Origin of the sequence: Mycobacterium sp. 050134 (assembly GCF_036409085.1) — a bacterium.
Lineage (GTDB): Bacteria > Actinomycetota > Actinomycetes > Mycobacteriales > Mycobacteriaceae > Mycobacterium.
Map to the genome: position 1 here is coordinate 1 of NZ_JAZGLV010000001.1, position 226742 is coordinate 226742.

Consider the following 226742-nt stretch of genomic DNA (forward strand, 5'->3'; position numbering starts at 1 on the left):
CTACCCGCTACGACAAACTCGCCATCGTCTACCGCGGCGCAGCCGTTCTCAACGCCATCGTCGCCTGGACCCGACGTTTGTCAGACATGCCCTAGTCGGTATCGCCTCCCCTACGTGCCCAGTTTGGCCGTCTGACCGGGTGAAGTCTTAGAAGTGGTCGGGCATGCCGGGGGCGATGGGCCAGTCGAAGGCGACCGCGGTCCGGTGTACCGACCCCGAGGTGAGTTCTGCGACGAATCCTGCGGTAGCAAGCGTCTGCAGATTCACCCCACCCAGGTAGATGGCACCGAGGTCGCGCGCGGTGATGGCGATGTCGGCTGGTGCGGTGGTGGTTTCGCATGCGGCACCCTCGGGGCTGCCACGTAGGTGCCACCGGCCGGTGTTCCACGGGCAGAACTCGTCGGTCACCTCGAGTACCACGTCGACCGGGGTTGCGTACCGGCGCAACGTCAGTGCGCGGGATACGTCGACCAGTCGTACATAGATGGCGTCCATCACTTCGCACCGCAGTGCCCGCTGGTCTGTGATCAGGTAGCGCAGTTGCTCGTCGATCGCGGCGCAGTCATACTTGACGGTCCTGACCAGGTCCATGTCGAGTAGATGGCGCCAAATGCGTGCGTAAGCGCGATGATTGGTGGCCCGCACCTCCTGGATGTGAAGGTCACCGCTAGGCTGGCCGGTGTCCGTCCAGCCGGCCTTGGGGCGGTAGATGGCGAATGCGCTGGCGGTGCCGTCGGCCTCGTGGTGCAGGGCGAAGCGCATCTTGCCGGTGCCCTTGCGCCGTTCTTCGCTGTCGTGGATCACCGTGTCCCACCACAGCCGCGATCTGGTCATCAGTCCGGGGCGTTGCGCTATGGCTCGGTCGTAGATCGCGGGTGCGTTGGCCATAAATGGGTCAGTATCGGTGTCGCTCACCGTGCCGTCGCCAAGCTGGACTTCAGGGCGGAAGCCGAGCTCGCGCACCTGCCCGGACAACGCTGCGATCGAACTGGCCATTCCGTAGCCGAATCGCCCATAGATTGAGGCTTCCGACGCGAACAGCATCGCCAGCGCCTCGGTTCCGCGCGACCTGATGTCATCGAGCTGATGACGCATCATCGCCGTCAGCAGGCCGCGGCGCCGATGGCTCGGTGACACTGTGACCGCGGTGACGGCGGCCACCGGTGCGATCACACCGCCGGGCAGTACCACCTGCTTGCCGAGGGCGCCTACGGTGGACGCCCAGCGGGTGCCGTCGTGAAATCCGGCCATGCGGTCAAACTCGGTGACCTTGCGCATCAGGTCGATTTCGTCCTTCGGCATGTCCTCGAAGAACACCGCATGCGACGCGGACATGAATGACTCGTAGTCGTCGTCATCGCTGATGGTGCGCAGGGTCAGCTCAGTCACATATATACGCCTACCGCAGTGCACCCGTGCTTGTCATCTGAATTGTTGCTTATTCGAGCCGATTCTCGCGCTTCGGTCCTCATCACCGCAGTTGTGCGGGGTCGTAGACGAATCGGGCTACGGTTAGTGCTGTCCAGGCGACGCTCAGCTCCGCAGTACTCGTCATTGCTTGGCGCTGCGGCCTGATTCAGGTATTCAGGCATTCTTAGTGCGCACGCGCGATTATGGAATGTCAGCGAAATGGCCCGCCACCTGCAGATCACCGCGGCCGCCGGCGCCAAGGTCTACTTCTGCGATTCGGGCAGCCATTAGCAGTCCGGCGCCAACGAGAACATCAATCGGCCTCTGCGGCAATACCTTCCGGAAGGGACCGACCTGTCCCGTCGCAGCATCGACGAGCCAGCGTACCTCGCCAACACACTTAACAACCGGCCCCGACGCGTTCTCGACGACCGAACCCCCGCCCAGATCTTCGCCGAATTGCTAACCCACCCCGGAATTCCCCATGTGCAATGATCGCTAGAAACCACCCCGTCGAAAAGAGGTTAAGGTCCATCCACCCGACGTTGACGGCCGGTCGCGACGGTTGAAAAGCTGGCCACCCAATCAGATTGGATGGGCGATCTACTTGGAGGCCGGCGCGCTCCTCGCTGGTCTCAGCCCGCCGCTGCCGCCAGGTCGGCCGCGACGTCGGTACCGGATACGGTCTGGCCCCATTGCGCAAACCCTTCCACGTTGAGCTGGGTTGAATTCCCGAGGTTCCCGCCAGGCCCGGTGCGCCGCTCACGCCCGCGGGTACCGCACCCAACCCGCTCGCGGAGGTGGGAGCGATGGGGGCGATGGGTGTCACGGACCCATGACCGCGGGGCTCCGCGCGAGTGTGCCGAGCTTGCGGCACTTAGTGGATCGTCGCGGCCATGTCGCCGGACATGGCAGCCAACTGGCCGGACCACGAGCCCCAGCCGTTGTCACCGCCGGGCGAGATGTCGAAGTGGCCGTTGCGCCCGCCAACGGTGCGGTACTGCTGGTAAAACTCGAGATTTGATCCTGTCGCCTGGTCGGGGTAGCCGAGCATGGCGGCGGGATCGCTGGATCCGGAATTCGCGGAATACACCCAGATGCGGGTGCCGTTCTGCGCCAGCATCGCTGCGTGCACAAATGGGTCGTGCCACTTCCACCGACCCAGCTGCGGGGGACCCCACATCCCGTTACCGTCGATGCCACCGAACTGCTGCAGGCCGGCGAGGATCGCGCCGTTGTAGCTGGTACTCGACGGATATAGAAAGCCGGACAGCGAACCAGCGAAGCGAAAGCGGTCAGGGTGGAACGCTGCCAGCGCCATCGCCCCATATCCGCCTTGGGAGGCCCCCACAACGGCGTGACCGCCGGGCGCGAGCCCCTTGTTGGCCGCCAGCCAGTTGGGCAGCTCGCTGGACAAAAAGGTGTCCCACTGCTTGCTGCCGTCCTGTTCCCAGTTGGTGTACATGCTGTACGCACCTCCGGCTGGCGCGAGCACCGAAATCCCCTTGCCGGCAAGCGCGTTCATCCCATTGCCCGCGGTGACCCAGTTGCTGATATCGGGGCCCGCGTCAAACGGATCAAGCAGATAGACCGCGTGCGGACCGCCGGCCAGGAAGGCCACCGGGATGTCGCGGCCCATCGCGGCCGACGGAACCATCAGACTCTCGTAAGCCGCCCCCTTGGCCGGGCCGATGACGCCCGCCGTCGCGGTCGCGCCACCCAAGACGATCGCCAGTGCGGCGACGCAGAACGCGCGCTGTAGCGCTGATCGACACCGCCCGACCCTCATGTCTACCCTCCATCGTTGTGCCGTTGTCGATACGGTTGGCCACCGTCGCATGTCGTGCGCGCGGTTACTGCGGTGGTGGTTGATAATGCGCAGCAGAGTTCCTGAGCTGCCAAATCTGCTCGGGGCAAAGGATATTAACTGCATAGGAGACCAGGTAGTTGGCCGCGTACTCGTCGTTAGGGGTCACATCGCGTCTTGCATCGCTCATCACCTGGGCGTAGTTTTCGCCCGCGATGACTTTGTCGCAGATTCCGTGGCCGTAGCCGATCGCATCATTGTTCGGGAAGTTGTAGTGGCGCCGCACGACCACGTCGTAGACGTATTCCACCTCGGGCGCCGGCGCGGCGTACGAGCGCGGCGGCGGGATAAGCCCGCCCTCCGCGAATGCGGTGGCGAGCACGGCTAAGGTGACCAGCGCCTTGTGATGCTTCATGTCCGAGTTTGCCTACTGCGGGGGGTAGGCGGGTGACGGGCTCCTGCCCCGCAAGATCCACGGCAGCCAGGTCTGCAGCTTTTCCAACTCGTCGCTGGCGTCGTAGTCGGGGGTGGGGTCCATCGCGACTGGGGAATTGGCTTCAGAAGCATCGAGAGGCTGCGGTGGCTGCGAGGTCGGCTGCGGCGGTTGATGGCTCGGTGGTGGCTGGTCCGGCTGCCCGTAGACGGCGACCAGCACCGTGCGGTTGAGGCTGTTTTCCGACCACACGCCGACCTGGCTGTTAGCGCAGTCGGTCATGGTCGCCCAAGCGGCCGGGTCGTTGAACCACTGATGAAGGACGTCCATGCCGTTGATGGCCAGAGCCGGGTTGATCGCCACTGTTTCGGCGACCTTGCCGTGATATCCGGCCGCATTGCCGCGGTCTTGCGGGGTGGAGCCATCAGAGCCGATGTGTCCGTCGAGATTTCGGTTGTTCATCAGATCGTCGGTGTGCCACTGAGCGGCCAGCTGGAGCTGCGGATTGGGGTTGACATCATGGTTGCAACCGGCCTCCCGCTGGGCGGTGTAGACGTTGACGATGACACCATCGTTCAACCTCTTGTTGTTCGGTATGAGCGTGTTGTTGTCGTTGTCGGCATGAGTGGCGGGCATCGTTAGAGCTGCCCCGAAGACTAAGAGCACGGGAACGGTTAGCGCCCGCGCGCTGCCGCAGCTCGGATGCATCATCGGCTCTTCCTTCGTTTGATCCTTAGCCCGCTCGAGCGGTGCCTAGACGGGGGTGAACTCGGATATGAGCCAACGGTTCTCGCGCCTGTCCAATGTGACTCTGACGGTCGAAGCAGAAGTGGACGGCGGCTCATTGCCAACAGTAATGCTCTGGTTGACAAACACCATGACCACCGCGCGATCCGGGCTCGCAGATATCGATGCGGCAGCGGGCACTGTGGCGACGGCCGATATCTTCTTTTCTTTGGAACCCGGGATCACCACGTCATGGGTCAGCTGGGTGTAGGCGTCACGGAATTGTCCGGTCAGCCGGTCGCGCGCTGCCTGCAGCTCACGCTCTACTGTATCGGGGCTATAGGACAGAATCTTGACGGTGCTCTCACTCGCGGCCTGAACAGATTCGATTCGGGCGGAGCGCGTTTCGGCGTCGACAGTCTTTTCCCACTTCAGGTAGCCAACGCCACCGGCGAGGAGCATCGCCAACCCGGGCAATGCGCCAAACACCAGTGCCCTGCGCCACCGTCGATTCGTTCTGCCCGGCGAGATGCCTTCTGCCGCTGCGTCATCGGCGGGCCCGTGCTCTTCAATGTTCGAGACCTCATCGGGGGATGGTTCATCGGTCCGCCGGTTGCGGCGGTCGGGCCGCATCACGGCACAAATCCCACGTTCGAAACCTTCATTGTGTCACCAACTTTCTGGACGTCGACGCGCATTCGCCAGTGCCGCGGCGCCTGATCGGCCGCACCGGCATTCGTGGTGTTGACCGACACCGCCACCAGAACACGGGCGGACTCACCTGTGCTGGACTCCAATCCGGCATCCGTGACATTGCCATTGGTCTTGGATTGCGCACGCTTGACCACATCGATGAACGCGGGAGCGTGTTTTGAGAAGTCGTCGCGGAACTGACCTGTCGACGAATCAAGAATGCGTTGGACGTCGGCGTCGGCGTGGGTGTAATCGATGGTGGTCAGGTTGAGTGCACCCTGCCGGCCCGCCGCCAGGAACTGATTGCGCAGCGCGTCATCCTGGCGGTCTCGGTAGATACCGTAACCCAGCCAGCCACCCAGCCCACCGAGCGCAACCACGGCAACCAGTCCCACGGCCAATGCGGGCCATGTGCGGCTCCCTGCCACGCGTGGCCCCGCGTCGGCGCCGTCGGACGCGACGTCGGCATCGCCTTGCTCGCCGGTGGCTTCGCCGCCAGTGTCCGGATCGTCGCAGGACTCCTCAACCGATCTCCCGGCGGTGTCGCCGGCGTCGGCGTCCGGGTCACTGTCACCGGAAGAAGGCGGGTCGGCCAGCGCAGTAAGCCCTATGGCCGTGTTCGTCGGCACCTGCGACGACCCGTTCACCGGGCCTTCGGCGCCATCAGCATTGATTGCCACGTCTGCTCCTTCGGGGCATTTTGAGCCAAATCGGCTTGGGTGTAAACGTTTCCATCGGGTCCTACATAGGTGCCGGTTGCGGGATCGTATGCGGCCGCGGCGATTGCCGGCACCGGCGGCGGCTGGGCGGTCGGCGGTGGCGGCGCCGTGTGCGGCGTACTTCCCGGACTGAGTTGGGGAACGTCTTGACCCGACAGGGTGGCGTTGGGATCGCCTTTCCAACTGTCACCGTCGTTGAGCGGCACGTACTGCTCGTCGCTTTCGCACATCTTCACCGTTGGCGCCCGTTTACCGGGAACCGTCTCGCATGGGATGTTCCGGGCGCCGCGGACGTTGAACGTGGCGTCGTGCGGGATCCGGCAGTACATGTCGCCCGCGGGGCGGTCTGGATAGTCCGTGGAGGACGCGACGCGGCGTTGCTGGGCAGGAAGGAATCCCGTTGTGCACGGCCGCGGCACATTCAAGTTCAAGTGAAAACTCAGAAATATGCCACGGTATGCGGTCTTGAGATATTGGTCGGGCACGCCGGCTGCAGCGATGTCGCCGATCCCGAGGGGCAGCAGCACCAGCAACTGCTCCAGGTCGTTTGAATAGGTGACCGCGACCTGCTCCACGCTGACCAGGTTGGCCAGCAGAGTCGGCAACGTTGGATTGACCCGATCGAAAAGGGCTTGCACCTCAGCCGCTGCCGCAGGCGTTTTGCGTAGGATACCGGCGACAGCATGGTCCTGGGTTTGCAGCTGGCCGGTGATCGTGGCCAGATGCGAGGCCCACGCCCGCACCGAATCGCTGGTATCGGTCTGGGTGTCGAGCACGGGTTTGGCGCCGTCGATCAATGCGGTGAGCGCGTCGACGTCGTGGCGGGCGTCGATGGCCACTGAGGTGGACCCTCTGATGAAGCGGGAGAATTCCGGGCCCAGGCCCCCGAAGGCGGTAAAGCTCTCGTCGACAACGGTTTTCAAATTCTCGTTGGGAATTACCGCGATTCCCCGGTTGGCCGCGTCGAGCAAGTTGTTGATATCCGGCGGTACCGATGCCCGGCTCCGCGGTATCACGTCACCGTCACTCAGCGGCCGCGATGTTGCGTTGCGGGGCAGCAATGCGACGTATTGCTCGCCGACCGCGGTCTGGCTGTGCACCTGGGCATCCAGATCCGAGGGGATGCGCACGTCAGATCTCAGCGAAAGCTCCGCGGCCACCCCGTCGTTGGTGAGGTGCACCGAGGTAACACGCCCGACTTCGGTGCCGCGGTACGTGACGTTCCCTGAGGGATATAGGTTGGCGGCCTCGGGCAGATCCACCGTCACGGTGTAGTGCCCCACCCCGAAAAGCATCGAGGGCAGCTGCATGTATCCCAAGCCGATAATCGCTACCGAGGTGATCGCCACGACGGCGAAAACAGCAAGCTGGATCCTGATTCTTTTGGTCAAGTTCATGTCATGGCCCTTGGTCCCAACGGTATGGCGCGATAAGCGGGTTCCCCGCGGTGTAAGGGCTCGGCATCTGGCCGATGGTGCGGCCCCACTGCATCTCCAGTTCGGTTAGGTTTCCTTCCCATCGGGTGCCGGTGAACAGGCCTGCGTCCAAGCGGCTCAAGGTCAAGTCGAAGACCGCGGTGAGGTTCGCATAGTCCCCGCGGAGCCATTTGTCGAGCGTTTCGTTGGGCCAGGGATAGGTGAGCAGTTGGCTCAGCGAACGCGTCAGTGCCGGACCGGCATTGGCAAGTGAGTCCAGCACCGGTCCAAGCTGGTGCAGCTCGGCTACCAAACTCTCCTTGGTCTGGTTGACGGCCTTGGCGGTCAGCGCGGCGAACTTGCCGAGTTGATCCGCCGCCTCGACCAGATGGGCGCGCTGGTCTTTGAGCACCGCCAGCGCATTGGGAATGGTTTGTAGTGCGCGGTTCACCACCGGTTGATCGGCGGCGAACTGGCCGACGAGGTTGTTGAGCTTGTCGGTGGCCGAGATGATCTCGCCCGACTGGTCGTTCAGGTAGCCGGTGAACTGGTCCAACTGCTCGATCAGGCTCCGCAAGTCGTGTTCTCGCCCGGCGAACGCCGTGCTCAGGGACTGAGTGATCTCCTGAATCTGACCGAGGCCACCGCCGTTGAGCAGCAATGATGCCGCCGAGAGCGTCTGCTCGGTCGTCGGGTACATGCCTGCTGACGAGAGCGGGATCAGCGACCCTTCGTGGAGGTTCCCTTGCGGCGCAACGGCGGTCGGCGGTGCCAGCTCGATGTGGACCGAGCCCAGCAAGCTTGTCTGGCCGAGCTTGGCGGTGGCGTTGGCGGGTAGGTGGACGGTTCCGGCGAGCCGAAGCGTGACCAACGCGTGCCAGCCCTGTCGCTCGATCTTCGTCACATTGCCCACCGTGACGTCGCCAACACGTACTCGCGAATTCTGTTGCAGCGTAGTGACATCGGGGAGCTGCGCCTGCACGGTGTAGGAGCCGGGCCCTTCCCCGGCCGTGCCCGGCAGCGGCAAGGAGTTCAACCCTCGCCATCCGCAACCCGACAAGACCACCATGCTTAGCGTCACGAGGCCCAGCAACGCGCTTCGTATCCATGCCGCGCGCCTCACGATCCCCCTCCGGGTGGCGTCATCAGGCCGGACAGTCCCGCGGCCGGGTCGGTCGGCGTCGCTTGGGCGGGAGGTGCTTGCGATATAGGGATTCCGGGGGCGGCGGGCGGCGACACGGCTTCGGGCGCCACCGGCGGTACCGCCCCGGGCGGCGGCGCGCCTTCGTCCGGCAGCGGACCTTCGTAGTGATCTCTGACCTGTCCGGGTTCGGCCAGCCCGCGCAGCCAATCCTCGCTGAAGGTGACCTCGTTGGGGCGGGCGATCGGGCCGACGAACGGGTTACCGCCGATGGGAAGGAAGTTGATTTGCCGATTTTTGACGATCGGTGCCAGGTACTGCACACACAGCTTGGACGACTGCTCGGCGTTCAGCCTTGACGCCGCCTGAACGGCTCCGCAGAGGAAACTGATCGGGTCGGCGAAGTTGTTGGCACTCAGGATGCCGGTAAACGCGCCATAGGCCGGGTGGTAGATGTTGACAAAGTTCTGGAATGCCGTCGGGGCGACGTGCAACGTCTGCTTGACATCGTCGAGGCTTTCCATGACCGCATTCGAGACCGACGTCAGCTTGTCGGAGACCGCTCCGATGGACTCACGGTTGTCGGCGACGAACGACTGGACTTCGCCCACCGCGGCATCGAGGTTCTTGGCCGCGTTGGCAATCGCTTGGGGGTCGTCGGCAAGCAAACCCGTGACCGATGCCAAGTTTTGGTTGAGTTGGCGCATGAGAGTGGTACTCGACTGCAACGCCGACACGAGGATCGCCAAATTCTTTATAGTTCCGAAGACATCGTTGCTGTGGTCGCCCAGCGCCGAAAAGGCTTGCGAGAGCTTGATTAAGGTGTCCCGAATGTTGGCGCCCTGACCACGCAGGTTGTCCGCGGCGGTGTTGATGAATTGGCCGAGCGCGCTTTGACCATCCGGTTGCGTCGGCTGCAAAGACGTTGTCAGCTTCTCGAGTTGCTCACGCAGATCGTCGAATTCGATAGGCACCGCCGTGCGTTGTTGGGGGATGACGGCGCCGCTGGCGAGGGTGGGGCCACCGGTGTAGGCGGGAGTGAGCTCGATGGCCCGCGCGGTCACCAGCGTCGGGGAGACGATCACGGCCTTGACGTCGACTGGCATCTTGTAGGTGTCGTCGACAGTAAAGGTGATTTTGGCCCGCAGCGGCTCGGGTTCGATCTTTTCGACCTTGCCGACCGGAACCCCCAGGATCACCACGTCATCGCCGGCGTAGATGCTGTTGCTGTTGTCGAAGTAGGCGACAACGCGGGTCTTGCCGGCGCTGACCGCGTTGAGGACTGCGCTCGTCGCCCCACCGGTCAGCACCAGCACGAGTAGCACCGCCAGCGCCACCCTTACTCGTCGAGTCGGTGTCATCGTGGTGCTCCTGCGGGTGGGCCGCCCGGCGCGGCGGTGGGGGCAACCTCTCCCGGCGCCGGCACGTAGACCGGTGCCGACGTCGGCGCGGGGGGAACCGATGCGGGTGGACCAGGCGGTGGTCCCCCCGGCGGCGGAGGCGCCGGCGGCTCCCGGTAGGGGTAGCAGCCCGTGCCGGGCAGCAGGCATGGGTGATCGCCCGGGTTTCCCGTAATCGCGTCGGGCAGCGTCAATCTCGGGCCTCCGCCCTGACCGGTACGTGGGTAGGGCACCGGAAGTGGAGGCGTGCCCGGCTGGCCGGTTTGGGGGTCGGTCCGCTGCGATGGCAGCAACACGTGCGGATCCAGGCCGAGATCGGAAAACGCGGCGTCGATGAATGGCTGGACGAATTGTCCGGGAAGCAGGTTGGCGATGTACGCGTTGAAGAACGGGCCGGAGGACACCGATTCCCCCAGCGACATGGCGTAGGCGTTGAGCAGCTTGATGGACTTCTGGATGCGGTCCTTGCGGTTGTCGAGGATGGTCAGCACGGCGGTGAGCTTGTCCAGGGCCGGCCGCAGTTGGGCACGGTTCTCGGCGATCAATCCCGAAAGCTGCTTGCTCAGCGCCGATACGTTGTTGGCGATCTGATCGAGCGCGTTGCTTTGCGACAGCAGGGATGCCAGTAGCGCATTGGTGTTTTCGATCAATCCGACAACCTGGTCGCTGCGCTTGGCCAGCACCGCGGTGGCCTTGTCCGCGTTCGCCAACAAGTTGCGTAGCTGCAGATCGCGGTTGTCAAGTGCCTGGGAGAAGCGCGCCACCCCCTCGACCGCGATCCGCACGTCCGGCGGAGTGTCTTTGAAGGTCTGCGCCAGGGTGGTCAGTGACGTGGACAGCGCATCGGTGTCCAATCCGCTGATGGTCTTCGTCAGATCGCCCAGCGCGTCGGAGAGCTGATACGGCGATGTGGTGCGCTCGAGTGGGATGGTCTGCGAGGTCCAGCCTTGACCGCGCGGGGTCACTTCCAAGATCTTGGTTCCCAGAAGAGCATTGGTTTTGATGGCGGCCTCGGGGCGATCCCCGAGTCGGATGTTGTCGGCAACCTTGAACGTCACCAAGACTCTGGGGCCGTCGAGTTTGATGCTGGACACCTGACCGACCTTGTAACCGGATACCTGGACGTTAGCGTTGTTCCGCAGGCCGCCCGCTTCGGCGAAATATGCGCTGTAGGTCTTACCTTCGGAGAAGAGCGGCAGCTTGTCGTACTGCAGTGCCGCGAGGACGATGACGACGGTCGCGCCCAGGCCAACGGACCCGATGATCATCGGATTGCGCTCGGAGAAGCTTCTCACTTGGGCGTGCACCTGCCTGTGGCCTGGCCGACGACTTTGACGTACACGGGCTGGCCGCCCTTGCCGTTGAGCTTGAGGATCACGTCGCACAGGTAGAAGCTGAAGAAGTCGCCGTAGAGGCCCTGGCGGGCCAGGATGGCGTACTTCTCGGGCAGATGTTCCAACAGGTTGTCGAGGTAGTCGTGGTCGGCCATGATCTGTGCGCCGGTGCGGTCGAGTTGATGAACGGTGTTCTGCAGGGGCGCACGTGCCTGATTGAGGAGGTCGGCCACCGAACCCGTGGCGGCGTTGATGTAGGCCACCCCGGTGGTGATGTCTCCCCGCCGGTCGGCAAGGCCCTTCACCAACTCCGAAACCGATTCGACCGCCTTGTCGAACTGCTTGCTCTGATCCCCCAGCGACCCCAGCAACGTGTTCAGGTTATCGATCACCTGACCGATGAGCCGGTCACGGTCGGCCAAAGTGTTTGTCACGGAGGCCGTCTGGGCCAAGAAGGAGCTGATTGTGGTCCCCTCCCCCTGGAACGCCTGGATCAGCTGGCCGGTCAAGGCGTTCACCTGAACCGGATTCAACGCACGCAGGAGCGGCCGGAAGCCCCCGATCAGCGCCTCCAGATCCAAAGCAGGTTGCGTTCTCTGGATCGGGATGGTTTGTCCGGGTAGCAGCCGTTGAATGGATCCCGCTCCTTCTTCGAGCGCCAGGTAGCGGTCACCGATGAGGTTTTCGTAGCGGACGGCGGCCTTACTCCCCTGGGTCAGGACCACCGAATCGTCGGCCGAGAAGCGGACAGTCACCGTGGCGTCGTCGTTGACGGCGATTTCCTTGACCTTGCCGACCTCAACTCCGGCGATCCGAACGAAGTTGCCGTCGCGAAGCCCGGTGACATTGGCGAAAACAGCGTTGTAGGTCTTTTCCTGTTGAAATCTGATCTGGCCGAACACGGCGATGATCCCGACGATGCCCAGCGTGCACACCACCATGAACAGGCTCAGGCGCCACAGGATGGCGCTGAGGTTCTCTCTCATCGCGGTGTCCTTCGGTCGGGGCGGCTCATGGACTCGGGGGTGGGTCGGCGGCGGCTGCCGCCGGTGGGCCACCCGGAGGCGGCGGCAGCGGTAGTGGCCCCGTCGCGGGGACGGCCAGACCAGGCGACGGCGGGCCGATGCAACGCAGGCTCGCGGGTTGTGGTGTGGCCCTTGTTACTTGGAAGTACTGCGTGTAGCAAGGGTGGCCTAACCCGATGTTAGGTCGGATATCCATGCCGGTTCCCCATCCGGTGTTGGTCACCACGTAGCGGGCCGGATAGTTCTTGGCGGCATCCGGTAATGACCCACAGCTGGGCTTTCCGCCGGGTCCTCCCTTGGCGGCAACGATCGGGAGGTTGTCCGGATAGACGTAGGGGTCCTCGCCGAACATGATCCCGGAATCGGTGATCAGGCTGTAACCCGTTCCGCCGCCCACGGCGTAATAGCCGATGGAGTCCAGGAACTGCTTGGTCCCGACTAGCAGGCAAGTGTACTCGGGATTGTATTTCAGCAGCAAACTGGTGGTGGGATTGAGCAGGTTGATCGCGTTGATGAGGTTGTCCTCGTTCGGACCGACGGTGTTGATACCTGTGCGCGCCAACCCAATCACGTTGAGCAACAACGCTTCCAAGGACTTCGATCCGTTCGCGAGCGTCGTGCTGGTGGTGCTTGCCGCATCAAGGGTTCGCAGGATGTCTTGCGCCGCGGCGCTGAAAGTGTCGCTGACGGCTCCCACTGCCCGCCAGTCGCCCCTAATCGTCTCAGTGCGCGGGTTCACCGCCAGGAGAACCTGATTGGCATCAGTGATCGCCTCGCCGAGCCGGTCGCCCTGACCACGCAGCCCGTCGGCCAGCGTGGTCAGCACCGCATTGAGCTTCGACGCATCGACCGAGCGCAGCAGATTGACCAGATTCTGGAAGACCGTGTTGACCTCGGTGCTCACGTTGCGGGAATGCAGCACCTCACCGGCCGAGATCCTGCTGGCGCTGGGGCGGTCGGGATAGATCAGCTCGACGTACTTGTTACCGAAGGCACTGGTGGCCTTGATCCTGGCCTCGACGTTGGCGGGGATGTACCTCACCTGTTCGGAATCGATGTCCAGCCTGAGCCTCACGTCTTGACCGCCACCGGAGACCGCGGCCACTTGGCCCACGTCGACCCCGCGCAGCTTGACCTTGCCGCCGCTTTCCATCATCAGACCCGACCGGTCGGACGTAAGAGTCACGGGGACATACGAATTGAAAGATCGGTTGAATAGCTCCATACACATCACGATGGTGACGACGATCCCGACGACGAGCAACGCCGTCCACCATGCCGGGTGCAGTCGACTCTCACCGCGCTTGCGTGCCATGCCATCACTCCGCGAGGTGGAAGTTGCCGGTGTGGCCGTAGATCGCCAGCGACGCGAACAGAATGACGAACACGGCGACGACCAACGAAGCCCGGACTGCGCGGCCGACCGCTTCGCCGACCCCGGCGGGCCCGCCCGACGCGGTATAGCCGTAGTAGGTGTGCACCAGCATCACCACTACTCCGGACAAGATCACCAATCCCACCGACCAGAGCATGTCGACCGGATTGAGAAACGTACGGAAGTAGTGGTTGTAGACGCCTGACGACTGGCCGTACATCGCGACCACGACTTCCGACGACACAAACGAGGCTATCAGTGCAACACAGTAGAGGGGTACCACGACTATCACGCCTGCCAATACCCTGGAGGATGCGAGGTAGGCGATTGACCGGACACCCATGACCTCCAGCGCGTCGATCTCTTCGTTGATGCGCATCGCCCCCAACTGGGCGGTCGCCCCCGCGCCGATCGTCGCGGCCAGGCCCACGGTGGAGATCAGCGGGGCGGACAGCCGAACGTTGACGAAAGCAGAGATGAAACCCACCAGCGCATCGACTCCCACATTCGCCAGTGCGTTGTAGCCCTGAACCGCGATCAGTGCACCGGCCGACATCGTCAGGAACGCCACGATGACGACGGTCCCGCCAATGAGAAGCAGAGCCCCGGTGCCCAAGGCCATCTGCGCGATCAGCCGGAGCAACTCGGTTTTGTAGGTGATGACGACGTCGCCGATCGAACGCAACGTGGCCGCGTAGAACTGGACTTGGTGGCCGACTCGATTCCACTCCGCCGCAAGATTCTTCCCGATTGTCGCGGTCCGTCCGAAAAGCGTGCTGGGCTGAGTCATTTCGCGCTTACCTTGACTCCCACGGCGGTGGCGATGACATTGATGGCGAACAGCGCCATGAACGTGTACACCACGGTTTCGTTCACCGCGTTGCCCACTCCGGCCGGTCCGCCCCCGACGGAAATGCCCTTGTAGCAAGCGATCAGGCTCGCGGACAGACCGAACAGCGCGGCCTTGATCATCGCGATAACCACGTCTGTCAGTCCGACGATCAATGTCAGCCCGCCCACCCATGCTCCGGGTGTGACGTGCTGGATGTAGACCGAGAACGCGAACGAGCCGCCCAGGCCGACTAGGGTCACCAAAGCCGACAGCATCAGCGCCACCAGCGTGCCGGCCAGCACCCTGGGCACGATTAACGCCTGGATCGGATCAATGCCCATGACCCGCATCGCATCGAGCTCCTCGCGAATGGTCCGGGCCCCAAGATCTGCGCACATCGCCGTCGCGCCGGCGCCGGCGACCACCAGCACGGTGACCATCGGTCCGATCTGATTGACCGAGCCCAGCGCCGCGCCACTGCCCGAATAGTCGGCGGCGCCAATCTCAACGAGCAACACGTTGAGTACGAACACCACCAAGGTGGTGAATGGGATGGACAGCAGGATCGTGGGCAGCAGCGATACCCGCGCTACGAACCACGTCTGCACGAGGAACTCGCGCAGGGCAAACGGACGCCGGAAACCTGCCACGAAGGCATCCAGTGACATCGCGAAGAACTCACCCACCGCGCGCACCGGCTTCGCCATCACATTCAGGCCCCAGGGGACGACACGCGGCACCGTCACCGTATGACTCCGGCAGGCCGCACCGCACGCTGCATTGACGACAACACTCCTCAGTCCCCGATATTGCTTTGACCACACAATGCTGTGACGCACCACACAAGCTGCGGTGAACCGTACACGATAAAACGGAGCGGGAGCAATAGGTCCTGGCGCCAATTTCGTAATTTACGACCGCGGCTAATCCATCCCGCCGATCGGCTTTGCTGCATGGCCATCTACTGCACCCCAGCGCGACCATCGGGAAGGTGACCTCTAGTGTGGCAGTACGTGCCTGTGGCACACTGCGTCAGGTGCCCCGCCGTCATTCCGCACCCTCTTTGCCCAGCTACAGGGCGGTGCCGAGGCAGGAGCGTGTCGAAGCGATGCGCAGCGACATCGTCGCCGCGGCCGTGCATGCTTTCCGCGTTCGTGGCTACACAGCAACGACGATGTCGACCGTTGCTGCTATTGCAAGAGTTTCCCCGCGAACCCTTTATCGGCATTTCGGAAGTAAAAGCGATCTATTTGGTGCAGCGACCGAAGAATCGACGGCGAGATTTATCAGCGGATTATTCGAAAACGTCCACAAATTGTCGTTGCGCGAAGCGATTATCGAGGCTGTTGAACGTGCCGATAATGAGCTGAACGCGGAAAGCCGCGAAATGATGCGATTGGCCGCAGCCGACGAAAAGGCCTGGCGGCATTTTCTGGCGGCCGCCGACCGTGCACAACCGACGGTGGCAGCCGTGCTCCGCGCCGCCAGCGGGCCAGCGCAGCTTCCCGACGGTGCTGCCGACGACTCGTTGATCTGGGAAGTCCGTGCCAGCGCCGTGCTGGGCGCGGTTACCACCGCATACCGCCGCTGGGCCACGACCGACGGCCAACCTCTGCCAGTTCTTGTCGCCGGCGCCATTGATGCGGTGCTGCCTGTGATCAGCTCGCCGGGCAGCGATGCGTCCGGTACAGAATCAGCCGATGGCGTCTTCATTTAACAGAACTATTTAACTAATTATGACTTCCAGAGCCCGCACGACCGCAATGCGGCGCTCAAGCCATGCCAGCGGTTTTCGAGCTCATGAATCTGGATCAGTGATGCAAGGATCCGGACTTTCCCAGGGTCCCGTCGGACAACTTCCAGTGGCAATCGAGCAAAGCGATTCAGCCGCCGAATGCACAATTATTTAACTGTATTTACAGAGCCGAGACAGCCGCGTCTCAGGCCAGCAGCCATGAAGTACTGGCGCGCGCGTGGCGCGAAACCGACCGGGACCTGCTGACCCACCGCGATTTAGACACCTGTCAGGCTCGCCGCGAGGCTGTCGATCAAGATTGCGACACCCATCCTCGCGGACGACGACGCGCCCTGAGATGACCCGTTGGCGCGGTCACCGCTCGGCGCCTATCCCGCAGTTGGGCTGCTGCGCCTCGGTTCTGCAGGCGTCGCCGCCCCGCATTCGCACCGTCTCAGAACTCGTCACCCTCATCGAGGCTGGCCGAACGTTCTGTCAGCAACTGCTGCAGGACGTGCTTCTGCACCTTGCCCGAAGCTGTACGCGGAAATTCCTCGAGGACAAGCCATCTCGCCGGGCGCTTGCTGGGGCTGAGTGTGTCCTCCGCGAAGACTGCCAGGTCGGCGGGCTTGACTGTCGCCCCAACGGCCGGCAGAACCGCCGCGACGACCTTCTGCCCGAGCCGGCGATCGGGCACACCAAACACTGCCACTTCACGCACTGCAGGGTGTGCGGACAGCCGTTGTTCCACCTCCGCGGGGTAGATGTTAATGCCACCACGGATGATGACCTCGCGCGACCTGCCGCGGATGCGAAGAATTCCGGAGTCGTCCAAGACGCAGATGTCGCCGGTGCGCCGCCATCCGGCACCGCTGGTGTCCGGGTCCAGGGTGCCGCCGGGCTGCAGGTACCCCGACATGTTCAGCGGCCCCCGAACGCAGAGCTCGCCCGCCTGCCCGACCGGCAGTACCAGGCCTTCCGAATCCACCAGACAATAGTCACGCCCGGGCAACGGGTGACCGAGCGAGCTCGTCCGCACTTCCGCCGAATCTGTCGACCACGTCATTGCCATACACGGAGATTCGCTCTGGCCGTAGCCGACGTTGAAGCGGACACCCAGACGATCCTCGACCTCGGCGATCAGCCGCGGATCGACGTCAGTGGCGCCGCCGAACACCGTGCGCACCGACGCGAAGTCCGAGGGCGCCACACCGGGCTGGTCGAGCAGGTCGATCAGCATCGTCGGCACCATTCCGACGAAGCTCGGATGCGCCTCGCGCACCGCGCGCAGGGCGACCTCGGCGGAGAACCGCTCGATGACGATATAGGTGCCGGAGATCGACAGGCACGACAGCAATCCGGAGACCAGGCCGCCCACGTGATAGAGCGGTAGCGGATTCAGCCACACGTCGCCCGTGACGCCGCCGGCGCCTTCGGCGAAGAGTCTCGCTGCGTTGAGTGCTGCCACGTGCGAAAGGCTTGCCGGCTTGGGGCGTCCGGTGGTCCCCGAGGTGTACTGCACCAGAAACTCATCCGCTGCCGGTGAGGGTTCGCAGAACGTGGCGTCGGCTGTGGGTGGCCAGTCCCCTATCGGGCGCACCACAGCGTCACAGCCCGCGGACGCGCACGCCTCGATACTGCGGTCGCGGAGGACGTGATCTCCCGACCTGTCGTCAACCAGAATCGCACCGCCCGTGAAATCACCGAGCACAGCGGCGATCTCATCGACTGTCGTAGCGGGGCTCAGCGGCACTACCGGCATCGCGGCGAGGCTGGCTCCGTACACAGCGACGATCCAGTCCGTCGAGTTGCCTCCGACCACGACGACGCGCGCCCGGGTCGGGTTGATTCGGGTCAGTTCGTGTGCCGCGGCGGATGCGGCGGTCAGCAGCTCCGACCAGCTCATTGCCGCGACCCCGCGTTCGGTCAGGCACAGCAAGGCGGGCTTGTCAGGGCGTTCGGCGGCCGTCCGTAGCAGCGTCTGGCCGACCGTCTCCCGGGTGAGCTCGGCGGCGTCCGTCCGCTTGAGATACGACAAACCCTGCCGCTCTTCGGCGCCCGGTCCCAAATCCGCAAGGGTCAGGGGTGCCGAGTTCCCACCGTTTTCGGTCATCGCGAAATCGTATCGGGGTAGATCCGTTCGTCGATGCGCCCACCTGCGTGATGAACGGCAACCGCGGACGCGGTCACCCTTCCCTCGCAACGGATCTCGCCCGAGGTAAGGAAGACCGAGCCGGTCTGTCCGGCCGAGTGGGCCCACAGCGACAGTTCTTTGTCCAGCGGGGTAGGCCGATGGTACGTGACAGTCAGGGTCCGGGTGTACCCGAAACGTCCGAGCGCCATGATCGCCATGCTTGTCAGCTCATCGAGCAGCGCCGCCAACACCCCTCCGTGTGCGGTGGCTATCGGTCCGGCGTGGATGGGCGACAGCATGATGGTCCCGCGCAGGGCGTCACCTTCCGCCCACAGTTTGGCCTGCCCCGACATGGGATTCAGCTGCCCGAGGAACGGACTGTATGGGATAGTTCGGCAGAGGTCGGCCGCATCCCATTGCAGCACAGCCTGTTTCGGCGGTGAGAGCTGCTCGGCGGCATACGGTGGCGCCGCAACATACTGGTCGATCATGGTGCGGGCCACGTCGAGAATCTCCTGGATCCGCGGCGCCTCTTGCTCTGGTACCGAGGCGGTACGGATCGCGTTGGCCAAGCCGTTGACCACTCTGACGAGTTCTGCCTGACCGGCACTCATCCCAGCGTGTCTTCCGTGATGCCGTATCGCGGCAGGGCTCCGATGGCCCAAGGTTCCATAACGCCGTACCCGATCTCATCCCCGCACACGCAGTCGACGGCGATCTCCTCGCATCCGTAAAGCTCGTTGAGGTCAGCCTTGTCGAGCAGATTCATCACCTCACCACCCACGTCCAACGCTCCGCGGTACCCGCCCTGCCACCAGCCGCGGAAACCGAAGTAGCCGCCCCCGCGGAAGTAGTAGACCAGGTCCTTCCAAGAGCAGCTGATATCGCGCGAGGTTCCGTCCTCGAGATCGGCGTGGGCTCGCAGCGACTTCGCACGCCGGGTTCCCGGCCAGAACTCGAAGTCCAGATCGAGGTTGGTGATACGCAGGCGCGGGCGGCCCCCTCCGGCGAACGCGATGAAGCCCTCAGTCGAACCGGTGCTCGACGTCATGGGTCTGCCGTCGGGTCCTTGGGTGAAAGTCGAGGAAAGGCACCAGGTTCCGAAGCTGAAGTTGAGGTACCCGTGCAGCACACCCTGGCCGTGCCCGGGCGCCGGGCGCAGTCCCGTCTCGGGCACAGCGGAAGGGTCGTTGAACCAGAACGAATTCGGGTTCGGAATCCCGGTCATGGTTCGGACGCCCCAGGAACGGTCCTTGTAGGCGTAGCTCCGTTGCGGATCGAGTTGATAGGTGCGGCCCTCGACGGTGACCGTGCCGCTGGCACGGCCCGGCTGGAAGTAGCGGATCGTGTGATTTCCGGTGATTCCCCGGTCGCGGCGCTCACCCGGCGAGCCGACGATCGGCGCGAAGTCGCTCTCGTATGTGACGTCGTAGCTGACGCCAAGCTCGTTGTTGGCCAGAATGATCCGGTTGCGACTCGGGGCGCGAACGACCTCCCACGAGATGGGCCCGACAGCGGTCCGGTCGAGGTCGGGCCGAAGCTCACGGGTGGCACGCACGTTGTATTGGCGGCCCGGTACCGCCACGCCCGCGAAGGCATCCATGACATCGCGATTGCTGTATTTGCCGATCCCCGCGCTGACCATGATCTCGCCGGAGACGTCGTAGGCGACGATGTAACCCTTCTCGGTCCAGTTGCGGTCGGTCGTGCCAACCTGTTCGAAACTTGCCACCGTCTGATGGTTGAGGTACTCATCGGCGGCGGTGAGGATGACATCTGCCATGGGTTACTCGATCCTGGTTCAATGGACGCGCAGCAATTGCGCGAGCCGGCGGGTGGGGACGTTCTCGGTGAGGTAGTCGGGGGGAAACTCAAGCTCCGGCGGGCTGAGCTGCACGGTCAGTACCAACATGGCCGCCATGCGCAACGCCTGCAGAATCCGGTGATATTCGAGGTCTCGTAGATCCCTGCCGACCACATGCTGGTAGTGCGCGATGGTCTCGGCGGCGTCCGGCAAGCCGGAAAGCCCTGGGACATTGTTGAGTTCGGCGACAACCTCGTCAACCAAGAGAAAGTAGGCGAGATCGCCCTCGGGTGCACCGTAGTGAGCCAGCTCCCAGTCGAGCGCAGCCACCACCTCACCGTCGCGATAGATGACGTTTCCCGGTCGCGCGTCGCCCCAGCACAGCACGACGTCCATGTCATCGGGCATCGTCCGTCCGAGCTCATCGAGCGCTTGCCACAGCACCGGCACCTCGGCGCCGACGGAGTCGAGTTGAGTCCTGATCCGCGCCAGGATGGCCGTGATCGCGTCCCGTCCGTCCGCCGGCGACCCCATCGAGTCCGGCAACCGCAGGGATAGTGGATCCAGCCGGTGCAAAGAGGCCATCACGTCCACCGCGGCGAACCACATCGACCTTCGACGGTCGAGCGTGGCGTCGAAGAACAGGCCGTGTCCGTGAAAGCCCGGCCTGTATCCAGACGCCACCTCGCCGCGCACCCGGTCCATGAGATACGCCGGCACACCCAGCACGTCCAGGTCGTCGAGATACCAGGCGAGTTGTGGCACCGGGACCGCGGTGCCGTGCAGCGCGGCCATCACGTCGTACTGCAACCGAAGGTCGTCATCGGGGAATAAGGCTCGGCCCGGCGGCACAGCGCGCAAAACCAGCTCCCGGCGGTGCGCACCCGCAGAGTCAGTCCAGGTGAGCTCGGTAAAAAGTGTGACGTTGGAGAACCCTGAGGTGGCCGGACTGAAGGCAGTCAACGCAACGGCATCGGCCTGCGGCATCCTGGAAGCGATCCACGCCGAGAGCTCCGAACGCCGATCCTCGAAATAGTCGATGCTCGCCACGTCAGTCAACGAGAGTGCCGCGGCGGGGAGCCAACCCGTGAGAAGGGGCGATCTCGCCGTAGGCGAACCAGTGTGCCGGTTCCCGGATGTCTCCGATTCGGCGCCAGCGCCCCTCGATCTGCGGGTTCGGCATGGGCATGAAGTCCACCATCCGGCCACGCGGATCGGGCAGGAATTCCCAGTCCTCTCCGGGGGCGTGCACCTCGATCCGGGTCGGCCAGGTACCGCTCTCGTCGAGTTCGACGCGCCCGTCTACGTCAGTGGTGCGGCGCACATGGCCGTGTTCGTCGCACAGCAGCAACATGCCCAAGCCGTCGTGCCCGAGCATGAAATGTCCGGCATCCAAAGACCCGTCGGTGTAGCGAGTGGCCCAGGTGTACCACGTAACGTGCAGCTTGTGGCCGACCAACAGGTCATTCTGGTAGATCAGCCCATGGGCGTAGAGGTCGTCGGCGCCGTAGAACCCGCGGACTTCGCGTCCGAGGATCGTGCCGTGAGCTTCGTAGAGCTGCGACACGTAGTAGTAGCCTTCGTCGACGCCGTCGGTGGCCGACGGCAGGTGCCAGTGCAGTCCCGGCTCGATCAACCTGCCGCGCAGCTCAATTGCGCCTATCTCGGTCCAGGACGACGTCGTCGCGTCGACCTCGAACCGGAATGGCTGGCCCTCCGCCCCGGGCGGGCTGGCCAGCACGGTGACGCCGTCGTGGTGGTCGCGCAGGAAACCCTCGTTGCGTGCCGAACTCCGGCTCGCCTCGTGGACGTGCAAGTCGTCTGCCCCGATGGTGGTCTGCAGGTAGAACCGCTTGCGGCCGCCGCCGCCGTGCTCGGGCGCCCGAAGGACGGTATACAACTGGCCATCCCGGTCACGAAGACTGCCGTACAGGAATAGCGCGGACCACGGCAGGCCAAACCAATGGCGTTGCGCCGCAATCTCCGTGGGGTCGCTATTGTGCTCACCGAGGAGCATCTGATAGTGGAACCGGCCGCGCTTGGACAACGCGTTGGTGTCGAGTATGGAAGACATGATGCTGCGAGCATGCGGCCCCATGCCAGGGGCCACAAGACCGGATTAGTGGTACCACTGTGAGTGATAGGACCAGAATCCGGTTTCCGTTTGGCAGGATCGATAGTCATGGCGTCAAACTCCGAGCAGCGCCGCCGCGAGCTTGCGGCGTTCCTCTGTGCGCGACGGGCAGCTTTGTCACCCGATCAGGTAGGCCTGCGTCCCGGCGTGCGACGCCGCAGGGTGCACGGATTGCGCCGCGAGGAGGTGGCGAACCTGGCCGGGGTCAGCTACAGCTGGTACACACGCTTGGAACAGGGCCAGGACATCCACGCGACCGCCGAGGTCATTGACAGCATTGCCGACGCCCTGCAGCTGACCGACGACGAGCATCGGCATCTTCGCCGCCTGGCTGCGCTACCGCTGGAAGCTGCCGACAACCAAGATGAGTCGGTTGATGAACACACCCGCCAGTTGCTCGCGCGGCTGTCGCCGGCCCCCGCGTACGTGCTCGGACCACGGTCGGATTATCTGGCCTGGAACGACGCGCTCTCGGCGGTGTTCTGCGATGTCGCCGCGCTACCCGCCGATCGGCGCAGCGTGCTATGGGCGACGTTTACCGTACCGGGTGTCCGTGACTCCCTGGTGGACTGGGAGGGGCATGCTCGCCGCGTCGTAGGGCAATTCCGCGCAGAAGCCGCCGCCCATCCGACGGACCCGCGATTCACCGCGATCGCCCACGAATTGTCCTCTGTCAGCGAGGAATTCAGCCAATGGTGGTCCAGCCACGAGGTGGTGCGCGCGGCGGGCGGAGCGCAATCGTTTCGCCATCCGGCCGTCGGCGTCCTGTCCACGCATCTGATGCAGCTGCGGCTGCTCGACCGACCATCGCTGAAGCTGATCATCCACCACCCGTCCACCGATGAGGATCTGCACAAGCTCGATCGGATCCGCGGCTCGGCATGCTGGGACGCACAGATCAGCTCGGCTGGTCAGTAGCTCGATCGCCTAAAGCGGTTCGCACCGCTCGCCATGTCCGGCGACGCGCTCGCCTTCTTCGATGATGGATCCGCCGACCAACGGCAAATCACGACTATTGGCACGGCGCCCGAGGAGCGTGTCGGACCTCTTCAGCGAGATCCCCGACGGTACAGGGTTTCTGATGCTGCCCGCCCTCTTCGCGTTGACGTGGCAGCGAACATTGCTCGATCGGACTCGCGTGAAACGAGCCGTCAGCCTTCACTGCCCGGTCTGGCTATGTCCCGCCATCTGAATCTTCTGCAGTCGCTGGTTGGTGCGGGCCAGCCAGGCGTCATAGTCGGTCGCCTTGCGCAGGAAGGACTCTCCCACCCGGGGATGGGGTAGCGCCAGAAACTTGCCGGCGACAGCGGCATCGAGTGCCTGGCGAGCACACTCCTCCGGTTCGATGACGTCACCGAGAGCGGCGATCTCGGCAGTGGGCGTGACGCTTTCATCGTCCTCGTTGCGTCCCAGCATCCCGGTGTTGACCGCATTCGGGCACAGGCAGGTGACCTGGACGCCGCGGTGCGCGTAATTCAGGGCTATCCATTCGGCGAATCCGAGTGCGCCATGCTTGCTCAGTGTGTAGCCCATGAATGACGGTCCAGTGATCAGCGCCGCCGACGAAATGGTCTGGATCAGCCAGCCCTCACCGCGTTCGAGCATGCCCGGCAGCACCGCTTGCGCAGCCCATACGTGGCTGAGCAGGTTGACGTCGACGATATGCCGCAATTGCTCCGGCGTCTGGGTGAGACCGTCGCCGGTGTCGGAATATCCGGCGTTGGAACAGAACACCGACACCGGTCCGAAAGCCTGCTCCGCCTGGGCAACCAGTGCTTTGATGTCATCTGGCGAACCGACATCGCAGGCGACGGCGAGACCATCGATCCGTGCGGCGACCCGTTGGGCGCGTTCGACGTTGAGATCCGCCACCACGACGCGGGCACCCCGGCCGGTGAGTTCTTCGGCCAGCGCCCGGCCGATTCCGTGTGCGCCGCCGGTCACGACCGCACAGCGTCCGTTCAGCTTCATTTCGGTTCCCGCTATCAGAGATGGCCGCCGTCGACAGCCAAGATTTGCCCGGTGGTGAAACTCGCCGCATCGGAAGCCAGATACAGTACCGCGCCGGATATTTCGTCAGGCGTTCCGATTCTGCCCAGCGCTGCTGTGGCACTGGCCAGGTCGCGTTCGGATTGTGGCCAGGCCTTCATCACGTCGGTCTCCACGGCGCCTGGCATCACCGCGTTCACCCGCACCTTCGGGGCGAAGGTCTGCGCAAACGACTTCGTGAGGTTGTTGAGCCCCGCTTTGGCGGCCGCGTAGACGATGGCGTGGCCGGCGCCGATCTGGGCCGAGATCGTCGAAATGTTGACGATGTTGCCGCCGCCGTCGGCGGCCATCCGGGTACCGATCAGCGCGCTCAGCCGGAAGGGACCTTTGAGGTTGAGTGCGATTGTCTTGTCGAAGAGTTCCTCGCTGATCGAATCCACACCGTCGTAACGCAACGAGGAGCCGGCGTTGTTGACCAGGATGTCGATCCGGCCGGCGGCCTCATAGGCCTTCGCGACCAGACGGTCGCATTCCGACCAGCGGTTCACATTGGCGGGCAACGCATATGCGTGTCCTCCGCTGGCCGTGATCTCGGCGGCGGCCTCTTCGCAGGCGTCGGATTTCCGGCTGGTCACGACGATATCGGCGCCGGCCGCGGCCAGTCGAGCGGCGATGGCACGTCCGATGCCCCGGGTGGCGCCGGTGATCAGCGCGGTCCGCCCCGACAAGTCGAAGCCGTCAGTCATCGCCTGCGCTCCTCGGACTGGTCGAATTGGGCGAGCCCCTCCTCCAGCACGGCCAGCGCCGCGCCGATGCGAGCCGCCGGGTCACCGCGGCCGCCGGACTGCGCCCAGGCGCCGAATTCCGCTGCCGCAACCGCATTCATCGCGGTGACGATCACCCGGGCCTGGCCACGCGTCGCGGCGGTGTTGGCTGCGAAGCGGGCGACGATCTGCTCGACCAGATCGGAATCGTTGAGCAGGCGATGACCTCGGCTGCGGGCATTGAGTTCGGGTGCCTGCGCGAGGATGCTGCCTAGCTGCGCGGCCCGCGCCCGGTCGGCGGGTTCGACGCGAGAGGTCGACAAGAATGCCTCACGTAACGCTGTGACGGGTCCTTCGTCAGCCGGGCGGGCGGCTACCGCGGCAACGAGGCGATCCCACAGGTGGCGTTCGTACGCCAACAGCACATCGTCCTTCGTCGCGAAGTACCGGAAGAAGGTGCGCTCGGAAATGCCCGCCGCTGTGGCGATGTCGGCGACGGTGACGTTGTCGTAGCCCTGGTCGGCAAACAGATGCACGGCGGCTCGGCCGATGTCGTCGCGCACAAGTCGCCGGCGCCGCTCGGTGAGTGGTTCGGTCATGCGCGCGGCCTCATTTGCGCTGCCCGCGGGCGAATTCGGCGGCCCCGGCGAACAGGCGAATCACCCGCGGTCCCATATCGGTTCGATCGGGATCAGTACCAGCCTTGACCTGCCGAGCATGCGACCCCTCCAGAATCACCGCCAGCTTGAACAGCGCCAAAGCCTGGTAGTAGGGCAGCGCGGTGAGGTCGCGGCCGCTGAGTTCTGCGTAGCGGCTCGCCATCTGCTGACGGCTCGGATAGCCGGCCGATCCGCCCGCCTGTTCGGTGATGATCGGATCTTCGCCGGGTTCGGTCCACCGCGCGAGCAGGTGTCCGATGTCGAGCAGCGGATCGCCGATGGTTCCGGTGTCCCAGTCGACGATTGCGGCCAAGCGGGCCGGCGGCTGCGGGGCGACCATCACATTGAATGGGCTGTAGTCGCCGTGGATGATCGCAGCCGGGCTCATGGTGGGGGTGTTGGCGGTCAGCCAGTTGGCGACAAAGTCGAGTTCGGGCAGATCGCGGGTGCGGTAGCGCTCCAACTGGGCGAGCCAACGTGGCACTTGGCGCTCCAGAAATCCCTCGGGCTTGCCGAGGTCAGCCAGACCGCGCTGCCGCCAGTCCACCGCGGCCAGGTGGACCAGTCCGTCGACGTAGGCCGTCGCCAGGCCGTGCCGCAGGGCGATGTCACCGAGGAAGGGTGCGGGCAGCTCGAATCCCGGCGTGAATCCATCCACCACGCCCATCAACATGAACTCGCTGCCCAGCACTTCGGCATCATCGCAGTAGAGCACCGGTTGTGGATGTGGCACGTCGGTGCCCTCCAACGCCTGCAGGATGCGCCACTCCCGCAACGTGTTCGAGGCGCTTGGATCGTTCTTGACCGCCGGTGGCCGACGTAACACCCAAGCGTGCTCACCGCGCGTCACCCGGAACAGCACGTTGGCCGTACCGGTCCCCTCGCCGATTCGTTCAGCTGTCATCGGCGTCCCACAGCCGGGTAACTGGTCGCCGATCCAGCAATCAAGTCGGTCGACATCGAGAAGTGCGGCGGTCGAAGTCATCCGCCGACGTTAGCCCGTATTGACAGTGACTGTCAACGATGTCAGCCTATGCCACATGGTTGATTTCGAACTTCCTGATGAGATTCAGCAACTGCGGGCCCGCGTCGCGACCTTCATTGACGACGTGGTGCTGCCGGCGGAGCCGCAGATCGGCACCCGGCCGTTCTTCGACATCGTCAAAGATGTTCAGGACAAGGCCCGCGGGGAAGGGTTGTGGTGTCCCTTCGTACCGGTGGAGTACGGCGGAATGGGGCTGGGGCACCTGGCCAATGCCGTGGTCCAGGTCGAGGTAGGCCGCTCGTTCAGCCATCTCGGCGCCTGGGCGATGAACTGCATGGGACCGCAGGACGCCACCATGCTGACCCTCATCGAACACGGCACCGAACCGCAAAAGCAGCGCTACCTGGTTCCGCTTGTCAATGGCGACATCCGCGTGTGCTTCGCCATGACTGAACGGGCCGCCGGCGCCGACGCCACCGGAATGCGGACCCGCGCGGTTCGAGATGGAGACAACTGGGTGCTCAACGGCGAGAAGTGGTACACCTCAGGCGCATCCATCTCACAACTGGCGCTGGTGATGGCCAAGACCGACCCGGATGCCCCGCGGCATCGGCAGTACACCACCTTCCTGGTGGAGCTGCCCAACCCGGGTTTCGAGATCGTCCGCAATATTCCGATCATGGGCGAATCCGATATCCCAACCTACCAGGACGAAATCCAGATGGGCCACGCCGAAGTGCGCATCAACGACCTCGTGGTACCCCACGAGAACATTCTCGGCGGACTTGGACAGGGCTTCGCCATGGGCCAGCATCGCCTCGGCTACGGCCGGCTGCGGCACGGAATGTGGAGCATAGCGAAAGCCCAAGCAGCGCTTGACATGGCGGCCTCGCGGGCATGCGAGCGGGTGACATTCGGCAAGCGGGTGGCCGACCGCCAGGGCATTCAATGGATGCTCTCCGACTGTGCCGAGAAGCTCTACATCACGCGCCTGATGATCCTGCACCTGGCCTACAAGATGGAACGCGGGCTGGACCTACGTATCGAAAACTCGATCGCCAAGACCTACATCGCCAACATGCTCATCGACATCGTCGACACCGCCCTGCAGATTCACGGGTCACTCGGATACTCACACGATCTGCCCTTAGCGGCCTGGTTGGCGGAGGCGCGGATGAACCGCATTGTCGACGGGCCCGACGAAGTGCACCGCTGGACCGTGGGGCGCAGCGTGATCAAGGCGTTCGAGGCAACGGGCACCACCGCGAGCGTGGCCGGCGGCGAGCTCTTCTGATTGCCGAATACCGGTGGCGACGACGCTTGCGACCGGCTCGGCGGTCCTGCGCCGCCGAGTCCGGGCGTTGCCTAACGTCAGGCGGACGGCGTGAACTTCACCGGCAGTTTCAGCGCGGCACGTACCGCGGAGTTGTTGTATTCCAGCGGTTCGGTGGAGTCGACCTCAAAGTCAGGGATCGCTGAGAGCAGTTCTTCGGTGGCGATCCGCAGTTCCAGGCGCGCCAGGTGCGAACCCAAGCAGCGGTGCGTGCCGCTCGCGAACACGATGTGGTTGGTGCGGCCGCGGTCGAGCTTGACCGTCAGCGGGTCCTCGAAGGCAGCCGGGTCGACATTGGCCGCCGACCAGACGGCGTGGATGGCCTCTCCGGCCCGGATCACCAGCCCGTCGCCCAGGTCGATGTCCTGCTCGGCGTAGCGCATGCCGGCCGGGACCGGCGACTCGTAGCGCAGCAATTCTTCGATGGCAGCCGGGATCAGCGAGTGGTCGGCGGCCAGCCGGTCACGCTCCTGCGGATGCTGGCCGAGCCAGGCATAGATGCACGACATCGAGGAGGTCACCGTGTCCAGCCCGGCGAACATGAACAAGAACATGATGTTGACCATCTCCTCGTCGGTCAACGGCTTGCCGTCAACCTCGGAGTGCAGCAGCGTCGAAATGATGTCGGGCTTCTGCTCAGACTCGGCTTTGCGCTCGGCTAAGAACGTCGCGAAATACTCATAGATCTTCATCGCGGACGCCATCATGTTGGTCTCGGCCTCGGCCATCGTCTCGCCCTCGGGATGGATCACCCCGTCCTTGAACTCAACAAAGAAGTCGAGATCCTCAACCGGCGCCCCGAACAGGCGCAGGAATGTCAAGCACGGCAACGGCACACAGTACGAGTCGTGCAGCTCGGTGTGACCGGCCGCGGCGAACTCCGCGATCAGCTCCCGCGCCAGCTTGCGGATCTGATCCTCGAGAAAGGCGATCTTCTTGGGCGCGAAGATCGGATCAAGCAGACGCCGCCACTTCCGGTGGCCCTCCCCGTCGATCTCGAGCGGAATCAACTTGCCCTCGTGACCGAACGAACCACCACGCCCACCGGTACCCAGAATCGCCGGGTGCCGATTGATGGCCACGATGTCTTGCAAGCGATACAGCGTCACCACACCCTCGACCCGCTCGGCACGGACCTCGGCGGCCTTTTGGTGGTAGATCGGCTGTGGCTCGGCCATGTCCTTGACCTGCACAGTCAGCGGGGCGAAGCGGGGGTCGAATCGGGTGGCTTGCGTCATCGGTACCTCACTGTCGAACGAGGGCTACGGCATCGACTTTACGTCGTAACGTGATGCACGGCACAGTACCACCTTCTTGGTCGCGGCCTCCACTCCCGGCCGATAGCATGTCGATCCGGCAGGCGAGAGTGAACGGCGCCTGAACCCCTCCGCGCCACCCTGCGAGCCCCTCGAGCAGCCCAGCGGGTGGAGTCGGCGACCTTGCAATCCACCAAATTATCTACCAGAATGTCCTGTGTTCTAGTTCACGCTACATATGAGGTGTGGGCATTGCCCGATGTCCGCGCAGCCGCGACGTCGACGACGACGAAGAGGAGAACGGTGGCCAGCCAGCTGCAGGGTGCCGCGGCATCCGCGAGTGCGGGATCCCGAACCGAAACCGCGGACCGGTACTTCTACGAGCCCGAGATCGAGACCGCAAGCCGGGATGAGATCCGTGCCTGGCAGGAACGTCGGGTACTCGAGCTGATCCCCTACCTGTGGGAGCGGTCCGGGTTCTATCGTGACCTCTGGTCGAAGGCTGGCGTCACTCCAGACGACATCGCCTCACTCGACGACTTCTATGCCAAGATTCCGACGTTCTGCAAGGCCGACCTCCAAGCCTACCGCGAGCGCACGGGCGATCCCTTCGCAGGCGTGCTGTGTGTCAAGCCGCAGGAGCTGACGTCAATCACCTCCACCTCCGGCACCACCTCGCTGCCGGAGTTCCTGCCCGAACTCTGGGATGCGGCCTGGCCAATGCCCATCACCTCGGCGCGGGCGCTGTGGGAGATGGGATTGCGACCGGGAGACCGCGCACTGGTCCCCGCGGGATCCTTCCGAGGGTACTGGGACGACTACTACCGGTTGCTCGGCCTTACGCCCGTCTATATCGACGGCTGGATGGGCGAGGGCGAGCACATTCTCAACGCCATCAAGCGCCATCAGGTGCATTACTTCCAGATGTTCATGCCGACGTTGATGGAGTTCGAAGCGCTCGAGGCCAGATACGACATCCGAGACATGTTGTCGTCGTTGAAGGGTGCGGCGTTCGCCGGCCAACCGATGAGCGCGACGTTGGCCCGCAAGGTGCGCGAGGACTGGGGCGTGAACCTGTTCATCTGGACGAGTGCGGGCGACACCGGAGCCGCCTGGCAAGGTGCCGAGCGCGACGGTTACTTCCTGCAGGAGGACACCATCCTGCCCGAAATCGTCGACCCGGTGACCGGCAGGCCGGTTGGGGAGGGCGAGGCAGGCGAGCTCATCGCCACCGACTTGGACAACAACGTCGCGCCGTACATCCGGTTTCGCGCCGAGGATCTCGTCCGGGCTACCCGACACCCTTCGGACAACGGTCGCACACATACCCGAATCTGGGTCCTCGGTCGCGCCGGTGACGCGATACGAATCGGCGCGAAGTCGTTGGTGCTCAATGACATCTGGGGCCCGGTGGAATCGTTGCCTGAGTGCGGCGATGCGCTGTTCCAGATTGTCAAGTACGCGCCCGAGATGGACGAGTTGCGGATCCGGATCGGCTACACCCCGGAGAAAACCTCCGACGTCGACGAATTGCGTTCCCGCGCGGTTGCGGTGCTGGAGGAAAAGCTGTGCGTCAAGTCCGTCGTCGAGCTGATGACGGTCGAGGACATCCTGAAGACATCGTCGAGTGTGGCGAAGTTCCCGCGCACGGTGAAAGCATGAGAGGTCGGCGATGAGTAGAGCAACGATGGCCGCGGCATCTGCGGCGGTACCCCGACCTGACCTGTACGGCATCGGGTCCTGCAAAGTGGGCACCGAGATCCACGAATTTGAGATCGGCTGGGATGAGGCCGAACGCGACAACGCCTGGGCGCTAGACGTTTTGCGCACCACCGGTCTCAGTAGTGACGATCTGGCGCTGTTAACGTTGCCGAACTGGGAAGGACCGTGGTTCAGTCCGCTCGTGGCCGGACTGCGCAGCCTCAAGGTGACGTTGGCGCTGGCGGAGAACTATGGCTGGGACGCCCGCCGTGCCGCACACATGATCCGCAACCTGAAGCCGAGGGCCTACGTCGGGCTGTGCGCCGAGACTCTGCAAGGGTTCGGCGGGCATGGTGATGATGTCGCCGAACTGCTCGCCGACATCGAATTCGTCTGGGCTCGCCACGATGCCCTGACCCCACTTTCCACCCTGGGCGTTGAGGCGTTGCCCCTCGTTCCGCTGGGACCGGCCCTGGCGATCGGGCTCCCCGGAGTGGGCGCGGTCGTCAATTCCGCCGAGTGGAGCGTCGCGACTCTCGACGGACAATTCGTGGTGTCGACCGCAGCGGACCGTCGGACGCGATTCGTCGACGTCGAGACCGGCATCTGTGGGCGCGTGGGCGCGAGCGTCGTCCAGGGCACCCTGGTCGAGTTCGACCTCTGAGCGCTGGGCCGCGCTAGGAGCGGATCCGTTTCAGCCGCGACGAACCTAGCCATTCTGGGCCGGTGGGAAAGTCTGGACTCAAAGTCGTGCACGATAGCGACGGTCGCGTAGTTGTTCGGCCACAACGCCTTCCGGCGTGCTCGACAACAAGTCGGGGCCACAGTCGGTGAAGACCCGGAATTCTACGCACAGGCCAAGTTTCTGGTCTATCTGGCTGAATCACAGCTAGCAGAAACTGTGCCCACCGCGCACCACCGCGACGTGAACATATTGCGATCCGCCGCTGCGGAACGGGGTAAATAGTTGTATCGTTTAGCTGTTTTGGTAAACCACCCGCGAGGAGACCGTCTGCAATGACACGCAATCTCAAGGCCGATTCGGCGATCGTCACCGGTGGCGCGGGCGGACTCGGCGAGTCCACCGTTCGACGACTGCACGCCGACGGGCTCGGTGTGGTGATCGCCGACCTCGCCGACGAGAAAGGTAAGGCGCTGGCCGACGAATTGGGCGATCGCGTGGTTTTTCTCAGCACGGACGTCACAAGCGACGAGAGTGTCGCCGGCGCCATCCAAGCGGCGCAACACCTGGGCACGCTGCGCTATGCGGTCGCTGCTCACGGCGGCTTCGGCGGAAAGCCCGAGCGGGTAGTCGGACGCGACGGCTCACCAGCCGACTTCGACGCCTTCCGCACGACAATCGACGTCTACCTCGGGGGCACGTACAACGTGGTGCGCCTGGTCGGTTCGGCCATCTCGCAGGCCGAGCCGGGCGACGACGGCGAGCGCGGCGCCATCGTCATGACCGCGTCCATCGCCGGCTACGAGGGACAAATCGGCCAAAGTGCCTACGCGGCAGCGAAGGCCGGTGTAATCGGGCTGACCATCGCGTTGGCCCGCGACCTCAGCTCCGCTGGCATTCGGATCAACACGATCGCCCCAGGCACGATGTTGACTCCGATGATGGCGTCGGTTGGCGAGCAAGCCCTGGCCCAATTCGCCGCCAACGTGCCGTTCCCCAAGCGCCTCGGCCAGCCCAGCGAGTTCGCCGACGCCGCGTCGTTCCTCCTCAGCAACCACTACGTCAACGGCGAGGTGCTCCGCTTGGATGGCGCGCAACGCTTCCAGCCGAAGTAGCGATAGTCGCGCCAGTCCGTGGACTGCGCACCGCGAAGTTGCACCTCCAGTCCGCGGAGGTTCACGTACATGCTCGGAGGTGGCCGCCGTTCGCCCCCGGCCGCGATCGAGACACCCGGCTTTACGGCGTACATGTGATCGGGATAGCGTCGATACAACGCCCATCGAGAGGTAGCCGATGACCCGTCCCCACGACGCACCGACCGGTTCCAGCAGGACGACGACGTTCCAGGGCTTTGGAGGCCTTCAACTCGCGGCCGATGAGTGGCTCCGCAGCGGCCAGACCGTGTTGATGCTGCACGGTGGCGGCCAGAACCGACACTCATGGAAGAAGACCGGACAGGTGTTGGCCGATAACGGATTTCACGTCATCATCCTCGATGGGCGCGGTCATGGCGATAGCGAGTGGGCGTCCGATGGCGACTACTCTATTGACGCGTTCACCTCGGATGCGCGTGCCGTCGTCGATCAGGTCGGCAAACCGGTGGTGGTCGTCGGTGCGAGCCTCGGCGGGATGACCGGAATTCTGCTGGCACGGATCCTCGGTCCAGAGAAAGTCATCGGACTACTGCTCGTCGACATCGTACCGCGCGTTGAGACGGTCGGTACCGACCGGATACGCGATTTCATGTCGAGCGGGATGGAGGGTTTCGAGTCGCTCGACGAGGCCGCCGAAGCAGTCGCGGCGTACCTGCCGCACCGCACCAAACCGCGTTCACCGCAGGGGCTGACGAAGAACCTTCGTCTTCGTGATGGCCGATGGTTCTGGCATTGGGATCCGGCCTTTCTCGCCAACCCGGAGAACTCGCCGATCGGTCGGACCGACGAGATCAAGCGCGCCGCCGCTGAACTCGCAGTACCCGTCCTGCTGATCCGGGGCAAGCTGTCCGATGTCGTTTCGCAGGAGGGCGCCGAGGAATTCCTTCGCGATGTACCCACCGCTGAGTTCGCCGAGCTCTCCGGTGCCGGCCATACGGCGGCGGGGGACGACAACGACGCGTTCAGCGATGCTGTCTTGGATTTCGTCAAACGCGTGAAGTCCTGACCGCGCGGATGTCGTGTTGAGTAATACCGAACCTCCTCGCCGCGCCAAGGAGATGGAATGCGGTGCGGCCGCGGTGAAGCCGCAGCGCGTGACCGCGGCCGACGCGCGCCGAGCCCACCGAGGAGGTCGACGGCTTCAGCCGACGAGTTCTAGTCCTACCCGTTTCTCGGCGTGCGCACCGCGGGCAGGTCAGGGTATCGACGACCAGTCGCACGAAATTGGCATCGATGGTTTGTCCGCGGCACCCTGCAGCAGGACAACCACCACTAGCACATCGGCGACCAATGACCAGTGGCGGCAGGCCGATATCTCGCCACGACCGGCGGCCCGCGCCAGAATTTTGGAAACCTCCACATACGCGGATCGATGAAATTATCAGCACGGTAGGCGATGTCGCCGGGAGAGAACCGTGCTCGGCCTAGCAGCCGGCGCGCTTATGGCCCTCCGAGCTCGAAATCCAAACGGTGCCGGTCGGCCCATTCGGCGAACGATTCGAGCGTCAAACCATGCGACCGGGCACGGTCGAGGTCGACCCGGTATCCCTCGACGTTGGCCCACTCTTGGCTTCCCGTGACGAGAGCCGAGTTGCCGGCGGTGATAGCCTCCTCGGGAGGTAGTGCGCGAGCCGTAACTGTGCGCCCGGTGGCTTTCGAGATCGACGACGCAACCTCGTCCATCGTCAGTGACACCGCCGCCAGATCGATCTCTTGACGATCCCAGCGCTTCGGATCATCGAATGCCGCCGCCGCGAAACGCCCGACATCGGCCGCCGCGATCAGATCCATCCGCGTCTCAGATTGCAACGCGGTGGCAATCTCCCCACGAGCCAAAGACGGAAACAACCATGCAGCTTTCGGTGGAATGAAGTTGTCCATCATGAACGCCGGCTTGAGAATCACCCAATGTGGAAACCCTGCGGCCTTGACGGCCTGGTTCACTGCCGACTTGCCTTCCCAATACGGTGGCCACCAACGCTTCTCGTCCCAGCCGACGAAGTTGCGCTCCTCACCGGCCCGCGCCACCGAGGTGTGCACGAAAATGCCGACTCCGGCCCTGCGTGCGGCGTCGATCAGCAATTTGCCGGTGCGCAGCTCACCGTCCAAATCCTTTGGACTCGTGGCCATTTGAACGGAGAAGACGCCAACCGCGCCCGAAGCGGCCTCAGCAAGACTATCTCCGTCATCGAAATCGCCCTTGACGAGTTCGACTCCGGCCTCGGCCAACGCGGCGGCCGAGGCCGACGATGGGTTACGCACCAGAGCTCGCACTTCGGCACCTTGGGCAAGCAGGGCGTCGACCACTGCACCGCCCTGCGCACCCGTTGCACCGGTAACGAGGATTGGGCCATCGACATCCATCACATCCCTCCTATGACGAAGCGGTGACGCCAAACCGGAACCAAAATCCGCAGCCACACACTGCGGTCAGCGTGACAGGATCGACACCGCCGACGCGCCCGGTGCGCCGTAGAGGTGGGTGTATCCCACCCGCGGGTTGTTGGGCACCTGACGGTCGCCGGCCCGGCCCTGCAGTTGCAGCACGATCTCGTAGACCTGACGCAAACCTGAAGCCCCGATGGGCTCGCCGTTGGCGATCAGCCCACCGTCGGTGTTGACCGGTAGCCGTCCGCCGATCTCGGTGTCGCCGTCGGAGATCCACTTCTCCTGCTCACCGTCGGCGCAAAAGCCGTTCTCCGCCATGTGAATCAGTTCCGACCCGGCGTCCGTGTCCTGCAGTTGCGCGACGTCGACGTCCTCGGGGCCGATTCCGGCCCGCTCGTATGCTGCGCGCGACGCATCCACCGTGGGGCTCGGGACTGAGTCGAGCGGCAGCGACGGGCTCTGCAATTCGAAGGCACCCTCGCGACGGGTACGGAGTTCCGCGGCACGCACGTACACCGGGGTAGGGGTGAACTCATGCGCGATGTCGGCGCGGCACAGCACCAGCGCAGCGGCACCTTCGTCAGGGTTGCAGTACATGTACTGCGTCAGTGGGTAATTCACCACTGCGGAGTTCAGGATCTCCTCCACCGAGATCGCCTTGCGGCGCCAGGCCTGGGGATTGATCGCCCCATTGGAGAGGTTCTTGGCCGCGATACGCGCGAGCGACTCCACGGAGATCCCGTGGTCGTGCATGTACTTATTGATCTTGGTGCCGAAGAAGTGCGTCGTGAGGAACAGCCCCGTCTGGCCGTACCAGCCCGGCAGCCCCACCACGGACGGGTCGGCGGCGAACGCTCCGCGCGGATGCTTGTCGAAGCCGATCGCCATCGCGACATCGGCCTCGCCGTGCCGGATCGCCTGCTCCGCCATCTGCAGCGACGTCCCGCCGGTCGCGCACCCATTGAACACTCCACGCACGGGAATACCCGTCAGGCCAAGCCAACTCACGATCGCATCGGGATTGGATACCTCGTAGCTTCCCGCGTACGCCGCCTGCACGCGAGTCCACTCTGTGCCCGCATCGGCGAGCGCTAGCTTGGCTGCTTCCGCGCCCATCTCCAACGCGAGTTTGTCGCCGTAACGGCCGAATGGGTGTAAGCCCACACCGACGATTGCCACGTCCGTCACGGTCATTCCCCTTCCACGGGAGCGAATGCGTAAGTCAGCACTTCGGTACCGTCGGGCCGGGTGGTGTACGGAATAACCACCACCTCCATTGGCTGGCCGATGGTCAGCTTGGACGGGTCGGACTCAGTGAAGCGGCCCTGGACCAGTAGCTGCCCCGGCAGCTCGACATAGCCGAGCGCGTAGGGCCGGAAGGTTTCGGCCGTGTCGTTACCGTCGTACGGCGGAGACGGAGGCCGGAACTGCTGGGTGGTGAACCCCCATAACGTGCCACGGCGCTTGAGCAGGACCTGCGCCTCCCCAGGCTTGGCCGGAAACGTCAAACGACCGTCGTGTTCCGAGGCGATCAGCTGCGGCTCATCCGATGGCCACGTGAACAGGCCCTCCGCGACCGGCTGTTGGTTCGCGCCCAACATTGCTCCCATCATTACCGCCGCACCGTGCCCAACGCGCAGCGAAGCGCTGACTCTATTATCTAAATAATTTAGCTACGCACACTGGCAGGCGTCAACCCGGCGCCTGTCGCCCGGCGGTCTTCTCATGCCAGGGCCAGACTCCATGCGGCAAGCCGATCCCACAGCATCTTCCGTGTGGACGCGAAGTTGTGCATGTGGGCCATCTGCGGGCTGACGAAGACCGTTACGTCAGAGGAATTCTCGTAGGCCGCGGACTCTCGGTGCGGCGCCGGGAGAACATCGCGTTCGCCGGCCCCCACGAACACCGGACAGTCGATCGACGCCGCATCCTCGGCGACGCAACCCGGCGACAGCATCGCGACAGCACAGTTGGGTATGGTGGCACTCCCGAACGGCGGCGCCTCGGTGCGCAGTGGATAGCCCCCACGGGTGTCTGCCTCCACAATGTCGTGGGGAATGTCCGACCAGAAGAACGGATAGAGGAAGTCCGGAATGCGCGCAGCCGCGTCGGCCAAGGATTGTGTGTGTGTGTGGGTCCGCATCGCGACGGCCGTAACCGACCTGTTCGGCAACCTCGGCGGATACCGACTGGTCAGGAAAGGGTAGGACGGTGTGTATGGCGCTGAAACCGAGCACAGCTATGGCGTCGTAGGTGCGATGGTGGGCGGCCATGATGATCGTGATCGCGCCGCCCATCGACTGACCGACTCCAATGCGCCGCGCGATGCGAATCGGCGGATACCCCGCGACAGCGTTCCCCGATTCGAGCAGCCGCGCTATCCGCTGCACTGCGGCGTGATTCGCCGCGGCGATGTCCTCGGCCCGCACATCATCGCATACCGCGGGGGTGCTGTCCCCAACCCCGAGGTGGTCGATCGCGACCAGGACCAGCCCTCGCGACACGTGGTGGTCGGCCTGCGAGTACCCGTCATGTCCCGGGAAGCGCATGTCGTAGTAGCCGCGGCTGTATCCTCCGCCGGGCAGGGCGAACAGGACCGTGGCGCCATCCGCGAGCGAGTCCGCCGGAGGTAGGTACACAGTGGCCGCCACCGTCAGTCGGCCGGCGATCCCGCAACTGCCCGACACATCCACGGCGAGATCATGTCGGATCGCGTTCTTGGTTGTCGTCTGGTTCAGGTCTGTGCTCCCTGGTCTTCGCGCTTCGTGTTGGTTCTGCGGGATGTCACACGGCTGCGCTCATGCTGTCATTAATCTGAAAGATCTATCTGATACTGCGGTCGCGACGGCTGTGCTTGACATCACGTTACAGCGTAAGATTTAGTTGCCCAAGGCGTAACCCCGAGCGCGGCGACCCGTGACGCGCTCGAGCAACCGTTCCGCCGCGTGGGACGCGATCTGAGACAGAAAGGACCGCTCAATGGACAGCTATGAGGGCCGACTCTTCATTGACGGAGAGTTCCGGGAAGCCCGCTCGGGCAGGCGCTATGACGTCATCAATCCCGCCGACGAGTCGCTCGTCGGTACCGCTGCCGACGCCTCGGTCGATGATGTGGACGACGCGATCACGGCGGCGCGCCGGGCCGCCGACGAGACCGACTGGGGGACCAATCACGCGTTCCGGCGGCGCTGCCTCGAGCAGCTGCAGCTCGGTTTGCGTAAGGAAAGCCAGGAGCTCCGCGACCTCGTGACTGCGGAGGCCGGCGTGGTGTCTTCGGTGATCTCCACGCACGTCGATTTCTGGATCGACGGCATGGACTACTTCAACGACCTGTGCACGTCCTTCCCGTGGGAAGAAGATCTGCCCCCCTACGAGGTGCTCGGCATGCCAAGCGCCCACCGGGTGCGATACGAACCGTACGGGGTCGTCGGCGCCATCACGCCGTGGAACGCGCCGTTCATGACGGCCATCTGGAAGGTGCACCATGCGCTTGCCACGGGTAACACGGTCGTGCTGAAGAGCGCGCCGGACACACCACTCACCGCGGCACTGCTCGCCAAGGTTGCGGCGGAGACCAGCGACATCCCGCCCGGCGTGATCAACACGCTCAGCGGCGCGGACAAGGGCCTCGTCGGGGATGCGATGACGGCCGACGAGCGCATCGACCTCTTCCACTTCACCGGTTCGGCCGCTGTCGGTCAGCGCATCGCCGAGCGGGCCGCCAACGGGATCCGCCACACCGTGCTCGAACTCGGGGGCAAGTCCGCCAACGTCGTGCTGCCCGACGCGAACCTCGACATGGCCTGCGGCATGGGAGTGGCGATGTGCATGACGAGCAGCGGGCAAGGCTGCGCGCTGGGCACCAGGCTGATCGTGCACGCCGACATCTACGACGACGTGCTCGAGCGCCTTGCCACGCAAGTCGGCAACCTGCCCTGGGGTGACCCAAAGGACCCCACTAACGTCGTCGGCCCGATCATCCGCCTGGAGCAGTTGGAGCGCATGGAGGGGCTCGTCAACCGTGCCGTCGAGGCGGGTGCCCGCCTGCTGTGCGGCGGCAAGCGTGGGGACCGCAACGGCAAGGGCTTCTGGTACGAGCCGACGGTCCTTGCCGACGTCGACGAGAACTCCGAGATCGCCCAGACCGAGGTCTTCGGCCCGGTGCTCAGCGTCATCAGCTACGAGGGCGACGACGACGAAGCCGTGCGGATCGCCAACAACTCAAGGTACGGCCTGTCGGGATACGTGCAGTCCGGCGACGAGGAGCGCGCCTGGGCGGTAGCCCGCAAGCTCCGGGCCGGAACGGTGAACATCAACAACTCGTTCTACCTCGCGCCGGATGCACCTTTCGGTGGGTTCGGCATCAGTGGGGACGGCGTGGAGCACGGCATCGCGGGCTTCCGCGAGTACCTACGCATCAAAACCATCGCCAGCCCGGTCCACTGACCTCATCCACGAAGGAAGACGCAGAATGCGACTGCAAGACAAGGTAATTGCGATCACTGGCTCGGGTTCGGGCCTGGGTCGCGAAGCCGCCCTGCTGTTCTCGTCCGAGGGCGCCAAGATCGTCACCAGCGACGTGGTGCCGGGTCGGGCGAAGAAGGTGGCGCAGGAGGTGATAGCTGCCGGCGGCCAGGCCGTTGGGATCGACGCCGACGTGCGGATCGAGGCGGACATGGAGCGTCTCGTCGCGACAACGGTCGAGCAGTTCGGCCGACTCGACGTGATGTGGGGCAACGCCGGGATCCCGGAACCCGGATTCGGCATGACGCCGTTCACCGAGTCCGAAGTCGATGACTGGAACAACATCTTCGCGGTCAACGTGACGGGCATTTATCTCGCCTGGAAGTACGCGGCGAAGTGGATGATCGCCAACGGCCACACCGGCACCCTGCTGGCGACCACCTCGGCCGCAGCGTTCACGGCGTACCCGGGTTTCCCGATGTACACGGCGTCGAAGGCAGCCGCGAACGGACTGGTCCGCGCCGCCGCCTTTGAGTTCGGCAAATTCGGCATTCGGGCTATCGGGTTCGCTCCGACGCACGGCATGTCCGTGAACTTCGCGTTGCCCCCGAATGCCGAGGTGCTCGGGAAGTCCTACGAGGAGATGTCGCCCTGGGATCCGGACAAACGTGCGATGCCGCTTCGCCTCAACCGTCCACCGACGCTGCGCGACAATGCGAACGTGGCGCTGTTCCTCGCATCGGACGAGTCCGAGTACATGTCGGGACAGACTTTGTACTCGGCCGATGGCGGACAATTCGCCCGCACGTCGATCATCTTCCCGACCGATACCGGGGAGTCCGGCGACATCACGTCGGGGGCGATCCCCGACGACGTGCGCGAGCGCATCGACCGCTGAAGAGCCAATGATGGTGGCCCGCCGATTCCGATGTCGGCGGGCCATTTTCGTGGTCAGCCGGTGTGCAGCATGATTCCCTGAGCATTGAAGAAGAACCCGCCGACGGTGATCAGCGCACGCTTGGCGCCGTCGACCTGGCGCTCCCCCGCCCGACCCTGAAGTTGATGGACGGCTTCACGGATGTGGCCCGAGCCCTGGGTGGCGCCCTCGGAAAGCGAACCACCGTGCGGGTTGACCGGAATCCGCCCGTTGATGAGAACCCGGCCTTCGTCCGGGACCCAGTGCTGATGCAGGAATGCGCCTCCCTCACCAGGGCCGCACCACCCCGCGTTCTCGATCCAGTTCAGCGCAATCGGTGTGAATCCGTCGTACGGGAAGTAGACATCGACGCCGTCGATCCAGAAGTCGCCCTTGGCCTTCAGGGTCTCGATGACCACCTGCTGACCGTTCGCCCGTAGGCTGGCGGTTTGGTCCTCCTCGTTCGGCGACACTTGGCCCAGCACCGCCGCATTGATGAGGACCGGCGGCAACGGTAGGTCACGAGCACGCTCCGTGGTGGTCACGATGAAAGCGTCGGCACCGTCCACGGCGACATCCATGTCGTACAGGCACAACGGGTCGCGGATCATTCGGGCACCGAGGTAGTCATCCATAGACATCGGTGCACGCATCGCCGCGGCCGGGTTACGCGCGGCATTTGCTCGCGCGTTGAGCGCTACTATGCCGAAATCTTGGCGCCCCGTGCCGAATTCGTACATGTATCGCGATGCCCACGCCGTGTATCCGGCGGATGCGGCGACCGTATCGGGTCCAGGCTGCGGATCCGTGAGTCCGGGCGTGGCGATTCGCCGAAACGGATCCTTGAGCGCTCCACCAGTGTTCCATACGGCGCGATAGGCCGCGTGATACACCAGCACCGTCTCGCACAAACCGGCGTGAACCGCGGCCGCCGCCGTCGCAACGTGATCCACCATCGGGATCATGGGGTTCCCGAACCACGTCAGCCGCGGCAAGCCGAGCGCCGATTGCAGTTCATGTGCCGCGGGCCAGCTTCCACAAAGTCCGTCGATGTCGTCCTTACCCAAACCGCACTGGCGGATCACGGCGATCGCGGCCTCCGCGGCCAGCGAGGTCTGCGTGCGTCCGGAGTTCTTCGCGACGAAGCCGGTGGTTGCCGCACCCGCAATCGCCACGTTGTCCTTCAGGGCGTTTCTCACGAGGCGGCCTCGCTCAATTCGAAGACCGGAACCGGCATGCCGGCACGTTCGATCCAACCCAGCCGCACCCGCCTGCCGATGCGAATGGTGTCACCGTCTGCCCCGATCACGGTCGCGGTGAATCGCAACCCCGGCTGCTCGTCCAGTTCTACGGTTACGACCGGGTACGGCGTCGAGTAGTCGACACCGGGGGCCGGCGGGCCTTGGCGCAGGAAGATCGCCATGTAGATGGTGCCGCGTCCGGAAACCGGCGCCGACTCGACGTCGAACGACCAGCAATCCGGGCACACCGGCTTCGGTGGGGACTGCCAGCGACCACAGGTGCGGCATCTGCCCAGCAGTAGTCGGTGATCCAAGCGACCGCGATAGTGCTCGGCGTTGTCTTGCGTAATCGGTTGGCCGGGAAAGCGTTTGACCAGTTCCTCGTCGCTGATCGGTATCACGCGAGTGATCAGCTCTGCCTCAGGCTCAACTCACTGACATCCGGCACGTCGAACAGCTCCTCGAACGTGCCGCGCAGGACACGGTCGCGGATCTTTGGGTCCACGGAGTCGAAGATCTGGTGCAGCGTCTCTTGAGTGTGGCCGTAGGTGCCCTCGAGGTGCGGGTAGTCGTCGCCCCACGTCACGTTCCAGTAGTTGGTGTCCTTGATGACTTGGACGGCGCTGATGTCGTGCTGGAACGACGTGTACACCTGCGACCGGACGATTTCGCTCGGCAGGCGATCCAGGCGCGGCCGCACGAACATGCCGTGCTGCCGGTACGCCTCATCCATCCGGTCGCCGATCGCCGGCACCCAGCCGGCACCGCCCTCGGCGACAAGGACTTTCAGCTCTGGATGCCGATCCAACGCGCCGCTGGCCACCAGGTGCGAGACTACCCGCATGCCGGGGTAGGTGGTCTCCATGTAGTTGACCACGGCACCGCCGGGGCCCCGGTACACGACGGTCGCCCCGCCTGTGCCGATGTGATAGGCCAGTACAACGTTGTTCGCGGCAGCGGCCTCCCACAACGGATTCCAGCGTTCGAGTCCCCATTCCCTGTCCGCCGGCATCATGCAGGGCAGGAATATCGACTGGAAACCGTTCTCGCGGGCCCACTCGAGTTCTTTCACCGCGTCGTCGACGTCGACCAGCGGGACGATGGCGGGCGTGAAGATGCGGTTCTGTCGGGCCATGAACTCGTCCTTGGCCCACTCGTTCCAGGCGTGGGCGACCGCCCTGCTGAGCTCGGGATCGTCGATATTGGCCGACCAGAAGCCGGACGACGGAAAAGCGAGCTGGCAGCGGACACCTTCCTGCTCCAGATCCTGCAGTCGGATGTCAAGATCGCGGAAGCCGGGCGGACGCATCGCGTCCATGAAGTCATTGAGCTGTCGGTCGAGCCGCTTACCGTCAACATAGGTGATCTCGTACTTTTCACCACGCTCGGACCGCGGCGCGCGATCGGCCAGGTGCTTCGGCAGGCGCGACGTCCAGAGGTCTTGGGGCTCCATCACGTGCGAGTCACCGGAATGCGCCCAAATCTTTTCCCTCTCGATGGTCGGATCCACGGGGGAGGCGACTGTCTGAGTCAAGCTGATCACTCCTTATTCGCTGGTGCAGGCCATTCCGCAGTGAAGGAGCCCGGGGGCCCTGTGGTTGAGTTTGACTATACACTGTAATGTTGGATGCGCTCAACGATCAGACTGTTCGCAACCACGACGGAAAGGTCTTCCGCCCAATGCCGATCGACAATCGCGTCTCCGATGCACTCAACGTCGATGCGCTGCTGACCCCGGACGTGCTATCGACGTTGATGCGGTCGACGTGGACCTGGGACGATCGCGCGTTGCGGCGGGACCTGAGCGATCTGCTGGTCCGAGTGGACGCAGCCAACCTCGTCGGCGCACACGACGGCATCGACAAGTCGATTGCCACGGCCCTGCATGCGCAGGCCAGAGTGGTTGCTTCGGGCTTCGTCGCCACCGTGCTCGGCCCCAAGCTCGTCGCCGACACCGGTAATCCCCTGCGCTCGAAGTTCCTGGACCTCGCGATCGACCCCGTCCATTTCGGCAAGCAGGCGTATGCCGCGCGCAGAGCCGTCCGCGCCACGGCCGACGACTACTTCCGCGCCCACGCCGAGGGCATCGACTACGCGGTCGAATCCACCTGGTCTGGCCTGGTGTCGAAAGAGGGCACCGCCGGGCTGGGCACCGCCATGCGCGCCTACGGTCACAGTCTGTCGAAATCGACCTTCTTCGCGAGCAAAGCCCTTGCATGGCAGGCTGTATCGGCAGTGCAACGCTGCGGCGCCGCATCCCGATACGCGGACCGAATTCAAGCCGACGAGCTGATCGCGACGCTCGCGGCAGCCGAGGAGACGGGCTCTTGGGATCCCGCGCTGGTCACAACCCGCGCGGCGGTGACTGACGGCGAATGGTCGATCAGTGGCCGGAAGCACTACGTGTCCGGCGCCGATGCCGCCGACGTCATCTTCGTCATCGCACGGTCGACGGCGGGTCCGTCGTTGTTCGCGGTCGACGCCGGAAGCACCGGACTGCAGATCTGTGCACATGACGTCATCGATGCGACGCGGCCGCTGTTCGAGGTCACATTCCATGACACGCCCGCGACGCTGCTGGGCGTGGAGGGCAGCGGCGGCAAGCTGATGTCGACGCTCGTCGACCGCGCGACGACGGCACTGGCGGCCGAACAGGTCGGCCTCATCGAAGCGGCCATCACGGTGTTACGCAACACCGCCGACCGCGACGACCATCGCTTCGCCGAAGTCGTACTGGCGCACGCGGGGGCCCACGCCGTGTGGCAACGCGCATTGCTCGATCCGTCGCCCGAGGCCGCTGCGACGGCCCACATCGGGTGTTCCGCCGCCGCGGTGCACGTGGCGACGGCCGTCGCCGAGCTGTGCGACGACGACGCGCGGGCGACTCCCCTTGTTCTGCGTGGACTCTCCGGAAGCCTGCTCTTCGGTGGACCCGCGCTGTCGCACGAGCGACTGCTCGAGCGACTGGGCATCTAATTCCGCGGACGTCCTGCCGGAGAATCAGTCGCCGCCTCCGGTCAACATGATCGTCTCGCCGGTCACGTAGGACATGTCCTCGGACACCAGCGCCGCGACGGCTCGGCCGATGTCGGTCTCGGGATCACCCATGCGGCGCAACGGGATCTGACTCAGCTGACGCTGGAAGCGTTCTGGGTTCGCCTCCCGGAACGCTTCGGCGGCAGGCGAGGTTGCGGACGGAACCACCACGTTCACACGTATCCCGTCGGGACCCCACTCCCGCGCCGCAACACGGGACAGACCGCGGATCGCTTCCTTCGCCATAGCATAGGCGCCGAAGGTGCTGTTGCCGCGAATAGCGGTCTGCGATCCGAGATTCACAATCGAGCCGCCTCCCCTGGCCACCAAGTGCGGATGGGCCAGCTGCATGGCGAAGAACGTCGCCAATGCACCGCTGCGGATGCAGGTTTCGACATCATCATCGGTGATGTCGAGCAGCGGACGCTGCACGGCGGACTGAGCATTGTTGACAAGTATGTCCAACCCTCCGAGTCCCGCGACGGTGGCTGAGATCGCCGACTCGACGTGACTGCGCTCGCCGACATCGCACTGCAGGGCGATCGCCTTGGCGCCCAATGCCTGGATCTCGTCGGCTACGGCCTGACATTTTTCGAGTGTGCGACCGACAACAGCCACCGATGCGCCCTCCTTCGCGAGTGCAATGGCGATGCCGCGACCCACCCCTTGCCCGGCCCCCGTCACTAACGCCAGCTTGCCCGCCAATCGCTTGCTCATGGTCAGGTCGACCCCTCCGCCGCCGCGTCCTGCTCAGCGAGCCAGGCGCGGTGGCGGGCGAAGTGGCCAATATCTCGGGCAATCCAGATGCCCGTAGCCGTCGCGAGCACGGCCTCGCTCGGCAACAGCACCAATTCGCCTGAGATGAACCACTTCTGACCGTCGATCTTGTCGATCCACGCTCGCGCTTGCAGCGGGCGCTCGATGGGCACCGGCTTCTTGAAGTTCACCGTGAGCGTCGCGGTGACACTCAGCTGGTTGTGAGCGATTGGGACGTGCCCCAAGATCTCATCCATCACGGACGCAGTCCATCCGCCATGGGCCACGTTCGGCCCACCTTCGTGATCGCGCGGACACGCGAGGTTCGACGTCAGGACGTCGTCGTCACGCAGCTCCTCTTGCGTGACACCGAGCCGGCACCGGCCGGTCCGCATGCATGCCCCGCAGAGAGCGACGCCGCCGTCGCTGCGCGGCATGGCCTGGAAGTCGGCGCCGACCCACGATCCCAAATCGGATTCCCATGTGGTGTCGCTCATTTACATCCCTTCGACCACGGGCCCTGTCAACCGACAGTACACTGTACAGTCAGGCTGGCAAGCCAGGGCGGCGGGTCAGCGGCCGGATTCACTTCTTGGCGCGCGCAGCTCTCGGTCTGCGCCCGGGAGCCGTGCCGCGCGGTGCGGCCAGGCGTGTTCGCAGGCCCTCGATGATGGTGTCGACCCCGTAGGAGAAATAGTCCCGGCCGTGCAGCCCGGCCAGATGAGGTCGCAACTCGACGATGGTGTCCTCCAAGCCGGGCGGATCGAGATCGTCCTCAAACTCGATGACCTGATAGCGCCCGAACAGGTAGGTGTGGATCATCGCGTACGACAGGAAAACCTCGGGTCCTTCGAAGCCTGCGCTCATGAGGATCTGCATGATGCCGTTCATCAGCCGTCGGTCGGTGCTGCGCATCCGCTCCAACAAGATGGCCGCAATACCCGGGTGGCTGTGCAGCTGCGCGTCGATCCCGTCGATGACCGCACGCAGCCGCTGGTCCCACGGGCCGGAATCGGAGTCAGGCACCTCGACGCGCGAGAGCAGCTTGCCGGCCACGAGATCCAGCAGTTCCTGCTTGTCCGATACGTACCAGTAGGCGGCCATCGCCGACCGCTTCAGCTGACGCGACAGCCGCCGCATCGACAGCGCGTCCAACCCTTCGGCGCGAATGATCGCGAGTGCGGCCTCGACGATCTGCTCTTCGGTGAGCGCCGGAGGCTTGTTGCGAGCTGCGGGCCGTCGCGCTGCAGCGCTTGACCGGCTGTTGTCGGCTATCGCAGGCTCCGATCCTCCAGTGACGTCCGCTCAGATCGTAACCTCACCCGGCCAGGCCGACGAGGAGCCCGTGACACTCGTTTCTAGCGCGACACGGTGGTGATGGCCATCACCTTACAGTGTAATGTGGTTTAGGCGGTGGCCGGATCTGAGCGTCGTCTCCCTCCGGCATCGCGTCTCGGTCGACACGCGAGCGAATCAGGAGTGCAATGCCCGACCTCACTTTGTCCGACATATGCAGTGAGCACCGGCGGCGGTATCCGGATCGTCTGGCGGTAATCGACGGGCCGGTTCGCTACACCTGGCCTCAGTTCGACGATCGCGTGAATCAGGTTGCGCGGCTGCTCGCGCACCACGGCGTCGGACGGGGCGACCGGGTGCTGTGGCTGGCGCAGGGCTCGTCGAGATTTCTCGAGCTGATGATCGCGTGCGCCCGCCTCGGGGGCATGATCTGTCCGGCGAACTGGCGGCAGTCCGGCCAGGAACTCGCCTTCGTCATCGACGACTTCGACCCGAAGGTCATCGTTTGGCAGGGGGAGGAGATCGGGCCTCAGGTCGCCGAGGCACGCACGCTCGCCGGTGGGTCGGCGGTGTGGATCCGACACGACTCCGACGATCCCGACGCCTATGACCGCCGTGTCGCCGAGTTCGCCACGGATGCGGTCGAGTCCGATGCCGACCCGCACGACGCCCTTCTGGTCATCTACACCGCCGCCATCGTGGACCGACCGGCCGGATCGATGCTGTCTCAACGCAATCTGACGACGATGGCGACTCTCACGGGCAGGGTCACCGAGACCGACCACGAGAGCGTGTTCGTGAACTCCGGGCCTCTGTTCCACGTCGGCAACTTCCAGTTCGACTCGCTCCCGACGTTCGTCATGGGAGGCACGAACGTCTATGTCCGCCGCATCGACGAAGCGGAGTTGCTCAGGCTCATCGAGGCGGAGAAGGTGACGTCGGCGTTTCTGATGCCGCCGACGATCATGAAGATGTTGGAACTCAACAAGGACGCCGGACACGACATCAGCTCGCTGCGCCCCGGTCCATTCGCTCCGCTCTGGGGCAACGCGTTGCCCCCGGACGACCGCCTGTGGGCACAGCACACCGGCGGGTTCGGTCAGACGGAAGTCTCCGGACTGGCCCTGCTCAACGCGTGGGGGACGTCCGGTATCGGAAATTCCGGCCGACCTTCCCCGCTGTGTCAGGTGCGGATCGTCGACCCCCAGGGCAACGAGGTGCCCGATGGCACACCCGGGGAGATTGCGATCCGCGGCGACATTGTTCACCTAGGGTACTGGAACCGGCCGGCGACCAACGCGGCGCGAATGCGCAACGGCTGGTGGCACACTCGCGATCGAGGACGTCGTGAGGCTGACGGCACCATCGAGTTCATGGGCACACTGACGCGCATGATCAAGTCGGCGGCCGAGAATATCTATCCGCCCGAGGTCGAGACGTGCCTGACCGCGCACCCGGCCGTTAAGCAGGCCGCGATCATCGGGGTGCCCGACCCGAAGTTCACGCAATCGGTCAAGGCGATCGTGGTCCTCGAGGAGGGGCGGACGCTCACCGCCGCGGAGATCATCGAACACTGCCGCGAACGCATCGCGTCGTACAAGAAGCCGAAGTTCGTCGAGTTTGCCGAGGTGATCCCGACCGTGAACGGGGTGACGGATTACGACGCGCTGGACGCCGCTTACGGGGGCGGAGGCTATCCGGGCGGCGTCAACGTCGCGAGGTAGGAGACGTCACCTGCGCGGAGAGCGATTGGCCGGCCCGTGGTGTGTTATGACAGCACTTCGATCAGAGTGGAGTTGGCTTCGCCAACCATGTACGCTTCAGCCGCTTCGAGGTGGCGTCGCCAATGCCGTTGGGCGCCTTCTATATCGCCGTCGGAGAGCAGCTTGACAAGGCGGACATAGGCGCGCTGAGCCTGTTTGTTCACGGTGCTGCTGAATCCACGCGGGTGCGAGGCGATGTAGAGCGCGTTGTGAGCATCAATGATGTGGAACAGCATCTTGCTCAGCTCTGCCAGCGTTGTGTTACCGGTCAACTCCACAACGGCGGAGTGAATCTTCAGATCGTGCGCTGCGAAACCATCGTCGTCATTGACCAGTTCCTCGGCCTCGGTTGCCAACTCGCCGAGCGTCCGAACGGCGGGCTTGCGCTTGGAGCCGCCCAACATGCCTACCGCGGACACCTCGATCTCGGTGCGCGCCTGGTACACGTCGGTCAGCGTGGTGCCTTGGTATTGCATCAGGATTCCCATGTAACGGGCCGCGACCGCCCCGTCGGGTGCCAGCACGCGCCCCCCACCGCGGGCGCCACGCAGCACCGTGATGATCGCCTCGGACTCCAGGATCCGGAAAGCCTCACGCAGCGTCGGCCGGGACACACCGAATTTCTGCATCAGGACGGCTTCGTTCGGGAGGAGTTCGCCCGGCTTGAGTTCGCCGGTCACGATCTGGCGACGAAGTGTTGCTGCCACGAGTTCGCTGGCTTTTGGAATCTTGACGATCGTGGATTTCGTCATGTCGTCACACCATTGCTCAACGCCCCAGACACCTGCACCGCCTAGCCGGTAGAAATGAGTCCATCTGTTGGAATCATTGCATTGATTCTAATCCGACGACTCTATCCTGCGCGATCACAGCGAGGGGCGACTTGCGCGCGGCGATCGTCAGATGACGCCCGAACTGCGCCAGTGAGCGATGCGCTCGGCCGAAAAGCCGAGGTCGGAGAGGATGTCCTGGGTGTCCGCACCGAGTGTGGGCGCGGGACCGCGGATGTGGGCGGATGTCTCCGACAACGAGACGGGGAAGTCCGCGATCGGCGCCGGCCGCGGCAGACCCGGGTATGGAACGTCCACGAGGTGGCCGGTGAATTTGACTTGCGGGTCGTCGAGCGCCTCCTCGGGCCGCAGCACGGGGCCCGCCGCGATGCCCGCGCGAGCGAGCTCGCCGATGACGGTCTGCGTCGGCCGCCCGGCACACCACCGCGCGAACACGGCAGACAGTTCGTATCCGTTCTCCCCGCGAAGGGTGTCGGTGGCGAACCGGTCCTGCAGATACAGATCATCCCGTCCGACCAGTGAGCACCAGCGCTCGAACTGCCGGTCGCCGACCACCGACGCCATCACGAATCCATCGCCGGTCGCGTACACGTCGAACGGTCCCGACGTCTGGCCTCTGTTGCCCGTTGGCTGGCGCCGGACCCCAAGGACCTGGGCTTCCACGGTCTCGCGATTGCCCATCAAAAGACCGGTCTTCAGCAGCGATCCGTCGACCACCTGCCCACGTCCCGTCCGTGCCCGCGCAAGCAGCGCCGCGAGCACTCCCGTGGCGAGCAGATTGCCGGTCGAGAAGTCGATGTAGGGCACCCAGCACCGCGTCGGCGCACCCGGCTCGCCTGATAGGGCGATCGCACCGCTCATCGCCTGGATGGTGCCGTCGAATCCGATCCGCTCCGAGTACGGGCCGTCGTCACCGAACGCCGTCGCGGTGACCAGGACGATCCCCGGGTTGCGCGATTGCAGGGCCTGCCAATCCAGCCCCATCCGGCGCCTCGTCTCCCGGGGCAGATTGGCTATCACGACGTCGGCGCTGCCCACCAGGGCGTCGATGATCTCGGCCGCCTCGGGCCGATGTGCCGCGAGCGTGATCGCACGTTTGCCTCGATTACAGACCAGATACATTGCCCCCGAGCCGTCTTCGGCGACCGGCGCGATATACCGGTCGTCGCCACCACCCGGTCGTTCCACGCGGATGACCTCGGCTCCGAGGTCGGCCAGCAGCGCGCCGCACCAGGGGCCGGCCACGTGCTTGCCGAAATCGAGCACGCGCATTCCCGACAGGACACCGTCGGTGTCCACCGATGCCGCTAGTGGATCGGTCACTCCAGACCCGCCCCGGCTCAGTTCATGCCGATGAGTCGCGAGATCCGTTCCCGGTGCGCCGACGGACTACCGAAGAGCACTTCGGAGGACTTGGCCCGCTTGAAGTACAGGTGGGCGGGATGTTCCCAGGTGAACCCGATACCGCCGTGCATCTGAATGCTCTCCGCCGCAATGTGATAGAACGCCTGCGAGCAATAGACTTTTGCGATCGAAGCGGCGACTGCGGCGTCTTCCGCGCCAGCGGCCACCGCCGTGCCGGCATAGGCGGCAGCCGATCTGGCCGACTCGAGTTCCACCAGCATGTCCGCGCAGCGGTGCTTGATCGCTTGGAACGAACCGATCGGCCGGCCGAACTGCTCACGCACCTTCAGATAGGCCACGGTGGCGTCGAGCACTGCGGCGGCGCCCCCGACCTGCTCGCAAGCCAAGGCCACTATCGCGCTGTCGAACGTTGCCTCGAGCGCTGCCCATCCCGCCCCGTCCCCGCCCACGAGCACTGCGGGACAACGGTCGAAGGTCAAGGACGCCAGCCGTCGTGTCAGGTCCATCACCGGCTGCTGCTTGATCGTCAACCCGGTCGTGGCGGCGTCGACGGCGAACACGGACACTCCCCGCGGAGTACGGGCGGCCACCAGGATGAGGGCCGCCTCCGCACCGCTGAGCACGAACGGTTTGATCCCCTCGAGCACCCAGTCCGCACCTTCTGCGGTGGCCGAGACCGTGATGTCCGATTGACGCCACAGCTCAGCGTCTTCGGCGACGGCGACGGTGGCGATCGTTGAGCCATCGGCGATTCCGGGCAGGTAACGCCGGCATGCCTCATCGTCACCCGAACGCAAAAGCAGCGTGGACGCCAGGACGACGCTCGGCAGCAGCGGGCCGGTGAACAACGCGCGGCCGGTCTCTTCGAGGACGACCACGAGTTCGTCGAATCCGAAACCGGCGCCGCCCAGTTCCTCCGGTATCGCCAGCGCCTGCATGCCGATTTGCTCAGCTGCCGTCCGCCACGCTGCGGGGTCGTATCCCGGATCGCTGTCGACCTGCTTGCGCAGCTGGGCTTCCGATGAGTATCGCTTCAGAAACTCGCGAATGACGCCGCGCAGCTCTTCTTGCTCGGGGGTGGTGATCAACGCCATGGGTCAGCCTGCCAATCGTTGTGGGTTCAGATGCGAGGCAGCCCGAGCAGGCGCTCCGCGAGGATGTTGCGTTGGATCTCCGAGGTTCCGCCGTAGATCGTTTCGGCACGCGACAGGAGGAACAGCTTGCGCGCCTGCGCCGCTGAGTGCCCGGTGTCGGCGTAGACCGCCCGCGATCCGTGGACGTCCATGGCGAGTTCGCCCATGCGCTGGTGGTGCACGGACGCGAATAATTTCGCGCCGGCAGCGGTAGCGGCGGTCGCACAACCGGGTTCCAGCGCGGTGTCGTCGAGGAGGTCCGCCACCACCCGCAGGTTCGCCGACCGCATGACGCTCACACCGATGTAGGCGTCGACCAGGCGTCGGCGCAGCCACGGGTCATCCGCTGCACCGGAGCGTTTGGCCTCGGCAATGAGGTCATCGACTTCACGCTGCATGGCCAGCTGCATTGGCATGAGCGCACTTCCGCGTTCCATTCCCAGCGTGGTCATCACGACCTGCCAACCGTTGTCCACGCCGCCGACCACCATGTCGGCGCCGGCACGCGCGTCGCTGAAGAAGCACTCGCTGAACTCGCTTGATCCGGCCAGGTTTTCGATGGGCCGCACGTCGACGCCGGGCTGGTCGACATCCACCAAGAGCAGGCTCAATCCCTTGTGCCGCAATGAGGCATCGGGGTTGGTCCGGCACAGCACATAGAGCCAGTCGGCATGCTGACCGAAAGTCGTCCAGATCTTCTGCCCGTCGATGCGCCATCCTTCGCCGTCGGCGACGGCCTTGGTGCGGACGGCGGCCAGGTCCGATCCGGCGCCGGGTTCGCTGAAACCCTGCCCCCACATCTCCTCCACCGCGAGAATGCGCGGGAGGAACCTGGCCTTCTGCTCGCCGGTGCCGAACGCCAACAGCGTGGGTCCGAGCAATTCGAAGGCCTGCGTGTTCACCCGTGCGGGTGCCGCCGCGCGCGCGTACTCGTACTCGAACACGATCTCCTCGGCCAGCCCGAGGCCCCGGCCCCCGTATTCGGCCGGCCACGTGAGGCCGAGCCAGCCGCCATCCGACAGCTCGCGCTCCCAGGCCACCCGGACCTCCCAGGCGGTGTCGTCGGTGGGACTCCCAACCCCGCGATGGGCGGCGAATTCACCCACCAGGTGCTCGGACAGCCAGGTTCGCACTTCGTCGCGGAATTCTCTCTGCGCGGGAGCGATGTCGATTTCCACGCCACCACCTAAATGTTCAGCGGCCGGTACGGCGCGAAGGCCGGTGGACGTCTCTCGGCGAGGCTGGCGACGCCTTCAGCGAAATCGGGCTGCGCCTTGGCCAACGTGAGCAGGTACTGGGCTCGTACGCGAGCCGCCTCCATGGTCGACTCGCAGTCCCGCCACACCTGTGACTTGATCATGGCCATGGCGACTGGCGACACCGTTGAGGCCAGCTGGTGGGCGAATGCGACGGCGTCGGCGAGCACTTCGCCTGGTTCCGAAATCTTTTGCACCACACCGATTTCGAACGCCTCTTCGGCGAGGAAGACTCGCGCGGAGGCCAGCAGGTCGAAGGCGCGCGCGGGTCCGGCGAGGCGGACCAGCATCCAGGCGGTCGCGTCCTCCGCCGGCAGGCCGCGCTTGGCGAACGCCGTGCTGAACTTGGCACCGACGACCGCGAAGCGGTAGTCGAAGTTGAGCGCCTGCGCCAATCCGATGCCCGCGCACGCGCCGTTGATCGCTCCCACGATCGGCTTGGGGATCGTGGTGGCGTACGTCTGCGGACGCCGATCCGAGGTGTACTGAGCGCCGCCGGAGATGTCGGCCAGCACCGCGGGATCTAGCCCGGGTACGAAGGAGTCGCCGGCACCGGTCACGACCACTGCGCGGACGCGGTCGTCGGCGGCGGCCCGGTCGAGCGCCGCGTAAAACTCGGTCTCCATCTGCGCGGTCCACATGTTGCGTCGTTCGGGTCTGTTGAGCGTGACGACGGCGGCACCGCCGTCGTCGACGTCGTAGAGCACGGTCTCAGTCATGTGACTTCTCCCATCCACCCTCGACCGGAGGAATCGGGGCGTGCTTGGCAGAGGTGAAGTTCGGCGCCCGTTTTTCCAGGAACGACCGCGCGCCTTCAGAGCAGTCCTGCTGTCGCCCCATCCATCGGAACGCCTCCCATTCGCGGTAGAACGCGAACTCCCGGTCGGGGGTCTGCAGCATGTCGTAGAACAGTTCTTTGGTGACTCCGACCGCGGCAGGCGACGTGTTTGTGACGATATCGAGTGCAATCTGGTTGGCGCGAGCCAGCACCCGTTCTCCGGGTACCGCCTCGTTGGCCACGCCTAGTTCCTGCGCTTCCGCTCCGCTGAAGATCCGTCCGGTCAATAGGAGTTCTAACGCGGTGCCCGCGCCGACGAGCTTGGGCAGCAGCCACAGTGAGTTCTGCTCGGGAATCAGCCCGCGGCGGGTGAACACGAACCCGTACTTCGCGTCGGCGTTGACGACGCGGATGTCCCACTGCAGCGGGAACGTCAGACCGATTCCGACGGCGGATCCGTTGAGGGCGCCGATGATCGGCGTTCGCAGCCGCCAGGGTCGCGGCCTGGCGGCCACGATCGCGCGGGCGCGACGATGCTGCTCGTCGTCGAACGCGAAGCTGGACCCGCCGGGTTCCATATCGGCCCCAGCGGAGAAGAGCTTGCCGGCACCGGTGACGACGATGGCCCGGATGTCCTCGTCGCGGTCGAGGCTATCCAGCGCGAGGTGCAACCGGTCCTGCATCGCCGAGGTGAACGCGTTGCCGCGGTCGGGCCGGTCCAGCCACACCGTGGCGATCCGGTCCTCGCGCTCGACGCGAACGCCGTCGACCGTCTCACTCACGCGGTTTGCCCGACCCGTCCGAGTTCGGGCGTGCCTGGGCGAGCAGCCCCGGGATGACCTCCCCCAATTCGGCCGGGTCCCAGCGGGCGTCGCGGCTGACACCGGGGCCGGCGACCCAGCCTTCGGCCACCGAAATGGACCCGCCTTTGACGTTGAACACCCGGCCGGTGACGCCGGCCGCTTCTTTTGAGGCCAGCCAGACCACGATCGGAGAGATGTTGGCCGGCGATCCGGCGTCGAACCCGGTGCGCTCCTTGATCTCTGTCATCGCGGCGACGTAGGCGTCCAGGCCGGCGGTCATCTGGGTAAGAGCACTCGGCGCGATGGCATTTACCGTGATGCCCAAGCGCGCCAATTCATCCGAGAGGATGACGGTGAACGAGGCGATGGCCGCTTTGGCCGCACCGTAGTTCGACTGGCCGACGTTGCCGTACAGACCGGAGGGCGACGAGGTGTTGATGATCCGCGGGTTGTCGACGGGGTGACCCCCCTTGTCCCGCTCGCGCCAGTACGCCACCGCGTGCTTGGTGGGGGCGAAGGTTCCGCGCAAATGCACTTTGATCACCGCGTCCCACATGTCGATGTCCATGTTCACGAACATCTTGTCGCGCAGAATTCCGGCGTTGTTGACCAGAACGTGCAGGTCTCCGAAGGTCTCTAGGGCGGTCTGGATGAGGCGCCCGGCACCGTCCCAATCGGACACGTCGTCGCCGTTGGCGACGGCCTCTCCTCCTGCCTCCTTGATCTCATCGACCACATCACCCGCGGGCCCGAGGTCGTTCACGACGACCTTGGCGCCCTGCCGCGCGAACTCGAGCGCATGCTCACGGCCGATGCCGCCGGCCGCGCCGGTGACGATGACGATTCGCCCGTCGTGTAGGCCCACTCCTGATTCCCTTCTGCTTTCTTATCGGGTCGGCCCGAAGACCGCGCGTGCGTTCGCTCCCAGGTAGCCGCGTCGGGATTCACCGCTTAGGGCAAGCGCCCGACCTTCGGTGATCGTGCGGTCGAACGCGAGGATCGGGTAGTCGGACGCCCACATGAGCTTGCGGGGGTTGCGGCGCTCGGCGAAGCGAATGACGTCCTCGGCGACGTACTTCGGCGCCCACCCGGCGGTCATCGCGTAGACATTGGGGTGCTTGACCAACATCGCGATCGTTTCCGAAATCCACGGGTCGCCGAGGTGACTCATCACGACCTTGAGGTCCGGAAAGGCCAGGGCCACCTCGTCGATCAGGATGGTGCGTTGCAGTTTCGCCGGTTTCATCGGGCCCGGAACGCCGACGTTGATCGAGACGACGGCGTCCTCGTCGCATGCCGCGGTGTACAGCGGGTAGGCGAGCTTGTCGTCGATCGCGATGCCGGTGAACATGGGAATGATCCGGACGCACTTGATCCCATACTCGCGCACGGCGATTCGCATGTGTTTGGCCGCCTCGTAGCCCAGCCGCGGATCGATGCCCACGCTGGTGACGAACCGGCCGGGGTAATCCGCCTGGATCTTCGCAAGTCGCTCGCAGGTCTCTCGCAGTACCTGTTCGCCCGTCTTGGTGCCGTGCACGAACGGTGGGGTGATGTCGCGGGGGGCTTTGGAGAGCACACCGCCGGCGATGCCCAGTCGATCCATTTCTGCGATGACGTCCGCCATGGTCTCGCCGCCCTCATAGGCGCTGTTGCCGCGCTTGAAACGCGCGACGACGGACGGATCCGGAGTCACCTCCCCCGGCAGGTAGGGCAGGTTGATCCAGGCGTCGAAAACGTCTTCCGGGTCCAATGCGGCGGTATCGGTGCTCACCGGTTGCTCCTCATCTGCCGACGTACTTGGGTGGGCGCTTTTCCTTCATGGCCGCCAGCGCCTCCGCCGCATCCTCGGTCACGGCGACCACCGCGAAGTGCGAGGAGATGAGATCCAATGCCGTGCGCCGGTCGACCTCGGCGGACTGGTAGGTGGCGCGTTTGATCATGCGCACCGTCACCGGCGCGTGCTGTGCGATCGACTCCGCAAACTTCACCGTCTCCGCCGCCAGGGTCTCCGGAGTGGCCAACCGGTTGACGAGTCCGATGCGTAGCGCCTCGTGGGCATCGATGAAGTCCCCGGTCAAGAGCAGCTCGAGGGCCTTGGACGTACCGACGATGCGCGGCAGGTAGTAGGCGCCCCCGTCACCGGGGGTCAGTCCCACCCGGACGTAACCTTCGGACACCTTGGCCGACGTCGACATGATGCGCATATCGCACATCAGCGCCATGTCCAGGCCCGCGCCCACCGCGACACCGTTGATCGATGCGATCACCGGCTTGTCCAGATCGGCCAGCGCGTGCGCAATCTGATGGATCTCGTCGTGAAGTTGGCTTTTGCGCTGCAGGGGGGTCAGGTTGGGGTCGGCATTCGAGATGGAGGAGAGGTCCACGCCGGAGCAGAACGCCTTATCTCCCGCACCGGTGAGCACCAGCACGCGCACGTCGTCGTCGTGCTTGGCCGCGCGCAGCAGCCGGGCCCATTCATGGATCATCTCGAAGGTGAATGCGTTGCGCGCTTCGGGCCGGTTGAGCCGAATGGTGCCCACGCCGTCGCGCACGGACCATTGCAGTTCGTCCAACGCGGGCCTCCTCGACGGCGGAGTCCGGTCGACAGGAGGTCCTGTGTTCACCGGGCAGTTAATCAGTTAACTTATTTTACTATAGGACAGTCCACGGTCGATGGACAGCCTCGATGGGCGCGAACGGACCGGCCCTCGTTTAATCAGCTAACTCATTGTACTATCCAGGTCATGTCGTCGTTCTCGGACAACTTCGGTTCGCTTCCCCTGTCGGATGGCGATCGCGAATTCCGCGAGGAGGTGCGTACCTGGCTCGACGAGCATCTGGTCGGCGACTTCGTCGGCACGGCGGACCGCGGTGGTCCCGATGACGATGACAATTGGGAGCTGCGCCGCGCCTGGGAACGCGAGCTCGCTGCGGGCAACTGGCTCGGCCTGTCCTGGCCCGCCGACTACGGCGGTCGGTCGGCGTCGATGACGCAGGAGATCATCTTCGCCATGGAGTGCGCGCGGGCACAATCGCCGCCGCGTGCGGCGTTTCACGGCGAGACTCTCATGGCGCCGACCGCGTTGGCTTACGGCACGCCCGAGCAGAAGCAGCGGCTACTGCCTCCGATGTCGCGGTCCGAGATCGTCTGGTGTCAGGGGTATTCCGAACCCGGCGCCGGCTCTGATCTGGCCAACATCTCGACGCGCGCGGAACGCGACGGCGACGAGTGGGTCATCACCGGACAGAAGATCTGGACGACGTTTGCCCACCACGCGGACTGGATCTTCGCCATCGTGCGCACCGAACCGGGCTCCATTCGGCACGCCGGGTTGTCCTACATGCTGATCCCCCTGGATCAGCCCGGCGTCACCGTGGTGCCGATCCGAACGATGCTCGGCGACAGTGGATTCAACGAGGTGTTCTTCGACGCGGCCCGCACCTCGGCCGACAACGTCCTGGGCGCCGAGGGCAATGGGTGGGCTGCGGCGATGACCACCCTGGGCCACGAGCGGGCCACCTCGGTCCTGAATTACCAGTTCTCCTTCCGGCGCGAGATGCGCCAGTTGCAGGAGCTAGCTCGCCGCCGCAACGCGCTCGCCGACCCGATCCTGCGCCACCAACTCGTCGACTCCTACGTCGGCCTGCAGATCATGGCCTACAACAACCTCAGGTCGTTGTCGGCCGCGCTGCGCGACGGACAGTTCGGGCCCGAGGCGTCGATCGGCAAGTACTACTGGGCCAAGTGGCATCAGCATTTCAGCGAGGTCGCCATGGACGTGCTCGGTTCCGACGCGCTACTGGGCACCGAGTGGTCGACCGGACCCGACGCGGAGTCGGAAGCCGTGCGACGGACGTTCATCCGGGCCCGCGCCGAGACCATCTACGCCGGCACCAGCGAGATCCAGAAGAACATCATCAGCGAACGCGTGCTCGGCCTGCCCCGTGAGCCCAAGAGGTCGGCGTGAACGGTCCACTCACCAGGGTCCGGGTGCTCGATCTGAGTCGAATCCTTGCCGCCCCCTTGACCTCTCAGCTGCTCGCCGACATGGGAGCCGAAGTCATCAAGGTGGAACGGCCCGGCGTCGGTGATGACGCCCGGCAGTACGGGCCACCTTTCTTCGGGGCGCCCGAAGACGCGATTTCCGGGTTTTACCTGAGCGCCAATCGCAACAAGCGCTCGATCACCATCGACCACTCGCGGCCCGAGGGCGCAGCGCTGGTCACGGACTTGGCGACGCGCTCGGACGTGCTGATCGAGAACTTCCGCAGCGGGGTGCTCGCGAAGTACGGACTGGACTACGAGGCTCTTCGGCCGCACAACTCCCGGCTCATCTACTGCTCGGTCACCGGCTTCGGCCAGTCCGGGCCGTACGCGCAGCGCGCCGGCTACGACGGCGTCTTCCAGGCCATGAGCGGAATGATGAGCGTCTCCGGCGTCCCGGACGGCGAACCCGGCGCCGGCCCGATGAAGGTCGGCGTTTCGATGGTCGACGTGCTGACGGGCCTGTACGCCGCTTCGGCGATCCTCGCGGCGCTGCATCACCGCGACACGGTCAGCGGTACAGGCCAGTTCATCGACCTGGCCTTGCTGGATTGCGGTGTGGCGTCGCTGTCCCACTACGTGCAGAACTACCTGGTGTCCGGTATCGCCGCGCCGCGTCGGGGCAATGGCGGCTTCGGCGGCATCCCGTCGCAGGCGTTCGCGTGCGCGGACGCGGAGATCTTCGTCGTCGCCTCGACGCCGAATCAGTGGGCGGGCCTCGCCAGGGCACTCGGGCGCCCCGAACTGGCGTCGGACCCACGGTTCGCCACCGTGTCGGCGCGCATCGCCAACCGCGACGCTGTGTTGGCAGTCCTCGACGAGATTTTCGCGCAGCGCAACGCCGAGTACTGGATCGCCAGGCTGGAGGCGGAGGACGTCCCGGTGAGCCCGGTGAACGACATGGAGGGCGTGTTCGCGAATCCCCAACTCCAACACCGCGGAATTCGGCGCAGCGCGCGGATGGATGGTGGGCGACCCGTCGACCTAGTGGCCAATCCCATCCGGTTCTCCGACACGCCGATCGACACCTATATCGCACCGCCCTCGCTTGGCCAGCACACCGAGGAGATCCTGCGCACGGTGCTGGCCAAGTCGGATGACGACATTCGAAAGCTGCACGAGTGCGGCGCCATCTAGCACGTTCCAGACGACCACACCGCCGCACACCAGAGAGGTTGAGCCATGACAAGCACCCTGACGACCACTGATCGGACGGGCACATTCCACTCCGCCGCGCTCGCCGCCGGACGCACATTCGACCCGGCCGACTTCGTCACCGACGAATCCATCCTCGGCCTCACGCGCGAAGCCGGATACGTGTGGGGCACCCTGCGCGACGAGGACGGCACCCTGTACAGCACGATGCGCCGGATCGCGCCGCCCGCGGTGGGAGCGGAGAACGACGGCCGGTCGTCGCTGGCCGGAAAGTTGATCGTGGTGAGCTCCGGCACCGACCGGGGTCCCGGCCTGCAGTTGCGCAAGGAACCGCGCTACGCCGTCGACAGCGCCGCGATCGGCATCGAGCTGACCGACTCGAACACCGCAACGCTTTCGTCGGCAGCCGACGCGCCGGGGAACCCCATGCGGCTCGTCCTCAACCCCGACCACTTCAAGTACGTCGAGCAGGATGTCATGGACTTCTCGGGTCGCATGGTGGTCCGCCCGTTGCAGTGGTACCTGCCCGGCCGGGACGCGTCCCTCTTGTACATCACGCAGACCTGGCTGGTCGATGGGGTTCTCCTCGGCAAGCCGGCCCGCGGCTTCCTGTTCTGGGAGGAAGCCTGGATGTACCCCGGCGGACAGCTGTACCGGCAGAAGGATCCGCTGCACGATGCCGAATACATGACCTGGTACTCGTGGGCAAACCAGTGGGACGACGGGAGCTGCGAGGTGGGCCACTTCCTGTTCGGGCAGCGCGACTTCCACGTAGCGGTCACCGCGCACAGCGATGGCACGGTCACGTCGGCCAACACGATGGACATCGAGATCACCCGGACCGAAGACGGCTACTGGCACGACGGGATCGCCTACGACATCGACGGCGTGCAATGGGTGTGCGAACCCGATCCCCAAGGCCACATGCGGGGCCTGGGCCCGATGCCCAACCCGCAGCAGGAGGGGTCCGTGCATCGCGTCGACGACATCCGCCAGCCACTGATCCACATGGCGTGGGGTGAGACGGTGCCCGCCGCGGGAAACCACCGCCGCCGCTAGCGTGGGCGTGAACCGTCCCGAGGGAGGCTATGCCGGTTATCTGGCGCGCGCCGCCGAGCATTGGCCGTCGCGTGCTGCGCTGCGCTTCGAGGGATCCACGTGGACGTATGGCGAGCTCGACAGGGCCGTGAACCGCGTTGCCGATTGCCTTGCAGCCAAGGGTATTTCGGAACGAGACCGGGTCGCACTCCTGATCGAGAACCGCCCCGAGTATTTGATTGCGCAGTTCGCGATCGCCCGCCTGGGTGCCGCATTCGTCACGCCGAACCCGCACTGGACGGAGCCCGAACTGACCCGCGCGCTCGCCGCGGCGGCGGTAACTGCCGCCGTGCACGGCGAGCGCTTCGACGGATTGGCCGACGCGCTGTCGACCGGCATCCGAGCCGATTCCCTGTTCACCGCTGCATCGCAGCGCGCACCCGACCCCGCCGCCGCGCCGGACACGCTGCGCTATATCCCGTTCTCGTCAGGAACGACCGGGTTGCCAAAGGGTGTGCTGCACACTGACGCGAGCCTGTGCGGCGGCGTCGAGCAACTTCGGGCTCATCTGTCGTTGTCCGCTGACGACCGGGTGCCAATCGGCCTCCCGCTGTGCCACATCTTCGGCGCCACGATGTGTGCGGCCGCATTCGCCGTCGGTGCCGAACTGACCCTGTTCACGCGTTTCGACCTCGACACGATGCTGCGGCACATCGCGGCTGGAAACGCCACGGTGCTGCCGATCGCGGGCACCGTCGCGCACCAATTGGCCGAGCGCAAGGACCTTCGACCGCAGGACTTCGCCGCGGTCCGCTACTTCATGTGGGGTGGCAGCGGCGTACCCGCCGCGCTCGCCGATCGGATCACCACGCGCACGGGAATCCGCTTCCTGTGCTCGTACGGGATGACAGAGGCGATGATGGTTGCCTTCAATCCCGTTCATAACCAGCAGGATTGGCGCCTCGATTCGCCCGGCTACCCCACCATGGGAACCGAGATCCGGTTGACTCCGGCAGGCGAACTGGAGGTTCGCGGCCCTAGCGTCGCCGCGGGATACGCGGGGAGGGAAGCGCCGGAGTTCGGGCCCGACGGCTGGTTTCGCACAGGCGACGTGGCCACCGTGGATGACAACGGCAGACTCCACATCGTCGACCGCGCGAAGGACATGGTCAAGGTGTCGGGCTTCCAGGTCGCGCCCGCCGAAGTCGAAGCGGCGCTACTCGAGCACCCCGCCGTCGATGACGCGGGCGTGACCGGGCGACCGGACGACCGGACGGGCGAAGCCGTCGTCGCCTTCATCGTCACATCAACCGCGGTAACGCGCGACGCGTTGACCGACTGGCTCCGCGGCCGACTCGCGTCCTACAAACGTCCCCGAGAGTTCCACTTCGTCACCGAGCTGCCCCGGACGGCCAGTGGCAAACTGCGCCGCGGCGAGCTGCTAGCACCCGACGTGGGCTGCCAATTTGAGTAATGACTCGAGTACAAAGTCAGGCGTGTGTGGACCGCAGGTGAAGCCCAACCATGCCGGCTCAGCGTCCAGTGCCGGCCAGGACAGATCGCTGCGCAGCCACATCAGCGGTGTCAGCGCGGGCATCGTGGCAAATCCTCGGCCTTCGGCGATCGCGGTCAACATTCCCGACACCGAGTTGGCCCGTCGCCAATAGCGCCGGGGTTTTCCATTGCTCTGTGGATCCAGACCCCACAGTCGAGCCGCAGAGGTTGACAGTGTTGTTCCGACCACCGCTCGGTCCCCATCGAGATCAGCCGCCTTGATGACGCGCTGTCCGGATAGCCGATGCGTCTTCGGGAGCACCGCAACGCGATCCAGCGGCACGATTGGGATTTCCCGGAGTCCCGCGGTCGGCCCGGGTATGAGCGAAACTACCGTGTCAAGGTTTCCCACCGCCAAGGATGCGCCCGCGAAGCAATCTCGCCAGCTGATTCGTTGCAGGACAATATCCGTCGCCTCGAGGGCCCGATCCGTCTGATCGAGCAATCTGTGCAATTCCAGCACGGGAGGTAGCGGGGGGAGACCGACGGTGACGCCGCCGTCTCGCGCGGAATGTCGGGCCATCAACACACCGCGCCCAAGATGGGCGAAGGCGATCCTGGCCTCACCGAGCAGAGCCACGCCCGCGCTCGTGGGGCTTGACGCTCTGCCCGTTGTGTTTGTCATCAGTTGCACCCCGACAGAACGTTCTAATCGGGTCATCGCTCTCGACACCGCGGCCGGAGTGAGATTTAGATGTCGCGCAGCGGCACGCACCCCGCCGGCATCAGCCACAGCACTGAACACCTGCAAATCGCCTAAGTCCACAACGGATAGTGTTTCACTTTGCGCAACGCCGATTGCGTTCGGCGATCACTCCTTGCCATCGTCGCCGTTATGACAACGACGTTTACCTCGACTCTCGGCAGTTTCGAATGGCAAGCCCTCTGTGGTGGTTTCACTCCGGAGCTTGGTGATATCGCTGCCGAGCGGGGGTTCTTCGGCCTCAAGCCAGAAGGCATCTATGTCTACGGGACGTTCCGTACGCCCGGCGGGGACATCCACACGCCGGCGCGCAGGCTGCCCTTCGGGTCAGACAAGGTTGACGCAGGCGCAACTGGCGATCAGCGGTTGTCGATGGGAAGACGCCTGGCGGTACAAACCACGAAGGACAGCCCGGACGGACAGCAACACTTCGACGTCGCCACGATGCGCGCCTCAGCGAGCGGCGCGGGTCTTCGAGTCGACAGAACGTCGGATGCGGTCGTGTACCGGGCCGCCGGGGACCGAGACATGCTCGTCGAGGTTTCCCCCTCGTCGCTGCACTGGCGTGAAGTCGGTGTTCTCGACTTGCAAGGTGAGTTGGTCGGGTCGGGGCTGCACTGGTATTTGCCCGGACGAGACATCGGTACCTACTACACGTCGCAGATCTACGAGGTATCGGGGACAATCTACGGCGAACTGGTCACGGGGTTCGTACCTTTCGATCCTGTCTACATGGCGGAGGGCGCGGCGCTCTACGCGGAGAAAGATGTCCTGCAGGGCGAGCAGCTATGCCTCTCCTGGTACACCTGGGGCACTCGGTGGGACGACGGCACCGTGGAGGTCGGGCACACGCTGACTGGACACGACATGTTCGGATTATGTGTCGCCACTGACGCTGAGGGGTTGACTGTCCAGACGAGCAAAGTGGACGCCGAGTTCGAGTGGGCCGCAGATCAATATCATGTGGCGCGGGTCGCTTTCGACGTGGACGGCGAACCGTGGGAATTCATCGCCGATCCGCACGGTTTCCAACCGGACATGGGGGCGATTCCGAATCCGCAGCAAGAAGGACTCATGCGCCGTGTGGGCGATACCCGGACGCCGGTGCATTGGACGTCCTGGGGTGAATCAAACATCGCTTATCATCCGCCCCGACGTCGCCGTTTCACGACCGCACGGTCAGGACGGCGGTAGCGTCCGGGGCAGTGGCGGACTTCGCACTAGCGTGGTTTACGCGTAGCGATGCACGAGTCATGTTGGACGACATGGGTATTGACTGGTGATACTGGCGACTTGATCAGCCTAGCAGTTCGTAGATGGTGGCGTTCGCCGTTCCGCCGCCTTCGCACATCGTCTGTAGGCCGTAGCGGCCACCCGTGCGACGCATGTGGTGGATCAAGGTGGTGGCCAGCCGCGCGCCCGAACAGCCCAGCGGGTGGCCCAACGCGATCGCGCCACCGACGGGGTTGAGCTTGTCGCGGGACACCCCGGTGTCCGCCTGCCAGGCCAGGGGCACGGAGGCGAACGCCTCGTTCACCTCGAAGAAGGCGATGTCGTCGAGTGCCAGGCCGGATCGCTTCAACGCGAGCCGCGTCGCCGGGATGGGCCCGGTCAGCATCTTCACCGGGTCGTCGCCGGTACAGACCGCGGTGTGCACGCGCGCGATCGGCGTAAGGCCGAGTTCGGCAGCCCGTTCCGACGTGGTGATGAGCACGGCGGCGGCCCCGTCGGAGATCTGCGACGCGTTGCCCGCCGTGACCTTGCCGCCGTCGAGGAAGGGCGCCTTCAAGGCCGCCAGCTTCTCCACCGTCGACCCGCGGCGGACACCCTCATCGGCCGTCACATCGCCGGCCTCGGTGCGCACGGGGACGATCTCGTCGACGAAGAGCCCATCGTCCTGCGCCGCCGCCGCACGCTCGTGCGATTCGATGGAGTATTCGTCGAGTTGGGTGCGGGAAAGCCCGTACTGTTCCGCAATGAGTTCGGCGCCCGCCCCCTGGTTGAACCTTCCGTTGAAACCTGGCGCCGTCAGCTCGGACGCGTACCGGTCGACGGCGGGTCCGCCCATATCTCCGGTACCGGGGACGGTGGCGGCGCCCATCGGCACACTTGACATCATCTCCACGCCTCCGGCGATGACGATGTCGGCCTGCCCGGACACCACGGTCGCCGCCGCCGTAGAAATGGCCTGCTGAGACGAGCCGCACTGCCGGTCGACCGTGAAGCCGGGCACCGATTCCGGCCATCCGGCGGCGAGGACCGCCATGCGACCGATGTTGCCGGATTGCTGGCCGATGCTGATCACGTTGCCCCAGTGCACATCCTCGACGAGCGCGGCATCCAGCCCGGCGCGCGCGATCAGTTGGTTGAGCACCGTGGCCGAGAGCTCGACGGCGTGTACGCCCGCCAGGCCGCCGTTGCGCTTGCCTATCGGTGTCCGCACCGCAGCGGTGATGACCGCATCTCTCATCGCGGATGCTCCTCTCGCCTGGCTCAAATCAGTTCAATTTATTAGATACTTTGTACACCACCTTGGGAGCCACACACAGGGTGGGTTATCTTCTTAATAAGCAAACGGTTTAGCTGCCGCTTCACGACTGGTTTGGATGTACCGGATGACGATTGCCTTGGTGCCGCCTTTCCGCGCGCTGCCACCCCAAACGGGCGGCTTGCGCGCGGAGGTACGGCGGTACATCCGCGACGACCGTGCCCAACACGGCTGGTCGCCCCGAGTCGATTCGTGGATCGCCTCGTGGGATCCTGCGTTCAGCCGGCGCCTCGGTGCCAAAGGCTGGTTGGGCATGACGTTTCCGCGCGAGTACGGGGGCGGCGGATTCAGTCACGTCGAGCGCTTCGTCGTGATCGAGGAGCTCCTGGCCGCCGGCGCGCCGGTGGCCGCGCACTGGGTCGCCGACCGCCAAGCGGGTCCATCGCTGCTGAAGTACGGCAATGAGCAGCAGCGGCAGCGCTACCTGCCGGCCATCGCACGCGGCGAATGCTATTTCGCGATCGGCATGAGCGAACCGGAGTCCGGATCCGACCTGGCCAGTGTGAAGACCCGCGGCGTTCGCCTCGATGGCGGGTGGGAGCTGACCGGGACCAAGGTATGGACTTCGGGCGCACACCACGCCCACGCGTTCGTCGTGCTGGCCCGCACATCCGAACTCGACGTCGCGAAGCGTCATGAGGGGCTCAGTCAGTTCCTGGTCCCGCTGGACTCCCCCGGCCTCGACATCCGGCCGATCAGGCTGCTCACGGGTGCCCATCACTTCAACGAGGTGGCACTGTCGAAAGTGTTCGTGCCCGATGACATGGTGCTCGGCGACATCGGCGATGGCTGGGCGCAGGTCACCTCCGAGTTGGGATTCGAACGCAGCGGCCCGGAGCGCATCCTGTCCACGCAACCGCTGCTCGACGAACTGGTTCGCACTTTCAAGGCCGCCACCAGTCGCGAGTGTCCTTGGGCCGCTGCCGATCTCGGTGGTCTCGTGTCCCAGCTTGCGGCCCTGCGGCAGATGTCCGCCTCGGTGGCGGCCGCGTTGAGCCGCGACGAACCGGTCGGGATCGCCGCCGCCGTCATCAAGGATCTCGGCACGCGCTACGAGGGCACTGTCGTGGATACGGCCAGCGCGTCAACGATCTCGCGCCCAGGCGTGGATGCGGACGACGACATGGCCAGGCTGCTGGCCGAGGGCATCCTGCATGCTCCCGGCTTCACGCTTCGGGGAGGAACCAACGAGATCCTCAGCGGCGTCGTCGCACGCGGTTTGGGGCTGCGATGACGACGGCGACCGACGACGCCGACCTGCTCGCGGTTCGCCAGCTGGCCGATGACATCCTCGGGTCGAGCACCGAACCCATGCTCGACGTGCAGCGCGTCGGGCTCGAGTACAACCCCGAGCTATGGGACACGTTGACCGAGTCCGGGCTGACCCTGTTGACCACGCCCGAAGCGCGCGGCGGCACCGGGGCGAGTCTGCGGGAACTCGCGGTGGTGCTGGAGGCCTGTGGTTACCACGCCGCCCCGGTCCCGCTTGCCGAGCACGACCTGCTGGCGTCGTGGCTGCTGAGCATCGCTGACCTGCCCGCCGACTCCGGCGCTATGACGGCCGCGGTGACCGATCAGCTGCTGTGCAAGCGCAGGCTGACGGCCGTCCTCGACGGCGTGCCCTGGGCCGGTGCCGCACAGACGCTCGTCGTCGCCGGCGACGGGTTCATCTCCAAAATCCCACTGGCAGCGGTTCGCATCGACCCGGTCCTCGACATCGCCGGCCAGCCGGGCGGTCGCGTGCACATCGATATTCAGCTCGAGCCGCAGTGGTGCACCGAGGTCGCGATGTCGCCGGCGGCAGAGTTCCGGCTGCGCGGCGCGCTCGCTCGGTCCCTGCAGACGTGCGGTGCGCTCTCCCGCGCCCTCGCGTTGACGTGTGAGCACGCCCAGCAGCGGGAGCAGTTCGGCCGGCCCATCTCGAAATTCCAGGCGGTGCAGGCCCTGATCGCCAGCGCCGCGAGTTCGATCGCACTGGCCAAGACGGCTGCGGAGTTCGCCGTCGAAGCCGTCACCGACCACGGGTTCGATTCCCCGCACGGCGTTTTCGCCGTCTCGGTCGCGAAGATCGAAGCCTCCCGGGCCGCCACGCTGGTGGCGCGTAACGCGCATCAGGTACACGGTGCGATCGGGTTCACCCTCGACCACCGGCTGCGCCACTTCACTTCTCGTGCGCTGGCGTGGCGGGCGGAGTTCGGCGTGCAGCGGGAATGGCAGCACCGTTTGGGCCAACTGGTGCTCGACTCACCCGGCGGGGTGTGGGAACTGGTCACCGCGCTGAGCAGCGGCGTCTCCGAGCCCGATCGCGATCACCAAACCTAGTCAGCTTGCCATCTCGAACCGGAGGAATCGTGCGTAGAGACATCTTCGAACCCGAACACGACGAGTTTCGAGCGACCGCAAGGGCGTTCTTCGAAACCAGCTGCGTGCCCCACGTCGAGGAGTGGGAGCAGCGCGGCTATACCGATCGAGAGCCGTGGCTGGAAGCCGGGAAGCTCGGGCTGATCGGTTGGGAGGTGCCCGAGGAGTACGGCGGCATGGGCATCAAGGACTTTCGCTACAACGCGATCGTCAACGAGGAGTTCTGGCTCACGGGAAGCGTCGGGCTGGGGTTGGGTGTGCAGAACGACATCCTCGCAGGCTATTTCACCGAGTTGACCACCGACGAGCAGAAGAAGCGCTGGCTGCCCGGCTACGTCTCGGGTGAGCTGATCACCGCGATCGCGATGTCGGAACCCGGCGCCGGCTCCGACCTCGCCAACATCAAGACATCGGCGCGCCGCGACGGCAGCGACTTCATCGTCAACGGCGCAAAGACCTTCATCTCCAACGGACTCCTCGCCGATCTTGTCGTCGTCGCCTGTCGCACCAACCCGGACGCCGACAAGCCGCACAAGGGGTTGAGCCTCATTGTCGTCGAGGACGGCATGCCCGGATTCGAACGGGGCCGCAAGCTCGACAAGATCGGCCAGAAGTCCGCCGACACAGCCGAACTCAACTTCACCGACGTTCGGGTCCCCGCCCAGAACCTGCTCGGCGAGGAGGGCCGGGGCTTCTACCATCTGATGCGCAACCTGCCCGCCGAGCGCCTGGGCATCGGGATTCACGCGGCGGCGGCGGCTCGACGCGCCCTGGACCTCTCCGTTCAATACGCGCGCGACCGCAAGGCCTTCGGTCAGCCGATCGGCACCTTCCAGGTGAACCGGCACGCCATCGCCCAGATGCGGACCGAGTTGGACGTCATGCAGACCTATATCGACAAATGCATCATGGCGGTTAACAGCGGCGACCTCAGCGCCGACGAGGCGGCCGGAGCGAAGTGGTTCGCGACCGAGACGCAGTGGAAGATCATCGACCGGTGCCTGCAGCTGCACGGCGGCTACGGCTACATCAACGAGTACGAGATCGCCCGACTGTGGCGCGATTCTCGCGTTCAGCGCATCTATGGCGGCACCAACGAGATCATGCTCGACATCATCGGCAAGGGGCTGGGCTTCTGAGCGGCCCGCGCGACGCGGTCATCGTCGCGACCGCTCGTACTCCGATCGGCCGGGCCTTCAAGGGCTCACTCGTCGACGAACGCGCCGATGAACTGTGCGTCGCCGCCATTCGTGCCGCAATGGCTTATATCCCACAGCTTTCGCCGCACTCCATCAACGATCTGATCCTGGGCTGCGGCGCACCCGGCGGGGAACAGGGCTTCAACCTCGCGCGCGTCGTGGCCGTACTGCTGGGCTGGGACAGCGTCCCAGCCACCACCGTGACCCGGTACTGCGCGTCGAGCCTGCAGGGAATCCGGATGGCGATGCACGCAATCCGAGCCGGTGAGGGCGACGCGTTCGTCGTCGCCGGAGTCGAGACGGTGAGCCGGTCCCGCCGCGGCACCAGCGACAGTCCCCCGGTGGCCGCGGACGCCGACCCGCGTGACCGGTCCGCAAATCCCTGGGTGAGCCCGCGATTCGCCGCAGCTCAGCAGCGCACCCGGCAGCGAGCCTCGGAATCGGCCGCCCCGGTGTGGATCGACCCGCGGGACCAAGGCGACTTGCCTGACGTGTACATCGCCATGGGTCAGACCGCCGAGAACGTGGCGCAGATCGACGGTGTAGGGCGCCTCGACCAAGACGACTACGCGGTGCTCTCTCAACAGCGCGCGGAAAGCGCTATCGCGAAGGGATTTTGGGCCAGGGAGATCACACCCTATGAACGAGCCGACGGCACGGTAGTCGATGCGGACGATTGCCCGCGACCCGACACGACGCTCGAGGGGCTGGCACGGCTCTCCCCGGTGTTCCGGCCGGACGGCACCGTCACCGCCGGGAACGCCTGTCCGCTCAATGATGGTGCGGCGGCGGTGGTGGTGATGAGCGCCGAGCGCGCAGGCCAGCTGGGGATCACGCCGCTCGCCCGAATCGTGTCAACGGGTGTCACAGCGCTGTCCCCGGAGGTGATGGGGCTCGGTCCGGTCGAATCGACTATGCAAGCGTTGATTCACGCCGGGATGAGCGTCGCCGACGTCGACCAGTTCGAGATCAATGAAGCCTTCGCAGCGCAGGTCGTCGCGAGCCAGCGTCGACTCGGTATCGACGTCGACATATTGAACGTCAACGGTGGTGCTATCGCTGTGGGTCACCCGTTCGGCATGACGGGCGCCAGAATCGCTACCACGCTAATCAACTCACTTCGGTGGCACGACGCGCAGATCGGTGTCGAAACCATGTGCGTTGGTGGCGGCCAGGGGATGGCGATGGTGCTCGAGCGTCTGGCCGAATAGACGCAAAATCAGTTCCCCAAACTCGCGTTGGGCACGTCCCAACTCATAAGCAGCTCCTCCACCGCGTGGACATCGATGACGGGAGGCTGCGGTGTGGGCAGCGGTGTGCGGTCGAACCGAGGCGCCGGTGACGGCTGCTTGAGACCTGCAACCTCGACGAACGAGCCGCGCGCCGAATTGTGCGGATGTTCGTGCGCCTCCCACGGACTGAGCACCGGCGTCACACACGCGTCGGAGTCGGCGAAGATCTGTGCCCACTCGTCACGGCTGCGTTGAAGTAGCTTCTCTGCGATCAGACGTCGCATCTGCGGCCAGCCCGATCGATCCATCTGGTGCGGCAGCCGATCGGGATCGATGCCCAATTTGTCCAGAAGCTCGCGGTAGAACTGCGGTTCGAAGCAGCACGACTGCGACGTAGCGGCCGTCCGCGCACACGTAGGAGTCGTAGAACGGAGCGGCGTCGTCGACCATGTTGTGCCCGCGGGGTTCGTTCCACATTCCGGCTGCATGCATTCCGTGCATGAATGCGGTGTACAGGGCGGCGCCGTCCACCATTGCTGCGTCGACCACTTGACCTCGGCCTGAAGTCTGTCGCTCATGAAGCGCCGCCAAGATGCCCAGTGCCAGTAGCATTCCACCGCGGGCGAAGTCGCCTAAGAGATTGGCCGGCGCCACAGGTGGTTCGTCGGGTCGGCCGATCAGGTCCAACGCGCCTGCCACAGCGATGTAGTTGATGTCGTGTCCGGCCGTGTGGGCCAGCGGACCCTGCTGCCCCCAGCCTGTCATCCGGCCGTAGATGACGCGGGCGTTCCGAGCATGAACATCAGCCGGCCCAATGCCCAGCTTCTCAGCGACACCCGGGCGGAACCCCTCGACGAACACGTCGGCATGCTCGGCGATCGCAAGAAGACGATCCCGGTCGGCGGCTGACTTGATATTCAATGTCAGCGCGTACTTGCCGCGGTTGAGAGGCCCTGGCGGGGGTTGGGGTCCGCTGCTCGCTGGTGTGGGCCGGTCGATCCGCAAAACTTGCGCACCGAGGTCGGCAAGGATCATGCAGCCGAAGGGGACCGGGGCCAGGTTGGTGACCTCCACCACCCGCAGGCCGGAAAGCGGTGCCATCATCGCTCACTTTCGCTGGCCGATGAATCCGCGCCCAGCCAATCACGACGCACGACATCTCGGTGCTCATTGAACTCCCGGGGGCGGCGTCATGCCCTGTCCGGCACGAGTATTCGAGGCATGCCAGCGCACGGAAGCGGTCACCAAGGGCCATTCGCCAGGGCTGCCGGTGACGATGCCGCGCTCGCCGTAGTGGGCCGTCTCCATGATCGCTGGAACGTCAAAGACGGGGCCGCCGGGCACGTCCCATTCGAGGAAGCGTTGCAACCATTCGTCCGCAGACGCTTTGGCAAACTCTGCTACCAACTCGGCGCGCAGGTCGTACTGCTCGTCGCCGAAAGCGATCGCGGTGCCGTCATGCCGCTCGATCAGGTCGGGGCGGCCCACCCCCTCGCAGAAGCGCCGCCAAAACTTTGGTTCGAGAGCCCCGAGGGCCGTCGTTTGACAGATACGTGTCGTACAAGGCCTGCGACGGCATTTCATGAAGGGAGAAGGGTCTTTTCGTTCTGGTCGTCATCGCCAACTCCGTCCGGTGGGACTCGACGAGCGCGTCCCAGCATGAAAGGTCGATCCACTCCCCCTCCCCACCGCTGCGCACCGATACCAGAGCAGCGCAGACCGCCATGGCCGCGGCCGTAGCGCCGAGTTCGTTCCCCCAACTGGTTAAGGCCCAGCCGCGATGCGGTTGTCCGTCTTGCCATTCCACGTTCAATGTGCCTCCGAGGGCGTCCATGTTGAGACCGTGTGATGGCAACTTCGCCCACGGTCCCGTTTGACCGAAGCCCGTGATCGAGCAGATGACCAACGCTGGACGCTGCTTCCGCAGCTGTGCGAAGTCCACACCCTGTTCGGCCCAGAAGCCCGCCAGCTGATTCTCGACCACCACATCGGTCACCGCGATCAGCTCCAGCAGCGCGTCTCGACCTTCGGGGGTCCGCACATCCAATCCGATCGAGCGCTTCCCCCAGTTCTGGGCCATATGCTGAGGGCTGCGTCCGCCCCCGGCGTACGGCGGGATCAAGCGAATGCGATCACCCACTGGGGGTTGTTCCACCTTCACCACGTCGGCGCCCAACGCGGCCAGTTTGCCGGACGTCAGCGCCGCAGGCACCAGGATGCCCAAGTCAAGGACCTTGACGCCGCGCAACGGTGCGTAACTGTCAGCCATCGAAACTTCCTCGCTTCATATTCGCACCAGTGCATCTCGCAGCAACAGTGGTGGAGAGGTTCACTCGACCATCGCCCCTATAACCTCGGCGAGCGCACCCGGGTGCGTTATGGGCACTTCGTGTCCAGCGTCGATGGTGACTACCTGGTCAAGACCGCCCAGGCGGGTCATGAAGGTGCGCTGCAGTCGTGGTGGCAACGCTCGGTCGTGCGTAGGCATGATCCACCCGGCTGGAATGTTGTTCAGTGACAATGCCTTCGGAGTATTAGTGATCAAAGCCGTGCTTTCGGGGCACAAGTTTCGTCGGATCTGAGCGCGTTGAGCACGCGAGGCCTTGTTGCCGAAAATGAAGCGCGTGATGAGAAATGGCACGGTGTCGATGATCGGTTTGCGCACCACCGGCCGAGCCAACAACCTGACCACTACAGGTATCGTATCGATTACCGACTTGCCTGCTGGCGGTACACAACATGCAACGAAAATCAGTCTCTTGACGCGCTTTTCACCAAGTCGGTGGACTACGCCCGGGATGATCACCCCGGCGAGCGAATGACCAATCAACACAACTGACCGGTTTGCGTCGATGCGTTCGCCGATCTGGTTCACGACGCTGGCCGTGCCCACCTCCAGGCTCAGCGACGCCAGGTCGCCATCAATGTGACGGCGTCCAGGCAGATCAACCGCGAACGCGTCTATCCCGGGTTGCTGCGCAATGAGGGCTGAGATGGTCGGCGCCCACGAACCACTGCTATGACAGCCGCCGTGGAGAAACACCAGCGCCGGTGGCTGGGTCACTGAACACCGATGACATTGGCCGAACGCAGTTGATCGACATCAGCGCCGCTGTAGCCGAGCTCGCTGAGCACTTCAGTTGTGTGCTGGCCCAACGCCGGTGCCGGCCTGCGCACTCGGAACGGCTGACCATCGACGACAGCCGCGGACCCCACATATGTGAACGGCCCGGCATCGGGATGCTCAGCCTCGACGAGGATCGACCGAGCGCGGATATGCGGATCGGCCGCCACCTCACGAAGAGTTGTCGGCGCCGGGCCGAGGGGAAAGCGGTGCCGCACAGCAAGATCGACCCACTCGCGCTGATCGCGTGCGGCGAACAGGCGCGTCAGCTCGTCGCGCAGCGTCGTTTCGTCACCTCCGAAATCAACTCCTCCCGCGGAGCTCTCCGAGGGGCCGGTCAAGTCAGGACGATCGATCGCTGTGCAGAAGTTGGTCCAGAACTTGTCCTCGATGGCCGCCAGGATCACCATCCGGTTGTCACGGGTTTCGTAGAACTGGTACTTCGCTCCTTTCCAAACCCCGCCGTCGATGGTGGGCAGCGAATCCCGCTCCGTGAGTCGGTCGTCGTTGAGCTGGTAGATCACCGCATTCAACGCTTGCGCGATGACAGCATCCGAACCGGCGACATCGATGTGGTGGCCGCGACCGGTCCTCTCGCGCGCGAACAACGCGGCGGCCACTCGCAGCGCCGCGTGCACCGCGGCGGCTGCCGTCGCTTCGCCGCCCAGCTCCGTCCCACCGAGTCCGGACGGCGGGATCGGATACATGAAGCCGTCGTCGCCGCGCGCCACCGGATTCGCGCCCGCCAGCGCCGTCATCAACATCCCGTGTGTCGGGATGGCTCCATACGGTCCCAGCACCCCGAAACCTGTGACGCTGACATAGACAAGGCTGGGGTTTCGTTGCCGCTGAGCGTCGTAGCCAATACCGAGGCGATCCATCGCGCCCGCTGCGTTGCCGTCGACGAAGACATCGGCACCCTCGATCAGCCGCCAGAAGACATCGCGGCCGGCATCCGTCCGTACGTCGACGGCGACGCTGCGCTTATTGCGGTTGACTTGAATGTGAGCCGGGCTGTTGTGCGGGGTGATCTGGCCCATGAAATCGCGCAAGTAGTCACCCCGGGCCGGGCTTTCCACTTTGATGACGTCGGCTCCGAGGTCGCCAAGCAGCATCCCGAGCGTGTCGCCGTTGAGAAGCGATGCGGACTCCACCACCCGAACCCCCGCCAGCAGAGCATCCTGATGATCGTCCATCGGCAACCTAGACGGAGGTGCTGGTCGTCGTGCGGGCCTCGTTCTCCAGCACGTCGTCACCGGCGTCGGTGCCCGCGGTCTGCAACTCCGGAGTGCTGGTGCTGCCCAGTTCACCCTCGGGGTAAAACTGCATCGCCCATCGGCGCATCATCCGGAACCCCTTGCCCTCCGCGGTCGCCAACGCAGGCGGATCGGTGTAGCGCTGGTGTTGCCAGATGTTGAGGTCCGCAAGGAACTGGTTGTTGGCCATGCGCTGACGGCGCTCCAGACTGGGCGGTTGATGCGGCCCGGTCTCACCGGGAATCTTGTCCAACCACACAGTCGATCGAATATCACACGTCTCGTCGTCAACCGGGGTGACCGTCACGATGGTGCGCATGTTGTCCGGGCCCCAGAATTTCGCGCATCCCACTCCGATGCCGGCGTTGATCGCCTGCACCCCACCCTTCACCGCGCCGTTGGGAGTCAGCACCGTCTTGTCTTTCGTTCCGCCGAAGAGCATTTCGAAGTCGGCAAACGCCATTACGCCGTCATACTCCTGGCGGGTGAACTCCGGCACGTACACCGCGCGATGGACGAATTTGAAGTGCGCGAAGTCCACTCCGTTCTCCATCACGTACTGCGGGTGCAGCTCCAGTCCCTCGCGATGCAGGCAGCCCTCGGGGTAGGCGAGATAGTAGTCGTCTGCGGTGCGCCCATCATCGTAGATTTCGAACACGTCCGGCACCTCGAAGTAGGGTCCGCGCCCCTGCAGGTCGTGCCAGATGTACACGGACTCATTGCGTTCCGTCACCGGCCAGGTTGGGATACGGCGTCCCTTGTTGGGCCGGTCCTGGTACGGGATACAGACATTGCGCCCCTGGCCGTTCCATTCCCAGCCGTGGAACGGGCACACAATGCGATCCTCGTCGACATGCCCGCCATAGCCCAGGTGGGCACCCAGATGCTCGCAGTAGGCGCTCATCACCGTCAGTGCCCCGTCGGTGGACCGCCAGGCGACCATCTCCTGGCCGAAGTACTTCATCCGATGCACGTGGCCGGGTTCGATCTCGGCAGACCAGGCGACCTGAAACCATCCGGTCGGCTTCATCGACAAAGCAGGTTTCGCCATTTACATTTCCTCTCTTTCGACCGCGGGGCCGAAATCATCCCGTTTGACCGCGGCGATGAACCGGCGCAGATGTAGCTGGGCGACGGGGGCATCGCCGGCGATGATCGCGTCGACGATCTCGACGTCGCGAGCATGCAGCCAACCGACTTCTGGTCCCGGATCTTCCGTTCCATAGGTATGCAGGGTGAGTTCGGACAGCACCCGGATGAACAACTCCAGCGTCGCGTTGCCGGATAACCGCGCAATCTCCAAGTGAATATTGGGAAAGTGCTGCCACGAGCGCGGCCCGTCGACGACTTCTTTGTCCAGCAGGTCCCTGAGCCGTTTCGCACCGGCCTGGTCGATCGAGCGCGCCAGCTTGGTGATCGCGAGTTGCTCGAGCGCCATCCATACTTCGAAGAGTTCTTCGCGGTCGACGCCGACGTGACTCAGGTACCGCCGTGCCGCATCCGTGACCAGAGACCGTTCCGGCTGGGTGACAAACAAGCCTCCCCCGGGGCCTCGACGCGCTTTCGCCACCCCGCGCGCCTCCAGGATGCGCGCCGCTTCGCGGACCGCGGCAGTTCCAACGCCGAAGGTTGCACACAGATCCGATTCGGAGCCGACGAACCGACCGGGCTCCCAGCCTTCGGCACGGATGCGCTGCTCGATTTCTTGAGCGAGCACCGAGCCCAACGTTCCACCCGGCGAGGAGCGCACAGCAATCCGTTCGTCCGTCGCCAGGTCAACGCTCATCAGACACATCCAATTCGTTAGATCAATCGATGTTTTTACAGTGTAATGGAGGTGTTGCGGGTCAGCAAGGCGAAATCCGCGCTAAATAGTCGATGTTTTTAAGTCCCGCCATGTGAACTCTTTAGCGGCTAAACCCGGTTGAGTATGCCCATGTCCACCGGCAGGACGATGCCAGTGACATACCGCGCCTCATCACTCGCCAGATAGAGGACCGCGTTGGAGATGTCGACCGGTTCGACCCAGGGCTTGCCCATCGGCATCATCATCGTGAAAACGGGTTCGGCGTCGTCGATCGTTGGTTCGTCGAGGTCCGGGCGGAACAGCTTGAACATCGCCTTGTTCTCGGTGACCAACGGCGTGTTCACGGTGCCGGGCGCGATCACGTTGACCCTGATCTGCTGAGCGGCAAGCTCGTTCGATAAAGTCTTGGCGATCGCCACGACGGCGGCCTTGGCCGAGTTGTAATGGACGAGGTTCGGCACGTACTTCAGGCCGGCGCCTGAACTCGTCAGGATGATCGAGCCTCCATTGCCGCCGGCGATGACTGCGGGGACGGTCGCCGCGACCGTGTTGAACACGCCGGTGAGATTGATGTCGACAACGGCGTTCCACTCGTCTGGTGGGATCTCCCACGTCATACCGCCCGCCGGCGAGATTCCGGCGTTCGCCGACACGATGTCCAACCTGCCGAATTCGTTGACGCCGGCGTTGACAGCGTCGATCACGGCCGCACGATCACGGACGTCGGCTTTGATTCCGATCATCCGCCGACCGGTCTTCCCGACCAGTGCGATCGTCTCGTCCATATCGTCTTGGCTGGCCAACCGATACGGGGCAAACGGCTCGTCCTCCATTGCGTCGATGCCGATTATGTCAGCGCCCTCCTCTGCCAGACGCAGCGCGTGTGAGCGTCCTTGACCGCGCGCGACGCCGGTGATGAAGGCGACCTTGCCCTGTACTCGTCCCATCTCGCTGTGGTCCTTTCGTATCACTGCGCGATCCACACGTTCTTTGACCTGGTGAACTCTTCGATTCCGCGCCGACCTCCGATGCGTCCGAACCCGCTCTGTTTGACGCCACCGAACGGAACCGAGGAGGGAATCCCGAAACCCCGTTAACCCAGACCATCCCGGTTTCCAGCGCGGCACTGACGCGATGCGCGCGCCTGAGATTCTCTGTGTGCACATAGGCGGCGAGGCCGTAATTCGTGTCGTTAGCCAGGGCCAGTGCCTGCTCTTCGGTGTCAAAGGGCATCACCGTCTGGACCGGTCCGAAGATCTCCTCGCTGGCCAGTAGTGAGGTGTTGTCCACGTCGGCGAAAACGGTGGGCGCGATGAAGAAATCGTCGGAGAGGTCGCCGTTGAGGCGCTCACCCCCAGTGACCAAGCGGCCGTAGTGGTGGGCAGTGGCTTCCTCGATCACGCCGATGATCCGGTCGCACGCGGCCTGGCTGACAACCGGACCCATCAGCGTCGTGGGACTCATCGGATCGCCAATCGAGATTGCCTGCACGGCGGTCGCCAGTTCATCGACGAACCGGTCGTAGATGCCGCTGTGCACGATGACCCCAGTGCCACAGATACAGCCTTGCCCGGCAAGATTGAGAGTGATTGCACCGGAGGCTGTTTGAACAGCGGCGGAGATGTCAGCGTCGTCGAAGACCAGCACAGCGGACTTGCCACCGAGCTCCAGCCCAAGCGGCTTGAGCGTCTCCGCGGCGGTGTGGATGATCTTGCGAGCGGTCGCACCGCTGCCGGTGAAGTGAACTTTGTCGACACCGGCATGGCGGACAAGTGCTTCACCGGCATCCGGACCGCCCGGCACGATGTTGACCACCCCCGGGGGGAGACCCGCTTCGAGAAAGAGCCGGCCCATTTCCATTGCCGAGAACGGAGCCTGCTCAGGCGGTTTGACGACCACACAGTTGCCCGCGGCGAGCGCGGGAGCGACCGTCTGGCCGATTGCTGTCACAGGGCCGTTCCACGGGATGATGATTCCGACGACACCGTAGGGCCCGTCGAGGCTGTAGTCCAGGGCCGGGATCGGCCAGGTCTCGTGCACCTGCCCGCCACCTTTGTCTGCCCATCCCGCGTTGTAGGCGAACAGGTCGACCGCCATAAAGTTCTGCGCCCGAGAGATATTGAGAGCGGTCCCATTGTCGATGGTGTTCAGGCGCGACAGCCTGTCGATGCCCGAAGCGATCAGATCGCTCATCGTCGTCAGCGCTTTGCGACGCTGGTCCGCTGTGGTGGCTCGCCAGACGGGCAGAGCTGCGCGAGCAGCGGCGACCGCTTGGTCGATCTCTGTGGTACCGGCAAGGGGAACTTGCGCGGTCGGCCGGCCCGTCGCGGCGTAGATGTGCTCGAACGTGCCACCGCTGGCGTCGGTGATCTGTCGATCACCGATCAGCAATGCGGGAGTAGGCAAGGCGTCCGTCGGCGCCGTTGCGACAGTGGTCATTTGTTCGCCTCGGCCAGCGAGTTGCGATTCTTGCCGTTCGGCTTTGTCGGCTGCCACCCACCGGCGTACACCGTCCGATCCCACGTGCTGGGCCCGACGCCCTTGTCCCGCAGCACGAACTTCTGGATCTTGTTCGTCGGTGTCATTGGCAACTCGTCGACGACCTCGACATAGCGGGGAACGAAGAAGTAGGGAGCTTTCTCGTCCATGAACTTGCAGAACTCCAATGGATCGACTTCGGCGCCCGGCTCGCGGAGCAACACGACCATCAGTTCTTCTTCATGCTCCAGTTCGGGCACTGTCACGCCCACCGCCGCGGCATTCGCAACGCCTGGGAACTGGCGGGCGATGTGCTCGACTTCGAATGTCGAGGTGTTGCGGCCTTTGTGGCGAAGGGAGTCCTTCTTGCGGTCGACGAAGAAGATTTCGCCGTCGGCGTCCCGGCGCGCCAGGTCACCGGTGTGGTGCCACATGTTGCGGAAGGCCTTCAGCGTCTCGTCGGGCTGGCCAAGGTATCCGGTGAACACCGAATAGGGCACGCGCGGGCGCACGCAGATTTCGCCGACTTCGCCAACCGCGACCTCTTCGTCGTTGTCGTCGAGCAGTCTGGTCTCGACGAGGTCGTCGTCGACCGTGTAGCCCGACGAGCCGGGCTTGAGATCGCGATCGGAACTGTAAAAGGTCGCGCCCATGACCTCGCTCTGGCCGAACCCGCTTCCGACGCGTTCGATCCCGAAACGTTCCATGAACGGCCTCAGCAGCTGGGGGATCACCGGAGTCATGATCAGGGTGCGCAGCGGGTTCTCGGCGTCGTCGGCCCTGGGGGGTTGACCGAACAGGTAGACGTGCATGGTGCCAAGGGTCATCGTGTGGTTAGCGCGGAAGTGACGGATGCGGTCCCAAAAGTCGGTCACGGAGAATCGCTTGTCGATCGCCGCGCGGCTACCGGTGATCAACGCCGGATACACGCAGATGCTCCAAGCACCGGAGTTGTACATCGGCATGCAGTAGTAAAACGTCTCTCCGTCGAAAACCCCGTTGCGATAGACGTTGTTGTGACGCTGCGACCACAGCGTCCACACGGCGTGCGGTTGCATCACACCCTTGGACCGCCCTGTCGTCCCAGAAGTCCACAGCACGGCGCTGGTTTCCCCGTGATGTAGCTTGACGTGCGACTTATGCGGCTGCATCTCGTCGAACCCGCTCAGTTCGGATACGGACGCTCCGGCGAAGTCGTCTGACCCCGCCCATTTGCTCCCGTCACCATTTACGACGATGTGTTCGAAAGGCAGTTCGCCGCAGCGTGCGACTTCGGGCAAGAGGTGCTCATCGACGATGAGGACACGGGATCCGATCGCGGTAAGCAGCTCGCGCAGCCATTCACCCCGGTACTCCGTAGAGACCGGCGACCAAATCGCGCCGAGCCTGTTGATGCCGAATGTGGTCGCGGCCAGGGTGGCGGAGTTCTCCATGAACATCGCCACGGTGTCCCCCTTACCCACACCGAGGTCGGCATAGCCGCTCGCGTGCCGGTCGGCGATGTCGTCGACGCGGCCGAAGGTCAACTCGCCGCCGTCGTCGACGAGGAATGGGCGGTCGCCGATCTCGGCGGCCTGGATACGCAGCACGTCCGCCGGAATTCGGTGGGCCACCACACCCAACGGATCAATAGTCGTCATTGACTCTCCTCGCCAACAGATACCTGGAAGCCGATGCAAATTTCGCTCAAACTTGTGGCGGCCGTCACTGTAATAGTTAAATGATTTACCGTCAAGGTAGTAGCACTCGCTTGGAAAGGAACTGCAGAGATGTCGGATGTGCGCGCGCGCAGGTCGAGCAGCGAGGTGCGGGGTCTCATGCTCGGAGCCGCTCACAAGCTGTTCCACAGCAAGGGGTTCGACGCGACGAGCACACGCGAGATCAGCGTTGAGGCGGGCGTCTCGGAGTCGATGCTTTTCCGGCATTTCGGTTCGAAGCAGGCAATCTTCGAGGAAGCAGTCCTGCAGCCGTTTGCGGACTTCGTCGAGGAATTCGTCACCGACTGGATGTCCGATCGCCGACGGGGACCCGAGCGGATCGCGCACAGCTACGTCAGCGGACTCTTCGCGCTGTGCCGCAATCACCTCGACTTGATCACCACGTTGAGTTCGACCAAGACCCGCGGCGATGACGCGCAACCCGGCGCGGACGCGCGGTTATTGATTTACGAGCAGTTGGAGATCCTCGCCGATCACGTCGGCCGCTATCACGTCGAGGCTGGCAGCCGGCCCGGCCTGGATCCGCGATTGTCCGTCCGGCTCGCCATCGCCCTGGTCGTTGGCGCTGCTCAGCTCGGTGAGGATTTTTTCGGAATCGGCGACCGCCTCACCACCGAGCTCGCGGACTTCGTCGTGCGCGGCGCTGGAACGGAGCGAGCGTGACTCATTCGAGGAGGTCGACGACCGAACCCGCGACCCCGGAGCTGCGCAACCGGGTGCTCGTCGCCAGGATGTGCTTGCGCCACAGCGCTTCCGCGCCGGCCGCGTCCTTATCCGCGATGAGTTCGACGACCTTGGCGTGAGTACGGGTGGCCGTCGCCGCGCTGGCGGCCGACGAGGGACCCGACCCGCCGTCGGCGTCGACGTAGCTTTGCGTCGCCAGCTCGATGATGTGGCGTAGTACGTCACTGAGGACCGCGAGCGTCTCATTTCCCGCCATGTCGATGACCAACCGGTGGAACTCGTTCTGCAGTTCGAGCAGTTGTCCCGGGTCCGCACTCAGGTCGCGCTCGGTGGCCACCGCTTCGCGCAGGCGTTTCAAGTCGTCGGCGCTCCGTTTGCGCGCGAGCATCGCGACACAGGGACCCTCGATGGCCGCGGCCGCCGCGAAGACGTCGGCCGTCGTCGCCTGCCGGTATTCCAGCAGCAATCCGGCGTAGTGAGCGGCCTTCTCCACGCGCGGCACGCTTACCTCGATACCGCCGCGCGATCCCCGTTTGACAACCACGAGCGACTCCGATTCGAGGACCCTGATCGCCTCGCGCAGCGTGGGCCTGGACACCCCGAATTGGTTAAGAAGGTCGGCTTCGCTCGGCAGCACGTCCCCCTCGGTGAGTTCGCCGCGGATGATCCTGCGGCGCAGCTGGCGGGCGATAATGTCCGCAGCGCGTCCGACGGGTTCCACGTCGTCCTTCACGTTCACCGGCATCGCCCTACTCTAGACACCCAGTCGTTGACCGATGGGGAGGCGGGGCTGCTCTGAACAGCGCGCCACCCCCGGTCCATCGCCTCAGTGGTGCACGTCAGGCCCGTGCCGCCGCCAAACCCGCCCACAGCGCGTCGACGATTTCGCGCTGCGCGGCGCGGGACGGCGGTAGCCGGCCGGGAGCCCGGATTGTGCGCATGTACATGACGCCGATGAGCGCATCCGCCGCCCATCGGACGTCTGCATCGGAAGGCAGATGGCCCTCCCGCACCGCGCTTTGCAGCAGACTAACGAGCCGCTTACCCGCCTTGGTGATCACTTTGTCCTGGAATGCGGCGTAGAGCTCGGGATGCCGCGGTGCGTCCGCGATCAGGCGCAGCTGAATGGACAGCATTTCCGGTGCCATGACCCTGCCCAGGTGCGCGACGATGGCGTCGAGCTCGGCTCGCACGCCGGCGCCCGGTCGTGGTTGAGGCCACTCGATGAGCCGCTCCAGCGTGTCGAGGATCAGCGCATCTCGATTGGGCCACCGCAGCAGCAGGCTCGGGCGGGCGACTCCCGAACGTCGCGCGACGCCGCGCATGCTGAACCCCTCGAATCCGCGCTCGGCCAGTTCCTGCTTGGCCGCGGCATAGACTCGGTTCTCCGTCGACGGATCGCGGGGGCGCCCGGGAGCCGATACCGGGTGGACGTCCAACTCGGGCTCCTGGCTATTTCAGCAGGGCAAGCCCGTTGTCGCGCAAAAATTCCCTGCGCCGCTTCTCGTCGAGACCCTCGACCTTGAGGTACATCTCCGCCGGCTCGCGCAGCCCTTCGGCGTGCGGCCAGTCGGACCCCATGACGAGCGCTTCGGTTCCGCCAAGCGCCTCGACGAGCTTGACCGTGTCGTCCTCGGGGTAGGGGACCACGTTGACGTGGCGCTTGAAGATCTCGCTGGGCCGCTCGGTGAGTTGCCCGCCGAGCCATGGGCCCAGTCGCGCCATGCCGCGGCTCTTGTCCATGTGGCTGATGAAGTGGGGAACCCAGGACGCACCGAACTCGCTGACCAGAACCCGGATGTCGGGGAACCGCCCGAAGAGGTTGTCGAAGATCAGCGCTGACAGCGTGTCGGTGATCGGCCGCTCACCGTACGTGTTCTGCCACTGCCAGGCGGAGAACTGGAACGGCGGCCCCATCTTCCAACCCCACTGCGAAGCGACGTGCTCCTGATAGTGATTCTCCGAAATGTGATAGCAGATCACTGCTTTCGCTTCGTTGACGCGGGCCCAGAACGGATCGAAGTACGGATCACCGGGACTACGGCCGTAAGCCGGTCCGGTGCACAGGTAGATGAAGCGCGCTCCGGCATCGAGCACCCGATCGAGTTCCGCGACGGCCCGGTCGAGGTCGCGCAGCGAGTTCAGCGCCGGCGCGTAAATGGTGTCCTTGTAGTTGTAGCCCCAGTCCTCGTCGATCCACTTGTTGAACGACTCGTAGTTGTCGTACAGCGGATCGATGCCGTCAAGGTAGGGCTCGGCCAGGAGCGCCCAGCCGCCCGGATACATGATCGACCGCTCGATCTGCTGCTCGGCGAGCTGTTTGATCCGCGCATCCTTGTCGAGGTACTCGATCTGGACGGGCTCGAAGAACCGTTCGGCGTCACTGGCATTACCGGACGCACGCTGCTTGAGCATTTCGACCAGCGAACCCGGAACGTACGCCTTGTCGGGATCGGTCTCGAACGCCGTAACAATCCGCTCGTTCGCGAGCAGCGCCTTACCACCCGTCGGGGTATCGATCAGGCGCACTGCGGTGTCCAGCTTCGCCTTGGGCATAAACCTGGTGAAGCAGTCCTTGGCCTCGTACGAGTGCTGATCGAAGTCCACCAACTTGTAGGGCAGCGGTCCGACGGTGTCCTGTATCAAGGCCATGTCATTTCTCCGTCCTCGGTCTGTAGTTCGCTCAATAATATACCGCATTGGTATGTAACGAGACCATACTGCGAGGCGCACTACTTCCGCTGGCCGTCGGCGCAGGATTCAACGCCCGGTTGTTAAGGTCCCCTCGATGGCAACCGATGTTGCGGGCGTTGGCGAAAGCGGCCGCATACGGGTATTGCGTTTCGTCAGCCTAGGTGACCGAAGAGAGGAGTTGGTATGCCTGTCGACCGGCTGTTGCCCACCGACGAAGCCGCCGAACTGATCGCGCTCGCCCGTGAGATCGCCGACAAGGTGTTGGACCCGATCGTCGACGAACACGAGAAGAACGAGACGTATCCCGAGCAGTCTTCCCACAATTGGGCGCGGCGGGGCTGCTGAGTCTGCCGCAGCCCGAGGAATGGGGTGGCGGCGGCCAGCCGTTCGAGGTCTACCTTCAGGTACTCGAGGAACTCGCCGCGCGCTGGGCCGCCGTCGCGGTCGCCGTCAGTGTGCACAGCCTGTCGTCGCACCCACTGCTGACCTTCGGCACCGACGAGCAGAAGCAGCGCTGGCTTCCGGAGATGCTGTCGAGCAACAAGATCGGCGCCTACAGCGTGAGCGAGCCGCAGGCCGGTTCCGACGCCGCCGCACTGCGGTGCGTCTCGAAGGCCGACGGTGACGGGTATATCCTGAACGGCTCCAAGTCGTCACGCACGGTGGCGTAGCGGACTTCTACACGCTGTTCGCACGCACGGGTGAGGGTTCGAAGGGCATCTCTTGCTTCCTGGCACCAAGCGACCTGGACGGCCTGAGCTTCGGCAAACCCGAGAAGAAGATGGGCCTGGACGCCGTACCCACGACATCGGCGTTTTACGACAACGTCCGCATCGACGGCGATCGTCGCATCGGCGCCGAGGGCCAGGGACTGCAGATCGCTTTCAGCGCCCTGGACGCCGGGCGGCTCGGCATCGCCGCAGTCGCGGTCGGCCTGGCGCAGGCCGCACTCGACGAGGCCACCCGGTACGCCAAAGAACGAACGGCCTTCGGCCGCAGGATTATCGACCACCAGGGGCTCGGTTTCCTCCTCGCCGACATGAGCGCCTCGGTGGTCAGCGCCCGCGCCACGTATCTCGATGCTGCGCGCCGGCGCGACCTCGGCAGGCCGTACGGCGCACAGGCCAGCGTCGCCAAGCTCATCGCCACCGATGCCGCGATGAAGGTGACGACGGACGCCGTGCAGGTATTCGGCGGCGCCGGCTACACCCGCGACTACCGGGTCGAGCGCTACATGCGCGAGGCCAAGATCACACAGATCTTCGAGGGCACCAACCAGATTCAGCGGGTAGTCATCGCGCGCGGGCTGGCCAACTGAGCGGGGAGGCGACAGTACACCTGACACGTTGCTCGCCGCGCGACATCGGGGGCCCGGTGCCGGCACTGTTAACGAAGCGCAGACCCTGAACTGACCGTCAGCTGTTCGTCCATCGAGGTGGCCGCTTCTCGGCGAACGCGACCGCGCCCTCCTTGGCGTCGTTAGACGCGAAAACCGGGCCGATGATCTCGAATTGGCGGCGCCACACCTCGTCGGCCGCCCACTCGCGCGACTCGATCATCACGCGCTTGGTCGCCGCGACGGCGAGCGGCCCGTTGGCGGTGATCTCTTCGGCCAGCGCGATCGCTCCGGCGAGCGCGCCGCCCTGTTCGGTCAGCACGTTGACCATGCCCAACTCGTGCGCGCGGGGCGCCGGAAGGTTCGCACCGGTCAACGCCAGCTGCATGGCGATCGCCGACGGTATCCGCTGCGGCAACCGGATCAAACCCCCACCGCCCGCCACCAGGCCGCGCTTCACCTCCGGAATTCCAAAAGCGGCATTCTCGGCTGCCACGATCAGATCGGTGGCCAGCGCTACCTCGGTGCCACCTGCGAGGGCGTAACCTTCGACAGCGGCGATCAGCGGCTTCACCGGAGGCCGTTCCGTGAAGCCGAGACCCCGGCCTTCTACCGCGACGTTCTCACCACGGGCAAAGGCCTTGAGATCCATACCGGAACAGAATGATCCGCCAGCTCCGGTGACAATTCCGACCGACAACGCCGGATCATCGTCCAGCCGGTCCGTCGCCGCAGCGAGACCATGGCTCACCGCGGCGTCGATCGCGTTCTTCGCATGCGGGCGATTGATCGTGATGATGAGGATGCGGTCGCGTTGCTCGACAAGGACTGGGTCGTTGGCGTCTGAAGTCACGACTAACAGAATAATAGTATGACTGATTGCGACGCCGCCGGCCGCGTGCCAATGCACCTGGCGACACCCGATGGCCGCCCACGGCGTAATCCACCGACGTGCCTCCTATACGCGTATGGCCATTGCGTGAGCCACGGCTTCGAACTATATATGTAAAGGTCGCTCGCTCGAAACAATTCGGCGCGATGCATCGCCCTCGCATCCGCCGCATATGGTTAGATTATTTTGATGGACAAAATAGGCCAGACCCCCTCTGCTGCCGCCAAGGTCTCGCTGCTGCTCGAGCGGGTGGCGCTCGAGGTGACGGACGGACGACTTCCCAGCGTGCAAGTGGCGGTCGGATACGGTGGCGAGCTCGTCGCCTTCGAGACGTTCGGCGATGCCGACCCGACCACTCGCTACCGGCTGCAGTCAGCGAGCCGACCATTCGTGGCCGGCGCGCTCTGGAAGGTCATCGACGAATATGGCGTCGACATCGGCACACCGGTATCGACTTGGATACCCGGCTTCTGCGGCGGAATAACGCTGCAAGACATCGCAACTCACCGGGCAGGTCTCGCCTACGCGCCGTTGGGCGCCAAGCGGATGGCCACGCGGGCATCGCGCCTCGAGGCCATGGCGCGGTGGCAGCCCGATCCCGAAACCCGCGGACACCTGCAGTTCGCGCTGACGTCGTCGGGCTGGGTGATCTGGGAGGTGATCGAGTCGCTAACCGGGCTGCCTTTGCCGGAGTATCTGGCCAAGCACATCGTCGAGCCGCTCGGACTGACGGCGCAGCTCGCCGTGCCGATCGAAGATCAGGGCGACGTGGCGCCCATGGTTCTGCTCGGTGATCCCTCTGAGGAACTGGACCCCTGGGGTCCGTGGTACCTCGACCCCGCCGATGTGCTGGCCAGGGGCGAGCCATCGCACAGCCTGGTCGCCACCGCGGCGGATGTCGCGATGCACTATCAAGGCATGCTGCACTCCGACGTGTGGACGCGAGCGGCCGTCGCCGAAGGTTGCCGCGTACATGTCACCGAACCAGTGCACGGTCCAATCGAACACGGGGGAACCGACTATCCGGTGTCCATCGGGCTGTTCGTCACGGTCCGCGGTGAGTCGTGGCAGAACGGGTGGATGCCCGCCACCGGATCACCGGCCACGTTCGGCCACGGCGGCGCGCCGCTGCAGCAGTCATTCTGCGACCCCACCACCGGCCTTAGTTTTGCCTTTCTGACCAACGGATATCCCGCAACGGGTTACGCCCTGGACCGCTGGGGCAAGAACCTCTCCGCCGTCGTGCTGGATCTGGCCGGCGACATCGTCTGACCGGGCTCCACATCGGGTGAACGAACCCGACTCTGCCGCTCAGACCGAAGCAGCCACCGACGGCCCGACCACGAGCGGGCTTGGATCACACCTTCGTCGCGCCCATGTCCACGGTGAGCTGAGTTCCGGTGACCGCGCGGGAGAGTTCGGACGCCAGAAAGACAACCGCGTCAGAGATGTCGTGCGGTTCGGCCAAGGGAAGGCCGGGCATGAGGCTGGCGAAGGAGATCCCGTAATTGGGGTGCGCCGACAACATCTCGACCATTCGAGCGTCCTCAGTCGCCATCACGGTGGAGACGCCCCAGGGATGGATGGAGTTGACGCGGATGCCGTACTCGCCCAACTCGATCGCAGCGGACTTCGTCAACCCCACGACTCCATGTTTGGCCGCGCTGTAGTGCGCTTGTCCCGGAAGGGATTTCAAGCCAGACACTGAACTGATGGTGATGATCGAACCGCCATTGCCCGCGCCCAGCATATGCGGAACCGCCGCCTTCAAGGTGCGCCACACGCCCGTGAGATTCACGTCGATCAGGGAATTCCACTGGTCGTCCGACATCTCCCAGAAGCGGCCCCAACTCACGATTCCCGCGTTCGCGACCACCACGTCCAGCCGCCCACCGAATTCTGCTACGCCCTGTCCCAACACCTGCTCGAGCGCCTGCGAGTCGCGGACGTCAGCGGTCCCGGCGACGATGCGCCCGCCGTTCTTCTCGACGAGCTTGATCGTCTCCTCGAGGTCTGCGGCGGTCGCTGGCGGATATCCCTCGTGCGGTGACACCCGATCGACGATGTCGACGGCGATGATCGCCGCGCCCTCCTGGGCGAGTCGCAGAGCGTGGCTGCGCCCCTGCCCGCGCGCAGCGCCGGTGATGAACGCCACCTTGCCGCCGAGTAATCCCATTGGTGCCGTGAGCCTTTCGTCAGAGCGTGATGTCGTGTAGCCGGCCGGTCAGGAATTCGGGGCGGCCCATCATGCGGGGTAGCAGCCGGCGTCGGGCGAATCGCCAGCCGGCGGCGGTGCGAATTACGTCGTCGCGGTAGACGCCGAGAAACAAGATGCCGCGGCCGTCCGCCGCCCGTCGCGCCCACTCCGTGATGGTGAAGTGGGTCCTCGCGGTGTCGCCGTCGACCTCGACGAGGCCCTGGTGCAGGGTCTGGAACACGAAGTCCAACCCGGAGACGGTGCGCCCGATCGTTTCGGCGATGGCCGTGCGCCCGACCGCATCGTCGGTGGTGGGCGTCGACAGCACACCGTTTTCGGCGTACGTTTCGACGGCCTCGTCGACGGCGAAGCGGCACATCGCCTCCGAGTAGGACGCCGCGAGGTGGTTGATCGCGATGATGTCCGCGACCTGCTGGGGGTCGGGCTGACCGATGATCATACGGCGGCCCGCAGGAGTGCCGTGGCGACGACGTTGGTGTCGTCGTTGTCCTGGTGCATCCGCGCGCTGACGAGGACGGAGCCGGCCAGGTCCGACTCGACCGACGCGGCGGCCACGAACGGACCGGTCCGGCCCGCCTTCACGATGCGCACGTCGAGGCTCTGCACCTGTCGCACCCGCCCCGCCGCGTGAAGCGCAGCGGCCTCGAGCGCGACGATGATGGGTCCGTGGTGCAGCAGCACGCCGCCGAGCTCGGGCGTGAGCTCCTCGATGACAACCCGTCCATCGGCCTTTAGCCGGGCACCGTAGGCGCTGGCGAGCGGCGGGAGGTTGCCGGTGTCGGGTACCCCGGGGCCGGGATCGACGTATTCGAATCCCGTTCCCGTTGGGGAGATCACCGTCCAGTCGGCGGTTCCGAGGCCGAGGAGCCGATGCGGGTCGTCCTCCGCGGTGATCCGCGCCTCGGTGAAGATCTGGCTGCGCGCCGTCCGTGTCATCGATCCGTGCACTGCCACCGCGCTCACGTCTTCGGCCACAGGTCCACACAACTGGATGCCGACGTGAGTGAGTGCCAGTTGCCAGTGCTGGTCCACCGCGATGCCGGCCGTGTCGAGCATGGCGATCGCGAGGGGTGCCGCCAGCAGGCCTTCGCCATGCCGAAGATCGCTGCGAACGGCCATCCGACCGAGCGCGTCGTAGCCCTCACCGAGAACCGACCGGCACCCGAGATACCGATAGCTCATGAGATTCTGGACAGCCTGCGTCCAGACGCCGTATGCCTGGGTGTTCACATTTGCTCCCACGAGTCGAGAATAAAGTAAATAAACTAGCTATATGCCGAATGGCAAGTAGCTAGGCGTTCGCGCCCACGGCGTCGTTCAGCAGCGGGGCCAATCGGGTGCAGATAGTTTGGACGTTGCGCGCGACGTCGGCTTCCGCCATGCCACCGATCGAGGCCCACAGGAACACGGTCTGTACGGGCGCGCCCGCGGTGTGCTCCCGGATTTGGGCCGCCACGGTCTCGGGTCTGCCGTACATGAAGTAGTTGAGAGGGCCGTCGCGGCCCTGTCGCACCAGGCGTTCGACGTCGACCGGCTTGGGTGTCGGGGCGCCGGTTCCCTCGACCATGTGCTTCCGATAGGAGTCGAGTTGGTGGGCAAGGTGTTTGGAGACCATCGGCCAGTCGCGCTCGGGATCCTCGGACACCCAGCCCTGAATCCCGCCTGCCATCACTCCCGCCGAGGCCGGATGACCGCCCTCGGCGAGGCCCTTCGCGTACGGTTCCCACAGCGCACCATCGGCCGAAAGTAGCCGCTCGCCCAGCAGGCCTGCCCGCCGCGCCCCGTTGGGCCCCTGGTAGCCCATCCAGACCGGCAATGGCTGTTGCACGGGTAGCGGACGAACCCCGCCCGTCCCCCAGAGCCGGCGCAGGCGCCGTACCGTGTCGTCGGTCTGCTTGTAACGCGCCGCCATTGACGCTTCGAACAGTTCGAACTCCGGAATGCGGTAACCGGTACCCACACCGAGATCCAGTCGCCCTTCGGACAGGATGTCGACGACCACGCTTTGCTCGGCGATCTCAGCCGGGTGGTGCAGAGGGGCGATCAGGATCGCGGTGCCCAGCCGGATGCGCCGGGTCCGTGCGGCGGCCGCTGCCGCCATCGTCAGCGGGCTGGTCAGATAGCCGTCGTCGAACAGGTGGTGCTCGGAGAACCACGCCGACGAGGCGCCCAGGCGTTCGGCCTCTTCACACATCTCGAGGGTGAAACCGTAGAGCCTCGAGGGGTCCTGCGCCCACTGTGCCGGGTTGCGCAGGTCGAAGTACACGCCGACGTCAATTGCCGATCCCGAGGCGGCATTCGCGGAGACGGCGACTTTGCCGTCCAGTGGCCCCGTCACTTCGCGTTCACTCCAGGCGAGACGGGCTTAGAGGTGAGCGCTCTGGTGTCAACACCGGCCCAGAAGTCGGTCCACGATGATGCCTGGGGCAGAGTCGGCCCGCCAGCAGGTGACCACCCCTGGAAGTCGACCGCTTGGGGATGCTCCACGTGATCCGCTGCGTACCAGTGCTGTTCGCACCGGCGAGTAAAGAACCACCGCCCGTCGACGCGCTGGTACTCGTCGTCGTACCGGATCGCCATGACGATCCAGCGCTCCCCGACCTCGTGCTCGGCGCGGCAGTAGACGTTGCCGACCGCATGCGTGTCGTCGACGATTTCGACGCGATGTCCGACGATTTGGTGCATCGATCGATAGAACTTGCGCACGAGCGGCACCAGCGCATCGCGAAGCGCGTCCCGACCGTAGCGATCGCGCCCCACCCGCACGTCGGGAACGAACAGTTCCACCCAGGCATCGATGTCGCGATCATCGACGGCCATGGCGTAGCGGATGGGCAGCTGCTGGATCTCAAGGGTGTCCTCGATCCGGCGCAGCCGGTCCTCGATCGTCATGCGGCTCCTCAACCCTCTTCGATGATGATTGCCATCTCCGGGCACGCGGCCGCGCCATTGCGCACGGCCGCCTCGTCACCGGGCTCGACGACGTGGTCTTTCAGAATCGAGTAGCCGGAGTCGTCGATGGGAAAGAGATCAGGATCGACCGCATAGCACTGGGCGTGGCCTACGCACTTGGCTTGTTCGAGTCGAACTTTCATGATCGTGGCCCCCTCTTGGCTGCCGAGTCTTCGTCTCGATACATCTAACTAGTTAACCTGAATAGTCGCGAGCATACCGCGTCGACCTCGCGAAGGCGATCGTCGAAAATTGCGGACAGCGCCGTCGGGGTGAATGGCGCGAACAGTCCTTCCGCACGGGTCGTCTCGCGGCCGCGGTCAATGTGTCTGACCGCCGTCGGCCGCGAGCTCTGCCCGCAACCGCTTCTTGTCGACCTTTCCGCTGGCGAGTACGGGTAGTTCCGTGGCGATGACCAGGCGCCGTGGCACCTTATAGCCGGCGAGGCGCAGCCGAACCGCCTCCTGAAGCCGTTCCAGCGTCGGCCCAGACCGCCTCACCCCAACGGGGATCCGGTACGCCCACCACGGCGCACCCGGCGACTTCGGGCAGCGCGCCGATCACATTCTCCACCTCAGGCGAGTACACGTTCTCGCCACCGGTGATGATCACGTCTTTCTTGCGGTCGACGAGGTAGAGCAGCCCGGTCTCATCGAATCTGCCTATGTCGCCGGTGTGACACCAGCCATCCCGCAGGGTCGCCAGCGTCGCGGCCGCGTCGTCCCAATAGCCGCGGAACAACATGTCCGACCGGACCACGATTTCGCCGGGCGAACCGGGGGCCACGTCTCGACCATCGTCGCCGACGATCCGTACCCGCACACCCGGGAACGGATAGCCGACAGAGCGCAGCCGGTCGTCGGCCGCTGCGGGGTCGTGCAGCTCGCGCGGCAATCCGGACGCGATGGCCTCGGTCTGGCCGTAGAGATTCAGGAATCCCGCCTGAGGCATCACCGCCATCGCTCGCGCCAGCGTCGCGCCGTCCATCGGCGCCGCCGCATAGACCACGGTGCGGACGGATTCCAGCGCCCGGCTGGCATCCGGAAGCACGTCGAGCAGTGCCTGCAGCATGACGGGCGCGAGGTGCAGCACACCAATCCGCTCGGCCGCGATCAGTCGAAGTGCCTCGGGGACGTCGAACCGCTCCTGCAGCACCACCGTTCCGCCCCGTGCGTGCAGCCCGCCGATGATGCCCATGGCACCGACGTGGAACATCGGCATGTTGATCAGACCGCGATCGCACGAGCCCGTCGCCATCTCGGCGTTCATCGCATAGAACACCCGGCGGAGCTCGCGCTGGCCCAGCATGCAGCACTTGGACGGTCCCGTGGTGCCGCTGGTGAACAAGAGGCAGGCGATGTCGTCCGCGCGGGCGCGGTAGTTCGGTTGCCGGTCGTGTCCCGAACCGAGGAACTCCTCATAGTCGACCAGGCCGTTCCGTCGACCGCCGAAGCGGACGATCGACGGCGACCACGTCAAGTGGGCGGACAACTCGTCGAGCACGCCGGCGAACTCGGGCGCAACAAACACCACGGCGGGCCGGACAAGTTCGAGGGCATCCCGCACCTCAGCCGGAGACGATCGGAAGTTGATCGTCGCGAGGATGATTCCGCTCAACTGCGTCGCGGCGATGATCTCGCCGAATTCGATTGCGTTGCGGCTGTATACGGCGACGCGATCCTGCCGCGCCACCCCCGCGGCCATCAGCGCCGACACCAGACGCTCTGCCCGTTCGCGGAGTTCGCAGTGGGTGAGCACGCGTTCTTGGTGCCGGTAGGCGGGCACGTCGGGGTGGCGCGCGGCGTTGTCGATGACGATGTCGCCGAGCGTCAGCTCGCCCGCGTCACTGCCGCTGTGCTCCACGGGCGGCTCAGTCGCTGGCCGGAAGTGGCTTGGCTTCCATGATCACCATGGGTGTCGTGCCGATGGACAGTGATCCTTTGCCGGGCTTGGTGACGAGCACTTCGGCGAGCCCACCACCCTGGGCCGTCTCCAACAGCAACGAGATGCTCATGGGGCCTCGCTAGAACACGTAACGCGCAATGAGATCGGCCACCGCCGCGGGCTTGTCGACGCCATCGATCTCGACTGTGTGGCGCACCGTGAGGTTCACGGTCGACTCGTCCACCTTCGCGGCGTCGACGAGCGCCGAGCGCAGCCGAATTCGGCTTCCCGCCTTGACCGGAGACAGAAAGCGCACCTTGTTCAGGCCGTAGTTGATGCCCATCCTGGCCTTCTCCACTCGGTAGTTGGCCTTGCTCATGCCGGGTATGAGCGACAGTGTCAGGAAGCCGTGGGCGATGGTGGCGCCATACGGGCTCTCCTTCTCGGCCTTTTCCACATCGACGTGTATCCATTGCCGGTCGAGCGTCGTTGTTCCGAAGTCGTCGATCCGGTCCTGGTCGACCACCAGCCAGTCGCTTACCCCAAGCTCCGCCCCAACTAATCCGACCGCTTCGTCGATGGACGTAATGACCTTCACAACAACCTCACTTTCACCAGCACGCTATCAGGTTATCTATTTAACGGTATAGGCTCACCGAAATCACTGCCGGGGCACTCCCGCTTCACCGAAGGACGACTATGACAGCGACGACACCCAAAGCCGCCATCGTGGCCGCAGCACGTACACCAATCGGGACCGCGCGCCGGGGAACGCTCGTCGACGTCGACGCCCGCGAGCTCGCCAAGCCCGTCGTTTCCGCCGCGATCGAGCGGTCCGGTCTGGAGCCATCGGAGTTCGAGGATCTGGTGCTCGCCGAGGTGCTGCAGGGTGGCGGCGACATCGCGCGCTACGTGGCGGTGGACCTCGGGCTCATCGGCGCGGCGGGGATGGCCGTCAACCGCCAATGCGCGTCGAGCCTGACCGCCATCGCGGTGGCCGCCGGACAGATCGCCGCGGGCATGAATACCCATCTGCTTGCCGGAGGGACCGAGTCCCACTCGACCTCACCGATGGCGCGCAAGCGCAAGCCCTTCACCTCGGGCAAGGAGCCCTCCGACTACGACGATCCGTGGATGTCGCTGTCGCATCCACCGACACCCGACGCGCCCGCGGTCGACATGTCGATCACCGTCGCGCACAACTGCGCCGTGCAGTACGGGATATCGCGGACCGACCAGGACGAATGGGCCCTGCGTAGCCATCAGCGCGCCGTCAAGGCCATCGACGGCGGGTCTTTCGCCGAGGAGATCGTGCCCGTGACCGTCCCTCGGCCCGACGGTTCGACCATCGCCTTCGATACCGACGAGCACCCCCGTCGCGAGTCCAGCATGGAGATCCTCAGCGGACTGAAAGTGCTGCATCCTGAAATCGACGGCTTCTCGGTGACGGCGGGAAACTCGTCCGGCCTCAACGACGCCGCCGCCGTGGTGGCGTTGACGCGGCCCGACACGACAGCAGACGTGCTCGCGCGCGTGCTGTCGTGGAGCGCCGTCGGCGTGCAGCCCAACCGCACCGGCAGTGGCCCGATCTACGCGATCCCGAAGGCGTTGGACCTCGCCGGGTTGGCGACCGACGACGTCGCGCTCTTCGAGATCAACGAGGCATTCGCCGCGCAAGCCGTCGCATGCACCAGGGAACTCGGGCTGGACGAGGAGATCGTCAACGTCTACGGCTCCGGGATCAGCCTGGGGCATCCCATCGCCGCGACGGGGGCCCGGATGGTCACGTCGGCGATCTACGAACTGCGCCGGCGCGGCGGCGGCATCGGCGTGCTGTCGATGTGCGCCGGGGGCGGCATGGGTGCGGCCATGGTGATCGAGGTGAGCTGATCGCTCGGGCACAAATCGGTATATAATTACACTTTTGAGCCGCCGGAAGGACCCCACCCAGCCGATGACCAACATGTCGACCGCCGAGGCCGAAGAACTCGCCGACGCCGTTCGCGCAGTCTGCAATAAGTACGCGCAGCCGGAGCAGGTGCTCGCCACGGCCTACGAAAACGCGGACGGCTACGACGAGGAGCTCTGGTCGGTGTTGTGCCGTCAGGTCGGGGTGGCCGCGATCGCGGTCCCGGAACACCTCGGGGGTGCGGGCTATGGCACCGCCGCACTCGGCGTCGTCGCCCACGAACTCGGTCGCGCCCTGGCACCCGTTCCGTTCCTGTCGTCCGCGGTTCTGGCCACCGGACTGCTTGCCGACGTGCATGACGTGAGATCCCTTGCGGCGCAGCGGTTGTCCGATCTCGGCGATGGCGCACGCACGGCGGCGGCGATCCTCACCGCCGACGGCGGAAAGTGGGCACCCGCTACCGTTCCATTCGCCGCGCACCGGGATGGGGAGGACTGGCGTGCCACTGGAACCGCCCGTCACGTCCTCGGGGGCGCGAGCGCAGACGATCTCGTGATCGCGGCCACCACCGTCGACGGGCTGGCACTTCTCGTCGTCGACCCGGCCGACACGGCGATCACCGCCGAACGGCCACTGGATGGCACCCGTCCGTTGGCGACGGTCGTGTGCATGAACGCACCCGCCGTGCGCATCGCCTCCGCTGGCGTCGAGGGCATCGTCGAGCGCAACGTGATGCGCGCGCTCGCGGTGCTGGCCGCCGAACAGGTGGGGGCCTGCGAGCGCCTCCTCGAGTTGTCGACGGAATACGCGCGCACCCGCATTCAGTTCGGCAGGCCAATCGGCGCATTCCAAGCCGTCAAGCACCGGTGTGCCGACATGCTGGTGAGCCTCGAGTGGGCCCGCTCGGCATCGCAGGCGGCGCTCCTGGCTCTCGAGGAGAACACGCCTGCCGCGGACCCGCGTTGGCGGGCGAGCATGGCGAAAGCGGTGTGCTCCGAGGCACTTCGCGAGGCCGCGCACGCGAACATTCAGATTCACGGTGGAATCGGATTCACGTGGGAGAACTCCGCAAACCTGTACGTGCGTCGCGCGCGGTCCGACGAGGCACTCTTCGGCCTGCCCGGGCGGCACTGGGATGTTCTGGGGGCCCACATCCGTGCGATGGACGGCGACCCGGACGCTGGCGGTCCCGATGACACGGGCGGCATCGGCGCTGTGGCCGCGACGCAGGCGCTGCGGTCGGAGATCCGCGAGTTCCTCACGGCGGCACCGAAACCCGCGGGCCTTCGCAACTACGGTCCCACTCCCACCTCCGACGACGTCGAGCCGGGCCGCATCTGGCATCGGTACCTTGCCGACCACGGTTACGCGTGCCTGCACTGGCCCCGCGAGTACGGCGGTGCGGATGCGTCCGTGGCGCACCAGGCGATCTTCGCCGAGGAGTGCGCCACGGCCGGGGTGCCGCGCCAGTTGGGCATCACCGCGATCGATCTCGTCGGGCCCGTGCTGATCGCGTACGGATCCGACGAGCAGAAACGGCGTCACCTCGAGCCGATCCGGCGGGGCGAACACATCTGGACGCAGCTGTTCTCCGAACCGGGGGCGGGTTCGGACCTGGCGGGGATTCGCACGAAAGCCCAACGCACAGAATCGGGCTGGCGTGTCGACGGGCAGAAGGTGTGGAGCTCGGCCGCCAAATCGGCTGTCTTCGGTCTCCTTCTGGCCCGGACCGGTCCGGACGCCCACCGGGGGCTCAGTATGTTCATCGTCCCGATGGACGCCGATGGCGTGACGGTGCGCCCACTCAAGCAGATCGACGGCGAGAGCAAGTTCAACGAGGTGTTCCTCGACTCGGTCGACCTGCCGGAGTCCTCGCTCATCGGCGAGGAAGGTCAGGGCTGGAAGATCGCCATGCTCACGCTCGGGCGTGAACGGCTGACCCTGGGGTCGCAGGCCGTCGGGATGTTCCAGCGTCACGCCCGGATGACCGAGGAGGCCCGTCACCGCGGTGCGCTGGACGAAACGCTGGAGCGGGCCTTGACTAGGCTTTGGGCTCGAATGTGGTTGCTGCGCTTCACCTGTCAGCGCGCCGTGGCCGACGGCGACACCACATCGGCGGCGTTCTCGGTACTCAAGCTGATGACCTCGGAGACCGATCGCGACCTCGGCGATCTGGCCACCGAGGTGCTCGGGACCGATGCCTGCGTCGATCCCGGCACCGATGAGTTGGTGCAGCAGATGCTGGTCGGGCGGGCGCAAACGATCCTCGGCGGTACTAGCGAGATCCAGCGCAACATCCTGGGCGAGCGCGTGCTGAAACTGCCGAAAGACCCACGGTGACAAACACTTTCACCGAAACCTCCCTCGCCGCGGCACTTCGGCGCCGCCTGCGGCCGGGAATGACGATCGCCCTCGGCGACGGCGTGGGCAGCCCGTCCGTGGTGGACGACGGCACGACCGTGGGCGAGACGCTCGCCGCCGCCGCGCGCGAGGTCGGCGGCGTGCGATTGGTGCTCGGGTGGCTGCCCGCTCCCCCTCAAGGCCTCGACGCCGCCGCCTTCGACGAGGTGGTGGCGCTGATGCCCGGTTGGGGGCTGCGCGACCTGCTCAACCAGCCGACCGCGCGCTTCCTGCCCACTCGGCTGACGGGCATCGCCGCCCTGCTGGGCGAGTGCCTGCGCCCCGACCTGCTCGTCACCCGGCTTGCCCGCCGCGACGGTCGTCTGCACTTCACCACCGAGGTGTCCTGGCAGCGCGCCGTCGTGGATGCCGGCACGACGACGCTCGGCATCGTCGACGACTCCGCGCCGGTTGCGTCGGCCGAGCCGATCCATTCGGCCGCGGTGCTCCTTGCGGGACACGCCGCAGCGCAACCGCTCCGACAACCCGCCAAGGACCCCGAACCCGTACACGAGGCGCTCGCGGACGAAGTCCTGCGCTGGGTCCCGGCAGGCGCGCGGGTCCAGTACGGCCCGGGTCAACTCGGTGTCGCCCTGCTGCGCCGGGCCGCGGTGCCGCTTCGCGTCGACACCGGCATGATCACCGACGGCGTGGTGGATCTCGACCGGCGTGGGCTGCTCAGCGCGGCCAGCGCTACCTACCTGTTCGGCGGCGACGAGCTCTACGACTGGGCCGACGGCCGCGACGTTCTGCACGGAATCGAAGTCACCCACGACATGACCCGACTCGCGACCAGCGAGCCGTTTATCGCGGTGAACACCGCCATCGAGATCGACCGGTTCGGCCAGGTGAACGTCGAAGGCCGCGGCGAGAAGGTGGTAGGCGGCATCGGCGGCCACCCGGACTATTGCATGGCCGGTCACATCAACCGGGGGGGTCTGTCCATCATCGCGGTCCCCAGCTTGGTCAACGGACGCTCGCCACTCGTCGACCGGCTCAGCCGCCCCGCGTCGACCGTCGCCCACGACGTGGACGTCATCGTGACCGAACACGGCAGCGCCGATTTACGTTGCGCCAGTTGGTCTCAGCGCGAGGCGCTCATCACCAACCTCTTCGACCGGTAAGGAGATCATTCGATATGGGTCAGCTCGACGACAAGGTGGTACTCGTCACCGGCGGCGGCCGGGGCATCGGACGGGCGCACTGCCTGGAACTGGCCGCCCAGGGCGCGGCGGTCGTCGTGAACGACCCCGGCGTCGACCGCGACGGAACGGCGAGTGGGAGCGGCACGCGCCCGGCGGAAGAGGTGGCGCAGGAGATCTGCCAACTCGGTGGCCGAGCCGTGGCCCATCTGGGGTCGGTGACGTCCTGGGAGGACGCCGCAGACATGGTCAGCGCTGCGGTGGACACCTTCGGGACGATCACCGGAGTCGTGAACAACGCGGGCATCGTTCGCGACGGCATGATCGCCGGGGCCGACGAAGCGGACTGGGACGCGGTGGTCTCGGTACACCTGAAGGGAACGTTCGCCGTCACACGGCACGCGTGCGCATATTGGCGGTCAGCGGCGAAGTCGGGTCAGCCGATTGACGCGCATGTGGTCAACACCGTCTCCGGCGCCGGGTTGTGGGGCAACGTCGGGCAGGCCGCCTACGGTGCGGCCAAGGCCGCGATCGCCAATCTCACCGTCGTGACCGCCCTGGAGATGAGGCGTTACGGGGTCGCGGCGAACGCCATCTCGCCACTGGCGGTGACGCGAATCAGCGCGGATTTCTTCGCGGGACCCCGGGCTGAGGATCCCGCACTCGATCCGGCGCGCAGTTCGGCGGTGGTGGCGTGGCTGCAGTCGGCCGAGTCGTCCTGGCTGACGGGTCAGATCCTCCGGGTCAACGGGCACACACTGAGCCGCATCGACGGCTTCGCCGAAGCGCCCGGCCGCTACCACGCCAAGGACGGGACCTCGCTGGACTTCGCCGAGTTGGGGCAGGCGATGTCGTGGCTCTTCGGCGTTGCGCCGAGAGGGCTCGCGGGTCCATTGCCCACGGCGTAGCAGTAGAGTACATATAGTACAATTAGATAACTATTTATCTGATTGCATCATCGTCCCGATTGCCTTGAACGTAAGGACCCCGATGTCACATCCGACGCAGTCCGCGCCCGGTGGCATTGCCACCGACTATGCGGCCGATGTCGCCAAGTTCCGGCTGGACTTCCGGAACTATCTGCGCGAGTCACCCGAGGCGGCCCGCTGGCGGACCGCGGTGTTCGACAACACCGAAGATCAGATGGCGCACGACAGCGCGGTGATGGCACGCCTTTTCGAAGACGGCTGGAACCGCTGGGGTTGGCCCCCGGCTATGGGTGGCTTAGGGGGCGACGCAATCCATCGCGCGGTGTACTACGAGGAACTGGGATTCGCGTTGATTCCCATTCCCGCCCAGCAGTGGTCGCTGGAAGTCATGGGGCCGGCCTTGCTGAAGTACGCGCCGCAACTGGCGGAGCGTCACCTGCCGGACTACCTGGCGGGCAACGAGTGGTGGGGACAGGGTTTCTCCGAACCGGAGTCGGGTAGCGACCTGGCGTCGTTGCGTACCAGAGCGGTCGACGACGGCTCCGGCGGATTCGTGGTCAACGGTCAGAAGATCTGGACCAGCCAGGGAGCCACGGCCAAACGCCTCTTCCTGCTGGTCCGCACCGGCGAACCGGAGTCGCGCCACCGCGGTCTGACGATGCTGTTCGTCGACACCGACGCGGTGGGGGTGACCGTGCGACCCATCGCGCTTGCGAGCGGACGACGGGAAGTCGCCGAGGTTTTCTTGGACGACGTTCGGGTGCCGCGGGAGCGGCTGCTCGGTGAGGTCGGAGGCGGTTGGGCGCTGACGATGTTCTTGATGCAGTTCGAACGCGGGATGTACGGCTACGCGGTACTCAACAAGGTGCTGCCGGAGCTCGGCCGGCTGCGCGCCCACATGGTGGCCCACGGCGCGTCCGACGACGCGCGCAAGCGCTTCGCGCGGGTGTACATCGATATCGCGGCCGCCCAAGCCCGCACCGCCACCACCGTTCGGCGGCTCGCGCGGGGTGAGGTCATCGGGCCCGGCAGCAGCGTGGACAAGCTGTTGTTCGGCAAGGCCGAGAAAGCCGCCAACGACCTGATCCTCGACGCCCGACGCAGCTGGATGATGGCGGGGCCGTCGGGGCCGAAATCGAATGAACTCGACACCGCGCGGGCCGAGTGGTGGTACTCGCGCGCGGCCACCATCATGGGCGGCACCGCAGAGGTTCAGCGCGGCATCATCGCCGACCATTTGCTCGGGCTGCCGAAGGAAAAGCGATGAGAACCCCCATTCACGCGGAGGACGAAGCGCTCGACGAATCGTGGACGATGATCTCTGAAGCCGTGTCACGAATCTTCGAGGACATCGCACAGCGACGTGCCCACGTCGCGATCGAGCCAGAGTTGCAGCCGCTCGGCTGGCATGAGATCGAAGCCGAGTATCCAATAGCCGCCTGCGCTCTGCTCTTCGACGCGCAGGGCGGTTCGCTGGCCACGACGAATTGCCTTGCCCGCGTGATGCTCGCCGAGCTCGCCGGCCTCGTCGACGGTGCCGTGGACGGACTGGTGCTACCCGAGCCGTCGAGTGGATCCGCACCGGCGTCCGGCGAAAGCCGCATCGTCGGGATGGTGCTGGGGCCACCCACCGGGCGGCTGATCGTGCCGGTCTCCGGCGAGCGGGACACGGTCTCGATCGGCGTGGTCGATGCCGACCTGCTCCACTCAGAGCGGATCGACACCTTCGACCCTTCGGTGCACTGGACCAGGGTGCAGGGTCCGCTGGACATCACCCTCACCGAGGCGACCGCCCAGTGGCGCCGCGCCGTCGCGGCCGCCCAACGAGCGCTCGGCACCGAACTACTGTCCCTGGCGTCGAGCGCACTCGACGTCGCGACCGAGCAGGTAAGCGCCCGTACGCAATTCGGTGTCTCGATCGGATCGCTGCAGTCCCCCCGCCACGCGCTCGCTGAGGCTGCCGCTCAGATCGCCGGGGCCCGGGCACTTCTCGACCAGTCGTGGCGGTTCGGCGGTCAGCTGTCCGCACTCGCCGCCAAGGCGGCCGCCGGGCGGGCGCACCGCGCCGTGGCGGACGTTGCGCTGCAGGTCTGTGGCGCGATCGGCCTGACGGCCGAGCACCGACTGCACCGCTACGTATCGCGGGGATTCCAGCTCGATGCGCTGTGCGGTGATCACGACCGCCTGGAAACCGAGATGGCCGAGTACCTGTTCGACGTCGACGCGGGCGACCGGGCCCTGCCCAACCTCATCTCCTGGACCTAGCCCGGATCGAAGGAAGTTCATGCGCCGCAACATCTTCGAGGACGTTCACAACGATTTTCGGACGACGGTACGTCGGTTCTTCGAACGCGAGTGCGTGCCCTACGTCGACGACTGGGAGCGCGACGGCAAAGTAAGCCGCGAAGCCTGGTTGGCCGCCGGCGAACACGGACTGATCGGCTGGGAGTTCGACCCGAAGTACGGCGGGCTGGGCGTCAAGGACTTCCGCTTCAACCAGATCATCTCCGAGGAGATGTTCATGACCGGATCGGTCGGTATCGGTCTCGGGGTGCAGAACGACATCCTGGTGCCGTATCTGGACCGACTCACCACCGAGGAGCAGAAGGAACGCTGGCTGCCGAAGTTCATCTCGGGCGAGTACATCGGCTCGATTGCGATGTCCGAACCCGCCGCCGGATCGGATCTGGCGGGCATCAAGACGACGGCGCGCGAGGACGGTGACCACTGGATCGTCAACGGGCAGAAAACTTTCATCAGCAACGGGCTTCAGTCCAAGTTGGTATTGACCGCCGTCAAGACGGACCCGTCGGCGCGGCACAAGGGCATCAGCCTGCTGATGATCGAGGACGGGATGGAGGGGTTCACCCGGGGCCGCAAGCTCGACAAGATCGGCCAGTACTCCGCCGACACCGCGGAGCTGTTCTTCGAGGACGTGCGGGTGCCCAAGCAGAATCTTGTGGGCGAGCTGAACCGGGGCTTCTATCACCTGGTATCGAACCTCCCCAGCGAGCGGGTCGGGGTCGCGTGCTATGCGTTGCCGGCGGCCCGCAGAGCGCTCGATCTGACCAAGGCGTACGCGTCGGAGCGTACGGCGTTCGGGCAGCCGATCGGCACGTTCCAGGTGAACCGTCATTTCCTTGCCGAGATGTAGACGAAATTGGATGCGGCGCAGTGCTATCTGGACCAGTGCGTGCTGGCGGTGAACGACGGCACGCTGAGCGACGAAGACGCCGCCGGTCTGAAATGGTGGACCTCGGAGGTGCAGTGGGAAATCGTCGACCGCTGCCTGCAATTGCACGGCGGCTACGGCTACATCAACGAGTACGAGATCGCGCGACTATGGCGGGATTCCCGCGTCCAGCGGCTGTACGCGGGCACGACTGAGATCATGAAGGATCTTGTCGGCCGGGCGATGGGTTACTGACCACCACGACAACAAGGGGGTGCGCCTTGGAAGTCACCAGTCTTCGCGAGCCGAAGATGGCCGACCGGGTGGCCACCATCCTTCGCAAGATGTTCATTCGGGGCGAGCTCGCCGAGGGCACGATGCTGCCGCCGGAATCGGAGCTGATGGAGCGCTTCGGCGTATCCAGACCCACGCTGCGAGAGGCGTTTCGCGTCCTCGAGTCGGAGTCGCTGATCGCTATCCAGCGTGGTGTCCGCGGCGGTGCTCGGGTCACAAGGCCGCGGCGGGAGACGCTGGCGCGGTACGCGGGCCTGATCCTCGAGTACGAGGGCGTCACGCTCAAGGACGTCTACGACGCGCGCGTCGCCCTCGAGGCGCCGATGGTCGTGCAGCTCGCCAAGGACCGCGAGCCGGAAGTCGTCGCCGAGCTCGAGGCGATCATCGAGCGGGAGACCTCGCTGGCGCCCGGGGCGGCGGCCATCGATACCTTGACCGACTTTCATGCGGCCATCGCCCGGCTGTCAGGGAACAAGACGTTGCAGATCGTCAGCTCGATGCTGCACCACATCGTCGAGACCGCGAACCGCTCGCTTCAACCCACCGACAACGGCCGGGCAGAGCAGGCGCTTCGGCGATCAGCGAAGACGCATCGCATGCTGTTGGAGCTCATCAAGGCGGGCGAGGCCGACAAGGCCGGCGAGCTGTGGCAGCGGCACCTTCACAAGGCCGAGGAGTTCGTCCTCAGCGGCGCGGAGTTGTCGACCGTCGTCGACCTCCTCGAATAGCTTGTGCCGCTGCTACTTCCGGTTCGACCGACTACGGAAGGCCGCGACCCGCTCCTGGAACTCGGGGGTGGAGAACGACGTGTACTCCTCGGCCAACGCATACTCCAGCACGCCCAGGGCGGCGCGCGAAAGATGCATGTTCATCGCCACCTTGGTGGCGCGCAATGCCTGCGGCGGTAGCGCGGCGAGTTTCTCTCCGAGTGCCAGCGCCTCGTCGAGCACGGCGTCGTCGGCGGCGATCCTCGTGACCAGGTTGAGTTTCTCGGCGTCGGCCGCGGTGATGCGGTCCCCGAGAAGGACGTACTCCTTGGCCTTCATCAGCCCGATCAAAAGGGGCAGCATCGCCGCGCCGCCATCGCCCGCGACGAGCCCCACCGCCACATGGGGGTCGGCCAGGTAGCTGCTCTCCCCCATCACCAGGAAGTCGCTGAGGAGCGCGATCGAGCACCCCAGCCCCACGGCCGGGCCGTTCACGGCGGATACCAACGGCTTCGGGAACCCGATCACCTCAAGGAACACCGTGCGGGCTTCGTGGATCTGGAACTGCCGCGCGGCCGGGTCCTCGATCAGACGGCCGAACATCACCATGTCGCCGCCCGCCGAGAACGCCTTGCCGACGCCCGTGGTCACCACGGCGCGCACGTCATCATCCGCGGCGAGAGTGCGCCAGATGGTCGCGAACGCGTGATGGACGGCTTCGTCGACGGCGTTGAACGCCTCGGGGCGGTTGATCCGCACGACATGTACGGCGCCGACCTCCTCGACGAGAAGCTCGGGCGCAAATTCCTCGTATCCGGCCAGCGTGGCGCTTTCGGTGGTCGTCATGGCGCTCCTGTCAGTTCTTGCCGGTGGAGAGGATGGTCACTGCCGACACGGCGGTCGGGCCGCCGATGTTGTGCGCCAGCGCGATTCGGGCGCCGTCGACTTGATTCTCGGCTTCCCCGCGCAACTGGTTGAACAACTCGTAACACTGGGCGACGCCGGTGGCCCCAGGCGGATGGCCCTTGGCCTTCAGCCCCCCACTGGGATTGACGGGGATGGGACCGCCGACGTAGGTGTCCCTGCCCTCGATCAGCTTGTAGGCCTCGAATCTGTCCGCGAAGCCGAGGTCCTCGTAGCTGATCAACTCGACACCACTGAAGCAGTCGTGCACCTCGGCGACGTCGATATCGCGCGGGGTCACCCCGGCCATCGCCATGGCCGCCTTCGCAGCACGCACCGTAGGCGGAAACGTGGTCATGTCGGCCTTGTGCTGATGCATAACCCTGTCCATGCCCAGCCCGACCCCGCGCACCCACACCGGCCGGTCGGTGTAGCGGTCGACGACGTCCTCGGCGGCGAGGATCACCGCGGCGGCGCCGTCGCTCTGCGGCGTGCAGTCGTACAGACCGAACGGTTCCACCACGATCGGAGCGGCGAGGGCCTGCTCGACGGTGATCTCGTAACGCAACTGCGCCTTCGGGTTCGTCAGCGCGTGGTGGTGGTTCTTCACCGCCACCATCGCCATGTGCTCCCTGGTGGCCGGCGACTCGTGCAGGTACCGAGTCACATGGAGGGCGAAGTTCGCCGGAGCGACGAGGCCCAACGGGTAATCCCAGGCGTTGTCACGCGTCATCGCCGCCCAGTCCCAGAACGTCGTGTTCGACGCCGTCTCGCGGACCTTGTCGGCGCCGACGACCAGCACCACGTCGTACCAGCCCGCGGCGATCGCCATCGCCCCGTTGCGGATCGCGTCATTGCCGGTAGCGCAGGCGTTCTCGACCCGAGTGACGGGAATGTCGGTGAGGTCAAGGGTGTCGGCCAGGATCCCGGACGGAAACCCATCGGTAGTGGCCAGTTCTCCCAACCACGCCGCCTCGATTTTCGACTTGGTGATGCCCTTGTCCACCCGGCTCGCCGCTTCGGCGTACGCCATCGGAATCAGGTCTTTGACGCCCAGGTCGAAGTGTTCGCCAAACGGCGTCATGCCGGCGCCGACGATTGCCACGTTTCTCATGCCAAGACCTCCTCGGCCGGACGGCCCGGCCAGAACATGTATCCGTAGTCTGGTACCCCCGCGCGGGTCGCGACCTTGCGCAGCACCACTGCCCCAGGCTGACCGATCGTCACCTCGCCGGCCGGTATTCCGGTGACCTTCAGCAGGACTCGCACCGGGCTGTTATCCAGAGCCACCACCGCCAGCGAGTAAGGACCGGGCAAATCCGGCACCGGAATCCTTACGGTCGTGTGGGTATAGACGGTGCCGGTGCGCGGTAGCGGCTCCAACCGGTACTGGGCGGCCAGCGTTCCCGACTCGTCCACGCGGCGCCGCGGCGGAAACTGAGGGTTACCGTCGACGCCGGGTCGTTCATCGAACACGGCGGCCTCCCAACGGATCTTGGGCTCGAAGGCGCGCGCATAAGCCGGCAGCGATATCGGAATGCCCGTGCCTTCGGCGATCTTTGCCCGCGGCAGGTCCCGCGCCTCCACCTCGTCGCGCGCCACCCGCACGGGCGCGCCGGCCGCCGTGAGTTCCGCAACGCTGATTGTCGCGTTCTCGACGGCGACGACCAGACCCGTCGTGCCGGCGTCCAGGGCGTCGGCGATCAATGCGATCAGCACACTACCCGCCGTCGTCGAGTCGGCAGACGCCGAAGAGGTGTTCGGTTCGACGCCGAGCACCACCGGCTTCGCCCCCGCGACGACCGCGACGGCGGCACCCGCAGGCACGCCGAGACTGGCGAAGCTGGCCCGCACGCCCACCTCGCGCTGCAAGCGCGGGTCGGCGTAGTCGTGCCGCGATCCATCGTCGGCGCGCGCGGTCATAGGGAGGCTGCGCGTGACACGGCCGACCGGATCCAGCGCCGGACCGGCGTCCCCAGTCAGCAGCGCCGCCGCACCGGCGTACCGATCGTCGTCGTCCGCGGCGATCACCAAGGTCCCGGGTGTCGCTGCGACGATCTGATCCAGCACCGCCGGGGCCCCGCCGAGGACCTCGGTGATGGTTGTGTCGCCGGACAGTCCGAGGCCGGCCAGCAGAACCGCGCCGTTGCCCCCTTCGATCAAGGGGAAATTGCGGGAGACCAACACCACCCGCCGGGCAAGTGTTCCCGCGAGCGCGGCCCGGCCGGCGGCCACGGCCATGGTGACCGCATCCTCGTCGGGCCCACGGACGCGACGACCGCCAGCTATCCACGGCGGACGGTAGGTGCCGATCGCGGCCACCTGAGTCATGAGCGATCCTTTCTCCGTACGCCATTAAGTACACCGGCAATGCGCTATATAGTTATATCATTATAATGGTGATGCCCTCCACTCCCCAAGGGGTGTACCGATAACCCGGTCGATTCAGATAGATTATTTGGCTATGACTGCACTGCCCCCGCCGCTGCGGATCGAGCCACGCTGGACGGACCTGGACCCGGTCGGACACGTCAACAACAACGTGTTCCTGGTCTACGCGGAGGAGTCCCGGGCGCGGTATCTGCAGGCCACGCTGCCCGACGCGTGGGGGCAGATAGTCGTCGTGCATAACGGCATCGACTACCACAGCTCGGTCGAGGCGTCCGACGCCGTGCTGGTGACGTCGGCAGTGGAATCTGTCGGCACGTCCTCGTTCACGACGGTCAATGTGATTGCCACCGAGGAAGGACGCAAATGCGCAACGGTCCGAACCGTCCAGGTGGTGCTCGACTCGGACCGGCGGGGTACTCGTCCGTGGACCGAATCCGAGCGTGCGGCGCTGCTGGGGCTCGTTGCGGAGCCGGCGGACCGGTAGGACGATGCAGATTCGCGAGCATGCGTCGTCGGCGAAACCGGCGATCGTGCTGCACGCGTCCGAATTCCAGGTGACGTTCGCGGAACTCGAAGCTCGAGCGAACCGGTTAGCGCATTATTGGCGCCGGCATGGATTGCGTGAGGGCGACACCGTCGCGCTTGTCATGGAGAACAACGAGCACATACACGTCGTGATGTGGTCCGCCCGGCGCGCCGGCCTCTACTACGTACCTGTGAACACACACCTGACTCCCGCCGAAATCGGCTACATCCTGACCAACAGCGATGCCAAAGCGATCGTGGCCTCGGCCACGATGAGCGCACGGTGCGGAGAGCTCGACGATTACCTCACCGACGTTCCGACCCCGCTCAGATTGATGACCGGAGCTGCGCTATCAAACTGGACCGCCTATCCCGAATGCGTTGCGGGTGAACCAGACACGCCGATCGCCGACGAGTTTGAGGGCGATCTGCGGCAGTACTCGTCGGGCACCACCGGGCGACCCAAGCGTATTCGGCGGACGTTACCGCATGTTGGCGCCGGCCGTCGCCCCGAACGTGCTCACTCCGCTGCTGAATGCGTTGGGCATCACCGGCCGGTCGGTGTATCTGAGTCCGGCCCCGCTTTACCACACCGCGCCGTCGGTCTGGTCGATGTGTGTGCAGGCGCTCGGCGCTACCACGGTGGTGATGGAGAAGTTCGACGCCGAGCAGGCGCTGGCCTGCATCGAGCGCTACCACATCACCCATGCGCAGTTCGTCCCCGCAATGTTCGTTCGCATGCTGAAGCTGCCACCCAAGGTGCGCAACGCCTACGACTTGTCCAGCCTTCAGCGCGTCGTGCACGCCGCGGCGCCGTGTCCGCCCGAGATCAAGCGACAGATGATCCAGTGGTGGGGTCCGATCATCGACGAGTTCTACTCCTCTTACGAGGGCGCGGGAATCAGCTTCATCACAGCCGAGGAGTGGTTGCAACACCCCGGATCTGTCGGCCGCTCACTGCTCGGTACGCCTCACATCCTCGGCCCAGACGGCAGCGAGCTGCCGGCAGGCCAGACCGGAGACCTCTATTACGAGAGCGGCTTTGCGTTCGACTATCTCAACGATCCCGTCAAAACCGCCGCATCCCACAACCCGAACGGATGGGCGACGGTCGGAGACGTCGGACACCTCGACGAGGACGGCTACCTCTATCTCAGCGATCGGCGCCACCACACCATCATCTCCGGGGGCGTGAACATCTATCCGCATGAGGCCGAGAACTTACTCGTGACCCATCCGCGGGTCGCCGACGCCGCCGTCTTCGGGATTCCTGACAGCGAGATGGGTCAGCGGGTCGCCGCAGTGGTCGAAACTGTGGACCCACTGGACGCGCCCGATGCCTTCGCCGACGAGCTGATGGACTGGCTGCGAGGCCGGCTCGCGCGCTTCAAGTGTCCGCGACAGATCTGCTTCGAGAGCCGTCTGCCGCGAAGCGACGCCGGCAAGCTCTACAAGCAATCCCTCATCGAGAAGTACAGCGGGCCGGCTGAATACGACGCGGGGCACGCTCGGGGATCGAACGGCGCATTCCAACAGCCGGAGCCGAGCTTCTGAGCAGAGCACTACGTTTCGTGCAACTCGGCTAAGGTGAACCAACCGCTGCGTCCAGCGCCGCCTGCGTCCCCACTTCGATGCCCCGGTCCGCGACGGCGTCATCTAGCTCGTAAAGACCGTCGACTGGCCCACCGGCGAAGTGGCGACGGACGGCATCAACTTGAACTACCCCAGGTTTTGTTCCGATGTCTTATGTGATTCTTGCGGCCCACTTCGTGGGCCGCAAGGGTCGGACAAGATCATCGCGGCGAAGAAACGTCAGAGCCACGAGCAGTCGTGCGCAACCTGACGGCTACCGATCGGCTGCTGGCCGAGGGCAACGACACCTCCGCGGTCTGCCGCGAACTGGGTGTTGCCGCGGCCCTATCCCCATCCCCATGGCGGAATCGGTTCGGACTTGGCAGGTCCGGGCAAGGGCTATTCCATGCCGGTACGGCCGGGCGTCCAAAAGGGCTTGGTGAGGATGTCTCGCCGGTCCCAACCACGCTCGGTGATGAGGATCTTGCGGAGCGTCTGAATGGTGCGCGCCTCGCCGGCGAGGTAGGCGACGCCGGGTTGATCGGGCAGCTCGAGTGCGCGCACGGCGTCGGCGAGCACAGCGGAGTCCTTGGCCGTGGCCTCCCCACGCTGCACGCGATGCAGCGGTCGAGCCAGATCGAGGTGATCCTCCCCGTCGGCCGCCTCAATCACGCCGTGCACCTTCGCGGTCGACGGCAATGACCGCAGCATGGCGCCGAACGCAACCGACGCCGTCTCTTCCCCAGCGAATACGTGATACGGGGCGTCTGGTCGCCGGCAACTCACGCGGCACGGTACGGACGTTCATCGAAAACCTCCCGGCCACCGAAGCGCAGCACACCGCCATCGCGTCCGGAAACTGGGAGCGACTCACCGCGCGCGGAACAGGGTGGAGCCTGGATCACCGAATGGAACGACAACCCAAAACCGTTTCGCTGGACTAAAACCGCCGACGAGATCCTCGACTCCCTCGCCAAATACATGGCAAGAATTTCAGGCGCGACACACTAGGAAGCGCTGCGTCCAGCGCCGCCTGCGTCCCCACTTCGATGACACGGTCGGCGAAGGCGTTATCCAGCTCGTAAAGACCGTCGACTGGCCCACCGGCGAAGTGGCGGCGGACGGCATCAACCTTCCAATCGGAAAGGTTGGGGTCGCGCATTCTGGCGAGCTGTTCAGCGTGTAATCGCTGACGGGCTTCGTCGGAGCCGCGGCCGACGACGGACCAGTCGGAGCCTGGGTAGCGGGCGACCCAGGTCCCATCCGGCTGTTCGGTGACGGATAGCCTGAACACGAACGAAATATTCCGCTCAACCATGAGTCGCTCGATGTCTGCTTGCGATTCGATGTCATTGCGGCACACCATCCCGGCTTGACGAGAAACAACGCCGCACCATCTGGCATTTCGCCGTTGGTGTTCAATGCGCGGCTCCTGTGGTCGGTGGATCCGCGACACGCCGTGGTGCCGCTTAGCGCGTGATGGCACTATATAGCCAGCTCAAATACCCTTTCGCTGCCTCAACCAGACGGGCTCGCAGGCTCTCCTAAAGCCGGTGTCGCAGGTTCGAATCCGCAAACCCACTTTAGCTCCGCGGTTCTTCCGTTTGGGGCCTTGGCGGCGCCGGTGGGTTGGTAGTCCCCGGTGGGGTCGAGGGTGAAGTCGCGCAGGACTGCTGAGGTGGCGCGTTCATGACGGTGATGTGGCGCCGTGACCGGCCGATCCCCGAAGTGCCCGGCAGCATCGGGAATACCAGGCTGAGTGCGGTTGAGGGCCTGGATCTGGGCCTTGTCGTCCACGCACAGCACCATGGCCCGTTCTTGTTTATTGCGGAGCCAGGCCGAATGCCCGCCACACCCGGGAGAGTATCTACCGACTCAGGCCGAGATGCTCAGCCATCGATCGGGTCGACCAGTGAGCGGCGTCAGGCGGGGTGGTCTCCAGCATCGTGGTGATCAGGTCCTCGGTGATCCGTCGCTCGGTGCATGCAGGGTTGCGTTGCGGACTGCGATACGGACGTGAGCTGCGGTCGACTATCCCGGCTGGCCCCAGCATGCGGTAGCGGACGGCCGACCTGGGCGCTGCCGTCGGTGAGACTTGAAACCACTCAGCGGCACGCCGCCATAACCTGACGCTCATCAACTCGCCGAATTGGCTCACGAACGGTTTGAGCCGCAGCATCCCCGCGTTGACCGCCGGGTTGGAAGGCTCATTGACGGCCCGCCAGGCGGTGATGATCGGGTATGCGCAGACCTAGCGAGTTACCGGCGATCGGGTCCGGCAGCACCGGAGGGGCAGGTGAGGGCCGGCAGCACAAGCATATTGATGACGTTCCGCACGAAATCGGCGTCGACGGTCTGTCCGCTCGCCGCCCGTAGCAGACCGATCGCCACGATCACATCGGCAACCAGTGACCAATCGCGGTCGCCGGGTATCTCGCCGCGGTGGGCAGCTTGGGCGAAAATGGCTGACAGCACGCGGCGGCCTTTGAAGAGAAGTAAATCGTCGAGCGCAGAAGCCAAATCGGGATCCTGAGCGGCTTCCAACCCGACCCGCAGGATCAGGTCATTGGAGATCAGGTCGTCGTCGTTGCGGGCTGTGCGCTCGACGATCACCTCCAGATCCCCCGATAGGCTGCCGGTATCGGGCGGGTCGTCGTCCAACAGATCGGGGCGCCAATAGACCAACGCGTCGGTGATCAGTGCCGCTTTCGATGACCAGCGGCGATAGATAGCGGCTTTACCGACACCGGCCCGTGCGGCGATGTCGTTCATGCTGGTGGCGTTGTAGCCGTGTTCGGCCAGAATTTCCAAGGCAGCGTTGAGGATTGCGGGATCACGTGACCGGTCGAGGCGCCCGTTGGTGCGTTGGCGCAGTTTGGACTGGGATTCGGCGATAAACTCGGGTCGACCAGACGTTCGGGCGGCACTCATGTGGTTGAGAGCTGCCGGATTGGCGCGGTACTGTCGTCGAAATCCCGTCCGGGACGCGTCTTCTTGACGATCTTGAAGGTGTTCAGCGGCCACCAGAACCAGCGGCCGAGTGCCGCGGCGATCGATGGGGTCATGAACGCACGCACGATCAGTGTGTCGACGATGAGGCCGATGCCGATGGTCATGCCCAGTTGGCCGATGACGCGCAGGTCGCTGACGATCATCGACATCATGGTGAACGCGAACACCATCCCGGCCGCGGTGACGACGCGTCCGGTTGCTCCCATGCCTCGGATCATGCCGGTGTTGAGTCCCGCGTGTATCTCCTCTTTGAGGCGCGAGACCACGAGCAGGTTGTAGTCCGAGCCCACTGCCAGCAGGATCACTATGGACAGCGGGATCACGATCCATTGCACGCCTAAGCCCACGATGTCCTGCCACAGCAGCACGGACAGCCCGCACGCGGTGCCCAGCGACGCGCCCACGGTGCCGACGATCACCAGTGCTGCCACCAGACTGCGGGTGATCACCAACATGATCGCGAAGATCAGGATCATCGACGCGATGACAGCGATCAGCAGGTCGGTTTTGACGCTGTCCTGCATGTCGGAGTACATCGACGCGGTGCCGGCAAGCGAAATCTTCGCATTGGACAATGGGGTGTTCTTGACGGCGTCCGCGACGACACCTTTGAGATCGCGGACGTGTGCGATGCCTTCGGTGGATGCGGGGTCGCCCTGGTGGGTGATGATGAAGCGGACAGCTTTACCGTCGGGCGAGACGAACATCTTGAGGCCACGGTTGAAGTCAGGGTTCTGGAACACATCCGGTGGCAGGTAGAAGAAGTCGTCGTTCTTGGCCTGATCGAAGTACAGCCCGATCTCGGTCGCGCCTTTGGCCAGTTCCTGTTGCTGAGCCTGGGTGCCGGCCATGGTGCTGTGGGTCGCGATCATGAAGTCCCGCATCTTTGTCATCGAGCTGATGGTCGACTTCAGAACTGGCAACATCTGTGGGATCAACTGATCCATGCGGTCCAGATCGGTCGTGAGCCCCTGGAGCTGGTCGCTGAGGGTGTCGACGCCGTCGATGGCGTCGAAGATGGAGCGCAGCGACCAGCAGATCGGGATGTCGAAGCAGTGCCTCTCCCAATAGAAGTAGCTACGCAGTGGCCGGAAGAAATCCTCGAAATCGGCGATATTGTTGCGCAACTCCTGGGTGGTTTCCACCATCTCGTGCGTACGGCCGACCATGCTGTGTGTGGTCGCGCTCAGCTCGGAGGTGATGGTGTACATGCGCTCCATGCTGGCGACGGTCCTGCTCATCTCGTCGGCCTGCTCAAGCATCTGAGCAGAGTTGTCGTTGTTGAACTTGGCGCCCTGCAAGGTTCCGGCATTTTGCGCACCGAGCATGAATGGGATCGAACTGTGCTCGATCGGCGAACCCAATGGGCGCGTGATCGTCTGCACCCGATCGATGCCCCGCATATGTGCCACGTTCTTGGCGACCCGGTCGATGACGAGCATGTCCGCGGGGTCGCGCAAGTCGTGATCAGCCTGCAACATTAACAATTCCGGGTTCATCCGAGCCTGGGAAAAGTGCCGGTCCGCCACGCCCATTGCGAGGTTGGCCGGCATGTTGGCGGGAGTGAACTTCTGGTCGTTGTACTGCGGCACATAGGTCAGCAGGCTGATGAAACCGATGACGGCGACCATGGTGGTCACGAAGATGATCGGGATCGGCCACCGTACGACCGCAGTGCCGACCTTGCGCCAACCCCGCGCCGAGAGGTCACGTTTGGCATCGAACAAACCAAAATTGGACCCTACCGTGAGAATCGCCGGTGCCAGCGTCAGCGCCGCCGCGATGACCACCAAGACCGAAATCGCGCAAGGCAAACCCATGGTGTTGAAGTACGGCAGCGTGGTGAAGCTCAGGCACATGGTGGCACCCGCAATCGTCAAGCCGGAACCCAGAATGACGTGCGAGACACCGTGATAGGCCACATAGAACGCCTCTTCGCGATCTAGGCCCTTCGATCTTTCCTCTTGATATCGGCCCAGCAGGAAGATCACATAATCCGTTCCGGCGGCCAAGGCCAGCATGGTCACCATGCTCACCGCGTACGGGGTCAAACCAATGATGTGCAGGTAACCCGCAGCGGCGGTAACACCCTGCGCGGCAAACAGTTCCAGCCCGATGATGACCATGGACACCAACATCGTCACGACCGAGCGGTAAATGGCGAGCAGCATCACGATGATGACGGCGACCGACACCAACTCCATCGTCGCCATGCTTTGGTGCCCGGCGACGCTGGTATCAGCGTTGAGAACGCTGTTGCCAGCGACGTAGGCCTTAACACCCGGCGGCGCCGGCACCGAGGCGACGATGTCACGAACAGCGGCCACTGACTCATGGCTCTCACTAGTGCCCTGTGAGCCGTTGAGGAAGATCTGCACGTACGCGGACTTGCCGTCCACACTCTGCGAGCCCGCCGCGGTCAGCGGATCACTCCAGAAATCCTGAACGTTCTGCACATGCTGATGATCGGCGGTCAGCTTGGCGACGATCTCGTCGTAGAACTTGTGCGCGGAATCGCCGAGCTTGTCCTTTCCCTCGAGCACAACCATCGCCGAAGAATCCGAGTCGTACTGCTGAAACACCTTGCCGATGTTCAGCATCGCCCGATAGGACGGCGCACCGGTCGGGCTCATCGGAACCGACCGGCTCGCCGCGACCTCATCGAGAGACGGGACCAGGATGCCCAGGCCGACCGCGGCCAGCACCCAGAACACGATGATCGGCAGCGAGAAGATCCGGACCGTCCGCCCCAGGAACGGGCGATGGGGCTTCGAATGTTGAATGCTCATACGGATTTCACCAAACAGTAGATGAACGGTTTGACCAAGTCGGTGCTGGTCCGGTCGTCGCGCACGTCGCCGTCGACCGTGACCCGGCAGCGAAGGTCGCTGACGTTTCTGTCACCCTGCGCCATGATGTTGGCCGACATCGACGGCAGCGTCGTCACGATGGTGAACGACCAAGGCAGCGGCGTGTTTTCGATGAGATGGGGTTGACCGTTCTCATCGAGGTAGTTGAGGTTCGCGGTGCCCCCGGACCCGGTGATCTCGTAGGTGATGTGCTTCGGATTGAAGTTCGCGGTAATCCCAGACCCCTCCGCTGACTTCGGCGCTCGCGGTCCTCCTGACCCGTGAATACGCAGGATGGCATAGGCGCCGAGCGCGACCACGACCACAAGAAGCATTGGGATCCAGAAGCGCTTCATCACCCGGTACAGCACTGCATGCCCCTCTGTCCCCTTCGGTTCGGTCATTCAAGACACGGACGGTCGAGTATCCATGCCGCTCGAACAAACGGAACCCGAGTTCCTTGAGCGGACCGTACGGAATCTACCGCATACCGCGCGGACAACCCGCCGACGCGCGGGGCGGCATCACCGACGCCCGGGCACGGCTGCCCGAAGCGGCACGGTGAGAACGCCGAGGTTCAATCACTGCGCACCGACGAGACGTCGCCGAAAGACGCGATAACCAGCGCTTATCCGCCGCGATCGGGCCATTCGGCAAGAATCTGGCGCTGCTATGACCTCGCTCACTGCTAAGTGTATATTATGACCGAACTCACAGATGAGGTAGTCAATGATCCGAAGGCAGAACCGTGCGGCGATCGTCGGTGGTCAGTCTCCAGCCGCAGGGTTGATCACCGCTCACCGGCTGTGGGTAGGCATGCTATGGATTCTGTTCATAGCGGCGGTCAGTGCCGTTTTTGCGACCGCCGCGCTCGGGCAAGCGCTAGTGGCCATGATCATCGGCCTGATTGCCGGCGCATTCTTCGCCGGCATGGCCAGCTGACCGATCTACGGTGGCACACACGCCGCCATGACCCTTTCGTGCGCACAGCGTTCGATGGACCGCCGAATAGAATTCGGGTCCGCCCCAACTTCAAGTGGGGCCAACCGTCCGCACACGGGTAACAGCCGTTCAAGTAATTCGTCATGCAACCGTTCGAATCCGGCCTCGTCCGAGCACAGCGCCTTTGCCAACCGGTGCTTCCGTCCAGCACGCCATGGTGGCCTGGCCGCGCAGCCTACTCGGCACTGACGACACGGCATGACCTTCCGAACGGCGAAGGCTCGCCACCGCGCCCGAACACCTGGCAAAAGTGGAATCGAATTGACCACCGCATGACTGTTACGGGCGGGCCGCGAGTCGACAGCCCTTACGCCTCAACCGAGCCGGATGACGACCTTGCCCACATGTCGTCCCTCCCGTAAACGCTCGAACGCTGCACGCGCTTCGGAGTATTCGAAGACGTCGTCAATGACTGGTTCAAGCTTCGAGGTAGCGACGGCGCGCACGAGGTCCCGAAGGTCGGATCTGTCACCCACGGTGATGGACCGTGTTGTGGCGGAGGCGCCGTTGAGGAGGAAGTAGTCGATGCCGGGGTTGTCTTCGCTCAGAAAGCCGATCAGGACTACCTCTCCGCCCGAAGCGACCGCCCGTAGGGACTGGTTGATGGTGGCAGGCCCGCCGACCTCGACGACGCGATCGACGCCGCGACCATCGGTAAGATCGCGCACCCGCTCACCCCAATCCGGCGTTGTGCGGTAATTGATTATCTCGTCGGCGCCCAGCGCGGACAGGCTCTTTGCCTTCTCGGCGCTCGACGTCGTCGAGATGACCCGCGCACCGACCAGCTTCGCCAGTTGCAACGCGAAGATCGATACTCCCCCGGATCCGAGGGTCAGCACCGTTTCCCCGGCGCGGATCGGTGCGTTTCCGCCCAGCGCGTTCCAAGCCGTTACGCCGGCGCACGGGAGCGTGGCGGCCTGTTCGTCAGTCAGCGAGGCCGGCACCGGCACGACCGATTCCTGTGAGACCACCTTGTATTCCGCGAGCCACCCATCCTGGCCGTTGCCGTAGCTCTCGGCGTGCGCGGTGAGCGGTAGTGGCCCACCGAACCAACGAGGATGAAACGCGCCGACGACGCGGTCGCCCGGATGGTAATCGGTGACCCCTTCACCGACCTCGACAACTTCCGCAGCCGCGTCACTGCACGGCACCAGGCCGACCTTGCTCGCGCGAACATAGCGCCCCAAGGGGATCGCGATGTCGCGGTAATTCAACGACACCGCTCGAACCCTCAGCAATAATTCACCTCGTTGGGGTGAGGGAACAGCTTCGTCGTGCAATCGAAGACCGTCCAGCCCGTCGAAGTTGACAAAGCGGTACACACGCATTGAATCCCCCCTGGGTTCTCGGTCAGTGCCGGTTGGTGCCTTCAACCGGCACAAGGCGCGATTCATTTCATTCGGACGCCGAACGGGCTCCAGGCAACGCGGCAGCCGCGCCGGGCGACGGGGTCACGCTAGCGCCGGGTGGACGACCGCACTCCCGACCGGGTCGTGCGGTACATCCAATCGTCGTCATCGATGACGTTGCGCCGGGCTGACGACCGCGCTCCCGCGGTCGTCTACCCGGTCTTGTCGGACCTCGCTGCGATGATTTGGTTATGTCGTTGACCGCTTCTCCTGCCGCGGCTGTGAGCCCTGTTGATCGGCTTGACGTGATGTTCGGCGAGTTGGCGGAGTTGGCGGGTCAGCGCAACGCGATCGATGGGCGCATCGTGGAGATCGTCGCGGAGCTGGATCGCGACGAGCTGTGCGGGGTGACGGGGGCGCGGTCGGTCGCGGCGTTGGTGGCCTGGAGGTTGGGGTGCTAGTCGGCCAACGCGCACACGATCACCACCGTGGCGCGCCGGGTCGAGGAGTTTCCGCGCTGCGCCCAGGGCCTGCGCGAGGGGCGGCTGTCGTTGGATCAGGTCGGGGTGATCGCCGCCCGCGCCAGCGCGGGATCCGACGAGCACTACGCCCAGCTCGCCCAGGTGGCCACGGTCAATCAGCTGCGCACCGCGGTCAACCTCGAACCCCGCCCGCACCCCGAATCTCGCCCGCAGCCACAGCCCGCGATCACCAAGACCACCACCGAGGACTCCACCTGCTGGCGGATCACCCTTGGGCATCTCGATGCGGCGAAGTTCGACACCGCGCTGGCCGCCCACCGCGAAGCGCTGATCGCCGAATGGCGACACGACCGGGGCACCGACGAGCGCACCGCAGATACGACACCGCCGTTGCCGGGCACCCTGGAAGCGTTTCTGCGTCTGGTCGAAGCCGGATGGGACGCCGAGGCCACCCGGCGCCCGCACGGGCAGCACACCACCGTGGTGGTGCACCTCGACGTCGAACAGCGGGCGGCTGCGCTGCACTTGGGTCCGCTGCTCGGCGATGCCGAACGCCGCTACCTGACATGTGATGCCACCTGCGAGGTCTGGTTCGAACGTCACGGCGAGCCGATCGGCGCGGGACGCACGACCCGGGTGATCTCCCGGCGGCTGCGCCGCGCCCTTGAACACCGCCACCGCAGCTGCGTCGTGCCCGGCTGTGGGGCCACCCGCGGCCTGCACGCCCACCACCTGCGCCACTGGGAAGACGGCAGCCCCACCGAATTGGCCAACCTGGTCCTGGTTTGCCCCTTCCACCACCGACAACACCACCACGGCGACATCACCCTCTCCGGTCCCGCCGACCACCTCACCATCACCGACAGTTCCGGCCGCCCCCTGAGCCCCGGATCGCTCGCGCGCGCACCCGCGCTAGCCCCGCCCGCCGTCGCGCCCTACGCCGGACCCACCGGCGAACGCGCCAACTGGTGGTGGTACCAACCCTTCCAACCGCAGGCACCACCCACCACGAATTAAGTTGGTGCAGCGGCATCGACGGGCGGCCGGACGCCGTCTGGGAATGGGGGGTCAAGTGGAGGCGGGCCGTTGGTCATAACAGCCGACGGCTGGCTGGTGGGGGTGCTCGAAGGGCGTTACGACCTGATCGGCCTCGCCGCTCAGGTGACCGCCATGTCACCCACATGCTGAGGGGCAGAGACCTTTCCGATCCATCAGCAACTGCCCGCCGGCTCTATGGAGATGATTGTCGAGAGCGGGACCTGGAACACTTTCCCGTGAGCGGATAGACGGAGAAGGCCTGGGGGGCCGTCGATTACGACTCCGCATTCCCGCCCCTCGGCGGTGGTCACCCTCGTCGTCGGCGCGGGGGTGTCATTGACTGGCGGGGATGCGCTGATGCCGGGGTAGCCCATGCCCGTGCTGGGCCACCACATGCCGAGCCCCGCTACCGCCGTGCACCCGACCGCCACGAAAGTCGTTGCGATTCCTACACGAAGTCGGTTGAGAGAGAGGTCGGGGGAATAGGCCGACCCAAGTAACGGAAACGCGACCGAAGCCACGAGGCCGACCGAGATGATGGCCGCCGCCAACCCCACCAACGCGACGACCAAAGTGCTGGATTCCAGCCAGGGCGGGCGCGGTTTGTCCGAGAGACCGCCCAACGAGCCACAGATGCCCACAAAGCCCAATACCGCCAGCTGGACTGTCAGCCATCCCCGCGCGGTGTCACCCAGCGACTGACCCGTCCGCGCAGGCGCCCCATAGTTCACGTCTTGCACGGCTGTGCCTCCCCGAGAGGATCGTCAAGGTACCGAGCTGCCACCGGCCAGCCAGCTGACTATGACCCGGTGCCGGCAAACCGGCATGCACAAGTGCGCTCAGCAGTTGCACTCTCGTGCATACGTTCGGGGCAATGGGTTTCGCCCGAGCTCGCCTCGCCTGGGGATGTGGCGGACATGCGCGACGATGTGCCCGGTCTGGAGCGTGCCGAAATGCCCGCAGTCGGCGGGATGTCTGGAAAGCCCCTCAGAGATAGTCCAGCCTGCCGCGGGCTGTCGTGCAGCGGACTCGTTCCCGCCAGCCACCTACCGCCGGCACCAACGCCACCCCCGGTTCTCCGTTTCCGGCTGCCCCGTACCCGCGCCTGGCCGCTCGGCAGAATAAATTTCGATTTGCGAGAAATCTGCTATGGTCGCCCCATGGACGATTACGGATGCGAGTTCTACGTCGTCAACCGCGGTGCCCCGCTGCAGCGCCAGGTGTTCGAGGTGTTCGCCTACCCGATGGGAGACCTCACCGTCCGCCGAATCCCGGGCACCGCAACCACCCCGGGGGGCGCGCACGTGGTGCAAGTCCGCCGCAGCAACGTGGACTGGACCCTGGTCAGCGCCTGGGCCGCGCTGGTCGAAGACGTGTTTCCCGGGCAGCCCGGCGGACGAGTTCGGAACCATGGACAACGCCAAGGGATTCCGGGAACTCGACCCTCACGTGGGCGCGATCTACGGCGACTCCATCACCTACGAACGCGCCGAGGCGATCACCGCGAACTTGATGCGGCAGGGATTCGCATCCACAACGGTCATCTTCGGCTACGGCAGTTACACCTACCAGTACCAGACCCGCGACACGTTCAAGATGGCGATGAAGGCGACGTAGGTGCAGATCAACGGCCACGGCATCGACATCCAGAAAGACCCGGTGACAGACGACGGGACGAAGAAATCCACCACCGGACGGCTCGCCGTCCGGCTGACCACCGACGGCGTCCCGTGCCTGATTCAGAACGCCAGCCCAGAGCAGGAGGCCGATCAGGCGCTGAAACTCGTCTACGAGAACGGGAAGCTGTTGCAGCACAACTCGTTCGCCGAGGTCCGGGCCAACCTGCGCCACGAGTCAAACCGCTACCTGCGCCGCACCGAGGGGGCGGCGGCCGGCAGGGAAGCGTGATGAGCTCACTACGGGAAACCAACCTCGCCTACACGGGCGACGAGCACTCGGTCCACGGAACCTGGTTGTCGGTGGACGTGGTGGCCCTGACCCAGGATCTCGACGAGGTACGGGTCGCGCTCATCACGCGCGCGCACGAGCCGCACCGCGGCGCGACCACGCTGCCCGGCGGGTTGCTGGCCGCCTGGAACCGGGAGACCGTCGAGCAGGCGGCGCATCGCATCGTGCGGGAGAAGACCGGCGCCGAGTTGTGCAGCGGCGTGGCGATTCTGGACGTGGTCAGCGATCCCGGTCGCGACGAACGCGGGCACACCGTTTCGATCGTCGTCGGGGCCCGCGTTCCCGCCGCGACCCCGGGCGCCGTTCGCGTCGACGATATTCCTGACGACATGCCCTTTGATCATTCCGGCATGGTGCACAGGGCACTGACCAAGATCGGCACCGGCCTGTTCACCGATCCCGCACTCACCTACACCCTGCTGGGCGACTCCACCACCCTCAGCGAAGTGATGGCCCTCGCCCGCGCCTGCGACCCCCAGGCCAGCGAGAGCACCATCGGCTCGCGACTACGCCGCTGCGGCATGTACCGGGCCGACCCCGACCGCAGTCGCAGACGCGAATCCGGTCCCGGCAGGCCGGCTTTGGTCTTCGTCAGGACGGACCAGTAGCGCGTGACGGCGGCATCCGGGCCATGAGGGGTCGCGCGCGAAACACTCGCTCTGTTCACCTTGATGTCGCATTCGGTTCAACCGCCGTGGGCATCGTCCCTTGTGTGTCGATCATGGGGTCCCGCCGATGAGGATCGTGCTGACGGGTTACGGAAGCCGCGGCGATGTCGAGCCGTGCACCACCGCCGGCCGCGAACTGCAGCGTCGAGGCCACGACGTGCGGATGGCGGTCTCGCCTCACCTCGTCGAGTGGGTCGAGTCGGCCGGACTCGCCGCGGTGGCCTACGGTCCCGATACGCAGAGCATGCGCGACGAAGACTTGGCGATCTTCAACAGCCCCAACAAGATCGGCGCGCTACCCAAGATGTTCGACTATATGCGAGGCGTCTGGACGGAAAAGGCGGCGGCGCTGATGCCCCTCGCGGGCGACGCCGATCTCTTGGTGTCGATGGGTTCCGAACTGGATGTGGTCGCGACCGTCGCTGAATATCACGGGATCCCGGTGGCCGGGCTGCACTACTGCCCGCCCGAGGCATTGCCGGTCGGATGGCTCGATCGAACGATCACCCACGAGGTGAAGTCCGCGCAGCGCCGAGGACTGGGCCTGCCCGAGACCGGCGAGACCCCGGCCCCGTTTCTCGAGATCCAGGCCTACGATCCCCTGTGCTTCCCCGCGCTGGAGGACCACTGGGGAGAGCGCGCGGCCTGGCGGCCATTCGTCGGCGCCCTGACGCTGGAGTCACCCACGGACGCCGACGACACAATCCTGGCGTGGGTTGAAGAGGGACCCCCGCCGATCTTCTTCGGGTTCGGCAGCACACCGGTGCCGTCGTTCGCCGACACGGTGGCCATGATCGACGGCGCGTGCGCCGAATTGGGTGAGCGCGCTTTGATATTCGCCGGCCCGAACGAGTTCGCCGAGATCGGGCACGGGGACCACGTCAACGTCGTCGGCGGCGGAAAACACGCGGCCGTGTTCCCGCTGTGCCGGGCCGTCGTCCACCATGGGGGTGCGGGCGTCACCGCGGCGGGCCTGCGCGCCGGTGTCCCCGCCCTGATCCTGTGGTGGTGGCTGGATCAGCCGTATTGGGCGGCCGCCATCCAGCACCTCGGGGTCGGTGGCGGCCGGTGCTTCCGGTCCATCACCGGGCAATCGCTCGTCGAAGACCTGCGTTTCGTCCTCGCTCCCGAGCACGCCGCCCGCGCCCGCGAGGTCGCCGACCAGTCGAGGACACCCGCGCAAAGCGCGGCGGCCGCGGCGGACCTGCTCGAGCAGGCCGTCCAGGCGGCGCGGCCTGGCTGACGCCCAAGCGGATCCGTTCGCCGCTCAGCCCCGGGCCGAATACCCCACGCCCGCCGGTTCACGGGCGTCCACGTTGTAGCCCGATGTCGTCATCCGGCCGTTCCCCCCTCGCGCACAGAGGTTGCCGAGTCACGCACCGGGGCCGCCACCAACGAGAACGCCCGGTACTCCGTGGGGCTGACACCGTAGACGCGCTTGAAGAGCCGCGAGAAGTGGGCGGCGTTGACGAGCCCCCACCTGGCGGCAACCGAACTCACAGGCAAAGGCAGGTACCGGCAATCCGTGAGGTCGCGGCGACAGTGCTCCAGCCGGCGCCCGCGGATCCATCCGGTGACGGTTTCGCCGTTCTTCTCGAACAGCTTCTGCAAGTAACGGACCGACATGCGGTTGGCCGCGGCGATGGCGGAGACGTCCAGTGCGGGGTTTCCGAGTTCCCGTTCGATGTAGGCACGGACGCGGGTCAGGTGGGCCTGGCGACCGGCGTCGGAGTGCCGCACCTCGCCGGGCAGGTTGTCGATGAGGGCCGCGGCCAGCAGGTCGACGATGGCCTCGGCGACGTGCGGGTTGCCCTCGTGCTCGCCGTTGAGCACGCCGGTCCCGACGCGCAACAGAAACGGCGACACCGACGCCCCCAGCCCGCAGCGGCCACTGATCACCCGGGCGGTCAGGTGCCCCAGTTGCGGCACGGGCAGCCGCAGCAACGGCTTGGGGAGCATCACGACCAGCACGCGGTATGACTCCGCGAAACGCAGCTCGTACGGCCTCGCGGTGTCGTACACGACGAGGTCGCCCGGGGTGAGCACCGTTTCCCGTCCGTCCTGGAGGACCGACGATCGGCCGGCGACCTGCACGCCGACCTTCCAATAGCTTTCGGTGCTCTGCCGGATCAGCCGGCTGGTCCGGCGCACCACGAGGCCCTTCGCGGCGACGTCGACCTCCGACAATTGCACGGTGCCTAGGTTGGCCGACCGCAGCCGACCGCGGAATCGCGACGTGTCGTCGACCGACAACGAAAGCGGAACGAACGTGTCCGACACCGCTGAGCAGAAGGCTTCGAAGTTTCTTTCCCCGCAGGTCGTGACGATCCCCATGCACGAGCAACGAGGCGCCCCCGTTCCAGGTTCACCCTCACTACGTGCCCGCAGACCCGGATCCAAGTCGGCATGTAGTGGTCTTGCGGCCGCCAACACCGTTCGCGCCGTGTCAAACCCCGTTCGCTGCCGTGCAAGCAGCGCGCAACCGCGGTGAGCACCATGGTGATAGCGCACCCCAGCCGTCGGGACGGAGAGGACGCACGACATGCCGCAGACGCGTGATGCCGACTTGACCGACGGGAACTCCTACGCGAGCGGCGCCGGAGCCGTTGCCGTCACGACCTAGCACCACCTCGGCCCGCCGTGCGGCCGCCGATGCACACGCGGCGCCAGAAGAGCACGAGCCGGGGAGGAGCGACGTGGTTGCCCCCCGCGGGTCTCGGCTCCGCACGGCAAACTGGCTGATGCACATGGCGCTGCCGATGCTGGCGCTGTGGCTCTTGCTCGTTCAGCCCGAGGTCGACCTGGCGTGGGACAACCGGGGCGTGCACTTCGTGCTCGTGCTGTCCGCGGCGCTGATCAGCGTGGGATTGGGTGGGCTGATCGCGCGGGCGTCGCGGGCGCGCGACGACGCGCGCCTCTGGCTGGTGTCGCTGGTGTTCATGACGACCGCCGGCTTCTTCGGGGTGCACGCCCTGCTGACGCCAGGGGTCTTGCTGGACAGCTCCGACGCTGGGTTCATGCTGCCGACACGCATGGGGCTGGTCCTGGCCGGCGTCGTGGCGCTCGCGTCGGCCGTCACGTTCACACCCGTCAGGAACGCCCGGTTGTGGTCGTTGCGACGACCCCTGTCGGTCGCCATCTGGGTCCTGGTGGTGGCCTGCCCCGCGCTGGTCCTGTCGGGCGCGTTGGACCGGTTCGACCAGATGCTGGTGGAAGATGTGGAGCGGGTCGCCGCCCTCGTTGGCGGCGTGCTGTTCGCGACCGCGGCGCTCGCCTACTTTCCCGTCTATCGGCGCCGTCCGGCGGTCTTCGTCATGTCGGTGCTGACGGCGTTCGTCCTGCTCTCCGAGGCATCCGTGGCCCTGGCCCTCGGAATGAGCTGGCACGCCTCGTGGTGGCTGTGGCACTTACTGATGACAATCGCCTTCTGCTTCATCGCCTACAGCGCCCGGGTCGAGTTTCGCCGGGAGGGCACGGCCCGGGGCTTGTTCGACTCGTTGGCGACCCGCCAGACGGTCGCCGAAATTCGCCGCGACTACGCGGCGGCGCTGGAGGCGATGGTCGACCTATTGCAGCGCCGCGAGCGCGGCGAGGAGGTGGCGCCCGGCGCTATCACCGCGGACCTCGCAGACAGGTTCGAGCTGTCGGAGCAACAGGTGGCGGTGCTCAAGCGGGGCGCGGAAGCCGTCGGCGCGGAGCGTGAGCGCGTGCGCAAGTTGCGGAGGCTGGTCGCCCTCGGGAGGGAGTCCAGCGTCATTCAGGACGAGGACGCCTTGCTCAGGCGGGTGATGTCGGCGATCAGGGATGCCTTCCCCGGCGACGAGTTCCGACTGGCCCTCATGCACGTCGGGGAGCTCAGTTTCAGCGACGGCAGGGCGGGCCGGCCCGACGGATGCGAGCACCCCGACCTCGAGCTGCCGATCATGGTCAAGGGGCAAGTTGCCGGCGTGATCGAGGCGCGCCGCCCGGCGGGCGCCTTCGACGACGCCGACGTCGCGCTGCTGCGTTCGTTCGCAAACCAGTCGTCGGTCGCATTGGAGAACGCCCGGCTCTACCGCCATCTCAACGGCTTGTTTCGCAGTTACATGTCTCCGGCGGTGGCCACTGCGTTGCTGGCCGATCCCGGCCAAGCCGGGCTCGGCGGCGCGGTCAACGAGGTGACGGTGCTGATGGCCGACCTACACGGCTTCACGCCGTTTGCCGAAACCACCTCCCCGGATCAGGTGGTCACCATGCTGAACACTTATTACGGCGCAGTGGTCCCACTCATCCTCGAGGCGGACGGCACGGTCCTGCAATTTGCGGGCGACGCGGTGATGGCGATCTGGGGCGCCCCGGTGCGCCAACCCGATCATGCGATGCGCGCCGCCCGGACCGGCCTAGCCCTCCACACCGTCGTCGAAGAGGCGGCCGCCGCGCGCGGAGACTGGCCCCGGTTCCGCGTCGGTATCAATACCGGGCCGGCGTTGGTGGGAAACGTCGGCGCCCCACAGATGCGCAGCTTCACCGCAATCGGTGACACCATCAACCTGGCCGCTCGGCTCCAAAGCCTGGCCCTACCGGGCCAAGTGGTCCTCGGCCCGGGCACCCATGGCGCGCTGGGCGCTGCCGCCGAGATCAGCAAGCACGGCTGGGTGAAAGTCAAGGGCAAGCGAAATCCCGTGCGCATCTGCGTGCTGGAGGGATTACTGCACCGGGCGGCCGGTGGCTAGTTCTTCGGGGCCCGCAGGGGCGGCCGACGCCCCACGGCATCGAGCCTGCGTACGTCGCGCCGAGACCGCGTTCACCGCCCCATTCCCGCATGAATTGCGATGTCTACACAGTCTCGGCGCCGTCGGCGCAGGCTCGGACCCAACCGGCGAGAGGCGGACACGGCATAGCTCAAAACATTTGAGCATGACCAGAAACCGAAGGACTCGGTGGAGAGCGCGCTTGTGACAACGTATCGTGCCAATTGGGCAGAATCCTACCAAGCGCTGCCGCTGGACAACCCTCGAGCAGTGAATCCGCGCCGGAATGAAAACCGTTGCCACAGAGAGAATTCGATCTTTCCGATATCCCGAGCAGAAGCGCGGTGGAACTGATGCGCCACCGTCGGCGTCGAAGCTGGTATGGATTGATTCCGATGCCGCACCGGCTCCCCGGTCAGTCTCAGCCGCCAAGGCGGGAACGTGAATTGATCCGACTCGGCACCCCTCAGCCAAGCCAGGAGAACGACATGACCAAGCATTATCGCTACACGATCGCGAAGACATTGACCACCGCGGCAATCACTTTCGGCATCGGCGTCGGGCTGGCAGCCCAGGCGGCCGCCGACGAGCCCGTCGGCGCCGAAGCGAATCCGTACACCGCGCTGCGTTGTGCGTGTACCGAGACGGCCCCCGCCGGCACCCTGGCCCTGATGGAAGAGATACAACGGGGCCTGCAGCGGGGCCACTCCGTTTGGGTGCCGGGGCTGCCCACCCCCGCTCACTGAGGGCAATCCTCCTCGCCTAGGGCAGTACCGTGTGCATCAACATCACGTCGTACGCCGACCACAGCGAGAGGTTGAAGTACAGGTCCCTGCCCGACGACCACGGGTGGATCATCGGCGCATAGATCCCACCCGGCATCGAGAATGACGACACCAGAGGCTGTTCGGGACTCCACGGCCCTTCGGGCGACGGCGCCGTCCTCGCCACGACGTCATTGCTGCCGCCATTGGTGTAGAGCACCAGGTACTGCTTGAGGTAATTGTTGTACTGAGCGGACATCTCGCCGACCGGTCCCGGCCATAGCGGCGTCGCCGCGCCCGGATTCGCGGGGACCCAATGCCCGCCGTTGTCGCCGTTCCAGTACTGGTATTTCGTGAGATCGGGCAACTGGTTCGGTGGAACCCGCGACAAGAACGCCGCGCCCCCGCGGCCGGACGGGGTCCCGAACTGGTAGAGGTAACCGTCGTTCCCCTTCATAAACGCACCCATTTGGAAATTCTCGTTACCCGGAGTGAATCCCATGCCGGGGATCGCGTCCGCCGAGGCCGTGCGGATGGTTCCGGGGAAGACGCCCCAGTTCTGGCCGTTGTCGAGCGACCGGGCGATCGCCGAATAGTTTGTGCTCCATTCGCCGTCGCGGCCCCACTGCCGGATGGACATGTAGCTCATGTATTGGGTTCTGCCCAGCGACATGCCCCCGGTGGGGATGATCCCCGTCTCGTGCGCGGCCTTGTGGATCGTGTTGACGACCTGCTTGGATAGGCCGGTTGTCCACACCGGTGAACCGGAGTATCTGTCATTCGGCACGCCGTCGGTTATGTGGATCCCGTGCGAAAGGTCGTGATCCGAGCTGCGGAACAACGTGTTGTACCGCCACTGCTGGCCATGGACCTTGCAGTACCCGAAGGTGTCGCCGAACGCCATCAGCACCTGGCGATTAGCGGGATCTCCGTTGTCCCATGCGATTCCGAGGTCGGTACCGGAGATGCCGAACCGGTCGAGGGTCTTGTTGGGTCCATTGGGGCCGGTCACCCAGTCCACCAGCGACGTCGGGGCACCCGCAATGTTGGCCGGGGGTGGCGGCGCCGGCTGCGGCTGAACGGGGGCCGCATTCGGGCTTAACTGGGTGGCGTTCGGGGACTGCGGGATACCGGGCGTGGGCGGGTTGGGGGCCGGTGGGGGCACCACTCCGGCCTGAGGCTGGATCGGAGCCGAATACCGTTGGCCCGGCGTGGTCGGCTTGAGGAACGACGAGATCAGCGGACCCAGCTTGGGCAACGGCGCGCGGTCGTTCGTGTGCGACGGCCGACGCCCCGTCGGGGGCTGGACGACCGGCTGGGGTGCCGGCATCGCGGGGGGCGCAGCCGGCGGGTCGATGTTCGCCTCGGGTGCGCCGCACGGCGTGGCGTTCGCGGTCGGGGCGGGCCCCACCGCCAGGACGAGTCCGACAGCGGCCGCCGATGCCACCGATAGCGACACGCTCCGAAAAATCGCCGACATGTAACACCTTTCGAGGGACAGCGGCGTCGCACTGAAACAGATTGACGCCCGCGGTTCGCTCATGTGACGATAGTGATCTGCGTGGCGGATGTGACCATCGATTTGCTGATAGGTATGCATCCGTGACCGTGTCGCAACCCGTCGGTTCCATCGTCACCGCGCCCGTTGGCGCGCCGACCGGCGCGCACCGAAATCAGGCAATTCTGGCGACGGACCTGGGCGGTTCATCGCTGTCCGAGGCGCTCAGGCCGCGCGGCGCGGACAATTCCGCCGCCCCATCCCCCGGAAGATCAGTGCGGCACCCGCGTCGCGGATCGCCGTCCGCAGGTCTCCCCGAGCGTTGCTGACGGCCGCGGCGTCGCCGTCCACACACCACCTTGTGATCCGTATACGGTCCTGCATAATCCACAATGCGAATCATCCGTCCCGAACAGGAGTTGGTCCCATGAGCAATCGGACAGCCCGCCGCTTTGCGGTCCTCGTCGCCGGCGCCGGCGTTGCGCTCGTCGGGGCGGCCTGGGCCGCATACCCGGACGTCGCCACCGCCGCCCCGTCCAGCACCGGAACGTCGGCGCCGACCACGACGCCCATCCCCCTCACCCCGCTGACGCCGCCATCGACCCTCTCGGCTCCGCCCGCACCGTCGGCCCCGCCGCTCCCCTAGCCGCTCGCCACACGGCTGCGATAATCGATCAGCAGTCGGCCGAGGAGGGCAACCGGTGAATGCGCGTAACGGCATGCGGCCCACAGCAGTCGAGGGCAACGCGTATCTCCGCCGGGTGGTCGCCGCGTCGATGGCGGGTACCGTCGTCGAGTGGTACGAATTCTTCCTCTACGGCACCGCCGCCACATTGGTCTTCAGCAAGGTGTTCTTCCCGCGCGGCGGCAACGAACTCGACGCGATCCTTGCCGCGTTCGTCACGTACGCCGTCGGCTTCGCCGCCCGCCCCCTCGGCGGCCTGGTCTTCGGCCACCTCGGAGATCGCTACGGCCGCAAGAAGCTGCTTCAGTTCAGCCTGCTGCTGGTGGGAACCGCCACCTTTCTGATGGGGTGTCTTCCGACGTTTGGCCAGATCGGATACTGGGCACCCGCCCTTCTGGTGGTGCTGCGCTTCGTTCAGGGGTTCGCCGTCGGCGGTGAATGGGGCGGTGCCGTACTGCTCGTCGCGGAGCACAGCCCGAACGCCAGCCGCGGGTTCTGGGCCAGTTGGCCACAGGCGGGCGTTCCGTCAGGCAACATGCTCGCCACCGTGGTTCTGCTGGTTCTCACCGCAAAGCTCCCCGACGCCGAGTTCCTCAGCTGGGGCTGGCGCGTCGCGTTCTGGTTGTCTGCCGTCGTCGTACTGATCGGTTACTACATTCGCACCAAAGTCACCGATGCACCGATCTTCGTCGCCGCGCGGCGACAGGCCGAGGAACTCAACCACGGCAGCCTGGGCGCGATCGAGGTGCTCAAGCGCTATCCGCGCGGCGTCTTCACCGCCATGGGGCTGCGCTTCGGCGAGAACACCATGTACTACCTCGTCGTGACGTTCTCCATCACCTACTTGAAGGTGCAGGTGCACGCCAACACGACGGTGATCCTCTGGTGGCTACTCGCCGCCCACGCCGTGCACTTCGCGATCATCCCGCTGGCGGGCCGACTGAGCGACCGATTCGGAAGGCGGCCAATCTATTTCGTCGGGGCGATCAGCGCGTGCGGTTGGGGCTTTTTCGCGTTCCCAATGATGAACAGCGGCCGCGACCTCGTCATCATGTCCGCGATCGTCATCGGCCTGGTGATCCACGGCCTCATGTACGCGGTCCAGCCGGCGGCCATGGCGGAGATGTTTCCTACCCGGATGCGGTACTCGGGGGTGTCGTTCGGCTACCAGGTCACCGCGATCGTGGCGGGCTCGCTGGCACCCATCATCGCGGTCCGCCTGCTCGAGACGTACAAATCCGCGGTGCCCATTTCCTGGTACCTGGCGGCCACGGCGGCGGTCAGCGCGGTGGCCGCGTTGGTCGCCCGCGAGACGAAAGGCTGCGACCTCGCCGCCGTCGACCGCGCGGATCTGCACAGCTTCCGGCCGACGTCGGTTCTCCCCGAAAGCGAGCCGAAGGGACTTGCCTAGGCACCCGGCAGATCAGCGCCGGGGCCGCACACAGCAAAGCGGCCAAGTCGCATGTTTGCCTGCCCCCGCGGACGGTAATGATGCATGAGAGGTGCGCGCGTGGGCCGGCCTACGTGTTCACCTAGGTCCCGTCGGTTCAGCCCGAGAGCCGACGGGGCCGCCTCTTAGGGGGCTGCCGGACCATCAGACCGGTCGCGGATACGACTGACCCTGGAAACATCCAGGAGTACCGTGCGCCCTATGGATCGCGACAAAGGCGTCTGGATTCTTGGCGGCTACCAAAGCGATTTCGCGCGCAACCTCACCAGGGAAGGGCGCGACTTCGCCGCCCTGACCGCCGAGGTCGTCGACGGCACCCTAGCCGCGGCGCAGGTCGACGCCGCCGACGTCGGCGTGGTCCACGTCGCCAATGCCTTCGGCGAGATGTTCGCCGGTCAAGGGCACCTCGGGGCGATGCCGGCCACAGTCTGCGACGGACTTTGGGACGTCCCCGCCACCCGGCACGAGGCGGCGTGCGCGTCGGGCAGCGTGGCGGCGCTGGCGGCGATCGCCGACCTGCGGTCGGGTGCCTACGACACCGCGCTGGTGGTGGGTATCGAGCTCGAGAAGACGGTGCCGGGTGACACCGCGGCACAGCACCTGGGCGCCGCGGCATGGACCGGTCACGAGGGCGCCGGCGCGCGGTACCTGTGGCCGTCGATGTTCGCCGAGGTCGCCGACGAATACGACCGGCGCTACGGCTTGGACGACACCCACCTGCGGGCCATCGCGCAACTGAACTTCGCCAACGCGCGCCGCAACCCGAACGCGCAAACACGCGCCTGGACCGTCCCCGAGCCCATCACCGCTGACGACGCGACCAACCCCGTGACCGAAGGCCGGCTGCGAAGGTTCGACTGCAGCCAGATGACCGACGGCGGAGCGGGCGTCGTCCTGGTCGACGACGCCTATCTGCGCGCACATCCCGGCGCACGCCCGATCGGTCGCATCGATGGATGGGGCCATCGCACCGTCGGACTGGGCCTGCGGCAGAAACTCGACCGTTCCGCCGACCAGCCGTACGTGCTCCCCCACGTGCGCGCCGCGGTGCTCGACGCGCTGCGCCGCGCGCGGCTGAGCCTGGACGACGTCGACGGGTTCGAGGTGCACGACTGCTTCACCCCGAGCGAGTACCTGGCGATCGACCACATCGGGCTGACCGGTCCGGGTGAATCCTGGAAGGCCATCGAGAACGCGGAGATCGAGATCGGCGGCCGGCTGCCGATCAATCCCAGCGGCGGCCTCATCGGCGGCGGACACCCCGTCGGCGCGTCCGGGGTGCGGATGCTGCTCGATGCGGCCAAACAGGTCAGCGGCACGGCCGGCGACTACCAGGTCGACGGCGCCGAGTCCTTCGGCACCCTCAACTTTGGTGGCAGCACCGCCACCACGGTCAGTTTCGTCGTGAGTAGCACCAGGGGTTCCTGACCATGAACGTGGAAATCTTCGGGAAGTTCCTGTCCACGCTGCCCGAAGACGACGACCATCCCTACCGAACCGGCCCGTGGCGTCCCCAGACCACCGAATGGGACGCCGACGACCTCACCGCGGTGGAGGGAGAAATTCCGCGGGATCTGGACGGCGTCTACCTCCGCAACACCGAGAACCCACTGCACCCGGCGTTCAAGACCTATCACCCGTTCGACGGGGACGGCATGCTGCACGTCGTCGGTTTCCGCGATGGAAAAGCCTGCTATCGCAACCGGTTTATCCGCACCGAGGGCTTCCTCGCCGAGAACGAGGCCGGGGGGCCCCTATGGCCCGGTTTGGCCGAGCCGGTTCAGCTGGCCCGGCGCAAAGACGGCTGGGGCGCGCGCACCCTGATGAAGGACGCCTCGAGCACCGACGTCATCGTGCACCGTGGTGTCGCACTCACCAGCTTCTATCAGTGCGGCGATCTCTACCGGGTGGACCCGTACTCGGCGGAAACCCTGGGCAAGGAGACGTGGGGCGGGAGCTTCCCCGCCGCCTGGGGCGTGTCCGCGCATCCCAAGGTGCATCCGAGAACCGGCGAACTGCTGTTCTTCAGCTACAGCAAGGAAGACCCCTACATGCGCTACGGCGTCGTCGACGACGCCGACGAACTGGCGCACTACGTCGACATCCCGCTGCCCGGGCCACGGCTGCCCCACGACATGGCCTTCACCGAAAACTACGTGATCCTCAACGATTTCCCACTGTTCTGGGATCCGGGGTTGCTCGCGCACGACGTGCATCTGCCGCGCTTCTATCCCGACACCCCGTCCCGTTTCGCGGTGCTCCCGCGCCGGGGTGGGACCGAGGACATTCGGTGGTTCGAGGCCGACCCCACTTTCGTGCTGCACTTCACCAACGCCTACGAGGACGGCGACGAGATCGTCCTCGACGGCTTCTTCGAGGGCGACCCCTCCCCGCTGGACACCGGTGGAACCAAGTGGGAGAAGCTTTTCCGTTTCCTGGCCCTCGACCGGCTGCAGACGCGACTGCACCGGTGGCGGTTCAACCTGGTGACCGGCGGGGTCAAGGAGGAGCGACTATCCGAGTCGATCACCGAGTTCGGCACGATCAACCCCGATTACGCCGCCACCGACTACCGGTATGCCTATGCGGCCACCGGCAAACCGGGATGGTTCCTGTTCGACGGCTTGGTCAAGCACGACCTGCGCACCGGCGGCCAGCAGGAGTTCCCGTTCGGCGACGGTGTCTACGGGAGCGAAACCGCGATGGCCCCGCGGGTGGGCTCCCGCGGCGAAGACGACGGCTACCTGGTCACCCTCATTACCGACATGAATGACGATGCGTCGTACTGCGCCGTGTTCGACGCCGCGCGGATCGAGGACGGCCCGGTGTGCAAACTGCGATTGCCGGAACGGATTTCCAGCGGAACCCATTCAACCTGGGCGCCCGGCGCGCAACTTCGGCGCTGGGAGCGTGCCGATTCGGCGGCCGCTGCCGTGGGCCTGTGACGCCCCCCGGCCGGCGACCCCGGAATACGCACTGGCCCGCGAGCCTGGCCTCGATCGGCGCCATCCGCTTCGCGCGGCGATCGGGCAATTTTGCCGAGGCGGTGCGGTTCTACCGGGACCTGGTGGGGCTGCCGCTCTACGAAACCTTCCGAGCCAGCTACGGGAGCAGCGGGGCGATATTCGGGCTGCCCAGCTGGAACCTGACGCTGGAAATCGTCGAATCCACCGGTCCCGTCGCGGCGGTCGAGCACGACCAGCTGTGCCTGTATTTCCCGGACCAGCAGGCCCGGGACGCGGCGATTGACCGGCTGCGGGCCGCGGGCACCGAGCCCGTCGACCAGCACCCGTATTGGGCGGCGATGGGCGCGGTCACCTACCGCGATCCGGACGGCCGCGAAGTCGTGTTCGCGCCCTTCGTCTACGGCGTGAACGAGCCGGGCGCCAGCGGCACGTCGGGCTAACACGAATTCCCGTCGGCCTGGCTGTCACCGCCTCCTGGCCAGGGCGGCGACGACGGCCGCGACCGAGCACACCGCCGCGCACGCCGCGGCGACTGCGCCCACGTAGAGCCCGTATTCGGCGGACACCGGCGGGTTGACGTTCAGCTTGTAATACCACGCCGCGAGCGCCACGATGAGCAGCGAAACGACCAGCGCCGCAACGGAAGCGATCCTGACGGAGAGCCCGCGGCCGACCATCGCACCGACCACCAGCAGCGTCGAGGACAGCAACACGATGAGTTGACCCGCGCCGAATCCATGCGGCAGCTGCAGACTGCCATGGGTGCCGCCGATGGCGTTGGCCCAGCCCCCGCCGTTGACCCCGGTCGTCAGCCAGGGCAACCAGGCGCTGGCCGAGATGATCAGGGCGAGGAGCGCCACGAGCCAACCGGGGCTCAGTCGGCGAATCATGTTGTGAGATTAGCTGAGTGGTCCGCCGGCCGGGTGACCGAAGCGCACGCCGAGCGTGTCGCGCATCGCCCCGTTCACCCCGGGCGCCGTCTGTCACGCTGAGCGGCCGCTGGTCGGCCCCGACAAACCCCCGCCACGACAAATCAACGGTTGCGGCGACACACCGAGACGGACCGCAGTAGATGCTGTTTGGCGAGCCGGGCCGGTTGAGAGCGGGCGGCTCTCGGCGTCAGTGCCGCAGACCGCCGCTGCCGTTCGTGCTCGGATCGGGCCGGGTGAAGACCGTGACGAAGTTTTGCAGCGACTGATTGATGTCGCTGCGCAGCGCGGCGGCGACGATCATGCCGATCGGCCCGAACAGCGCCGGACCGCCGAGGTGCACGTCGAAGCCGACGACGGAGCCCTCCTGGCTGGGCTGGATCTTGGCCATGAGTTTGACCTTGACGCCGCCGACACCGTCACCGTTGAGGGTCATGCCCTCCGGCGGCTTGTAGCGCACCACGGTCCACTTGATGCGGTTGTACATGCCCTTGACCTCGACGATCGACTCGACGACCGTCCCCTTGCCGATGTCGTCGGGCAGCGTGCTGCGCCACACCTTGTGGATGGTCAGCCACTCCTTGTACCGGGAGAGGTCGGAGGCGTGCTGCCAGGCGACCTCGGGCGGCAGCGGGACGTCGATGGAGCCGGAAAGTTTGGCCATGGCCTTTAGCCCTGCTGCTCGCCCGGCGCGGCGGAGTCGGCAGCCTTCTTGGCTTGTTCCTGCACCTTGTGGATGGTGTCGGTGTATTTGCCTTGCGTCTTGTCGTCGACGAACTCGCCGGCCTTGTCGATTGCCATCTCGACCTTGTCGGCGTTCTGCGCCAACAGGTCCTTCGCCCTGTCCAGGAATCCCACCGCTGCACCCCTTCCCCGAGGATCCTGGGAGATCTTACTGGTCCCCTCTCACGGGCTCACGCCACAACCGCGGCCGCACGCCGAGCGTCCTGGCCCGGACCCACCAGAGTGCCTCGATCACCGCGGCGCCCGCCGCGCCGATGCCCAGCGCCCCCAAGGTCACCGCCACATTGGACGGGTCGAGCAAGAACTCCCGCCGCGTCAGCGGCGCGCTGAAGATCGCCACGTAGGCCAGTCCGGAGGCGACGATGAGCGCCACCCGCCACCACTGATAGGGGCGTGCCACCACCGCCAGCACCCAGAGTGCCGCCGTGAGCAACGTGATCAGGGCCGCGGTCGACGCCTGCTCCTGCTGCTGAAACGAGGCGTGGCGGCCGTGGTAGGCCACCAGGTAGGAGACGAAGGTCGCCAGGCCCACGACGAGCCCGGAAGGCAGCGCCGACGTCAGCACCCGCCGCACGAAGCCGGGATGGGCGCGTTCGTTGTTGGGCGCCAGCGACAGGATGAACGACGGGATGCCGATCGTGAACCACGCCGCGATTGTGACGTGAATCGGCTGAAACGGATACAGCAGGGGATCGGCTCTGAGCGGCTTTGCGAGCAGGCACTCCATTCCCACAAAGAACGCCAACAGTACCGAGTACACCGTCTTGGTGAGGAACAGGTTGGCGACGCGCTCGATGTTGCCGATCACGCGCCGGCCCTCGCCGACCACATACGGCAGGGTGGCAAACCTGTTGTCCAGCAGCACGATCTGCGCCACCGCACGCGACGCGGGGCTGCCGGCCCCCATCGCCACGCCGATGTCGGCGTCCTTGAGGGCCAACACGTCGTTGACGCCGTCCCCGGTCATCGCGACATTGTGTCCGCGCGATTGCAGGGCATGCACGATCGCGCGCTTCTGGTCCGGCCGCACCCTACCGAAGGTGGTATGGGTTTCCAGCGCCTCGGCCAAGAGGGCCGGCTCGGCGGGGAGCCCGCGCGCGTCCATCGTCTCCCCACGCAGCCCGAGCTGGGCGGCGACGGCGCCGACCGACACCGCGTTGTCGCCGGAGATCACCTTCACCGAAACCCCCTGTTCGGCAAAATAATCCAGAGTCTGGCCAGCATCCGGCCGCACCTTTTGCTCCAGCACGACGAGCGCGGCGGGGGTGACCATCCCCGGGGCGTCCGGGTCGTCGACGGGCACGTCACCAACGCCGAGCAGCAGGACGCGCAGTCCGCGCGCTCCGATCCGCTCCGCGGCTGCCGCCCCCTCTGAGGCCGGGTCGAGCAGCACGTCGGGCGCCCCGACCACCCAGTTGCCGTGGCCCCCGAAGGACACACCGCTCCACTTGGTGGCCGACTTGAACGGCGCGGTGGCGGTGGCGATCCAGCCCGGGGGCTCCGGAAACGCCTCAGCGATCGCCCGCATGCTGGCGTTGGGCCGCGGGTCGGCCGCGGCCAGGGACGCCAGCACGTCGGCGACCGCCTCCCCGCGGGTCACCGGCGTCCCGATCTCGGAGACGTCGGCGACGCGCATGCCGCTCTCGGTGAGGGTGCCGGTCTTGTCTGCGCACACCACGTCGACGCGGGCCAGCCCTTCGATGGCCGGCAATTCCTGCACCAGGCAGCGTCGCTGACCGAGCCGGATCACCCCGACCGCGAACGCGATCGAGGTCATCAGGACCAGCCCCTCGGGGACCATGGGCACCAGCGCGCCCACCATGCGCAGCACGGACTGCCGCCACCCCGCGTGCGTGGTGAACAACTGGGTGTAGATGGTGAGCAACCCGGCCGGCACCAGCAGGTAGGTGATGAACTGCAAGATCCGGTTGATGCCGTTGCGCAGTTCGGATTTCACCAGGGTGAACCGGCTGGCCTCCTCGGCCAGCTTGGCGGCGTAGGCGTCGGGACCGACTTTGGTGGCCCGATAGGCACCGGTCCCTGCGACGACGAAGCTGCCCGACATCACGGCGTCACCGAGGCCCTTCGTTATCGGGTCCGCCTCCCCGGTCAACAGCGATTCGTCGATCTCAAGGGTGGATTCCTCGACGATCGTCCCGTCGACGACAACCTGGTCACCGGGACCCAGCTCGATGATGTCGTCGAGCACCACCTCGCCGGGCGGCAGCGGTCGCGTCCCGGATTCCCTGCGCACCAGAGGTTTAGCCTGGCCGACGATCGCGAGCCGGTCCAGCGTCTGCTTGGCCCGGACCTCCTGGACCATGCCGATGACGCTGTTGGCCACGATGAGCAGGCCGAACATCCCGTTGATCAGCGAGCCCGTCGCCAACACGATGAGCAACAGCACACCGAGTATCGCGTTGATCCGGGTGAAGACGTTGGCCCGCACAATCTGGGCGACGCTGCGGGTGGCGCGCTCCCGGACGGCGTTGCTCTTGCCTTCCGCTACTCGCTGCGCTACCTCCGCATCGGTCAGCCCGGGCGTCATCGGGTGAAGGTTCCCAACTTGTCCGAGTCGAAGTACTCGAGGTTCAGCGTGTTGTTCGTGAACGTTGCCTCGGAAATCGTTCCGGGCGGCGCATTCTCGCCGGTGAGGGGAAAGGTGAAGGTGTCGCCGTCCCAGTGCGTCAGGGTGAACGTATGCCCCTTGGGTCCCATCGACAGCTGCAGCGCGTTGTCGCGCTCCGCGACGACGGCCGGGCCCCAGTAATCGTTGGCGTAGGTCCCGGCGTAGGTGTTGAGCGGCCGGGCCGCCGCGGGATTGGTGGGCGGCTGCTTGCCGACGAGCGAGCCCTCGGGGTTGTTCATCCAGGACATCGCCTGCTTGTACAGGCCGCCCCAGTCCTCCCGAATCTCGCCATACTGCACCAGATCCATGAACTCGGCGGTAAGGGCCTCCGGCACGCCGATGGGCGCGGCGTTGGTCAAGGCGACGATGGCCAGGTCCTCGGCGGGCATGACCACGAAATTGGTGGCGGCGCCCTCAGCGAAAGCGCCCGAGTGGCTGTACTCGGTGCGCCCCGACGAGGTGACCGAAACGTTGAACCCGTAACCGTAAGCTCCGGGACGGCCCTTCGGCGTCTTCGGGGGCACCGAGACGACTTGCGTAGTGACGGCGGGTAGCAGCGCCTCCGGCGACGCGATCCGCTGACCGTTGTACGTTCCGTTGCCCAGCAACATGATCAGCCAGCGCGCCACATCGTTGACCGATGAGCTGACGCCACCCGCCGGCGTTTGAGGATCCGGGTCGCGCTGGAAACGGGGCTCCCACTTGTCCCCCACCTTGACATGGTTAACCGCACGGTTGGCCCTGGCGAGGAAGTCGGCGAACCGCGAACTCGTGGAAGCCATCCCCAACGGCCGGTACAGCACCTCGTCGGACAGGTCTTCCCACGATTTCCCGGCCGCGGACGCAGCAGTCTCGGCGGCGGCGGTGACACCGTAATTGGTGTAGGCGTAGCTGATTCGGAAGGGCGCCAGCGCAAGGTATTTGAGTCGTTCGAGTGTCTGCCGACGGCCGTATCCGAGGTCCTCGAGCTTGTCGCCGGCGTGGTCGGGCAGCCCGGAGCGATGCGAGTACAGGTCACCGACGGTCACGCGCCCGGTGACGTAGGGATCGCTGAGGGCGAACCACGGCAGCTGGGAAACCACGGGGGTGTCCCACGACACCGCCTTCTCGGTGACCTCATGCGCCACGACCGTCGCACCAACCGATTTCGACACCGAGGCCAACTGAAAGACGGTGTCGGCGTCGACGTTGTTGTCGGGACCATTGCCTTTGCCCGTGTCCTTGACACCGAATCCCTTGGTGTAAACCGTCTTTCCGCCATGGACCACGGCGACGGCCATCCCCGGGATACCGGTGCTTCTCATCAGGTCCCCAACCAGACCGTCGAGCTTCGACACGGCGTCGTCGATGCGGGCGGGCGGAATCCCGACACCCGAGACCTCGTTGGGGGGCGCGTCGGACAGCGTGGATGGCGGGGTGGCGACCGGCTCGACGTGCCCGCATCCGGTCGACCCGAGCATAATCACGGCGACCGTGGCCGACACCGCGCGTTTCGTCATGGCCGCACTTTAGCCCGGCCCATCAGCGATTCAGAGCCGCCACCACGGATGGGACTTCAGCGGCCCGGCGGGGTCGATGCGCTGACCGGGCACCGGGACGGCCACGTTGACCTGAGCGGGCCCGGCCGCCCGGAGCAGCCGTTCGACGGGCTCGGCCCACGGGTGCGGCGCAAGCCGGAAGGTGCCCCAGTGGATCGGCATCAGCAGCCCCGATCCGGAGTCGGTGACGTCCAGGTGGGCCCGGACCGCTTCCTCGGGATTCATGTGGACGTCCGGCCAGGCGGTGTTGTAGGCACCGATGGGCAGCAGCGTCAGGTCGAACGGTCCATGGTCGGCGCCGATCTGGGCGAAGCTCTTGGTGTAGCCGGTGTCGCCCCCGAAATACGCGCGGTGGCTCGGGCCGATGAACGCCCAGGACGCCCACAGTGTGGTATTGCGGTCGACGAAGCGGCCCGAAAAGTGGCGCGCGGGCATGCAAATCAGCGTCAGCTCGTCGACCCGCGCGCTGTGGTGCCAGTCCAGCTCGACGATGCGATGCTCGGGGATGCCCCAGGCGCGCAGGTGGGCGCCGACCCCGAGCGGCACGAAGAAGGGGGCGCGCTGTGTCTCAGTCAACGCGAGGACCGTGTCGATGTCGAGGTGGTCGTAGTGGTCGTGGCTGATGACCACGGCATCGACCGCCGGCAGACTCTCCAGTTGCACGGGCGGCGGGTGCAACCGCTGGGGCCCCACGATGTCCGACGGTGAGCATCGGTTGCTCCACACCGGGTCGGTGAGGATTCGATATCCGTCCACCTCCAGCAGCGCGGTCGAATGGCCGAACCAGCTGGCGGCGAGTCGGCTGGCGTCACCGTCGTAAATCGCGGGCGCGGCCAATGGGATCGGGGCGCCCGGGCGGCTCCCTCCGCGATTACCGATCAACTCCCACACGATGAGCTGCAGTTGCTCGCGATCCATCTTGTAGATCGAGGCGGGGTCGAGGTTGACGAAGACGCCGTCGCGATAGTGGGGCGACCCCTCCGCGACCGCACGGATCGACGTTGGGTCGGCGCCCAGGGCGGCCGGCGCACCGTGCAGCGCCCGCACCAACCAGCTCCCGGCTGCCAGTGAGGCGGTGCCGGCGGCCAGTCGAAGCGCCCCCCGGACCACGGTTGTCAGGCCCCCTGGAACTTTGGCGGCCGCTTCTCCACGCGGGCCACCTGGGCCTCGATCACGTCCTGGCTGCCCCAAGCCTTGTCGAAGAGCTCCTTGTGCTCGGGCCAGGCCTCCTCGATGGCCCCGTCGTCGTTGAGCACACGCTTGGCGTGCTGAATCGCCAGCGGCGCCAGGCCGGCGATCTCCTGCGCCCAGGCCTGGGCGTCGGCCAGCGTTCCGATGCGATTGGCCATGCCGGTCTGCAGCGCCACATCGGCGTCCAGTTTCTCCGCGGCCAGCAGCATCGCCCGGGCGCGGCCGTGGCCGACCAGCGACGAAAGCCGGCGGATGCTCCAGTTATCCAGCGCCAGGCCATATTTCGAAGTGGGGAACTGGAAGAACGCATCCGGCGCGACCACCCGTAGATCGCATTGCATGGCCAGTTGCAGGCCGGCGCCGATGGCGGGACCGTTGATGGCGCCGATCACCGGTACCGGTGTGGCGTCCAGGGCCTTGTGCAGCTCGATGAGCCGGTCAGGGTAGTCCGCGGCGAACGCGTCGCCACTCAGATCCGCGCCCGCGCAGAACACCGTGCCCTGGCCGGTGAGCACGATTGCGCGCGTGGCCCCGTCGTCGGCCTTCTGGATGGCCTCCCGCAGCTCCTCGACGAGCTCGGAATTCAAGGCGTTGCGGCGCTCCGGGCGCTGCAACTCGATGGTCATAACGGCCCCGGCCTGGGTGATACCGATCATGGCAGCCAGCCTATATAGCCTCGTGGCGTGCGTCGTATCACGGCTGGCCAACTGCGGGACGCGGTACTGGACGAGGGATCCTTCGTCAGCTGGGACAGCGAGCCCCTGGCGATTCCGACATCGGATTTCTACGCGCGGGATCTAGCGGACGCACGGACGGCCACCGGCCTGGACGAAGCGGTGCTCACCGGCGAGGGGCGCCTCTTCGGGCGTCGCGTGGCCGTCGTGGTGTGCGAGTTCAGCTTTCTCGGCGGTTCGATCGGGGTGGCGGCCGCCGAGCGGATCACCGACGCCGTGCAGCGGGCGACAGCCGAGGGCCTGCCGCTGCTGGCGTCGCCGAGCTCCGGCGGCACCCGCATGCAGGAAGGCACGGTGGCCTTCCTGCAGATGGTCAAGATTGCCGCGGCCGTCAGGCTGCACAAGCGGGCGCACTTGCCGTACGTCGTGTACCTTCGCAACCCCACCACCGGCGGGGTGTTCGCGTCCTGGGGCTCGTTGGGGCACGTCACCCTCGCCGAGCCGGGCGCACTGATCGGCTTCCTCGGCCCCCGGGTATACCGGCTGCTCTACGGCGAACCCTTCCCCGAGGGCGTCCAGACCGCCGAGAACCTGGAGCGCCACGGGGTGATCGACGCCGTATTGCCGGTCGACCACCTGCGCCCGACACTGGACCGCGCGCTCAGGGTGATCGCCGACCCACCCGGGCCGCTGCCCGCGCAGCCTCCACCCGAGCCCTTCCCCGACGTGCCGGCGTGGGATTCCGTGGTGGCGTCGCGGCGACCCGACCGGCCGGGTGTGGGGCTGTTATTGCGGCACGGCGCCACCGACGTGGTGCTGCTGTCGGGCACCGAGGAGGGCGAAGCGGCAACGACGCTGCTGGCACTGGCGCGGTTCACCGGCCAGCCCGCCGTGGTGCTGGGGCAGCAGCGGGTGACCGGCGGGATCGTCGGGCCCGCATCACTGCGCGAGGCCCGGCGCGGTATGGCGCTGGCGGCCGAGCTGCGCCTGCCGCTAGTCCTGGTCATCGACACCGCGGGACCCGCCCTCTCCGCGGAGGCCGAGCAGGGGGGCCTCGCCGGCCAGATCGCCCAGTGCCTGGCCGAATTGGTGACCCTGGACACCCCGACGGTGTCGGTGCTCCTGGGCCAGGGCAGCGGAGGCCCGGCGCTGGCGATGGTGCCGGCCGATCGGGTGCTGGCCGCGCTGCATGGCTGGCTCGCGCCCCTGCCACCCGAGGGCGCCAGCGCGATCGTCTACCGCGACACCGAGCATGCACCGGAATTGGCTGCGGCACAGGGGATTCGGTCGGTTGACCTGCTGGCGAGCGGAATCGTCGACGCCATTGTTCCCGAACACCCCGACGCGGCGGACGAGCCGGTCGAGTTCTGCCAGCGACTGTCCCACGCCATTGCCGCGGAAGTGCACGCGCTGCGCGGCATGCCCGCCGCCGAACGGCTGGCGGCGCGATTGCAGCGCTACCGGCGGATCGGATTGCCCTGACGGCGAGGTCCGCCGACCGTGCCCGCCGGGTCCACGACACGTAAACCACGCACACGACACGCCGGGCGGAGTCGCGGTGGTTTACGTCTCGCGGCTCAGCCGTCCGGCAATCCGAGGTAGCGCTGAATCGTCGGGCCGAGCCACTCCACGATCTCGTCGCGGGTCATGTCGACGACGGGCGGCAACTTCAGGACGAAGCGACACCACGCCATGCCGAGGATCTGACTGGCGATCAAACCCGCGCGCTTCGCGGACTCCCCCCGGCCCACCACCGAGGCGACCAGCGGCTCGAGTTGGGTCCCGAAAATGCCGTGCATCCGTTGCGCGGCTTCGGTGTTGGTCGCACTCGATCGCAGGAGGATCACCAGCGGCTCGTCCCCTTCCCAGCGTTCGAGGAAGTGCCGCACCATCGTCTGCCCGACCTGCGTCGGGTCCATCGTCGCCACGTCCGGGAATCGCAGATCGAAGTCGGCCGCGGCCGCGAACAGCTTGTCCTTGCTGCCGTAGTAGCGCATCACCATGGCGGGGTCCACCCCGGCGTCGGCGGCGATCGCGCGGATCGTCGCGCCCTGGAATCCGACGGCGCCGAACCGCTCACGGGCCGCCGCGAGGATGGCGGCTTTGGTCAGATCGGACGAGCGCCTCATGTCAACAATTGTAGGCCAACAACTGTTGACTTTAGGCGAGGACCGGACCACCATGGGGTGTATGTCAACAAACGTTGACATATCTATCCGAGAGGAGACGAGCGCCATGAAAGACACCGATGTCCTGGTGGTGGGCGCCGGTCCTACCGGCCTCACACTGGCCGCGTCGCTCATCGCGCGGGGAGTCCGTGCCGTCGTGGTCGACGAGTTGCCCGCGGGCGCGAACACGTCCCGGGCGGCGGCGGTGAATGCCCGCACCCTGGAAGTCCTCGAGGACCTCGACGTGTCCAGGCGAATGGTCAAAGCAGGGCTGATCGCCCCACGGTTCACCATGCGGAACGGGGAACGCGTCCTCGTCCCGATCGACTTCACCGGGCTACCGGCGGAACACCCGTACACGCTGATGCTCTCGCAAGCCGACACCGAGCGCCTGCTGCGAGAGCGCCTGCACGAACTCGGCGGTGAAGTGATCCGCCCGAAGACGCTCAACAGCCTCACCCAGGACGAAGACGGCGTCGCGGCCACGTTCGACGACGGCGACACCATGCGGGCCGGCTACGTCGTCGGGGCCGACGGGATGCACAGCACGGTCCGGGATCGAGCGGGGATCGGCTTCTCCGGCGGAGATTTCGCCGAGTCGTTCACCCTCGCCGACGTCCGGCTGAGCGGTGACGCGCCACGCGACGAGGTGATCCTGTTCTGCGCCGGTGAAGGCTTCACCGTGCTCGCCCCGCTGCCCGGCGGCATCTTCCGGATCGTCGCGCCCACCGGCGACGCGCCGCAGGTACCGTCAGCGAGATTCGTTCAATCGCTGCTGGACGCCCGCGGTTTCGGGCCGGGACGCAGCGTGGTCACCGAGGTGCTGTGGGGAACCCGTTTTCGCGTCCACCATCGCGTGGCCGACAGCTATCGGTCCGGACGCCTCCTGCTGGCCGGCGACGCGGCCCATGTCCACAGCCCCGCGGGCGGCCAAGGGATGAACCTCGGCATCACCGACGCGGTCGCGCTGGCCGATGGGCTGGCCCGCGTGCTCGGCGGAGGATCCGAAGCAGTGTTGGACACGTACAGCTCCACCCAGCGAGAGCGTGCACAACGGGTTCTGAAGCTGACCGGGCGGCTCACCCGCGTCGCGACACTGCCGCGTCCGCTGCGCCCCGTCCGCAACGCGGGGTTGGGTCTGGCCGGGGCGGTCCCCGCCGTGCGACGACAGCTTGCGCTTCAACTGAGCGGGCTCGGTTAGCCCGGTTCCCCCGCGAGCCGCGCGACTTGGCGGCCGACCTCCCACTCAGATCGGCGGCAATCAGGCAAAATGGCGGCATGGACTCTGGAGTGACCTCACCGCGGGTCTTGGTCGTCGACGACGACTCCGACGTGCTCGCGTCATTGGAGCGCGGCCTGCGCCTGTCCGGATTCGAGGTCTCGACGGCAGTCGACGGCGCCGAGGCCTTGCGCAGCGCCACCGAGACGCGGCCGGACGCGATCGTGCTCGACATCAACATGCCCGTTCTGGACGGCGTGAGTGTTGTGACCGCGCTGAGGGCCATGGACAACGACGTGCCCGTCTGCGTGCTCAGCGCGCGCAGCTCGGTCGACGACCGGGTGGCCGGCCTGGAAGCGGGCGCCGACGACTACCTGGTGAAGCCGTTCGTGCTGGCCGAATTGGTGGCGCGGGTGAAGGCCCTGCTGCGCCGCCGCGGCGCGACGGCCACCTCGTCCTCGGAGACCATCGCGGTCGGCCCGCTGGAAGTGGACATCCCTGGCCGGCGCGCCCGGGTGAACGGCGTGGACGTCGACCTCACCAAGCGCGAATTCGACCTGCTGGCGGTGCTGGCCGAGCACAAGACCGCGGTGCTGTCCCGCGCGCAGCTGTTGGAGCTGGTGTGGGGGTACGACTTCGCCGCCGACACCAACGTCGTCGACGTATTCATCGGATACCTGCGCCGCAAACTGGAGGCCAACGGGGGCCCGCGGCTGCTGCACACCGTTCGCGGAGTCGGGTTCGTGCTGCGAATGCAGTGACCGAACGGCCATGAACGTCCTGTCTCGGATCTTCGCCCGCACGCCTTCGTTGCGGACCAGGGTGGTGGTCGCGACGGCCATCGGCGCCGCGATTCCGGTGCTGATCGTGGGAACCGTCGTCTGGGTCGGGATCACCAACGACCGCAAGGAGCGATTGGACCGCCGTCTCGACGAGGCCGCCGGCTTCGCGATCCCGTTCCTGCCCCGCGGGCTCGGCGAAATACCGCGCTCGCCCAACGACAACGACGCCATCATGACCGTGCGTCGCGGCGATCTGGTGAAGTCGAATTCCGACGTCACACTGCCGAAGCTCAATGTGGACTACGCCGACACCTACGTCGGCGGCGTGCGTTACCGGGTGCGCACGGTAGAGATTCCGGGGCCCGAGCCTTCGTCGCTCGCCGTGGGCGCGACTTACGACGCCACGCTCGCCGAAACCAACAACCTGCATCGGCGGGTCCTGCTGATCTGTGGGTTCGCCATCGCCGCCGCGGCCGTGTTCGCCTGGCTGCTGGCGGCATTCGCCGTGCGGCCCTTCAAACAGCTCGCGCAGCAGACGCGGCTGATCGACGCCGGTGACGAGGCGCCGCGCGTCGAGGTGCACGGCGCCAGCGAGGCCGTCGAGATCGCCGAGGCGATGAGGGGGATGCTGCAACGCATCTGGGACGAACAGAACCGCACGAAGGAGGCGCTCGCGTCGGCCCGCGACTTCGCAGCGGTGTCCTCCCACGAGCTACGCACCCCTCTCACCGCGATGCGGACCAACCTCGAAGTCTTGTCCACCCTGGACATGACCGACGACCAGCGCAAGGAGGTGCTCAACGACGTGGTCCGCACGCAGTCCAGGATCGAGGCCACCCTGAGCGCCCTGGAGCGGCTGGCTCAGGGCGAGCTGTCGACGTCCGACGATCACGTGCCCGTCGACATCACCGAATTGCTCGACCGCGCCGCGCACGACGCCATGCGCGTGTATCCCGACCTCGACGTCGCGCTGGTGCCGTCGCCGACCTGCATCATCGTCGGACTACCCGCCGGGTTGCGCCTCGCCGTCGACAATGCGATCGCCAACGCCGTCAAACATGGTGGCGCCACCAAAGTCCAACTCTCGGCCGTGAGTTCGCGAGCTGGGGTGGAGATCACCGTTGACGACAACGGCACCGGGGTGCCCGAGCAGGAGCGCCACGTCGTGTTCGAGCGATTCTCCCGTGGATCGACGGCCTCGCATTCGGGATCGGGGTTGGGGCTGGCGCTGGTGGCCCAACAGGCTCACCTGCACGGCGGGACTGCGGCGCTGGAGAACAGCCCGCTCGGCGGCGCGCGGCTCGTGCTGCGCCTCCCGGGGCCCAGCTAGCGTCGTGAGTCGTTAATGGCGCACCACCATTTTCAGCTGTTCATCCCGCTGGTGAATACGTCGAACGTGGGGGAAAAGTAAAGATTCCCATCACTTTTCGTCCATAGGGCCCACGCTCGGAAACGACTCATGCCATTAGCGCTTCTTCGAGCTCTTACTCCAGGGCGTGAAAAGGGCACGCGCCGCTGACCGCTCGTCCTTGAACCAGACCTGAGCAACGGTGAGTTCGTAGGGCGGATCGTCGGGGGTGTAGTACAACCGGGTGTCGGTGCGGCCCTTCACCAGCCAGCCCGCCGGGCCGCCGCCGTTGACGGTGGCACGCGCGGAGCCCGGGCCGAACGGCTCGTACGGGAGCTTGCGAATCTTCTTGGTGGGCACGTCTTTCGCCGGCGGGGCCTTCTTTGCCGGCGCGCCCGTCGCGGCCGCGATCTTCTTCTCCGGCCACAGTCGTGCGGGGGGCGGCTTCTTCCCCGGCACGCCCTTGACCGGCGGAACCTTCTGCACCGGTCTCCCCCTCGCGGGCGGAGTTTTCTTCGCCGGCGGGGTCCTCTTGGCCGGGATCTTCTTGGCCGGAGGTTGCTTGACGACCGGGATCCTGACTGTGGGCGCATCGTCCGCGACCGGAATCTTTGTCGTCGGCGAATCGTCGGCGGGCGGTGCCTTCTTGCGCAGAAGCCGCGCAAGCAACGAGACCCTGGCCTTGGGTGCATCCGTCGGGACGGGAATGGCCGTCGTCGGCAGTTCATCGGCGTCGACGGTCTGCGACTTTGGTTCTTCCGCGTCGGCGTGAACGTCTGTTGTCGAGGACTTTTGGTCGGTGGAACCGTGTGTCGCCGACTCGGTCTGGGTGGGCGCCGTCGTGAAGAACTCCTCGCGAACCGAAAGCTCCTCCGCGACCGGTCCTTCGGCGGCGGCCTGGTCGTCCGCCGACGGCTCCGGCTCGACAACAGGCTCCGGCGCGGGCTCTTCTTCCGCGACCGGAACCTCCGCGGAGGCGGGCTCCTCCGCGACCGGCGCAGTCGTGAAGAACTCCTCACGAACGGCGGGTTCCTCCGCGACCGGCTCGTCGGCGTCGGGCGCCTCGCCCAACGACACGGGCTCGACAACAAAAACGACCTCGGCGACGGGCTCCTCCGCGACCGGAACCCCCGCCGCACCAGACTCGTCCTCAACCGGCGCCGCCGCGAAGAACTCCTCACGAACCGCAGGCTCTTCGGCGACCAGCTCTTCGCTGTCGATCGCCGCGCCGTCGGACAGGGGCTCCTCGCCGGCGGCGGAATCCGCCGGCGCGAGCTCATCGGCCGGTGGCTCGGACTCGCGTTCATCGGATTCCGGCAGGCCCTCGGGCTCTTCCGGAATCGGCGTGGCCGAGAACAGATCTGGCGCCGAGTCTTGCGGCTTGGACAAGAGATCGCGGGCCGCGGCGTTCGCCGCCGCGAACGGGTCCTCGAACACCCGCCTGCGCGGCGGAGGTTCCTGCTCGACGGGAATCTGCGTCGTGGGGACCGCATCCGCCGGTGGCGACGTCCCCTCGGCCGGGGCGCCGTCTTCGACAGGAATGTCCGTCTTTGTTGACTCGTCGTCGACCGGAGCCTTCGTCGTGAAGAGCTCCTCGGAGACTGCGGCGTTCGCCGCCGCGAACGGATCTTCGAACACCGGCCTGCGCGGCGGAGGTTCCTGTTCGACAGGGACCTTCACCGTGGGGGCCGCATCCGCCGGCGGTGCCGCCCCGACCGGATCCTTCGCCGCCGAGGCGCCTTCGGCGGGCTCGGCTTTCACCGCAGCGAACGCGTCCTTGGCGGCCAGCTCCTCCGGCAAGGATTCGAGCACGGCGGGAATGTGAGTCGTCGTGGGCTCGTGTTTCGCGACCGCGTTCTTCACCGCGGGTAGTGGGGCGACCTTCGTCGTCGCGAACTGGTCATCGGCCGCGCCGTCGGCGGTGAAGAGGCCGTCAACCGCCGTGGCGGTGGTGGTCGGCCACTGCGGTCGGTTCTCCCGGACTGCCGCGGCGATATGGCGTTGAACGGGACGGGCCAGCAGCACAAGGGTAAAGCTCAGCCCCATCAGGAAGGACAACCCGAACATCGACCAGTGCACGTTATTCACCGCCCCCCGGCCGTGCCGGCCCGCTCGGATCGGCGGAACCTTGTTGGTTCGAGGCACGTCTGATCACGACATTGGCGATCAAGCACGCTACGGCCGAGCCGGCCACGAATGCAATCAGGTAGCACAACCACTGAATCACGAAGCCCACGTCGAATCTCCTCAGCTCACAACGAGTTCGACTCGACGATTTCTCGCGCGACCGTCCGCCGTGTCGTTGGGCGCGACGGGATTGACCGAACCTAGGCCTTTGACGATGAGCTGGTTGGCGGCCACGCCGTGGGCTATGAGGAAGTCGGCGACCGTTTGGCCGCGCTGGGTGCTCAGCGGGATGTTCATGGCTTCGGTGCCGGAATTGTCGGTGTAACCGTTGATCGCGGCGTGCGCCGACGGGCACGCCTTGAGCTTGTCCGCGACTTGGACCAGGATCTGCTGGTCGACCGGAGTAAGGCTGAACCCGTCGTTCCCGAAGGTGATCGGACCACCCGTGACGGCATTGAGGGCTGACTGCAGATCGGCGCATTGGGCGGCGGCAGGGGGCTGGGGAAGCGCGACCTGCGGCGCGGGTTGGCCGGCACCGTTCACGCCTAACTGGTCAACGACATAGAGGTTCGACCACGTGCGCCTGGCATCACCCTCGATCGCGTTCTCCTGATCCGGCGATCCGGCGGTGCCCGCCAACGTTATGGTGTCCGCGTTGACCGTGAGCGAGAAGTCGGGAATGGACGCGCTGTCCCTGAAAACCGGCTGAGCATCGAAGAAGGCCAGCGCGACGACATTGGGGTTGATCCGGATTTGATCGATAACGTTGGTTTCCGGAGGCAGGGCGTCGTTCAGCGACCTGATCAGCGCGGCTTTCGCGGCGTTGTCCGGAAAGTCGCCGCTGATGGTTATGTCGTTGCCATTGCGAACAATTGAAAGAGGGGCCAACAACAGCTTGGGGCCACCGGCGCCGGACTGCGGTGCCAATGTCGGGAGCGGGCCGCCGGGTCCTGTCACCGTCTGAGTGCGGTCCAACGCGCCGTACCCGATCATCGCGATCAGCAAGGGTATGACAAGCACGGCGATTAACCAGGGAAGGCCCAGCGACCGGCGATAAAACTCCGGCACTTTGTTCGACTCGGCAGTCGCGTCCGCGTCCCGCAAACCGGCCTCTAAAACCACTATCGCCCCCTCCCTGATGTCGCTCGGCGCCTCCAGTTCCCGCATGCAGGCGATATGCAGCCTACCCAGTCGATCCCCGCTGCAACTCTCAAGTCGGGCACACTGGAGTGATGGGCAACGGCAAAAAACCGACCGACAGCGGGACGCTGGCATACATCCGCGACCTGGTCGCCGAGGAGAAAGCTCTTCGCGACCAGCTCCAGCAAGGCGACATCGACGCCTCGGAGGAGCATGACCGGCTCCGTCGGGTCGAGATCGAGCTGGACCAGTGCTGGGACCTGCTAAGGCAGCGTCGCGCCCTCCGCGACAGCGGCGGTGACCCGCGGGAGGCGGAGGTTCGTCCGGCGGACGAGGTCGAGGGCTACCTGAACTGAGCGAGCGTGCGCCCGAGACCGACGTCGTGATCGTCGGCGGTGGGCACAATGGGCTGGTCGCGGCCGCCTACCTGGCCCGAGCGGGGCTGCGGGTGCGGTTGCTCGAACGATTGCCGCAGGTCGGCGGCGCGGCCGTCTCAGTGCAGGCCTTCGACGGTGTCGACGTCCGGTTGTCGCGATATTCGTATCTCGTCAGCCTGCTGCCATCCCGAATCGTCGACGACCTCGCCATCGCGGTGCGGTTAGCAAAGCGGCCGTATGCGTCATACACGCCCGACCCAGCGACCGGCGGGCGCGACGGCCTGCTGATCGGGCGTTCCGGCACGTTCGCGGCGATCGGCGCGGCTGGTGACGAGCGCGGTTTCGCCGCTTTCTACCGGCGCTGCCGGCTGGTGACCGAGCGGTTGTGGCCGACGCTGCTCGAGCCGCTGCGCACCCGCGACGAGGCGTGCCGCCACGTGCTCGCTGGTGGCGACCCGGACGCGGCGGTGGCGTGGCGGGCCATGGTGGACGAGCCGATCGGGCATGCCATCGCCGAGGCGGTGGGCAGCGACCTGGTGCGGGGCGTGATCGCAACCGATGCCCTGATCGGCACCTTTGCTCGCCTGGACGACCCGGCGCTGATGCAGAACGTCTGCTTCCTGTACCACGTGCTTGGCGGGGGCAACGGTGATTGGGACGTCCCGATCGGCGGGATGGGCTCGCTGACGGCGGCCCTGGCGGCGGCGGCCCGTGACTACGGAGCCGAAATCTCCACCGGCGCAGAGGCTTACGCCGTGCAGCCGGACGGCTTGGTGCGCTTCAGCGTGGGCGACGAGGAGCGCATGATCCGAGGTCGCTTTGTCCTGTCGGCGGTGACGCCGACGGTGCTGGCCGGGCTGTTGGGCGAGCAGGCGCCGCCGTCGGCCCAGGGAGCGCAGGTCAAGGTGAACATGGTGCTGCGGCGGCTGCCGGCGCTGCGGGACGGCAATGTCACTCCCGCAGAGGCCTTCGCGGGAACGTTCCACGCCAACGAGGCGTGGACCCAGTTGGACACGGCGTATGCGCGGGCGGTGTCGGGCCGGCTACCCGACCCGTTGCCGTGCGAAGCCTACTGTCATTCCCTCACCGATCGAAGCATCCTGTCGGCCGAGCTGCGTGACTCCGGGGCGCACACGATGACGGTGTTCGGCTTACACACCCCGCACGGACTGTTCGACGACGCCGATCCCGGCGCGCTGCGGGTGCGGCTGACGGAGTCGGTGCTCACCTCGCTGAATTCGGTTCTGGCCGAACCCATTCAAGACGTACTGCTCGATGACGCGCACGGCCGTCCCTGCATCGAGACCACGACCACGCTCGATCTGCATCGCACGCTGGCGATGACCGACGGCAACATCTTCCACGGCGGACTGGCCTGGCCGTTCGCGGCGGACGACGACCCGCTCGATACCCCGGCGCGGCGCTGGGGCGTGGCCACGGCCCACGACCGCATCCTGTTGTGCGGCTCGGGCGCTCGCCGCGGCGGGGCGGTTTCGGGCATCGGCGGTCACAACGCGGCGATGGCGGTGCTGGCCTCGCTGTGATGGCCTATACCCGCCGCGAGGGTGCGTAGCTGTACGCCTTCGACGGCGTGTCGCCGCACAAACACGCACGCTCGCGAGCAGAAAACCGATTACCGTCCGTCGATCGCGGCGTAGTCGCGCTCGGTGTAGCCGGTGTAGATCTGACGCGGACGGCCGATCTTGCTGTCGCCCTCGTCGTGCATCTCCCGCCAGTGCGCGATCCAGCCGGGCAGCCGACCCAGTGCGAATAGCACGGTGAACATCCGGGTCGGGAACCCGAGCGCCCGATAGATCAGGCCGGTGTAGAAGTCGACGTTCGGGTAGAGCTTGCGCTCGATGAAGTAATCGTCGGTCAGCGCCGCCTCTTCGAGCTCCTTGGCGATGCTCAGCAAATCGTCGTCGCCGCCGAGCTTGGCCAGGATCTTGTCGGCCTGCTCCTTGACGATGCGGGCACGCGGGTCGTAGTTCTTGTAGACGCGGTGGCCGAAGCCCATCAGCTTGACGCCGGCCTCGCGGTTCTTGACCTTGCGGACGAACTCGCTGACGTTGTCGTCGCTCTCGCGGATCTGCTCCAGCATTTCCAGCACGGCCTGGTTAGCGCCTCCGTGCAGCGGGCCCCACAGCGCATTGATGCCACCGGAGATCGACGTGAACAGGTTGGCCTGCGACGACCCCACCAGCCGCACTGTCGACGTCGAGCAGTTCTGTTCGTGGTCGGCGTGCAGGATGAGCAGCATGTCCAGCGCCCGCACGATCTCCGCGTCGACGTCGTAGGGCTCGGCCGGCAGGCCGAACGTCATCCGCAGGAAGTTCTCCACGAGGCTCAGGGAGTTGTCCGGGTAGAGGAAGGGCTGCCCGACCGACTTTTTGTAGGCATACGCGGCAATGGTGGGCAGCTTGGCCAGCAGCCGGATCGTCGAAAGGTCCACCTGCTCGGCGTCCATCGGGTCCAGCGCATCCGGGTAGTACGAACTCAGGGCGTTGACCACGCTGGACAACACCGGCATTGGGTGGGCGTTGGGCGGGAAGCCGTCGAAGAAACGCTTGAGGTCCTCGTGCAGCATCGTGTGCCGCTGGATTCGGTTGGTGAACTCGTCGAGCTGCTGCTGGTTGGGCAGCTCGCCGTAGATCAACAGGTAGCTCACCTCGATGAAGGTTGACTTCTCGGCGAGCTGCTCGATGGGGTAACCGCGGTAGCGCAGGATCCCGGCGTCGCCGTCGATGTAGGTGATGGCGCTCTTGGTGGACGCGGTGTTCACGAAGCCGTTATCGAACGTCGTGTACCCGGTCTTCGACAACAGCGAGCCGAGCGCAATACCATCAGCCCCTTCGGTGGCGCTGACGATCTGTAGATCGATCTCACCACCCGGGTACTTCAGAGTTGCGGTGTCGTCGGTGTCGGCCACGAGAACCCCTTTGCGCTCTGGCTGAAATGGCTGCCCTGGACTCAGTGCTTATTACTGAAGGTAGTCGTTATGGCGACGGTCCGCCTGCCCGGGGTCGGGTCTGGGGACGTTCCTCAGCAATCCATCAGGTGACTCGGCGGCGGTCTGGCTCGACGACCGCTTCCGGGGACCGATATCGCAGGAACGCCGGGGCGGCCAGCGCGGCGATCCCCACGCCCAAAACGACCAGTGCCCCGTCGCCGGCCGCGGCCGCCGACGTTCCGATCGCGGCGGCCGCGGCGCCGTGCACCGCGTCCGCCACACTGGGGCCACCGCCGACCACGACGGTGAAGACCCCTGCAACCGCCCGACCAATTCGTCGGAGGCAGCCCTCTGCGGGAACAGCGCGCGGCATGCCGAGGACCATCGCGATCAGATCGACGAAGGACATCGGCACGACCGTGTTGCCGTCAGGTATCGAAAGCCCCCGAATACCGCATCCATTCCCCACCGCGATGTGTCACCCGGGGCCGGCGAATCGGTGGCCGGCATGGGCGCCAGCCGTCACGTGGCCCAGCAGGTCACGGTGTCGATCAGGTACTACCGCCCAACCCTCGCGGCCTCGATCCGCGCGTCAGGCCAAACCGAAGAGTCCAGCGGCGTTGTCGTGGAACACCTTTCGCAGCCACCCGTCGTCCGCACCGGGCAGCCGGGTCAGCACGCGCATCGCCTCGACGAAGCCGTAGGGAATGTTGGGAAAATCACTCCCGAAGAGAATGCGGTCGGCGTGGTCTCGAAGCCGGCCGTATTCCGACCGCGGGAACGGCATGGTCTCCTCCACGAACGGGGTGAACGCCATGGTGGTGTCGAGCCACAGGTCGTCGTACCGCTCGGCCAGGTCGAGGAAGTCGACGTATTCGGGCATCCCGAGGTGGGCGACGATCAGGCGCAGCCGGGGATGACGCTCCAGCAACGCCGTGATGGGTTCGGCGCCGGTGTACGCGCCGGCGACGGGACCGGAGCCGCAGTGGATGACGACGGGAACGCGCGCGTCCTCGATCACGCCCCACGCCCGGTTCAGCAGCGGATCGGCTGGGCTAAACCGGCCGACCTGAATGTGGACCTTGAACACCCGCGCGCCGAGGTCGATGGCCCGCGCGACATAGCCCTCGACGCCGGGCTCGGGGTAGAGCGTCGCCGTGTGCAGGCAGTCCGGCGTCGCCGCGGCGAACTCCGCCGCCCATTTATTGAGCCAGGCCGCCATCTCCGGTTTGTGCGGGTAGACCAACGAGGTGAATGCCCGCACCCCGAACCCGCGCAAAGTGCGAAGCCGCTCCTGCTCGTCGGCGCGGTAGGCGATCGGCCAGCGGCGCCCGACCAGGGGCCCGGCGTCGTCGAAGTACTGCCACACCTTGTCCATCACCGGCTTGGGCATGAAATGCGTGTGCACGTCGACGATTCCCGGCAGCCCGAGCGACTGCCAGATCTGACGCACCGATTCCGTCTCGTCCATCGTCCGCCAGGATTGCAGCCCCGCTCGCAGCCGCGACGCTTAGCCCGGCGCGCATCGACCCCGCGTCAGGGCTGCAGGCGCTCGATCCGATCACCGGCGACCCGGATTCGGTTGTGCAGCCGGTTCTCCCGTCCCTGCCAGAATTCCACCGCCTCGGGTGCGAGCAGGTATCCGCCCCAGTGGGGCGGCACCGGCACGCTTTCCACGTCGACGAACCGGTCGGTGACCTCTTTCAGCTGGTCGAGCAGGGCGGCGCGCGACGCAATCGGGCGCGATTGGTGGGACGCCCACGCGCCCAGCTGGGAGCCACGCGGCCGCTTGGCCCAATAGTCCTCGGTGACCTGCGGGCCGACCTTGCTCACGGGACCGCGAAGGTGCACCTGTCGGCCCAGTTGGTACCAGGGGAAGGTGACCGACGCGTATGGCGTCGCCGCGAGTTCGACGCCCTTCGCCGAGTCGTAATGGGTGAAGAAAGTGATTCCGGTCTCGTCCACGCTCTTGCACAGCACCGTCCGGCTGACCGGCCGGCCGTCGACGACGGTGGCCAGCACCATGGCGTTCGGCTCGGCAACTCCCGCCCCCTCGGCGTCGTCAATCCATTGACGCAGCAAGGCGACCCAGCCGTCGTCCAGCCAGCCCACATCGAGATCTGGGCTGCCGTCCTTCTCGACGGATCCATACTCCACGCGCATCCGCTGCAGGTGATCTTTGCCTGCTCCCGGGCCTGATCCCGCCATCGCGCCAACGCTACCGGGGTAGCTACCGGCCGGTAGCGTCGGCCGGCAGGTGGGGTGCGAGAATTTTCGGCATGACTGTGGTTCCCGAGAACTTCGTGCCCGGCCTGGAGGGCGTGGTCGCTTTCACGACCGAAATCGCTGAGCCGGACAAGGACGGCGGCGCGCTGCGCTACCGCGGTGTCGACATCCAGGACCTGGTGAACCAGCAGGTCACCTTCGGCGATGTGTGGGGGCTGCTGGTCGACGGCAAGTTCGGCCACGGGCTGCCACCGGCGGAGCCGTTCCCGTTGCCCATCCACACCGGCGACGTCCGCGTCGACGTGCAGGCGGGCCTGGCGATGTTGGCACCGATCTGGGGCTACAAGCCGCTGCTGGACACCGACGAGGCCGTCGCCCGCGACCAGTTGGCCCGCGCCTCGGTGATGGCCCTGTCGTACGTGGCCCAATCCGCACGCGGCATCTACCAGCCGGCTGTCCCCCAACGAGTCATCGACGAGTGCTCGACGGTCACAGCGCGTTTCATGACCCGCTGGCAGGGCGAGCCGGACCCCCGGCACGTCGAGGCGATCGACGCCTACTGGGTGTCCGCCGCCGAACACGGCATGAACGCCTCGACGTTCACCGCCCGCGTGATCGCCTCGACCGGCGCCGACGTGGCAGCGGCGCTGTCCGGAGCCATCGGTGCGATGAGCGGACCGCTGCACGGCGGTGCGCCCGCGCGGGTCCTGCCGATGATCGAAGAGGTCGAGCGCACCGGCGACGCGCGGGCCCTGGTCAAGGGCATCCTCGACCGTGGCGACAAGCTGATGGGCTTCGGGCACCGGGTCTACCGGGCGGAGGACCCGCGGGCGCGGGTGCTGCGCGCCACCGCCGAGCGGCTGGGTGCACCTCGCTACGAGGTCGCGGTCGCGCTGGAACAGGCCGCCCTGGCCGAGTTGCGCGAGCGTCGTCCGGATCGGGCCATCGAGACCAACGTCGAGTTCTGGGCGGCCGTGATCCTGGACTTCGCCCGCGTGCCGGCGAACATGATGCCCGCGATGTTCACCTGCGGCCGCACGGCGGGATGGTGCGCCCACATCCTCGAGCAGAAGCGGCTCGGCAAGCTGGTCCGCCCGTCGGCCATCTACGTGGGCCCGGGCCCGCGCGGCCCGGAAGCCGTCGAAGGCTGGGACCGGCTCCTCACTCACGCCTGAATGTTGTCGGTGCCCGGCGCTTGAATGGTCCCGGCAGCGATGAGTTTGTGTCGCGGCCGCAGTCAATAACCGTGGGCCAGTCGTCGGGCTGGCACGGCAACCGACAGCAGGGAGACCACTAATGGCGATCAACGTCGAGCCCGCAGTATCACCGCACCTGGTCGTGGACGACGCGGCCGCGGCGATCGACTTCTACGTCCAGGCGTTCGGCGCCGAGGAGCTGGGCCGCGTGCCTCGCCCGGACGGAAAGCTCGTCCACGCGGCGCTGCGCATCAACGGGTCCATGATCATGCTCAACGACGACTTCCCCGAGGTGTGCGGCGGCAAGTCGATGACGCCCACGGCACTGGGCGGCACCCCGGTGACCATCCACCTGACCGTCAGTGACGTCGACGCCAAGTTCCAGCGCGCAGTCGACGCGGGCGCGACCGTGGTGATGCCGTTGGATGACCAGTTCTGGGGCGACCGCTACGGCGTGGTCGCGGACCCGTTCGGCCACCACTGGTCGATGGGCCAGCCCGTCCGCGAGGTCAGCAGCGAAGAGATCCAGGCCGCGATGTCCTGCATGTAGCGCGCGGCTACCTGTCACCCAACCGGGCCAGCAGCCGGCGTCGCAACGGCGGCGCCGGCTCTGGAGGCACGGCCGCCGCGGCGGCCAACATGTCGGCGATGTCGGTGAACTTCTTGCGCGGCCGTCCTTCGGCGACGCCCCTTGCGATCTCCACGGCGTCGATCGCACGCCAACCGCGGGAGTCGACGGCGTCCGGACGGCGGGCCCGCACCAGCTTGTCCAGCGCTTCGGGCCGGCCCGCCGGATTGGTCAGCCGCCCCGAGTTGAAGTCACCGACCAGCGCGTGCACGGTCTGCAACGAGCACGACTTGTTGGTGCCGATGAACCCCGTGGGCCCGCGCTTGATCCATCCCGCGACATAGGCACCCGGGACAGGTTGACCAGAGCCTGGGTCGACGACGCGCCCGTCGTGATTCGGGACGACACCCGCCAACTCGTCGAAGGGAAGGGCGGCAATTCTCTTGCCGCGGTAACCGATCGACGTGAGCACCAGCCCGGCCGCCAGGTCACGCATGTGCTCGGTGCCGGTGACGGAGAATCGCACGCCGGTGGCGCGGCGGTCCCCGAGGACCCGCTCCGGCGTGAGTCGATACGCCAGCCGAATGCGGGGGCGCGAGGTCGGCGCCGAGGCCACGCCGAGCGTGCTCAAGACCTCCAGCTTTTGCCGCGTCTGCGAGTCGGAAGCCGCCGCGAGGTCGCGCGCCACCAGCTCGTGGTCGGCGGCGTCGAGGACGACCTCCGAGCGGCCCGTCAGCCCGATCAGCTCCGGCAGCGTGAACGCCGAGTGGGCGGGCCCGCGCCGGGCCGCCACCACCACTTCACGCACCCGGGAGCCACGGAAGGCGGTCAGCGCGCGGTCGGAGATGTCGGTGCAAGCGAGCGCGGCGGGGTCGGTCGTGAGTAACCGGGCCACGTCGAGGGCGACGTTGCCGTTGCCGACGATGACCGCCCGCTCGTGGCTGAGATCGACGGTCAAGTCGGTGAACTCGGGATGCCCGTTGATCCAGGCGACCAGCTCGGTGGCGGTGCCCGTGCCCAGAAGACCCATCCCTTCGATGTCGAGGCGCCGGTCGTCGGGCGCGCCCACCGCATACACCACGGCGTGGTGGTGGGCCAACAGGTCGGCGTGACTCAGGTGCCGGCCCACCTCGACGTTGAGGTAGAAGCGGAAGCGGCGATGACCGGTTACCCGGTCGAACAGCCGGGTGACCCGCTTGGTGTTCTGGTGATCGGGCGCCACCCCGGCACGCACCAGCCCGTAAGGGGTGGGCAGCTTCTCAAAGACGTTGACCCGCACTCCATCCTGGGTAAGCAGCTCGTCGGCGGCATACATCGCCGCCGGGCCGGATCCCACGATGGCCACAGTCAGCGGCTGATGGCGGGCACGAACCGGGGCGGCCGGAATCACCGGCGCCAGCTTCGAGGTCGGTGGCAACTTCACATCCCGCGGCCGCTCCGGGTAGAACGACGCGTTGATCTCGACGAACGGCAGTTGATTGGCATCCAGCCGAGTGTCCGGAGCGATCGCCCCCACGGGGCAGGCGCTCACGCACGCGCCGCAGTCCACGCAGGCCACCGGATCGATGTAGAGCATCTCCGAGGTGGCGAAGCCGGGCTCGTCGGGCGTGGGGTGTATGCAGTTCACCGGGCACGCGAAAACACAGGACCCGTCGTTACAACACGACTGGGTAATGACGTGCGGCATAGGCGATTACCCGCGCTGTCCTAGGCGGCCGGTGCCGCGGCCAGGTGCCGGCGCTGCGGCTCGCTACGGTAGCGCGACGGCTTGCCGTCGATCTTGCAGAGCCGCCACATGAGCCGGGCGGAACGCGTCTCCATCAGGCCGGTGTCGTGGGCCAGCATCCGGACGTCGGCGAACATGTCGCTCAACCATTTCCGCGATTCCGGCGACCGGAAGAAGAGCTCCCTCTTGACGTCGCGCGGGATGTCGAACTCCTGCCAGAACGCCTTGGGCGGTATCACGATCGCCCGGCACAGAACCTTCATCGTCAACGGCAGGTACAGGGCCGTCCAGAACTTCTGCCGCCTGGTCAGCTGCGGCACCCGCCGGCGCAGGAACTCGTGGGCAAACGAAATGTGGCGCGCTTCCTCGGCCACGTGAATTGCCATCACCCGTTCCATGATCGGATGCAGCAACTTCCCTTCGCGGAGAATGTTCTTCTGCGTGTGGTCGATCGGCTCCTCGCCGGCAAGCACCCCGATGAAGAACGCCACCGGCAGCGGCCCGGCGACCAACGGAACCAGGGGCGATACCCAGCGCAGCGTCCGCGGCATCCCGGGAACGTCGGCGCCGACGCGGTTGACCATCTCCTGGAACATCATGGTGTGGTTGCACTCTTCGACCGACTCGTGCAGGCAGTACCGGTATTCCGGGGAGCCGTTCGGCACCCAGAACGTGTAGTTCATCAGCCCGCGGATCAGGATCGACTCGAAATGCAACCCGACCTTGGCGACGTTGGCCTGGCGCCACATCCCAATCTTGATCTTGCGCTCTTCGGGCTGCGCTAGATACCAGGGATGGCGCCCCAACGGATCGGTGGCCGGCAGGATCCACCGCGAGTCGTTCTCCGTGACGGCGAATTCTGGTGCGTCCCAGTCGATGTCGATGTAGGGGTTGAAGTTTCTCCGCACTGACCCCTCGGACAGTGTGGCAAGCATGTTCACGTACTCGGTGTCGTCGCGCACCTCCATATTGCGGCGCCAACGCCGAACCATACGTGTCCTGGCCATATCCCAGCCTCCCCAACGAGGTTTACATTCGGACGTGCTGTGTCTCGACAGTACCGCTGGTACCGGATATTTTCCAGACCGGTCTGCGCACTGTGGCCTGACCAGTGGTCAGTCGGATTTTGTGGCATAGCTCACATCCCCCGCTGAGCGCGGGGCGACGCGAACAGGGGTTATGCCGCGGCCCCGGACGTGATTGGACGGGCCACCGCGTCGCCGCCACGGGCGCGCTCACTACCCTGAGTGGCATGGCTGAGCAGCTCGAGATCCCCGCTGACATCAAACCCCGCGACGGCCGCTTCGGGTCCGGCCCCTCCAAGGTTCGCCCGGAGCAACTGCAGGCGTTGTCCACGACCGCGGCTCCGCTGTTCGGCACGTCGCACCGGCAGGCGCCCGTCAAGGATCTGGTCGGCCGGGTTCGATCGGGGGTCACCGAACTGTTCTCCGTGCCGGACGGATATGAGGTCATCCTCGGCAACGGTGGCGCGACGGCGTTCTGGGACGCGGCGGCCTTCGGCCTCATCGACAAGCGCTCGCTGCACCTGTCCTTCGGCGAGTTCAGCTCGAAGTTCGCCTCCGCGGTCGCGAAGAACCCGTTCGTCGGTGACCCCATCATCATCAAGTCGGACGCCGGGAGCGCGCCCGAGCCGCAGGCCGACCCGTCGGTCGACGCCATCGCCTGGGCACACAACGAGACCTCGACCGGAGTGGCGGTCCCGATCCGTCGCCCCGAGGGCTCCGGGGAATCCCTGGTGGTCATCGATGCGACCTCCGGCGCAGGCGGCCTGCCGGTCGACATCACACAGGTGGACGCGTACTACTTCTCGCCGCAGAAGAACTTCGCCAGCGACGGCGGGCTGTGGCTGGCAATCATGAGCCCGGCCGCGCTCGCCCGGGTCGAATCGATCGCGTCGTCGGGTCGTTGGGTCCCCGACTTCCTGTCGCTGCCGATCGCGGTCGAGAACAGCCTGAAGAACCAGACGTACAACACCCCGGCGATCGGCACGCTGGCGCTGATGGCCGAACAGATCGACTGGATGCTGGGGAACGGCGGCCTCGACTGGGCTGTCAAGCGCACCGCAGACTCGTCGCAGCGCCTGTACACCTGGGCGCAGGACCGCCCGTACACCACGCCGTTCGTCACCGACCCGGCGTTGCGCTCCCAGGTGGTCGGCACCATCGACTTCGTCGACGATGTCGACGCCGCCGCGGTCGCGAAGATCCTGCGAGCGAACGGCATAGTCGACACGGAGCCCTACCGCAAACTCGGCCGCAACCAGTTGCGCGTGGCGATGTTCCCCGCGGTCGACCCGGACGACGTCAGCGCCCTCACCCAGTGCGTCGACTGGGTGGTCGAGCGGCTGTAACCCCGACGTCATCGGCCCGCAACCGCCCAGCGTGTCCGAGCCGGTTACCGGCGATTGCTGCACTAGAGTGCGCCCTGACGGGTCCGTTGCCAACTCGGACGGAGCCTGCGAGGAGAGGCCATGCGGGAACTCAAGGTGGTTGGGCTCGACGCCGACGGCAAACACGTCGTCTGCCAAGGCGACGATCCCGCGGAGCAGTTCAAGCTGGCGATCGACGAGCAACTGAGGGCCGCCGTGCGCGGCGACCGGATACCGCCGGAGCAACCGCAGCTCGACATCGAGGTCACCAACATGCTGAGCCCCAGAGAGATTCAGGCCAAGATCCGCGCCGGAGCGTCCGTCGAGCAGGTGGCCGCGGCGTCGGGCTCCGAGATCGCCCGGGTGCGCCGGTTCGCCCACCCGGTGTTGCTCGAGCGAGCCCGTGCCGCGGAACTGGCCACCGCCGCCCACCCGGTGCTCGCGGACGGGCCCGCGGTGTTGACGCTGCTGGAAACCGTCAGCGCCGCCCTGGTGACCCGCGGCCTCGAACCGGACAAGCTCAGCTGGGATGCCTGGCGTAACGAGGACAGTCGCTGGACGGTACAGCTGGCGTGGAAGGTCGGTCGCTCCGACAACATCGCCCACTTCTTCTACACCCCGGGCGCCCACGGCGGAACGGCCACTGCGATCGACGACGCGGCGAGCGCGCTGATCGACCCGAACTTCGACCGCCCCCTGCGGCCGCTCGCGCAGGTTGCCCACATCGACTTCGAAGAAGCCCCCGCGCCGCCGCCGGTCGAGGCCCCGCAGGAGCAGCCGGTGCACACCCGACGCGGCAAGCCGGTGATCCCGGCGTGGGAGGACGTGCTGCTCGGGGTGCGTTCAGGCGGACAGCGCTAGCAGCGTCAGCCACCCCCCCGCCACGCCGACTCCCGCGCCCAAGACGAACCAACGCAGCACCCGGGTGCGTCGCCAGCCCCACAACGTCGGGGCCAGCCCGCCCGCGGCCACCACATTCAGGCCCACCGCCAACAGCGGATGCACGCGAATCAGGCCCAGGCTCAACACCACCACGGCGGCCCCGATCAGCGCGGCGACGAACGCCGCCACCGTCAAACCCGTTCCCCAGGGCACGGAGTCGTCGCTCACCGAGCGAGCCTAACGCGTTCGTAGAACGCCAAGGCCGCCGCTGTTGCGACGTTGAGTGAGTCGGTGCCCCGCGACATCGGGATGCGTGTCGGCACGTCGCTGATGCGCAGCGTGGCCGGCGTGAGGCCGGGTCCCTCCGCGCCGACGAGCACCGCGACGCGGTCGTCCCGCGCCGCCGCCATCGCCTCGGCCAGCGGGCACGCACGCCCGTCCGGGGTCATCGCCAGGAGGCGAAATCCGCTCTCCTTGAGCATCACCAATTCGGCGGGCCAGGCCGCCGCCCGCGCAAACGGCACCAGCAAGGCGTGGCCCATCGATACCCGGACGGCGCGACGGTAGAGCGGGTCGGCGCAGCCGCTACCAAACACCACGGCGTCGACGCCGAGGCCCGCCGCGTTGCGGAAGATCGATCCCAGGTTCTCGTGGTCGTTGACGCCCTCGAGCACAGCGATGGTCCGCGCACCCTCGACAACCTCGGCGACGCTGGGTTCGGGCACCCTCCTGGCGGCCGCCAGCACGCCACGGTTGAGGTGAAAGCCGATGGCTCGCGCCATGACGTCGGCCGACGCCCGGTAGAACGGCGCCCCGGCACCGACCAGATCGCCCTTCAACTCCCCGAGCCGTCGGTCGGTCCCCAGCAAGGCATGCGGGGTGAAACGGGAGGCCAGCATCCGCTGGACGACGAGCACGCCCTCGGCGATCACCAGCCCCTTGCCGGTCGGTAGATCCGGACGTCGATCGACGCTGTTCAGATCGCGGAAATCGTCGAGCCGTGGGTCATCGGGGTCGTCGATGTCCTGGATGTCTAAGCCGAGGCTCACGGGCCTTCGTCGACCAGTGCCAGCATCAGATCGGCCGCATGTCGTAGGGTCTCGCGTTTGTCGGTGTCCAGGGTCGCAAGCCGCTTGGCGAGCCACTCCTGGCGCGCGCGGCGGGTCGCCTTCACCAGCTCGGCGCCGGACTCGGACACCGAGACCAGCACCTGGCGGCCGTCGACGGGGTGCGGGGTCCGGTCGACCAGGCCCATCTCGGCCAACGAAGCGATCACCCTTGTCATCGACGGCGGTCGGACCCGCTCCCGAATCGCCAGGGCCCCGGGTGTCATCGGGCCCTCGTTTGCGAGGGTGGCCAGCGCGGACAGCTGCGACAGCGACACCGGCGACGACGGATTGCGAAATCTCAGTTGGCGGGCCAACCGCATGACGGCCAGCGACAAGTCGCTGGCCAGCCTCGCATCGCTGTCAGGCATGGCGCGAGGTTACACGGAAGCCGAGAACTCGCGATAACGGACCGCTAACGATCGGCCGCGCCACCACTTCCGCGGAAGCCCGACCCGCGGACGGGCTATGTTATTCGCGATGTCAGGAGAACCCGGCCAGTCGCCCGAGGCGCCGCCGCTACCGCCGGCGCTTCTGCACGTGTGGCCGTTCATCGCGCTTGGCGCGCTGGGCTGGCTGATCGCCGCGGCCGCCGCGTTCCTCGTGCCCGGTCTCGACAGCTGGCGACCGGTGACACTGGGCGGGTTGGGAATCGGTTTGCTCGGCACGAGCATCTTCCTGTGGCAGCTCGCCGCCGCGCGCCGGGGCGCCCGTGGCGCGCAATCCGGCCTGGAGAACTACCTGCGGCGAACTTAGATCCGCCACGCAACCAACACGGGAGGAGCAATGGTAGCCCCGCTGCTGCAAACGCACATCGACGTCGACGCACCGGCCGCCACGGTGTGGGTGCTGATCTCCGATTTCCGGCGGATGCCGGAGTGGAGCCCGCAATGCCGCTGGATGAAGCCCTTCGGCCCGGTACGCCCGGGGACTAAAACGCTCAACGTCAACCGCCGCAACAGGATGTATTGGCCGACCACCTGCACGGTCATCGAGGTCGTCCCCGAGCGGAAGCTCGCGTTCCGGGTCGACACGAACCACACCGTGTGGAGCTATGAGCTCGAGCCCCATGGTGACGGCACCCGGCTCATCGAGAGCCGGCACGCCGAGAACGGCGTCACCGCATTCTCCAACCTGTCAATCAATGCGCTGTTCGGTGGGACCACCAACTTCGAGCGCGAACTGCTCGACGGCATGAACGCCTCGCTGGCGAAGATCAAGGCCGCCGTCGAGAGCGGCTAGTCTCCCGGCTCGGTCGGCTCTTCCGGCTCGGTCGGATTGGTTGGCTCCGTCGGTCCGGGTTCGGCCGGCTCTGCCGCAAGGTCGGTCGCCTCGAGCTGCAGTTCCGGCTCGGACGGCTCCGGCTCGCGCGGCTCCGGTTCGGCCGCGGCCGGCGGAGGCGCCACGACGTCCAGCACGCCGTCGTCGTACGGCTGGTACGCGGGCGAGCCCGTTCCCGCCGGTGCCGGAGTGTCGGAATGCGCGCCACAGCCGTACAGCCTGTCGACGATATGCCCGTCGGCGGACAGTTCGTTGCCACAGACGCCGAACATCACGCCGAGTGATCCCGCCAGCGGCAAGAAGAAGCCGCAGTCGCGGCAGACGCGCTTGGTCGAGCGGGCCATCGCCGAGTCCGGACCGTAGTCCCCGGTGTGCCAGCGCTCGGCGGCCTCGGAGCGACCCACGGCGCTCATCACCCAGCGCCGCCCCAGGCCTACCTCGGCGGCGGTCTCGTCGACCTGCGGGTCACCGCTGTCGACGTAGCCCGGCACCAACCGCGGATCGTCGGCGGGCGGCGCCAGCAGGTCGCCGGGGCTCAGGTCACCGGGCCGGACCCGCTCGTCCCACGGCACCCAGTCGGGGGCGAGCAGCGCCGTCGGACCCGGGATCAGGACCACTTCGCTGATCGTGGCATGGTCGGCGCCGGGATAGGCGGCGACGACGACGGCCCACTGCCAACCCTGGTAGCCGGGCAGATGCGCCAGGAAGCGGTGGGTGGCGGCGGTCGGGTCCTCGTAGCTGACGCCCAGATAGTCACCGACCGAGTCCGGGCCGCCGAACTCCGCGACGGCGGCCCTGGCCTGGTCGACCGCACCGCTGAGCACCGTCGCCAACCCGTCGGCCCACTCGGCCACGGTCGCCACGGCGGAATCCCCGTTGGTTCCGGTCACGCTGTCCCCTCTCTGCAATGCGACTCCATACTAGGTCGGCGAGCCACACCCGCTTACCTGCAGACGCATCGACTCCGCATGGTAGAGAATTGGTGCGTGTCTGGGCGGCGGCGTGACGATGCGGGGCGGGTTGCCTCCAATCCGGGCGGCCGGCCTCGCAACGGGTCGTCGACCCAACATCCTGGCATGGCCAATTACCCCGCCGGCGACGCGAACGGCGCCGACTATCGGCGAACGCGCCGCCCGCAGGCGATGCCGAGCGCCAATCGCTATCTCCCGCCCCTGGGCCAGCAGTCAGACCACGGCGGCAGAGATCAGAGCAGCCCGCCTCCCCGCGTCCAGGCCCCCGGCGAGCGCATCACGGTCACCCGTGCCGCAGCACAGCGGAGTCGCGAAATGGGTTCGCGGATGTACTCGATGGTTCAGCGTGCCGCCACTGCGGACGGCGCCGACAAGTCGGGACTGACCGCGCTGACGTGGCCGGTTGTCGCCAACTTCGCGGTGGACGCCGCGATGGCGGTCGCACTGGCCAATACGCTGTTCTTCGCCGCGGCGACCGGGGAGAGTAAAGGTCGGGTGGCGCTGTACCTGCTGATCACGATCGCGCCGTTCGCGGTGATCGCCCCGCTCATCGGGCCGGCGCTGGACCGGCTGCAGCACGGTCGCCGCGTCGCGCTGGCCGCATCGTTCGCGCTGCGCACAGCCTTGGCCCTGGTGCTGATCATGAACTACGACGGTGCCTCCGGCAGCTATCCCTCGTGGGTGCTGTATCCGTGCGCGCTGGCCATGATGGTGTTCTCCAAATCGTTCAGCGTGCTGCGCAGCGCCGTGACCCCGCGGGTCATGCCGCCGACGATCGACCTGGTGCGGGTCAACTCCCGGCTGACCGTCTTCGGGCTGCTGGGCGGCACGATCGCCGGGGGTGCGGTAGCGGCGGGCGTCGAGTTCGCCTGCACGCACCTGTTCAGGTTGCCCGGCGCGTTGTTCGTCGTCATCGCGGTCACGGTCGCCGGCGCACTGCTGTCGATGCGTATTCCGCGCTGGGTGGAGGTGACCGCGGGCGAGGTCCCCGCCACCCTGAGCTATCGCCGCGACAGCGAAGAGCCCCGGCGCAGGTGGCCCGAGGAGGTCAAGAAGGTCGGCGGCACCCTTCGACAACCGTTGGGGCGCAACATCATCACCTCGCTATGGGGCAACTGCACGATCAAGGTGATGGTGGGTTTTCTGTTCTTGTACCCAGCGTTCGTCGCAAAGGCTCATCAGGCCAACGGGTGGGTTCAGCTCGGAATGCTCGGCATGATCGGCGCCGCGGCCGGCATCGGCAACTTTGCCGGCAACTTCGCCAGCGCCCGCCTGAAACTGGGCAGACCCGCCGCGTTGGTGGTGCGCTGCACGATGGCCGTCAGCGCGGTCGCGCTGGCCGGCGCCGTGGCCGGCACGCTGATGGTGGTGGTGATCGCCACCCTGGTCACGTCTGGTTCCAGCGCAATCGCCAAGGCGTCGCTCGACGCCTCGCTGCAGAACGACCTGCCGGAGGAATCGCGGGCATCCGGGTTCGGGCGTTCCGAGTCGACGCTGCAGCTGGCCTGGGTGTTGGGCGGGGCGCTGGGCGTCATGATCTACACCGAATGGTGGATCGGCTTCACCGCGGTCACCGCGCTGCTCATCCTCGGCCTGGCCCAGACGCTCGTCAGTTTCCGCGGCGATTCGTTGATACCGGGCCTCGGCGGTAACCGGCCGGTCATGGTCGAACAAGAGGGTTCGCGCCGCGACAGTCCGGCGGTGGTGCCGGAGTGAAACCCGCAAAGAGGCGGGGCATTGCCGTGCTGCTCGCCGCCGTCTTGGCACTGGCATGCGTCGGTGTCGGCATCGGAACGTGGCTGCTCGTCCGTCCCACCGGGCCGCAACGGCCCGAGATCAGCGCGTATTCGCACGGCCACCTGACCCGCGTGGGTCCGTATACCTACTGCAACGTGCTCAACCTCGACGACTGTCAGACTCCGCAGACCCAGGGCGAGTTGCGGGTGAGCGAGCGCTATCCGGTCCAGCTGTCGGTCCCCGACGCCATCTACCGCGCGCCCTGGCGACTGCTCGAGGTGTACGAGGATCCCGCCAACACCACCGCCCAGATGTTTCGGCCGAATACTCGGCTCGCCGTCACCATTCCGCCGGTCGATCCGCAGCGCGGGCGGCTGACCGGAATCGTCGTACAGTTGCTGACACTGGTGGTGGACCCGTCAGGGGAACTTCGCGAGGCCCCGCACGCCGAATGGTCTGTGCGCCTTATCTATTAATCGCGCCCAACCCCATCGTCGCCCCCACCCCCACCACATCGCCCAACGTCGACTAGTTGCCGCCAAACACCCCAATTCCACACAACAACTCGACACTCGGCGGTCGGGGGCCGACCGCCCAACCCCCGCCCCCGCCCAACGTCGACTAGTTGCCGCCAAACACCCCAATTCCACACAACAACTCGACACTCGGCGGAACGTGTCGGTGCCCCTTGGCACCGTGTCGCCATGGAAATCACGAACTGGCCATTCAGAGGCACCGACGCGCTGGCAGCTGGCATCGTCACTCGGCATCGGCTGCGGACCGATTACGAGATGATCCATCGCAATGTTTACATCCGGCGGGATCAGAAGTTGACGCCGGTGACCCGAGCGGTGGCCGCTTGGCTGTGGTCCGGGCGGACAGCCACCCTCGCTGGCCTTTCCGCGGCGGCGCTCCACCGCACGCCATGGATCGACGACTGGCTGCCCGCAGAACTCAACCGACACAGCCGTGACAAAGCCCGCGGCATCATCCTGCACAGCGATACCCTCGACGAGGACGAAATCTGTTTGCGTGACAGCATCTTCATGACTAACCCGGCGCGCACCGCCTTTGATCTGGGTCGGCGCAAGGGCCTGATATTGGCAGTCGCGCGGCTGGACGCGTTGATGCGGGCCACCGAGGTGAAAGTCGCCGATGTGGATGTGCTCATCGAGCGTCACCGGGGGGCGCGGGGATTGGTTCAATTGCGGCGGGTATTGCAGCTTGTAGACGGTGGGGCCGAGTCACCGTGCGAGACGAAGACCCGCCTGGCCCTAGTCGGCGGCGGACTGCCACGCCCCCGGACGCAGATCGCGGTGCTCAACGATTGGGGAGCGGTGTGGGCACGCATCGATATGGGATGGGAGGAGTGGCTTGTCGGCGTTGAATTCGATGGTGCCCAACATTGGACCGATCCGGCGCAGCGAACCTGGGACATCGATCGACTGGCCGAACTCGAGAAACGCGGCTGGGTGGTCGTCCGAGTGAGCGCCGACATGCTGCGCTACCGCCCACAGGTCATCGTCGAGCGGGCGCGTCGCGCCTTGGTCGCGAGAGGTTGCCGACTTTGACCGGCATCGCTCCTAGGCGCCGTGGCCCGCCTGAACCCGCTCGCGATCGGCGGGCGGCCCGGGAGGAGTCCCGTCACCGAAGGGTCTGCCGCCCAACGCTTCTCGGCCATGCGGAGTCAGCCAGTTCGCCAGTACGGGGCCCTTGGGCACAATCCCAGTGGGATTGATGTCGGCGTGCACGATGTAGTAGTGCTGCTTGATCTGGACGAAGTCGACGGTCTCGCCAAAACCGGGCGTTTGGAACAGGTCTCGAGCGTATGCCCACAGCACCGGCATCTCGCTCAGCTTGCTTCGATTGCACTTGAAGTGGCCGTGATAGACCGGGTCGAACCGCGCCAACGTGGTGAACAGCCGGACATCGGCCTCGGTGATGGTGTCTCCCACCAGGTATCGCCGGTTGGCCAACCGGTCGCTGACCCAGTCCAGCGCGGTAAACAACCGGTCATAGGCCGCCTCGTACGCGTCTTGTGAGCCGGCGAAGCCGCAGCGGTAGACGCCGTTGTTGATCTCGGTGTAGACCCGCTTGTTGACCTCGTCGATCTCGGCCCGCAGCGGCTCGGGGTAGAGCTGGGGCGCGCCGTCGCGATGGTAGGCGGTCCACTCGGTCGAGAAGTCCAAGGTCATCTGGGCGAAGTCGTTGGTGGCGACCGCGCCGGTCGGGACGTCGACCAAGGCGGGGACGGTGATGCCCTTGGGATAGTCAGGGAAGCGCTTGAAGTAGGCGTCCTGCAGCCGCGAGATCTTCAGCACCGGGTCCACACCGCCGGGATCAAGATCGAAAGTCCAACTGCGCTCGTCGTGGGTGGGGCCGCAAAACCCAATGGAGAGAGCGCCTTCCAGACCCAGCAGCCGCCGCACGATGATCGCGCGGTTTGCCCATGGGCAGGCGCGAGCGACGACCAGCCGATACCTGCCGGACTCAACCGGATACCCGTCGCGGCCGTCGGCGGTGACCCGTGTGGCGATGTAGTTGGTGTCGCGGGTGAACTCGCCCGCCGGTGCGATGTACCCCGCCATCCGTCCCCGTCCCTTCTCCAACGTCGACTTGATGCTGCCAAGTTGCCCGACAAAGCCCAACAAGTCGACGCCCGGCGGCCCCGAGGCCGCCGGTCTAGGCGTCCAGCTCCCGTGCCACCGCCTTGACCACCTCGGATACCCGGCGAGCGGTCTTGCGGTCGGGGTACCGGCCCTTGCGTAGCTCGGGCTGCACGACGCTCTCCAGGAGCGTGATCATGTCCTCGACCATGCCGTGCAGTTCGTCCGGGCTGTGCTTGTGCTCGACAGAAGGAGTCTCGCGACGCGTCTTGGTGAGGCTGGGCGGCGGCTCGATCAGCTTGAGGCTCAACGCTTGCGGACCGCGCCGGCCCGAAGCGATGCCGAACTCGACCCGCTGGCCCGCTTTGAGCCCTTCGACCCCGGCGGGCAGCGCCGACGACCGGACGTAGACGTCCTCGCCGTCTTCCTGTGACAGGAAGCCAAACCCCTTGTCGGCGTCATACCACTTAACCTTGCCGGTCGGCACTGGTCTCACCCGCTTGTCTGATGGATCACTAGCATGGACAACACAAGAGGCGTCCCGCCTGCGCAGGACGCCGAGTCGAATTCTGATCCTACTCGGATGCCCGCCCGACGAGCACCCCCTTATAGGCGTCACTCGGTAGGCTGGCACTACCGCTGGAGGAGATATGCGCCTGGTCCTGAACGTCATCTGGCTCGTGTTCGGCGGCCTCTGGATGGCCGTCGGCTATCTGGTGGCGGCCCTTGTCAGCTTCCTGCTGATTGTCACCATCCCGTTCGGTTTTGCATCGTTGCGCATTGCCTCTTATGCGTTGTGGCCATTCGGCCGCACCATCGTCGACAAGCCCAACTCGGGGACCGGCGCCCTGGTCGGGAACGTCATCTGGGTGCTGCTCTTCGGCATCTGGCTGGCGATCGGCCACCTGGTGAGCGCGGCGGCCATGGCCGTCACGATCGTCGGCATCCCGCTGGCGCTGGCCAACCTCAAGCTCATTCCGGTATCGCTGGCGCCTCTGGGCAAGCGGATCGTGCCCGTCGGTTCGTCGTCCCACCACACTCCGGTGCCCGCATGACGCTGACCGCGCTGGGCCTGCCGACGATGCCGAGCCGCATCGACGGCGGACAAACCGCCGCCCACCAGGCGCCGACGGCCGGCCCAATGGTCGACGCCTATGGGCGGGTCGCCACCGACCTGAGGGTGTCGCTGACCGATCGCTGCAACCTGCGCTGCAATTACTGCATGCCGGCCGAAGGCCTGGACTGGTTGCCCGGCAACCAACTGCTGCGACCGGAGGAGCTGGGCCGGCTGATGCACATCGCCGTCACCCGCCTGGGCGTCACCAGCGTGCGGTTCACCGGCGGTGAGCCGCTGCTCTCCCGCCACCTGGAACAGGTGGTAGCGGCGGCGGCGCGACTGCGGCCCCGCCCCGAGATCTCGCTGACCACCAACGGTGTTGGCCTGGCCCGTCGCGCGGCGGCGCTCGCGCACGCCGGACTGAACCGGGTGAACGTGTCGCTGGACAGCGTGGACCGAAGCCACTTTGCCGCCATCACCCGCCGGGACCGCCTCGACGATGTGCTGGCCGGTTTGGCCGCCGCGCAGGCCGCGGGCCTGACGCCGGTCAAAGTGAATGCCGTGCTGGACCCGGCGACCGGACGCGAGGACGTGGTCGGTCTGGTGCGGTTCTGCCTCGACCACGGCTACCAGCTGCGGGTCATCGAACAGATGCCGCTGGATGCGGGACACCGGTGGCGCCGCGACGCGGCGCTCAGCTCCGACGATGTGCTCGCCGCGTTGCGCCCGCACTTCCGGCTGCGTCCGGATCCCGCGCCGCGAGGATCGGCTCCCGCGGAGCTCTGGCTGATCGACACCGGCCCGGATACGCCGAGCGGAAAATTCGGCGTCATCGCCTCGGTTTCCCATGCCTTCTGCTCGACCTGTGACCGCACCAGGCTGACGGCCGACGGCCAGGTGCGCAGCTGCCTCTTCTCCACGCGCGAGACCGACCTCCGCGGCCTGCTGCGGGGCGGGGCGGGCGACGACGCGGTCGAGGCGGCCTGGCGCGCGGCCATGTGGGCGAAGCCCGCCGGGCACGGCATCAACGACCCTGACTTCGTGCAGCCCGACCGGCCGATGAGCGCGATCGGTGGCTAGTCCCGTGGGCACCGCATCCGCCGACGGGGTGCAAGTGACGATCCGCTATTTCGCAGCCGCGCGCGCGGCTGCCGGAGCAGAGTCGCAGACGATGGTGCTCCGCGCGGGGACCACGGTGGCGGAACTTGTGGAAAGACTTGCCGTCCCGGGTAGTCGCTTTGCCGAGGTTTTGAGCCGGTGTTCGTACCTATGCAACGGCGTGGCGGTCCGCGACGAGACCGCAGTGTTACTCCCCGGCAACACGATCGATGTCTTACCCCCTTTTGCGGGCGGCTGAAACTGTGAAATATCTCACGTAACGGAACGATAACGAAGCGGACACGCTTCGATTGCGGGTGCTATTACCTGCGCAAACTCTAGGTGTTCCTGGGGTTTTCGGAAGTGGCCGTGAGGGAAACGCCGAGTTTCACCCAACGTGACGCGCCCGACGGAAACCGCTAGCGTCACCGATGGCTCGCCAAGCTAAACCGGATTGGCGTTCCTCCCCCACCTATCGCGCCGAGCTCCATCCAGTAGGCGGGGGAACACCGGAAGTGGATGGAGACGGGGGACCCACCGGTCCACCGTGATCGGATCGGGGTCGCTCGCGACCCCTTGGGGTGAAGCCGACGTCGCGTCCAACGCGGAACGTAACGCCGGCCGGGTGGCCTCTCCAACCCGAACCCGACAGCTGACCTCGCAGGCGCGTTACGAGAGAGGAATATCCCGGCGCGTATGAGTGGACGTCACCGTAAGCCCACTACTTCAAACATCAGCGTCGCCAAGCTCGCCGTCACCGGCGCGGTTCTTGGCGGCGGCAGCATTGCCCTGGCTGCCCAGGCGGCCGCGGCAACGGACGGCGAATGGGACCAGGTGGCCCGTTGCGAGTCCGGTGGCAACTGGGGCATCAATACCGGCAACGGCTACCACGGCGGTGTGCAATTCAGCGCCAGCACGTGGGCCTCGCACGGCGGCGGCCAGTACGCCCCGTCGGCCGAGCTGGCCACCAAGGAACAGCAGATCGCGGTCGCGGAGCGCGTATTGGCTTCCCAGGGCCGTGGCGCCTGGCCCGTGTGCGGGCATGGGTTGTCGGGGCCGACCCCGCGCGAGGTCCCCGCGCCCGCCGCGTTGGACGCGCCGCTCGATGCGCCAGGCCTCAACGGCCAGCCCGCGCCCCTCGCGCCGCCGCCCGCCGACGCACCCCCGCCGGACGCTCCGCCGCTGCCGCCTCCGCCGCCGGCCGACCCGCCCGTCGCGCCGGTACAGATGGCGTCCAACGACCTGCCGGCACCGGCGGCGGACCTGCCGGCTCCGCCGCCCGATGCGCCGCCGCCGGCCCCGCCGGCCGACGCCCTGCCGCCGGACGCCCCGCCGGTCGATGCCCTGCCGCCGGCTCCGAACGACGCCCCTGGCGCGCCGCAGCAGGCCTCGGAAGTCAGTTTCACGAAGCAGCTTTGGGACGCGATCCAAGGGCAAGACGTCCACGGCAACGACGCCCTAGACGCCGTCGGACAGCCGTCCGTCCTCAGCTGAGGCCTTAGCAAGCCAGACCGCTCGGCGCTCCCCGCAGGCAACATCCGCTCTGGGGGGAGCGCCGACGGCATTTGAGCGCCGCTTTGGGCTAGGCCGCTCGTTGCTAGATCCAGCGCGGCGACACGTCACGCCCGACTACGCCCCCGCGCTCGCGATCACCGCTAGGCCGAGCCCACCCATTCTTCGGTTCCGTCATCGAAGAACTGGTGTTTCCACACCGGTAGCCGCTCCTTGATGGTGTTGACCAGATCGGCACAGGTGGCGAAGGCCGCCTGCCGGTGGTCGGCGGCCACCGCGGCGACCAGCGCGGCGTCTCCGATGCCCAGCGCGCCGACGCGGTGGCTGGCGGCGACGGCCCGGACTCCGCTGGACCGCTCGGCGACCTCGGCTACCACCTCCGCGAGGACCTGATCGGCCGACGGATGCGCCGAATACTCCAGTCGCACGACTCGCCGGCCGCCATCATGGTCGCGAATCATGCCGGCGAAGCCGACGATCGCGCCGGCGGACTGGTGGTTCACCAGCTCCTCGTGCTCCGCCAGCACAATCGGGTGGTCCGTCATCGCGGCGCGAACGACGAGCGTCATCGCTCGTGATCTTTACCGGCGAGCTGATCGAGCGCGTGGTCGAGGACATCGGCGAGCACGCCCAGGCCGTCGCGCACCCCACCGGGGGAACCCGGAAGGTTGACGATCAGCGTGCGTCCGGCGACGCCACACACCCCACGCGACAGTACCGACGTCGGCACCTTCGGCAGGCCCGAGCGGCGTATCGCGTCGGCGAGCCCGGGAATCATGTAGTCGAGCACCGCGACCGTTTGGTCCGGGGTGCTGTCGCTGGGCGAGATGCCCGTGCCGCCCGAGGTGATCACCAGGTCGACGTCGCTGTCGACCGCGTTGCGCAGCGCCTCGCCGACCGCCTCGCCGTCTGCGACGACTTCGGGCTCCACGGGGGAAAACCCCCGTTGCTCAAGCCATTCGGCGATGATCGGCCCACACCGGTCGTCGTACACCCCGGCCGAAGCTCGGGTCGAGGCGACGATCACGCGTGCCGACCGGGCGCTCATCACCGCTCCCAAGTTCCGGTCTTGCCGCCTTCCTTGCGCAGCACCCGGATGCCGTCGACGCGGGCGGCCGGGTCAACCGCCTTGATCATGTCGTACAGAGTCAGCCCAGCCATACTGACGGCCGTCAGCGCCTCCATCTCCACCCCTGTCCGGTCGGTGCTGCGCACCGTCGCGGTGATCTCGACGTCCGACTCGCGGATGGTGAATTCGACGTCGACGCCGGTGAGCGCCAGCTGGTGGCACAGGGGGATCAGGTCGCTGGTGCGCTTGGCCGCCAGGATTCCGGCGACGCGTGCGGTGGCCAAGGCGTCACCCTTGGGCAGGCCGCCGGTGGAAATCAGCTCGACCACCTCGGCGGAGGTGCGCAGTGCGCCCGCGGCGACGGCGGTCCGCTTGGTGGCGACCTTCTCGCTGACGTCCACCATGTGGGCCGCGCCGCGCTCGTCGAGGTGGGACAGTGCGCCCGACGCCCCGGACGCCCTAGTCATCAACGACCTACCAGGTGGTGTCTGTGACGGGGTGCACGTAGGGCAGGTCGGTCGCCGGGAGCGGAAAGACCAGTTCACCGAACGGGGACAAGGCACCCGTCCGATCGGTCGCCAGTTCGCTTACCGGATGATCATCGGGATCGGTCGCGGGCCAGCCGTTGTCGACGTACCTGGTTTTGCGGGCCTTGCCCTCAGCAATGTCAGCCACGGCGTCCATTCTGACAGGTCGTGCGCTGGCATGTCGCGCAAGCCCGCCAGTTGGGGGGGTTAGGGCGGCCGCCGTCGATGGACGCCAGTTCGCCGCCGTCCCCAAGTCCGCCGGCTGCTTTACGCTGGTCGCGATGACCGACAACACCCCGGATATCCCGCTGGGGTCCTGGCTGGCCGACTTGTCCGACGAGCGGCTGATCCGGCTGCTCGAGCTGCGGCCGGACCTCGCCCAGCCCCCGCCGGGCAGCATCGCCGCGCTCGCCGCGCGTGCGCAAGCGCGGCAGTCGGTCAAGGCCGCCACCGATGACCTGGATTTTTTGCGACTCGCGGTGCTCGACGCGCTGTTGGTGCTGCAAGCCGATACGACACCGGTACCCACCTCGAAGCTGCTGGCGTTGATCGGCGATCGGGCGGCCGAAGCTGACGTGGTCGACGCGCTCGACGACCTCCGGCAGCGCGCGTTGGCCTGGGGAGACGCTGCGCTCCGGGTGGCGCCCGACGCCGGCACGTCCCTACCGTGGCACCCGGGCCAGGTCACGCTCGAGGACTCGTCCCGTTCCGGCGAGCAGATCGCGACTCTCATCGACGGCCTCGACGAGGCGCAGCTCGACGTGCTGGAGAGGCTGCTCGAGGGATCGCCGATGGGACGCACCCGGGACGCCGCGCCGGGCGCCGCCGCCGACCGGCCCGTGCCCCAGCTGCTGACGCTGGGCCTGCTGCGACGCGTCGACGCCGAGACCGTGATCCTGCCGCGCCACGTCGGGCAGGTCTTGCGCGGCGAGCAGCCGGGCCCGATGCAGTTAACGGCGCCCGACCCCGTGGTCACCACGACCACCCCGGGCGACGTCGACGCGGCGGCCGCCGGGGCGGTCGTCGATCTCCTGCGGGAGGTCGACGTGCTGCTCGAAACGCTGAGCACCGCGCCCGTTTCCGAGCTCCGTAGCGGTGGATTGGGCGTGCGCGACGTCAAACGGCTGGCGAAGTCGACCGGTATCGACGAACCCCGCCTCGGCCTGATCCTCGAGGTCGTGGCCGCGGCCGGGCTGATCGCCAGCGGGACACCCGATCCCCTGCCGGCCACCGGAGACGCGCCCTACTGGACGCCGACGGGGGCCGTTGACCGGTTCACCGCGATGTCCCCAGCCGAGCGATGGCACCTGCTGGCCGACACCTGGCTGGACCTCCCGGGCCGCCCGGCGCTGATCGGGACGCGCGGCCCCGATTCCAAACCGTATGGCGCGCTTTCGGATTCACTCTACTCGACGGCGGCACCACTGGACCGTCGACTCCTGCTCGGCATGCTCGCGGAGTTGCCGCCGGGCGCCGGCGTCAGCGCTGCCGAGGCTTCCGAGGCGTTGATCTGGCTCCGCCCGCGCTGGGCCAGGCGGCTGCAGCCTGAACCCGTGGCGCACCTGCTCGCCGAGAGCCACGCTCTGGGCCTGGTGGGTCGCGGGGCGATCAGTACGCCCGGCCGCGCGGTGCTGAACGAGGCGGCGGACCCGGATGCCGCCCAGCGGGCGGTCGACGCCATGGCGAAGGCGATGCCCCCGCCGATCGACCACTTCTTGGTCCAGGCCGACCTGACCGTCGTGGTGCCTGGACCGCTGCAACGCGAACTCGCGCAGGAGCTGGCGACGGTGGCCACCGTCGAGTCGGCCGGGGCGGCCATGGTCTATCGCGTCAGTGAACCGTCGATCCGGCACGCCTTGGACATCGGCAAAACGCGAGATTGGATGCAGGAGTTCTTCGCGAAACATTCCAAAACCCCCGTGCCGCAGGGTCTCACCTATCTCATCGACGACGTCGCGCGACGGCACGGTCAGCTCCGGATCGGCATGGCGTCGTCTTTCGTGCGGTGTGAGGACCCGGCGCTGCTGGCCCAGGCGGTGGCCGCCGCCGAGCAGCTGCAGCTGCGCACCCTGGCGCCGACGGTGGCGGTGTCACCGGCTCCGATCGCCGAGGTGCTCGGCGCGCTGCGCGGCGCGGGCTTCGCGCCGGCCGCCGAGGATTCCTCGGGTTCGGTGGTCGACGTCCGCCCGCGGGGGGCCCGGGTGCCCACACCGCAGCAGCGTCGGCCCTATCGCCCCGTGCCGCGCCCGAACAGCGACAGCCTGAACGCCGTCGTCGCCGTGCTGCGCAAAGTGATCGCGGCTCCGTTCGGCAACATCCGCGTCGACCCGGCCGTCACCATGTCCCTGCTGCAGCGCGCGGCGCGGGAACAAGACACGCTGGTGATCGGTTATCTGGACGCGGCCGGCGTGGCGACCCAGCGAGTGGTGGCGCCGGTCACCGTCCGAGGTGGGCAATTGGTGGCCTTCGACTCGGCGTCGGGGCGGATGCGCGATTTCGCGATCCATCGCATCACGTCGGTGGTGTCGGCCAACGGCCGATAATGGACGGACGGATGCGCCGCACCCGGAGACGGTGCGGTGCGCAAAGTGACGAGGAGCGGCGACTTGACTGACGGACCCTTGATCGTGCAGTCCGACAAGACGGTGCTGCTCGAGGTGGACCACGAGCAGGCGGGGGATGCCCGCGCCGCCATCGCGCCGTTCGCCGAGCTCGAGCGTGCACCCGAACACGTCCACACCTACCGGATCACCCCGCTGGCACTGTGGAATGCCCGGGCCGCGGGCCACGACGCCGAACAGGTGGTCGACGCGCTGGTCAGCTATTCGCGCTACGCGGTTCCGCAACCGCTGCTGGTCGACATCGTCGACACCATGGCCCGCTACGGCCGGCTCCAACTGGTCAAACATCCGGCGCACGGCCTGACCCTCGTGAGCTTGGACCGCGCGGTGCTCGAGGAGGTCCTGCGCAACAAGAAGATTGCGCCGATGCTCGGCGCCCGCATCGACGACGACACGGTCGTCGTCCACCCCAGCGAGCGCGGCCGGGTCAAACAGATGCTGCTCAAAATCGGTTGGCCCGCCGAGGATCTCGCTGGCTACGTCGACGGCGAGGCACACCCGATCACCCTGGCGCAGGACGGGTGGCAGCTGCGCGACTATCAGGAGATGGCCACGGACTCGTTCTGGGCCGGTGGCTCCGGGGTGGTGGTCCTTCCATGCGGTGCCGGCAAGACACTGGTCGGGGCTGCGGCGATGGCAAGGGCCAGCGCGACGACGCTCATCCTGGTCACCAACGTGGTCGCCGCGCGGCAATGGAAACGCGAGCTCGTTGCTCGTACGTCCCTGACCGAGGACGAGGTCGGCGAGTACTCCGGGGAACGCAAGGAGATTCGGCCGGTGACCATCTCGACGTACCAGATGGTCACGCGCCGCACCAAGGGCGAATACCGGCACCTGGAGCTGTTCGACAGCCGCGACTGGGGGCTGATCATCTACGACGAGGTGCACCTGTTGCCGGCACCGGTGTTCCGGATGACCGCCGATCTGCAGTCCAAGCGGCGCCTCGGCCTGACCGCCACGCTGGTCCGCGAGGACGGGCGTGAGGGCGACGTCTTCTCTCTGATCGGCCCCAAGCGTTACGACGCGCCGTGGAAGGACATCGAGGCGCAAGGTTGGATCGCGCCCGCGGAGTGCGTCGAGGTGCGGGTCACCATGACCGACAATGAACGCATGATCTACGCCACCTCCGAACCCGAAGAGCGCTACAAGGTTTGCTCGACAGCACACTCGAAGGTCGCGGTGGTCAAGTCGATACTGGGCAAACACCCCGACGAACAGACGCTGGTGATCGGCGCCTACCTCGATCAGCTCGACGAGCTCGGCGCGGAGCTGAACGCCCCGGTGATCCAGGGTTCCACCCGCACGAAGGAGCGCGAGGCGCTGTTCGACGCCTTCCGGCGCGGCGAGGTCTCCACGCTGGTGGTGTCCAAGGTCGCAAACTTCTCCATCGATCTCCCCGAAGCGTCTGTGGCAGTGCAGGTTTCGGGAACGTTCGGATCACGGCAGGAGGAGGCCCAACGGCTGGGCCGGCTGTTGCGACCCAAGTCCGACGGCGGCGGAGCGATCTTCTATTCCGTGGTCGCGCGCGACAGCCTCGACGCCGAATACGCCGCACACCGACAGCGCTTCCTGGCCGAACAGGGCTACGGCTACATCATCCGCGACGCGGATGACCTCCTGGGGCCAGCCATTTGAGGCTCATCAGGGCGGCACCGACTCCACCGATGTAGGCCCTGGCGATCCTGCGGGCGGACACGTCAGCGCATTGCGGCAGCGCAGTCAACCACGCGACGGCCTCGTTGCGCTCATCGATGCCATAGACCCGAAGCGGGCATGGCATCCACTTGCCAATGGCGCGGCTTGGGCCCCGGACCCAAGCAATATCGCTCACCACGGCGCAGCCATCGAGCACTCGCAAGTAACTTGAACCGAGTCGCGCGTCGGCCCACAGCGCACCCGCCCTGATGCATCGGAATCCCGGTCCGAACTCGTACAGGAGGCGCATCCGATGCCCCGCGTGCGCCGCCCTTTCAACCATCGGCGCAAACACCCGCTCGTAGTCAGTTTCGGTCACGGTCCCGACAGCCTCCAGCACCTGAACCCCGACGGATACATCCGTACGCTCCTTCAGCACAGCGCTCTCCTCTCCGGTGTCAATGCAAGATCGATACGCCCACCGGTCAGTTCGGCACCAATTTTATTTCTGAATGCAACTATTGCATAGTAGTATGTTGCCAACTTCATCGCTGAGAAAGGTTGGCGCATGAAGATCGCCATCGCCGGCGCCGCCATTGCCGGCCCAACGCTTGCATATTGGCTATCACGTTATGGCCACGAGCCGACTCTGATAGAGAAGGCGTGGCGATTCCGCACGGGCGGCTATGCCGTGGACTTTTGGGGCGGGGGTATTCCGTCGCCGAGCGCATGGGGATCACCGACGAGTTACACGCCGCCGGTTACCGGGTGCGGGAGGTGCGACTCGTTGATCAGCGATCACGGAGAGTGGGGGGCTTTTCGGCCGAGCTGTTCCAACGGAATATCAACGGCCGCTTTCTCACGGTGCCCCGGGGCGATCTCGCGGACACCATCTATCGCTCCATCGGCGATCGCACTGAAACCCTGTTCGGGGAAAGCATTTGCGCCGTCACGCACAGTGATGCAGGCGTACTGGTGACACTGAGGCGCGGCGGGGCACGGCAATTCGACCTGCTCGTCGGCGCGGACGGCATCCATCATCCCTTGCGGGACTTAGCATTTGGTCCTCAACCCACAGTTGAGAAGGATCTCGGCTACCGAGTCGCCGCATTCGAAGCCGAGGGCTATCAGCCACGCGACGAACTCGTTTACCTCGTTCCTCTTCGTCTTCGAATCTGCCCGAATGGGCGGGCCCGATCCGCAGGATGCGTCACAGGCCAAAGCGACGCTGCATCAAGTCTTCGGCAACGCGGGCTGGGAATGCGCGGAGATCCTTCGCGCGCTGGACGGGGGCCGCCGATGTGTACTTCGACCGCGTCAGCCAAATCGTCATGGACCGTTGGTGGGACGGGCGAGTAGCGCTCATCGGTGACGCCGCGGCCGCGGTCTCTGTGCTGGCCGGTGAGGGGACGGGTCTGGCTATGGTGCAGGCCTACATACTCGCGGGGAGTTGAGTCGCACCGGAGTTGATTACCGGGATGCGTTTTGTCGCTACGAACGGCGACTGCGACCGATCGTTGAGGCGAGACAGCGGTCGGCCCGGGGGTTCGTCGCGATCTTCGCACCGAGGACGGCGCTAGGCTTATGGACACGTAACCGAGCATCCAAGCTGCTGAACGTTGAGCCCCTGGCCGGCTGGGGGATTCGGAACGAATTCCGCGACGACATCGCATTGCCCGAGTACGCCGCATAGGCCACAGTGCGTAGTAGCGGCAGTGATTCAGACCGACGCGACCGTCACCACCGCGCGCCCGCTATCTTTGTTATCGCTGTCGCAACCAAGGAGACGCCGATGACGGTCACTGTGATACTGGAGCTGAGGTTCAAGCCCGACGAGGTCGCTGCCGGGCGCGAGCTGATGGGCCGCGCGCTGCAGGACACTCGGGCTTTCGACGGCAACGTCCGCACCGACGTCCTTGTCGACGAGGAGGACGAAGCACACTGGCTCATCTACGAAATCTGGGAGTCGGTCGACCACGACGAGGCCTACCGCGCATTTCGCGCCGGCGAGGGCAAGCTCACCCAACTTCCTCCGCTGTTGGCTGCGCCGCCGGTCAAGACCAGGTACGTCACCAGCGACGTCTAGCTCAGGGCGGGAATCACTTCCCGCTCGAACAGTTCGATGCCGGAACGGTCGTAGGCGGCCTCGGGGAAATAGCAGATGGCGTACTCGCACCCGAGATCGCGGATCTTGCTGAGCCGCTCGATGACCTGTTCCGGCGTTCCCGTCGCCGATTCCGGTCCGCTGGTGCCCGCGATCATGGCGTCGGCCGCCGCCTCGGCCACGTGGCCCACCAGGCGGTCGCGGACGCGTTGCAGCCGGTCTTTGACGTCGGCGTCCGACGAACCCACGACGGCGTTGACATTGACCGAACGCACGATGGCGTCGAAGTCGGTACCCACGTCGCGGCAGTGCTCAGCCAGGACGTCCGACTTGTGCGCGAACGCCTCCGGCTCGGGGGTGAAGTTGGTGTACTGCGCGTATTGGGCGGCGATTCGCAACGTCACCTTCTCGCCACCGCCGGCGATCCACAGCGGAATGCCGTTGTCCTGCAGGGGCTTAGGCGCGACAATCGCGCCATCGACCTGGTAGTGCCTGCCCTCGAAGCTGACCTTGCCGTCGCGCCAGGCTTCGCGCATGATCTGCACGCCTTCGTCCAGTCGGCCCAATCGCACACCCGCCGAGGGGAATCCGTAACCGTAGGCGCGCCATTCGTGTTCGTACCAGCCTCCCCCGATGCCCATCTGCATTCGGCCGCCGGAGATGATGTCGGCCGTCGCGGCGACCTTCGCAAGATAGACGGGGTTGCGGTAACTCATCGCGGTGCACATCTGGCCGAGCTTGACCCGGGAGGTGGTCGCCGCGTACGCGGCCATCAGCGACCACGCCTCGTGGGTGGCCTCGTCCATCGGCAGCGGGACCGTGTGGAAGTGGTCGTACACCCACAGCGAATCCCAGGCCCCGCCGTCGGCGTAACCGGCCAGATCCCGCATCACGGCCCAGTGGTTTTCGGGTGCGATGCCGACGAGATCCATTCGCCAGCCCTGCGGTATGAAGAGACCGAAGCGCATAGCGGTGACTCTAGCCCGGCGACGATGCGGCCCGGAACGGGCCGCTGAGGAGGCGGGCCATCAAACACCGCCCGGCGACGATGCGGCCCGGAACGGGCCGCTGAGGAGGCGGGCCATCAAACACCGCCCGGCGACGATGCGGGTAGGCTGCGGGCCGAACACCGGCAAGCGAGACAGTGACGGAGGCGGGTGATGCGAGTACTCGTCTCCGGCGCCAGCATCGCGGGGCCGGTGCTGGCGTACTGGCTGACGCGGCGGGGGTTCGAGGTCACCGTCGTCGAGCGCGCGCCGTCGCTCCGCACGGCCGGCGGTCATGCCGTCAACTTGTTCCGACCCGCGATGGATATCTCCGCGAAGATGGGCGTCCTGCCTGACATCGAGGCCCGCGCGACCGGGAACGAGCGGCTGACGATGTACCGCGAAGGACACGCTCGGCCCAACGACGTCGATCTCACCAAGATCATCAGCGCTGCCTCGGACCGGCACGTGGAGATCATGCGCGACGACCTGAGCGAGATCTATTACGCCGCCGGCCGCGACGACGTCGAGTACCTCTTTGGCGACTCGATCACCTCGATCGACCACGACGGCGAGGTGACGTTCGAGCACATGGCGCCGCGCACGTTCGACGTCATCGTCGGCGCCGACGGCCTGCACTCGAACGTCCGGCAGTTGACCTTCGGTGACGAGGCCGAGCTGACCCGCTTCCTGGGCGGCTACCTCGCGGTGATATCCGTGCCCAAGGCGTTGGCCGGGGACGCCGGGACGATCAGCCACATCGGCGTCGGTCGCGTGGCGGTCGCCTACACCGCAGCACACCTGGACGACGCGCGCGTGGCGTTCCTCTTCCGAAGCCACGACGAGCTGGACTACGACCACCACGATGGGTTGCGGCAGAGGGCATTGCTGCGCGAGAGGTGCGGGGGAATGCACCCCCAGGTGGACCGCTGGCTCGGTGAGATCGACGACACCGCGGCGTTCTACTTCGACGCCATCAGCCAGCTTCGACTCGACAGGTGGTCGCGCCGGCGGGTCACCCTCGTGGGTGACGCGGGCTATTGCCCCGGCCCGGCCGTGGGCGGCAGCACCAGCCTGGCGGTGCTCGGCGCCTATGTGCTGGCCGGCGAGCTCGCGCGCGCGGATGGGGATCACCTACGCGCGTTCGCCGCCTACGAGCTGGCGATGCGTGAGCCAGTACACCGCAGTCGGGCCTTCGCGCGCGGCGCCGCCAAGCGCATCATCCCCAGCTCGCCGCTCGGGGTGTGGGCGTTAACCCGCGGCGCGCAGCGGATTTCGGCGATGCCGGGGTCGTTGTCGCGGTCGCTGGCGAAGCTCAACGCCAAGAGCGTCCGGATGCACGACTCGATGCCGGTGCCCAGTTATACCGACGTTCAATAAGGATTCGACGGGCCGCCTCAGGCGGACGCCCGGATCAGTTCAGGGGGCACCCCGGCTCGATCTCGCTGCCGCAGGGCAACACAGAATGCGGCAGCAATGCCATACAACAATGCACTCATCGCCAGCAACTCAGTCGAGTGAGCCGAAAAGTCAAGGGCACGTGGGGATCCCGCTACTACACTGAAGATGGCAACCCCCAACGCTCCACCCGCGTGCCTAGCAGTGTTGCTGGCGCCGGATGCGGTGCCCGGCGCCTCGGGCAGCGCTCGCATTGCTGCGATCACGATTGCCGGAGTCAAAATGGCGAGGCCAGTCCCCCATAGCAACAGCGAGCCCATTAGCAAGAGATAGCTAGGCCCGTCGACCGCGGCCGCCATACCAATAAATCCGGTCGCGGATGTCGTCAAGCCCAAAGCGCTTGTCAGCCAAGGACCCAACTTATTGGTGAGCCGGGCCACGGTGGCGCCAAGCGCAGGCATGGGCAGCATGCCCGGCAAGAGAACAAGCCCGGTCCGCATCGGACTAAAGTGGTGCACCACCTGCAGGAGCTGAGTCAGGACAAATAGTGACCCTAGGACACATAAACTCATCATCGCGGTGACCGCGCATGCGGCCGCGAGCGGAAACCGCGCTCCGGTCGGTACTTGCAGCAGTGGATGCGCAATTCGGCGCTCGACATACCAAAACCCGCCAGCGGCGCATAGCGCCATCGCCGTCATGATGCAGCCTAGTGTGTGGCTTTCCCGAGCCTGAATGATGACGATCACCGCGGCCGCAAGCATTATGACGACCAACAGAGCGCCGCCCCAATCAGCGTTCCCACCTCCGCCGGGGACGGCATCGTCGCGCCGAGCCCGGACGATGGGCACCAGCGCGATGACGATGACGGGGACACTGAGCCAGAACACCGAGCGCCATCCCGCGACTTGCACCAGAAGCCCCCCGAGCAGCGGACCGGCCGGCAACGCCGCTCCGCCGATAGCGGCCCAAATGCCGATCGCGCGTGCCCTTGCGACCTCTGCACCCGCGGATTGGGTAATGAGGGCAAGGGTGCCCGGGAGCATTAATGCGGCACACACTCCCTGCGCCGCGCGACCAAAGAGCAGCATCGACATTACGGGCGCCATTGCGCATATCGCGGAAGCTACGCCGAACCCGGCGAATCCACCGATGACGACCGTGCGGTGCCCAAGTCGGTCGCCCACCGCTCCGGACGCCAACAGGAGCGCCGCCATAGGTACGGTGTAGGCGTCTATCGTCCAGGCCAGTTCCGAGCCGCTTGCCCGCAGTGCTGACCCGAGTTGCGGTAGGGCAATGTTCACGACGGTCACATCCAGCAGCACTAAAAAGTACCCGGCGCATAGCGCGGTCATCAGCGGCCAACCGTTCCGTGTGTTTCGCACGGGAACCATTGTGGACCTAAATCCGCTGTTTTGCAGTACAACTCAGTAAACATGTGACATCGCAGCGGGCACCCCCAAGCGTCCGGATGTACCGTGCGACTCTCTTCGAGGCAAGAAGTAATTTTCGCGCCGCGCACTGTTTACACACGTGTCAAATATTCCTACTATGTTTTGCAGAGGTTCGCGGTCCACAACGACGTCCTGCGTGCGACAGCTCTGAACAGGAGGCAAGTATGTTTGTCGATGAGGGGTTGGTACAGAAGGGCTTTGGTGTTCGTCACCCGGTTACCACCAAGCACGCTACCGTTGCTGAGGCATTAGTCGATATGCTGGCCGACCTAGGCGTGACATCGGCATTCGGGATATGCGGGGGCGGTATCGCCCCACTCTGGGATGCCCTGGAGCGCGGCCCTCTTAACCTCATGCATTTCCGTCACGAGGCGGGGGCGGCATTCGCCGCAACCGAGGTGTACCTGGCCTCGGGGTCGCCCGTCGCCGTCTGCGTCACCAGCGGTCCGGGTATCTCCAACGCCTTGACGGGATTGCTAGCGGCCCGTAGCGATGGCGCGAAGGTAATTCTCGTCTCGGGTTGCACCCCTCCTTCCCAGCACAATCGGACCCCGATGCAAGAGACCAGTCCTCAAACATTGGGGGCGGACATGTTTGCTGAGGGTCCCATTTTCCATTATGGGGCCGTCGTGGAATCGGGCTCCGATCTGGTCGAGATCCGCCGGAAGCTGGCAGAGGGGCTACAACGAAAGGGAAGCTTCGTCGCCCACGTTAGCTTTTCGGTTGCGACACAAAAATCTCCTCCTGACTCTGCTTCGATCGACGTCCCGCTGCTACAGATGGTCGATCCGCGGGCCTCGTCTGAAGACGTGCGCTCTTGCGTCGACATCCTGCGCAAGGAACGGACGGCAATTTGGCTGGGCTTCGGGGCACGGCATGCGGCCAAGGAAGTGGCCGAACTCGTCGAACGTATTGATGCACCGGTGTTTTGCTCACCGCGCGCGAAAGGAATATTTCCGGAAAGCCATCCCCTCTTCGTCGGCGTAACCGGGTTCGGTGGCGATCGAACCGTGCTCGAATTCATGCGCGAGCACCGCCCGGAGCGCGTTTTGGTGCTCGGTTCGCGCCTCGGCGAGATGACCTCCTTCTGGAACCCCGAGATGATCCCCCCGAGGGGATTGATCCATGTGGATATCGACCCGACTGTGCCAGGCGCTTCATACCCCGATATTCCAACGATCGCCGTTCACAGCGAGGTGGGCGTATTCCTCACAGACCTGCTGACGGCTTTGGGACGGACAACGTTGCAGGAAGAGACCAAATCCCGTTCGTGGCACCTCGGATTCCCAGCTCCTGTAGCACCACCGCCAGACCACCTCTGCGCGGGTCCCGTACGACCTCAGATTCTGCTAGAGGCAATGCAACGTGTTGTTGTTAACGAGAGTTCCGCCATCGTTCTGGCGGAGGCGGGCAACGCATTCGCGTGGGCGACACAACGACTGCGTTTCAATTCTCCCGGGCGGTACCGGATCAGCACGGCATTTGCCTCGATGGGACATGCGGGCACCGGTGTGCTTGGCAGCGCGTATGCATCCGGGCAGAAGGCCGTTGCGCTTGTCGGTGACGGCACCATGCTGATGAACAACGAGATCAGCACCGCCGTGCAGTACCAGATTCCAGCGGTGTGGGTCATCCTCAACGATTCTGGCTACGGCATGATTGACAATGGTATGACGCAGTGTGGCTATAAAGCCGGCGAAATATCGTTGCCCCCCACCAACTTCGCTGAGATTGCTCGCGCTATGGGGGCCTACGGACGGCGGGTCGAAGAAGAATCGGAAGTTGAAGATGCGTTGTTGGCCGCGATGACCGTTGCGGGGCCGGCCGTCCTCGACGTACGCACAGACGCGCGGTGCAAAGCACCGATCGGTGGCCGAGTCACAAGCATTGTGGACCAGGCAAGTACGTAGGAACCCATGCATTGACCAACTGCGGCAACGCAAAAGGCCCCCGAAGAAGAGCGCTTCGGGGGCCTTCGCGACTAAGCAAACTAGGTCAGCGACTTCGGCGGTAAGAACCGCTCGCCGTACTTGTCCGCCAGCTCGCGGGCGCGGGCCACGAAGGCTTCCTTGCCCGTGCCGGCCGGACCCGAGTACCCGACAATGAACTGCGCGCTGCCGCCGGTCCACGGCGGGAACCCGATGCCCATGATCGAGCCGATGTTGGCGTCGGCGGTCGACGTCAGCACGCCCTCGTCGAGGCACTTCTGGGTTTCCAGCGCCTCCGCGAACAGCATCCGGTCGATCATGTCCTGCAGCGGCGGCTGCGAGGTGCCGGACTTGAACGTCTCGCGCAGACCCGGCCACAACGCGGCGCGCTTGCCATCGACGTACTCGTAGAAGCCCGCGCCCTTCAGCCGCGACGGCCGGCCGATCTCGATCATCTTCTCGACCACGGCTTCCGCCGGATGCGGCTCGTAGGTGGCGCCGGCGTCCTCGGCCCCCTTGCGGGTCGCGGTGGCGATCTTGTGCATCAGCTCGAGGTTGAGCTCGTCGGACAGCTGCAACGGCGGCGCCGGGTAGCCGGCCTGCGAACCGGCGTGCTCGATGCTGGCCGGTTCCACACCCTCACCGAGCATCGCGAGCGCCTCGTTGACGAACGTGCCGATGACGCGGCTGGTGAAAAAGCCTCGGCTGTCGTTGACCACGATCGGGGTCTTGCCGATGGCCAGCGTGTAGTCGAACACGCGGGCCAGGGCCTCGTCGGATGTCTTCTCGCCCTTGATGATTTCGACGAGCGGCATCTTGTCCACCGGGGAGAAGAAGTGGATCCCGATGAAGTCCTCCTGGCGCTTGACGCCGGTCGCCAGACCGGTGATCGGCAGCGTCGAGGTGTTGGACCCGAGCAGCGCGTTGGGTTCGACGATGTCCTCGATCTCGCTGAACACCTTGTGCTTTAGGTCCTGGTTCTCGAAGACGGCCTCGATCACGAAGTCGACGCCCTTGAAATCGGCGGGGTCGGCCGACGGCGTGATGCGGTCCAGCAGCGCCTTGCTCTTCTCCTCGGTGGTCTTGCCCCGCTGAAGCGCCTTGGCCTCAAGCTTTTCCGAGTAGTTCTTGCCCTTCTCGGCGGCCTCGAGGCTGACGTCCTTGAGCACCACGTCGTAGCCGGCCTTGGCCGACACGTAGGCGATGCCGGCGCCCATCATGCCGGCACCCAGCACACCGATCTTGTTGATCGGGGTCTTGCCGATGCCCTCGGGCCGCGAGCCACCGCCGTTGATGTGCTGCAGGTCGAAGAAGAACGCCTGAATCATGTTCTTCGCGACCTGGCCGGTGACCAGCTCGGTGAAGTAGCGGCTCTCGATGCGGGTGGCGGTGTCGAAGTCGACCTGCGCGCCCTCGACCGACGCGGCCAGGATGGCCCGCGGCGCCGGCATTGGCGCGCCCTTGAGCTGCTTGCGCAGCAGCGACGGGAACGACGGCAGGATCGCGGCCAGCGCGGGGCTGCTGGGGGTGCCGCCGGGAATCTTGTACCCCTTCACATCCCACGGCTGCGTGTGCGACTCGGGGTTGGCCTTGATCCATGCCTTCGCGGCCGGGACCAATTCGTCCACGCTGCCGACGATCTCGTCGACGAGGCCGTTGTCTTTGGCCGCGGCGGGCTTGAAGCGGGTGCCCTGGCTCAGGACGTTGACGAAGGCGTTCTGGATGCCGAGCATCCGGACCGTTCGGGTGACACCGCCACCGCCGGGCAGCAGACCCAACGTCACCTCGGGCAGCCCGATCTGGACGCCCTTGACGTCCGCGACGATGCGGTGGTGACAGGCCAGCGCGATTTCCAGGCCACCGCCCAGCGCCGCGCCGTTAATGGCGGCCACCACCGGCTTGCCGAGCGTCTCGAGCGCGCGCAGGTCACGCTTGATGTCCTCGACCTCGGCGAAGATCTCGCCGGCGTTCTCCGGGCCGGCGGTGATCATGCTCTTCAGGTCACCACCGGCGAAGAACGTCTTCTTACCGCTGGTGATCACCACGCCGGTGACCGAGTCCTTCTCGGCGACAAGGCGTTCGACCGCCTTGTGCATGGACTCCTTGTAATGCTCGTTCATCACGTTGGCCGACCCGGTCGGGTCGTCCAACGTCAGCGTGACGATGCCGTCTGCGTCTTTGTCCCACTGAATGGTGTTCTCTGCCATGACTTTCCTCAGACTCGCTCGATGATGGTGGCCACGCCCATGCCGCCGCCGATGCACAGCGTGATCAGTGCACGCCGCGCGCCGCGGCGCTCAAGCTCGTCGACCATGGTGCCCAGGATCATGGCGCCGGTGGCGCCCAGCGGGTGGCCCATCGCGATGGCGCCGCCGTTGACGTTGAGCTTCTCGTCGGGGATGTTCAGGTCCTTCTGGAACTTCAGGACCACCGATGCGAACGCCTCGTTCAGCTCGAACAGGTCGATGTCGTCGACGGTCAGCCCGGCCCGGTCCAGCACCTTCTGGGTGGCGGGGGTGGGGCCGGTCAGCATGATCGTCGGGTCGGCACCGGTGGTCGCCGTGGCGACGATGCGGGCGCGGGGGGTCAGGCCCTGCGACGTGCCGGCCTTCTCGTTGCCGATGAGGACCAGCGCCGAGCCGTCGACGATGCCCGAGCTGTTACCGCCGGTGTGGACGTGGTTGATCTTCTCGACCCAGTGATACTTCTGCAGCGCCACGTCGTCGAAGCCGGCCATCGCGGCCAGGCCCTCGAAGGCGGGCTTCAGCTTGCCCAGGCCCTCCATGGTGGTCTCGGGGCGCATGTGCTCGTCGTGATCCAAGATCAGCAGGCCGTTCTGGTCGCGCACCGGCACCACCGACTTGGCAAAGTAACCGCCCGACCACGCCGCGGCCGCCAGCTCCTGCGAGCGCAGCGCGTACGCGTCGACGTCGTCGCGGGAGAAGCCCTCCAGGGTGGCGATCAGGTCGGCACCGATGCCCTGCGGGGCGATGTAGTTGTCGTAGGTGAAGGGGATGTCGGTGAACATCGCACCGCCGTCCGATCCCATGGGCACCCGGCTCATCGACTCGACGCCGCCGGCCAGCACCAGGTCGTCCCAGCCGGAGCGCACCTTCTGGGCGGCGGTGTTCACGGCTTCGAGCCCGGAGGCGCAGAACCGGTTGAGCTGCACGCCGCCGACCGTGTCGGGCATGCCGGCCGCGATCACCGCGGTGCGGGCGATGTCGGCGCCCTGGTCGCCGACCGGTGACACGCAGCCCAGGATGACGTCACTGATCAGGTTCTCGTCCAGGTCGGGGTGGCGCCTGCGGAGCTCCTCGATCAGGCCGACGACCAGGCTCAGCGGCTTGACCTCGTTCAACGATCCGTTCTTTTGCTTGCCGCGGGGCGTGCGGATCGCCTCGTAGACGAAGGCTTCTTCGGGCATGACAACTTCCTTTTCGTTCTCTTCTCGAGAATTGGGGTTACCGGTCCGTCGTAAACATTAGGCCCAGTACCAGCACACTAACAGGGTCCCCGGCCAACCTGTTGGTTGGGCAACGGGGCCCTGGTCACAGCCCGGACATGACGTCGCGGCGGCAGGCCCGGTCGATAAGCTCGATCATCATGACGGTGTCGAGACTGCGGCCGTACGCGACCACCGTGTTCGCCGAGATGTCGGCCCTAGCATCGCGGGTCGGCGCGGTGAACCTCGGCCAGGGCTTTCCCGACGAGGACGGCCCGCCGGCCATGCTCAAGGCCGCCCAGGACGCCATCGCCGCCGGAGTCAACCAATACCCGCCGGGCATCGGGGTCGCCCCGCTGCGGAGGGCCATCGCCGCGCAACGGCAACGGCACTTCGGCGTTCAGTACGACCCGGACACCGAGGTGCTCGTGACGGTGGGCGCCACCGAGGCGATCGCCGCGGCGGTCGTCGGCCTCGTCGAGCCGGGTTCGGAGGTGTTGCTAATCGAGCCCTTCTACGACTCGTACTCACCCGTGGTGGCGATGGCCTGCGCGCAGCGGGTGGCCGTTCCGCTGGTGCCCGATGGACGCGGCTTCGCCGTGGACATCGACGCGTTGCGGCGCGCGGTCACGCCCCGCACCCGGGCACTGATCGTCAACTCGCCGCACAACCCGACCGGGACGGTGCTGAGCGGGGCCGAGCTGGCGGCGATCGCGGAGATCGCGGTCGCCGCCGACCTGCTGGTGATCACCGACGAGGTGTACGAGCACCTGGTGTATGACGGCCACCAGCACCTGCCGCTGGCGGCCCTCGCCGGTATGGCCGAGCGGACTATCACGATCTCCAGCGCGGCCAAGATGTTCAACTGCACGGGCTGGAAGATCGGATGGGCTTGCGGCCCAGCGAATCTCATCGCCGGGGTGCGCGCAGCCAAGCAGTATCTGAGCTATGTCGGGGGCGCCCCGTTTCAGCCCGCGGTGGCCCTCGCCCTGGACACCGAGGACGCCTGGGTGGCAGGGCTGCGCCGCTCGCTGCAGGTCCGGCGCGACCGGCTGGCCGAGGGGCTCACCGACATCGGCTTCGAGGTCTATCACAGCAACGGCAGTTACTTCCTGTGCGCGGACCCGCGGCCGCTGGGCTACGACGACAGCACCGCGTTTTGTGCAGCGTTGCCGGAGCGGGTGGGGGTGGCCGCCATCCCGCTGACGGCGTTCTGCGACCCGGATGGCCCGTACATCAAGGCGTGGAACCATCTGGTGCGCTTCACCTTCTGCAAGCGCGACGACACGCTTGAGGAGGCGCTCGAGCGACTGGCCGTGCTGCGCCGGTAGGCGACTATTTGACCGGTCCGCCCTCGGTGCCCATGACGCGGTCACGGAGCCCCTCGAGCGCCGAGCGCAGGATCTTCTTGCGGGCCCGGCTGACCCAGAATTCGGGCAGCGGCGCCGACGGTTCGACCGTGATGGTGAACCGCACCCGGGTCTTCTCGTCGCCCTCACGGGTCAGGTTGTACTCACCGTGCTGACCGTGCTGCTGCGCGGTCTTCGCGGCATCCCACACCATCCAGTCGGGGCCCCAGTGGTATTCGAGCATTTCGGTGTCGTGGATGCCGGTCACCGCGATGGTGGCCTTGACGTGGTGCGGTCGCCCGTCGGGGTGCTTGTCGAGCACTTCGACCCGCTTGTGGACCGAGGACCAGAACGGCACGGCGTCCATGTCGGCGAGCGCCTCCATGATGACTTCCGGGGGCGCGTCGATCACGATCTCGGACGAAGCTTGTACGGCCACTGCTATCAAGTTAGCAACCGGAACGCCGCTCGCGAAGCAAAAGCGCGACCGGTCGCGCGGCTAGGACGACTCGCCGGGATCCGCGACGCCGGTCACCAATTCGCGCAGGCCCTTCATCGCGGCGTTCAGGACGTTCTCGCTCGCCCGCCGGACGATGAACTGCGGTATGGGGCCGGCCGGTTCGACCGTGAGGTCGAACCGCACCAGGGTCTTGTCGAGCCCCTCGGGCTTCAGGGTGTACTCGACGTGCTGGCCGTGCTGCTGAGCGGTCCCCTGGGCGTCGTAGACCACCCAGTCGGGGCCCCAGTGATATTCGAGGATTTCCTTATCGACGAGTCCCAGGATCTTGATCGTCGCTTTGACGTGGTGCGGGCGCCCGTCGGGATAGCGGTCGATCACTTCCACCTGCTTGTGCAGCGGCGACCACGTGGACAGGACAGCCACGTCCGTCAGCGCCTCCATGACCTTTTCCGGCGGCGCGTCGACGACGAATTCTCGTGATGCTTTTACGGCCACTCGGGTTAACCTAGCAATGCCGCCGCGCGACCGGACGGTTCGTCCCGGATAGACGCGCTACCAGTTGATCTCGGTGATCGATGTGGTGGCTGCGGGCGGGGGTCCGACGGGTCCGGCCGGGGTGCGCGAAAAGCGCGGGGCGGGCGCTGCCTGGTCGGCGCCGTGTGCGGTGATCAGCGTCGAGCGGGCCCGCAAATGCTCGTCGGTGGCGGCCTCGGCCCAAGTCGACACCGGCGTGACGCACGCGTCGGTGCCCGCGAAGATCCGCATCCACTCGTCGCGGGTGCGGCCGGCGAACCGTTCGGCGAAGGTGTCGCGCATCCGCGGATACGAAGCGGTGTCGAGTTGGTTGGGCACATCGTCGGGCGACAGTTCCAGCCCGCGCAGCAACGCCGCGAAGAACTGCGGCTCGATGGCGCCGACGGCCACGTATTTGCCGTCGGACGTCTCGTAGCAACGGTAGAAGGGAGCGCCGCCGTCGAGCAGGAACGATTCGCGTCGATCGCGCAACGCGCCGGTCGATTTCATCGTCCACATCATCTGGGAGAACAGACTGACACCGTCGACCATCGCCGCGTCGATCACCTGGCCCAGGCCCGAGCGTTCCCGCTCGTAGAGTGCCGCGACGATGCGCAGCAGCGCCAGCATCGAACCGCCGCCGTAGTCGGCCACGAGGTGAAGCGGCGGTGTCGGCGGCCGGTCTGCGTAGCCCAGTGCTGAGAGCGCCCGCTTGCGGGGGACTTCGCCCGGCTTCGCCGCGCTCGCGATCGCCACGCCTGATCGGCGCACCCGCACCACGTCGGCCCCCAGGTCGGCCAGCACCATCCCGGCGTGCGGCCCGGGACCGATGCCGCCGAGTTCGATCACCTTCACCCCGGCCAGCGGCCCGCGGTCACCCACCCCGGCTACTTGCCCTTCTGCACCGTCAGCACGCGCTCGCGCAGCGCCTTGGTCGCCGAATCGATCGTGCCCTTGACGGCACGCTTGAGCACGAAGCCGGGCAGCGGCACGTTGGGGTCCGCGACGAGTTCGAACTTGACGAGCGTCTCCGAGCCCTTCGGCACCAGCGTGTACTTGCCGTCCTGCGCCTTCTGCTGTGAGGAGCTGACCAGTGTCCAGCTCACCACGTTCTCGCCCCAGGTGTAGGCCACCACCTGTTCGTCGGTGATGCCGGCAACCTTGACCTTCATGCGCACCTTGGTGGGTCGCCCATCGGCACCGGTCTCCAGGACCTCCGCGCTCTGGTGCGGCTCGGACCAGTCCGGCATCGCCTCGAAATCGGCGATGACGTCCAGGATCTCCCCCGGACTGGCTTCGATGACGATGTCGCGGGATTCTTTGAGTGCCATGGTCCGCACCATACTGAAATGGCGTGTCGGCCGGAACGGATTCGACGGGCGTACCGTCATGCGTGTGACTGATGCCCATCTGAATTCAGGGTCGGACGACCCCGTCTACACCGTCGGTGACTACCTCCTGGACCGCCTGGCCGAACTCGGCGTTACCGAGATCTTCGGCGTTCCCGGCGACTACAACCTGGCATTCCTGGACCACATCGTCGCCCATCCGGCCATCCGCTGGGTCGGCAGCGCCAACGAGCTCAACGCGGGTTACGCCGCCGACGGATATGGACGGCTGCGCGGAATGTCAGCCGTTGTAACCACTTTCGGGGTGGGTGAATTGTCGGCGGCCAACGCGGTCGCAGGCAGCTACGCCGAACACGTGCCGGTCGTGCACATCGTGGGCGGACCGTCGAAAGACGCGCAGGGCACCCGGCGGGCGCTGCACCACTCGCTCGGCGACGGGGATTTCGAGCGTTTCTTTCGGGTCAGTCGCGAATTCACCTGCGCTCAGGCCAATTTGATGCCGGCCACGGCGCGCCGAGAAATCGACCGGGTGCTCAGCGAGGTCCGCGAGCAGAAACGGCCGGGCTACATCCTGTTGTCCACCGATGTGGCCCGATTTCCCACCGAACCGCCCGCGGAGCCGCTCCCCCACTATCCGGGCGGCACCAGCCCGCGGGCGCTTGCGATGTTCGTCGAGGCAGCCTCCGAACTCATTGGCGACCATCGGTTGACCGTTCTCGCCGACTTGCTGGTTCATCGCCTGCACGCCGTCAAGGAACTGGAGGCACTGCTGGCGGCCGACGTGGTGCCACACGCCACCCTCATGTGGGGGAAGAGCCTGCTCGACGAGAGCTCGCCCGACTTTCTCGGCATTTACGCGGGTTCGGCGAGCGCCGAATGGGTGCGCACCGCCATCGAGGAGGCGCCCGTACTGGTGACGGCGGGGGTGGTCTTCACCGACATGGTCAGTGGCTTCTTCAGCCAGCGGATCGACCCCGCACGAACCATCGACGTGGGGCAGTACCAGAGCAGTGTGGCCGGCGAGGTGTTCGCGCCGCTGGAGATGGACGCCGCGCTCGAGGCGCTGGCCACCATCCTGGCCCGGCGCGGGATCAGTTCGCCGCCCGTCGCGGCGCCGCCCGCCGATCCCCCGCCGCCGCCCCCGGCGCGCGACCAGCCGCTCACCCAACGGATGCTGTGGGACCGGCTTTGCGTGGCGCTCACCCCGGGCAACGTGGTGCTCGCCGACCAGGGCACCTCGTTCTACGGCATGGCCGACCACCGGCTGCCCCAAGGCGTCACCTTCATCGGCCAACCACTTTGGGGTTCAATCGGTTACACGCTGCCCGCGGCGGTGGGTGCGGCGGTAGCGCACCCGGATCGCAGGACCGTGCTGCTGATCGGCGACGGTGCCGCACAGCTCACCATCCAGGAACTCGGCACCTTTTCCAGGGAAGGGCTCTCGCCGGTCATCGTGGTCGTCAACAACGACGGTTACACCGTCGAGCGGGCGATCCACGGCAAGACCGCGCCCTACAACGACATCGTCGCGTGGAGTTGGACCGACATCCCACACGCGCTGGGGGTCAGCGATCATCTGGTGTTCCGGGCGCAGACCTATGGCGAGCTCGACGACGCACTCACCGGGGCCGCCGAGCACCGGGACCGCATGGTCTTCGTCGAGGTGGTGCTGCCGAGGCTGGAAATTCCGCATCTGCTGGGCCAACTGGTCGGGCCCATGGCGCCCGCGGACGACAACGTCGGCTGACGCGGGGCGCCGTCGGCAAATTCAGACGTGGCGCGTGGTGCGTTCGGGCGATCGCAGTATCGCCTGGATGGTGCGCCGGCAACGCCCACATTCGGCGCCCGCACCGCAGGCCTGGGCGACGTCCTTGGTGGTCGCCGCCCCGGACGCGACCACCTCGGTCACGGTCTGGCTGGTGACTCCGTTGCACAGGCACACGAACATCGGGCGATCTCGCTCACTCCGCCTCGATGCGCATCATGTCGAAGAACCGGCCGACGAAAAGTGGCGGATAGGCACCCACGCCCGCGCCGGTCATCCATTCGGCGGCGGCGTCGGGATGGTCGATCCAGTTCCGCGCGCCCTCCTCGTCGCGGAACTCCTGCAGGATCAACACCTCGTCCTCGTCGTCGAAAGCATGGAACACCCAGGTCTTGCGGATCCCCGCCGCGGTGAACCTGTCCATCGCCGAACGGACTCCCGCGATCAGAGTGGAGACGTCATCGACACCGGCGATCGCGGCCACCACGACCCCGGGCGCCCCGGGAGTCGCCGGCGACTCGGCGACGAATCGGTCGATGATCTCGCCCGCGAAGACCGCGGGGATGTCCTCGACGCCGGCGGCGTCGAACCAGTCGAAGAAAACCCGCGAGCGGAGCAACTCGACGATCGGCTCGCGGCTGTGGACACCGATCATCACCAACACGCGGCCGTGGTCGTGCGTCGAGGTGTAAACGAGGACATGGTGGGCCCCGATGTCGGCGAGAGCCGACCTGTTGCGCTCCAACAGCGGCCAAACCCGCGTCGGATCCGGGACGCGATAGTCCGCTGCGATAACCATCGACTGGATCTCGTTCCTCATCGCCGCCGCGCTACACCGGGTTGAACGACGAAATGAGCCATTTCCCATCGGCTTTCGTCAATGTGACCGACACGCTGCTGGAGGTGAACGTCGGCTCCGGACGGTCCTTGCTCTGCGTGCTCTGGTTGACGAACAACAGGACGACGGCCGAACCTGGGCGCAGGTCGGATACGGCGGCGCGCAGCACCACCGCGGTGGTCTTGACCGACTTCTGTCTGGCGGCCGGGGCGACGATCTGCTGGGTGAATTGGTCGTAGTACGACAGGAAGTCACCGGTCAGATGCGACTTCGCGGAAGAGAAGTCGCGGTCGAGTGTGTCGGGGGAATACGACAGCACCGCCACGGCGCCTTCGCTGGCGGCGTTGATCGCCGACTTCGCTACCGCGGGGTCGGTCGCGCTGTCCGGCCGGTAGAAGAGCCAGTACATGGCGCCAAGCAGGGCCAGCGAAGCGACGACGAGGCATGCCAGCGCGGCGCCGAGAAGCTTTCCGGACGTCCGCTTCTTCACCCACGCCGCCATGCGCTGCGGCCGACCGGGCGTTGGGCCGTGATCGTCCGCGTCCTCAGCGCGCGCGATATCCTCCGGCTCCTTGGCGTCGACCATCTCCGCGACATCGTCTTCCCGGTCCACCTCCGCGGTATCGCCAACCGAGCTCTCGTCAGCGGTCACGGCACGAACTCGACTTTCGCTATCTTGAGCTGGCCACCGTCGCGGGCGACCGTGACGATGAGCCGGTAGTTACGCGGATCCTGTTTTGCGCCCGCGGCATTGGTGACCTCCGAGGTCGAAGCGACCAGCACCACGGCCGAGTCGTTCGTCATGGTGTCCAGGTCCACGGCGGTGGCCTGAACGCTGCCTTGCGAAACCACCTTGGACTGCTCCACCACCTTGGTGAAATCGTCCGCCATCTTGAGGAAGTCGTCTTTGAACGTACCGGTGGAATTCTCCAGGATGCGCTGCACCCCTTGCTTGGCGTTGTTGAAGTCCAGCGACGTCAGAGTCACGACCCCCTGGCGGGCCGCGGCGGCGAACTCGGCGACCCGCTGATGCTGCCGGACCGCATCCTCATGCCGCTTGATCATGTAACCGCTGCCCGCGAGTGCGGCGACGATGACGAGGACCGCGACGGCTGCGCCGACGGTCGACCATCTGGGTCGGCGCAGGCGGCCGGCGAACCGGCGCGGGCGCGGCTCCGGGGCGGCCGCGGGCGGTGTCTTCTCCGGTTCCGGGGTGTCGACGACGTCGGCGGCGCGTTCCTCGTCCGCGGCGGGCGCTTCGGCGTCGGGCTCAGCCGCCGCGGAGGCCTCGGGGACCTCTTGGCTGGCCTCGGCGAGTTCGGCCCGCCGCCGCAATTGGATGGCGCGGGCGCGGGCCGCGGCGGCGAGGGCTTCGGCCTCCGCGGCCTCGGCCTCGGCCTGTTCGGCCAGCGCCCGGAGATCGGCCGCGGAGGTGGGGATGTCATCCTCGCTCACGGGATCCGATTTCATGCCAGCGGCATCTCGGCCGGCGCCGCTCACAGCCCACCAGCCGGAGAACGAAGCCGCTCATGACCCAATGCCAAACTCCTCTGTCGCTTGACCGTCGCGGCAAGTCCCATCCAGCGGCAGGTCGGCGCCACGCCGCCGTTGGGCAACCCTACTCGGACAACGCGTCAGCGCGCGAGCACTTACGCCGATATTTCATTCCTCGCCTGTGGCGCGACAATGAGAAGATTCCCATTATCATCTCCACCTTTGAGTGCCCGCTAAATCCGGCCTCTTCGCTAAGATGGACCACGATCTATCTGCGAGACCATTGTTTTCATTTGGGACATACGCGATCAGCTGCGCCTCAGCGTAACCGGTCCTTGACCACCTTCCCGGTGGCGTTGAGCGGCAGGGCCTCGAGGAACTTCACCGACCGCGGCACCTTGAACCCGGCCATGCGTTCGCGACACCAGGCGATCAATTCCTCCGCGCCGACAGCGTCTTTCGCGACGACGAAGGCCTTGCCGACGCCAAGCTCCGCGAATGCACCTGCTGCGCAACGTATCCGCCCGACGAGCTCGGTGAAGATGCGGCGCAGCGGACCGTCGACGACGGCCTCCGCATCACCGAAGCGATCCGCCGCACTCAAGACCATCTCGGGGATGATCTGCCATGGGGCTGTCACACGGTGACGAGCCGGCCAAGGTTTCCACCCATGATCTTCGCCTGGTCGTCGACCGGGAGGTGCGACAGCGCGTTGACGTAGTAGGTCGGCTCCGCGAACCCCTCCGGGTGCGGCCAGTCCGAGCCGTACAGCACCTGGTCCACGCCGACGAGACTGATCAGATCGTCGATGCCATCCTCGAAGAACGGGCTCACGTAGATGCGGTTGTTGACGGTCTCTACGGGATCGCCCGGGAAGGCTTCCGGGGCCTTCCGGTAGACCTCGGCCAGGCCGTCCAGCAGCGGCGTCATCCACTTCGATCCGGCCTTGATGATCGCAACCTTCAGTTGCGGGTGGCGGTAGAGCGCGCCGTGAATCACCCACGATCCCACGGCATCCTGGAGCGGCCGCCATTCGTTGAGGATGCCCATGGCATTGGTCTGGAACGGCAGCATCTCCTGGGCGGCACCGTCCCACTCCGAGGTGTACCGGGAGTAGCCGCTGTCGCTCGAGTGCATGCCGACCAGCAGGTCGTACTCGACAACCCGTTCCCAGAACGGGTCGAATTCGGGCAGCGCGAACGACCGGGAACCGCGGAAACCGGGAACCGGCGCCGGGCGGATCAGAATGCACCGCGCGCCACGCTCGACCACCCATTCCAGCTCCTCGATCGCCTTTTCGATGATCGGCAGCGTGACGACCGGGGTGTGAAGATGCGGTTCTGGTAGTTGAAACCCCAGACCTCGTCGAGCCACTGGTCAGCGCGTGGATCAGGACGTGGATGGCGACCGGGTCGTCACGCAACCGCTCCTCAATGAGACCGGCCAGCTCGCGCTTGCTCTTGCCCTCCGGGTTGCCGTACTTGAAGTACTCCTCCCAGGCGCCCGGCCTCACGACGACCTCAAAGGTCGGGTTGGGGATGTAGTTGCCGATCACGCCGCGCAGGACAATTTTGGTGCGCTCGTTGGTCTGGACGCAGTCCTTGTACTCCCTGGGCAGGAACTTGGTCAGCGCCTCCGACGGCTCGTAGAGGTGGTTATCCGCGTCGAAGAGCGGGATCGGGACGTCTTCCCGGCGCGACAACTGCCCATGAGATCCTCCTTCGCAGCTTCTGTCTTCGGGACGTGGGCCGCAACGTGCTCCTTGCCCCGGACGCTCGGCCGAGCGCGGTCAGTAGCTGGCGATGATCTTGAAGGTGGCGCTGGCCGGTTCCGCGGGTTTGTCGCTCTTGTGGCCGTTGGCGGTCCCGGTGATGGTGAACTTGTCTCCGCTCAGGCTCATGCTGGCGTTACCGCCGTCATGCCGCGAGTACATGCCGGTGAAGCCGCCCAGGTTCTGGAACCTTTCGGGCTGATTCGACGATGTTATTCTCCGGCAAAGAGAATGCAATATCGCCGCTTTCGGCCGAGGAGCGATGCTCACATGGTGGACCTGGAGTTCGAGGACGGACTCGCGGTGCTGACGATCGACCGCCCCCACGCGCGCAACGCCATCGCGCTCGACACCATGGGTCAGCTGGAAGAGGCGATCGAGGCGGCGGCCGGCGCCCGGGCATTGGTGATCACGGGCGCCGGTGACCGCGCTTTCGTCTCGGGCGGCGACCTCAAGGAACTGAGCGCGCTGCGCACCGAAGAGGACGCCGCCGCCATGGCGAAGCGGATGCGCTCGGTCTGTGACCAGTTGGCCGGATTCCCCGCGCCGGTGATCGCCGCACTGAACGGCCACGCGTACGGTGGCGGCGCCGAGGTCGCTGTCGCCGCCGACATCAGGGTCGCCGCCGACGACGTGAAGATCGCCTTCAATCAGGTTCAGTTGGAGATCATGCCCGCCTGGGGCGGGGCCGAACGCCTCGCCGCGCTCGTCGGGAAGAGTCGGGCATTGCTGTTGGCGGGTACCGGGACCGCGGTGGACGCCACCGAGGCGGAACGGATCGGGTTGGTGGACAAGGTTTTTCCGCGCGCCTCGTTCGACGAGGGCTGGCGATCGATCGCAACGCTGCTGGCGCGGCGGCCGGTGGCCGAGATCAAACGGGTAATCAGCGGCGTTTCACCGAATCAGGCGATAGCATCCTTTGCACGGCTTTGGGTTGCCGACGCCCACTGGCAGGCCGCAGAGCGGGTCATGAACCGCACCACCAGTCCGCGCCCGGCAGCTGGAGGCGCGACATGATCGTCATCGCGAAGAAGCTGGTGGCCGCGGACGCGGCAGCGCTCCTGTCCCTTCCCGGCCTGGCATCAGGTCGTGTACATCGCCTCGGCCTGAAACCCGGCTTACGTCGATATCTTCTGTCAAGATCAGGACCCGGCGGTTTTGTGCGACTAAAGCCACAATCCCATCAATTCACCCCGCGGGTGCACGCGAACGTCGCCCCCGACAAGCCACGGGTGCAGCCGGTGAGCCTGCTGAATCCCGACCACTGGGCGATGGTCACCGTCACCGCTGGGCGGGAGCAGGGGACACCCGGCATTCAGTGCAATCTGTCCGTGGACGGCAAGGTCGTGGTTTCCAAGGTGGAGCCCAAAGGCGCGCTCTGTTCTTTGCGCAGCTGGTGAACCACCCAGGCCGGCGGCATGTCGGTGCCGGGCCGGGGCTCGCCCTCCAGGTGACGGAGATAGGTTTCGACTAGCTCCATCGTTTCGGCGTGGCCGCCGGACATCCCGATGGCCTGCTCGAGCACCAGCATCCGCGACAGGCTGGTCATCAGCACCGTCCACACCACCGGCGGCACGTCGTTCTCGTCGCGTCCGATGACCGAGCCGTAGCGCTCCAGCGCCGCCGTCACCGCTTCGTGCTGTTGCTCGCGAAATCGCTCGGCGTAATAAGCGATCTCGGCGCACATCTTTTTCCGATGATTGGCCAGCGCCATGAACTCCATTGAAATCCGGGTGAATCCGGGGTCCGTGCCAAAGCGCCACAGCGCCCACAACGGCTGGGGCGACTGCAGCGCTCGCGCCTGCACCCGCAGGCCTTCCTCGGCGCGGCGGCGAAAGACCTCGAGAAGCAGCTCGTCCATGGTGCGGAAGTAGTAATGCACCAGCTGCGGCTTTAAGCCCGCCTTGTTGGCGAGGCGGCGCGAGGTCACGGCGGCGTAGCCCTCGTCGAGCATCAAGCGTTCGGCCGCGTCGAGCAACAGCCCGCGATTCTTTGCGTCCGGCGCTCCGATTCTTCGGGCCGTAGAAGCAGAAGTCATTCCAGTTGCTCCGTATCTCGACGTCCTCCCCCGACTATCCAGTGTGGCCCATCAGAGTTGTTAGCCAGGGACTCTCACACAAGCGTTGTCACCTTGCCCCGACAAGAGGGCCGCGCTAAGCAATCGCTCAGCAATTCGACATCGACTCGGACGACCTCCTTTGTCCCCGCCACCGCGAGAATGTCATTCTCGCGGTGGAAGCAGCAATCTTAGAACGGTTGAAGGAACCTGGAAACGCGCCCGACTATCGGGCGCCCGGCGGCTGTTCGGCCTCTCACGCGGCCGGCCGGCATCTTCTCCCGTGTGCCGACGCGCACGGGTCGGCCCACCGGGCTCGTTTCGGTGTTGACTGTAGGTCGCGCGAATCGAACGCGGCACCGGACTGCAAAGGAGAAGGCAAGTGGATCCCGAGACCTACCGACGCGGACTCGAAGTACGTTCTGCGGTGCTGGGCGAGCAGCACGTCAGGAAGGCGATGGCCGCGGCCGACGACTTCAGCAAGCCGTTGCAGGACCTGGTCACCGAGTTCTGCTGGGGCGCGATATGGGGGCGCGAGGAGCTGCCGCGGAAGACGCGCAGCATGCTCAACCTGGCCATGATCGCGGTCCTCAACCGGCCCAATGAGTTGCGCACTCATCTCAGGGGCGCGCTGACCAACGGGGTGAGCCGGGAGGAGATCCGCGAGATCTTTCTTCAAGTCGCCGTCTACGCCGGCATGCCGGCCGCCGTCGACAGCTTCCGGACCGCCGGCGAAGTCTTCGCCGAAGTGGAGGACGCCGCCGGGTGACCAAGCCGAGCGCCTCCCCACCCCGCGACACATAAATCACGCACACGACACGCCGGGCGGCATCGCACTGGTTTATGCCTCGCCGCCAGGGCCCCACAAGCCAGGTGCAGGCCGACCAGCGGCCCCTACTCGTGAGAACGGTTTTCTCTCTAAATCAAGAACGATGCTTACCGGAACCCATTGATCGGCGAGCGATCTCGCTGGTCCGGTCGGCGTGGATGTCGTCGTCGAGGTCGCGCGCGTCTAGCACCGCGTGGAGCAACTGCTCCTTGGACTCGAAGTGGTGGAGCAAGCCGGCGGGGGTGACCCAGCCTCGCCGGCGATCTGCGCCAACGTGGTGTTGCGCCATCCGTTGCGGGCGAGGAGCCGTTGTGCGACCTCAAGGATCCGCTGTTTGCGGTCCTCGCCTTTCGCGAGCAGCGTGTCATATGGCCGCGTGTCCGGCACCCGGACTTCCTCGTCTCGACGAGACACCAACTTAGTGAACACACAGTGGTTGGTTGACCCCGATGCGCCAAGGGTCTCAGTCGAAACGCCTCGTGGCCGCTTCGCTTCAGCTCACGAGCTCGACAACGGTGGCGTTCGCCGTGCCCCCGCCTTCGCACATGGTCTGCAACCCGTACCGGATTCCGTGGTCGCGCATGTGGTGCGCCATCCGGGTCATCAGCACCGCGCCGGACGCACCGAGCGGGTGCCCGAGCGCGATGGCACCGCCCAGCGGGTTGACGCGGCGCGGGTCCGCCCCGGTTTCCGCCATCCACGCGAGCGGCACGGGCGCGAAGGCTTCGTTGACCTCGAAGACCCCGATCTCCGAGAGGGGAACGCCGGCCTTCTTCAGCACCTTTTCGGTCGCGGGAATGGGGCCGGTCAGCATGAGGACCGGGTCGGCCCCGGTGACCGCGCCCGCACGATACCGGACGATCGGCGTCAGCCCGAGGTTCATGGCCATCTCCGCCGTGGTCACCAGCAGCGCGGCCGCGCCGTCGGAGATCTGGGAGGAGTTGCCGGCGTGGATCATCCCGTCGTCGACGAACGCCGGCTTGAGCGCGGCGAGCTTTTCGACGCTGGTGCCGCGCCGCACGCCCTCGTCGGCGGTCACGATGGACCCGTCGTCGGTGAAGACCGGGACGATCTGGTCGGTGAAGGCATTGGCGTCCTGGGCGGCGGCGGCCAGCTCGTGAGACCGGACCGAGTACTCGTCCAGCCGTCCCCGCGAGAACCCCCACTTCTTGCCGATCAGCTCCGCCGACAGACCCTGGTTGAACGAGAAATCGTCATACCTGGCAAGCACTTTGGGACCATAGGGCATACCGGTTGCACGCGCCGCCCCGAGGGGTACCCGGCTCATCACCTCGACGCCGCCGGCTACCACGAGATCTTGCTGCCCCGACATCACCGACTGCGCGGCGAAATCGAGTGCCTGCAGGCTGGAGCCGCACGCCCGGTTGACCGTGGTGCCCGGGATGCTGTCCGGCCAGCCGGCGGCCAGGACCGCGTATCGGCCGATGTTGCTGGACTGGTCGCCGACCTGCGAAACGCACCCCCAGATGACGTCGTCGACGAGGTCGGGGTCGAGCCCGGTGCGTTCCAGCAGCTCGTTGAGGACGACCGCGGAGAGGTCGGCGGCGTGCATCGCCGCAAGGCCGCCATTGCGTTTTCCGACCGCCGTACGCACCGCCTCGACGATGACCGTCTCACGCATGCATCTACTCCGATTCCTCCGGCGCGCAGTGAGTGCACGCCGGACGAGTAGCAACTTACCGCTAGTAACTCCTCGGCAATTTCGGGACGTGGGATCCCAGGAAATTGAGGATCATCTCCTGGCTGACCGGCGCGATCTTCATCAGCCGCACCTCCCGGAAGTTGCGTGCGACGTGGTACTCCTCCGCGTAACTCATGCCGCCGTGCGTCTGCAACGCCCGGTCGGCGGCGGTGAAGCCCGCATCCGCACACAGGTATTTGGCTGTATTGGCCTCGCGGCCACAGGGTCTCCCGTTGTCGTACAACCAGATGGCCTTGCGCAGCAAGAGTTCCGCGGCGTCCAGGCGGGCCAGCGAGTCCGCGAGCGGGAACTGGATGCCCTGGTTCATGCCGATCGGCCGGCCGAACACCTCGCGGTCGACGGCGTACTTGATCGCCTTGTCCAGCGCCACCCTCCCGATGCCCAGCGCCTGGGCGGCGATCAACATGCGCTCCGGGTTCAGGCCGTCCAGGATGGAGTGAAAACCCTTGCCCTCCTCGCCGACTCGGCCCTCGACCGCACCTCCAGGTGATTCCGAGGCCGTGCCCGCCGTACTGCGCGGGAATCGTCATACCCAACCAGCCGCCGCCGGCGATGGCGTCGTAGAACTCGGCCGGAAACTCGTGCGCCTGGTCTCTTTCCATCCAGTAATGGTCGTCAAATTTCCGGGCCAGCTCCGCCACCGACCTGCGGATCAGTTGCTGATCGTCCGTCAGCTCGAAATTCATCCCAGCGCTGGGCAACGAGGCGCCTCCCTATCAAGCGCGAGCAGACGCAAAAGCCCCCGACACGCCGACGAATTGGGGACTTTTGCGACTGCTCGCCGAACATCGCTGGCGATGCCTCAGTCCTTGTTGCCGGTGAGTTCGTTCCCGTTGACCGCGAAGTCCGCGAACGACGACCCCGACCTGGTGTCCTTGTGATGGCTGAGCGCCCGGATCGACACGTCGTGCCCCTCGGCCGCCTTGCGCAGGGCGCCGACCGTCGCCTGCTCCGGCGTGATGTGGGTGAACGGGTTGAAGGAATACCAACGCATTGCGTTCGCGTACGTCATCTTCTTGATGTCGTCATCGGGCACGTTGTTGACCGACAGTACGTCCCAGAGCTCTTCCGGCGCGCCCGGCCACATGGAGACGCCGTGCTTGGCTCCCACACAGCTTCCGAACGCCGCGCAAGCCCGGATCAGTGATCGAAAACTATCTTCTCGCGAAGTGAGAATCAACATCCAGGCAGCCCACCATGGGCGCCGCAGGGGCACCGCGGATGCTCGGGCGGGTCGACACTCCGATGGCCCGGGAACCGCGTCGGATTCGCGCAAATCCGTTGGTTGCAAATGAGAATATTATTCTCATCAAGCGAGAGCGCGGAGCGAAGGGCAGGCCCGGATGCGTGTGCGGCCGCGACCTGACGTGCGAGCCGGGAAAAACGCTGCGCGCCAGGGGTTTCGCGCCGCGGCTCGGCGAGTTGTGAGGCCTCGTCGGTCACTTGCGTCACGAGCCGGCAGTCGGTCGATTTTTGCCCGCCTCATAGCGACAGGCCGCCAGCGACCGGGCTTGCGGGGCACGGGGCCCGGTGCGGGCGCTGTCCGTGAGTTGTCGCTACAAGGCGGGCACATCGCCACACGTCCCGCCCTGTGGGGCAACAGAGTCCACGTAGACTCGTCTCGCCACCGAGAGGACATGCGCGATGACTCACCCCGACGCACCGCAGAATCAATTCGGCGTCGCCTCTCTGATCCTCGCCCTCGTCGCACTCATGACGTGCTGGTTGTTGCTCGGAGTGCCGCTCGGCGTTGCGGCCGTGGTGACCGGGGACATCGCCCGCAGGCGGGTACAGCGCGGCGAGGCGAATAACCCTCGAATCGCCATGGCGGGCATGGTATTGGGCGGTGTCGCGATCCTCGCGGGGACCACCGCCATCGGTATCTACTCTTGGCTGGACTCGCGCTGATTCCACGAGCAGATTTGCTGAACTAATTCCGGGGCAGGCCGAGCACGCGCTCGGCGATGATATTGCGTTGGATCTCCGATGCGCCGCCGGCGATGGTCGCCGCAAAGGTGCGCGCATACCGGTCAAACCAGCTGCGATAGTGGCTGTCGAGGTTGAAAGGCGCGGAGGGGGCGGTGACGGCGCGGCGCACGAGCCCCTCGGCCCCCTCCGCATCCAGCGCATCCTCCGACGCGCGCTGCAAGGCCTCCGATCCGAGCACGGCCCCGCGCCCGCGGGGAGCCGGCGGAAATCGGCTTCCGCCCACGGCGCAATTCACTCTGAGAATTTGGCTTCCATACACGTGTCAAGAGAATAGTGTTCTCATGAGAAGAAAGTTACAATCTCCGGCACAGCGTCCGTGAGGGGGTCGAGCGCAGCGATGTCACGGCGTTCTCCGGTACAGTCCAATCATGTTCTCCCCGCGCGGCAATCAATCGAGCCGGCCGTGACAAACCCCAGCGAAGAACCGGCCTGGAAGCAGCGCGCCGTCGAGCGGTCCATCAAGACCGCGAAATTACGTGCGGCGCAGCGCGTTCAGCGCTTTCTCGACGCCGCGCAGGCCATCATTATCGAAAAGGGCAGCACGGACTTTACCGTACAAGAGGTCGTGGACCGCTCCCGTCAGTCGTTGCGCAGCTTCTACCTGCAGTTCGACGGAAAGCACGAGTTACTGCTCGCGCTCTTTGAGGACGCGCTGAGCCGATCGGCCGACCAGATCCGCGCCGCGACGGAAGGCCACGAGGACCCGCTGGAGCGGCTGAAGGTGGCCGTCGAGCTGCTCTACGAGGCTTCCCGACCGGATCCCACCGCCAAGCGGCCGCTGTTCACCGACTTCGCGCCGAGGTTGCTGGTCACGCACCCCGTCGAGGTCAAGGTCGCCCACGCGCCGCTATTGGCGTTGCTGACCGAGCTCATGGAGGCGGCCGGCGAGGCGGGCGTCCTGCGGGCCGGCATCAACGCGAAGCGGGTCGCCGCGATGACCATGCAGACGGTCATGTTCATCGCCCAGTCCAGTGGCGGCTCCGACGACGCCACCATCCATCCCATCACCGCGGACGAGGTGTGGGACTTCTGCTCACGCGGATTCGTCGGCTAGTACGCCCCTTTCGCGACCCCATCCCGCCGGATCGATTCCGGCCGTCGCATCGATAATGACATTCTCTTGCTCCGAGAAGAAGCTCATAACAGAAGCGCATTCGCCGTTAACACTGCCGGTCGGTGGTGACACAGTTCGAAAGCGGCGTTGTGCGCCCGAGGACATGCGTTTCCCGTCAGGTTCGCGCGACCGAGGTCGAGGGAATCGAGGGTGGCCATGACAGGACGCAACGCAGCGAAGGTCGCATTCGTCCCCGGGGCGGCGCGGGGTCAGGGCCGCAGTCACGTGGTGTGGCTCGCCCAGGAGGGTGCCGACATCATCGCCATCGACGTGTGCCGGCCGATAGTGCAGAACACCCGCCGACCTCGTCAAGGGCCAGGACCGCAGGATTTTCACCGTCTCGACGTGCACGACTACGACGCGTTGAAAGCCGCGGTGGATTGTGGGGTGGAGCAGCTGAGCCGGCTCGACATCATCGTGGCCAACGCCGGGATCGGCAACGGCGGGGACACCCTGGACAGGCGCAGCGAACACGACTGGCAGGCAATGCTCGACGTGAATCCGTCGGGCGTGTGGAAAACGGTGAAAGCCGTTGTGCTCCATAGTCGTTTCGGCGGCCGAGCGGGTCGATCGCGCTGACCAGCTCGGCCGGCGGGCTGAAGGCCTACCCCCACTGTGGCAACCACGTGGCGGCCAAACATCGCGATGATCATGAACGAGGGAACGTGGAAATTGTTCCGCCCGGATCTGGAGAGTCCGGGCCCGGCGGACATGGCGCCGATCTGTCCGATGTTCCACACGCTGCCCATTCCCTGGATGGAGGCCGAGGACGTCAGTAACACGGTGTTGTTCCTGGCCTCCGACGAGTCCCGATATGTCACCGGTGTGACCCTCCCGGTCGATGCGGGCAGCTGCCTGAAATAGGGTCCGTCTCATGGACGGATTCGAAGGCCGCGGCGCGGTGGTCACCGGCGGCGCGAGTGGCATCGGCTTGGCGACGGCGAGCGAGTTCGCCCGCCGCGGGGCCAGGGTCGTGTTGGCCGACGTCGACAGGCCGTCGCTGGAGCGGGCGGTGGCACATTTGGGCGCCCAGGGTTTCGATGCGCACGGCGTCATGTGCGACGTCCGCCACCTTGCGGAGATGCGCCACCTCGCGGACGAGGCGTTCCGCCTTCTCGGCAGCGTCGACGTCGTGTTCAGCAATGCCGGCATAGTCGTCGCCGGTCCGCTCGCGCAGATGACCCACGACGACTGGAAGTGGGTGATCGACATCGATCTGTGGGGCTCCATACACGCCGTGGAGGCGTTCGTGCCGAGGTTGCTCGCCCAGGGTACGGGCGGCCACATCGCCTTCACCGCATCCTTCGCCGGGCTGGTGCCCAACGCCGGCCTCGGGGCGTACGGCGTGGCCAAGTATGGCGTCGTCGGTCTGGCCGAAACACTTGCCCGTGAAGTGAAATCGGACGGGATCGGGGTGTCCGTGCTGTGCCCGATGGTCGTCGAGACGAAGCTGGTGTCCAACTCGGAACGCATCCGCGGCGCGGATTACGGGCTGGCGTCATCGCCCGAGGGCGCCCCGGAAGATTTACCGACGCAAGACGAGGGTGTACGAGTCGAGGACGTGGCCCGGCTGACGGCCGATGCCATTCTGGCCAACCGCCTCTACGTCTTGCCGCACGAAGCTGCGCGGGCCTCGGTACGGCGCAGGTTCGAGCGGATTGACCGCACGTTCGACGAACAAGCCGCCGATGGGTGGACTCACTAGCCGGCGTCGTCCGGTTGGCCCGACGGCCCCAGTCGGTACTCACCAGTGTGCAGGTCGTGATACCAGCCGCCGGCGACGTGCGTCCCGTCGTCGACATGCATGGTCTGACCGGTCAGGTAGGCCGACATGTCCGACGCCAGAAAGACCGCGGCACCGGCGATCTCATCGACATGGCCTGGACCGCACGACATTGCCGATCCGTGCGGTCGCCGCGTCGACGCCGAGCTGCGCGAGTCCCTCGGTGAGCGCCACCAACTGTCGCGCGACCCGCCGCGGGCGCTTGTGCACAGTGGCCAGCATGCCCGCGTTCCAGTGCGGAAATTCGCGCACCCGATCATCGACGCTCACCGTCGAGTCCGAAAACAGCTCGCGCACTTGCTCGTAGCCGGTAATGAGCCAGGCCGTGCTGCCGTCCCAGATCCGGACCCGCGACAACGGCGCCGCCGCGGCCAGCGCCATGACGTCCGGCGGCGGGACGAATGGGCCGCTCGCCAACCGCGGCATCGGACAGTCCGGCATCTCCGGGTCGCTGGCCGAAATCCCAGTGCTAGTGATTGCTTCGGGAATTTCATTCCTCGACGTGGATTGCCAGGGCGGAGCAGGCGGCCGCCGCTCGGCGTGCGCCATCGGCCTGCTCGGGGACGGACTCGGATTGAGCAAATATCTTATTTTACAGTAACTTTCATCCACCAGGCCTCACTGGTACGGCGTGACGGGTGCCAGCCACAAGCCCACAATCGCGTCGATCAGGCCGAACGCCGCGGCACGCCAGGAACGGTGGGATGGGGACGCACCCGCGGCAAGCGCACGCTCACGGTCGGCGCAGGTGTGCATCAGCAGATTGCGGGCCATGATGTTGCGTTCGAAGTGCACCTCGACCGGCAGGTCGGGCAGGCAGCGGTTGATGCCCTCGACGACCTGAACCAGCGACGGCGAGCTGAGGGCGCCCTTGACGATGATGTTGTAGTACACCGGGTCGGTCATGGCCTGGGCCGCAAATCGCGCAAACCACGTGGGATTGCCCAGCTCGTCCAGATGCTCGGTCAGCGGGCACACGAGACAGGCCACCCACTCTCGCAATTCGGCGAAACGATCGTTCTCGGTGCCCGCGGCGGACAGGTCTGCGACCATCCGCACGCGGAGCCGCTCAACTAAGCGGCGGTGCTTCTCCTCGATGGCGCGCACCAGGTCCGCCTTGGTGCCGAAGTGATAGCCCACGGCGGCGTTGTTGCCTTGTCCGGCCGCCTCGCTCACCTGCCGGTTGGACACCGCGAATATGCCGTGTTCCGCGTAGAGCCGCTCGGCGGCCACCAGGATCGCCTCCTGGGTCGAGCTGGCCCGATCCGTGCGAACGGCCCTGCGGGCGGTGGTCACCCGGCCAGTCAACCGCGCACCCCTGATTAAGTCAATCGATTGATTTAGTCCATGCGGACGTCGTCGGGTGCCGTGCGACGGCCGATGCGTGACAAAGGTCCCTCGCCACCCGCACCGACGATCGGTAACGATGGGTGTGACCTGGCGGCATCAACCCGGTGTCCGGGTGATGAACTACCGGTAGGGGAAAGCATGTTGTCAGCCGGTCGGGTGTCGGCAATCGAGGAAACCGCCTGGTTCCGGACCAAAATGGCACCGAATTTGCTGGTTGATGGCGACCTGCGCATCCGCGCGGTCAACCACGCCTACGAACAGGTGACGGCGCACCCGCGCGATGCCCTTGTCGGCCGAATGCTCTTCGATACCTTCCCGGACAATCCCTCAGACCCCCACGCGGACGGTGTCGCCAACGTGTCGGCCTCGATCGAATTGGTGTTCCGGCGCGGAGCCCGGCACTGGATAGGGGTGCAGCGTTACGACATTCCCGATCGGCAGGCCTCGGGCGAGTTCGTCTATCGGGTCTGGACGCCGGTGAACTCCCCCATCCACGACGAGGGCAAAACCGTCGCCGTGCTGCACCACGTGCAGGACGTCACGCGCGTGGTTCCGCCCCCGCCCGCAACCGCGTCCGTCAAGTTGGCCCAGCTGAGGAACGCCGCGGAGACGCTCGGCCGCCAGTTCCCCGAGCTGCCCGGGGAGGCCGTGCTGAACGTGCTGACGCATTCGTGCAGCGTTGCCGAGGAGAGGTCCGGGGCGTCGGACTTCGAGCAGGCGACGGCGCTGGCGCGCCTGCGGTTGGAAAGCCGGGCGGGTCATCCCGCGGACGAGGCCTGAGCGAGCCCGGTCGGTCAACCCTGCGCCTCGGCCCGGTGACGGACGACAACTCCTCGCCCACGTCGGTTTGCACGTCGGCCATGACGACCCGCGCCCCTTCGGCCAGGAACCGCTCGACGGTTGCCCGGCCGATGCCCGACGCACCGCCGGTGACGATGGCCACCCTGCCCGCAAGATCGTTGACCACACCACGAGTTATCGGCGCGTTCGTGGTTAGGCCAAGCAGTTGATTTAAGCCGGGACCGGCTCGAGCTCCCGGTTTCGCCGGGTGGGCCGCCGGCACACGGGCACCGGGCTCTTATCCGGCGCGGCCAGCAAATGCGATATTGCCCGCGCTCTCGCTTTCCGGAAGGTGGTGGCCATATGCTCGGGACACTGGACCCGCTGGCGTTAGCAGCGAGCAGCAGGCGGGAGGGCTCAACCGTGAGAATCCTGGTCATCGGAGGCAGCGGGCTGATCGGCTCCCAGGTCGTCGCCAATCTGGCGGAACTCGGGCACGACGCCGTTTCCGCCTCGCCGCGCTCGGGGGTCGACACCGTCACGGGCGAGGGACTCGCCGAAGCGGTGGCGGGCGCCGCCACGGTGGTGGACGTCTCCAACTCGCCGTCGTTCGACGACGAACCCGTCATGCATTTCTTCACCACCTCGACAGAGAACCTGCTCGCGGCCGAACGCGCCGCCGGCGTCCGCCACCACGTCGCGCTGTCGATCGTGGGCGCCGACCGCGCCCAGGACAGCGGGTACATGCGGGCGAAAGTCTCCCAGGAGAAGCTCATCAAGGAATCGGGTGCCCCGTACTCCATCGTGCGCGCGACGCAGTTCTTCGAATTCGTCGACGCCATCGCCGATTCGGCGACGGACGGAGACACGGTGCGGTTGCCCCACGGGGCCTTCCAGCCCATAGCCGCCCGGGACGTCGCCGCGGCCGTCACTCAGGTGACGATCGGTGAGCCGCTCAACGGGATCGTGAACATCGCGGGCCCCGACAAGTCTGGGATGGACGACTTTATTCGGAACCGCCTCACTGCATCCGGCGACCCGCGCCACGTGGTGACCGATCCGACCGCAGCCTATTTCGGTGCGGTGATCGACGAGCGAAGCATCGTGCCGGTGGAAGGCGAGGACGCGACCATCTATTCCACCCGCTTCAGCGCTTGGGCAGCCGAGAAGGCGTCCGGCACGGTCCAGTGAGAACGGGTCCCCGATTCCGGACGACACCCCAGCCAAGTTGAAGAGCGCATCGACGCCGCCCCCGATTGCCACGGAGTCTATCGACCCCAGACCCTCGGACCGGTCGACAGCGCACCCTTCTACGCGGTGCCGGTCCGCATCGGTGCGAGGGGCACCAAGGGCGGACCGCGCACCGACCACGACGGCCGCGTCTTGCACGTCAGCGGCCAGCCGATAGCGGGGGCCTGTTTGCCGCCGGCAACGCGATGGACGGGGTGACCGGGCGTGCCTACGGCGGCGCCGGCGGAACCCTGGGCCCCGCGATGGTTTTCGGGTACCGTGCCGGCCACGCCGCGGCCACCGGGAAGTCCGTCGACCTGAAGCAGCGGGGGCGTGCTCGCCGGCAACGCCGAACGTGGGCCTTAAGTAGTAGAAAGATTCGATGGAATTCTTCCGGTCAGGGCCCACGCTCGCGGTGGTGACCACAGCGCCAAACCGGCTATGCCAGCGGCAGTTCCACGCATACGTGGGTGCCCACCGGCGTGTCGAGGAAGATGAACGCTCCCCCGGCCGCCTCGACCCGGGCCCGATGTGAGGCCAACCCGATGTGCCCCTCGCCCAGGCGCCGGGCCACGGTCTCGTCACCGAACCCCACGCCGTCGTCCGTCACGTCCAGCACGCAGACGGCGTCGGTGATCGCGAGCGTGATCGACGCATGGCGGGCTTGTGAGTGTTGCGCGATGTTGGACAGCAACTCACGCACCACCCCGAACATGATGGGGTCGGCCTGGCTGCGAACCGGGTAGTCGACGTTGGTGGTGATGTCGATGCCCGTGCGCTGCGCGGTGTAAGAGGCGAGCTGCTGCACCGCTGCGCCCAGGCCAACTTGTTCGAGGACGGCCGGATGCAGCTCAAAGGTGGCCTGCCGGAGCCGGTCGGACGCAGCCTGCAGGCCGGCGAGCGCACGCCCGATGCGCTCATCGCCGGGCAGGGCCGCCTCGAGCTCGATCAGCTCCTGGCGCACCACCAGGATGTCCTGCAGCGGTCCGTCGTGGATGGATTCCGATATCCGCCGTTGCAGCACGTCCGACGCCGTCATCGTTTGTGCTAGCAGCTCCTCGCGCAGCGCGCTGAGACCGGCCACCGAGCGCGCGTGCCGCTCCTCGATGCGAACGGTCACGAAGGCGGTGCCACACAGGAAGGCGTACAACACAAACCAGAAAATGGACTCGGGCAGGCCGATCGCTTGCACAGTTACCGGGTCGCTGAGCACCGCGATGACGAATCCTGCCATTGAGCAGGCGAGCACCACGGCGGCCCGCCGCGACGAGACGTCGAGGCCCAGCAAGATCGGCAACAGCGTCATGATCAGCAGCGGATAAATGCCGTTGGTGGACAGCAACTGCAGGGCCGTCAAGGTGACGACGTCGATCACAGTGAACGCGAACGGGCCCAGGCGGCCGATGGCACCGAGGGCTCCCGGCGCGACCCACCGGCGGGAAGGAAGGAACGCCAGCGCCAGAGCCGTCAGCGCCACGACAGCGTAGAGGACGATCAAGACGCTTTGCTGGCCCCACTCGTCCGGTTGGGTGCCGATCACCATGGCGGCAACCATCAGACCAACCACACCGATCCGGACTATCGCCGCGATGCGGTACGAGCGCTGCTGGTGAAGCGCGCGCACCCGATCCAGTTCCGCGTCACCGGCAATGGCCACGCGAACACAGTACTCATCCACGTCGACTTCCCTGTGGTGGCGTTTAAAGGTGCGCATCGGGTATCCCGCTAACGCCGATCGCTTTGCGGGCTACACTGTCCGCCATGCCCGGCGCGTCGACGCCCCAGAGAGTGCGTGTGGTTGTTGGCGATGATCACCCATTGTTTCGTGAGGGCGTGGTGCGGGCCCTTTCGTCGAGCGGCTCGGTGGACGTCGTCGGAGAGGCGGACGACGGGTCCTCGGCGCTGGAGTTGATCAAGGTCCACCTGCCCGACGTCGCATTGCTGGACTACAGAATGCCCCGAATGGACGGCGCGCAGGTCGCGGCGGCGGTGCGCAGTCAGGAGCTGCCGACGCGCGTGCTGTTGCTTTCCGCTCATGACGAGCCGGCGATCGTGTACCAGGCTTTGGAGCAGGGCGCCGCCGGCTTCCTGTTGAAGGACTCCACCCGCGCCGACATCGTCAAGGCCGTGCTCGATTGCGCCGAAGGCCGCGACGTCGTCGCACCCGGGCTCGCCGCCGGCCTCGCCGCGGAGATCCGCCACCGCGCGGAGTCGACGAAAACCGTGCTCAGCGCTCGGGAGCGGGAAGTGCTCAATCGCATTGCACGCGGCCAGAGCATTCCGGTGATCGCGGGTGAGCTCTATGTGGCCCCGTCGACGGTCAAAACGCATGTGCAGCGCCTCTACGAAAAGCTCGGCGTCAGCGATCGAGCGGCGGCCGTCGCCGAGGCCATGCGGCTGGGAATTCTCAACTAGCGGCCGTCCAGGGGTTCGGCTTGGGCACCGGCCCCTTCCCGTCGGCCGACATCTCCTTAGCAAGGGACTCCGCCTCCGCCACCAGTCGGCGGGCGCGGCGCTCCACCCCGTAAAGCTGCGTGTCCGCGACGCCGAAGGCGGTCAACCGCCACCGCGCGGCCACCAACGGTTCCACTGCGCACGGGTGATTCGTGTCATAGGTGACCGCGTCGACCAGAGTGGGCCCATCGCCGGCGCTCGCTCGTTCTATCGCGTAACGAACCGAGTCTCGCACCGCCGCAACCTCTTTGCCGTCGACCGACAACACCGGCATGCCCTCACAGGCCCGCATGTGGTCGACACGGCGCACACCGGACACGTCCCGGACGTTCTCCACGACAAAAACCACCGGAAGGCGCCACGACACGGCGACCTCTGCGGCCGCCGTGAATTCGGCCGAACTGGCTTCGCGATTCCCGATGACACACACCGTGACCCTGCCCTCAGCGGACCGCGACTGCGAGTGGGCTTGGCCGAGCGCGATCAGGATCGACCGTCCCAAAGCGCCTGCGGGAGAGATTGACTGCTTCCAGTCTGCGACGAACCCGTTTGCCGCCGGGCGGCCGGCCGCGACGGGGCTCGTGGCGATCAGCTCCGCGATAGTCGGCGCCAACGGGAGCCCGAGCGCAACCCGTTGTGCATGGTGGCAATGGGCGATGTCGCTGGCGATGATGTCACCCAGCCGAAGTGCCGCGCTGGTTCCCACCGCCACGGCTTCTTGACCGAAAGCGGGCTGCACGGAAACGTTGAGCAGGCCGTCGATGCGCGCCTCCTCTATCGCCATGTCGAGAAGGCGCAGCACCCACATCCGGCGGTACAGCTCGAGTTGGTCGTGCACGATCGCCGAGGGCGTCTGGGTCATAGCCGGGTCTCCTAACGTGGTGCGATCAAGGGGAGTTGACCGCCGGTTAAACACACAGACCACGTTAGGAAGATGAGGCCGCGCACACCTCCACCGATCGGCTCGCGTATGGGATGAACGCCCGTTCCCCCAATTAGGGGACAAAAAGCGGTTCAGCCGGTGTTGTGGCGCGGGGGTGAGATCAGGAGTTCGGCGGCGGCGTAGGGGTCCTGATGGGACGCGATCGCGGCTTCGGGCACGGGTTCTCCGCTCTGGGATGGGCGAGAATATCACTCGCTCAAAAGGAGAGCATTCGTCGCAACGGAGGCCGTCCTAGCCCCGCCCGGTCAGCGCGGCCCGTATCACGCGCTCGGGCAGCTCCCGCCACGGCCGTGGCTCCTCGGGCGGCCGCGATGGGGCACGCAGCCGCAGATGCCACCATCCGATGTCTCGCCACGCTCCCTGTTTGAAACCCACACCCGGGAAGAAGCCCACGCTGGTGAAGCCGGCGGCTTCGTGCAGGCCGACGCTGGCGGGGTTCGGCAGCACGATCGCGGCATACGCGTTGACGTAGCCCTGCGCCGCCAGGAGCTCGAACAGCGCGGCGTAGAGGCGGCGTCCATACCCCCTGCGGTGAACCGACCGGTCCAGGTAGAGCGACACGTCCGCGGACCAGCGGTAGGCGTCGCGGGCGCCGTGCGGACCGGCATAGGCATACCCCGCCACGCGGCCGCCGTCCGAGGCGACCAGCCATGGCAATCGCACCAGCGTGCCGGCCAGCCTTGACCTCATCTCGGCGGCGTCGGGCGGCTCCGTCTCGAATGAAACCGCCGTGTCGCGCACGTAGGGCAGATAGATGCCGGCGACCGCCTCGGCGTCTTCCGGTGTCGCCATCCGAATCTCCACGATCACAGAAGGTAGTCGGCGCGCGGGGCTGGACCTCAGCCTGCAGAATCACAGGAATCACGGGAGGCGGGGAGGTGGGATGGCCGAGGGCACGATCGTGGTCCCGGGCGGGGACGTCTGGTTTGAGCGGGTCGGCGCGGGGCCCGGTACGCCGCTGCTGGTGGTTCACGGCGGGCCGGGTTTACCGCACGGCTACCTGCGGTCGCTGGAGCGCCTGTCCGATGACCGCGAGGTGATCTTCTGGGACCAACTCGGCTGCGGCAACTCGAAGTGCCCACCGAACCCGGGTCTCTGGACGATGGAGCGCTCGGTTGCGGAGATGGCCGCCGTCGTAAGGGGTTTGGGTCTGAGCCGCTTTCATCTGTTCGGTAATTCGTGGGGCGGGATGCTGGCTCAGCAGTACGTGCTGGACGGGACCTCCCGTCCCGCCAGCCTAATCATCTCCAACAGCATTGCGTCCATCCCCGAGTTCTCGAAGATGGTGGCGCGCCTGAAGTCCGAGCTGGACCCGCGGACCCAGTCCGCGATCGAGCGCCACGAGGCGGCCGGCACGACGCACGCGCCCGAATACCAGGCGGCGATCCGCACCTGGAATGAAACCTATCTCTGTCGAGTCCGCCCGTGGCCCCGGGACCTGGAGGACGCGTTCCGGAACGTGGGCGCCGAGATTTTCGAGACGATGTTCGGGCCCAGCGACTTTCACATCGTCGGCACGATCCGCGACTGGGACGTCTTCGGCCGGCTGCCCGAAATCGGGGTGCCGACCCTGGTACTCGCCGGCCGGTACGACGAATGCGTGCCGGAACACATGCAGGAGATGCACCGCCGCATCGCGGGGTCGCGATTCGAGCTGTTCGAGTCGAGCGCACACATGCCGTTCATCGAGGAACCGGAGCGATTCGACCGGGTGATGCGGGAATTTCTGCGGCGGCATGACTGAGCACGCCCGAACACCCGGCCGTCGTCAGTGGGGCCGCCCGACTGGATCCGTCAAGGGCTCGAGGAGCCGATGCGGCTCAGCGAGCAACCTGCTGACACGGTCGTCGCGCTGGACGGCGGATTGCAGGGGCCGGGGATGCACTTCCAGGTCCTTGGGTCCGAGCAATTCGTCACACCGGTCACAGCGTCCCGAGGCGTTGAGGTGACCGCCGCAGTCGGTGTGCACCATCGGCCGGCGCAGACCCTTGTCGAGGTAGTAGTCGTTACCCCAGACCATCAGCGACCACACGGTTGGCCACAGTCGCTCACCTTTCTTGGTGAGCAAATACTCTTCCCGGCCGCTGGGCGCCGGCACGGATGTCATGATCCCCTCGTCGATCAGAAGTTTCAGCCTCTCCGTCAGGACCGCCGGTGGGATGCCCAGATGTGTACGGAAGTCGCTGAAGCGCCTGACTCCGTAGAACGCGTCGCGAATGATCAGTAGCGTCCATCGTTCGCCGATCACCTCCAACGACCGCGCGATCGGGCACACGTTTTCTTCGTAGGTTCGGCGCAAAGCCATGCCGCCAGCCTACCCGGCGAAATTCACTCACCGAATCATCCCGCGCCGGGACCGCACGCCCGGTCAGAGGTGAGGGGAACCGTCGGGACGCCACCTGGGGCTATTGCTTTGCCTTCGGAGCGCTGCCGCCGGCCACCCATTGCGCGGGGCGCTTCGAGTCACTATGATTAGTTCGTTCACTGAACCATACGGAAGAGGGAGAATGGAAGATGGCCAGCCTTAAAATCCTGGATGTCATTGGCAAATAACCACTTTTAGCTAGCGACCAACATGCTCGGCCCGCTCCGTGGCCGCCGTTGAATATTCGAACACTGAACCATAAGTTGGCGACATTCGACTGAATGAAGAGGTCACAATGCACCCGTTTCGGGCCCTCCGCGAGAAGGGAGATAACACTCCCGAACAGGTCGCGTACCTACTAGCCGAAGACGTCGAGTTCCGCACACCGGTGCTGATTGCGCCCGTGATGGGACGAAGCGTGGTGAGCCGGATACTTGCAACGTCATCACGCGTCCGCAGCGGCAAATACATCCGCGAGGAGAAACTCGACGAACGCACCACCTTCCTGCACTGGATAGGCGTCGTCGGGGGACACGAGTTGGAGGCCTTGGAGCTGCTGGAGGATGACGAGAACGGGCTGATCGCCGCAAGGACCGTCGCATACCGGCCGTTTCCCGCGCTCGCCGTGTTCCGCTCAGCGATGTACGCCAGCCTGAAAGATCTCGTAGCGCCACACTACTGGAGCTATACGCCCGACGATCCGATGAGCATGCCGTCATGACTTGGTTTGACCTGCGCCAGGCCTTGGTCTCGTCGGGTCGATTGCGAAGACTGAGGAGGGCCCGGCGATGAAAGCCATTCAATATTCGGAGTTCGGCGGACCCGAGGTCTTGCGGTACGTCGACGTCGCGGAGCCGGTTCCCGACGCCGGCGAAGTGCTCATCGCGACAGAGGCGATCGGCGTCAACTTTCCCGACATCCGGGAGCGGTTGGGCACCTATAACCGTTCGGAGACGCGTGTCGGCGGGGTGACTTTGCCGCATATCGGCGGTATCGCCGTCGCGGGCAGAGTCGTCGCAGTCGGCCCGGGCGGAGACACGGCGCTGATGGGGTTGCCGGTGGTCGCATTGACGAAAAGCGGTGGTTACGCCCAACTTGCGGTCGCTGCCGAAGAATTGTGCGCCGTAGTCGACGACGACGCAGACCTCGCTGCGCTGGCCGGCTTTGCCGGCCAAGCCGTGACCGCTCATCTTTTGTTGCGGGAGCTGACGTCCGTGCGCGCGGGCGAGTCGGTCTTGGTGCACGCGGCGGCCGGGGGCGTTGGCAGCATGGCAGTTCAGATCGCCAAGTCACTTGGCGCCCGGCCGGTCATCGGTACGGCCGGCAGCATCGAGCGCCAACAGTACGTACGGGAAATCGGCGCCGACGCCGCGGTGCCCTACGACGAGCCGGGATGGACCGACAGGGTGCTCGAGATGACTGGTGGCCGCGGCGTGGACGTCATCATCGAGTCGATCGGCGGCGACGTATTCGAGCAGAACTTCGCCGTCCTCGCACCCTTTGGCCGCTACCTCTTGTTGGGCTCGGTCCGCGGGCCGGGAAAACCGTTCGAACCGCGTCGGCTGATGGCGAAGTCGCAAGCTTTGATCGGCCTTTACCTACCGGGATTCTTCGACCGACCCGACGCCATCGTCCGCGCCCTGCGATTTCTTGCCGCCGGGTTGCGCGACGGCGCGATTAAGGCGACACCTGCGGCCGTGCTGCCGCTGTCTCGGGCCGCCGAGGCGCATCGGCAATTGGAGCACCGCGAGGTGCGCGGTGTTGTGGTCCTCGAGCCGAAACCCGTCGGCGAACCGAAGAAAACAAATGCTTCATGAAAGCGTCTCCCCAAAACCCCGACGCGCACGCGCCCCGATTCTGAAAGCGGTGAAACGTCATGTCCACGTTCACGGGTCACATCACCGAACATCAGATGACACGCATCGACGTACCCACCGACATCGCCTTCGACAGATTTCGCGCCGCGTTCGAGCAGGCGGTACCGGCGTTCGACGAGGACGCTATTCGCGCGCTCACCGAGAATGGTGGGACGTGGGCCGACATCGAACAGGCGGTGGCCGCCAGGGCGCCCTACGAGTTGCTCGTCTACGCGAGGATCGACGCCACTGAACTCCTCGGCGTGGCCGGGCACCGCACCTGCGCTGTGGAATACCTGGTGGGCAACCACGTAATCGCCGAAACCATGTATCGCCACGACCCGAAGGCACTGCTGTATGCACCGCTGCGTATCCTTATTCACAGCGACACCGATGGCACCGCAATTCTGTCGATCGACCAACCGAGCACCGCATTCGCCAGCCTGGGCATTCCGGAGGTCACCGCCGTCGGCATTGCACTGGACCACAAAATCGCGACCGTTCTCGAGGCCATCGGGGTAGACACCGCGGAGGTCTTCCGATCCCGAAGGCAGCGGTCCGACAGCTGACACACCGCCCTCGCGCCGGCCACGGTCTGCTACTCACGAAGTCTGCTGGTTCTGCCCCGCATTGAGCTTGATGGTGATAGAGCGGAAGTCGTCGGTGGTGAAGGACTGGTGTTCGGCCAACAGCGCGTAGTCTAGGCTGGCGAGCACGGCGCGTTTCAGGTGAATGGTGCTTTCGACCGCCTGCTGGGGCAGCTCCAGGATCTTCTCGGCGCATGCGATGGCCAAGGGAATCGTTCTCGTTGAGAGTCGACCCGGTGCGCCCGAGCGCGAGCAGGAGTACAACGCGTGGTACGACGAAGTGCATCTGGGTGAGCTGGTGGCCCTCGACGGATTCGTGTCGGCGCGCCGTCTGCGCCCGGTCAGCGGTGACGGCCCCTATGTCGCCATCTACGAAGTGGAGGGCGACGACCTGCAGACCATTCTGGACAACATGCTCGCCAACGCCGGCCGGCCGCGCATGTCGGACGCACTGCAGTTGGATCCACCCCCGACCATGCGGCTGCTCGAGGTGACGACCGAATCCGGCAAGGACTAGTTTCTGCCTATCTGCCTTTCACCGAGATCGCCGCGGTGGTCGTGATTCTCGGCAAAACACGACCGTTGCGGCAAGCTCCGCGAGGAGCGCCAAGGGCTACGCGACGTAAGCCATACCGATCCGCTCGAGGTGTTCCACGGCCGCCGCGAAGTCGGCGCCGATGGGCGGCAAGAGAATGACGTGGTCCGCCCCCGCCGCGATGTGTGCGTTCACCCGGTCGGTGACCGCGTCGGAGCCGCCTTGCGCCACAATGTCTTTCACGAGACCATCGCTCACCTCGGCGATCTCGCGGTCCGAGTAGCCTAGCGCCCGTATCCGCTGCGCGTACGACGGCACGCCCAGCCTGTTCGCGACCGCCTCGCGCGCTGCACCGGCCTCCGCGATCACCGACAGCGCGACAACCAGAAGCTTGTCGGGGCCGAGCGCCCGCCGGGCCTCTTTGGTCAACTCAACGGGCAGCATGGCCGGCATGGCGCCGTCGGCGAACTTCGCCGCCAGGTCAAGCATTTTCGGGCCGTTGGCGGCGACCACCCGCGGGAAGGCGGCGTCGGGCGCCGGCGGCCAGGTGGGCTCGCCCATCGCTTCCAAGTAGTCGCGCATCGTGGCCAGCGGGCTGCCGAACTCCCGCCCGACGCTCGCCGCTTGCGGTGGGTACCCCACGCCCAGGCCGAGCACGAACCTACCCGGATGCGCCTCCGCCAGTTGGGCCGCCGCGGCGTGCATGGTTTGAGCCGGCCGGGCCCAAACGTTGGCGATGCACGTTCCGAACACTGTTCGGTCGGTCCGGGCTAGGAGCAGGGCGAGGTGCACCAGGGCGTCCTTGCCGATGACCTCGTTGGTCCACACGGCGTTGTACCCGGCCCGCGCCAGTCGGCCAGCCGCCACGCCTTGTGATTCGAAGGGCGTTGGGCTGGTCAAGGAGACCGGCAGGCAGGCCCCCACCGGTCCCAAGTCCCGGCGCGCCGCGTCGACGATCCGGTCGGCCACGGCGCTCACTCGCCGAAGTAGTGGCCGGCATCGAGATCCTCGATGAGCCCGGGCCATTCGGGTTGCCAGTCCAGCGTTTTGCGGGTCAGGTCGCTCGACGTCGGGTTGTCCAGGGCCGCGAACAGCGCGAGGAACCCGAAGTGGCCGGCCTGTTCGGCGGGGATGCTGGCCGTCGGCAGATTCAGGTGGCGGCCGATGACGGCGGCGATGTCGCGGAATGGCACGCCCTCGTCGGCGATGCCGTGCAAACGCGTTCCGCCGACGGCCTTTTCGAGTGCCAGGCGGTACAGGCGAGCCGCGTCGCGGGTGTGCACGCCGGGCCACCGGTTGGCGCCGTCCCCGAGGTAGGCCGACACGCCCGTGGCGCGGGCAGTGGCGATCAGGTGGTGGGTGAAGCCGTGGTGGTCCAGGTCGCTATGCACCAACGGTGCCAGCCGGACGACCGACGAGCGCACGCCTCGTTCGGCCATCGCGATCACGGCGTTCTCGGAGTCGATGCGCGGTCCCCCGGGCATCGTGTCGTGTTCGGTTGCGACGCCGCCGCCGTGCCCGAAGAGCGCGAGCGACAGCGTCCCCGATGTGCTGACGAACGGTCGATCGGAGCCTATGAGGGCGTCGCCCATGGCCTCGACGGCGCGCAGATCAGTTTCGGCGGCACCCAGGAAGTCGTCGAAGTCGTGCCGGAACGCGAGGTGGATGACACCGTCGGCCGCCGCCGCGGCCGAGCGCAGCCCGGCGGGATCGTCGAGCTCACCCCGATATGCCGCCACGCCCTTCGCCGTGAGGGCGGCGGCGCCCTCATCGGAGCGCGCCAGGCCGGTGACCCGGTGTCCGGCGTCGAGCAGTTCGTCGACGACGGCGGAACCGATATGCCCCGTCGCGCCGGTTACAAAAACATGCATTGGTGGCTCCCTTCGCGGTTGGTCGCCGTCCAGTCAATGACCGCCCGGGATCAGGTGTCCAAGTCCTCTTTCAGATGAGGCCATGCAGAATCCGTATCGTGGCAGATGGGAAGGCCGGGACGGGTGCCTGGCCGATGGTGGCGCGTTATCATCGGCGCATGACCGAGCACCTCGAAGTGGACCTCGACCTGCGCCTGGTCGGGTACTTCGTCGCCGTCGCCGAGCACCAGCATTTCGGTCGGGCGGCAACCGCGCTGCGCGTCGCGCAGCCGTCGTTGAGTCGCCAGATTCGCCGGGTGGAGCAGCAGCTCGGTGTGCGATTGTTCGACCGGACCCCGCAGGGCACGCGGCTGACGGAGGCGGGCAAGGTGTTCCTGCCCCGGGCGAAGGCGCTGCTGCGCTCGGCCGCGCAGGCGGCGGCGCAGGCGCGGGCCGCCGCCGAGCCCAGCCGCATCACGATCGGGTACACCACGGGCATGATCGTCACGCCGGCGGTGCGCGAGATGCGCCGCGAGCACCCGGACGCTGAAGTCGTTGTGTCGCATCTGGATTGGGGCCAGGCGCTGGACGCGTTGCTCGGTCATCGGGTGGACGCCGTGGTGACCAGGCTTCCGTTTCCCACCGATGGGCTGCACGTCACGGTCCTGTACGACGAACCGCGGGCGCTGGCCGTGCCCATCGACCACCGGCTGGCGGGCCGGGATGAGGTGACCCTCGACGACATCGCCGACGAGCCGATGCCGCGCGTGCGCAACTCCGATCCGGCGTGGAGCGCCTACTGGCGAATCGATCCCCGACCCGACGGGCGCCGCGCGCCGGAAGGACCCTACATCGATGCGCTCGAGGACAAGTTCGAACTCATCGCCTCGGGACAGGCCGTCGCCATCGTGCCCGAATTTCGGGGCACCATCCGTCCCGACATCACCACGGTTCGGTTGAAGGGCGTTGAGCCCTCCCACGTCGTGCTGGCAACCCGCGCCGGGGACCGCACCCGCCTGGTGACGGCCTTCCGCAAACTCGCCGAGGCGCATCTCACGGGTGCCTGCCGGGCCTGATTCCACCAACGTCGACTTGTTGCGCGCATCCACGCCGTGCGGCGGCAACAAGTCCACGCTCGGCGGGTTTCAGCGCTCGCTCAGCCCTGGCGCCCTTCCAGAACCCCAGGTCGAGCGCCACCGACAGCCCCGTGCCGCCCTGGCCCAGCAGGTCCCGGTAGCGACGGTTGGATGCCTCCACCGTCCCGAAGCCGGAGTACTGCCGGAACGTCCACAGCTTTCCCCGATAGCCGGACGCGAAATTTCCCCGGCTGAAGAGGAACTCCCCCGGCGGCGGCGGATCGCCGGCCCGGTCCGCCGGCCCGTACGCGACCCGCAGTGGGATGCCCGACGACGTCTGAGCATTATCCATCGGTGAATAACGTACTTGCAAAAAAGAGAATCCCAATACCGCACGATGACCCGGAAAGATGACGCTGCTCCTCGGGCGCGACCGCGGTGCCCGGCCGCTCCTAGTGTCGTGAGTCGCTAATAGTGCACCAGCATCTTCGGCCGTGCATCCCGCTGTGAACACGTCGAACATGGGGGAAAGTACACATTTCCAACACTTTTCCTCCATAGGGCCCACGCTCGGAAACAGGAGCGAAGGCTGCACCCGAACCAATGACTCACGACACTAGCCGCTCGCAGGGGTCCCAGGGGCAGCCCCGAGTGCGATCCCCCGCGTTTCCGGCAGCCAATAGGTGCAGACGAGGCTGATCAGCGCCAGGGTCGCCATCATCAGGCCGATGGCCCAGCCGCCGTAGTGCGCGAGCAGCGGGCCGGCAACGATCGGCGGTACCGCACCACCGACGATGCCTGCGAGGTTGAGTGCCAGCCCAGCGCCCGTATAGCGGTACCGGGTCGGGAAGAGCTCCGGTATGAAGGCCGCCATCGGCGCGTAGGCGACTCCCGCGATTGCGTAGATGCCGGCAATCACCAACGCGAACAGAACACGGTTGCCGGTGTCGATCAACGGGATGACGGCAAAGCACCACGGCAGCCCCAACACCCATGCCGCGATGATCATCGGACGGCGCCCCAGTCGATCGCACATGGTGCCGGAGAACACCACCGCCACCGTCCAGACGACACCACCCAGCGTGCCGGCGATCAGGATCGAGTTGCGCGAGAGACCGACCCTGCCGTGGGCATAGCTGGTCAAGTACGTGCCAGCCATGAAGACAAAGGTGTAGACGGCCACGAAGCTTCCCGATGCCAGCAGCAGCCTCACGGGCTGCGAGCGGATGACCTCCACGATGGGCGCACGCGGCGGCGGCGCGGTCGCCAATTGCCCTTTGAAGACCGGGGTTTCGCCGATGTTGAGCCGCACGTACAAGGCGACCGCGATGAGCAGCGCGCTGAGCAGAAACGGCATCCGCCATCCCCATTGCGTGAATGCCGGACTGGTTTCGCCGATCGTGAAATCCACCAGGAGGAAGGTCAGGCTGGTC

The 226742-nt window shown here is 66.1% G+C and carries 207 protein-coding genes, 24 pseudogenes and 1 riboswitch (1 of these 232 running past the window's edge); of the genes and pseudogenes, 90 read left to right on the forward strand and 141 right to left on the reverse strand.

The features are described 5' to 3' along the window. Positions 1-147 precede the first annotated feature (147 nt). The 14 genes from SKC42_RS00005 to SKC42_RS00070 all read right to left on the reverse strand — a co-directional run bounded on the left by SKC42_RS00005 (position 148) and on the right by SKC42_RS00070 (position 15017). Positions 148-1389, reverse strand: a complete 1242-nt coding sequence (locus tag SKC42_RS00005; protein ID WP_330962300.1) for a GNAT family N-acetyltransferase — start codon at positions 1387-1389, stop codon at positions 148-150. Positions 1390-2287: 898 nt separating this feature from the next. After that, positions 2288-3199: an alpha/beta hydrolase family protein gene (locus SKC42_RS00010; RefSeq protein WP_330962301.1), complete on the reverse strand. Its 912-nt coding sequence runs from the start codon at positions 3197-3199 to the stop codon at positions 2288-2290. Positions 3200-3263: 64 nt separating this feature from the next. Continuing rightward, a complete protein-coding gene (locus tag SKC42_RS00015; protein ID WP_330962302.1) occupies positions 3264-3632 on the reverse strand; it encodes a DUF732 domain-containing protein in 369 nt (122 codons plus the stop codon). Positions 3633-3644: 12 nt separating this feature from the next. Continuing rightward, positions 3645-4286: a CAP domain-containing protein gene (locus SKC42_RS00020; protein WP_330962303.1), complete on the reverse strand. Its 642-nt coding sequence runs from the start codon at positions 4284-4286 to the stop codon at positions 3645-3647. 117 nt (positions 4287-4403) lie between these two features. Then, on the reverse strand, positions 4404-5009 hold the full coding sequence (locus SKC42_RS00025; RefSeq protein ID WP_330962624.1) for a hypothetical protein: 606 nt from the start codon (positions 5007-5009) through the stop codon (positions 4404-4406). Further along, positions 5009-5749: a mammalian cell entry protein gene (locus tag SKC42_RS00030; RefSeq protein WP_330962304.1), complete on the reverse strand. Its 741-nt coding sequence runs from the start codon at positions 5747-5749 to the stop codon at positions 5009-5011. The genes SKC42_RS00025 and SKC42_RS00030 overlap by 1 nt, the downstream gene beginning before the upstream one ends. After that, on the reverse strand, positions 5713-7185 hold the full coding sequence (locus SKC42_RS00035) for an MlaD family protein (protein ID WP_330962305.1): 1473 nt from the start codon (positions 7183-7185) through the stop codon (positions 5713-5715). The genes SKC42_RS00030 and SKC42_RS00035 overlap by 37 nt, the downstream gene beginning before the upstream one ends. Position 7186: 1 nt before the next feature. Next, complete coding sequence (locus tag SKC42_RS00040; RefSeq protein WP_442931912.1) at positions 7187-8326, reverse strand: virulence factor Mce family protein; 1140 nt, start codon at positions 8324-8326, stop codon at positions 7187-7189. Beyond that, positions 8323-9705 carry an MCE family protein gene (locus SKC42_RS00045; RefSeq protein WP_330962306.1) on the reverse strand — a complete coding sequence of 461 codons (1383 nt, stop codon included), beginning with the start codon at positions 9703-9705 and terminating at the stop codon, positions 8323-8325. The genes SKC42_RS00040 and SKC42_RS00045 overlap by 4 nt, the downstream gene beginning before the upstream one ends. Then, complete coding sequence (locus SKC42_RS00050) at positions 9702-11039, reverse strand: MCE family protein (RefSeq protein WP_330962307.1); 1338 nt, start codon at positions 11037-11039, stop codon at positions 9702-9704. Before SKC42_RS00050 ends, SKC42_RS00045 begins: the two co-directional genes overlap by 4 nt. After that, entirely contained in the window at positions 11036-12064 is a 1029-nt protein-coding gene (locus SKC42_RS00055; protein WP_330962308.1) for an MCE family protein, read from the reverse strand. Before SKC42_RS00055 ends, SKC42_RS00050 begins: the two co-directional genes overlap by 4 nt. A gap of 25 nt (positions 12065-12089) precedes the next feature. Beyond that, positions 12090-13418 carry an MCE family protein gene (locus tag SKC42_RS00060; protein WP_330962309.1) on the reverse strand — a complete coding sequence of 443 codons (1329 nt, stop codon included), beginning with the start codon at positions 13416-13418 and terminating at the stop codon, positions 12090-12092. Positions 13419-13422: 4 nt separating this feature from the next. Beyond that, positions 13423-14268: an ABC transporter permease gene (locus SKC42_RS00065; RefSeq protein WP_330962310.1), complete on the reverse strand. Its 846-nt coding sequence runs from the start codon at positions 14266-14268 to the stop codon at positions 13423-13425. Further along, complete coding sequence (locus SKC42_RS00070) at positions 14265-15017, reverse strand: MlaE family ABC transporter permease (protein ID WP_330962626.1); 753 nt, start codon at positions 15015-15017, stop codon at positions 14265-14267. Before SKC42_RS00070 ends, SKC42_RS00065 begins: the two co-directional genes overlap by 4 nt. Before the next feature lie 401 nt (positions 15018-15418). On the opposite strand from SKC42_RS00070, the gene SKC42_RS00075 reads away from it, so the two are divergent. Beyond that, positions 15419-16027: a TetR/AcrR family transcriptional regulator gene (locus SKC42_RS00075; RefSeq protein WP_330962311.1), complete on the forward strand. Its 609-nt coding sequence runs from the start codon at positions 15419-15421 to the stop codon at positions 16025-16027. A gap of 472 nt (positions 16028-16499) precedes the next feature. Here SKC42_RS00075 and SKC42_RS00080 read toward each other — a convergent pair whose 3' ends face one another. Genes SKC42_RS00080 through SKC42_RS00100 form a run of 5 tightly spaced genes read right to left on the reverse strand, consistent with a single transcriptional unit; the run spans position 16500 to position 22057 of the window. Continuing rightward, the gene (locus tag SKC42_RS00080) at positions 16500-18158 is read right to left on the reverse strand and encodes a class I adenylate-forming enzyme family protein (RefSeq protein WP_330962312.1); all 1659 of its coding nucleotides are present in this window, start codon (positions 18156-18158) and stop codon (positions 16500-16502) included. Then, positions 18155-18793 (reverse strand): PaaI family thioesterase, encoded by a 639-nt coding sequence (locus tag SKC42_RS00085; RefSeq protein WP_330962313.1) that lies wholly within the window; start codon positions 18791-18793, stop codon positions 18155-18157. Before SKC42_RS00085 ends, SKC42_RS00080 begins: the two co-directional genes overlap by 4 nt. Further along, positions 18790-19962 (reverse strand): hypothetical protein, encoded by a 1173-nt coding sequence (locus tag SKC42_RS00090; RefSeq protein ID WP_330962314.1) that lies wholly within the window; start codon positions 19960-19962, stop codon positions 18790-18792. The genes SKC42_RS00085 and SKC42_RS00090 overlap by 4 nt, the downstream gene beginning before the upstream one ends. An 18-nt stretch (positions 19963-19980) precedes the next feature. Beyond that, the gene (locus tag SKC42_RS00095) at positions 19981-21033 is read right to left on the reverse strand and encodes a phosphotransferase family protein (protein WP_330962315.1); all 1053 of its coding nucleotides are present in this window, start codon (positions 21031-21033) and stop codon (positions 19981-19983) included. A 1-nt stretch (position 21034) separates the two neighbouring features. Then, positions 21035-22057, reverse strand: a complete 1023-nt coding sequence (locus SKC42_RS00100) for a hypothetical protein (protein WP_330962316.1) — start codon at positions 22055-22057, stop codon at positions 21035-21037. A 108-nt stretch (positions 22058-22165) separates the two neighbouring features. On the opposite strand from SKC42_RS00100, the gene SKC42_RS00105 reads away from it, so the two are divergent. Then, positions 22166-23035 (forward strand): helix-turn-helix transcriptional regulator, encoded by an 870-nt coding sequence (locus SKC42_RS00105; protein ID WP_330962317.1) that lies wholly within the window; start codon positions 22166-22168, stop codon positions 23033-23035. A gap of 240 nt (positions 23036-23275) precedes the next feature. On the opposite strand, the gene SKC42_RS00110 is transcribed toward SKC42_RS00105, so the two are convergent. Genes SKC42_RS00110 through SKC42_RS00125 form a run of 4 tightly spaced genes read right to left on the reverse strand, consistent with a single transcriptional unit; the run spans position 23276 to position 26514 of the window. Further along, on the reverse strand, positions 23276-24088 hold the full coding sequence (locus tag SKC42_RS00110) for an SDR family oxidoreductase (protein WP_330962318.1): 813 nt from the start codon (positions 24086-24088) through the stop codon (positions 23276-23278). A gap of 14 nt (positions 24089-24102) precedes the next feature. Next, positions 24103-24852 carry an SDR family NAD(P)-dependent oxidoreductase gene (locus SKC42_RS00115; protein ID WP_330962319.1) on the reverse strand — a complete coding sequence of 250 codons (750 nt, stop codon included), beginning with the start codon at positions 24850-24852 and terminating at the stop codon, positions 24103-24105. Beyond that, positions 24849-25433, reverse strand: a complete 585-nt coding sequence (locus SKC42_RS00120; protein WP_330962320.1) for a TetR family transcriptional regulator — start codon at positions 25431-25433, stop codon at positions 24849-24851. Before SKC42_RS00120 ends, SKC42_RS00115 begins: the two co-directional genes overlap by 4 nt. Before the next feature lie 46 nt (positions 25434-25479). Beyond that, positions 25480-26514, reverse strand: a complete 1035-nt coding sequence (locus SKC42_RS00125; RefSeq protein WP_330962321.1) for a phosphotransferase family protein — start codon at positions 26512-26514, stop codon at positions 25480-25482. A 55-nt stretch (positions 26515-26569) separates the two neighbouring features. Here SKC42_RS00125 and SKC42_RS00130 point away from each other — a divergent pair, with 55 nt between their 5' ends. Beyond that, positions 26570-27808 (forward strand): acyl-CoA dehydrogenase family protein, encoded by a 1239-nt coding sequence (locus SKC42_RS00130; protein ID WP_330962322.1) that lies wholly within the window; start codon positions 26570-26572, stop codon positions 27806-27808. A gap of 77 nt (positions 27809-27885) precedes the next feature. Here the strand turns inward: SKC42_RS00130 and SKC42_RS00135 are convergent, their stop codons facing one another. After that, the gene (locus SKC42_RS00135) at positions 27886-29085 is read right to left on the reverse strand and encodes a cytochrome P450 (protein WP_330962323.1); all 1200 of its coding nucleotides are present in this window, start codon (positions 29083-29085) and stop codon (positions 27886-27888) included. 270 nt (positions 29086-29355) lie between these two features. Here SKC42_RS00135 and SKC42_RS00140 point away from each other — a divergent pair, with 270 nt between their 5' ends. The 4 genes from SKC42_RS00140 to SKC42_RS00155 all read left to right on the forward strand — a co-directional run bounded on the left by SKC42_RS00140 (position 29356) and on the right by SKC42_RS00155 (position 33646). Continuing rightward, positions 29356-30765, forward strand: a complete 1410-nt coding sequence (locus SKC42_RS00140; protein ID WP_330962324.1) for a phenylacetate--CoA ligase family protein — start codon at positions 29356-29358, stop codon at positions 30763-30765. 10 nt (positions 30766-30775) lie between these two features. Further along, the gene (locus SKC42_RS00145) at positions 30776-31468 is read left to right on the forward strand and encodes a hypothetical protein (protein ID WP_330962325.1); all 693 of its coding nucleotides are present in this window, start codon (positions 30776-30778) and stop codon (positions 31466-31468) included. A gap of 353 nt (positions 31469-31821) precedes the next feature. Beyond that, positions 31822-32601, forward strand: a complete 780-nt coding sequence (locus tag SKC42_RS00150; RefSeq protein ID WP_330962326.1) for an SDR family oxidoreductase — start codon at positions 31822-31824, stop codon at positions 32599-32601. A gap of 178 nt (positions 32602-32779) precedes the next feature. Next, positions 32780-33646, forward strand: a complete 867-nt coding sequence (locus SKC42_RS00155; RefSeq protein WP_330962327.1) for an alpha/beta fold hydrolase — start codon at positions 32780-32782, stop codon at positions 33644-33646. 434 nt (positions 33647-34080) lie between these two features. Here SKC42_RS00155 and SKC42_RS00160 read toward each other — a convergent pair whose 3' ends face one another. The 4 genes from SKC42_RS00160 to SKC42_RS00175 all read right to left on the reverse strand — a co-directional run bounded on the left by SKC42_RS00160 (position 34081) and on the right by SKC42_RS00175 (position 37144). Beyond that, entirely contained in the window at positions 34081-35004 is a 924-nt protein-coding gene (locus SKC42_RS00160; RefSeq protein ID WP_330962328.1) for an NmrA/HSCARG family protein, read from the reverse strand. Positions 35005-35070: 66 nt separating this feature from the next. Continuing rightward, complete coding sequence (locus SKC42_RS00165) at positions 35071-36222, reverse strand: thiolase family protein (protein ID WP_330962329.1); 1152 nt, start codon at positions 36220-36222, stop codon at positions 35071-35073. Beyond that, positions 36219-36629: a Zn-ribbon domain-containing OB-fold protein gene (locus SKC42_RS00170; protein ID WP_330962330.1), complete on the reverse strand. Its 411-nt coding sequence runs from the start codon at positions 36627-36629 to the stop codon at positions 36219-36221. The genes SKC42_RS00165 and SKC42_RS00170 overlap by 4 nt, the downstream gene beginning before the upstream one ends. A 122-nt stretch (positions 36630-36751) precedes the next feature. Then, positions 36752-37144: a hypothetical protein gene (locus SKC42_RS00175; RefSeq protein ID WP_330962331.1), complete on the reverse strand. Its 393-nt coding sequence runs from the start codon at positions 37142-37144 to the stop codon at positions 36752-36754. Positions 37145-37241: 97 nt separating this feature from the next. Here SKC42_RS00175 and SKC42_RS00180 point away from each other — a divergent pair, with 97 nt between their 5' ends. The 3 genes from SKC42_RS00180 (at position 37242) to SKC42_RS00190 (ending at position 40390) form a co-directional block, all read left to right on the forward strand. Then, a complete protein-coding gene (locus SKC42_RS00180; RefSeq protein ID WP_330962332.1) occupies positions 37242-37661 on the forward strand; it encodes a hypothetical protein in 420 nt (139 codons plus the stop codon). A 346-nt stretch (positions 37662-38007) separates the two neighbouring features. Further along, positions 38008-39474 (forward strand): aldehyde dehydrogenase family protein, encoded by a 1467-nt coding sequence (locus SKC42_RS00185; protein ID WP_330962333.1) that lies wholly within the window; start codon positions 38008-38010, stop codon positions 39472-39474. A gap of 25 nt (positions 39475-39499) precedes the next feature. Continuing rightward, entirely contained in the window at positions 39500-40390 is an 891-nt protein-coding gene (locus tag SKC42_RS00190; RefSeq protein WP_330962334.1) for an SDR family NAD(P)-dependent oxidoreductase, read from the forward strand. A 53-nt stretch (positions 40391-40443) separates the two neighbouring features. On the opposite strand, the gene SKC42_RS00195 is transcribed toward SKC42_RS00190, so the two are convergent. From SKC42_RS00195 to SKC42_RS00205, 3 genes are all read right to left on the reverse strand, one after another. Beyond that, entirely contained in the window at positions 40444-41607 is a 1164-nt protein-coding gene (locus SKC42_RS00195; protein WP_330962335.1) for a thiolase C-terminal domain-containing protein, read from the reverse strand. Then, complete coding sequence (locus tag SKC42_RS00200) at positions 41604-41963, reverse strand: Zn-ribbon domain-containing OB-fold protein (RefSeq protein ID WP_330962336.1); 360 nt, start codon at positions 41961-41963, stop codon at positions 41604-41606. Before SKC42_RS00200 ends, SKC42_RS00195 begins: the two co-directional genes overlap by 4 nt. Before the next feature lie 95 nt (positions 41964-42058). After that, on the reverse strand, positions 42059-43183 hold the full coding sequence (locus SKC42_RS00205) for an amidohydrolase family protein (protein WP_442931913.1): 1125 nt from the start codon (positions 43181-43183) through the stop codon (positions 42059-42061). A gap of 146 nt (positions 43184-43329) precedes the next feature. On the opposite strand from SKC42_RS00205, the gene SKC42_RS00210 reads away from it, so the two are divergent. Further along, positions 43330-44625 (forward strand): acyl-CoA dehydrogenase family protein, encoded by a 1296-nt coding sequence (locus SKC42_RS00210; RefSeq protein WP_330962337.1) that lies wholly within the window; start codon positions 43330-43332, stop codon positions 44623-44625. 24 nt (positions 44626-44649) lie between these two features. Here SKC42_RS00210 and SKC42_RS00215 read toward each other — a convergent pair whose 3' ends face one another. The 3 genes from SKC42_RS00215 to SKC42_RS00225 all read right to left on the reverse strand — a co-directional run bounded on the left by SKC42_RS00215 (position 44650) and on the right by SKC42_RS00225 (position 46716). Then, the gene (locus SKC42_RS00215) at positions 44650-45402 is read right to left on the reverse strand and encodes an SDR family NAD(P)-dependent oxidoreductase (RefSeq protein WP_330962338.1); all 753 of its coding nucleotides are present in this window, start codon (positions 45400-45402) and stop codon (positions 44650-44652) included. 2 nt (positions 45403-45404) lie between these two features. After that, on the reverse strand, positions 45405-45938 hold the full coding sequence (locus tag SKC42_RS00220; RefSeq protein ID WP_330962339.1) for a PaaI family thioesterase: 534 nt from the start codon (positions 45936-45938) through the stop codon (positions 45405-45407). A gap of 88 nt (positions 45939-46026) precedes the next feature. Next, positions 46027-46716: a TetR family transcriptional regulator gene (locus SKC42_RS00225; RefSeq protein WP_330962628.1), complete on the reverse strand. Its 690-nt coding sequence runs from the start codon at positions 46714-46716 to the stop codon at positions 46027-46029. 209 nt (positions 46717-46925) lie between these two features. Here SKC42_RS00225 and SKC42_RS00230 point away from each other — a divergent pair, with 209 nt between their 5' ends. Further along, positions 46926-48461, forward strand: coding sequence for an AMP-binding protein (locus tag SKC42_RS00230; RefSeq protein ID WP_330962340.1), 1536 nt, complete (start codon positions 46926-46928; stop codon positions 48459-48461). 44 nt (positions 48462-48505) lie between these two features. Here the strand turns inward: SKC42_RS00230 and SKC42_RS00235 are convergent, their stop codons facing one another. The 9 genes from SKC42_RS00235 to SKC42_RS00275 form a co-directional block, all read right to left on the reverse strand. Beyond that, positions 48506-49252 carry a FadR/GntR family transcriptional regulator gene (locus SKC42_RS00235; RefSeq protein ID WP_330962341.1) on the reverse strand — a complete coding sequence of 249 codons (747 nt, stop codon included), beginning with the start codon at positions 49250-49252 and terminating at the stop codon, positions 48506-48508. A gap of 147 nt (positions 49253-49399) precedes the next feature. Further along, on the reverse strand, positions 49400-50614 hold the full coding sequence (locus SKC42_RS00240) for a CaiB/BaiF CoA transferase family protein (RefSeq protein WP_330962342.1): 1215 nt from the start codon (positions 50612-50614) through the stop codon (positions 49400-49402). Between the two features lie 17 nt (positions 50615-50631). Further along, positions 50632-51750, reverse strand: coding sequence for an acyl-CoA dehydrogenase family protein (locus SKC42_RS00245; RefSeq protein ID WP_330962343.1), 1119 nt, complete (start codon positions 51748-51750; stop codon positions 50632-50634). A gap of 26 nt (positions 51751-51776) precedes the next feature. Beyond that, positions 51777-52967 (reverse strand): acyl-CoA dehydrogenase family protein, encoded by a 1191-nt coding sequence (locus SKC42_RS00250; protein WP_330962344.1) that lies wholly within the window; start codon positions 52965-52967, stop codon positions 51777-51779. A gap of 8 nt (positions 52968-52975) precedes the next feature. Further along, a complete protein-coding gene (locus SKC42_RS00255; RefSeq protein WP_330962345.1) occupies positions 52976-53764 on the reverse strand; it encodes an enoyl-CoA hydratase-related protein in 789 nt (262 codons plus the stop codon). Further along, the gene (locus SKC42_RS00260; protein ID WP_330962346.1) at positions 53757-54605 is read right to left on the reverse strand and encodes an enoyl-CoA hydratase-related protein; all 849 of its coding nucleotides are present in this window, start codon (positions 54603-54605) and stop codon (positions 53757-53759) included. Before SKC42_RS00260 ends, SKC42_RS00255 begins: the two co-directional genes overlap by 8 nt. Then, entirely contained in the window at positions 54598-55491 is an 894-nt protein-coding gene (locus tag SKC42_RS00265) for an SDR family oxidoreductase (protein WP_330962347.1), read from the reverse strand. Before SKC42_RS00265 ends, SKC42_RS00260 begins: the two co-directional genes overlap by 8 nt. A 21-nt stretch (positions 55492-55512) precedes the next feature. Further along, the gene (locus tag SKC42_RS00270) at positions 55513-56400 is read right to left on the reverse strand and encodes an amidohydrolase family protein (RefSeq protein ID WP_330962348.1); all 888 of its coding nucleotides are present in this window, start codon (positions 56398-56400) and stop codon (positions 55513-55515) included. Between the two features lie 10 nt (positions 56401-56410). Continuing rightward, the gene (locus SKC42_RS00275; protein ID WP_330962349.1) at positions 56411-57202 is read right to left on the reverse strand and encodes an enoyl-CoA hydratase/isomerase family protein; all 792 of its coding nucleotides are present in this window, start codon (positions 57200-57202) and stop codon (positions 56411-56413) included. A 171-nt stretch (positions 57203-57373) separates the two neighbouring features. Here SKC42_RS00275 and SKC42_RS00280 point away from each other — a divergent pair, with 171 nt between their 5' ends. The 4 genes from SKC42_RS00280 to SKC42_RS00295 are packed head-to-tail and all read left to right on the forward strand — an operon-like array spanning position 57374 to position 62341. After that, positions 57374-58597, forward strand: a complete 1224-nt coding sequence (locus SKC42_RS00280) for an acyl-CoA dehydrogenase family protein (protein ID WP_330962350.1) — start codon at positions 57374-57376, stop codon at positions 58595-58597. Then, positions 58594-59811, forward strand: coding sequence for a CaiB/BaiF CoA transferase family protein (locus tag SKC42_RS00285; protein ID WP_330962351.1), 1218 nt, complete (start codon positions 58594-58596; stop codon positions 59809-59811). The genes SKC42_RS00280 and SKC42_RS00285 overlap by 4 nt, the downstream gene beginning before the upstream one ends. A gap of 45 nt (positions 59812-59856) precedes the next feature. Beyond that, positions 59857-60888, forward strand: a complete 1032-nt coding sequence (locus SKC42_RS00290) for a hypothetical protein (RefSeq protein ID WP_330962352.1) — start codon at positions 59857-59859, stop codon at positions 60886-60888. Positions 60889-60895: 7 nt separating this feature from the next. Next, positions 60896-62341: a class I adenylate-forming enzyme family protein gene (locus SKC42_RS00295; RefSeq protein WP_330962353.1), complete on the forward strand. Its 1446-nt coding sequence runs from the start codon at positions 60896-60898 to the stop codon at positions 62339-62341. Here SKC42_RS00295 and SKC42_RS27630 read toward each other — a convergent pair. Beyond that, positions 62309-63187 (reverse strand): LysR family transcriptional regulator, encoded by an 879-nt coding sequence (locus tag SKC42_RS27630; protein ID WP_442931914.1) that lies wholly within the window; start codon positions 63185-63187, stop codon positions 62309-62311. The genes SKC42_RS00295 and SKC42_RS27630 overlap by 33 nt on opposite strands. Before the next feature lie 69 nt (positions 63188-63256). On the opposite strand from SKC42_RS27630, the gene SKC42_RS00305 reads away from it, so the two are divergent. Continuing rightward, on the forward strand, positions 63257-64318 hold the full coding sequence (locus SKC42_RS00305; protein WP_330962355.1) for a hypothetical protein: 1062 nt from the start codon (positions 63257-63259) through the stop codon (positions 64316-64318). A 103-nt stretch (positions 64319-64421) separates the two neighbouring features. Here the strand turns inward: SKC42_RS00305 and SKC42_RS00310 are convergent, their stop codons facing one another. Next, entirely contained in the window at positions 64422-65594 is a 1173-nt protein-coding gene (locus SKC42_RS00310; RefSeq protein WP_330962356.1) for a thiolase family protein, read from the reverse strand. 145 nt (positions 65595-65739) lie between these two features. Here SKC42_RS00310 and SKC42_RS00315 point away from each other — a divergent pair, with 145 nt between their 5' ends. From SKC42_RS00315 to SKC42_RS00330, 4 genes are read left to right on the forward strand one after another with little or no spacing between them, the layout of a single operon-like run. Then, a complete protein-coding gene (locus SKC42_RS00315) occupies positions 65740-66906 on the forward strand; it encodes an acyl-CoA dehydrogenase family protein (RefSeq protein ID WP_330962357.1) in 1167 nt (388 codons plus the stop codon). Beyond that, positions 66903-67994 (forward strand): acyl-CoA dehydrogenase family protein, encoded by a 1092-nt coding sequence (locus SKC42_RS00320; RefSeq protein WP_330962358.1) that lies wholly within the window; start codon positions 66903-66905, stop codon positions 67992-67994. The genes SKC42_RS00315 and SKC42_RS00320 overlap by 4 nt, the downstream gene beginning before the upstream one ends. Positions 67995-68023: 29 nt before the next feature. Further along, positions 68024-69172 carry an acyl-CoA dehydrogenase family protein gene (locus SKC42_RS00325; protein WP_330962359.1) on the forward strand — a complete coding sequence of 383 codons (1149 nt, stop codon included), beginning with the start codon at positions 68024-68026 and terminating at the stop codon, positions 69170-69172. Continuing rightward, on the forward strand, positions 69169-70443 hold the full coding sequence (locus tag SKC42_RS00330) for an acetyl-CoA C-acetyltransferase (protein ID WP_330962629.1): 1275 nt from the start codon (positions 69169-69171) through the stop codon (positions 70441-70443). Before SKC42_RS00325 ends, SKC42_RS00330 begins: the two co-directional genes overlap by 4 nt. An 8-nt stretch (positions 70444-70451) precedes the next feature. On the opposite strand, the pseudogene SKC42_RS00335 reads toward SKC42_RS00330, so the two are convergent. From SKC42_RS00335 to SKC42_RS00375, 9 genes and pseudogenes are all read right to left on the reverse strand, one after another. Beyond that, positions 70452-71568: pseudogene (locus SKC42_RS00335) on the reverse strand (CaiB/BaiF CoA transferase family protein). 63 nt (positions 71569-71631) lie between these two features. Then, positions 71632-72733: pseudogene (locus SKC42_RS00340) on the reverse strand (CaiB/BaiF CoA transferase family protein). Between the two features lie 60 nt (positions 72734-72793). Further along, on the reverse strand, positions 72794-73528 hold the full coding sequence (locus tag SKC42_RS00345) for an alpha/beta fold hydrolase (RefSeq protein WP_330962360.1): 735 nt from the start codon (positions 73526-73528) through the stop codon (positions 72794-72796). Continuing rightward, positions 73525-74784, reverse strand: a complete 1260-nt coding sequence (locus SKC42_RS00350) for a CaiB/BaiF CoA transferase family protein (protein WP_330962361.1) — start codon at positions 74782-74784, stop codon at positions 73525-73527. Before SKC42_RS00350 ends, SKC42_RS00345 begins: the two co-directional genes overlap by 4 nt. Positions 74785-74791: 7 nt before the next feature. Then, positions 74792-75895 carry a Rieske 2Fe-2S domain-containing protein gene (locus SKC42_RS00355; protein ID WP_330962362.1) on the reverse strand — a complete coding sequence of 368 codons (1104 nt, stop codon included), beginning with the start codon at positions 75893-75895 and terminating at the stop codon, positions 74792-74794. Next, the gene (locus SKC42_RS00360) at positions 75896-76561 is read right to left on the reverse strand and encodes a FadR/GntR family transcriptional regulator (protein WP_330962630.1); all 666 of its coding nucleotides are present in this window, start codon (positions 76559-76561) and stop codon (positions 75896-75898) included. 197 nt (positions 76562-76758) lie between these two features. Beyond that, a complete protein-coding gene (locus SKC42_RS00365) occupies positions 76759-77598 on the reverse strand; it encodes a mycofactocin-coupled SDR family oxidoreductase (RefSeq protein ID WP_330962363.1) in 840 nt (279 codons plus the stop codon). Continuing rightward, positions 77504-79090 carry an aldehyde dehydrogenase family protein gene (locus SKC42_RS00370; RefSeq protein ID WP_442931916.1) on the reverse strand — a complete coding sequence of 529 codons (1587 nt, stop codon included), beginning with the start codon at positions 79088-79090 and terminating at the stop codon, positions 77504-77506. The genes SKC42_RS00365 and SKC42_RS00370 overlap by 95 nt, the downstream gene beginning before the upstream one ends. Next, on the reverse strand, positions 79087-80964 hold the full coding sequence (locus tag SKC42_RS00375) for an AMP-binding protein (RefSeq protein WP_330962364.1): 1878 nt from the start codon (positions 80962-80964) through the stop codon (positions 79087-79089). The genes SKC42_RS00370 and SKC42_RS00375 overlap by 4 nt, the downstream gene beginning before the upstream one ends. Here SKC42_RS00375 and SKC42_RS00380 point away from each other — a divergent pair. Next, complete coding sequence (locus tag SKC42_RS00380) at positions 80947-81510, forward strand: TetR/AcrR family transcriptional regulator (protein WP_330962365.1); 564 nt, start codon at positions 80947-80949, stop codon at positions 81508-81510. The genes SKC42_RS00375 and SKC42_RS00380 overlap by 18 nt on opposite strands. A 1-nt stretch (position 81511) precedes the next feature. Here the strand turns inward: SKC42_RS00380 and SKC42_RS00385 are convergent, their stop codons facing one another. The 3 genes from SKC42_RS00385 to SKC42_RS00395 form a co-directional block, all read right to left on the reverse strand. Further along, positions 81512-82276: a FadR/GntR family transcriptional regulator gene (locus SKC42_RS00385; protein ID WP_330962366.1), complete on the reverse strand. Its 765-nt coding sequence runs from the start codon at positions 82274-82276 to the stop codon at positions 81512-81514. A 94-nt stretch (positions 82277-82370) separates the two neighbouring features. Beyond that, positions 82371-82970 (reverse strand): TetR/AcrR family transcriptional regulator, encoded by a 600-nt coding sequence (locus SKC42_RS00390; protein WP_330962367.1) that lies wholly within the window; start codon positions 82968-82970, stop codon positions 82371-82373. Between the two features lie 13 nt (positions 82971-82983). After that, on the reverse strand, positions 82984-84183 hold the full coding sequence (locus SKC42_RS00395) for an amidohydrolase family protein (protein WP_330962368.1): 1200 nt from the start codon (positions 84181-84183) through the stop codon (positions 82984-82986). A gap of 225 nt (positions 84184-84408) precedes the next feature. Here SKC42_RS00395 and SKC42_RS00400 point away from each other — a divergent pair. Then, positions 84409-85543: pseudogene (locus tag SKC42_RS00400) on the forward strand (acyl-CoA dehydrogenase family protein). A 97-nt stretch (positions 85544-85640) separates the two neighbouring features. On the opposite strand, the gene SKC42_RS00405 reads toward SKC42_RS00400, so the two are convergent. Further along, a complete protein-coding gene (locus SKC42_RS00405; RefSeq protein ID WP_442931936.1) occupies positions 85641-86429 on the reverse strand; it encodes a crotonase/enoyl-CoA hydratase family protein in 789 nt (262 codons plus the stop codon). Positions 86430-86642: 213 nt separating this feature from the next. Between SKC42_RS00405 and SKC42_RS00410 the strand changes: the two genes are divergently transcribed. Beyond that, positions 86643-87725 carry a serine hydrolase domain-containing protein gene (locus SKC42_RS00410; protein WP_330962369.1) on the forward strand — a complete coding sequence of 361 codons (1083 nt, stop codon included), beginning with the start codon at positions 86643-86645 and terminating at the stop codon, positions 87723-87725. 85 nt (positions 87726-87810) lie between these two features. Here SKC42_RS00410 and SKC42_RS00415 read toward each other — a convergent pair whose 3' ends face one another. The 9 genes and pseudogenes from SKC42_RS00415 to SKC42_RS00455 form a co-directional block, all read right to left on the reverse strand. Next, positions 87811-88629, reverse strand: a complete 819-nt coding sequence (locus tag SKC42_RS00415; protein WP_330962370.1) for a mycofactocin-coupled SDR family oxidoreductase — start codon at positions 88627-88629, stop codon at positions 87811-87813. Between the two features lie 19 nt (positions 88630-88648). Then, a complete protein-coding gene (locus tag SKC42_RS00420) occupies positions 88649-89110 on the reverse strand; it encodes a nuclear transport factor 2 family protein (protein ID WP_330962371.1) in 462 nt (153 codons plus the stop codon). Beyond that, positions 89107-89913: a hypothetical protein gene (locus SKC42_RS00425; protein WP_330962372.1), complete on the reverse strand. Its 807-nt coding sequence runs from the start codon at positions 89911-89913 to the stop codon at positions 89107-89109. The genes SKC42_RS00420 and SKC42_RS00425 overlap by 4 nt, the downstream gene beginning before the upstream one ends. Before the next feature lie 49 nt (positions 89914-89962). Next, positions 89963-91009 (reverse strand): LLM class flavin-dependent oxidoreductase, encoded by a 1047-nt coding sequence (locus tag SKC42_RS00430; RefSeq protein WP_330962373.1) that lies wholly within the window; start codon positions 91007-91009, stop codon positions 89963-89965. Next, a complete protein-coding gene (locus SKC42_RS00435) occupies positions 91006-91563 on the reverse strand; it encodes a nuclear transport factor 2 family protein (protein WP_330962374.1) in 558 nt (185 codons plus the stop codon). Before SKC42_RS00435 ends, SKC42_RS00430 begins: the two co-directional genes overlap by 4 nt. A gap of 8 nt (positions 91564-91571) precedes the next feature. Then, positions 91572-91766, reverse strand: a complete 195-nt coding sequence (locus SKC42_RS00440; protein ID WP_330962375.1) for a ferredoxin — start codon at positions 91764-91766, stop codon at positions 91572-91574. Positions 91767-91943: 177 nt separating this feature from the next. Continuing rightward, a pseudogene (locus tag SKC42_RS00445) lies at positions 91944-93486 on the reverse strand (class I adenylate-forming enzyme family protein). A 7-nt stretch (positions 93487-93493) separates the two neighbouring features. Next, positions 93494-93637 carry a hypothetical protein gene (locus SKC42_RS00450; protein ID WP_330962650.1) on the reverse strand — a complete coding sequence of 48 codons (144 nt, stop codon included), beginning with the start codon at positions 93635-93637 and terminating at the stop codon, positions 93494-93496. Between the two features lie 9 nt (positions 93638-93646). After that, a complete protein-coding gene (locus SKC42_RS00455; RefSeq protein ID WP_330962376.1) occupies positions 93647-94105 on the reverse strand; it encodes a MaoC family dehydratase in 459 nt (152 codons plus the stop codon). A 101-nt stretch (positions 94106-94206) separates the two neighbouring features. On the opposite strand from SKC42_RS00455, the gene SKC42_RS00460 reads away from it, so the two are divergent. The 8 genes and pseudogenes from SKC42_RS00460 to SKC42_RS00495 all read left to right on the forward strand — a co-directional run bounded on the left by SKC42_RS00460 (position 94207) and on the right by SKC42_RS00495 (position 104081). Continuing rightward, the gene (locus SKC42_RS00460) at positions 94207-95397 is read left to right on the forward strand and encodes a thiolase family protein (protein ID WP_330962377.1); all 1191 of its coding nucleotides are present in this window, start codon (positions 94207-94209) and stop codon (positions 95395-95397) included. A 34-nt stretch (positions 95398-95431) separates the two neighbouring features. Further along, the gene (locus SKC42_RS00465; RefSeq protein ID WP_330962378.1) at positions 95432-97756 is read left to right on the forward strand and encodes an acyl-CoA dehydrogenase; all 2325 of its coding nucleotides are present in this window, start codon (positions 95432-95434) and stop codon (positions 97754-97756) included. Positions 97757-97815: 59 nt separating this feature from the next. Beyond that, complete coding sequence (locus tag SKC42_RS00470) at positions 97816-98940, forward strand: acetyl-CoA hydrolase/transferase C-terminal domain-containing protein (protein ID WP_330962632.1); 1125 nt, start codon at positions 97816-97818, stop codon at positions 98938-98940. Positions 98941-98954: 14 nt separating this feature from the next. Next, positions 98955-99866, forward strand: coding sequence for an SDR family NAD(P)-dependent oxidoreductase (locus SKC42_RS00475; RefSeq protein ID WP_330962379.1), 912 nt, complete (start codon positions 98955-98957; stop codon positions 99864-99866). A gap of 82 nt (positions 99867-99948) precedes the next feature. Beyond that, positions 99949-101154 carry an acyl-CoA dehydrogenase family protein gene (locus tag SKC42_RS00480; RefSeq protein WP_330962380.1) on the forward strand — a complete coding sequence of 402 codons (1206 nt, stop codon included), beginning with the start codon at positions 99949-99951 and terminating at the stop codon, positions 101152-101154. Then, positions 101151-102152, forward strand: a complete 1002-nt coding sequence (locus SKC42_RS00485; RefSeq protein ID WP_330962381.1) for an acyl-CoA dehydrogenase family protein — start codon at positions 101151-101153, stop codon at positions 102150-102152. The genes SKC42_RS00480 and SKC42_RS00485 overlap by 4 nt, the downstream gene beginning before the upstream one ends. A 19-nt stretch (positions 102153-102171) precedes the next feature. Then, a pseudogene (locus SKC42_RS00490) lies at positions 102172-103314 on the forward strand (acyl-CoA dehydrogenase family protein). 26 nt (positions 103315-103340) lie between these two features. Continuing rightward, positions 103341-104081, forward strand: coding sequence for a FadR/GntR family transcriptional regulator (locus tag SKC42_RS00495; RefSeq protein ID WP_330962382.1), 741 nt, complete (start codon positions 103341-103343; stop codon positions 104079-104081). A gap of 12 nt (positions 104082-104093) precedes the next feature. Here the strand turns inward: SKC42_RS00495 and SKC42_RS00500 are convergent, their stop codons facing one another. Genes SKC42_RS00500 through SKC42_RS00510 form a run of 3 tightly spaced genes read right to left on the reverse strand, consistent with a single transcriptional unit; the run spans position 104094 to position 107294 of the window. Beyond that, on the reverse strand, positions 104094-104906 hold the full coding sequence (locus SKC42_RS00500; RefSeq protein ID WP_330962383.1) for an enoyl-CoA hydratase/isomerase family protein: 813 nt from the start codon (positions 104904-104906) through the stop codon (positions 104094-104096). 10 nt (positions 104907-104916) lie between these two features. Continuing rightward, entirely contained in the window at positions 104917-106077 is a 1161-nt protein-coding gene (locus SKC42_RS00505) for a thiolase C-terminal domain-containing protein (protein ID WP_330962384.1), read from the reverse strand. Next, positions 106074-107294 (reverse strand): Zn-ribbon domain-containing OB-fold protein, encoded by a 1221-nt coding sequence (locus tag SKC42_RS00510; protein ID WP_330962385.1) that lies wholly within the window; start codon positions 107292-107294, stop codon positions 106074-106076. The genes SKC42_RS00505 and SKC42_RS00510 overlap by 4 nt, the downstream gene beginning before the upstream one ends. Positions 107295-107427: 133 nt before the next feature. Here SKC42_RS00510 and SKC42_RS00515 point away from each other — a divergent pair, with 133 nt between their 5' ends. Together SKC42_RS00515 and fadD4 are read left to right on the forward strand one after the other, a co-directional pair. Then, the gene (locus SKC42_RS00515) at positions 107428-107838 is read left to right on the forward strand and encodes an acyl-CoA thioesterase (RefSeq protein ID WP_330962386.1); all 411 of its coding nucleotides are present in this window, start codon (positions 107428-107430) and stop codon (positions 107836-107838) included. Positions 107839-107842: 4 nt separating this feature from the next. Beyond that, a pseudogene (gene fadD4, locus SKC42_RS00520) lies at positions 107843-109433 on the forward strand (fatty-acid--CoA ligase FadD4). A gap of 417 nt (positions 109434-109850) precedes the next feature. Here fadD4 and SKC42_RS00530 read toward each other — a convergent pair. From SKC42_RS00530 to SKC42_RS00555, 6 genes and pseudogenes are all read right to left on the reverse strand, one after another. After that, a pseudogene (locus SKC42_RS00530) lies at positions 109851-110225 on the reverse strand (siderophore-interacting protein); the annotation flags it as partial. A 166-nt stretch (positions 110226-110391) separates the two neighbouring features. Next, complete coding sequence (locus SKC42_RS27635) at positions 110392-110814, reverse strand: hypothetical protein (RefSeq protein WP_442931917.1); 423 nt, start codon at positions 110812-110814, stop codon at positions 110392-110394. Positions 110815-111178: 364 nt separating this feature from the next. Then, positions 111179-111561: pseudogene (locus tag SKC42_RS27640) on the reverse strand (IS630 family transposase); the annotation flags it as partial. A 149-nt stretch (positions 111562-111710) separates the two neighbouring features. Then, positions 111711-112382 carry a TetR/AcrR family transcriptional regulator gene (locus SKC42_RS00545; protein ID WP_330962387.1) on the reverse strand — a complete coding sequence of 224 codons (672 nt, stop codon included), beginning with the start codon at positions 112380-112382 and terminating at the stop codon, positions 111711-111713. Then, positions 112379-115252, reverse strand: a complete 2874-nt coding sequence (locus tag SKC42_RS00550) for an MMPL/RND family transporter (RefSeq protein WP_330962388.1) — start codon at positions 115250-115252, stop codon at positions 112379-112381. Before SKC42_RS00550 ends, SKC42_RS00545 begins: the two co-directional genes overlap by 4 nt. Then, positions 115249-115680 (reverse strand): MmpS family transport accessory protein, encoded by a 432-nt coding sequence (locus SKC42_RS00555; RefSeq protein WP_330962633.1) that lies wholly within the window; start codon positions 115678-115680, stop codon positions 115249-115251. The genes SKC42_RS00550 and SKC42_RS00555 overlap by 4 nt, the downstream gene beginning before the upstream one ends. A gap of 361 nt (positions 115681-116041) precedes the next feature. Between SKC42_RS00555 and SKC42_RS00560 the strand changes: the two genes are divergently transcribed. Then, on the forward strand, positions 116042-116254 hold the full coding sequence (locus tag SKC42_RS00560) for a hypothetical protein (RefSeq protein ID WP_330962389.1): 213 nt from the start codon (positions 116042-116044) through the stop codon (positions 116252-116254). A gap of 374 nt (positions 116255-116628) precedes the next feature. Here the strand turns inward: SKC42_RS00560 and SKC42_RS00565 are convergent, their stop codons facing one another. Further along, positions 116629-117642, reverse strand: coding sequence for a zinc-dependent alcohol dehydrogenase family protein (locus SKC42_RS00565; RefSeq protein ID WP_330962390.1), 1014 nt, complete (start codon positions 117640-117642; stop codon positions 116629-116631). A 272-nt stretch (positions 117643-117914) separates the two neighbouring features. Between SKC42_RS00565 and SKC42_RS00570 the strand changes: the two are divergent. The 5 genes and pseudogenes from SKC42_RS00570 (at position 117915) to SKC42_RS00590 (ending at position 123062) form a co-directional block, all read left to right on the forward strand. Continuing rightward, positions 117915-119162: pseudogene (locus SKC42_RS00570) on the forward strand (HNH endonuclease signature motif containing protein). A gap of 1170 nt (positions 119163-120332) precedes the next feature. Next, positions 120333-120800, forward strand: a complete 468-nt coding sequence (locus SKC42_RS00575) for a hypothetical protein (RefSeq protein WP_330962391.1) — start codon at positions 120333-120335, stop codon at positions 120798-120800. Beyond that, positions 120801-121091 (forward strand): hypothetical protein, encoded by a 291-nt coding sequence (locus SKC42_RS00580; RefSeq protein ID WP_330962392.1) that lies wholly within the window; start codon positions 120801-120803, stop codon positions 121089-121091. After that, a complete protein-coding gene (locus tag SKC42_RS00585) occupies positions 121091-121759 on the forward strand; it encodes an NUDIX domain-containing protein (protein ID WP_330962393.1) in 669 nt (222 codons plus the stop codon). Before SKC42_RS00580 ends, SKC42_RS00585 begins: the two co-directional genes overlap by 1 nt. Before the next feature lie 127 nt (positions 121760-121886). Next, a complete protein-coding gene (locus SKC42_RS00590; protein ID WP_330962394.1) occupies positions 121887-123062 on the forward strand; it encodes a glycosyltransferase in 1176 nt (391 codons plus the stop codon). An 89-nt stretch (positions 123063-123151) separates the two neighbouring features. Here SKC42_RS00590 and SKC42_RS00595 read toward each other — a convergent pair whose 3' ends face one another. Next, a complete protein-coding gene (locus SKC42_RS00595; RefSeq protein ID WP_330962395.1) occupies positions 123152-124153 on the reverse strand; it encodes a helix-turn-helix domain-containing protein in 1002 nt (333 codons plus the stop codon). Between the two features lie 362 nt (positions 124154-124515). Between SKC42_RS00595 and SKC42_RS00600 the strand changes: the two genes are divergently transcribed. Next, positions 124516-126531, forward strand: a complete 2016-nt coding sequence (locus SKC42_RS00600) for an adenylate/guanylate cyclase domain-containing protein (protein ID WP_330962396.1) — start codon at positions 124516-124518, stop codon at positions 126529-126531. 506 nt (positions 126532-127037) lie between these two features. Beyond that, a complete protein-coding gene (locus tag SKC42_RS00605; protein WP_330962397.1) occupies positions 127038-127295 on the forward strand; it encodes a hypothetical protein in 258 nt (85 codons plus the stop codon). Positions 127296-127311: 16 nt separating this feature from the next. On the opposite strand, the gene SKC42_RS00610 is transcribed toward SKC42_RS00605, so the two are convergent. Beyond that, on the reverse strand, positions 127312-128793 hold the full coding sequence (locus tag SKC42_RS00610) for a DUF4185 domain-containing protein (RefSeq protein ID WP_330962398.1): 1482 nt from the start codon (positions 128791-128793) through the stop codon (positions 127312-127314). A 445-nt stretch (positions 128794-129238) separates the two neighbouring features. Here SKC42_RS00610 and SKC42_RS00615 point away from each other — a divergent pair, with 445 nt between their 5' ends. The 5 genes from SKC42_RS00615 to SKC42_RS00635 all read left to right on the forward strand — a co-directional run bounded on the left by SKC42_RS00615 (position 129239) and on the right by SKC42_RS00635 (position 134352). Then, positions 129239-129457: a hypothetical protein gene (locus tag SKC42_RS00615; protein ID WP_330962399.1), complete on the forward strand. Its 219-nt coding sequence runs from the start codon at positions 129239-129241 to the stop codon at positions 129455-129457. A gap of 73 nt (positions 129458-129530) precedes the next feature. Beyond that, the gene (locus tag SKC42_RS00620; RefSeq protein ID WP_330962634.1) at positions 129531-130907 is read left to right on the forward strand and encodes an MFS transporter; all 1377 of its coding nucleotides are present in this window, start codon (positions 129531-129533) and stop codon (positions 130905-130907) included. A gap of 240 nt (positions 130908-131147) precedes the next feature. Further along, complete coding sequence (locus SKC42_RS00625; RefSeq protein WP_330962400.1) at positions 131148-132374, forward strand: acetyl-CoA acetyltransferase; 1227 nt, start codon at positions 131148-131150, stop codon at positions 132372-132374. A 2-nt stretch (positions 132375-132376) separates the two neighbouring features. Further along, complete coding sequence (locus tag SKC42_RS00630) at positions 132377-133891, forward strand: carotenoid oxygenase family protein (protein WP_330962401.1); 1515 nt, start codon at positions 132377-132379, stop codon at positions 133889-133891. Further along, entirely contained in the window at positions 133888-134352 is a 465-nt protein-coding gene (locus SKC42_RS00635; protein ID WP_330962402.1) for a VOC family protein, read from the forward strand. Before SKC42_RS00630 ends, SKC42_RS00635 begins: the two co-directional genes overlap by 4 nt. 24 nt (positions 134353-134376) lie before the next feature. Here the strand turns inward: SKC42_RS00635 and SKC42_RS00640 are convergent, their stop codons facing one another. The 7 genes from SKC42_RS00640 to SKC42_RS00670 all read right to left on the reverse strand — a co-directional run bounded on the left by SKC42_RS00640 (position 134377) and on the right by SKC42_RS00670 (position 141599). Further along, positions 134377-134802, reverse strand: a complete 426-nt coding sequence (locus SKC42_RS00640) for a hypothetical protein (RefSeq protein ID WP_330962403.1) — start codon at positions 134800-134802, stop codon at positions 134377-134379. A 229-nt stretch (positions 134803-135031) separates the two neighbouring features. Further along, entirely contained in the window at positions 135032-135505 is a 474-nt protein-coding gene (locus tag SKC42_RS00645; protein ID WP_330962404.1) for a type II toxin-antitoxin system Rv0910 family toxin, read from the reverse strand. A gap of 5 nt (positions 135506-135510) precedes the next feature. Next, positions 135511-135699: an antitoxin gene (locus SKC42_RS00650; RefSeq protein WP_330962405.1), complete on the reverse strand. Its 189-nt coding sequence runs from the start codon at positions 135697-135699 to the stop codon at positions 135511-135513. Positions 135700-135733: 34 nt separating this feature from the next. Next, positions 135734-138133 carry a cation-translocating P-type ATPase gene (locus SKC42_RS00655; protein WP_330962406.1) on the reverse strand — a complete coding sequence of 800 codons (2400 nt, stop codon included), beginning with the start codon at positions 138131-138133 and terminating at the stop codon, positions 135734-135736. Further along, positions 138130-139713: a serine hydrolase gene (locus SKC42_RS00660; protein WP_330962407.1), complete on the reverse strand. Its 1584-nt coding sequence runs from the start codon at positions 139711-139713 to the stop codon at positions 138130-138132. The genes SKC42_RS00655 and SKC42_RS00660 overlap by 4 nt, the downstream gene beginning before the upstream one ends. Positions 139714-139743: 30 nt before the next feature. Next, on the reverse strand, positions 139744-140862 hold the full coding sequence (locus SKC42_RS00665; RefSeq protein WP_330962408.1) for an MBL fold metallo-hydrolase: 1119 nt from the start codon (positions 140860-140862) through the stop codon (positions 139744-139746). A 5-nt stretch (positions 140863-140867) separates the two neighbouring features. Next, positions 140868-141599: an enoyl-CoA hydratase gene (locus tag SKC42_RS00670; RefSeq protein ID WP_330962409.1), complete on the reverse strand. Its 732-nt coding sequence runs from the start codon at positions 141597-141599 to the stop codon at positions 140868-140870. A 27-nt stretch (positions 141600-141626) separates the two neighbouring features. Here SKC42_RS00670 and SKC42_RS00675 point away from each other — a divergent pair, with 27 nt between their 5' ends. Next, a complete protein-coding gene (locus SKC42_RS00675; RefSeq protein ID WP_330962410.1) occupies positions 141627-143099 on the forward strand; it encodes a carboxyl transferase domain-containing protein in 1473 nt (490 codons plus the stop codon). 95 nt (positions 143100-143194) lie between these two features. Here SKC42_RS00675 and SKC42_RS00680 read toward each other — a convergent pair whose 3' ends face one another. Then, positions 143195-143746 carry a TetR/AcrR family transcriptional regulator gene (locus SKC42_RS00680; RefSeq protein WP_330962411.1) on the reverse strand — a complete coding sequence of 184 codons (552 nt, stop codon included), beginning with the start codon at positions 143744-143746 and terminating at the stop codon, positions 143195-143197. Positions 143747-143852: 106 nt separating this feature from the next. On the opposite strand from SKC42_RS00680, the gene SKC42_RS00685 reads away from it, so the two are divergent. The 3 genes from SKC42_RS00685 (at position 143853) to SKC42_RS00695 (ending at position 147116) form a co-directional block, all read left to right on the forward strand. Continuing rightward, the gene (locus SKC42_RS00685; RefSeq protein ID WP_330962412.1) at positions 143853-144986 is read left to right on the forward strand and encodes an FAD-dependent monooxygenase; all 1134 of its coding nucleotides are present in this window, start codon (positions 143853-143855) and stop codon (positions 144984-144986) included. Between the two features lie 77 nt (positions 144987-145063). Continuing rightward, positions 145064-145765 (forward strand): two-component system response regulator PrrA, encoded by a 702-nt coding sequence (gene prrA, locus SKC42_RS00690; RefSeq protein ID WP_330962413.1) that lies wholly within the window; start codon positions 145064-145066, stop codon positions 145763-145765. A gap of 10 nt (positions 145766-145775) precedes the next feature. Next, complete coding sequence (locus SKC42_RS00695; protein ID WP_330962414.1) at positions 145776-147116, forward strand: HAMP domain-containing sensor histidine kinase; 1341 nt, start codon at positions 145776-145778, stop codon at positions 147114-147116. 135 nt (positions 147117-147251) lie between these two features. On the opposite strand, the gene arfC is transcribed toward SKC42_RS00695, so the two are convergent. Genes arfC through arfA form a run of 3 tightly spaced genes read right to left on the reverse strand, consistent with a single transcriptional unit; the run spans position 147252 to position 150383 of the window. Beyond that, positions 147252-149279 carry a channel accessory protein ArfC, sunset domain variant gene (gene arfC / locus SKC42_RS00700; protein ID WP_330962651.1) on the reverse strand — a complete coding sequence of 676 codons (2028 nt, stop codon included), beginning with the start codon at positions 149277-149279 and terminating at the stop codon, positions 147252-147254. Continuing rightward, positions 149215-149370, reverse strand: coding sequence for a channel accessory protein ArfB (gene arfB, locus SKC42_RS00705; RefSeq protein ID WP_330962415.1), 156 nt, complete (start codon positions 149368-149370; stop codon positions 149215-149217). The genes arfC and arfB overlap by 65 nt, the downstream gene beginning before the upstream one ends. Before the next feature lie 11 nt (positions 149371-149381). After that, a complete protein-coding gene (arfA, locus tag SKC42_RS00710; protein WP_330962635.1) occupies positions 149382-150383 on the reverse strand; it encodes a channel-forming protein ArfA/OmpATb in 1002 nt (333 codons plus the stop codon). Between the two features lie 110 nt (positions 150384-150493). Here arfA and SKC42_RS00715 point away from each other — a divergent pair, with 110 nt between their 5' ends. Continuing rightward, positions 150494-150757, forward strand: a complete 264-nt coding sequence (locus tag SKC42_RS00715) for a DUF2630 family protein (RefSeq protein WP_330962416.1) — start codon at positions 150494-150496, stop codon at positions 150755-150757. A 26-nt stretch (positions 150758-150783) separates the two neighbouring features. Then, positions 150784-152322, forward strand: coding sequence for a phytoene desaturase family protein (locus SKC42_RS00720; RefSeq protein ID WP_442931919.1), 1539 nt, complete (start codon positions 150784-150786; stop codon positions 152320-152322). Between the two features lie 89 nt (positions 152323-152411). On the opposite strand, the gene SKC42_RS00725 is transcribed toward SKC42_RS00720, so the two are convergent. From SKC42_RS00725 to pdxH, 4 genes and pseudogenes are all read right to left on the reverse strand, one after another. Continuing rightward, the gene (locus SKC42_RS00725; protein WP_330962417.1) at positions 152412-153707 is read right to left on the reverse strand and encodes a citrate synthase; all 1296 of its coding nucleotides are present in this window, start codon (positions 153705-153707) and stop codon (positions 152412-152414) included. Between the two features lie 124 nt (positions 153708-153831). After that, positions 153832-154109: pseudogene (locus tag SKC42_RS00730) on the reverse strand (MFS transporter); the annotation flags it as partial. A 211-nt stretch (positions 154110-154320) separates the two neighbouring features. Next, positions 154321-155199, reverse strand: a complete 879-nt coding sequence (locus tag SKC42_RS00735; protein WP_330962418.1) for an amidohydrolase family protein — start codon at positions 155197-155199, stop codon at positions 154321-154323. Between the two features lie 65 nt (positions 155200-155264). Next, the gene (gene pdxH / locus SKC42_RS00740) at positions 155265-155891 is read right to left on the reverse strand and encodes a pyridoxamine 5'-phosphate oxidase (protein ID WP_330962637.1); all 627 of its coding nucleotides are present in this window, start codon (positions 155889-155891) and stop codon (positions 155265-155267) included. Positions 155892-156007: 116 nt separating this feature from the next. Between pdxH and SKC42_RS00745 the strand changes: the two genes are divergently transcribed. Together SKC42_RS00745 and SKC42_RS00750 are read left to right on the forward strand one after the other, a co-directional pair. Continuing rightward, the gene (locus tag SKC42_RS00745) at positions 156008-157129 is read left to right on the forward strand and encodes a citrate synthase 2 (protein WP_330962419.1); all 1122 of its coding nucleotides are present in this window, start codon (positions 156008-156010) and stop codon (positions 157127-157129) included. Positions 157130-157250: 121 nt separating this feature from the next. Continuing rightward, positions 157251-157700 (forward strand): VOC family protein, encoded by a 450-nt coding sequence (locus tag SKC42_RS00750; RefSeq protein WP_330962420.1) that lies wholly within the window; start codon positions 157251-157253, stop codon positions 157698-157700. A 7-nt stretch (positions 157701-157707) separates the two neighbouring features. Here the strand turns inward: SKC42_RS00750 and SKC42_RS00755 are convergent, their stop codons facing one another. Together SKC42_RS00755 and SKC42_RS00760 are read right to left on the reverse strand one after the other, a co-directional pair. Beyond that, entirely contained in the window at positions 157708-159405 is a 1698-nt protein-coding gene (locus SKC42_RS00755; protein WP_330962421.1) for an FAD-dependent oxidoreductase, read from the reverse strand. 20 nt (positions 159406-159425) lie between these two features. Next, entirely contained in the window at positions 159426-160451 is a 1026-nt protein-coding gene (locus SKC42_RS00760) for an AurF N-oxygenase family protein (RefSeq protein WP_330962422.1), read from the reverse strand. A gap of 245 nt (positions 160452-160696) precedes the next feature. On the opposite strand from SKC42_RS00760, the gene serC reads away from it, so the two are divergent. Beyond that, positions 160697-161815, forward strand: a complete 1119-nt coding sequence (gene serC, locus SKC42_RS00765) for a phosphoserine transaminase (RefSeq protein ID WP_330962423.1) — start codon at positions 160697-160699, stop codon at positions 161813-161815. Between the two features lie 120 nt (positions 161816-161935). Beyond that, a complete protein-coding gene (gene sepH / locus SKC42_RS00770) occupies positions 161936-162694 on the forward strand; it encodes a septation protein SepH (RefSeq protein WP_330962424.1) in 759 nt (252 codons plus the stop codon). Here the strand turns inward: sepH and SKC42_RS00775 are convergent. From SKC42_RS00775 to SKC42_RS00785, 3 genes are read right to left on the reverse strand one after another with little or no spacing between them, the layout of a single operon-like run. Beyond that, positions 162677-162943, reverse strand: coding sequence for a DUF2537 domain-containing protein (locus SKC42_RS00775; protein WP_330962425.1), 267 nt, complete (start codon positions 162941-162943; stop codon positions 162677-162679). The genes sepH and SKC42_RS00775 overlap by 18 nt on opposite strands. Beyond that, entirely contained in the window at positions 162940-163764 is an 825-nt protein-coding gene (locus SKC42_RS00780; protein WP_330962426.1) for a TrmH family RNA methyltransferase, read from the reverse strand. The genes SKC42_RS00775 and SKC42_RS00780 overlap by 4 nt, the downstream gene beginning before the upstream one ends. After that, on the reverse strand, positions 163761-164192 hold the full coding sequence (locus SKC42_RS00785) for a MarR family transcriptional regulator (RefSeq protein WP_085255978.1): 432 nt from the start codon (positions 164190-164192) through the stop codon (positions 163761-163763). Before SKC42_RS00785 ends, SKC42_RS00780 begins: the two co-directional genes overlap by 4 nt. Positions 164193-164301: 109 nt before the next feature. Between SKC42_RS00785 and SKC42_RS00790 the strand changes: the two genes are divergently transcribed. Then, on the forward strand, positions 164302-164577 hold the full coding sequence (locus tag SKC42_RS00790) for a DUF2530 domain-containing protein (RefSeq protein ID WP_330962427.1): 276 nt from the start codon (positions 164302-164304) through the stop codon (positions 164575-164577). Between the two features lie 30 nt (positions 164578-164607). Next, positions 164608-165063: an SRPBCC family protein gene (locus tag SKC42_RS00795; protein ID WP_330962428.1), complete on the forward strand. Its 456-nt coding sequence runs from the start codon at positions 164608-164610 to the stop codon at positions 165061-165063. On the opposite strand, the gene SKC42_RS00800 is transcribed toward SKC42_RS00795, so the two are convergent. Then, the gene (locus tag SKC42_RS00800) at positions 165060-165992 is read right to left on the reverse strand and encodes a DUF3027 domain-containing protein (RefSeq protein WP_330962429.1); all 933 of its coding nucleotides are present in this window, start codon (positions 165990-165992) and stop codon (positions 165060-165062) included. The genes SKC42_RS00795 and SKC42_RS00800 overlap by 4 nt on opposite strands. Before the next feature lie 78 nt (positions 165993-166070). On the opposite strand from SKC42_RS00800, the gene SKC42_RS00805 reads away from it, so the two are divergent. The 3 genes from SKC42_RS00805 to SKC42_RS00815 all read left to right on the forward strand — a co-directional run bounded on the left by SKC42_RS00805 (position 166071) and on the right by SKC42_RS00815 (position 169381). Beyond that, positions 166071-167789, forward strand: a complete 1719-nt coding sequence (locus tag SKC42_RS00805; RefSeq protein WP_330962430.1) for an MFS transporter — start codon at positions 166071-166073, stop codon at positions 167787-167789. Continuing rightward, the gene (locus tag SKC42_RS00810; protein WP_330962431.1) at positions 167786-168286 is read left to right on the forward strand and encodes a DUF2771 domain-containing protein; all 501 of its coding nucleotides are present in this window, start codon (positions 167786-167788) and stop codon (positions 168284-168286) included. The genes SKC42_RS00805 and SKC42_RS00810 overlap by 4 nt, the downstream gene beginning before the upstream one ends. A gap of 228 nt (positions 168287-168514) precedes the next feature. After that, the gene (locus SKC42_RS00815; protein ID WP_330962432.1) at positions 168515-169381 is read left to right on the forward strand and encodes a hypothetical protein; all 867 of its coding nucleotides are present in this window, start codon (positions 168515-168517) and stop codon (positions 169379-169381) included. Positions 169382-169393: 12 nt separating this feature from the next. On the opposite strand, the gene SKC42_RS00820 is transcribed toward SKC42_RS00815, so the two are convergent. Beyond that, the gene (locus tag SKC42_RS00820) at positions 169394-170398 is read right to left on the reverse strand and encodes a glutathione S-transferase family protein (RefSeq protein WP_330962433.1); all 1005 of its coding nucleotides are present in this window, start codon (positions 170396-170398) and stop codon (positions 169394-169396) included. 94 nt (positions 170399-170492) lie between these two features. After that, positions 170493-170903, reverse strand: coding sequence for a cold-shock protein (locus SKC42_RS00825; protein ID WP_330962434.1), 411 nt, complete (start codon positions 170901-170903; stop codon positions 170493-170495). A gap of 163 nt (positions 170904-171066) precedes the next feature. Here SKC42_RS00825 and SKC42_RS00830 point away from each other — a divergent pair, with 163 nt between their 5' ends. The 4 genes and pseudogenes from SKC42_RS00830 to SKC42_RS00845 form a co-directional block, all read left to right on the forward strand. Next, positions 171067-171471 (forward strand): YccF domain-containing protein, encoded by a 405-nt coding sequence (locus SKC42_RS00830; RefSeq protein WP_330962435.1) that lies wholly within the window; start codon positions 171067-171069, stop codon positions 171469-171471. After that, positions 171468-172553: a GTP 3',8-cyclase MoaA gene (moaA, locus tag SKC42_RS00835; protein ID WP_330962436.1), complete on the forward strand. Its 1086-nt coding sequence runs from the start codon at positions 171468-171470 to the stop codon at positions 172551-172553. The genes SKC42_RS00830 and moaA overlap by 4 nt, the downstream gene beginning before the upstream one ends. Positions 172554-172557: 4 nt before the next feature. Then, a complete protein-coding gene (locus SKC42_RS00840) occupies positions 172558-172830 on the forward strand; it encodes a MoaD/ThiS family protein (RefSeq protein WP_330962437.1) in 273 nt (90 codons plus the stop codon). A 209-nt stretch (positions 172831-173039) separates the two neighbouring features. Further along, positions 173040-173254, forward strand: a riboswitch (cyclic di-AMP (ydaO/yuaA leader). A 13-nt stretch (positions 173255-173267) separates the two neighbouring features. Next, positions 173268-173951: pseudogene (locus tag SKC42_RS00845) on the forward strand (transglycosylase family protein); the annotation flags it as partial. Positions 173952-174226: 275 nt separating this feature from the next. Here SKC42_RS00845 and SKC42_RS00850 read toward each other — a convergent pair. The 4 genes from SKC42_RS00850 to SKC42_RS00865 are packed head-to-tail and all read right to left on the reverse strand — an operon-like array spanning position 174227 to position 175827. Beyond that, positions 174227-174652: a molybdenum cofactor biosynthesis protein MoaE gene (locus tag SKC42_RS00850; RefSeq protein WP_330962439.1), complete on the reverse strand. Its 426-nt coding sequence runs from the start codon at positions 174650-174652 to the stop codon at positions 174227-174229. Further along, a complete protein-coding gene (locus tag SKC42_RS00855) occupies positions 174649-175131 on the reverse strand; it encodes a MogA/MoaB family molybdenum cofactor biosynthesis protein (RefSeq protein ID WP_330962440.1) in 483 nt (160 codons plus the stop codon). The genes SKC42_RS00850 and SKC42_RS00855 overlap by 4 nt, the downstream gene beginning before the upstream one ends. Then, on the reverse strand, positions 175131-175619 hold the full coding sequence (gene moaC / locus SKC42_RS00860; protein ID WP_330962441.1) for a cyclic pyranopterin monophosphate synthase MoaC: 489 nt from the start codon (positions 175617-175619) through the stop codon (positions 175131-175133). The genes SKC42_RS00855 and moaC overlap by 1 nt, the downstream gene beginning before the upstream one ends. Before the next feature lie 7 nt (positions 175620-175626). Then, positions 175627-175827: a hypothetical protein gene (locus tag SKC42_RS00865; protein WP_330962442.1), complete on the reverse strand. Its 201-nt coding sequence runs from the start codon at positions 175825-175827 to the stop codon at positions 175627-175629. Between the two features lie 133 nt (positions 175828-175960). On the opposite strand from SKC42_RS00865, the gene SKC42_RS00870 reads away from it, so the two are divergent. Then, entirely contained in the window at positions 175961-178222 is a 2262-nt protein-coding gene (locus SKC42_RS00870) for a helicase-associated domain-containing protein (RefSeq protein ID WP_330962443.1), read from the forward strand. A 63-nt stretch (positions 178223-178285) separates the two neighbouring features. Then, positions 178286-179935: a DNA repair helicase XPB gene (locus tag SKC42_RS00875; protein WP_330962444.1), complete on the forward strand. Its 1650-nt coding sequence runs from the start codon at positions 178286-178288 to the stop codon at positions 179933-179935. Here SKC42_RS00875 and SKC42_RS00880 read toward each other — a convergent pair. Continuing rightward, positions 179895-180374: an STAS/SEC14 domain-containing protein gene (locus SKC42_RS00880; RefSeq protein ID WP_330962445.1), complete on the reverse strand. Its 480-nt coding sequence runs from the start codon at positions 180372-180374 to the stop codon at positions 179895-179897. The two genes, SKC42_RS00875 and SKC42_RS00880, sit on opposite strands and share 41 nt — an antisense overlap. A 129-nt stretch (positions 180375-180503) precedes the next feature. Between SKC42_RS00880 and SKC42_RS00885 the strand changes: the two are divergent. Continuing rightward, positions 180504-181628: pseudogene (locus SKC42_RS00885) on the forward strand (FAD-dependent monooxygenase). A gap of 99 nt (positions 181629-181727) precedes the next feature. Next, positions 181728-182021 (forward strand): putative quinol monooxygenase, encoded by a 294-nt coding sequence (locus SKC42_RS00890; RefSeq protein ID WP_330962446.1) that lies wholly within the window; start codon positions 181728-181730, stop codon positions 182019-182021. Here the strand turns inward: SKC42_RS00890 and SKC42_RS00895 are convergent. Further along, entirely contained in the window at positions 182018-183007 is a 990-nt protein-coding gene (locus SKC42_RS00895; protein WP_330962447.1) for an LLM class F420-dependent oxidoreductase, read from the reverse strand. The genes SKC42_RS00890 and SKC42_RS00895 overlap by 4 nt on opposite strands. A gap of 192 nt (positions 183008-183199) precedes the next feature. Here SKC42_RS00895 and SKC42_RS00900 point away from each other — a divergent pair, with 192 nt between their 5' ends. Next, complete coding sequence (locus SKC42_RS00900) at positions 183200-184405, forward strand: FAD-dependent monooxygenase (protein ID WP_330962448.1); 1206 nt, start codon at positions 183200-183202, stop codon at positions 184403-184405. A 17-nt stretch (positions 184406-184422) separates the two neighbouring features. On the opposite strand, the gene SKC42_RS00905 is transcribed toward SKC42_RS00900, so the two are convergent. Then, positions 184423-185778: an MFS transporter gene (locus SKC42_RS00905; protein WP_330962449.1), complete on the reverse strand. Its 1356-nt coding sequence runs from the start codon at positions 185776-185778 to the stop codon at positions 184423-184425. A gap of 263 nt (positions 185779-186041) precedes the next feature. On the opposite strand from SKC42_RS00905, the gene SKC42_RS00910 reads away from it, so the two are divergent. After that, a complete protein-coding gene (locus tag SKC42_RS00910) occupies positions 186042-187787 on the forward strand; it encodes a thiamine pyrophosphate-dependent enzyme (RefSeq protein WP_330962450.1) in 1746 nt (581 codons plus the stop codon). Positions 187788-187867: 80 nt separating this feature from the next. Here the strand turns inward: SKC42_RS00910 and SKC42_RS00915 are convergent, their stop codons facing one another. Both SKC42_RS00915 and SKC42_RS00920 read right to left on the reverse strand, forming a co-directional pair. Next, positions 187868-190012 carry a 3-hydroxyacyl-CoA dehydrogenase NAD-binding domain-containing protein gene (locus tag SKC42_RS00915; protein WP_330962451.1) on the reverse strand — a complete coding sequence of 715 codons (2145 nt, stop codon included), beginning with the start codon at positions 190010-190012 and terminating at the stop codon, positions 187868-187870. Positions 190013-190020: 8 nt separating this feature from the next. Next, entirely contained in the window at positions 190021-191232 is a 1212-nt protein-coding gene (locus SKC42_RS00920; RefSeq protein WP_330962452.1) for an acetyl-CoA C-acetyltransferase, read from the reverse strand. A 179-nt stretch (positions 191233-191411) separates the two neighbouring features. On the opposite strand from SKC42_RS00920, the gene SKC42_RS00925 reads away from it, so the two are divergent. Next, positions 191412-192581: a pyridoxal phosphate-dependent aminotransferase gene (locus SKC42_RS00925; RefSeq protein WP_330962453.1), complete on the forward strand. Its 1170-nt coding sequence runs from the start codon at positions 191412-191414 to the stop codon at positions 192579-192581. Between the two features lie 4 nt (positions 192582-192585). Here the strand turns inward: SKC42_RS00925 and SKC42_RS00930 are convergent, their stop codons facing one another. Genes SKC42_RS00930 through SKC42_RS00945 form a run of 4 tightly spaced genes read right to left on the reverse strand, consistent with a single transcriptional unit; the run spans position 192586 to position 194903 of the window. Then, positions 192586-193038, reverse strand: coding sequence for an SRPBCC family protein (locus SKC42_RS00930; protein ID WP_330962454.1), 453 nt, complete (start codon positions 193036-193038; stop codon positions 192586-192588). A gap of 60 nt (positions 193039-193098) precedes the next feature. Continuing rightward, positions 193099-193554 (reverse strand): SRPBCC family protein, encoded by a 456-nt coding sequence (locus tag SKC42_RS00935; RefSeq protein ID WP_330962455.1) that lies wholly within the window; start codon positions 193552-193554, stop codon positions 193099-193101. Positions 193555-193611: 57 nt separating this feature from the next. Then, positions 193612-194454, reverse strand: coding sequence for a CaiB/BaiF CoA-transferase family protein (locus SKC42_RS00940; RefSeq protein ID WP_330962456.1), 843 nt, complete (start codon positions 194452-194454; stop codon positions 193612-193614). 5 nt (positions 194455-194459) lie between these two features. Further along, complete coding sequence (locus SKC42_RS00945; RefSeq protein WP_330962457.1) at positions 194460-194903, reverse strand: SRPBCC family protein; 444 nt, start codon at positions 194901-194903, stop codon at positions 194460-194462. A gap of 58 nt (positions 194904-194961) precedes the next feature. Here SKC42_RS00945 and SKC42_RS00950 point away from each other — a divergent pair, with 58 nt between their 5' ends. After that, a complete protein-coding gene (locus SKC42_RS00950) occupies positions 194962-196668 on the forward strand; it encodes an alpha-keto acid decarboxylase family protein (RefSeq protein WP_330962458.1) in 1707 nt (568 codons plus the stop codon). Between the two features lie 21 nt (positions 196669-196689). Here the strand turns inward: SKC42_RS00950 and SKC42_RS00955 are convergent, their stop codons facing one another. The 7 genes and pseudogenes from SKC42_RS00955 to SKC42_RS27645 form a co-directional block, all read right to left on the reverse strand. After that, entirely contained in the window at positions 196690-196869 is a 180-nt protein-coding gene (locus SKC42_RS00955; RefSeq protein ID WP_330962459.1) for a (2Fe-2S)-binding protein, read from the reverse strand. Between the two features lie 13 nt (positions 196870-196882). Further along, complete coding sequence (locus SKC42_RS00960) at positions 196883-197506, reverse strand: fatty-acid--CoA ligase (RefSeq protein ID WP_330962460.1); 624 nt, start codon at positions 197504-197506, stop codon at positions 196883-196885. A gap of 10 nt (positions 197507-197516) precedes the next feature. Then, entirely contained in the window at positions 197517-198110 is a 594-nt protein-coding gene (locus SKC42_RS00965; protein WP_330962638.1) for a twin-arginine translocation pathway signal, read from the reverse strand. A gap of 62 nt (positions 198111-198172) precedes the next feature. Then, complete coding sequence (locus tag SKC42_RS00970) at positions 198173-198994, reverse strand: hypothetical protein (RefSeq protein WP_330962461.1); 822 nt, start codon at positions 198992-198994, stop codon at positions 198173-198175. A gap of 343 nt (positions 198995-199337) precedes the next feature. Next, positions 199338-199628, reverse strand: a complete 291-nt coding sequence (locus tag SKC42_RS00975; protein ID WP_330962462.1) for an AMP-binding enzyme — start codon at positions 199626-199628, stop codon at positions 199338-199340. A gap of 26 nt (positions 199629-199654) precedes the next feature. Continuing rightward, positions 199655-200720 (reverse strand): annotated as a pseudogene (locus tag SKC42_RS00980) (amidohydrolase family protein). Positions 200721-200807: 87 nt separating this feature from the next. Continuing rightward, positions 200808-201116: a lipoprotein LpqH gene (locus SKC42_RS27645; protein WP_442931923.1), complete on the reverse strand. Its 309-nt coding sequence runs from the start codon at positions 201114-201116 to the stop codon at positions 200808-200810. On the opposite strand from SKC42_RS27645, the gene SKC42_RS00990 reads away from it, so the two are divergent. Next, a complete protein-coding gene (locus SKC42_RS00990; protein WP_330962463.1) occupies positions 201060-201806 on the forward strand; it encodes an enoyl-CoA hydratase/isomerase family protein in 747 nt (248 codons plus the stop codon). The two genes, SKC42_RS27645 and SKC42_RS00990, sit on opposite strands and share 57 nt — an antisense overlap. A 298-nt stretch (positions 201807-202104) precedes the next feature. Here SKC42_RS00990 and SKC42_RS00995 read toward each other — a convergent pair whose 3' ends face one another. Beyond that, the gene (locus SKC42_RS00995) at positions 202105-202827 is read right to left on the reverse strand and encodes a TetR/AcrR family transcriptional regulator (protein WP_330962464.1); all 723 of its coding nucleotides are present in this window, start codon (positions 202825-202827) and stop codon (positions 202105-202107) included. Between the two features lie 400 nt (positions 202828-203227). Here SKC42_RS00995 and SKC42_RS01000 point away from each other — a divergent pair, with 400 nt between their 5' ends. Next, positions 203228-203614, forward strand: a complete 387-nt coding sequence (locus SKC42_RS01000; RefSeq protein ID WP_330962465.1) for a carboxymuconolactone decarboxylase family protein — start codon at positions 203228-203230, stop codon at positions 203612-203614. A 193-nt stretch (positions 203615-203807) separates the two neighbouring features. Here the strand turns inward: SKC42_RS01000 and SKC42_RS01005 are convergent. The 4 genes and pseudogenes from SKC42_RS01005 to SKC42_RS01020 form a co-directional block, all read right to left on the reverse strand. Further along, positions 203808-204061, reverse strand: a pseudogene (locus SKC42_RS01005) (TetR/AcrR family transcriptional regulator); the annotation flags it as partial. A 106-nt stretch (positions 204062-204167) separates the two neighbouring features. Continuing rightward, positions 204168-205316, reverse strand: coding sequence for a thiolase family protein (locus tag SKC42_RS01010; RefSeq protein ID WP_330962466.1), 1149 nt, complete (start codon positions 205314-205316; stop codon positions 204168-204170). Positions 205317-205377: 61 nt separating this feature from the next. Then, positions 205378-206083 (reverse strand): annotated as a pseudogene (locus SKC42_RS01015) (acyl-CoA dehydrogenase family protein). Positions 206084-206199: 116 nt separating this feature from the next. After that, positions 206200-206496: pseudogene (locus SKC42_RS01020) on the reverse strand (amidohydrolase family protein); the annotation flags it as partial. Between the two features lie 545 nt (positions 206497-207041). Here SKC42_RS01020 and SKC42_RS01025 point away from each other — a divergent pair. Then, entirely contained in the window at positions 207042-207305 is a 264-nt protein-coding gene (locus tag SKC42_RS01025) for a DUF4190 domain-containing protein (protein ID WP_330962467.1), read from the forward strand. A gap of 22 nt (positions 207306-207327) precedes the next feature. Here the strand turns inward: SKC42_RS01025 and SKC42_RS01030 are convergent. Further along, positions 207328-207561: pseudogene (locus SKC42_RS01030) on the reverse strand (acyl-CoA dehydrogenase family protein); the annotation flags it as partial. Between the two features lie 228 nt (positions 207562-207789). Between SKC42_RS01030 and SKC42_RS01035 the strand changes: the two are divergent. The 3 genes and pseudogenes from SKC42_RS01035 (at position 207790) to SKC42_RS01045 (ending at position 210205) form a co-directional block, all read left to right on the forward strand. Beyond that, the gene (locus tag SKC42_RS01035; RefSeq protein ID WP_330962468.1) at positions 207790-208440 is read left to right on the forward strand and encodes a TetR/AcrR family transcriptional regulator; all 651 of its coding nucleotides are present in this window, start codon (positions 207790-207792) and stop codon (positions 208438-208440) included. Positions 208441-208656: 216 nt separating this feature from the next. Beyond that, a pseudogene (locus tag SKC42_RS01040) lies at positions 208657-209364 on the forward strand (SDR family oxidoreductase). A 10-nt stretch (positions 209365-209374) separates the two neighbouring features. Next, a complete protein-coding gene (locus SKC42_RS01045; protein WP_330962469.1) occupies positions 209375-210205 on the forward strand; it encodes an SDR family NAD(P)-dependent oxidoreductase in 831 nt (276 codons plus the stop codon). Here the strand turns inward: SKC42_RS01045 and SKC42_RS01050 are convergent. From SKC42_RS01050 to SKC42_RS01060, 3 genes and pseudogenes are all read right to left on the reverse strand, one after another. Further along, positions 210202-210457, reverse strand: a pseudogene (locus tag SKC42_RS01050) (SDR family oxidoreductase); the annotation flags it as partial. The gene SKC42_RS01045 and the pseudogene SKC42_RS01050 overlap by 4 nt on opposite strands. A 12-nt stretch (positions 210458-210469) precedes the next feature. Next, a pseudogene (locus tag SKC42_RS01055) lies at positions 210470-210724 on the reverse strand (cytochrome P450); the annotation flags it as partial. A 177-nt stretch (positions 210725-210901) separates the two neighbouring features. Further along, on the reverse strand, positions 210902-211579 hold the full coding sequence (locus tag SKC42_RS01060; protein WP_330962470.1) for a TetR/AcrR family transcriptional regulator: 678 nt from the start codon (positions 211577-211579) through the stop codon (positions 210902-210904). Between the two features lie 192 nt (positions 211580-211771). On the opposite strand from SKC42_RS01060, the gene SKC42_RS01065 reads away from it, so the two are divergent. After that, complete coding sequence (locus tag SKC42_RS01065) at positions 211772-212413, forward strand: PAS domain-containing protein (RefSeq protein ID WP_330962471.1); 642 nt, start codon at positions 211772-211774, stop codon at positions 212411-212413. Positions 212414-212444: 31 nt separating this feature from the next. Here the strand turns inward: SKC42_RS01065 and SKC42_RS01070 are convergent. After that, positions 212445-212600 (reverse strand): annotated as a pseudogene (locus tag SKC42_RS01070) (SDR family NAD(P)-dependent oxidoreductase); the annotation flags it as partial. Between the two features lie 236 nt (positions 212601-212836). On the opposite strand from SKC42_RS01070, the gene SKC42_RS01075 reads away from it, so the two are divergent. Together SKC42_RS01075 and SKC42_RS01080 are read left to right on the forward strand one after the other, a co-directional pair. After that, positions 212837-213604 (forward strand): SDR family oxidoreductase, encoded by a 768-nt coding sequence (locus tag SKC42_RS01075; protein WP_330962472.1) that lies wholly within the window; start codon positions 212837-212839, stop codon positions 213602-213604. 87 nt (positions 213605-213691) lie between these two features. Further along, a pseudogene (locus SKC42_RS01080) lies at positions 213692-213966 on the forward strand (FAD-binding protein); the annotation flags it as partial. Between the two features lie 116 nt (positions 213967-214082). Here the strand turns inward: SKC42_RS01080 and SKC42_RS01085 are convergent. Then, on the reverse strand, positions 214083-215300 hold the full coding sequence (locus tag SKC42_RS01085) for a sensor histidine kinase (protein WP_330962473.1): 1218 nt from the start codon (positions 215298-215300) through the stop codon (positions 214083-214085). Between the two features lie 104 nt (positions 215301-215404). On the opposite strand from SKC42_RS01085, the gene SKC42_RS01090 reads away from it, so the two are divergent. Continuing rightward, positions 215405-216058: a response regulator transcription factor gene (locus SKC42_RS01090; protein WP_330962474.1), complete on the forward strand. Its 654-nt coding sequence runs from the start codon at positions 215405-215407 to the stop codon at positions 216056-216058. Here SKC42_RS01090 and SKC42_RS01095 read toward each other — a convergent pair. Together SKC42_RS01095 and SKC42_RS01100 are read right to left on the reverse strand one after the other, a co-directional pair. Further along, complete coding sequence (locus tag SKC42_RS01095; protein WP_330962475.1) at positions 216051-216959, reverse strand: thiamine pyrophosphate-dependent enzyme; 909 nt, start codon at positions 216957-216959, stop codon at positions 216051-216053. The genes SKC42_RS01090 and SKC42_RS01095 overlap by 8 nt on opposite strands. Before the next feature lie 312 nt (positions 216960-217271). Continuing rightward, the gene (locus tag SKC42_RS01100) at positions 217272-217832 is read right to left on the reverse strand and encodes an arsinothricin resistance N-acetyltransferase ArsN1 family B (protein WP_330962476.1); all 561 of its coding nucleotides are present in this window, start codon (positions 217830-217832) and stop codon (positions 217272-217274) included. A gap of 91 nt (positions 217833-217923) precedes the next feature. Between SKC42_RS01100 and SKC42_RS01105 the strand changes: the two genes are divergently transcribed. After that, entirely contained in the window at positions 217924-218784 is an 861-nt protein-coding gene (locus SKC42_RS01105) for a proline iminopeptidase-family hydrolase (RefSeq protein ID WP_330962477.1), read from the forward strand. A 24-nt stretch (positions 218785-218808) separates the two neighbouring features. On the opposite strand, the gene SKC42_RS01110 is transcribed toward SKC42_RS01105, so the two are convergent. Then, a complete protein-coding gene (locus SKC42_RS01110) occupies positions 218809-219345 on the reverse strand; it encodes a winged helix-turn-helix transcriptional regulator (protein ID WP_330962478.1) in 537 nt (178 codons plus the stop codon). A gap of 355 nt (positions 219346-219700) precedes the next feature. Between SKC42_RS01110 and SKC42_RS01115 the strand changes: the two genes are divergently transcribed. The 3 genes from SKC42_RS01115 (at position 219701) to SKC42_RS01125 (ending at position 221830) form a co-directional block, all read left to right on the forward strand. Continuing rightward, entirely contained in the window at positions 219701-220126 is a 426-nt protein-coding gene (locus SKC42_RS01115; RefSeq protein ID WP_330962479.1) for a hypothetical protein, read from the forward strand. Between the two features lie 67 nt (positions 220127-220193). Next, positions 220194-221222 (forward strand): quinone oxidoreductase family protein, encoded by a 1029-nt coding sequence (locus SKC42_RS01120; RefSeq protein ID WP_330962480.1) that lies wholly within the window; start codon positions 220194-220196, stop codon positions 221220-221222. Between the two features lie 59 nt (positions 221223-221281). Beyond that, the gene (locus SKC42_RS01125; protein ID WP_330962481.1) at positions 221282-221830 is read left to right on the forward strand and encodes a DUF302 domain-containing protein; all 549 of its coding nucleotides are present in this window, start codon (positions 221282-221284) and stop codon (positions 221828-221830) included. Between the two features lie 33 nt (positions 221831-221863). On the opposite strand, the pseudogene SKC42_RS01130 reads toward SKC42_RS01125, so the two are convergent. Next, positions 221864-222055: pseudogene (locus SKC42_RS01130) on the reverse strand (enoyl-CoA hydratase/isomerase family protein); the annotation flags it as partial. Here SKC42_RS01130 and SKC42_RS01135 point away from each other — a divergent pair. Then, a complete protein-coding gene (locus tag SKC42_RS01135; RefSeq protein WP_330962482.1) occupies positions 222048-222365 on the forward strand; it encodes a hypothetical protein in 318 nt (105 codons plus the stop codon). The pseudogene SKC42_RS01130 and the gene SKC42_RS01135 sit on opposite strands and share 8 nt — an antisense overlap. A 96-nt stretch (positions 222366-222461) precedes the next feature. Here the strand turns inward: SKC42_RS01135 and SKC42_RS01140 are convergent, their stop codons facing one another. Together SKC42_RS01140 and SKC42_RS01145 are read right to left on the reverse strand one after the other, a co-directional pair. After that, positions 222462-223409, reverse strand: coding sequence for an LLM class flavin-dependent oxidoreductase (locus tag SKC42_RS01140; RefSeq protein ID WP_442931926.1), 948 nt, complete (start codon positions 223407-223409; stop codon positions 222462-222464). After that, entirely contained in the window at positions 223358-224254 is an 897-nt protein-coding gene (locus SKC42_RS01145) for an SDR family oxidoreductase (protein WP_330962484.1), read from the reverse strand. Before SKC42_RS01145 ends, SKC42_RS01140 begins: the two co-directional genes overlap by 52 nt. Positions 224255-224412: 158 nt before the next feature. Between SKC42_RS01145 and SKC42_RS01150 the strand changes: the two genes are divergently transcribed. Next, entirely contained in the window at positions 224413-225309 is an 897-nt protein-coding gene (locus SKC42_RS01150; RefSeq protein WP_330962485.1) for a LysR family transcriptional regulator, read from the forward strand. Positions 225310-225415: 106 nt separating this feature from the next. Here the strand turns inward: SKC42_RS01150 and SKC42_RS01155 are convergent. Beyond that, positions 225416-225661, reverse strand: a pseudogene (locus tag SKC42_RS01155) (methylmalonyl-CoA mutase family protein); the annotation flags it as partial. Between the two features lie 264 nt (positions 225662-225925). Next, on the reverse strand, positions 225926-226742 hold the 3' portion of the coding sequence (locus tag SKC42_RS01160) for an MFS transporter (RefSeq protein WP_330962639.1). The gene runs 446 nt beyond the window's last position; the window shows 817 of its 1263 coding nt (coding positions 447-1263); its start codon lies off the right edge, out of view; its stop codon occupies positions 225926-225928.

What these genes read in the sequence shown, in the direction of transcription:
- SKC42_RS00010 (WP_330962301.1), bottom strand. Translation starts at nt 3,199, where the DNA reads ATGAGGGTCGGGCGGTGTCGATCAGCGCTACAGCGCGCGTTCTGCGTC.
- SKC42_RS00015 (WP_330962302.1), bottom strand. Translation starts at nt 3,632, where the DNA reads ATGAAGCATCACAAGGCGCTGGTCACCTTAGCCGTGCTCGCCACCGCA.
- SKC42_RS00020 (WP_330962303.1), bottom strand. Translation starts at nt 4,286, where the DNA reads ATGCCCGCCACTCATGCCGACAACGACAACAACACGCTCATACCGAAC.
- SKC42_RS00025 (WP_330962624.1), bottom strand. Translation starts at nt 5,009, where the DNA reads ATGCGGCCCGACCGCCGCAACCGGCGGACCGATGAACCATCCCCCGAT.
- SKC42_RS00035 (WP_330962305.1), bottom strand. Translation starts at nt 7,185, where the DNA reads ATGAACTTGACCAAAAGAATCAGGATCCAGCTTGCTGTTTTCGCCGTC.
- SKC42_RS00045 (WP_330962306.1), bottom strand. Translation starts at nt 9,705, where the DNA reads ATGACACCGACTCGACGAGTAAGGGTGGCGCTGGCGGTGCTACTCGTG.
- SKC42_RS00055 (WP_330962308.1), bottom strand. Translation starts at nt 12,064, where the DNA reads ATGAGAGAGAACCTCAGCGCCATCCTGTGGCGCCTGAGCCTGTTCATG.
- SKC42_RS00060 (WP_330962309.1), bottom strand. Translation starts at nt 13,418, where the DNA reads ATGGCACGCAAGCGCGGTGAGAGTCGACTGCACCCGGCATGGTGGACG.
- SKC42_RS00065 (WP_330962310.1), bottom strand. Translation starts at nt 14,268, where the DNA reads ATGACTCAGCCCAGCACGCTTTTCGGACGGACCGCGACAATCGGGAAG.
- SKC42_RS00070 (WP_330962626.1), bottom strand. Translation starts at nt 15,017, where the DNA reads ATGGCGAAGCCGGTGCGCGCGGTGGGTGAGTTCTTCGCGATGTCACTG.
- SKC42_RS00075 (WP_330962311.1), top strand. Translation starts at nt 15,419, where the DNA reads ATGCGCAGCGACATCGTCGCCGCGGCCGTGCATGCTTTCCGCGTTCGT.
- SKC42_RS00080 (WP_330962312.1), bottom strand. Translation starts at nt 18,158, where the DNA reads ATGACCGAAAACGGTGGGAACTCGGCACCCCTGACCCTTGCGGATTTG.
- SKC42_RS00085 (WP_330962313.1), bottom strand. Translation starts at nt 18,793, where the DNA reads ATGAGTGCCGGTCAGGCAGAACTCGTCAGAGTGGTCAACGGCTTGGCC.
- SKC42_RS00090 (WP_330962314.1), bottom strand. Translation starts at nt 19,962, where the DNA reads ATGGCAGATGTCATCCTCACCGCCGCCGATGAGTACCTCAACCATCAG.
- SKC42_RS00100 (WP_330962316.1), bottom strand. Translation starts at nt 22,057, where the DNA reads ATGTCTTCCATACTCGACACCAACGCGTTGTCCAAGCGCGGCCGGTTC.
- SKC42_RS00105 (WP_330962317.1), top strand. Translation starts at nt 22,166, where the DNA reads ATGGCGTCAAACTCCGAGCAGCGCCGCCGCGAGCTTGCGGCGTTCCTC.
- SKC42_RS00110 (WP_330962318.1), bottom strand. Translation starts at nt 24,088, where the DNA reads ATGAAGCTGAACGGACGCTGTGCGGTCGTGACCGGCGGCGCACACGGA.
- SKC42_RS00115 (WP_330962319.1), bottom strand. Translation starts at nt 24,852, where the DNA reads ATGACTGACGGCTTCGACTTGTCGGGGCGGACCGCGCTGATCACCGGC.
- SKC42_RS00125 (WP_330962321.1), bottom strand. Translation starts at nt 26,514, where the DNA reads ATGACTTCGACCGCCGCACTTCTCGATGTCGACCGACTTGATTGCTGG.
- SKC42_RS00130 (WP_330962322.1), top strand. Translation starts at nt 26,570, where the DNA reads ATGGTTGATTTCGAACTTCCTGATGAGATTCAGCAACTGCGGGCCCGC.
- SKC42_RS00135 (WP_330962323.1), bottom strand. Translation starts at nt 29,085, where the DNA reads ATGACGCAAGCCACCCGATTCGACCCCCGCTTCGCCCCGCTGACTGTG.
- SKC42_RS00145 (WP_330962325.1), top strand. Translation starts at nt 30,776, where the DNA reads ATGAGTAGAGCAACGATGGCCGCGGCATCTGCGGCGGTACCCCGACCT.
- SKC42_RS00150 (WP_330962326.1), top strand. Translation starts at nt 31,822, where the DNA reads ATGACACGCAATCTCAAGGCCGATTCGGCGATCGTCACCGGTGGCGCG.
- SKC42_RS00155 (WP_330962327.1), top strand. Translation starts at nt 32,780, where the DNA reads ATGACCCGTCCCCACGACGCACCGACCGGTTCCAGCAGGACGACGACG.
- SKC42_RS00160 (WP_330962328.1), bottom strand. Translation starts at nt 35,004, where the DNA reads ATGGATGTCGATGGCCCAATCCTCGTTACCGGTGCAACGGGTGCGCAG.
- SKC42_RS00165 (WP_330962329.1), bottom strand. Translation starts at nt 36,222, where the DNA reads ATGACCGTGACGGACGTGGCAATCGTCGGTGTGGGCTTACACCCATTC.
- SKC42_RS00170 (WP_330962330.1), bottom strand. Translation starts at nt 36,629, where the DNA reads ATGTTGGGCGCGAACCAACAGCCGGTCGCGGAGGGCCTGTTCACGTGG.
- SKC42_RS00185 (WP_330962333.1), top strand. Translation starts at nt 38,008, where the DNA reads ATGGACAGCTATGAGGGCCGACTCTTCATTGACGGAGAGTTCCGGGAA.
- SKC42_RS00190 (WP_330962334.1), top strand. Translation starts at nt 39,500, where the DNA reads ATGCGACTGCAAGACAAGGTAATTGCGATCACTGGCTCGGGTTCGGGC.
- SKC42_RS00210 (WP_330962337.1), top strand. Translation starts at nt 43,330, where the DNA reads ATGCCGATCGACAATCGCGTCTCCGATGCACTCAACGTCGATGCGCTG.
- SKC42_RS00215 (WP_330962338.1), bottom strand. Translation starts at nt 45,402, where the DNA reads ATGAGCAAGCGATTGGCGGGCAAGCTGGCGTTAGTGACGGGGGCCGGG.
- SKC42_RS00220 (WP_330962339.1), bottom strand. Translation starts at nt 45,938, where the DNA reads ATGAGCGACACCACATGGGAATCCGATTTGGGATCGTGGGTCGGCGCC.
- SKC42_RS00230 (WP_330962340.1), top strand. Translation starts at nt 46,926, where the DNA reads ATGCCCGACCTCACTTTGTCCGACATATGCAGTGAGCACCGGCGGCGG.
- SKC42_RS00235 (WP_330962341.1), bottom strand. Translation starts at nt 49,252, where the DNA reads ATGACGAAATCCACGATCGTCAAGATTCCAAAAGCCAGCGAACTCGTG.
- SKC42_RS00245 (WP_330962343.1), bottom strand. Translation starts at nt 51,750, where the DNA reads ATGGCGTTGATCACCACCCCCGAGCAAGAAGAGCTGCGCGGCGTCATT.
- SKC42_RS00255 (WP_330962345.1), bottom strand. Translation starts at nt 53,764, where the DNA reads ATGACTGAGACCGTGCTCTACGACGTCGACGACGGCGGTGCCGCCGTC.
- SKC42_RS00280 (WP_330962350.1), top strand. Translation starts at nt 57,374, where the DNA reads ATGTCGTCGTTCTCGGACAACTTCGGTTCGCTTCCCCTGTCGGATGGC.
- SKC42_RS00290 (WP_330962352.1), top strand. Translation starts at nt 59,857, where the DNA reads ATGACAAGCACCCTGACGACCACTGATCGGACGGGCACATTCCACTCC.
- SKC42_RS00305 (WP_330962355.1), top strand. Translation starts at nt 63,257, where the DNA reads ATGACAACGACGTTTACCTCGACTCTCGGCAGTTTCGAATGGCAAGCC.
- SKC42_RS00310 (WP_330962356.1), bottom strand. Translation starts at nt 65,594, where the DNA reads ATGAGAGATGCGGTCATCACCGCTGCGGTGCGGACACCGATAGGCAAG.
- SKC42_RS00315 (WP_330962357.1), top strand. Translation starts at nt 65,740, where the DNA reads ATGACGATTGCCTTGGTGCCGCCTTTCCGCGCGCTGCCACCCCAAACG.
- SKC42_RS00320 (WP_330962358.1), top strand. Translation starts at nt 66,903, where the DNA reads ATGACGACGGCGACCGACGACGCCGACCTGCTCGCGGTTCGCCAGCTG.
- SKC42_RS00350 (WP_330962361.1), bottom strand. Translation starts at nt 74,784, where the DNA reads ATGGACGATCATCAGGATGCTCTGCTGGCGGGGGTTCGGGTGGTGGAG.
- SKC42_RS00355 (WP_330962362.1), bottom strand. Translation starts at nt 75,895, where the DNA reads ATGGCGAAACCTGCTTTGTCGATGAAGCCGACCGGATGGTTTCAGGTC.
- SKC42_RS00365 (WP_330962363.1), bottom strand. Translation starts at nt 77,598, where the DNA reads ATGGGACGAGTACAGGGCAAGGTCGCCTTCATCACCGGCGTCGCGCGC.
- SKC42_RS00370 (WP_442931916.1), bottom strand. Translation starts at nt 79,090, where the DNA reads ATGACCACTGTCGCAACGGCGCCGACGGACGCCTTGCCTACTCCCGCA.
- SKC42_RS00380 (WP_330962365.1), top strand. Translation starts at nt 80,947, where the DNA reads ATGCTCGGAGCCGCTCACAAGCTGTTCCACAGCAAGGGGTTCGACGCG.
- SKC42_RS00385 (WP_330962366.1), bottom strand. Translation starts at nt 82,276, where the DNA reads ATGCCGGTGAACGTGAAGGACGACGTGGAACCCGTCGGACGCGCTGCG.
- SKC42_RS00395 (WP_330962368.1), bottom strand. Translation starts at nt 84,183, where the DNA reads ATGGCCTTGATACAGGACACCGTCGGACCGCTGCCCTACAAGTTGGTG.
- SKC42_RS00410 (WP_330962369.1), top strand. Translation starts at nt 86,643, where the DNA reads ATGGACAAAATAGGCCAGACCCCCTCTGCTGCCGCCAAGGTCTCGCTG.
- SKC42_RS00415 (WP_330962370.1), bottom strand. Translation starts at nt 88,629, where the DNA reads ATGGGATTACTCGGCGGCAAGGTGGCGTTCATCACCGGCGCTGCGCGC.
- SKC42_RS00420 (WP_330962371.1), bottom strand. Translation starts at nt 89,110, where the DNA reads ATGATCATCGGTCAGCCCGACCCCCAGCAGGTCGCGGACATCATCGCG.
- SKC42_RS00435 (WP_330962374.1), bottom strand. Translation starts at nt 91,563, where the DNA reads ATGACGATCGAGGACCGGCTGCGCCGGATCGAGGACACCCTTGAGATC.
- SKC42_RS00440 (WP_330962375.1), bottom strand. Translation starts at nt 91,766, where the DNA reads ATGAAAGTTCGACTCGAACAAGCCAAGTGCGTAGGCCACGCCCAGTGC.
- SKC42_RS00450 (WP_330962650.1), bottom strand. Translation starts at nt 93,637, where the DNA reads ATGAGCATCTCGTTGCTGTTGGAGACGGCCCAGGGTGGTGGGCTCGCC.
- SKC42_RS00460 (WP_330962377.1), top strand. Translation starts at nt 94,207, where the DNA reads ATGACAGCGACGACACCCAAAGCCGCCATCGTGGCCGCAGCACGTACA.
- SKC42_RS00470 (WP_330962632.1), top strand. Translation starts at nt 97,816, where the DNA reads ATGACGATCGCCCTCGGCGACGGCGTGGGCAGCCCGTCCGTGGTGGAC.
- SKC42_RS00475 (WP_330962379.1), top strand. Translation starts at nt 98,955, where the DNA reads ATGGGTCAGCTCGACGACAAGGTGGTACTCGTCACCGGCGGCGGCCGG.
- SKC42_RS00480 (WP_330962380.1), top strand. Translation starts at nt 99,949, where the DNA reads ATGTCACATCCGACGCAGTCCGCGCCCGGTGGCATTGCCACCGACTAT.
- SKC42_RS00485 (WP_330962381.1), top strand. Translation starts at nt 101,151, where the DNA reads ATGAGAACCCCCATTCACGCGGAGGACGAAGCGCTCGACGAATCGTGG.
- SKC42_RS00500 (WP_330962383.1), bottom strand. Translation starts at nt 104,906, where the DNA reads ATGACGACCACCGAAAGCGCCACGCTGGCCGGATACGAGGAATTTGCG.
- SKC42_RS00505 (WP_330962384.1), bottom strand. Translation starts at nt 106,077, where the DNA reads ATGAGAAACGTGGCAATCGTCGGCGCCGGCATGACGCCGTTTGGCGAA.
- SKC42_RS00510 (WP_330962385.1), bottom strand. Translation starts at nt 107,294, where the DNA reads ATGACTCAGGTGGCCGCGATCGGCACCTACCGTCCGCCGTGGATAGCT.
- SKC42_RS00515 (WP_330962386.1), top strand. Translation starts at nt 107,428, where the DNA reads ATGACTGCACTGCCCCCGCCGCTGCGGATCGAGCCACGCTGGACGGAC.
- SKC42_RS00545 (WP_330962387.1), bottom strand. Translation starts at nt 112,382, where the DNA reads ATGAGTGCCGCCCGAACGTCTGGTCGACCCGAGTTTATCGCCGAATCC.
- SKC42_RS00550 (WP_330962388.1), bottom strand. Translation starts at nt 115,252, where the DNA reads ATGAGCATTCAACATTCGAAGCCCCATCGCCCGTTCCTGGGGCGGACG.
- SKC42_RS00560 (WP_330962389.1), top strand. Translation starts at nt 116,042, where the DNA reads ATGATCCGAAGGCAGAACCGTGCGGCGATCGTCGGTGGTCAGTCTCCA.
- SKC42_RS00565 (WP_330962390.1), bottom strand. Translation starts at nt 117,642, where the DNA reads ATGCGTGTGTACCGCTTTGTCAACTTCGACGGGCTGGACGGTCTTCGA.
- SKC42_RS00575 (WP_330962391.1), top strand. Translation starts at nt 120,333, where the DNA reads ATGGTCGCCCCATGGACGATTACGGATGCGAGTTCTACGTCGTCAACC.
- SKC42_RS00585 (WP_330962393.1), top strand. Translation starts at nt 121,091, where the DNA reads ATGAGCTCACTACGGGAAACCAACCTCGCCTACACGGGCGACGAGCAC.
- SKC42_RS00590 (WP_330962394.1), top strand. Translation starts at nt 121,887, where the DNA reads ATGAGGATCGTGCTGACGGGTTACGGAAGCCGCGGCGATGTCGAGCCG.
- SKC42_RS00595 (WP_330962395.1), bottom strand. Translation starts at nt 124,153, where the DNA reads ATGGGGATCGTCACGACCTGCGGGGAAAGAAACTTCGAAGCCTTCTGC.
- SKC42_RS00605 (WP_330962397.1), top strand. Translation starts at nt 127,038, where the DNA reads ATGACCAAGCATTATCGCTACACGATCGCGAAGACATTGACCACCGCG.
- SKC42_RS00610 (WP_330962398.1), bottom strand. Translation starts at nt 128,793, where the DNA reads ATGTCGGCGATTTTTCGGAGCGTGTCGCTATCGGTGGCATCGGCGGCC.
- SKC42_RS00615 (WP_330962399.1), top strand. Translation starts at nt 129,239, where the DNA reads ATGAGCAATCGGACAGCCCGCCGCTTTGCGGTCCTCGTCGCCGGCGCC.
- SKC42_RS00620 (WP_330962634.1), top strand. Translation starts at nt 129,531, where the DNA reads ATGCGGCCCACAGCAGTCGAGGGCAACGCGTATCTCCGCCGGGTGGTC.
- SKC42_RS00625 (WP_330962400.1), top strand. Translation starts at nt 131,148, where the DNA reads ATGGATCGCGACAAAGGCGTCTGGATTCTTGGCGGCTACCAAAGCGAT.
- SKC42_RS00630 (WP_330962401.1), top strand. Translation starts at nt 132,377, where the DNA reads ATGAACGTGGAAATCTTCGGGAAGTTCCTGTCCACGCTGCCCGAAGAC.
- SKC42_RS00640 (WP_330962403.1), bottom strand. Translation starts at nt 134,802, where the DNA reads ATGATTCGCCGACTGAGCCCCGGTTGGCTCGTGGCGCTCCTCGCCCTG.
- SKC42_RS00645 (WP_330962404.1), bottom strand. Translation starts at nt 135,505, where the DNA reads ATGGCCAAACTTTCCGGCTCCATCGACGTCCCGCTGCCGCCCGAGGTC.
- SKC42_RS00655 (WP_330962406.1), bottom strand. Translation starts at nt 138,133, where the DNA reads ATGACGCCCGGGCTGACCGATGCGGAGGTAGCGCAGCGAGTAGCGGAA.
- SKC42_RS00660 (WP_330962407.1), bottom strand. Translation starts at nt 139,713, where the DNA reads ATGACGAAACGCGCGGTGTCGGCCACGGTCGCCGTGATTATGCTCGGG.
- SKC42_RS00670 (WP_330962409.1), bottom strand. Translation starts at nt 141,599, where the DNA reads ATGATCGGTATCACCCAGGCCGGGGCCGTTATGACCATCGAGTTGCAG.
- SKC42_RS00680 (WP_330962411.1), bottom strand. Translation starts at nt 143,746, where the DNA reads ATGAGGCGCTCGTCCGATCTGACCAAAGCCGCCATCCTCGCGGCGGCC.
- SKC42_RS00685 (WP_330962412.1), top strand. Translation starts at nt 143,853, where the DNA reads ATGAAAGACACCGATGTCCTGGTGGTGGGCGCCGGTCCTACCGGCCTC.
- prrA (WP_330962413.1), top strand. Translation starts at nt 145,064, where the DNA reads ATGGACTCTGGAGTGACCTCACCGCGGGTCTTGGTCGTCGACGACGAC.
- SKC42_RS00695 (WP_330962414.1), top strand. Translation starts at nt 145,776, where the DNA reads ATGAACGTCCTGTCTCGGATCTTCGCCCGCACGCCTTCGTTGCGGACC.
- SKC42_RS00715 (WP_330962416.1), top strand. Translation starts at nt 150,494, where the DNA reads ATGGGCAACGGCAAAAAACCGACCGACAGCGGGACGCTGGCATACATC.
- SKC42_RS00735 (WP_330962418.1), bottom strand. Translation starts at nt 155,199, where the DNA reads ATGGACGAGACGGAATCGGTGCGTCAGATCTGGCAGTCGCTCGGGCTG.
- pdxH (WP_330962637.1), bottom strand. Translation starts at nt 155,891, where the DNA reads ATGCGCGTGGAGTATGGATCCGTCGAGAAGGACGGCAGCCCAGATCTC.
- SKC42_RS00745 (WP_330962419.1), top strand. Translation starts at nt 156,008, where the DNA reads ATGACTGTGGTTCCCGAGAACTTCGTGCCCGGCCTGGAGGGCGTGGTC.
- SKC42_RS00750 (WP_330962420.1), top strand. Translation starts at nt 157,251, where the DNA reads ATGGCGATCAACGTCGAGCCCGCAGTATCACCGCACCTGGTCGTGGAC.
- SKC42_RS00755 (WP_330962421.1), bottom strand. Translation starts at nt 159,405, where the DNA reads ATGCCGCACGTCATTACCCAGTCGTGTTGTAACGACGGGTCCTGTGTT.
- SKC42_RS00760 (WP_330962422.1), bottom strand. Translation starts at nt 160,451, where the DNA reads ATGGCCAGGACACGTATGGTTCGGCGTTGGCGCCGCAATATGGAGGTG.
- serC (WP_330962423.1), top strand. Translation starts at nt 160,697, where the DNA reads ATGGCTGAGCAGCTCGAGATCCCCGCTGACATCAAACCCCGCGACGGC.
- sepH (WP_330962424.1), top strand. Translation starts at nt 161,936, where the DNA reads ATGCGGGAACTCAAGGTGGTTGGGCTCGACGCCGACGGCAAACACGTC.
- SKC42_RS00785 (WP_085255978.1), bottom strand. Translation starts at nt 164,192, where the DNA reads ATGCCTGACAGCGATGCGAGGCTGGCCAGCGACTTGTCGCTGGCCGTC.
- SKC42_RS00790 (WP_330962427.1), top strand. Translation starts at nt 164,302, where the DNA reads ATGTCAGGAGAACCCGGCCAGTCGCCCGAGGCGCCGCCGCTACCGCCG.
- SKC42_RS00795 (WP_330962428.1), top strand. Translation starts at nt 164,608, where the DNA reads ATGGTAGCCCCGCTGCTGCAAACGCACATCGACGTCGACGCACCGGCC.
- SKC42_RS00805 (WP_330962430.1), top strand. Translation starts at nt 166,071, where the DNA reads ATGGTAGAGAATTGGTGCGTGTCTGGGCGGCGGCGTGACGATGCGGGG.
- SKC42_RS00815 (WP_330962432.1), top strand. Translation starts at nt 168,515, where the DNA reads ATGGAAATCACGAACTGGCCATTCAGAGGCACCGACGCGCTGGCAGCT.
- SKC42_RS00820 (WP_330962433.1), bottom strand. Translation starts at nt 170,398, where the DNA reads ATGGCGGGGTACATCGCACCGGCGGGCGAGTTCACCCGCGACACCAAC.
- SKC42_RS00830 (WP_330962435.1), top strand. Translation starts at nt 171,067, where the DNA reads ATGCGCCTGGTCCTGAACGTCATCTGGCTCGTGTTCGGCGGCCTCTGG.
- moaA (WP_330962436.1), top strand. Translation starts at nt 171,468, where the DNA reads ATGACGCTGACCGCGCTGGGCCTGCCGACGATGCCGAGCCGCATCGAC.
- SKC42_RS00850 (WP_330962439.1), bottom strand. Translation starts at nt 174,652, where the DNA reads ATGACGCTCGTCGTTCGCGCCGCGATGACGGACCACCCGATTGTGCTG.
- SKC42_RS00855 (WP_330962440.1), bottom strand. Translation starts at nt 175,131, where the DNA reads ATGAGCGCCCGGTCGGCACGCGTGATCGTCGCCTCGACCCGAGCTTCG.
- moaC (WP_330962441.1), bottom strand. Translation starts at nt 175,619, where the DNA reads ATGACTAGGGCGTCCGGGGCGTCGGGCGCACTGTCCCACCTCGACGAG.
- SKC42_RS00870 (WP_330962443.1), top strand. Translation starts at nt 175,961, where the DNA reads ATGACCGACAACACCCCGGATATCCCGCTGGGGTCCTGGCTGGCCGAC.
- SKC42_RS00890 (WP_330962446.1), top strand. Translation starts at nt 181,728, where the DNA reads ATGACGGTCACTGTGATACTGGAGCTGAGGTTCAAGCCCGACGAGGTC.
- SKC42_RS00895 (WP_330962447.1), bottom strand. Translation starts at nt 183,007, where the DNA reads ATGCGCTTCGGTCTCTTCATACCGCAGGGCTGGCGAATGGATCTCGTC.
- SKC42_RS00900 (WP_330962448.1), top strand. Translation starts at nt 183,200, where the DNA reads ATGCGAGTACTCGTCTCCGGCGCCAGCATCGCGGGGCCGGTGCTGGCG.
- SKC42_RS00905 (WP_330962449.1), bottom strand. Translation starts at nt 185,778, where the DNA reads ATGACCGCGCTATGCGCCGGGTACTTTTTAGTGCTGCTGGATGTGACC.
- SKC42_RS00910 (WP_330962450.1), top strand. Translation starts at nt 186,042, where the DNA reads ATGTTTGTCGATGAGGGGTTGGTACAGAAGGGCTTTGGTGTTCGTCAC.
- SKC42_RS00915 (WP_330962451.1), bottom strand. Translation starts at nt 190,012, where the DNA reads ATGGCAGAGAACACCATTCAGTGGGACAAAGACGCAGACGGCATCGTC.
- SKC42_RS00920 (WP_330962452.1), bottom strand. Translation starts at nt 191,232, where the DNA reads ATGCCCGAAGAAGCCTTCGTCTACGAGGCGATCCGCACGCCCCGCGGC.
- SKC42_RS00925 (WP_330962453.1), top strand. Translation starts at nt 191,412, where the DNA reads ATGACGGTGTCGAGACTGCGGCCGTACGCGACCACCGTGTTCGCCGAG.
- SKC42_RS00945 (WP_330962457.1), bottom strand. Translation starts at nt 194,903, where the DNA reads ATGGCACTCAAAGAATCCCGCGACATCGTCATCGAAGCCAGTCCGGGG.
- SKC42_RS00950 (WP_330962458.1), top strand. Translation starts at nt 194,962, where the DNA reads ATGCGTGTGACTGATGCCCATCTGAATTCAGGGTCGGACGACCCCGTC.
- SKC42_RS00955 (WP_330962459.1), bottom strand. Translation starts at nt 196,869, where the DNA reads ATGTTCGTGTGCCTGTGCAACGGAGTCACCAGCCAGACCGTGACCGAG.
- SKC42_RS00960 (WP_330962460.1), bottom strand. Translation starts at nt 197,506, where the DNA reads ATGAGGAACGAGATCCAGTCGATGGTTATCGCAGCGGACTATCGCGTC.
- SKC42_RS00965 (WP_330962638.1), bottom strand. Translation starts at nt 198,110, where the DNA reads ATGGTCGACGCCAAGGAGCCGGAGGATATCGCGCGCGCTGAGGACGCG.
- SKC42_RS00970 (WP_330962461.1), bottom strand. Translation starts at nt 198,994, where the DNA reads ATGAAATCGGATCCCGTGAGCGAGGATGACATCCCCACCTCCGCGGCC.
- SKC42_RS00975 (WP_330962462.1), bottom strand. Translation starts at nt 199,628, where the DNA reads ATGGTCTTGAGTGCGGCGGATCGCTTCGGTGATGCGGAGGCCGTCGTC.
- SKC42_RS00990 (WP_330962463.1), top strand. Translation starts at nt 201,060, where the DNA reads ATGGTGGACCTGGAGTTCGAGGACGGACTCGCGGTGCTGACGATCGAC.
- SKC42_RS00995 (WP_330962464.1), bottom strand. Translation starts at nt 202,827, where the DNA reads ATGACTTCTGCTTCTACGGCCCGAAGAATCGGAGCGCCGGACGCAAAG.
- SKC42_RS01010 (WP_330962466.1), bottom strand. Translation starts at nt 205,316, where the DNA reads ATGCGTGAGACGGTCATCGTCGAGGCGGTGCGTACGGCGGTCGGAAAA.
- SKC42_RS01025 (WP_330962467.1), top strand. Translation starts at nt 207,042, where the DNA reads ATGACTCACCCCGACGCACCGCAGAATCAATTCGGCGTCGCCTCTCTG.
- SKC42_RS01045 (WP_330962469.1), top strand. Translation starts at nt 209,375, where the DNA reads ATGGACGGATTCGAAGGCCGCGGCGCGGTGGTCACCGGCGGCGCGAGT.
- SKC42_RS01065 (WP_330962471.1), top strand. Translation starts at nt 211,772, where the DNA reads ATGTTGTCAGCCGGTCGGGTGTCGGCAATCGAGGAAACCGCCTGGTTC.
- SKC42_RS01090 (WP_330962474.1), top strand. Translation starts at nt 215,405, where the DNA reads ATGCCCGGCGCGTCGACGCCCCAGAGAGTGCGTGTGGTTGTTGGCGAT.
- SKC42_RS01095 (WP_330962475.1), bottom strand. Translation starts at nt 216,959, where the DNA reads ATGACCCAGACGCCCTCGGCGATCGTGCACGACCAACTCGAGCTGTAC.
- SKC42_RS01100 (WP_330962476.1), bottom strand. Translation starts at nt 217,832, where the DNA reads ATGGCGACACCGGAAGACGCCGAGGCGGTCGCCGGCATCTATCTGCCC.
- SKC42_RS01105 (WP_330962477.1), top strand. Translation starts at nt 217,924, where the DNA reads ATGGCCGAGGGCACGATCGTGGTCCCGGGCGGGGACGTCTGGTTTGAG.
- SKC42_RS01110 (WP_330962478.1), bottom strand. Translation starts at nt 219,345, where the DNA reads ATGGCTTTGCGCCGAACCTACGAAGAAAACGTGTGCCCGATCGCGCGG.
- SKC42_RS01115 (WP_330962479.1), top strand. Translation starts at nt 219,701, where the DNA reads ATGCACCCGTTTCGGGCCCTCCGCGAGAAGGGAGATAACACTCCCGAA.
- SKC42_RS01120 (WP_330962480.1), top strand. Translation starts at nt 220,194, where the DNA reads ATGAAAGCCATTCAATATTCGGAGTTCGGCGGACCCGAGGTCTTGCGG.
- SKC42_RS01125 (WP_330962481.1), top strand. Translation starts at nt 221,282, where the DNA reads ATGTCCACGTTCACGGGTCACATCACCGAACATCAGATGACACGCATC.
- SKC42_RS01135 (WP_330962482.1), top strand. Translation starts at nt 222,048, where the DNA reads ATGGCCAAGGGAATCGTTCTCGTTGAGAGTCGACCCGGTGCGCCCGAG.
- SKC42_RS01140 (WP_442931926.1), bottom strand. Translation starts at nt 223,409, where the DNA reads ATGGCCCGGGCTCATCGAGGATCTCGATGCCGGCCACTACTTCGGCGA.
- SKC42_RS01145 (WP_330962484.1), bottom strand. Translation starts at nt 224,254, where the DNA reads ATGCATGTTTTTGTAACCGGCGCGACGGGGCATATCGGTTCCGCCGTC.
- SKC42_RS01150 (WP_330962485.1), top strand. Translation starts at nt 224,413, where the DNA reads ATGACCGAGCACCTCGAAGTGGACCTCGACCTGCGCCTGGTCGGGTAC.